226 protein-coding genes, 1 tRNA gene, 1 other RNA gene, 1 pseudogene and 2 riboswitches (2 of these 231 cut by a window edge) are annotated in these 230,686 nt (G+C 41.2%); of the genes and pseudogenes, 50 read left to right on the top strand and 179 right to left on the bottom strand.

What is annotated here, in order from left to right; all coding sequences use genetic code 11:
- Positions 1 to 561, bottom strand: partial view of an AI-2E family transporter gene (locus HNR41_RS01750; RefSeq protein WP_184281116.1) — the 5' portion only. 540 nt of this gene lie to the left of the window's left edge; 561 of the gene's 1,101 nt are visible here — the first part of the coding sequence; the start codon lies at positions 559 to 561; the stop codon falls past the left edge of the window.
- A 141-nt stretch (positions 562 to 702) separates the two neighbouring features.
- Here HNR41_RS01750 and HNR41_RS01745 point away from each other — a divergent pair, with 141 nt between their 5' ends.
- Both HNR41_RS01745 and HNR41_RS01740 read left to right on the top strand, forming a co-directional pair.
- Positions 703 to 1,428: an alpha/beta hydrolase gene (locus HNR41_RS01745; RefSeq protein WP_184281114.1), complete on the top strand. Its 726-nt coding sequence runs from the start codon at positions 703 to 705 to the stop codon at positions 1,426 to 1,428.
- Positions 1,429 to 1,494: 66 nt separating this feature from the next.
- The gene (locus tag HNR41_RS01740; RefSeq protein ID WP_184281112.1) at positions 1,495 to 2,007 is read left to right on the top strand and encodes a 2'-5' RNA ligase family protein; all 513 of its coding nucleotides are present in this window, start codon (positions 1,495 to 1,497) and stop codon (positions 2,005 to 2,007) included.
- A 38-nt stretch (positions 2,008 to 2,045) separates the two neighbouring features.
- On the opposite strand, the gene fabI is transcribed toward HNR41_RS01740, so the two are convergent.
- The 4 genes from fabI to yjbM all read right to left on the bottom strand — a co-directional run bounded on the left by fabI (position 2,046) and on the right by yjbM (position 5,730).
- A complete protein-coding gene (gene fabI / locus HNR41_RS01735; protein ID WP_184281110.1) occupies positions 2,046 to 2,813 on the bottom strand; it encodes an enoyl-ACP reductase FabI in 768 nt (255 codons plus the stop codon).
- 82 nt (positions 2,814 to 2,895) lie between these two features.
- Positions 2,896 to 4,275 (bottom strand): magnesium transporter, encoded by a 1,380-nt coding sequence (gene mgtE / locus HNR41_RS01730; protein WP_184281108.1) that lies wholly within the window; start codon positions 4,273 to 4,275, stop codon positions 2,896 to 2,898.
- 21 nt (positions 4,276 to 4,296) lie between these two features.
- Positions 4,297 to 5,091, bottom strand: a complete 795-nt coding sequence (locus tag HNR41_RS01725) for an NAD kinase (RefSeq protein WP_184282821.1) — start codon at positions 5,089 to 5,091, stop codon at positions 4,297 to 4,299.
- Between the two features lie 18 nt (positions 5,092 to 5,109).
- Positions 5,110 to 5,730 (bottom strand): GTP diphosphokinase, encoded by a 621-nt coding sequence (gene yjbM / locus HNR41_RS01720; RefSeq protein ID WP_308807842.1) that lies wholly within the window; start codon positions 5,728 to 5,730, stop codon positions 5,110 to 5,112.
- 150 nt (positions 5,731 to 5,880) lie between these two features.
- Here yjbM and HNR41_RS01715 point away from each other — a divergent pair, with 150 nt between their 5' ends.
- Genes HNR41_RS01715 through HNR41_RS01705 form a run of 3 tightly spaced genes read left to right on the top strand, consistent with a single transcriptional unit; the run spans position 5,881 to position 7,666 of the window.
- Positions 5,881 to 6,471 carry a CYTH domain-containing protein gene (locus HNR41_RS01715; protein WP_184281106.1) on the top strand — a complete coding sequence of 197 codons (591 nt, stop codon included), beginning with the start codon at positions 5,881 to 5,883 and terminating at the stop codon, positions 6,469 to 6,471.
- The gene (locus HNR41_RS01710; RefSeq protein ID WP_184281104.1) at positions 6,471 to 6,839 is read left to right on the top strand and encodes a globin domain-containing protein; all 369 of its coding nucleotides are present in this window, start codon (positions 6,471 to 6,473) and stop codon (positions 6,837 to 6,839) included. Before HNR41_RS01715 ends, HNR41_RS01710 begins: the two co-directional genes overlap by 1 nt.
- 56 nt (positions 6,840 to 6,895) lie before the next feature.
- The gene (locus HNR41_RS01705) at positions 6,896 to 7,666 is read left to right on the top strand and encodes a DsbA family protein (RefSeq protein ID WP_184282817.1); all 771 of its coding nucleotides are present in this window, start codon (positions 6,896 to 6,898) and stop codon (positions 7,664 to 7,666) included.
- 319 nt (positions 7,667 to 7,985) lie between these two features.
- Here HNR41_RS01705 and pepF read toward each other — a convergent pair whose 3' ends face one another.
- The 4 genes from pepF to spxA form a co-directional block, all read right to left on the bottom strand.
- The gene (pepF, locus tag HNR41_RS01700; protein ID WP_184281103.1) at positions 7,986 to 9,785 is read right to left on the bottom strand and encodes an oligoendopeptidase F; all 1,800 of its coding nucleotides are present in this window, start codon (positions 9,783 to 9,785) and stop codon (positions 7,986 to 7,988) included.
- Positions 9,786 to 9,840: 55 nt separating this feature from the next.
- A complete protein-coding gene (locus HNR41_RS01695) occupies positions 9,841 to 10,815 on the bottom strand; it encodes a competence protein CoiA (RefSeq protein ID WP_184281101.1) in 975 nt (324 codons plus the stop codon).
- Between the two features lie 65 nt (positions 10,816 to 10,880).
- Positions 10,881 to 11,552, bottom strand: coding sequence for an adaptor protein MecA (mecA, locus tag HNR41_RS01690; RefSeq protein WP_184281099.1), 672 nt, complete (start codon positions 11,550 to 11,552; stop codon positions 10,881 to 10,883).
- A 171-nt stretch (positions 11,553 to 11,723) separates the two neighbouring features.
- Positions 11,724 to 12,122, bottom strand: coding sequence for a transcriptional regulator SpxA (gene spxA / locus HNR41_RS01685; RefSeq protein WP_026860018.1), 399 nt, complete (start codon positions 12,120 to 12,122; stop codon positions 11,724 to 11,726).
- A 369-nt stretch (positions 12,123 to 12,491) separates the two neighbouring features.
- Between spxA and trpS the strand changes: the two genes are divergently transcribed.
- Positions 12,492 to 13,493: a tryptophan--tRNA ligase gene (gene trpS, locus HNR41_RS01680; protein ID WP_184281097.1), complete on the top strand. Its 1,002-nt coding sequence runs from the start codon at positions 12,492 to 12,494 to the stop codon at positions 13,491 to 13,493.
- Between the two features lie 159 nt (positions 13,494 to 13,652).
- Here trpS and fabF read toward each other — a convergent pair whose 3' ends face one another.
- The 7 genes from fabF to HNR41_RS01645 all read right to left on the bottom strand — a co-directional run bounded on the left by fabF (position 13,653) and on the right by HNR41_RS01645 (position 22,057).
- The gene (gene fabF, locus HNR41_RS01675; RefSeq protein ID WP_184281095.1) at positions 13,653 to 14,894 is read right to left on the bottom strand and encodes a beta-ketoacyl-ACP synthase II; all 1,242 of its coding nucleotides are present in this window, start codon (positions 14,892 to 14,894) and stop codon (positions 13,653 to 13,655) included.
- On the bottom strand, positions 14,894 to 15,850 hold the full coding sequence (locus HNR41_RS01670; RefSeq protein ID WP_184281093.1) for a beta-ketoacyl-ACP synthase III: 957 nt from the start codon (positions 15,848 to 15,850) through the stop codon (positions 14,894 to 14,896). The genes fabF and HNR41_RS01670 overlap by 1 nt, the downstream gene beginning before the upstream one ends.
- Positions 15,851 to 15,999: 149 nt before the next feature.
- Positions 16,000 to 17,832, bottom strand: a complete 1,833-nt coding sequence (locus tag HNR41_RS01665; protein ID WP_184281091.1) for an oligopeptide ABC transporter substrate-binding protein — start codon at positions 17,830 to 17,832, stop codon at positions 16,000 to 16,002.
- A 173-nt stretch (positions 17,833 to 18,005) separates the two neighbouring features.
- A complete protein-coding gene (locus HNR41_RS01660) occupies positions 18,006 to 18,881 on the bottom strand; it encodes an ABC transporter permease (RefSeq protein ID WP_184282815.1) in 876 nt (291 codons plus the stop codon).
- Between the two features lie 226 nt (positions 18,882 to 19,107).
- Positions 19,108 to 20,070: an ABC transporter permease gene (locus HNR41_RS01655; protein WP_184281089.1), complete on the bottom strand. Its 963-nt coding sequence runs from the start codon at positions 20,068 to 20,070 to the stop codon at positions 19,108 to 19,110.
- Positions 20,071 to 20,078: 8 nt separating this feature from the next.
- The gene (locus HNR41_RS01650; protein ID WP_184281087.1) at positions 20,079 to 21,011 is read right to left on the bottom strand and encodes an ATP-binding cassette domain-containing protein; all 933 of its coding nucleotides are present in this window, start codon (positions 21,009 to 21,011) and stop codon (positions 20,079 to 20,081) included.
- Positions 21,008 to 22,057 (bottom strand): ABC transporter ATP-binding protein, encoded by a 1,050-nt coding sequence (locus HNR41_RS01645; RefSeq protein WP_184281085.1) that lies wholly within the window; start codon positions 22,055 to 22,057, stop codon positions 21,008 to 21,010. The genes HNR41_RS01650 and HNR41_RS01645 overlap by 4 nt, the downstream gene beginning before the upstream one ends.
- Before the next feature lie 309 nt (positions 22,058 to 22,366).
- On the opposite strand from HNR41_RS01645, the gene HNR41_RS01640 reads away from it, so the two are divergent.
- The 3 genes from HNR41_RS01640 (at position 22,367) to HNR41_RS01630 (ending at position 25,853) form a co-directional block, all read left to right on the top strand.
- A complete protein-coding gene (locus HNR41_RS01640) occupies positions 22,367 to 22,567 on the top strand; it encodes a YjzD family protein (protein ID WP_184281083.1) in 201 nt (66 codons plus the stop codon).
- A 104-nt stretch (positions 22,568 to 22,671) separates the two neighbouring features.
- Positions 22,672 to 24,171, top strand: a complete 1,500-nt coding sequence (gene glpK / locus HNR41_RS01635) for a glycerol kinase GlpK (protein ID WP_184281081.1) — start codon at positions 22,672 to 22,674, stop codon at positions 24,169 to 24,171.
- A gap of 23 nt (positions 24,172 to 24,194) precedes the next feature.
- The gene (locus HNR41_RS01630; RefSeq protein ID WP_376698664.1) at positions 24,195 to 25,853 is read left to right on the top strand and encodes a glycerol-3-phosphate dehydrogenase/oxidase; all 1,659 of its coding nucleotides are present in this window, start codon (positions 24,195 to 24,197) and stop codon (positions 25,851 to 25,853) included.
- A 40-nt stretch (positions 25,854 to 25,893) separates the two neighbouring features.
- On the opposite strand, the gene clpB is transcribed toward HNR41_RS01630, so the two are convergent.
- A complete protein-coding gene (gene clpB, locus HNR41_RS01625) occupies positions 25,894 to 28,485 on the bottom strand; it encodes an ATP-dependent chaperone ClpB (protein WP_184281077.1) in 2,592 nt (863 codons plus the stop codon).
- A 163-nt stretch (positions 28,486 to 28,648) separates the two neighbouring features.
- Here clpB and HNR41_RS01620 point away from each other — a divergent pair, with 163 nt between their 5' ends.
- Positions 28,649 to 29,473 (top strand): undecaprenyl-diphosphate phosphatase, encoded by an 825-nt coding sequence (locus HNR41_RS01620; RefSeq protein ID WP_184281075.1) that lies wholly within the window; start codon positions 28,649 to 28,651, stop codon positions 29,471 to 29,473.
- A gap of 46 nt (positions 29,474 to 29,519) precedes the next feature.
- Here HNR41_RS01620 and HNR41_RS01615 read toward each other — a convergent pair whose 3' ends face one another.
- The gene (locus HNR41_RS01615) at positions 29,520 to 29,816 is read right to left on the bottom strand and encodes a metal-sulfur cluster assembly factor (protein WP_376698663.1); all 297 of its coding nucleotides are present in this window, start codon (positions 29,814 to 29,816) and stop codon (positions 29,520 to 29,522) included.
- Positions 29,817 to 29,951: 135 nt separating this feature from the next.
- Between HNR41_RS01615 and HNR41_RS01610 the strand changes: the two genes are divergently transcribed.
- The 3 genes from HNR41_RS01610 to HNR41_RS01600 are packed head-to-tail and all read left to right on the top strand — an operon-like array spanning position 29,952 to position 32,969.
- A complete protein-coding gene (locus HNR41_RS01610; RefSeq protein WP_184281073.1) occupies positions 29,952 to 30,773 on the top strand; it encodes a Cof-type HAD-IIB family hydrolase in 822 nt (273 codons plus the stop codon).
- A gap of 13 nt (positions 30,774 to 30,786) precedes the next feature.
- Positions 30,787 to 31,629 (top strand): DegV family protein, encoded by an 843-nt coding sequence (locus HNR41_RS01605; RefSeq protein ID WP_184281071.1) that lies wholly within the window; start codon positions 30,787 to 30,789, stop codon positions 31,627 to 31,629.
- Between the two features lie 2 nt (positions 31,630 to 31,631).
- Positions 31,632 to 32,969, top strand: coding sequence for a CoA-disulfide reductase (locus HNR41_RS01600; protein WP_184281070.1), 1,338 nt, complete (start codon positions 31,632 to 31,634; stop codon positions 32,967 to 32,969).
- Positions 32,970 to 33,091: 122 nt separating this feature from the next.
- On the opposite strand, the gene HNR41_RS01595 is transcribed toward HNR41_RS01600, so the two are convergent.
- The 18 genes from HNR41_RS01595 to HNR41_RS01510 form a co-directional block, all read right to left on the bottom strand.
- Positions 33,092 to 34,528 carry an alpha-amylase family glycosyl hydrolase gene (locus HNR41_RS01595; protein ID WP_184281068.1) on the bottom strand — a complete coding sequence of 479 codons (1,437 nt, stop codon included), beginning with the start codon at positions 34,526 to 34,528 and terminating at the stop codon, positions 33,092 to 33,094.
- A 159-nt stretch (positions 34,529 to 34,687) separates the two neighbouring features.
- Positions 34,688 to 35,074: a YisL family protein gene (locus HNR41_RS01590; RefSeq protein ID WP_184281066.1), complete on the bottom strand. Its 387-nt coding sequence runs from the start codon at positions 35,072 to 35,074 to the stop codon at positions 34,688 to 34,690.
- Positions 35,075 to 35,127: 53 nt separating this feature from the next.
- Complete coding sequence (locus tag HNR41_RS01585; RefSeq protein WP_184281064.1) at positions 35,128 to 36,018, bottom strand: fumarylacetoacetate hydrolase family protein; 891 nt, start codon at positions 36,016 to 36,018, stop codon at positions 35,128 to 35,130.
- 50 nt (positions 36,019 to 36,068) lie between these two features.
- Positions 36,069 to 37,175, bottom strand: a complete 1,107-nt coding sequence (locus tag HNR41_RS01580) for a DUF418 domain-containing protein (RefSeq protein WP_184281062.1) — start codon at positions 37,173 to 37,175, stop codon at positions 36,069 to 36,071.
- A complete protein-coding gene (gene addA / locus HNR41_RS01575; protein ID WP_184281060.1) occupies positions 37,168 to 40,623 on the bottom strand; it encodes a helicase-exonuclease AddAB subunit AddA in 3,456 nt (1,151 codons plus the stop codon). The genes HNR41_RS01580 and addA overlap by 8 nt, the downstream gene beginning before the upstream one ends.
- Positions 40,607 to 44,095: a PD-(D/E)XK nuclease family protein gene (locus tag HNR41_RS01570; protein ID WP_184281058.1), complete on the bottom strand. Its 3,489-nt coding sequence runs from the start codon at positions 44,093 to 44,095 to the stop codon at positions 40,607 to 40,609. The genes addA and HNR41_RS01570 overlap by 17 nt, the downstream gene beginning before the upstream one ends.
- A gap of 71 nt (positions 44,096 to 44,166) precedes the next feature.
- Positions 44,167 to 44,697 (bottom strand): signal peptidase I, encoded by a 531-nt coding sequence (gene lepB / locus HNR41_RS01565; protein WP_184281056.1) that lies wholly within the window; start codon positions 44,695 to 44,697, stop codon positions 44,167 to 44,169.
- A 12-nt stretch (positions 44,698 to 44,709) separates the two neighbouring features.
- The gene (locus HNR41_RS01560; protein WP_184281054.1) at positions 44,710 to 45,309 is read right to left on the bottom strand and encodes a TVP38/TMEM64 family protein; all 600 of its coding nucleotides are present in this window, start codon (positions 45,307 to 45,309) and stop codon (positions 44,710 to 44,712) included.
- A gap of 111 nt (positions 45,310 to 45,420) precedes the next feature.
- Positions 45,421 to 46,209: a tryptophan synthase subunit alpha gene (gene trpA, locus HNR41_RS01555; RefSeq protein ID WP_184281051.1), complete on the bottom strand. Its 789-nt coding sequence runs from the start codon at positions 46,207 to 46,209 to the stop codon at positions 45,421 to 45,423.
- A complete protein-coding gene (gene trpB, locus HNR41_RS01550) occupies positions 46,206 to 47,408 on the bottom strand; it encodes a tryptophan synthase subunit beta (RefSeq protein ID WP_184281049.1) in 1,203 nt (400 codons plus the stop codon). Before trpB ends, trpA begins: the two co-directional genes overlap by 4 nt.
- On the bottom strand, positions 47,401 to 48,018 hold the full coding sequence (locus HNR41_RS01545) for a phosphoribosylanthranilate isomerase (RefSeq protein WP_184281048.1): 618 nt from the start codon (positions 48,016 to 48,018) through the stop codon (positions 47,401 to 47,403). The genes trpB and HNR41_RS01545 overlap by 8 nt, the downstream gene beginning before the upstream one ends.
- On the bottom strand, positions 48,008 to 48,784 hold the full coding sequence (gene trpC / locus HNR41_RS01540) for an indole-3-glycerol phosphate synthase TrpC (RefSeq protein WP_184281046.1): 777 nt from the start codon (positions 48,782 to 48,784) through the stop codon (positions 48,008 to 48,010). Before trpC ends, HNR41_RS01545 begins: the two co-directional genes overlap by 11 nt.
- The gene (gene trpD / locus HNR41_RS01535; protein ID WP_184281045.1) at positions 48,781 to 49,824 is read right to left on the bottom strand and encodes an anthranilate phosphoribosyltransferase; all 1,044 of its coding nucleotides are present in this window, start codon (positions 49,822 to 49,824) and stop codon (positions 48,781 to 48,783) included. The genes trpC and trpD overlap by 4 nt, the downstream gene beginning before the upstream one ends.
- 1,069 nt (positions 49,825 to 50,893) lie before the next feature.
- Positions 50,894 to 52,138 carry a Glu/Leu/Phe/Val family dehydrogenase gene (locus tag HNR41_RS01530; RefSeq protein WP_184281043.1) on the bottom strand — a complete coding sequence of 415 codons (1,245 nt, stop codon included), beginning with the start codon at positions 52,136 to 52,138 and terminating at the stop codon, positions 50,894 to 50,896.
- 57 nt (positions 52,139 to 52,195) lie between these two features.
- Positions 52,196 to 53,395, bottom strand: a complete 1,200-nt coding sequence (locus tag HNR41_RS01525; protein ID WP_184281041.1) for an ornithine--oxo-acid transaminase — start codon at positions 53,393 to 53,395, stop codon at positions 52,196 to 52,198.
- 274 nt (positions 53,396 to 53,669) lie between these two features.
- The gene (gene ygs / locus HNR41_RS01520) at positions 53,670 to 54,047 is read right to left on the bottom strand and encodes a S1 domain-containing post-transcriptional regulator Ygs (RefSeq protein ID WP_184281039.1); all 378 of its coding nucleotides are present in this window, start codon (positions 54,045 to 54,047) and stop codon (positions 53,670 to 53,672) included.
- A gap of 199 nt (positions 54,048 to 54,246) precedes the next feature.
- Complete coding sequence (locus HNR41_RS01515) at positions 54,247 to 54,468, bottom strand: hypothetical protein (protein ID WP_308807843.1); 222 nt, start codon at positions 54,466 to 54,468, stop codon at positions 54,247 to 54,249.
- A gap of 176 nt (positions 54,469 to 54,644) precedes the next feature.
- Positions 54,645 to 55,238: a peptidylprolyl isomerase gene (locus HNR41_RS01510; RefSeq protein WP_184281037.1), complete on the bottom strand. Its 594-nt coding sequence runs from the start codon at positions 55,236 to 55,238 to the stop codon at positions 54,645 to 54,647.
- A 207-nt stretch (positions 55,239 to 55,445) separates the two neighbouring features.
- Between HNR41_RS01510 and HNR41_RS01505 the strand changes: the two genes are divergently transcribed.
- The 7 genes from HNR41_RS01505 to mnhG are packed head-to-tail and all read left to right on the top strand — an operon-like array spanning position 55,446 to position 61,290.
- Positions 55,446 to 57,845, top strand: a complete 2,400-nt coding sequence (locus HNR41_RS01505; RefSeq protein ID WP_184281035.1) for a Na+/H+ antiporter subunit A — start codon at positions 55,446 to 55,448, stop codon at positions 57,843 to 57,845.
- Positions 57,829 to 58,296, top strand: a complete 468-nt coding sequence (locus HNR41_RS01500) for a Na(+)/H(+) antiporter subunit B (protein ID WP_184281033.1) — start codon at positions 57,829 to 57,831, stop codon at positions 58,294 to 58,296. Before HNR41_RS01505 ends, HNR41_RS01500 begins: the two co-directional genes overlap by 17 nt.
- A complete protein-coding gene (locus HNR41_RS01495; protein WP_184281031.1) occupies positions 58,296 to 58,637 on the top strand; it encodes a Na(+)/H(+) antiporter subunit C in 342 nt (113 codons plus the stop codon). The genes HNR41_RS01500 and HNR41_RS01495 overlap by 1 nt, the downstream gene beginning before the upstream one ends.
- A complete protein-coding gene (locus tag HNR41_RS01490) occupies positions 58,627 to 60,120 on the top strand; it encodes a Na+/H+ antiporter subunit D (RefSeq protein WP_184281029.1) in 1,494 nt (497 codons plus the stop codon). The genes HNR41_RS01495 and HNR41_RS01490 overlap by 11 nt, the downstream gene beginning before the upstream one ends.
- Positions 60,121 to 60,600 (top strand): Na+/H+ antiporter subunit E, encoded by a 480-nt coding sequence (locus tag HNR41_RS01485; protein ID WP_184281027.1) that lies wholly within the window; start codon positions 60,121 to 60,123, stop codon positions 60,598 to 60,600.
- Complete coding sequence (locus HNR41_RS01480) at positions 60,597 to 60,896, top strand: Na(+)/H(+) antiporter subunit F1 (protein ID WP_184281025.1); 300 nt, start codon at positions 60,597 to 60,599, stop codon at positions 60,894 to 60,896. Before HNR41_RS01485 ends, HNR41_RS01480 begins: the two co-directional genes overlap by 4 nt.
- Complete coding sequence (mnhG, locus tag HNR41_RS01475) at positions 60,874 to 61,290, top strand: monovalent cation/H(+) antiporter subunit G (protein WP_184281023.1); 417 nt, start codon at positions 60,874 to 60,876, stop codon at positions 61,288 to 61,290. The genes HNR41_RS01480 and mnhG overlap by 23 nt, the downstream gene beginning before the upstream one ends.
- A 139-nt stretch (positions 61,291 to 61,429) precedes the next feature.
- Here the strand turns inward: mnhG and HNR41_RS01470 are convergent, their stop codons facing one another.
- From HNR41_RS01470 to HNR41_RS01400, 15 genes are all read right to left on the bottom strand, one after another.
- Positions 61,430 to 61,804, bottom strand: coding sequence for a PaaI family thioesterase (locus HNR41_RS01470; RefSeq protein WP_184281021.1), 375 nt, complete (start codon positions 61,802 to 61,804; stop codon positions 61,430 to 61,432).
- Positions 61,797 to 63,287 carry a leucyl aminopeptidase family protein gene (locus HNR41_RS01465; protein WP_184281020.1) on the bottom strand — a complete coding sequence of 497 codons (1,491 nt, stop codon included), beginning with the start codon at positions 63,285 to 63,287 and terminating at the stop codon, positions 61,797 to 61,799. Before HNR41_RS01465 ends, HNR41_RS01470 begins: the two co-directional genes overlap by 8 nt.
- Before the next feature lie 12 nt (positions 63,288 to 63,299).
- Positions 63,300 to 63,617 carry a YuiB family protein gene (locus HNR41_RS01460; RefSeq protein WP_184282811.1) on the bottom strand — a complete coding sequence of 106 codons (318 nt, stop codon included), beginning with the start codon at positions 63,615 to 63,617 and terminating at the stop codon, positions 63,300 to 63,302.
- A 76-nt stretch (positions 63,618 to 63,693) separates the two neighbouring features.
- On the bottom strand, positions 63,694 to 64,905 hold the full coding sequence (locus tag HNR41_RS01455) for an NAD(P)/FAD-dependent oxidoreductase (RefSeq protein ID WP_184281018.1): 1,212 nt from the start codon (positions 64,903 to 64,905) through the stop codon (positions 63,694 to 63,696).
- A gap of 115 nt (positions 64,906 to 65,020) precedes the next feature.
- Positions 65,021 to 65,380 carry a HesB/IscA family protein gene (locus HNR41_RS01450; protein WP_184281016.1) on the bottom strand — a complete coding sequence of 120 codons (360 nt, stop codon included), beginning with the start codon at positions 65,378 to 65,380 and terminating at the stop codon, positions 65,021 to 65,023.
- Positions 65,381 to 65,468: 88 nt separating this feature from the next.
- Positions 65,469 to 65,714, bottom strand: coding sequence for a DUF1450 domain-containing protein (locus tag HNR41_RS01445; RefSeq protein WP_184281015.1), 246 nt, complete (start codon positions 65,712 to 65,714; stop codon positions 65,469 to 65,471).
- A gap of 60 nt (positions 65,715 to 65,774) precedes the next feature.
- The gene (locus HNR41_RS01440) at positions 65,775 to 66,017 is read right to left on the bottom strand and encodes a NifU family protein (RefSeq protein WP_026859969.1); all 243 of its coding nucleotides are present in this window, start codon (positions 66,015 to 66,017) and stop codon (positions 65,775 to 65,777) included.
- A 95-nt stretch (positions 66,018 to 66,112) separates the two neighbouring features.
- Positions 66,113 to 66,643: a biotin transporter BioY gene (locus HNR41_RS01435; RefSeq protein ID WP_184281013.1), complete on the bottom strand. Its 531-nt coding sequence runs from the start codon at positions 66,641 to 66,643 to the stop codon at positions 66,113 to 66,115.
- Between the two features lie 94 nt (positions 66,644 to 66,737).
- Complete coding sequence (locus HNR41_RS01430) at positions 66,738 to 67,499, bottom strand: TIGR01457 family HAD-type hydrolase (RefSeq protein ID WP_184281011.1); 762 nt, start codon at positions 67,497 to 67,499, stop codon at positions 66,738 to 66,740.
- The gene (locus HNR41_RS01425; protein ID WP_184281009.1) at positions 67,492 to 67,920 is read right to left on the bottom strand and encodes a DUF86 domain-containing protein; all 429 of its coding nucleotides are present in this window, start codon (positions 67,918 to 67,920) and stop codon (positions 67,492 to 67,494) included. The genes HNR41_RS01430 and HNR41_RS01425 overlap by 8 nt, the downstream gene beginning before the upstream one ends.
- A 60-nt stretch (positions 67,921 to 67,980) precedes the next feature.
- Positions 67,981 to 68,328 carry a YutD family protein gene (locus HNR41_RS01420; RefSeq protein WP_184281007.1) on the bottom strand — a complete coding sequence of 116 codons (348 nt, stop codon included), beginning with the start codon at positions 68,326 to 68,328 and terminating at the stop codon, positions 67,981 to 67,983.
- 54 nt (positions 68,329 to 68,382) lie between these two features.
- Entirely contained in the window at positions 68,383 to 69,966 is a 1,584-nt protein-coding gene (locus HNR41_RS01415; protein WP_184281005.1) for a Na+/H+ antiporter NhaC family protein, read from the bottom strand.
- Between the two features lie 72 nt (positions 69,967 to 70,038).
- Positions 70,039 to 70,205: riboswitch (Lysine riboswitch) on the bottom strand.
- A gap of 44 nt (positions 70,206 to 70,249) precedes the next feature.
- Positions 70,250 to 71,569, bottom strand: a complete 1,320-nt coding sequence (locus HNR41_RS01410; RefSeq protein WP_184281003.1) for a bifunctional metallophosphatase/5'-nucleotidase — start codon at positions 71,567 to 71,569, stop codon at positions 70,250 to 70,252.
- Positions 71,570 to 71,580: 11 nt separating this feature from the next.
- Positions 71,581 to 72,402 (bottom strand): sulfite exporter TauE/SafE family protein, encoded by an 822-nt coding sequence (locus HNR41_RS01405; RefSeq protein WP_184281001.1) that lies wholly within the window; start codon positions 72,400 to 72,402, stop codon positions 71,581 to 71,583.
- Between the two features lie 13 nt (positions 72,403 to 72,415).
- Positions 72,416 to 73,264: a DUF72 domain-containing protein gene (locus HNR41_RS01400; RefSeq protein WP_184282809.1), complete on the bottom strand. Its 849-nt coding sequence runs from the start codon at positions 73,262 to 73,264 to the stop codon at positions 72,416 to 72,418.
- Between the two features lie 49 nt (positions 73,265 to 73,313).
- Between HNR41_RS01400 and HNR41_RS01395 the strand changes: the two genes are divergently transcribed.
- Genes HNR41_RS01395 through HNR41_RS01385 form a run of 3 tightly spaced genes read left to right on the top strand, consistent with a single transcriptional unit; the run spans position 73,314 to position 75,692 of the window.
- A complete protein-coding gene (locus tag HNR41_RS01395) occupies positions 73,314 to 74,015 on the top strand; it encodes an ABC transporter ATP-binding protein (RefSeq protein ID WP_184280999.1) in 702 nt (233 codons plus the stop codon).
- Positions 74,015 to 74,773, top strand: coding sequence for an ABC transporter permease (locus HNR41_RS01390; RefSeq protein WP_184280997.1), 759 nt, complete (start codon positions 74,015 to 74,017; stop codon positions 74,771 to 74,773). Before HNR41_RS01395 ends, HNR41_RS01390 begins: the two co-directional genes overlap by 1 nt.
- Positions 74,774 to 74,786: 13 nt before the next feature.
- Positions 74,787 to 75,692 (top strand): DMT family transporter, encoded by a 906-nt coding sequence (locus HNR41_RS01385; RefSeq protein WP_184280995.1) that lies wholly within the window; start codon positions 74,787 to 74,789, stop codon positions 75,690 to 75,692.
- 50 nt (positions 75,693 to 75,742) lie between these two features.
- Here the strand turns inward: HNR41_RS01385 and xylE are convergent, their stop codons facing one another.
- From xylE to xylA, 3 genes are read right to left on the bottom strand one after another with little or no spacing between them, the layout of a single operon-like run.
- Positions 75,743 to 77,185, bottom strand: coding sequence for a D-xylose transporter XylE (gene xylE / locus HNR41_RS01380; protein ID WP_184280993.1), 1,443 nt, complete (start codon positions 77,183 to 77,185; stop codon positions 75,743 to 75,745).
- Between the two features lie 20 nt (positions 77,186 to 77,205).
- Positions 77,206 to 78,687, bottom strand: coding sequence for a xylulokinase (gene xylB / locus HNR41_RS01375; protein WP_184280991.1), 1,482 nt, complete (start codon positions 78,685 to 78,687; stop codon positions 77,206 to 77,208).
- Positions 78,688 to 78,689: 2 nt separating this feature from the next.
- On the bottom strand, positions 78,690 to 80,012 hold the full coding sequence (xylA, locus tag HNR41_RS01370; protein ID WP_184280989.1) for a xylose isomerase: 1,323 nt from the start codon (positions 80,010 to 80,012) through the stop codon (positions 78,690 to 78,692).
- Between the two features lie 134 nt (positions 80,013 to 80,146).
- On the opposite strand from xylA, the gene HNR41_RS01365 reads away from it, so the two are divergent.
- A complete protein-coding gene (locus tag HNR41_RS01365; protein ID WP_184280987.1) occupies positions 80,147 to 81,295 on the top strand; it encodes an ROK family transcriptional regulator in 1,149 nt (382 codons plus the stop codon).
- A 46-nt stretch (positions 81,296 to 81,341) separates the two neighbouring features.
- Here HNR41_RS01365 and HNR41_RS01360 read toward each other — a convergent pair whose 3' ends face one another.
- The 11 genes from HNR41_RS01360 to HNR41_RS01310 all read right to left on the bottom strand — a co-directional run bounded on the left by HNR41_RS01360 (position 81,342) and on the right by HNR41_RS01310 (position 91,505).
- Positions 81,342 to 82,349: an aldose epimerase family protein gene (locus HNR41_RS01360; RefSeq protein WP_184280985.1), complete on the bottom strand. Its 1,008-nt coding sequence runs from the start codon at positions 82,347 to 82,349 to the stop codon at positions 81,342 to 81,344.
- Positions 82,350 to 82,484: 135 nt separating this feature from the next.
- Positions 82,485 to 83,036: a thioredoxin family protein gene (locus HNR41_RS01355; RefSeq protein WP_184280983.1), complete on the bottom strand. Its 552-nt coding sequence runs from the start codon at positions 83,034 to 83,036 to the stop codon at positions 82,485 to 82,487.
- 66 nt (positions 83,037 to 83,102) lie between these two features.
- Entirely contained in the window at positions 83,103 to 83,498 is a 396-nt protein-coding gene (locus HNR41_RS01350) for a hypothetical protein (protein ID WP_184280981.1), read from the bottom strand.
- Between the two features lie 130 nt (positions 83,499 to 83,628).
- Positions 83,629 to 85,050 (bottom strand): YfcC family protein, encoded by a 1,422-nt coding sequence (locus HNR41_RS01345; protein WP_221432834.1) that lies wholly within the window; start codon positions 85,048 to 85,050, stop codon positions 83,629 to 83,631.
- Positions 85,051 to 85,200: 150 nt separating this feature from the next.
- On the bottom strand, positions 85,201 to 86,598 hold the full coding sequence (sufB, locus tag HNR41_RS01340) for a Fe-S cluster assembly protein SufB (protein WP_184280979.1): 1,398 nt from the start codon (positions 86,596 to 86,598) through the stop codon (positions 85,201 to 85,203).
- A gap of 27 nt (positions 86,599 to 86,625) precedes the next feature.
- Entirely contained in the window at positions 86,626 to 87,057 is a 432-nt protein-coding gene (gene sufU / locus HNR41_RS01335) for a Fe-S cluster assembly sulfur transfer protein SufU (RefSeq protein WP_184280977.1), read from the bottom strand.
- Positions 87,047 to 88,273 carry a cysteine desulfurase gene (locus tag HNR41_RS01330; protein WP_184280976.1) on the bottom strand — a complete coding sequence of 409 codons (1,227 nt, stop codon included), beginning with the start codon at positions 88,271 to 88,273 and terminating at the stop codon, positions 87,047 to 87,049. Before HNR41_RS01330 ends, sufU begins: the two co-directional genes overlap by 11 nt.
- A gap of 20 nt (positions 88,274 to 88,293) precedes the next feature.
- Positions 88,294 to 89,607: a Fe-S cluster assembly protein SufD gene (gene sufD, locus HNR41_RS01325; RefSeq protein ID WP_184280974.1), complete on the bottom strand. Its 1,314-nt coding sequence runs from the start codon at positions 89,605 to 89,607 to the stop codon at positions 88,294 to 88,296.
- Positions 89,608 to 89,622: 15 nt separating this feature from the next.
- A complete protein-coding gene (gene sufC / locus HNR41_RS01320) occupies positions 89,623 to 90,408 on the bottom strand; it encodes a Fe-S cluster assembly ATPase SufC (protein WP_184280972.1) in 786 nt (261 codons plus the stop codon).
- Between the two features lie 225 nt (positions 90,409 to 90,633).
- Positions 90,634 to 90,981, bottom strand: coding sequence for a DUF4870 domain-containing protein (locus HNR41_RS01315; RefSeq protein ID WP_184280970.1), 348 nt, complete (start codon positions 90,979 to 90,981; stop codon positions 90,634 to 90,636).
- A gap of 167 nt (positions 90,982 to 91,148) precedes the next feature.
- Complete coding sequence (locus tag HNR41_RS01310; RefSeq protein WP_184280968.1) at positions 91,149 to 91,505, bottom strand: DUF4870 domain-containing protein; 357 nt, start codon at positions 91,503 to 91,505, stop codon at positions 91,149 to 91,151.
- 156 nt (positions 91,506 to 91,661) lie between these two features.
- On the opposite strand from HNR41_RS01310, the gene cyoE reads away from it, so the two are divergent.
- Positions 91,662 to 92,567 carry a heme o synthase gene (gene cyoE / locus HNR41_RS01305; RefSeq protein WP_184280966.1) on the top strand — a complete coding sequence of 302 codons (906 nt, stop codon included), beginning with the start codon at positions 91,662 to 91,664 and terminating at the stop codon, positions 92,565 to 92,567.
- 510 nt (positions 92,568 to 93,077) lie between these two features.
- Here the strand turns inward: cyoE and HNR41_RS01300 are convergent.
- The 8 genes from HNR41_RS01300 to aroD all read right to left on the bottom strand — a co-directional run bounded on the left by HNR41_RS01300 (position 93,078) and on the right by aroD (position 98,399).
- Positions 93,078 to 93,920 (bottom strand): MetQ/NlpA family ABC transporter substrate-binding protein, encoded by an 843-nt coding sequence (locus HNR41_RS01300; protein WP_184280964.1) that lies wholly within the window; start codon positions 93,918 to 93,920, stop codon positions 93,078 to 93,080.
- A gap of 39 nt (positions 93,921 to 93,959) precedes the next feature.
- On the bottom strand, positions 93,960 to 94,652 hold the full coding sequence (locus tag HNR41_RS01295; protein WP_184280962.1) for a methionine ABC transporter permease: 693 nt from the start codon (positions 94,650 to 94,652) through the stop codon (positions 93,960 to 93,962).
- Entirely contained in the window at positions 94,649 to 95,671 is a 1,023-nt protein-coding gene (locus HNR41_RS01290) for a methionine ABC transporter ATP-binding protein (RefSeq protein ID WP_184280959.1), read from the bottom strand. Before HNR41_RS01290 ends, HNR41_RS01295 begins: the two co-directional genes overlap by 4 nt.
- 81 nt (positions 95,672 to 95,752) lie before the next feature.
- Positions 95,753 to 95,851, bottom strand: a riboswitch (SAM riboswitch).
- Positions 95,852 to 95,885: 34 nt separating this feature from the next.
- Positions 95,886 to 96,125: a thioredoxin family protein gene (locus HNR41_RS01285; protein ID WP_260399563.1), complete on the bottom strand. Its 240-nt coding sequence runs from the start codon at positions 96,123 to 96,125 to the stop codon at positions 95,886 to 95,888.
- A 31-nt stretch (positions 96,126 to 96,156) separates the two neighbouring features.
- On the bottom strand, positions 96,157 to 96,564 hold the full coding sequence (locus HNR41_RS01280) for a toprim domain-containing protein (RefSeq protein ID WP_184280954.1): 408 nt from the start codon (positions 96,562 to 96,564) through the stop codon (positions 96,157 to 96,159).
- A 96-nt stretch (positions 96,565 to 96,660) separates the two neighbouring features.
- Positions 96,661 to 97,041: a glycine cleavage system protein GcvH gene (gene gcvH / locus HNR41_RS01275; RefSeq protein WP_184280952.1), complete on the bottom strand. Its 381-nt coding sequence runs from the start codon at positions 97,039 to 97,041 to the stop codon at positions 96,661 to 96,663.
- Between the two features lie 67 nt (positions 97,042 to 97,108).
- Complete coding sequence (locus HNR41_RS01270; protein WP_184280950.1) at positions 97,109 to 97,465, bottom strand: Spx/MgsR family RNA polymerase-binding regulatory protein; 357 nt, start codon at positions 97,463 to 97,465, stop codon at positions 97,109 to 97,111.
- A 217-nt stretch (positions 97,466 to 97,682) separates the two neighbouring features.
- Positions 97,683 to 98,399, bottom strand: a complete 717-nt coding sequence (aroD, locus tag HNR41_RS01265) for a type I 3-dehydroquinate dehydratase (protein ID WP_184280948.1) — start codon at positions 98,397 to 98,399, stop codon at positions 97,683 to 97,685.
- A 94-nt stretch (positions 98,400 to 98,493) separates the two neighbouring features.
- Here aroD and HNR41_RS01260 point away from each other — a divergent pair, with 94 nt between their 5' ends.
- The gene (locus tag HNR41_RS01260; RefSeq protein ID WP_184280946.1) at positions 98,494 to 99,066 is read left to right on the top strand and encodes a hypothetical protein; all 573 of its coding nucleotides are present in this window, start codon (positions 98,494 to 98,496) and stop codon (positions 99,064 to 99,066) included.
- Positions 99,067 to 99,159: 93 nt separating this feature from the next.
- On the opposite strand, the gene HNR41_RS01255 is transcribed toward HNR41_RS01260, so the two are convergent.
- The 9 genes from HNR41_RS01255 to secG form a co-directional block, all read right to left on the bottom strand.
- Entirely contained in the window at positions 99,160 to 99,570 is a 411-nt protein-coding gene (locus HNR41_RS01255) for an Ohr family peroxiredoxin (RefSeq protein ID WP_026859940.1), read from the bottom strand.
- A 124-nt stretch (positions 99,571 to 99,694) separates the two neighbouring features.
- On the bottom strand, positions 99,695 to 99,892 hold the full coding sequence (locus HNR41_RS01250) for a CsbD family protein (protein WP_184280944.1): 198 nt from the start codon (positions 99,890 to 99,892) through the stop codon (positions 99,695 to 99,697).
- Positions 99,893 to 99,980: 88 nt separating this feature from the next.
- Entirely contained in the window at positions 99,981 to 101,351 is a 1,371-nt protein-coding gene (locus tag HNR41_RS01245) for an SLC13 family permease (RefSeq protein WP_184280942.1), read from the bottom strand.
- Positions 101,348 to 102,535, bottom strand: a complete 1,188-nt coding sequence (locus tag HNR41_RS01240) for a glycerate kinase family protein (RefSeq protein ID WP_184280940.1) — start codon at positions 102,533 to 102,535, stop codon at positions 101,348 to 101,350. Before HNR41_RS01240 ends, HNR41_RS01245 begins: the two co-directional genes overlap by 4 nt.
- Before the next feature lie 156 nt (positions 102,536 to 102,691).
- Positions 102,692 to 103,052: a transfer-messenger RNA gene (gene ssrA / locus HNR41_RS01235) on the bottom strand.
- 70 nt (positions 103,053 to 103,122) lie between these two features.
- A complete protein-coding gene (smpB, locus tag HNR41_RS01230) occupies positions 103,123 to 103,593 on the bottom strand; it encodes an SsrA-binding protein SmpB (RefSeq protein WP_184280938.1) in 471 nt (156 codons plus the stop codon).
- 6 nt (positions 103,594 to 103,599) lie between these two features.
- Positions 103,600 to 105,903, bottom strand: coding sequence for a ribonuclease R (gene rnr, locus HNR41_RS01225; RefSeq protein WP_184280936.1), 2,304 nt, complete (start codon positions 105,901 to 105,903; stop codon positions 103,600 to 103,602).
- 21 nt (positions 105,904 to 105,924) lie between these two features.
- Complete coding sequence (locus HNR41_RS01220; protein WP_184280934.1) at positions 105,925 to 106,674, bottom strand: alpha/beta hydrolase; 750 nt, start codon at positions 106,672 to 106,674, stop codon at positions 105,925 to 105,927.
- Between the two features lie 130 nt (positions 106,675 to 106,804).
- Positions 106,805 to 107,035 (bottom strand): preprotein translocase subunit SecG, encoded by a 231-nt coding sequence (gene secG, locus HNR41_RS01215; protein ID WP_184280932.1) that lies wholly within the window; start codon positions 107,033 to 107,035, stop codon positions 106,805 to 106,807.
- A gap of 117 nt (positions 107,036 to 107,152) precedes the next feature.
- On the opposite strand from secG, the gene HNR41_RS01210 reads away from it, so the two are divergent.
- Complete coding sequence (locus HNR41_RS01210) at positions 107,153 to 108,175, top strand: nuclease-related domain-containing protein (protein ID WP_184280930.1); 1,023 nt, start codon at positions 107,153 to 107,155, stop codon at positions 108,173 to 108,175.
- A 28-nt stretch (positions 108,176 to 108,203) separates the two neighbouring features.
- Here the strand turns inward: HNR41_RS01210 and HNR41_RS01205 are convergent, their stop codons facing one another.
- The 9 genes from HNR41_RS01205 to HNR41_RS01165 form a co-directional block, all read right to left on the bottom strand.
- Complete coding sequence (locus HNR41_RS01205; protein WP_184280928.1) at positions 108,204 to 108,611, bottom strand: hypothetical protein; 408 nt, start codon at positions 108,609 to 108,611, stop codon at positions 108,204 to 108,206.
- A gap of 37 nt (positions 108,612 to 108,648) precedes the next feature.
- Positions 108,649 to 109,947: a phosphopyruvate hydratase gene (gene eno / locus HNR41_RS01200; RefSeq protein WP_184280926.1), complete on the bottom strand. Its 1,299-nt coding sequence runs from the start codon at positions 109,945 to 109,947 to the stop codon at positions 108,649 to 108,651.
- Between the two features lie 36 nt (positions 109,948 to 109,983).
- Positions 109,984 to 111,507: a 2,3-bisphosphoglycerate-independent phosphoglycerate mutase gene (gene gpmI, locus HNR41_RS01195; protein WP_184280924.1), complete on the bottom strand. Its 1,524-nt coding sequence runs from the start codon at positions 111,505 to 111,507 to the stop codon at positions 109,984 to 109,986.
- Positions 111,504 to 112,259 (bottom strand): triose-phosphate isomerase, encoded by a 756-nt coding sequence (tpiA, locus tag HNR41_RS01190; RefSeq protein ID WP_184280922.1) that lies wholly within the window; start codon positions 112,257 to 112,259, stop codon positions 111,504 to 111,506. Before tpiA ends, gpmI begins: the two co-directional genes overlap by 4 nt.
- A gap of 5 nt (positions 112,260 to 112,264) precedes the next feature.
- Entirely contained in the window at positions 112,265 to 113,461 is a 1,197-nt protein-coding gene (locus HNR41_RS01185; protein ID WP_184280920.1) for a phosphoglycerate kinase, read from the bottom strand.
- A gap of 126 nt (positions 113,462 to 113,587) precedes the next feature.
- Positions 113,588 to 113,845 (bottom strand): glutaredoxin family protein, encoded by a 258-nt coding sequence (locus HNR41_RS01180; RefSeq protein WP_184280918.1) that lies wholly within the window; start codon positions 113,843 to 113,845, stop codon positions 113,588 to 113,590.
- Between the two features lie 3 nt (positions 113,846 to 113,848).
- On the bottom strand, positions 113,849 to 114,310 hold the full coding sequence (locus HNR41_RS01175; RefSeq protein WP_184280916.1) for a threonine/serine exporter family protein: 462 nt from the start codon (positions 114,308 to 114,310) through the stop codon (positions 113,849 to 113,851).
- A 10-nt stretch (positions 114,311 to 114,320) separates the two neighbouring features.
- A complete protein-coding gene (locus tag HNR41_RS01170; RefSeq protein ID WP_184280914.1) occupies positions 114,321 to 115,118 on the bottom strand; it encodes a threonine/serine exporter family protein in 798 nt (265 codons plus the stop codon).
- A gap of 11 nt (positions 115,119 to 115,129) precedes the next feature.
- A tRNA-Arg gene (locus HNR41_RS01165) sits at positions 115,130 to 115,201 on the bottom strand.
- 197 nt (positions 115,202 to 115,398) lie between these two features.
- Here HNR41_RS01165 and clpP point away from each other — a divergent pair.
- Both clpP and HNR41_RS01155 read left to right on the top strand, forming a co-directional pair.
- Positions 115,399 to 115,983, top strand: a complete 585-nt coding sequence (clpP, locus tag HNR41_RS01160; protein WP_184280912.1) for an ATP-dependent Clp endopeptidase proteolytic subunit ClpP — start codon at positions 115,399 to 115,401, stop codon at positions 115,981 to 115,983.
- Between the two features lie 93 nt (positions 115,984 to 116,076).
- Entirely contained in the window at positions 116,077 to 116,991 is a 915-nt protein-coding gene (locus HNR41_RS01155) for a TIGR01777 family oxidoreductase (RefSeq protein ID WP_184280910.1), read from the top strand.
- Positions 116,992 to 117,057: 66 nt separating this feature from the next.
- Here the strand turns inward: HNR41_RS01155 and whiA are convergent, their stop codons facing one another.
- The 23 genes from whiA to HNR41_RS01040 all read right to left on the bottom strand — a co-directional run bounded on the left by whiA (position 117,058) and on the right by HNR41_RS01040 (position 142,515).
- Entirely contained in the window at positions 117,058 to 118,002 is a 945-nt protein-coding gene (gene whiA / locus HNR41_RS01150; protein ID WP_184280908.1) for a DNA-binding protein WhiA, read from the bottom strand.
- 27 nt (positions 118,003 to 118,029) lie between these two features.
- Positions 118,030 to 119,004, bottom strand: coding sequence for a gluconeogenesis factor YvcK family protein (locus HNR41_RS01145; RefSeq protein ID WP_184280906.1), 975 nt, complete (start codon positions 119,002 to 119,004; stop codon positions 118,030 to 118,032).
- Positions 118,991 to 119,875, bottom strand: coding sequence for an RNase adapter RapZ (gene rapZ / locus HNR41_RS01140; protein WP_184280904.1), 885 nt, complete (start codon positions 119,873 to 119,875; stop codon positions 118,991 to 118,993). The genes HNR41_RS01145 and rapZ overlap by 14 nt, the downstream gene beginning before the upstream one ends.
- 104 nt (positions 119,876 to 119,979) lie before the next feature.
- The gene (trxB, locus tag HNR41_RS01135; protein WP_184280902.1) at positions 119,980 to 120,915 is read right to left on the bottom strand and encodes a thioredoxin-disulfide reductase; all 936 of its coding nucleotides are present in this window, start codon (positions 120,913 to 120,915) and stop codon (positions 119,980 to 119,982) included.
- A 60-nt stretch (positions 120,916 to 120,975) separates the two neighbouring features.
- Positions 120,976 to 122,397, bottom strand: coding sequence for a tetratricopeptide repeat protein (locus HNR41_RS01130; RefSeq protein ID WP_184280900.1), 1,422 nt, complete (start codon positions 122,395 to 122,397; stop codon positions 120,976 to 120,978).
- The gene (locus HNR41_RS01125; RefSeq protein ID WP_184280898.1) at positions 122,397 to 122,879 is read right to left on the bottom strand and encodes an acyltransferase; all 483 of its coding nucleotides are present in this window, start codon (positions 122,877 to 122,879) and stop codon (positions 122,397 to 122,399) included. Before HNR41_RS01125 ends, HNR41_RS01130 begins: the two co-directional genes overlap by 1 nt.
- A 1-nt stretch (position 122,880) precedes the next feature.
- Complete coding sequence (gene lgt / locus HNR41_RS01120; protein ID WP_221432833.1) at positions 122,881 to 123,768, bottom strand: prolipoprotein diacylglyceryl transferase; 888 nt, start codon at positions 123,766 to 123,768, stop codon at positions 122,881 to 122,883.
- Positions 123,768 to 124,694, bottom strand: a complete 927-nt coding sequence (gene hprK, locus HNR41_RS01115; protein ID WP_184280896.1) for an HPr(Ser) kinase/phosphatase — start codon at positions 124,692 to 124,694, stop codon at positions 123,768 to 123,770. The genes lgt and hprK overlap by 1 nt, the downstream gene beginning before the upstream one ends.
- 101 nt (positions 124,695 to 124,795) lie before the next feature.
- Positions 124,796 to 125,947, bottom strand: coding sequence for a DUF4097 family beta strand repeat-containing protein (locus HNR41_RS01110; protein ID WP_184280894.1), 1,152 nt, complete (start codon positions 125,945 to 125,947; stop codon positions 124,796 to 124,798).
- A 12-nt stretch (positions 125,948 to 125,959) separates the two neighbouring features.
- Complete coding sequence (uvrA, locus tag HNR41_RS01105; protein ID WP_184280892.1) at positions 125,960 to 128,788, bottom strand: excinuclease ABC subunit UvrA; 2,829 nt, start codon at positions 128,786 to 128,788, stop codon at positions 125,960 to 125,962.
- Between the two features lie 5 nt (positions 128,789 to 128,793).
- Positions 128,794 to 130,767, bottom strand: coding sequence for an excinuclease ABC subunit UvrB (gene uvrB, locus HNR41_RS01100; protein ID WP_184280890.1), 1,974 nt, complete (start codon positions 130,765 to 130,767; stop codon positions 128,794 to 128,796).
- A gap of 77 nt (positions 130,768 to 130,844) precedes the next feature.
- A complete protein-coding gene (locus tag HNR41_RS01095; protein ID WP_184280889.1) occupies positions 130,845 to 131,090 on the bottom strand; it encodes a CsbA family protein in 246 nt (81 codons plus the stop codon).
- A gap of 4 nt (positions 131,091 to 131,094) precedes the next feature.
- Positions 131,095 to 131,730, bottom strand: a complete 636-nt coding sequence (locus HNR41_RS01090; RefSeq protein WP_184280887.1) for a YfbR-like 5'-deoxynucleotidase — start codon at positions 131,728 to 131,730, stop codon at positions 131,095 to 131,097.
- Complete coding sequence (locus HNR41_RS01085; RefSeq protein WP_184282803.1) at positions 131,731 to 132,318, bottom strand: TlpA family protein disulfide reductase; 588 nt, start codon at positions 132,316 to 132,318, stop codon at positions 131,731 to 131,733.
- Between the two features lie 109 nt (positions 132,319 to 132,427).
- The gene (locus tag HNR41_RS01080; protein ID WP_184280885.1) at positions 132,428 to 132,601 is read right to left on the bottom strand and encodes a hypothetical protein; all 174 of its coding nucleotides are present in this window, start codon (positions 132,599 to 132,601) and stop codon (positions 132,428 to 132,430) included.
- Positions 132,602 to 132,762: 161 nt separating this feature from the next.
- Positions 132,763 to 134,499, bottom strand: coding sequence for a CHAP domain-containing protein (locus tag HNR41_RS01075; protein WP_184280883.1), 1,737 nt, complete (start codon positions 134,497 to 134,499; stop codon positions 132,763 to 132,765).
- Between the two features lie 408 nt (positions 134,500 to 134,907).
- Positions 134,908 to 135,246, bottom strand: coding sequence for a c-type cytochrome (locus tag HNR41_RS01070; RefSeq protein ID WP_184280881.1), 339 nt, complete (start codon positions 135,244 to 135,246; stop codon positions 134,908 to 134,910).
- 22 nt (positions 135,247 to 135,268) lie between these two features.
- A protein-coding gene (gene prfB / locus HNR41_RS01065; protein WP_184280879.1) for a peptide chain release factor 2 occupies positions 135,269 to 136,370 on the bottom strand; the annotation gives its coding sequence in 2 pieces (ribosomal slippage) (positions 135,269 to 136,306 and positions 136,308 to 136,370; 1,101 coding nt in all).
- Positions 136,371 to 136,385: 15 nt separating this feature from the next.
- Positions 136,386 to 138,911 carry a preprotein translocase subunit SecA gene (secA, locus tag HNR41_RS01060; protein WP_184280877.1) on the bottom strand — a complete coding sequence of 842 codons (2,526 nt, stop codon included), beginning with the start codon at positions 138,909 to 138,911 and terminating at the stop codon, positions 136,386 to 136,388.
- Positions 138,912 to 139,052: 141 nt separating this feature from the next.
- Positions 139,053 to 139,613, bottom strand: coding sequence for a ribosome hibernation-promoting factor, HPF/YfiA family (hpf, locus tag HNR41_RS01055; protein WP_221432832.1), 561 nt, complete (start codon positions 139,611 to 139,613; stop codon positions 139,053 to 139,055).
- 44 nt (positions 139,614 to 139,657) lie between these two features.
- Positions 139,658 to 140,341, bottom strand: a complete 684-nt coding sequence (locus HNR41_RS01050; protein ID WP_184280875.1) for a ComF family protein — start codon at positions 140,339 to 140,341, stop codon at positions 139,658 to 139,660.
- The gene (locus tag HNR41_RS01045; protein WP_184280873.1) at positions 140,338 to 141,582 is read right to left on the bottom strand and encodes a DEAD/DEAH box helicase family protein; all 1,245 of its coding nucleotides are present in this window, start codon (positions 141,580 to 141,582) and stop codon (positions 140,338 to 140,340) included. Before HNR41_RS01045 ends, HNR41_RS01050 begins: the two co-directional genes overlap by 4 nt.
- Before the next feature lie 60 nt (positions 141,583 to 141,642).
- On the bottom strand, positions 141,643 to 142,515 hold the full coding sequence (locus tag HNR41_RS01040; RefSeq protein ID WP_184280871.1) for a fatty acid kinase binding subunit FakB: 873 nt from the start codon (positions 142,513 to 142,515) through the stop codon (positions 141,643 to 141,645).
- A 77-nt stretch (positions 142,516 to 142,592) separates the two neighbouring features.
- Between HNR41_RS01040 and HNR41_RS01035 the strand changes: the two genes are divergently transcribed.
- Positions 142,593 to 143,222, top strand: coding sequence for a YigZ family protein (locus HNR41_RS01035; RefSeq protein WP_184280869.1), 630 nt, complete (start codon positions 142,593 to 142,595; stop codon positions 143,220 to 143,222).
- Here the strand turns inward: HNR41_RS01035 and HNR41_RS01030 are convergent, their stop codons facing one another.
- Positions 143,223 to 144,272: a glycosyltransferase family 4 protein gene (locus tag HNR41_RS01030; protein WP_184280867.1), complete on the bottom strand. Its 1,050-nt coding sequence runs from the start codon at positions 144,270 to 144,272 to the stop codon at positions 143,223 to 143,225.
- A gap of 144 nt (positions 144,273 to 144,416) precedes the next feature.
- Here HNR41_RS01030 and HNR41_RS01025 point away from each other — a divergent pair, with 144 nt between their 5' ends.
- Positions 144,417 to 145,466 (top strand): GGDEF domain-containing protein, encoded by a 1,050-nt coding sequence (locus HNR41_RS01025; RefSeq protein WP_184280866.1) that lies wholly within the window; start codon positions 144,417 to 144,419, stop codon positions 145,464 to 145,466.
- Between the two features lie 27 nt (positions 145,467 to 145,493).
- Here HNR41_RS01025 and ytxJ read toward each other — a convergent pair whose 3' ends face one another.
- Complete coding sequence (gene ytxJ / locus HNR41_RS01020; RefSeq protein ID WP_035807495.1) at positions 145,494 to 145,814, bottom strand: bacillithiol system redox-active protein YtxJ; 321 nt, start codon at positions 145,812 to 145,814, stop codon at positions 145,494 to 145,496.
- Positions 145,815 to 145,920: 106 nt separating this feature from the next.
- Here ytxJ and HNR41_RS01015 point away from each other — a divergent pair, with 106 nt between their 5' ends.
- On the top strand, positions 145,921 to 146,172 hold the full coding sequence (locus HNR41_RS01015) for a hypothetical protein (protein WP_184280863.1): 252 nt from the start codon (positions 145,921 to 145,923) through the stop codon (positions 146,170 to 146,172).
- 5 nt (positions 146,173 to 146,177) lie between these two features.
- Here HNR41_RS01015 and HNR41_RS01010 read toward each other — a convergent pair whose 3' ends face one another.
- Entirely contained in the window at positions 146,178 to 147,074 is an 897-nt protein-coding gene (locus tag HNR41_RS01010; protein ID WP_184280861.1) for an EMYY motif lipoprotein, read from the bottom strand.
- Positions 147,075 to 147,204: 130 nt separating this feature from the next.
- Between HNR41_RS01010 and murB the strand changes: the two genes are divergently transcribed.
- Positions 147,205 to 148,128 (top strand): UDP-N-acetylmuramate dehydrogenase, encoded by a 924-nt coding sequence (gene murB / locus HNR41_RS01005; RefSeq protein WP_184280859.1) that lies wholly within the window; start codon positions 147,205 to 147,207, stop codon positions 148,126 to 148,128.
- Between the two features lie 181 nt (positions 148,129 to 148,309).
- Here the strand turns inward: murB and HNR41_RS01000 are convergent, their stop codons facing one another.
- The 9 genes from HNR41_RS01000 to nrdI all read right to left on the bottom strand — a co-directional run bounded on the left by HNR41_RS01000 (position 148,310) and on the right by nrdI (position 157,334).
- The gene (locus tag HNR41_RS01000) at positions 148,310 to 149,443 is read right to left on the bottom strand and encodes a siderophore ABC transporter substrate-binding protein (RefSeq protein ID WP_184280857.1); all 1,134 of its coding nucleotides are present in this window, start codon (positions 149,441 to 149,443) and stop codon (positions 148,310 to 148,312) included.
- A gap of 112 nt (positions 149,444 to 149,555) precedes the next feature.
- Positions 149,556 to 150,371, bottom strand: a complete 816-nt coding sequence (locus HNR41_RS00995) for an iron ABC transporter ATP-binding protein (RefSeq protein ID WP_184280855.1) — start codon at positions 150,369 to 150,371, stop codon at positions 149,556 to 149,558.
- Positions 150,368 to 151,321: an iron chelate uptake ABC transporter family permease subunit gene (locus HNR41_RS00990; protein ID WP_184280853.1), complete on the bottom strand. Its 954-nt coding sequence runs from the start codon at positions 151,319 to 151,321 to the stop codon at positions 150,368 to 150,370. Before HNR41_RS00990 ends, HNR41_RS00995 begins: the two co-directional genes overlap by 4 nt.
- A complete protein-coding gene (locus HNR41_RS00985; RefSeq protein WP_184280851.1) occupies positions 151,314 to 152,279 on the bottom strand; it encodes an ABC transporter permease in 966 nt (321 codons plus the stop codon). Before HNR41_RS00985 ends, HNR41_RS00990 begins: the two co-directional genes overlap by 8 nt.
- 146 nt (positions 152,280 to 152,425) lie before the next feature.
- On the bottom strand, positions 152,426 to 153,097 hold the full coding sequence (locus HNR41_RS00980) for an SDR family NAD(P)-dependent oxidoreductase (protein WP_184280849.1): 672 nt from the start codon (positions 153,095 to 153,097) through the stop codon (positions 152,426 to 152,428).
- 46 nt (positions 153,098 to 153,143) lie between these two features.
- A complete protein-coding gene (locus HNR41_RS00975) occupies positions 153,144 to 153,554 on the bottom strand; it encodes a FixH family protein (protein WP_184280847.1) in 411 nt (136 codons plus the stop codon).
- A gap of 313 nt (positions 153,555 to 153,867) precedes the next feature.
- Positions 153,868 to 154,836, bottom strand: a complete 969-nt coding sequence (gene nrdF, locus HNR41_RS00970; protein WP_184280845.1) for a class 1b ribonucleoside-diphosphate reductase subunit beta — start codon at positions 154,834 to 154,836, stop codon at positions 153,868 to 153,870.
- A gap of 13 nt (positions 154,837 to 154,849) precedes the next feature.
- Positions 154,850 to 156,955 (bottom strand): class 1b ribonucleoside-diphosphate reductase subunit alpha, encoded by a 2,106-nt coding sequence (nrdE, locus tag HNR41_RS00965; protein ID WP_184280843.1) that lies wholly within the window; start codon positions 156,953 to 156,955, stop codon positions 154,850 to 154,852.
- Positions 156,939 to 157,334, bottom strand: coding sequence for a class Ib ribonucleoside-diphosphate reductase assembly flavoprotein NrdI (gene nrdI, locus HNR41_RS00960; RefSeq protein ID WP_184280841.1), 396 nt, complete (start codon positions 157,332 to 157,334; stop codon positions 156,939 to 156,941). The genes nrdE and nrdI overlap by 17 nt, the downstream gene beginning before the upstream one ends.
- A gap of 371 nt (positions 157,335 to 157,705) precedes the next feature.
- Here nrdI and HNR41_RS00955 point away from each other — a divergent pair, with 371 nt between their 5' ends.
- Positions 157,706 to 158,584: a DMT family transporter gene (locus HNR41_RS00955; RefSeq protein WP_184280839.1), complete on the top strand. Its 879-nt coding sequence runs from the start codon at positions 157,706 to 157,708 to the stop codon at positions 158,582 to 158,584.
- A 590-nt stretch (positions 158,585 to 159,174) separates the two neighbouring features.
- Here the strand turns inward: HNR41_RS00955 and recQ are convergent.
- The 6 genes from recQ to HNR41_RS00925 form a co-directional block, all read right to left on the bottom strand.
- On the bottom strand, positions 159,175 to 160,962 hold the full coding sequence (recQ, locus tag HNR41_RS00950) for a DNA helicase RecQ (protein ID WP_184280837.1): 1,788 nt from the start codon (positions 160,960 to 160,962) through the stop codon (positions 159,175 to 159,177).
- A gap of 180 nt (positions 160,963 to 161,142) precedes the next feature.
- A complete protein-coding gene (locus tag HNR41_RS00945) occupies positions 161,143 to 162,090 on the bottom strand; it encodes a 5-oxoprolinase subunit C family protein (RefSeq protein WP_184280835.1) in 948 nt (315 codons plus the stop codon).
- Between the two features lies 1 nt (position 162,091).
- Positions 162,092 to 162,349 carry a hypothetical protein gene (locus HNR41_RS00940; protein ID WP_184280833.1) on the bottom strand — a complete coding sequence of 86 codons (258 nt, stop codon included), beginning with the start codon at positions 162,347 to 162,349 and terminating at the stop codon, positions 162,092 to 162,094.
- Positions 162,350 to 162,362: 13 nt separating this feature from the next.
- The gene (locus tag HNR41_RS00935) at positions 162,363 to 162,569 is read right to left on the bottom strand and encodes a hypothetical protein (RefSeq protein WP_184280831.1); all 207 of its coding nucleotides are present in this window, start codon (positions 162,567 to 162,569) and stop codon (positions 162,363 to 162,365) included.
- A gap of 8 nt (positions 162,570 to 162,577) precedes the next feature.
- Entirely contained in the window at positions 162,578 to 164,257 is a 1,680-nt protein-coding gene (gene pabB / locus HNR41_RS00930) for an aminodeoxychorismate synthase component I (protein ID WP_184280829.1), read from the bottom strand.
- On the bottom strand, positions 164,235 to 164,837 hold the full coding sequence (locus HNR41_RS00925) for an anthranilate synthase component II (protein ID WP_184280827.1): 603 nt from the start codon (positions 164,835 to 164,837) through the stop codon (positions 164,235 to 164,237). The genes pabB and HNR41_RS00925 overlap by 23 nt, the downstream gene beginning before the upstream one ends.
- Positions 164,838 to 164,990: 153 nt before the next feature.
- Here HNR41_RS00925 and HNR41_RS00920 point away from each other — a divergent pair, with 153 nt between their 5' ends.
- Positions 164,991 to 166,175, top strand: a complete 1,185-nt coding sequence (locus HNR41_RS00920; protein WP_184280825.1) for an MFS transporter — start codon at positions 164,991 to 164,993, stop codon at positions 166,173 to 166,175.
- Positions 166,176 to 166,263: 88 nt separating this feature from the next.
- Positions 166,264 to 166,524 carry a GlsB/YeaQ/YmgE family stress response membrane protein gene (locus HNR41_RS00915; protein WP_184280823.1) on the top strand — a complete coding sequence of 87 codons (261 nt, stop codon included), beginning with the start codon at positions 166,264 to 166,266 and terminating at the stop codon, positions 166,522 to 166,524.
- Between the two features lie 268 nt (positions 166,525 to 166,792).
- On the opposite strand, the gene HNR41_RS00910 is transcribed toward HNR41_RS00915, so the two are convergent.
- Entirely contained in the window at positions 166,793 to 167,095 is a 303-nt protein-coding gene (locus tag HNR41_RS00910; protein WP_184280821.1) for a hypothetical protein, read from the bottom strand.
- A 127-nt stretch (positions 167,096 to 167,222) separates the two neighbouring features.
- On the opposite strand from HNR41_RS00910, the gene HNR41_RS00905 reads away from it, so the two are divergent.
- Positions 167,223 to 168,470 (top strand): amidohydrolase family protein, encoded by a 1,248-nt coding sequence (locus tag HNR41_RS00905; RefSeq protein WP_184280819.1) that lies wholly within the window; start codon positions 167,223 to 167,225, stop codon positions 168,468 to 168,470.
- Between the two features lie 57 nt (positions 168,471 to 168,527).
- Here HNR41_RS00905 and HNR41_RS00900 read toward each other — a convergent pair whose 3' ends face one another.
- The 6 genes from HNR41_RS00900 to HNR41_RS00875 all read right to left on the bottom strand — a co-directional run bounded on the left by HNR41_RS00900 (position 168,528) and on the right by HNR41_RS00875 (position 175,426).
- The gene (locus tag HNR41_RS00900; RefSeq protein WP_184280817.1) at positions 168,528 to 169,652 is read right to left on the bottom strand and encodes a 5-methyltetrahydropteroyltriglutamate--homocysteine S-methyltransferase; all 1,125 of its coding nucleotides are present in this window, start codon (positions 169,650 to 169,652) and stop codon (positions 168,528 to 168,530) included.
- Between the two features lie 94 nt (positions 169,653 to 169,746).
- Positions 169,747 to 170,199: an ASCH domain-containing protein gene (locus tag HNR41_RS00895; protein ID WP_184280815.1), complete on the bottom strand. Its 453-nt coding sequence runs from the start codon at positions 170,197 to 170,199 to the stop codon at positions 169,747 to 169,749.
- 5 nt (positions 170,200 to 170,204) lie between these two features.
- Positions 170,205 to 171,935 carry an ABC transporter ATP-binding protein gene (locus HNR41_RS00890; RefSeq protein WP_184280813.1) on the bottom strand — a complete coding sequence of 577 codons (1,731 nt, stop codon included), beginning with the start codon at positions 171,933 to 171,935 and terminating at the stop codon, positions 170,205 to 170,207.
- Positions 171,935 to 173,668, bottom strand: a complete 1,734-nt coding sequence (locus HNR41_RS00885; protein ID WP_184280811.1) for an ABC transporter ATP-binding protein — start codon at positions 173,666 to 173,668, stop codon at positions 171,935 to 171,937. Before HNR41_RS00885 ends, HNR41_RS00890 begins: the two co-directional genes overlap by 1 nt.
- Positions 173,669 to 174,005: 337 nt before the next feature.
- Positions 174,006 to 174,995, bottom strand: coding sequence for a zinc-binding dehydrogenase (locus HNR41_RS00880; RefSeq protein ID WP_184280809.1), 990 nt, complete (start codon positions 174,993 to 174,995; stop codon positions 174,006 to 174,008).
- Positions 174,996 to 175,018: 23 nt separating this feature from the next.
- Positions 175,019 to 175,426, bottom strand: coding sequence for a hypothetical protein (locus HNR41_RS00875; RefSeq protein ID WP_184280807.1), 408 nt, complete (start codon positions 175,424 to 175,426; stop codon positions 175,019 to 175,021).
- 371 nt (positions 175,427 to 175,797) lie between these two features.
- On the opposite strand from HNR41_RS00875, the gene HNR41_RS00870 reads away from it, so the two are divergent.
- Together HNR41_RS00870 and HNR41_RS00865 are read left to right on the top strand one after the other, a co-directional pair.
- Complete coding sequence (locus tag HNR41_RS00870) at positions 175,798 to 176,658, top strand: alpha/beta fold hydrolase (protein WP_184280806.1); 861 nt, start codon at positions 175,798 to 175,800, stop codon at positions 176,656 to 176,658.
- Positions 176,659 to 176,969: 311 nt separating this feature from the next.
- Positions 176,970 to 177,458: a DUF805 domain-containing protein gene (locus tag HNR41_RS00865; protein ID WP_184280804.1), complete on the top strand. Its 489-nt coding sequence runs from the start codon at positions 176,970 to 176,972 to the stop codon at positions 177,456 to 177,458.
- A gap of 56 nt (positions 177,459 to 177,514) precedes the next feature.
- On the opposite strand, the gene HNR41_RS11520 is transcribed toward HNR41_RS00865, so the two are convergent.
- Positions 177,515 to 177,772, bottom strand: coding sequence for an L-asparaginase family protein (locus HNR41_RS11520; protein WP_376698662.1), 258 nt, complete (start codon positions 177,770 to 177,772; stop codon positions 177,515 to 177,517).
- 127 nt (positions 177,773 to 177,899) lie between these two features.
- Here HNR41_RS11520 and HNR41_RS00860 point away from each other — a divergent pair, with 127 nt between their 5' ends.
- Positions 177,900 to 179,228: a PQQ-dependent sugar dehydrogenase gene (locus tag HNR41_RS00860; protein WP_184280802.1), complete on the top strand. Its 1,329-nt coding sequence runs from the start codon at positions 177,900 to 177,902 to the stop codon at positions 179,226 to 179,228.
- Between the two features lie 131 nt (positions 179,229 to 179,359).
- Here the strand turns inward: HNR41_RS00860 and HNR41_RS00855 are convergent, their stop codons facing one another.
- The 7 genes from HNR41_RS00855 to HNR41_RS00825 form a co-directional block, all read right to left on the bottom strand.
- Positions 179,360 to 180,328: an asparaginase gene (locus HNR41_RS00855; RefSeq protein WP_184280800.1), complete on the bottom strand. Its 969-nt coding sequence runs from the start codon at positions 180,326 to 180,328 to the stop codon at positions 179,360 to 179,362.
- Positions 180,329 to 180,399: 71 nt separating this feature from the next.
- Positions 180,400 to 180,867: a GNAT family N-acetyltransferase gene (locus HNR41_RS00850; protein ID WP_184280798.1), complete on the bottom strand. Its 468-nt coding sequence runs from the start codon at positions 180,865 to 180,867 to the stop codon at positions 180,400 to 180,402.
- A 71-nt stretch (positions 180,868 to 180,938) separates the two neighbouring features.
- Positions 180,939 to 182,366, bottom strand: a complete 1,428-nt coding sequence (gene nhaC, locus HNR41_RS00845; protein WP_184280796.1) for a Na+/H+ antiporter NhaC — start codon at positions 182,364 to 182,366, stop codon at positions 180,939 to 180,941.
- 18 nt (positions 182,367 to 182,384) lie between these two features.
- Entirely contained in the window at positions 182,385 to 183,533 is a 1,149-nt protein-coding gene (gene iadA / locus HNR41_RS00840) for a beta-aspartyl-peptidase (protein WP_184280794.1), read from the bottom strand.
- Between the two features lie 138 nt (positions 183,534 to 183,671).
- Entirely contained in the window at positions 183,672 to 184,613 is a 942-nt protein-coding gene (locus HNR41_RS00835) for a bile acid:sodium symporter family protein (RefSeq protein ID WP_229714935.1), read from the bottom strand.
- Positions 184,614 to 184,637: 24 nt separating this feature from the next.
- On the bottom strand, positions 184,638 to 184,847 hold the full coding sequence (locus HNR41_RS00830; protein WP_184280793.1) for a hypothetical protein: 210 nt from the start codon (positions 184,845 to 184,847) through the stop codon (positions 184,638 to 184,640).
- A 17-nt stretch (positions 184,848 to 184,864) separates the two neighbouring features.
- Positions 184,865 to 185,770 (bottom strand): LysR family transcriptional regulator, encoded by a 906-nt coding sequence (locus HNR41_RS00825; RefSeq protein ID WP_184280791.1) that lies wholly within the window; start codon positions 185,768 to 185,770, stop codon positions 184,865 to 184,867.
- Positions 185,771 to 185,893: 123 nt separating this feature from the next.
- Here HNR41_RS00825 and HNR41_RS00820 point away from each other — a divergent pair, with 123 nt between their 5' ends.
- The 3 genes from HNR41_RS00820 (at position 185,894) to HNR41_RS00810 (ending at position 188,523) form a co-directional block, all read left to right on the top strand.
- Complete coding sequence (locus HNR41_RS00820; protein ID WP_184280790.1) at positions 185,894 to 187,117, top strand: MFS transporter; 1,224 nt, start codon at positions 185,894 to 185,896, stop codon at positions 187,115 to 187,117.
- Positions 187,118 to 187,211: 94 nt separating this feature from the next.
- Positions 187,212 to 188,051, top strand: coding sequence for an SDR family NAD(P)-dependent oxidoreductase (locus HNR41_RS00815; protein WP_184280788.1), 840 nt, complete (start codon positions 187,212 to 187,214; stop codon positions 188,049 to 188,051).
- A gap of 40 nt (positions 188,052 to 188,091) precedes the next feature.
- Complete coding sequence (locus HNR41_RS00810; RefSeq protein ID WP_184280786.1) at positions 188,092 to 188,523, top strand: hypothetical protein; 432 nt, start codon at positions 188,092 to 188,094, stop codon at positions 188,521 to 188,523.
- Between the two features lie 33 nt (positions 188,524 to 188,556).
- Here HNR41_RS00810 and HNR41_RS00805 read toward each other — a convergent pair whose 3' ends face one another.
- The 7 genes from HNR41_RS00805 to HNR41_RS00775 form a co-directional block, all read right to left on the bottom strand.
- Entirely contained in the window at positions 188,557 to 188,727 is a 171-nt protein-coding gene (locus HNR41_RS00805; protein ID WP_184280784.1) for a hypothetical protein, read from the bottom strand.
- A 29-nt stretch (positions 188,728 to 188,756) separates the two neighbouring features.
- Positions 188,757 to 188,966, bottom strand: coding sequence for a hypothetical protein (locus tag HNR41_RS00800; RefSeq protein ID WP_184280782.1), 210 nt, complete (start codon positions 188,964 to 188,966; stop codon positions 188,757 to 188,759).
- Positions 188,967 to 188,969: 3 nt separating this feature from the next.
- On the bottom strand, positions 188,970 to 189,281 hold the full coding sequence (locus tag HNR41_RS00795; protein WP_184280780.1) for a hypothetical protein: 312 nt from the start codon (positions 189,279 to 189,281) through the stop codon (positions 188,970 to 188,972).
- A 23-nt stretch (positions 189,282 to 189,304) separates the two neighbouring features.
- Positions 189,305 to 189,721: a hypothetical protein gene (locus tag HNR41_RS00790; RefSeq protein WP_184280778.1), complete on the bottom strand. Its 417-nt coding sequence runs from the start codon at positions 189,719 to 189,721 to the stop codon at positions 189,305 to 189,307.
- Between the two features lie 33 nt (positions 189,722 to 189,754).
- On the bottom strand, positions 189,755 to 190,207 hold the full coding sequence (locus tag HNR41_RS00785) for a GNAT family N-acetyltransferase (RefSeq protein WP_184280776.1): 453 nt from the start codon (positions 190,205 to 190,207) through the stop codon (positions 189,755 to 189,757).
- 20 nt (positions 190,208 to 190,227) lie between these two features.
- A complete protein-coding gene (locus tag HNR41_RS00780) occupies positions 190,228 to 190,425 on the bottom strand; it encodes a hypothetical protein (RefSeq protein ID WP_184280774.1) in 198 nt (65 codons plus the stop codon).
- Positions 190,426 to 190,877: 452 nt separating this feature from the next.
- Positions 190,878 to 192,680: a heavy metal translocating P-type ATPase gene (locus HNR41_RS00775; protein ID WP_221432831.1), complete on the bottom strand. Its 1,803-nt coding sequence runs from the start codon at positions 192,678 to 192,680 to the stop codon at positions 190,878 to 190,880.
- A 167-nt stretch (positions 192,681 to 192,847) separates the two neighbouring features.
- On the opposite strand from HNR41_RS00775, the gene HNR41_RS00770 reads away from it, so the two are divergent.
- The gene (locus tag HNR41_RS00770; protein WP_184280771.1) at positions 192,848 to 193,294 is read left to right on the top strand and encodes an 8-oxo-dGTP diphosphatase; all 447 of its coding nucleotides are present in this window, start codon (positions 192,848 to 192,850) and stop codon (positions 193,292 to 193,294) included.
- 38 nt (positions 193,295 to 193,332) lie between these two features.
- On the opposite strand, the gene HNR41_RS00765 is transcribed toward HNR41_RS00770, so the two are convergent.
- The 12 genes from HNR41_RS00765 to gabT all read right to left on the bottom strand — a co-directional run bounded on the left by HNR41_RS00765 (position 193,333) and on the right by gabT (position 207,306).
- Complete coding sequence (locus HNR41_RS00765) at positions 193,333 to 193,917, bottom strand: aldehyde dehydrogenase family protein (RefSeq protein ID WP_184280769.1); 585 nt, start codon at positions 193,915 to 193,917, stop codon at positions 193,333 to 193,335.
- A gap of 77 nt (positions 193,918 to 193,994) precedes the next feature.
- Complete coding sequence (locus HNR41_RS00760; RefSeq protein ID WP_184280767.1) at positions 193,995 to 195,236, bottom strand: amidohydrolase family protein; 1,242 nt, start codon at positions 195,234 to 195,236, stop codon at positions 193,995 to 193,997.
- Positions 195,237 to 195,435: 199 nt separating this feature from the next.
- Positions 195,436 to 195,924 (bottom strand): TspO/MBR family protein, encoded by a 489-nt coding sequence (locus tag HNR41_RS00755; protein ID WP_184280765.1) that lies wholly within the window; start codon positions 195,922 to 195,924, stop codon positions 195,436 to 195,438.
- Positions 195,925 to 196,060: 136 nt separating this feature from the next.
- Complete coding sequence (locus tag HNR41_RS00750; protein ID WP_221432830.1) at positions 196,061 to 196,525, bottom strand: GNAT family N-acetyltransferase; 465 nt, start codon at positions 196,523 to 196,525, stop codon at positions 196,061 to 196,063.
- A gap of 38 nt (positions 196,526 to 196,563) precedes the next feature.
- Positions 196,564 to 197,820, bottom strand: coding sequence for a M20/M25/M40 family metallo-hydrolase (locus HNR41_RS00745; protein ID WP_184280763.1), 1,257 nt, complete (start codon positions 197,818 to 197,820; stop codon positions 196,564 to 196,566).
- A 36-nt stretch (positions 197,821 to 197,856) separates the two neighbouring features.
- Positions 197,857 to 198,126, bottom strand: coding sequence for a hypothetical protein (locus HNR41_RS00740; protein ID WP_156897224.1), 270 nt, complete (start codon positions 198,124 to 198,126; stop codon positions 197,857 to 197,859).
- A gap of 866 nt (positions 198,127 to 198,992) precedes the next feature.
- Entirely contained in the window at positions 198,993 to 200,609 is a 1,617-nt protein-coding gene (locus HNR41_RS00735; RefSeq protein ID WP_184280761.1) for a gamma-glutamyltransferase family protein, read from the bottom strand.
- Between the two features lie 136 nt (positions 200,610 to 200,745).
- Positions 200,746 to 202,152 (bottom strand): APC family permease, encoded by a 1,407-nt coding sequence (locus tag HNR41_RS00730; protein ID WP_376698640.1) that lies wholly within the window; start codon positions 202,150 to 202,152, stop codon positions 200,746 to 200,748.
- A gap of 39 nt (positions 202,153 to 202,191) precedes the next feature.
- Entirely contained in the window at positions 202,192 to 203,604 is a 1,413-nt protein-coding gene (locus HNR41_RS00725) for a sodium:solute symporter family protein (protein ID WP_184280757.1), read from the bottom strand.
- A gap of 38 nt (positions 203,605 to 203,642) precedes the next feature.
- The gene (speB, locus tag HNR41_RS00720; protein WP_184280754.1) at positions 203,643 to 204,590 is read right to left on the bottom strand and encodes an agmatinase; all 948 of its coding nucleotides are present in this window, start codon (positions 204,588 to 204,590) and stop codon (positions 203,643 to 203,645) included.
- 17 nt (positions 204,591 to 204,607) lie between these two features.
- Entirely contained in the window at positions 204,608 to 206,002 is a 1,395-nt protein-coding gene (locus HNR41_RS00715; protein ID WP_184280752.1) for an NAD-dependent succinate-semialdehyde dehydrogenase, read from the bottom strand.
- Positions 206,003 to 206,004: 2 nt separating this feature from the next.
- The gene (gene gabT, locus HNR41_RS00710) at positions 206,005 to 207,306 is read right to left on the bottom strand and encodes a 4-aminobutyrate--2-oxoglutarate transaminase (RefSeq protein WP_184280750.1); all 1,302 of its coding nucleotides are present in this window, start codon (positions 207,304 to 207,306) and stop codon (positions 206,005 to 206,007) included.
- 117 nt (positions 207,307 to 207,423) lie between these two features.
- On the opposite strand from gabT, the gene gabR reads away from it, so the two are divergent.
- Entirely contained in the window at positions 207,424 to 208,836 is a 1,413-nt protein-coding gene (gene gabR / locus HNR41_RS00705; protein ID WP_184280748.1) for a MocR-like transcriptional regulator GabR, read from the top strand.
- 42 nt (positions 208,837 to 208,878) lie between these two features.
- Here the strand turns inward: gabR and HNR41_RS00700 are convergent, their stop codons facing one another.
- Positions 208,879 to 209,823 (bottom strand): nucleoside hydrolase, encoded by a 945-nt coding sequence (locus tag HNR41_RS00700; RefSeq protein ID WP_184280745.1) that lies wholly within the window; start codon positions 209,821 to 209,823, stop codon positions 208,879 to 208,881.
- Positions 209,824 to 209,947: 124 nt separating this feature from the next.
- Here HNR41_RS00700 and HNR41_RS00695 point away from each other — a divergent pair, with 124 nt between their 5' ends.
- The 3 genes from HNR41_RS00695 (at position 209,948) to HNR41_RS00685 (ending at position 214,301) form a co-directional block, all read left to right on the top strand.
- Positions 209,948 to 212,032 carry a DUF262 domain-containing protein gene (locus HNR41_RS00695; RefSeq protein WP_184280743.1) on the top strand — a complete coding sequence of 695 codons (2,085 nt, stop codon included), beginning with the start codon at positions 209,948 to 209,950 and terminating at the stop codon, positions 212,030 to 212,032.
- A 228-nt stretch (positions 212,033 to 212,260) separates the two neighbouring features.
- The gene (locus tag HNR41_RS11335) at positions 212,261 to 213,301 is read left to right on the top strand and encodes a restriction endonuclease subunit S (RefSeq protein ID WP_229714937.1); all 1,041 of its coding nucleotides are present in this window, start codon (positions 212,261 to 212,263) and stop codon (positions 213,299 to 213,301) included.
- A 70-nt stretch (positions 213,302 to 213,371) separates the two neighbouring features.
- Positions 213,372 to 214,301 carry a site-specific integrase gene (locus HNR41_RS00685; protein ID WP_184280741.1) on the top strand — a complete coding sequence of 310 codons (930 nt, stop codon included), beginning with the start codon at positions 213,372 to 213,374 and terminating at the stop codon, positions 214,299 to 214,301.
- A gap of 26 nt (positions 214,302 to 214,327) precedes the next feature.
- Here the strand turns inward: HNR41_RS00685 and HNR41_RS00680 are convergent, their stop codons facing one another.
- From HNR41_RS00680 to HNR41_RS00655, 6 genes are all read right to left on the bottom strand, one after another.
- Positions 214,328 to 215,473, bottom strand: coding sequence for a restriction endonuclease subunit S (locus HNR41_RS00680; protein WP_184280739.1), 1,146 nt, complete (start codon positions 215,471 to 215,473; stop codon positions 214,328 to 214,330).
- Complete coding sequence (locus HNR41_RS00675; RefSeq protein ID WP_184282795.1) at positions 215,470 to 217,062, bottom strand: type I restriction-modification system subunit M; 1,593 nt, start codon at positions 217,060 to 217,062, stop codon at positions 215,470 to 215,472. The genes HNR41_RS00680 and HNR41_RS00675 overlap by 4 nt, the downstream gene beginning before the upstream one ends.
- A 64-nt stretch (positions 217,063 to 217,126) precedes the next feature.
- Positions 217,127 to 219,916: a type I restriction endonuclease subunit R gene (locus tag HNR41_RS00670; protein ID WP_184280736.1), complete on the bottom strand. Its 2,790-nt coding sequence runs from the start codon at positions 219,914 to 219,916 to the stop codon at positions 217,127 to 217,129.
- A gap of 148 nt (positions 219,917 to 220,064) precedes the next feature.
- Complete coding sequence (locus HNR41_RS00665; RefSeq protein WP_184280734.1) at positions 220,065 to 220,484, bottom strand: hypothetical protein; 420 nt, start codon at positions 220,482 to 220,484, stop codon at positions 220,065 to 220,067.
- Entirely contained in the window at positions 220,481 to 220,690 is a 210-nt protein-coding gene (locus tag HNR41_RS00660; protein WP_026859830.1) for a helix-turn-helix transcriptional regulator, read from the bottom strand. Before HNR41_RS00660 ends, HNR41_RS00665 begins: the two co-directional genes overlap by 4 nt.
- A 335-nt stretch (positions 220,691 to 221,025) precedes the next feature.
- Positions 221,026 to 221,151: a helix-turn-helix domain-containing protein gene (locus HNR41_RS00655; RefSeq protein ID WP_229714938.1), complete on the bottom strand. Its 126-nt coding sequence runs from the start codon at positions 221,149 to 221,151 to the stop codon at positions 221,026 to 221,028.
- A 162-nt stretch (positions 221,152 to 221,313) separates the two neighbouring features.
- Between HNR41_RS00655 and HNR41_RS00650 the strand changes: the two genes are divergently transcribed.
- Positions 221,314 to 221,811: a DUF1648 domain-containing protein gene (locus HNR41_RS00650; protein ID WP_184280730.1), complete on the top strand. Its 498-nt coding sequence runs from the start codon at positions 221,314 to 221,316 to the stop codon at positions 221,809 to 221,811.
- A 415-nt stretch (positions 221,812 to 222,226) separates the two neighbouring features.
- Here the strand turns inward: HNR41_RS00650 and HNR41_RS00645 are convergent, their stop codons facing one another.
- Both HNR41_RS00645 and HNR41_RS11330 read right to left on the bottom strand, forming a co-directional pair.
- The gene (locus tag HNR41_RS00645; protein ID WP_184280728.1) at positions 222,227 to 223,507 is read right to left on the bottom strand and encodes a hypothetical protein; all 1,281 of its coding nucleotides are present in this window, start codon (positions 223,505 to 223,507) and stop codon (positions 222,227 to 222,229) included.
- Between the two features lie 61 nt (positions 223,508 to 223,568).
- Positions 223,569 to 223,738 (bottom strand): annotated as a pseudogene (locus HNR41_RS11330) (tyrosine-type recombinase/integrase); the annotation flags it as partial.
- 89 nt (positions 223,739 to 223,827) lie between these two features.
- Here HNR41_RS11330 and HNR41_RS00640 point away from each other — a divergent pair.
- Positions 223,828 to 225,123: a hypothetical protein gene (locus HNR41_RS00640; protein ID WP_184280726.1), complete on the top strand. Its 1,296-nt coding sequence runs from the start codon at positions 223,828 to 223,830 to the stop codon at positions 225,121 to 225,123.
- 663 nt (positions 225,124 to 225,786) lie between these two features.
- Here the strand turns inward: HNR41_RS00640 and HNR41_RS00635 are convergent.
- From HNR41_RS00635 to HNR41_RS00615, 4 genes are all read right to left on the bottom strand, one after another.
- Positions 225,787 to 226,407: a CadD family cadmium resistance transporter gene (locus tag HNR41_RS00635; protein WP_046791364.1), complete on the bottom strand. Its 621-nt coding sequence runs from the start codon at positions 226,405 to 226,407 to the stop codon at positions 225,787 to 225,789.
- Positions 226,404 to 229,106, bottom strand: a complete 2,703-nt coding sequence (locus tag HNR41_RS00630) for a heavy metal translocating P-type ATPase (protein WP_260399561.1) — start codon at positions 229,104 to 229,106, stop codon at positions 226,404 to 226,406. The genes HNR41_RS00635 and HNR41_RS00630 overlap by 4 nt, the downstream gene beginning before the upstream one ends.
- Positions 229,099 to 229,467 carry an ArsR/SmtB family transcription factor gene (locus HNR41_RS00620; RefSeq protein WP_052256044.1) on the bottom strand — a complete coding sequence of 123 codons (369 nt, stop codon included), beginning with the start codon at positions 229,465 to 229,467 and terminating at the stop codon, positions 229,099 to 229,101. Before HNR41_RS00620 ends, HNR41_RS00630 begins: the two co-directional genes overlap by 8 nt.
- A gap of 677 nt (positions 229,468 to 230,144) precedes the next feature.
- A protein-coding gene (locus HNR41_RS00615; RefSeq protein ID WP_026859515.1) for an SDR family NAD(P)-dependent oxidoreductase crosses the window boundary here: on the bottom strand, positions 230,145 to 230,686 show its 3' portion. 232 nt of this gene lie beyond the right edge of the window; 542 of the gene's 774 nt are visible here — the last part of the coding sequence; the start codon falls outside the window, past its right edge; the stop codon is at positions 230,145 to 230,147.

Here is a 230,686-nt window from a genome sequence, read left to right as displayed (position 1 = left end):
CGGAATAAACTTATTGTGGTCCTTCAGCATAAAGAAGAAGAAGAATGGCCCAAGTACTAATGTTAACAGCACACTCACTGTGCTTGTCACTATCGTAATTGCATTCGATACAAAGCCGCTCAGCATGTTTGTTCCCATATCAAGAGCATCCTGGGTTACCGATTGAAGATCAATATCAAATGGCAGACGTTCACGCTGGCTTAACAGGTAATTTGTTATATTCTGCACTTCGCTTTGGAGTATAGGCAGTCTAGAAACTAAATTCTGCACCTGTTCTGTAACCATTGGTGCTACTGTCAGTGCAATAATCGCAATGACTATTAAGATAATTATAAATATTGCCAGAATACTGACGAGTCTGTGCGCATTGCGTTTCTCGAGAAAACGCTGAATCGGTTCGGTTATGTAGTATAGCAGGCCGCCTATTATTACCGGAAAAAATATTGTCATTATTATCGTGATAAACGGTTCAAAAATAATTTGAACCTGCATCACCAGAAGAATTAAAACAAAGGTAATAATAAGTGCTATACCGCTTTGAAACCAAAGTTTATTAGTCATAAAGTGGCACCTCTGAAGTCTGTTAGTTTGTTCATATTGTATCATTACTGATGCTAATTTCATACTATATAGACGCTTAATCATAAATACATGTTATCTCTTACGCCAAATTGGTAATATACAATATAAGGAGGCGTTAATATGGATAAAACACCAGGAAAAGTACATAACACATCCCTCAGCTCGGAGGTTTGCGGGGAAACATTCGAATTACAGTATTACCTGCCAAAATCATATTCAGATCTTTATAAATATAATGTTATTATTACTTTTGATTCGCAGGATTTCTTTAAATACGGGCAAATTGAACGATTGATAGAAAAAATGGAAACGGACGGCGAACTGGAACGCACAATTATTGTCGGCATTCCATATCCGTCAGTAGAATGGCGCAATCACTACTTCAGTCCAAACGGTAAGCACCATGAAAAATTTGTTACCTTTGTCGGCCGCGAACTCAATACTTTTATCGACAGCAATTTTAAAACTTTAAAGATGGCCAACAGCCGTCTCTTAATGGGTGAAAGTCTCGCCGGCAGTTTTGCACTGTCTGTGGCGCTGACATATCCGAACACGTTCAGTCAGGCACTTGCGTTCAGTCCATTCGTTGATGATGCATTTATCCAGCGTTTTAAAAACAGCATGAGTCTGATTAATTTAAATCTTTACCACACAATTGGACTGGAAGAAGATGATTTTAAAACAATCATGGGCAAACAGGCGGATTTCCTGACACCGAACCGCAAACTGAATGAAGTACTTGAAGATGAACCGCTGGAATATACGTACCGTGAATTGGAAGGCGGACATATTTGGAAAACATGGAAGCCGGAACTGAAAAATGTTCTCACTCATTTTTTCGGATAGAAAACGTATACATTTTTTTTCGTAAAATGATATACTTGTAACAAATCGTTTAAGGAGGCATTTTAAATGAAATTTGGAATAGCATTATTTCCATCTAAAAAACTTCAGGATACTGTGAACCAATATCGTAAGCGTTATGATGCTAGATACTCATATATCGCACCGCATATTACAGTTAAAGAAGCTTTTGAAGCAGATGAGCACGAGAAACCACAGATTGAGGAATTTATTAGAAGCGTAGCAGCAAAACATCAGCCTACTGAAATTGAAATCAAAAAAGTCTCAAGCTTTGCTCCAAAAAAACAGGTTGTTTACTTTAAAGTTGAACCTAACGAAACACTGAGTTCCATCCATGATGCATTTAATGAAGGCGGATTCTACGGTGAAGCTTCACATCCGTTCGTACCTCATTTTACACTTGCACAGGAAGAGACAGCTCAAAAATTTGAAGATACGTTAAGTCACCTTCAAATGATTGGAATTGAACATTCTGAAACACTAAATAAAATCAGCCTGTGCGTGCAGCTGGAAAACGGCATCTGGCACGTTACAGAAACATTTAAATTAGGCCAGCAATAACCCAGGACAATAAAAAAAACTCCCTTTCGGGAGTTTTTTTATGCCATGATGTGGTAACCGCTGTCCACGTGAAGCACTTCGCCTGTAATACCGCTTGACAGGTCGCTTAACAGGAATGCAACAGTGTTTCCTACTTCAAGCTGATCAACGTTTCGTTTTAATGGTGCACGCTCTGCAATTTCTTTAAGAATTGACTTGAATTCACCAACAGCTGATGAACTTAACGTACGAATCGGACCAGCCGATACCGCATTTACACGGATGCCCTGTTCGCCAAGGTCGTAAGCAAGGTAGCGCACACTTGCGTCAAGTGCTGCTTTTGCTACACCCATAACGTTGTAGTTAGGCATTGCGCGTTCGCCGCCAAGGTACGTCATCGTTACGATGCTGCCGTTTTCGTTCATGATTTCTTTAGCGTATTTAGAAACAATCGTTAACGAGTAAGCACTGATATCAAGTGCCATCTTGAACCCGTCACGTGAAGTTTCGCTGTATCCGCCAGTCAGTTCATTTTTATCTGCGAATGCAATCGCGTGAAGAACACCGTCGATACCGTTAGTTTTTTCACCGATTTCTTTAAACGCTTTCGATACATCTTCGTCGCTTGTAACATCACATTCAACAATAATATCGTGGTTACCTTCAAGTTCTACAAGAAGCTTATCAAGCTCTTTGCGGAAACGTTCACTTAAAATAGTGAACACCAGTTTTGCACCCATCTTGTCCAGAGCGCGTGCTGCACCCCAGGCAATACTTCTTTTATTAGCTACACCCATAATTACGTATGTTTTACCTGATAAATCCATTCAGAAATCCTCCTAATTCATCCCTAGTATTAGTACCTACTACTAATCTACATTTTATCAGTCCGTATTGCAAGAAATATCATTATAATAAGCTCGACATAAATACATTTGCGAGTGCAAAATAAATCAGCAGGCTGATAATATCATTTGCCGTAGTTATAAACGGACCGCTTGCAACTGCCGGGTCAATGCCCATTTTATTCATTAACAGCGGCACAACAGTACCGATAATCGTAGCCACTGACATCGACGCAATCAGGCTTCCGCTGACAATAATTCCAAGGACAGGCTCGCGGTACATAACAATAATAATAATAAAAATAACAATACCGCAGACAATTCCTGTAATAAATCCGGAACCAAGCTCACGCCCGGCCAGTTTTACTTTGCTCGATTCTTTAATCTCACCGGTGGAAATACCGCGGATTGCTACAGCCAGCGACTGTGTACCCGTGTTACCGGCCATTCCGCTTATTACAGGGATAAAAGCACTGAGCAGTACGACGCGTGCCAGTGTATCTTCAAAAAACGACAGCATCCATGCTGTAATCATTCCCATAAATGTCAGCCCGATCAGCCACGGCAGACGTTTCTTCGCCGTTTCCATCGCAGTATCGGATGTACTTTCATTATCACTCATACCGGCAAGTCTTGAGTAGTCTTCCCCGGCCTCTTCATGAATAACGTCCATAATATCATCGGCTGTAATAATACCGACTAAGTGATCCTGAAAATCAACAACCGGCACTGCAAGGAAATCGTAGTCACGTACAATCTGTGCGACTTCTTCCTGGTCATCCGATACCCTCACCGATACGACGCGTTCAGTCATTACATCCCCGATATATTCATCGTCATCGGCAACAATCAGTTCTCTCAGGGAAATAATCCCTGCAAGGTGATTGGCCGAATCTGTAACGAACAGATAGTAAATCATTTCAGACTCAGGTGCGACTTCTTTTAAGTAACGCATTGCTTCGCGTACCGTCATCTCACTGTTAATACTCACAATTTCCGTCGTCATAATACCGCCGGCAGTGTCTTCCTCATAGTTCATCAGACTGCGTATTTCCGCTGCATCTTCTTTATTCATCAGCGGAAGATACGTCGTCATTTTTTCACGCGATATTTCATTTAAAATATCAACGGCGTTATCGTACTGCATCGCGCCGATAATATGCGCCGCGTAACGTGCATCAATTTTATCCAGCAGTTCTTCGTATTCATCTGCCTCAAGTTCAAGCAGGTCGAAGAAATCCGACACTTCCTGGGGACTTAAAAAGTGATATAAAGTATTTCGCTGTTCATCTGTTATCGTCTGATAAATTTCACCCTGCTCGTAATTGTGCAGATCCATAAAGACTTCTCTGAAACCGTCGAGATTTCCTTCTTCGAGATAATTTACCAGGGTCTGTCTGACTGCTTCGAAATCTATTTCTCTGTCATCTCTTGACATATTCATACCCACTCTCAACAAAAACTTTTATGAAATGAATGAATCGTGCACTCTTTGCCAGAACGGGAATGGTCTGAAGCGTGCAAAACGTATTTTCTCTTCAGCTACAGAGAACTGAATTGATTTAACTCCTTTATGCACCAGGTTTACATGATCAATAGTCATCTGGTACTCTTCACTGTTTACCGGTCTGACGTTAACAAAATGATGTTTCGGCAGAACCAGCGGTGATCCTACCGTTCGGAATACACGATTATTTATAGAGGCGATTTCAGTCATCTGAACCGCTTCGATAGACGGATGAATAATCGCTCCGCCAAGTGCTTTGTTATAAGCCGTTGAGCCTGACGGCGTTGAAATACACAAGCCGTCTCCTCTGAAACGTTCAAAGTGGCGGTTTCTAATATCGACATCCATTACCAGTGTCGAACCGTTAGTCATTCTTAGTGTCGCTTCATTTAGTGCGAGATATTTCGTTTCCATGCCGACTTTGTCGTAATGAATCATTACTTCGACAAGCGGATATTCCACGACTTCAAAATCGTCATTTTTCAGCGCCATTATAAGACGTTCAACCTCATCCTGGCCCCAGTCTGCATAGAACCCGAGGTGCCCTGTGTGCACACCGACAAATGATACTTCGCCGACGATATGCTGATAGCGGTGAAATGCCTGAAGCAGTGTACCGTCACCGCCGACAGAAACGACGATTTCCGGTGATTTTTCATCAAGTACCATATCCATGCCGAGCATATAGTTCATCATCTTATCAGTCAGTGCATTTGATTTTGTGTCCCCTTTTGAAACTATAGCAAATCTCATATCATCACCTGATTTCATTTAAATATTACGCTTCTTGGAAAAGTATTTCTGCGCTTCCTGAACTTCTTCCCTGATCTCCGACATTTCCTTATCCAGTAAATATGCCGCTTCGGCTGCATTTTGCAGGCGGTCTTTAATTTCCGGCGGGTATTCTCCTGAATATTTATAATTCAGAGTGTGCTCAATCGTCGCCCAGAAGTTCATTGCGAGTGTACGGATCTGGATTTCAGCCAGAATATTAATTTTCCCGTTCACACTTTCAACCGGATATTCGATAATAATATGATATGACCGGTAGCCGCTTTCTTTTGTATTTTCGATATAATCGCGTTCTTCAATCACTTTCATATCGTCACGTGACCTGATGTGGTCTGTGATTACATTAATATCATCAACAAACTGGCACATGATGCGGATTCCCGCTATATCGTACATCTGTGCACGCAGATTATCGTAAGGAATGTTCCTCGTACTCGCCTTCTCTATTATACTCTGCACGGGTTTGACTCTCGATGTGACAAACTCGACGGGCGAGGACTGGCTCGTGATCTGATAATCTTTACGGATCCCTTTAAGCTTAATTTTAAGTTCTTCCACCGCCTGTCTGTACGGTGCTAAAAACATACTCCATTCTTCCAATTAACTTCATCCCCCAGACTCCACTGTAAAGGCCGATATTTTTTACATCTGACGTAGTTTATTCTACCATATCCGGTGAATTCTTATATACAGAATCTGTTTGCTTTACAGGTTTAAAATATTTAAGGATAATAACTGTGAGGAGTGGGTATGATGTTCGAAAAAGAAATAGAGTTTAAAAACTTACTGACGGAAAGTGAATACGGTAAAATTCAGAACGATCATTTCCCCGGCAAAAAACCGATGCATTTAACTAACTACTACATAGATAATGATGAACTCCAGCTCATCGGCAATTTATTAATGCTGAGAATACGTGTACAGGACGGCAAACAGCTGATGACGGTAAAAATACCGGATGAGCGCCATGTCGTCTTCGAATATTCAGGTGTTACTGATATAGAACTCACTGAAGGTATACTGATTGATAAACACAGCATTCCGGGAAATATACGCGAACAATTAACAAAACGCGGAATTACCGTAAATAATCTGTCCATTCAGGGCTCACTTATTACCGAACGCCTGGAAAAATCTTCACACAGCGGACTGCTCGTGCTCGACAGAAGCACCTACCTCGGCACCACTGATTACGAGCTTGAATTTGAAGCTCCCGATATCGGTACCGGTAAGGCAGAATTCACGCAAATACTGAATAAATATGGTATCGTACGACGAGAAGAAATTGTTAAGAGCGCACGCTTTTACAATATGCTGAAACAGCAGAAGGGGGTAAACTGATGCCTTTAGCTTATAATGATATCGGTGAGGAAAAACTTTATAAGATGATAGATATCTTTTATGATTATGTAAAGGACGACGACAGAATCAATCATCTGTTCCCCGAAGATTTTACAGAAACTGCCTACAAACAGAAATTGTTTCAGACACAGTTTCTCGGCGGACCGAATTTATATAATGAAAAGTATGGCCATCCGATGCTCCGGGCAAGGCATATGCCTTTTACCATTACTCCGGAAGCAGGCGAAGCATGGCTTGAGAATATGAATCAGGCAATACTTGACGTCGGTATCGAAGACGAATTGCGTGAGTATTTGATGGCACGCTATACACTCACTGCTAATCACATGGTGAACAGTGATAACTGACAGACGTCGACAAAAATACAGAGGTGAAATACGTGAGCAAAAATAATAGTGAAGACATGCTGTTATTGGAGCAGTCGGATCGTACAGTCGAAATATTTTATTTCTTTGATCCATTTTCAAATGACTGTATTGCTATGGAGCCCATAATAAATAAATTGCTGATTGAATACCGCGGACATATTACTATTAAAAAAATACTGGCACCGTCGCTGTCAGTTCTGACCAAATGCCAGGCACAGTCCACTTCTAGCGATGATAATGTGGCACTTGCATACAAGGCGGCAGAAATTCAGGGCCAGTCAAAAGCCCGTTCCTTTATCAGATACATTTTTAACCGGATTAATCCGTCGAATACAATCTGCACGAAAGAAATGATAGATGAGAGTGCAAAACTTGCCGGTATAGACCTGCAGTCGTTTCACGAAGATCTGCAGTCTCCGACACTTGATGCAATGCTGAAATATGATCTGTCAGTGTTCAGGGAAATGGACATAGAAAGCCTGCCGGCAATGGTGTTCTTCTCGGGAGATGTAAAATCGGAAGGTGTTAAAGTTGAAGAATGCTATCCGTATCATATATACACTTACATTATTAACGAGCTGATCGGCATCGAAAAACGACAGCTGCCGAGCATATTAGACTATATCAGAGCGCACGAACTGGTCAGCTTTGATGAATTGAAAACTATCTTCGAGTGGCGCGCAGGATTACTGTTAAACGAGCTTAAGAAACTGCGCCTGCAGCGTTTAATCGATGAAGTTGATTTAAATAACCAGTCTTTCTATCAGCTGAAACAGTCAAATATTCCTATACAGACTAAAATATAAACTTGAAAACGTCCCGTACAGCTGAATCAGCGTATACGGGACGTTTTTTTATTATACTGAAAGTTCAGGACATACATCACAGACGGCACTTATTATTTAAATTAATCATTTAAAAATGGACATAAAAAAAGTAGCACATCTTCTATAATGTGCTACTCAAACAAAGGGGATGGGAGAAATTTCTCACTGTTAACAAAGGGGTATGTTTCAGTGATAAAATTTTCATGAGTTAAATATAGCACGGCATCAAGCATCTATCAACACTTTGAACAGTTTTTCACATTATTGTCATAATGTAAACGAATTCACAAACTTTATTTTATAAATCTGCGAGTAATTCTTCGAATTTCGTTAATTGAGCTTCAAAAACTTCCAGTGCATTTTCGACAGGTTCGCTCGTTGTCATGTCAACTCCTGCATTTTTCAGTATTTCAATCGGATAGTCTGATGATCCTTTTTTCAGGAATTCATCGATATAACGCTGTGCTGTCTGTTCGCCTTCTTCAAGTACCTGTTTCGACAGACTCGCCGCAGCTGCATAACCTGTTGCATACTGATAAACGTAATAGTTCATGTAGAAGTGAGGGATTCTTGCCCACTCCACATTAATAGCATCGTCATAATTTACCGCCTCACCGAAATATTTCTTATTCAGTTCGCCGTATACCTCGCTCAGTCTTCCGGCAGTCAGCGGCTCACCTGATTCTTTCATCACGTGAATTGCATGTTCAAATTCTGCAAACATCGTCTGACGGAACACAGTGCCTCTGAATCCTTCAAGCTGTTCGTTCAGCAGGTAGAGCTGCTGCTTTTTATCTTCAAGTTTATTGAACATATAATCAGCAAGCAGCGCCTCGTTAAACGTACTTGCAACTTCTGCGACGAAAATAGAATAGCCGCTCGTATTTGCTGGCTGATTTTTGCGTGAATAATAGCTGTGAACTGAATGGCCGAATTCGTGTGCAAGCGTAAACAGATTGTTCACATTATCCTGCCAGTTCATAAGAATAAAAGGATTTGTACCGTAAGTACCGGATGAATATGCACCTGTACGTTTGCCTTTGTTCTCATAAACGTCCACCCAGCGGTTCTCCAGTCCTTCTTTTACGATGTTTATATACTCTTCACCAAGCGGCTGAAGAGCATTTACAAGCCATTCTTTAGCGTTATCGTATGTCATATCAAAGTCGGTATCTTCGATTAGCGGCACGTACATATCATACATTTTCAGTTCATCGACACCAAGGAACTTCTTGCGCAGTTCCGTATAGCGGTGCAGAAGGTGCAGGTTATCGTTTACTGTATTTACAAGATTGTCGTATACAGATTCCGGGATATGGTTATTTGATAAAGCCTGATGACGGCTTGAATCGTAACCTCTCACATCTGCACTGAATGCATGTGTACTTACTACACCTGCCAGCGTCTGGCTGAGTGTATTTTTAAATTTATTGTATTCTCCGTATAAATTATTATAAGCAGACTCGCGTAAAGTTCTGTCTGATGATTTAAGCATCTCAACATAGTTCCCCTGAGTCAGTTCATGCTCTTTGCCGTCTTTGTCCACTGCTGGCTTAAAGTCGACATCCGCATTGTTGAACATACCGTACACTTGTGTCGGTGTGTGCATTACTTCCCCTGCCTGTGCAAGAATCTGTTCCTCTTTGTCGCTTAAAATGTGCGGACGCTGTTTGTTCAGTTTCTCAAGATCAAATTTGAATTCACTGAGCCGCTCATGTTCAGCGTATGCTTTTAATGTCTCTTCAGGAACTGCCATAATTGCCGGTACAAGGAAGCTCCATGCTGTTGAATATTTAACTGCAAGTGATCTTGCACGGCTTTCAAGTGCACTGTATGTGTCATTTGAAGTATCCTGGTCGTGTTTTAAATGAGCGTAAACAAAAAGCTGTCCAAGCTCTGTATCGAGTGACCTTTCAAGTTCAAGTGCATCAGCAAGTTTTTCTGCAGAATCAAAACCGTTTTTGAACTGATCATTGTCATCAATCTTACTTTCCAGCGATTTATATGCCGCTTCGAAATCATCGTCTGATTTAAAGATTGTCGTTAAGTCCCATGTATTTTCCAGCTGCTGTTCTTCTCTAGTAATCAATTTCCCCATGTATAAAAACCTCCGTTTATTGGTATCACAATTTTCTCAATAAATTAATCTTTATTCAAGTAATATCTTTCGAAATCCGAAAAACTTTTAAGTAGAACATCAGCAGGGATTGAACGACTGATTTTTTGTCCGGAATATTTGAGATATTTCTCAGTTTGATAAAGTCCGAAAACTTTTCAAGTTCAAAAATATCATTCGATAAATGGTAATAAATATATAACTTCCACTCGACTGGAGAGTTAAGAATATACCTTTCATCAAAACTGGTAATATAAAGAAATTCAGGAAATGTATCCACTGTCATTTCGAGCTGATACATATAAGTCAGAGTAGGATTCAGCACTGATTTTTTTGCTTTTTCACGCTGGATCAGATGCTTCATAACGGACTTGGCCAGCGTGTATGTTTCCTCCCACTCCACTGTACTTTTATACGTTAATATCTCATTCAGATCGACCTGCTCTTTTTTATACGTAAAACGGTTGAGACCGGCTGTATGTCCGATATGCCATGCAGTGACTGCAAGTGTCTCTGTATTTACTGTATAGATATTATCGTTCGTCATCGTTGACAGCTGAAAGTGGTTTAAATATATATACTGTCCTTCCGTCTTAATTTCTTTCTGATCAAGCAGCCACATTACCCGCATACCAAGCTTATAATAGCCTTCTGTACGCGAGAGAATTAATTCGGGACTTATTCTTGATAACTGTATTTCAAGAGCGAGATCACGCTCTATAAGCAAATCTGGTATCTGCTCGATACTTTCAAGATAATATTCCATTGCTGTCGCGTAATACCGGTTCAGCTCCAGGTATAAATCGTGCTTCAGTTTTAAATGCAGCAGCGATTCTCTTTTGTACAAATACCTGCTGCACTGCAAAATATGATGATGTGAAAAGTGCGGAACCTTTATACTTCCTGCTTTTAAGACGACCGGAGTCTCACAGACAGGACAAAAATACCTGCCGCTTTTTACTGCATTATGCGCTAATATCTGAACACCGTGCTCATCATTTGCTATATACATAAAAAAACCTCCTTTACCTATATATAGGCAAAAAGGAGGTTTTATTTTTTTTTCGTACAAGTTATTTAATTTTCCTGAAAGTATCGTCTGACCTGTGATCGAACGTTGTTACTCATAATAATTTTTCCATATTCATCCAGCAGAGCGCTGGCAATTGATGTCGGCTCACTGTATTCCAGCAGCTTTGATTCAATACCTTCCATTCTGTCGAAATGAGTTCTGTAGTCGAAGAACACCTGATAGTAGTATTTACCGTCAATAACGTACAGTAAATCTTCATACAGTGTTTCATCAACCTCAACTTCATGAGAATATTTTATAAGATTTTCAAAATCACTAAAGTGAACCATCAGAGGCTCACTAATGACTGGAACATCAAATTTATTATTGTTATCGGCTTTACGTTCATCGATGGCTTTATCGATAAATGATTCGATATCACGGTTTTCAATATTCATGGCATACGGCTCCATGCCATACGGATCATGTTCATTCTGGGACTTAGACACAACGACTTCTATACCTTTGTCAAACGCATGCACCTGAATCCATAATGGACCATCCATAGCAAAATCTTCTGTTTGCTCGTTGTTTACTTCGTCCATGATTGTCCAGAAAAATTCTTCGCCGCGCTGACGGTTCATCCATAAATCTTCTTTGTTAAAACCGCGGCTTTCAATATCGCTGTAGGTTAAGAAAAATTTAATGGTTGAGTCGTTCACTCTCTCAATTCTCATCCTGCTCACTCCCTTACCATCATTTCTGCCTATTATACTAAGGATTACAATATAATACCAAATTTTAGATTTGTCTTTTTATTATATGTTAAAACGCCCGCAGATAGCAAATCATCTGCAGGCGTCCTGAACTTTATACATATATCAATTAATCATCGTACAAATATTTAATTATAGTTCTGCCAGGCGTTTAGCTTCGATTAGATGTAATGTTCTAATGCTGCGTGGTAAAAAGCGTCTAATTTCATCTTCGTTGTAGCCCACTTGTAAACGTTTCTCATCCATAATAATAGGACGTCTCAGTAACCCGGGGTTCTCCATAATTAAAGTATACAGCTCATTCATAGGAAGGCTTTCAATATCAACATTTAATTTTTGGAAAGTTTTAGAGCGAGTCGAGATAATTTCTTCAGTCCCGTACTCTGTCATTCTTAAAATAGATTTAACTTCGTCTAAAGTTAACGGTTCAGAAAAAACATTGCGTTCCGTGTATGGAATATCGTTTTCCTGCAACCATGCTTTTGCCTTACGACATGACGTACAACTTGGAGAAGTAAATAGTACTACCATGTAACTCACACTCCAATTTTTTATTTCTAACAAGAGTCTATACCCGTTTAGAGCAATCTCTAAACATCTCACCAGTATGTAGTTCTGCCTCTTGTTGACAATTCTTATTATAGGTAACAAACATTAAAATAAAATGAGAATATTGTAATAATCTTAAAAATTATTAATTAATCTGAAATTAAATATAATATCTGCTTCGTATCTCTATTATAACATCAAATATGGTCAAAGTATATAAGACCTGAGGATGAATACGGTCTTACAGCATTTTATTTCCTATATATTGCTGTTAATTCCCCCACTTGATTGCACAACGGCAAAAAGAGTATTAATATTAAGGGACTAACTAAAACTATGTAGGTGACATTAATGAAAACATTATTCTCAGGCGTTCAGCCAAGCGGTATTCCGACTATCGGAAACTACATTGGCGCTTATAAACAATTCGTTGAATTACAGGACGAATACGATTCATACTTCTGTATTGTGGATCAGCATGCAATCACTGTTCCCCAGGACCGTCTTAAGCTCCGTGAAAACTCACGTGCGCTTGCAGCAATCTATCTTGCGAGCGGTTTAAATCCGGAAAAGATTTCACTGTTTATTCAAAGTGAAGTTTCAGCACACTCAAAAGCAGCATGGATGCTTCAGTGTACATCTTACATCGGTGAACTCGAGCGCATGACTCAATTTAAAGATAAAGCACGAAAACAAAATCAGCGCGATGGCATCTCAGTCGGCCTGCTGACATACCCTGCTTTAATGGCGGGCGACATTCTTCTTTACAACGCTGACGTTGTACCGGTCGGTGACGACCAGACTCAGCACATTGAATTTACACGTAATATCGCGGAACGTTTCAACGCTAAATACAACGACATCTTCACACTGCCTGAAATTAAAACTCCTGCAGTCGGCGGACGTATTATGAGCCTGAACGAACCTGTCAAAAAAATGAGTAAGAGTGACGATAACCAGAAATCATTTATTACCCTGCTCGATGATCCAAACCAGGCAGCGAAAAAAATCCGCTCAGCCATTACGGACTCTGATACAGAAATTAAATTCGATAAAGAGAACAAACCGGGTATTTCAAACCTCCTTACTATCTACAGTTCATTAACTGATAAAACAATCGATCAGCTGACTGAAGAATATAAAGACTCCAGCTACGGGGACTTCAAGAAAGACCTTGGCGAAGTAGTTAAAGAATTCCTGATCGGTTTCCAGGAAAAGTACAACTATTACCTGAACAGCGAAGAACTGGATGACATTCTTGATGCGGGCCGTGACAAAGCAGCACGAAAAGCAGACAGAATGATTGAAAAAATGGAACGCGCAATGGGTTTAGGCCGCAAACGCAAAAAATAATATACAAAAGCTGAATCCTGCAATCCGGACTGATAATCCGGACTGCAGGTTTTTTTGTTATCCCCGGATTAATAACGCAGTTTCACTGCCCGGTAAACGCTCAATGAGAAGACAAAAAAGCGCATTCCGTCAAAGACGAAATGCGCTGCTGTATATAAATTAATCTTCGTATTTTTTAAATACAAGTGATGCGTTGTGCCCGCCGAATCCCAGGCTGTTTGATACAGCATATTTAAGGTCTGCTTCTTCTGCACCGTTCGGCACGTAGTTAAGATCACATTCCGGTGCCTGATTCGTTAAGTTGATAGTCGGGTGAACTTTACCTTCACGCAGACTGTAAGCAGTAATGATTGCCTCCATACCGCCTGCGCCGCCAAGCATGTGCCCCGTCATCGATTTAGTCGAGTTAATCAGCAGGTTATCCGCATGTTCTTTAAATACTGAACGGATTGCGAGTGTTTCGAATTCATCGTTGTACGGTGTACTTGTACCGTGCGCGTTAATGTACTGAACGTCTTCAGGTTTAATGCCTGCATCTTTCAGTGCTTCAGCCATTGCGCGCGCGCCGCCTTCTCCGTTTGGAGCCGGTGCTGTAATATGATGTGCGTCTCCTGTTGAGCCGTATCCTACAATCTCAGCGTAAATTTGTGCACCGCGTGCTTTAGCGTGCTCAAGTTCTTCAATAACAATAACTCCTGCACCTTCAGCCATAACGAATCCGTCCCGGTCCGCAGAGAATGGACGTGATGCATATTCAGGATCGTTTGAACTTGATAAAGCTCTGTTCGCCTGGAATCCTGCAACACCCATATTTGTAATCGGTGCTTCAGTTCCGCCTGTAATCATTGCATCAGCCTGGCCGCGTTCGATAATCTTAAATGCGTCACCGATTGAGTTTGTACCGGTAGCACATGCAGTTACCGTCGCTCCGTTAGGTCCTTTAGCACCTTCACGGATTGATACCTGACCGCTTGCCATGTCCGGAATCATCATCGGAACGAAGAAAGGACTTACACGTCTCGGTCCTTTAGTTGTTAACGCGATAAAACCTTCTTCAAGTGACTGGATTCCGCCGATACCGGAACCGATCCATACACCTACACGCTCAGCATTGCTGTCGTTAATTTCAAGACCTGAATCCTTTACCGCTTCATCAGCTGCAATAACGGCAAACTGTGTGAATTTATCCATTCTGCGCGCTTCTTTTCTGTCGATAAAATCTTCTATATTTAAGTTTTTAACTTCTCCGCCGATATGAACGTTAAACTGTTCCGTATCGATGTTAGTAATTTCTGCAATTCCATTTTTACCCGCTAATGCATTCTGCCATGTTTCCTTTGCTGTATTACCAATCGGTGTTACTGCCCCTGCACCGGTAATTACAACTCGCCTTCTAGTCATTAAGAGTCCTCCTTCTTAGTACCCCAGGTTAAACAAACTGCGCCCCATGTTAGTCCGCCGCCAAATCCGACGAGAACAATATTGTCTCCCGGCTTAATGCGGTTTCTTTCCACTTCATAAGCCATACTCAGTGGAATCGATGCTGCTGAAGTGTTTCCGTATTTATTTACTGTTACACTCATTTTATCATATGGAAGCCCCATGCGTTCTCTTGCTGCATTCATAATTCTAATATTTGCCTGATGGGGAATCAGCATATCTATGTCTTCTTTTGTAAGTCCTGCTTTTTCCGTAACTGCAACGCTGGATTCACCCATTTGTCTGACTGCAAATTTAAATACTTCGCGTCCGTTCATACGGATGTAGCCTTTTTCTTTGTCGCCGTATAAATATTTACCGCCGGAACCTTTGCTTCCGAGTTCGAAAGATTTAATACCGAATCCTTCTTCAACTTCACCTACAACAACAGCACCGGCACCGTCGCCGAATAATACTGCAGTTGAACGGTCTTCAAAGTCTGTTATCTTTGTCAGTTTATCGACGCCGACCACTAAGATATTTTTGTATTTCCCGGATTGAACAAACATTTCCGCCGTCGACAGTCCATATATAAATCCTGAACATGCTGCCAGCTGATCCATGGACGGAATATTTTCCAGTCCGAGACGATCCTGAATCATAGTCGCAACGGTTGGAAATTTATAATCCCCGGTAGAAGTGGCAACGATTACAAAATCGATATCTTCTTTCGCTACACCTGAATTTTCTATAGCTTCTTCAGCTGCGTAAAAAGCCATGTCGCTGGTTTCCATATCTTCAGCAAAACGGCGTTCCTCTATACCTGTCATTTCTCTAATCCATTCATCAGAAGTATCCAGAATTTTTTCAAAGTCAAAATTCGAGAACACTTTTTCTGGTGCATATGAACCAATGCCGAGAATCCCTACATTTGTCATGCTTATCACACCTTATAGTCTCATTATATTACTAGGTACTAATTTATCATAATTTGCAGGCTTTTTCAATTAAAAACAAACCTGTATATGCTGACAAACAAAAAAAGAACCGGAGACAAATTGTCTCCGGTTCTTTCCGGTAAAGACTATTATTCTGCGTCTTCAACACCAACGCGGTACCATAACAGATCTTCATTCCACTCGTAATCTTCAGAGTAGTTGATTACTCTTTCGTTTACAGGTGTAACGAATGCACGGTATAGAGTTGGGATTACAGGGATTTCTTCAACCATAAGTTCAGACCACTGGTTGTAAATATCTTTTCTGTATTCAACATCCAGTGCCTCTTGTGAGTTACCTTTAGTTAATAAGTCAGTGCTTTCTTCCGACTCGTAACGAGTGTAGTTAAATGGAGCATCCGGACCGTAAAGACCTGAAGGGTCTACGTCAGAACCTACGCCCCACGCACCCTGGTAAATATCGATTTCCGGATCGTCGTTTTCAACCATATCGTAGAAAGAGTTAAACTCGATCAGACGACCATTAGTTAATTCAACGTTTAAGCCGATATCTCTCCAAGACTGGATGTAGTAGTTTGCCAATGGTTCAGCGATGTCGCCACCTGACATAGATGCGAAGTTAATTGATAACGGTTCGCCTTCTTTGTCTTCTCTCATGCCGTCGCCGTCAACGTCTTCGTATCCTGCAGCGTCAAGAATTGCGTTTGCTTCTTCAGGATCATAAGCTGGAACTTCTACTTCTTCATGCCAGTTAGCATGGTAAGGAGTAATTAATGAAGTTGCTTTCCAGCGAAGTCCGTTGTAGAAACGCTCTCCGATTGCATCGTTGTCAATTGCGTGCCACATAGCACGGCGTAATTCAACGTCACCCATCTTCATTTCTTCCGGCTTGTAGTCTACTTTTCCTTCTTCAGCGTTCCACGAACCAAGTTTGAATCCGATGTAAGTATATGCACCGTCAATGTTAGCTAACCATTCAACACCTTCCATATCCGCAACATCCGGATACTGGTCAGTCGGGAAGCTCTTGGCAATATCGATATCTCCTGATTCAACTGCACTTGCAATTGAAGATGGAGCGATTACACGTACTGTAACTTCAGAAAGTCCAGGTTCACCGCGCCAGTAGTCTTCGAATTTAGAAAGTGAAATTGATTCACCTGCTACGATTGAATCGACTTTGTATGGCCCGATACCGATTGGGTTTTCGCGAGTTTCAGGAGCCGCAGCCATTTCTGAAATTTCCATTCCGTCATAGTGGTGAGTCGGGAATGCGTATGCCCAGAACCCGCCCGCTGTTAATGATGGAGCAAGTTCAGAGTAAGTAAATACAGCTGTTTGTTCGTCGACGATTTTGATACCTGAAATAGAGTCAGCATCGCCGCTTCTATATTCTTCGTAACCTTCGATTAATGTAAAGCCGTCTGTTGAACCACGTACACCGTCATAGTCCGGGTGTCCGATGATTTCATATGAAGAAACGTAATCCTGGATAGTTAATGGTTCACCATCATGCCATTTAACTCCGTCGCGTACAGTGAACGTTACAGTGTTGTCGTCTTCGTTCATTTCATACTGTACAGCACCTTCATTTGTGTACTGGAAATCTGCATCCATTGCAAGTACTGCCTCATCGAAATGAGCCATCATATCTGCATCTGGAGCCCCTTGATAGAATGCCCAGTTAAGTGTGCCTTCAAATGGAGTATCTGATGAATAACCAATGTTTAAAGTTCCTTCACCTGATGGATCTCCTGTTTTAGATACTGTTTTTTCGAAGTCTTCATAGTTGTAAACATCGCCTTCTGCAGCATCTCCTTCTTCACCTGACTCTTCTGATGAAGCTTCATCCGAAGATGTATCTTCTTCTTCTGAAGAATCTCCTCCCCCACATGCAGCCAGCGCTAATACCAGTGCCAGCGTCATAAGGAACAAAAACCTCGACCAAGAAATTTTAGTCATTTTATTTCCTCCTTTGTTTTTTACTGCTTGATATATATACAAAGTTCAGCGGACCGAACCTTAGTACCAAAATTCAATTTCTTCCAAAATATGTTTGTAAAGTTTTCTTAATATTCATATTAGCATAGTCATGCATTATTACAATAAATTTTTAGAAAATTGTGTTATCTGATTTATGCGTTGCGCTGACGAGCATCCCCGGCACGTCTGAACGCTTCACCGATGTTTCTTACACACAGCATTAAGATCAGAATAAGGATTGCAGCAGGTGCCCAGATCCACCATCTGTTTTGCAGTGTCTGAGTCTGAATTGCATATGCCATCAGCGTACCGAGTGACGGTGTACTTTCAGGGAAACCGAAGCCGATAAAAGACAGACCCGATTCAATTCCGATGTTTGCTGCTAATGACAGTGTTGCGTTAACGATAATCAGACCAACCAGGTTAGGCATAAGCTGGGTAAAGATGATTTTAATATTTGAACTTCCAAGTGTTCTGGATGCATTAATATAATCGAGTTCCTTCTCCTGCATTGCCACTGAACGTATCAGCCGTGCAGTTCCTGTCCACAGGAACGCTGCCATTATTAATGAGAACGTCCAGATATTGTACGATGGAACGATTGTTACAAATACAACAACGATCATAAGGAATGGCAGAACCATGAAGAAGTCAACGACACGCATCATTGCGTTATCAATATGTCCTCCAAAATAACCTGACACTACTCCGTATACGATACCGAAGCCGACACTTATAGCTGTTACAAGGAACCCGATAGCAAGTGAGTTTCTCGTTCCAATAATAAGCTGACCGAAGATATCCCTTCCGCCGTAGTCAGTACCAAGTCTGAACTCATCGTTTGGCGGCTGGTTTATTGAAAATAAATCTACTTTAACGATTGATGCCTGATTCAGGAACATTGTGAGCCCGAATACATAAGATGTAATAATTATTAAAATAATAAGTGAGAACAGTGCGAGCTTATCGCTGATCAGTTCTTCAAAAATAATTTTCCAGCCGGGCTTCGAGCGCGGCAGATTTTTCATGTCCAGTGCACCGTGGCCCACTGCACCGTGCGGTAAATCCGCTTTGACACTCATGTCAAGCTCTCTGCTCTCACTGCTGTCTTTATCATTCAGTGAAAATGCATCCCCCTTTTCAGGCGGGGTGTGTTCTTTGTTTTCTGAAGCTTCATTGAATTTGTACGTATCTCTTTCACTATCTGACAATCTGTTCTTATCTTCTCTTTCGTTAGCCAATTAACACCCCTCCTTACTTAATGCGGATACGCGGATCCACTATACTTAAAATAATATCTGACAGTAATGTACCGATAATCGCAAGCATTCCGTACATTAGAATAAGCACGTTCGCTACAGAGAAATCACGGATTGAAATTGATTCAAGGAACAGACGTCCCATCCCCGGATAACCGTAAATCGTTTCGATAAACAGTGAACCGCCTAATAATGCAGTGATTTCATAACCGAAGAATGCAGCAATCGGTAAAATTGAGTTTCTGAAAATGTGTTTCGTATAAACTTTGCCTTCTGATACACCTTTGGCACGTGCTAAAGTGATGAAGTCTTTTTGTTTTGTTTCGATAATTCCGCTCCGTAGATACTGTACCGTACCAACCAGCCCGATTAAGGCGATTGCGAAACTCGGCAGCACAAGGTGCTGTATTTTACTTATTACATATTCGAATGTGCCCGGAGTAATACCTGCCCCTACGGAACCGCCTGTCGGGAACCATCCAAGTGTGTATCCGAAAAGTAAAAGTACTACTAAACCGAAAATGAATGTCGGTGTTGCGAAACCTAAGTATGTGTAACCTGTGATCAGACTGTCTAATGGCGAGTCATTCCAGCGTCCTGAGATCAGACCAAGCGGAATACCGATTAAGTAAATTAATACCGCCGAGAATAATGAGAGCCATACTGTGTTAAGCATTCTGTCACCAATAACGTCAAGCACCGGCTGCTGTTTAAAGAATGAGTGGCCGAAGTCGCCCTGCAGCATTGCCACAATCCAGTCTCTGTACTGTATGTACCATGGATTGTTTAAGCCCATCTGTTCGCGTAAACGTTCAATCTGTTCAATTGGAACTGTCGGGTCAATCAGTCCGCTGAGTGCATCCCCCGGCATTAAAGAACCCAGGAAGAATACTAAAATACTCAGTAAAATAATTTGCGGGAATGATATGATTAACCGTCTAATAGTAAATTTTAACATTCAGCCTTTCACCCCTTTGCCGGCAGTGCCGCTTTATGCGTCGCTGATATATCAATCAGCGGCAGCGCTCTGCCGTCTTCATCTAAATATTCGTGAAAATGCTGATCGTATTCTTCTTTAACCGATTGGCGAATATGCAGATTTTCATCAATTTTATCAACATTAGTATCCGGAATAGCTGCGATGAGACGTTTCGTGTACAGATGCTGCGGGTTATTGAAAATCTCTTCCGCTGTACCCTCTTCAACCAGTCGTCCCTGATACATAATTCCGATATGCTGACACATATGGCGTACAACTCCTAAGTCATGCGCGATAAACAGCATCGTTAAATCAAGTTCTTCCTGAATATCCTGCATAAAGTTCAGTACCTGTGCCTGAACCGATACGTCCAGTGCCGATACCGGCTCATCTGCGATAATCAGTTTCGGGTTTAATGCAATTGCACGTGCTACACCGATTCTTTGTCTCTGTCCACCCGAGAATTCATGCGGATACTTATAAATAGCATCGGGCGGGAGACCAACTTTTTGAAGCAGCTCAAGTACTTCGGCAATCAGTTCATCTTTTGTACGTTTGTGATAGTTTCTGATCGGTTCGCTGACGATATCGAATACACGTTTACGCACGTTTAACGATGAGTACGGATCCTGAAATATCATCTGAATTTCTTTACTGTTTTCTACAGATTTCCCGCTGCCGCTGATCGGCTTGCCGTCAAACAGAATTTCTCCTTCAGTTATATGGTTTAAACCGATAACTGCTTTCCCCGTCGTCGTTTTTCCTGAACCGGACTCTCCAACAAGTCCGTATGTAGTTCCCTGGGGTATGTGAAGCGAGACACCGTCAACTGCTCTGACATGGTCTTTTACTGTGTTGAAGAAACCGCCTTTAATCGGGTAATATACTTTCAAATCTTTTATTTCTAATAAGTTGCTCATTCTTTCGTCACCTCTTCTGCATCAGCCGCCATCTGCTGCTGTTCTACCTGCAGCCCGATACTTGGGTCTGATTTTAAATAGAAGTCTTTGTAGCACGTACAGCGAACGTGATGACCCGGGCTTATTTCGCGCAGCTCCGGATTATGTTCGTGTGCTTCTGCCGGTATCCATGGAATACGCTGTGCGAATCTGCAAGAATCTCTTTCCATTTTATTCAATGCCGGCACTACCCCTTCAATTACATGAAGCTTGCTGCCCATCTGATCTTCGTGCGGCAGTGAATTTAACAGCGAACGTGTATAAGGGTGTTTCGGGTCTTTAAATAATTCTCTGACCGGTGCAATTTCCACAATCTGTCCTGCGTACATTACTGCGACACGGTCTGCCATTTCAGCAACCACCCCAAGGTCATGCGTAATCAGCAGCACTCCTGAGCCGAGGTCTCCCTGAAGCTCTCTGATTAAATCGAGAATCTGCGCCTGGATTGTTACATCCAGTGCTGTTGTCGGCTCATCTGCAATTAAAAGACGCGGTCTGTTCGCAATCGCTATTGCGATAACAACACGCTGACGCATACCCCCCGACAGTTCGTGCGGGAATGCTTCGCCGACACGCTCAGGATTTGGAATCCCTACTCTCGACAGCAGTTCGATTGCATAGCTTTCTCTTTCACTTTTAGTTTTCGTCTTATGTATTTTCAGCGTTTCCATAATCTGAAGTTTTATTTTCATAAGCGGGTTCAGCGCAGTCATCGGATCCTGGAAAATCATGGCCATTTCTCCGCCGCGAATATTATTCATCTTTTTCTCACTAAACTTCAGGAGGTCTTTCCCTTCAAATTCCACCTGTCCTTCAATACGTGCATTACGATGCAGTTTCATCAGCGAAAATGCTGTTGCACTCTTTCCTGAACCTGACTCCCCTACGAGTGCCACCACTTCGTTCGGCATAATATCGAGCGATACACCGTCAACCGCGGGATAATACGTCCCGTCTATTTTAAAGGATGTCGTCAAATTCTTAACGCTCAGTAGCTCTTCTCCCACTTAGATCACCTTAACTTTCCCTTTGTAAAAACTTTTTCTTTTTTTAAAATTATGTGAATTCTTATGTTTGTTTTTTCTATTGTATAGAGATGCTGCAAAAAAGGCAATATGAATTGTCTAAAAATTGCAAACTTTTTAGTATACAATTTATTAATATGCAGTAATGCATAATCACTTGCACCCTTATTTTATGAGACCGCTTTCAATAATGCAAGCGTTTTCATAAAATATTTTTTTCGTACTATACTTTGTACTGTTTTTAATGTAAAATGAAGATATAAAAATACGTAAATCGGAGGCTTCTCACTCATGAGATATCTCGTTACATTTCTTTGGGCATTCATGCTCACTCAAATGGTAAACTTCATATTAAACAGTCTTGCAGGCGGCGGTCTTTTAAACTTCTGGATCGGTGTTGTTTTAGCGGCAGCTATTACACTGGCAGTATTCATCCTTGATGGATTGACAAAGATGTCAGCTGATAACACACATGCAGACGGCGGACAATAAACTGGATTTCATTATGAAATCCGGTTTTTTTTATTTATTTTAACTTATCGTAAAACGGGTATAGTCATTTAATATTCTATTCATCTTTGGGGAGGTTATACAATATGAAGAAATATGTCATGTCCATCGACCAGGGCACGACGAGTACACGTGCTGTACTCGTCGATCAGGAAGGCCGTATTGCTGCTTCCAACCAGCGGGAATTTACACAGTACTTCCCCCGCTCCGGCTGGGTGGAACATAATGCAAATGAAATTTGGAGTTCAGTTCTCTCTGTTGTTGCCGGTGTAATGATAGAAAATAATATTACGCCTGCAGAAATAGATTCTATCGGTATAACAAATCAGCGTGAAACAACCGTTGTCTGGGATAAAAATACCGGACTGCCGATTTATAATGCGATTGTCTGGCAGTCTAGACAGACTGCGGATATTTGTTCATCTTTAAAGGAACAGGGTCATGAATCATTATTCAGAGAAAAAACCGGACTGCTTATCGACCCTTATTTTTCAGGTACAAAAATTAATTGGATTTTGGATCATGTCGACGGTGCCAGGGTAAAGGCGGAGAACGGAGATTTATTATTCGGCACGATTGACAGCTGGATTATATGGAAGTTCACTGAAGGGGAAGTACATGTAACCGATTATACTAACGCGAGCCGGACACTTTTATACAATATACACGAGCTTAAATGGGATGACGAACTTTTATCTATTCTGAATGTCCCTCACCAAATGCTTCCGGAAGTTAAATCTTCGAGCGAAGTTTACGCTCACACGACAAAGCCGCATTTTTTCGGCTACAACGTACCGATTGCCGGTATTGCTGGTGATCAGCAGGCTGCTCTCTTCGGCCAGACCTGTTTTAAAGAAGGCGATGCTAAAAATACTTACGGCACCGGCTGTTTCCTGCTGCTTAATACAGGTGAAGAACCGACTTCCAGCAGCAACGGTCTGTTAACAACGATTGCCATCGGTATTGACGGCAAGGTCAATTATGCACTGGAAGGTTCTATATTTGTTGCAGGCAGTGCTATTCAGTGGCTCCGCGACAGTCTCGAATTTTTCAGTGACTCGAAAGTCAGCGAACAGTATGCACTGGAAGTTAATTCTACTGAAGGTGTTTATGTCGTTCCGGCATTTACCGGTCTCGGTGCACCCTACTGGGATTCAGAAGCCCGCGGAGCAATGTTCGGACTGAGCCGCGGCGCTACAAAAGCGCACATCAGCCGTGCCACTCTTGAAGCTGTTGCATACCAGACGAAAGATGTACTCGATGCAATGCAGCTGGATGCCGATATTAAAATCGACAGGCTTCGTGTTGACGGCGGTGCATCAGCGAACAATTTCCTGATGCAGTTCCAGTCGGATATTCTGCAGACGAAAGTTGAACGTCCCGAGATACTGGAATCAACCGCTCTCGGTGCGGCTTACCTTGCCGGACTTGCTACTGGATTCTTTGAATCCCAGGAAGCTCTTTTGAAACTCAGTAAAACAGATTCAACGTTCACTCCGCTGATGGATGAGGAAAAACGGCAGTCACTATACAGCGGGTGGCAGAGTGCAGTCCGTGCAACCCAGATGTTTAAAACAGATAATTAATCATGCTTATATACAGGAGGAGAATTATGTTAAACGCTCTTACAAGAAAACACCAGCTCGATCATATGTCTAAATTTGAATACGACCTGCTTATAATCGGCGGCGGTATTACAGGCGCAGGCATTGCATTGGACGCGTCGATGCGCGGGCTCAATGTTGCGCTCGTTGAAATGCAGGACTTTTCACAGGGTACGAGCAGCCGCAGTACGAAATTAATTCACGGCGGACTCCGCTACTTAAAACAGATGCAGGTAAACGTCGTCCGTGAAACAGGACGTGAACGTGCCATTGTCTATGAAAACGGACCGCATGTCACGACACCTGAATGGATGCTGCTGCCGTTTCATAAAGGCGGGACATTCGGTGAATTCACGACGAGTCTCGGCTTAAAAGTTTACGATTCTCTTGCACAGGTTGATAAAAATGAGCGCCGCAACATGCTTTCTAAAAAAGAAGTTATCGAGCGTGTGCCGAATATTAAAACTGACGGTCTCCGCGGCGGCGGTCATTATGTGGAATACAAAACTGATGATGCGAGACTGACTGTCGAGGTTATGAAGAAAGCTGCTTCATACGGCGCAGATGCAGTCAATTACGTTAAAGCAGAAGGTTTCTTATACGATAACGGCACTGTGACCGGCATTAAGGCGAAAGACGTCCTCAGAGATGAAACATATGAAATTAAAAGTAAAGCGGTCGTCAACGCAACCGGCCCCTGGGTCGATGAAGTGCGTGCCAGCGATCAGCCCGGGAAACAGACGAAGAAACATCTCGTCCATACTAAAGGTGTCCACATCGTCTTTAAACAGGAAGATTTCCCATTAACGCAGGCCGTTTACTTCGACACTGAAGAAGACGGCCGCATGATATTCGCTATTCCCCGTACTGGTAAAACATACGTTGGCACAACGGATACATTTTACGGTGAAAATAAAGCGAATCCGACAGCAGATGCAAATGATAAAGAGTATCTGATCAATGCAATAAACTTTATGTTCCCGGCACTGAATGCAGATATTTCAATGATAGAATCATCATGGGCAGGCATTCGCCCGCTCATACAGTCAGGCAGTAAAGATGCATCCGACATATCCCGCAAGGATGAAATCTGGCACAGCACCAGCGGACTGATTACCATCGCAGGCGGCAAACTGACCGGCTACCGTCATATGGCTGAGGAAATTACGGATGAAGTTGCAGAATATCTTAAAAAGCATCATAAGATGCATGTTAAAAAAGTATCAACTAAGAATGAACCGGTTTCAGGCGGTAATGTCGGCGGCAGTGTCGGCTATCAGAACTACGTTGAAAATATCAGCCGTAAAGCACCGAGCTACGGTCTGACACTCGATGAAGGTCATATGCTCGCTATGAAATACGGCAGCAACGTTGAAGATGTTTATCAGTATGCAGGCATTACGGATCATAACTACGAAAAATACGGTCTGCCAAAACCGCTTTATGCAGAAGTAATATATGGTATTCTGCATGAAATGGTAATTAAACCGACAGACTTCTTCGTCCGCCGCTCGGGCAAGCTGTACTTCGAAATCGATGATGTGCTGATGTACCGCGAGGGTGTTGAAAAACTGCTGCAGGACATACTTGGATACGACAATGATATTAAAAAGGAATTCTCGAAAGAACTCGATGGAGCAATAGAAGATACAAGAAGACAGTAAAAAAATGACATCTGAAATTAAAATTTCAGATGTCATTTTTTTATTTAATAACAAACACCAGTTCATCATTTACATAATCCGCTTTAATATGCAGACCTTCTGTCATATCGGCTGCAATAAGTTTTCTCGCAAGTGGTGTTTCTATATGTTTCTGGATAAAACGTTTCAGCGGACGTGCACCGAATTGCGGCTCATAAGCACTTTCCGCCACCCAGTTTTTAACGCTGTCTGTCACTTCAAGCGTCATATGCTGCGCTTCGAGACGTCTGTTTAAATCGACCAGCAGTCGGTCGACAATTGCTCCCATATTTTTCTGAGTTAACGGGCTGAACATAACAATGTCATCCATACGATTAATAATTTCCGGCTTGAAGTACTGGTGTACTTCGCCCATCACGATATCTTTCGTTTCATCGCTCAGCTCACCGTCCACGACTACTGTGTCGAGCAGGTGCTGTGATCCGATGTTTGATGTCATAATAATTATTGTGTTTTTAAAGTTGACACTGCGGCCTTTCGAATCTGTCAGGCGTCCTTCATCCAGCAGTTGAAGCAGAATATTGAACACATCGGGATGGGCCTTCTCCACTTCGTCCATCAGAATTACGGAATACGGCTGACGGCGTATTGCTTCTGTCAGCTGTCCGCCCTCTTCATGGCCGACGTATCCCGGCGGTGCACCTATCAGTCTTGAGACAGAATGTTTCTCCATATACTCACTCATATCGATGCGGATCATATGTTTCTCCGAATCGAACATCGTTGCGGCAAGTGCTTTGGCAAGTTCTGTTTTACCGACACCGGTCGGTCCTAAGAACAGGAAGCTTCCGATTGGTCTGTCCGGATCTTTAATACCTGCCCGCGCTCTGATTACTGCATCGGCAACGAGGTCTACTGCTTCATCCTGTCCGACAACACGTTCGTGAAGTATATCGGAAAGTTTAAGCAGTTTATCTTTTTCAGTTTCTACGAGTTTCGTTACAGGAATACCCGTCCACTGGCTGACGATAAAGCCGATTTCCTCTTCGGTAACAACTTCTCTTATAATACGTCCTTCATCAGCTGCAGCTGTTTCCATTTCGGCTTCGAACGCTGCAAGCTCTTTTTCAAGCTGAGGCAGTTTGCCGTGACGGAGTTCAGCTGCGCGTTCAAGTTCGTAATTATTTTCAGCGTCTTCAAGTTCCTGGCGTACCTTATCAACTTCGGCACGCTTGTCGTTAACCTGCTTAATCTGCTCTTTTTCTTTCTCCACTTTATTCTGCAGTGTTTTCTGCTCTTCTTTAATGTCGCTGAGCTCTGTCTGCAGTTCAGTCAGACGGTTCGCCGACACTGAATCTTTTTCGCCTTTTAATGCCTGTTCTTCAATCTCAAGCTGCATGACACGGCGGTTAATCTGATCAAGTTCAGTAGGATTCGAGCCCATTTCAGTTCGGATTGTCGCACTTGCCTGGTCCATTAAGTCGATTGCTTTATCCGGCAGGAAACGGTCTGTAATATAACGGTCGGATAACTCTGCCGCTGCTACAAGTGCACGGTCGGTAATTCTTACGCCGTGGTGCACTTCATAACGTTCTTTAAGCCCTCGTAAAATTGAAATTGTATCTTCCACGTCAGGTTCCGGCACCTGAACCTTCTGGAAACGTCTTTCGAGTGCCGAGTCTTTTTCAATATACTCGCGGTACTCATTCGTCGTTGTTGCACCGATACAGTGTAACTCGCCTCTGGCAAGCATCGGTTTCAGCATATTGCCGGCATCCATAGCCCCATCTGTCTTACCTGCACCGACAAGCATATGAATTTCATCGATAAAGAGAATAATTCTGCCGTCTGATTCTTTGACTTCTTTTAATACTGCTTTTAATCTTTCTTCGAATTCTCCGCGGTATTTTGCACCTGCTACAAGTGATGTTAAGTCGAGTTCAAACACTGTTTTGTCAAGCAGGCTGTCAGGTACGTCTTTACGTACAATACGCTGTGCAAGACCTTCAACTATTGCTGTTTTACCGACACCCGGCTCCCCGATTAAGACCGGGTTGTTTTTACGTTTACGGCTCAGTATACGGATAGTATCGCGTATTTCCTCATCGCGTCCGATAACCGGATCCACATTGCCGTTTCTTACTTCTTCGACCAGATCACGGCCGTATTTTTCCAGGACTTCATACTGGTTTTCAGGATTTTGTGTTGTCACATGGTTTCCCCCTCTTATTTTTTTTATAATTTCTTTAATAATATCCGCTTTATTGCCGACTGCTTCTTTTAATATATTGTCTTCTTCAATCGCTGCAAGAAGCAAGTGCTCCTGTGAGATAAATGTATCTTCCATCTCAGTCATTTTCTTTTCAGCATTGTTATACAACTTCGAAAAACCGCTTGACATATACACGCCGTATTCAACGCTGTCTCCGGTTACCGAATTGTATTTCTTTAATTTTTCATCGTAAGCTTCAATAATATTTTCGGTTTTAATATTTGCACGGTCCAGTATGTCAGTACTCATGCTTTCATCTGCGGTCAGCATTGCCTTCAGCACTGCTTCAGGCTCAATGGACTGCAGTTTAAGCTCCTGTGAATACTGCTGTGCCCGTTCAATAATATTCTGTACTTTTAATGTCATCTTGTTAATATCCAATTTACTTCACCTCAGTTAAGTAAAATTAAAGCCAAAATATGTTTGACCTTTTTTGACCTTAACTTAATTATACGCTTTCCCATGTTAAAATCAAGTAATTAATAGCAATATCCCGCAATTTATCATATATTTATTGATGGACATTTAAGGAGGAATTTAAAAGTTGGATATCATTACTATTATTAAATATGTATTTTTGGGATTACTTCAAGGTGTTACTGAGCCAATTCCAGTTTCATCCAGCGGTCACTTGGTCATTGCGCGTGAACTTTTCGGCATTGAAGCTTCGGGACTGTCGTTTGAAATATTTTTGAATACAGCTTCACTGATTGCAATTTTGTTTGTTTACAGAAAAGATATAATCAGTATCATTCAGAACTTATGGAGATTTGTGTTTCACGGTGCCAGAGATAACGATGCAGTAACCGATTTTAAGTATACAATCTGTCTTATTATCGCTACTATTCCAGCCGGTGTTGCAGGTTTGTTATTAAAAGATGTTATCGGAGAAAACATTTCAGTTGGATTCGTTGGTTTAATGCTGCTTGTAACAGGGCTTGCTCTTTTATTCATTAAAAATAAACGCGGCGCTAAACGTGACGGTGACCTTACAATCAAAGATTCAATCATCGTCGGCATTTCACAGTGTATGGCATTGACGCCAGGTATCAGTCGAAGCGGCGCTTCAATTGTAGGTGCGATTGCCGTTGGTCTGAGTCAGAAAAATGCACTGCGTTTTGCATTTCTGTTATACATTCCGGTATCTGTCGGTACTGCAATGATTTCAGTTGGAGACATTGTCAATGATCCGAACATGAACACATTATGGCTTGCATATCTGCTTGCATTTATCGTGACAATAATCGCAACTTATTTTGCAGTTAAATGGCTGCAGAATGTAATGGAACGCGGAAATTTAATTATATTTGTTTATTACTGTTTTGCACTTGGTGCATTTTCAATACTTTACCAGTTTATATGGGCATAGAAAAAAGCCGCGAAGAATATTCTTCGCGGCTTTTCTCTGCGTTAAACTAACTGACGCCGAGTGCGATTTTCGCATAACGTGTCATCTTGTCTTTATCCCATGGCGGGTTCCAGACAATTGCGATTTGTACATCTTTAACTTCAGGCAGTTCTAACAGGCAGTGTTCCACCTGTCCCATAATCTGAGGTCCCATAGGACAACCCATCGAAGTTAATGTCATTTCTACACCTGCGTTACCTTCGTCGTCAAGGTTCACTCCGTAAACTAAACCAAGGTTAACTATATCTATGCCAAGTTCGGGGTCAATAACGTTCTCTAACGCACCGTACATGCTTTCTTCCATTGCTTTATCCAAACTAATCACTCCTAACTGTAGTGTATATATCATAACTATACCAAAAATTATACATTCAATAAATATAAATGCTATTATTAAGTAGAAACATTTTAATTAACCACAGATAAAAGGGAGATTTATATGGACAAGCATTTAATTTGTTTAGATTTAGACGGCACTCTGCTGACGGATGAAAAGACTATTACTCCGTATACTAAAAAAGTGCTCACAACACTTAAACAACAAGGGCACGAACTGATGATCTCTACCGGGCGTCCCTACCGGGCAAGTGTTCCATACTATAAAGAATTAAAAATGACGACACCTGTCGTAAACTTTAACGGTGCATTTGTCCATCATCCGACAGATTTCAATTTTAAGATGAAACACGAAACACTGGATCTTGAAGTGACTAAGGAAATTGCTAAAAAAGTACCTGAACTTAATATTAAAAATATTGTTGCCGAGATTAAAGATAATATATATATACACTATCATGACAGCATACTCTTCGATGCATTTAAAATGGGCGACCCTAAAATAAGCGTCGGTAATTTATATGACACCGTGACTGAAGATGTGACGAGTATTCTCGTACAGGCTGAAGAATCTGAAATGCCGCATATCCGTCAGACACTGGACGATTTGTTTGCCGAAGTTATCGAACAGCGCCGCTGGGGAGCACCGTATCCGGTTCTTGAAATCATTAAAAAAGGCATCAACAAAGCAGTCGGTGTTGACTATGCGAGAGAGTATTTAAATATACCGCAAAGCCGCACTATCGCATTTGGTGATGAAGATAATGATACTGAAATGCTTCAGTACGTTGAACACGGGGTAGCAATGAAAAATGGGATTGACGATATTAAAAGTATTTCAAATTACGTGACAGAAACAAATAATAATAATGACGGCATTGGTCATTTCTTAAATGACTTTTTTGACCTTCGTCTGAAACCATAAGGAGGACATTATAATGAAACTTATAATCGACAGCTGTGCTGATATTTCACAGGAGAGAGCGCGTGAACTGAATGCTGATATGCAGCCTTTAACTATTCAGATTGACGATAAAAGCTACATTGACCAATTTGAAATTACGAGCGAAGAAGTTATTCAGTCTATTAAAGATGGCAGACGTCCTATGACAAGCCAGCCAAACCCTGAGAGCTTTGCAGGTATTTTTAAAAAGTATGCCGAACAAAATGAAAGTATTATTTATCTGGGGTTATCAAGTGCATTATCAGGAACGTATCAGAGTGCAGTAATAGCACGCGATACCCTGCTGGAAGAATATCCGGATGCGGATATTACATTGATTGACACCTCTGCCGTCAGCTACGGTCTCGGTCTGATCGTTGAACGTGCTGCTGGATACATAGCACAGGGTGACAGCAAGGAGACTGTTATTTCAAAAGTGGAACAGGATATATCAAAAATCAGACATCTGTTTACAGTGAACGATTTAAATTATTTAGCCGAAGGCGGGCGTTTATCGAAAGGCTCTGCGTTTCTCGGCGGACTTTTAAATATTAAACCGCTGCTGCATGTTGAAGACGGAAAATTAGTCCCGCTCGAAAAACACCGCGGCCTGAAAAAAGTATTTAAGCGTATGAATGAACTGGCTATAGCTGAAGGTGCATCAGGTACAGGACATATCGTTCATGCAGATGCTGAGAAACTGGCTGCTGATCTTAAAGACCAGCTTCTTAAAAACACTGATCTTGAGACAATTAATATTACCGGCATCGGACCGACAATCAGTTCGCATACAGGCGATGGTACTATCGCACTGTTCTATTTTAAAGACGGCGAATAATAATGAAAAAAGTTATATTAGTTGGAGGCGTTGCAGGCGGTGCCACTGCTGCGTCCCAGCTGCGACGTTTAAACCCGGATATCGAAATTGTTATTTACGAGCGCTATGAAGATATCAGCTACGGTTCCTGCGGAATGCCGTATTACATCGGCGGTGAAGTTGAAGAACGCGACAGCCTGGTGAACATGACGCCCGGGAAATTCAGAGACAAAAATATCTTTGTCAAAACCGGACATGAAGTGACTTCAGTTAATACAGACGAAAATACTGTCACTGTACTCGATAAGGCAAACAACAGAGAAATTACCGATTCATATGACTATCTGGTTTTATCGCCCGGGGGTTCACCGAAAAAACTGCCGTCTGTGAAAGATGGTGAACAGGTATTTTCACTTCATAGACTCGCAGATCTTGACTATATAATGTCATACATTGAAGACAACAATGTTAAAGAAGCGGTACTGATCGGTTCCGGCTACATCGGACTTGAAGTAACGGAAAACTTAACTGCAAAAGGCATTCATGTTACGATACTTCAGCACGATGAACGTATTTATAAAAACATCGAAGCGGATATGAACGGTGTACTTTATGAAGCCATGACCGAACACGGTATCACACTGAAACTGAACACGGAAATTGATTATGTTGACGGCAGTCAGGCTGTATTATCAAACGGTGAAAAGATTGATGCCGAACTGATTATTACCGGTGTCGGAATTTCACCGAATACCGGATTTTTAAATAATTCCGGTGTATCGTTAAAAAATGGCCTGATTCCTATAAATAAGAACGGCCAGACGAATGTTAAAAATATATATGCACTTGGCGATGCGGCAGTGACGCACTATCAGCATATCCCGGAGATAACGATGCAGGCAGCACTCGCATGGCCCGCTCACAGGCTCGCACATATTATTGCTAATCAGATTTCCGGCGACAGTTCCGTTACACACGAAGGATTTCTCGGTACGAATATCGTTAAGTTTTTTGACTATCATATTGCGACATTCGGTTTATCTGAAAAAGAAGTCGCAGATGTCCCTCATTTCGTTATCGATCAGAAACAGAAAAATAAATCCGGCTATATGAAAGGTGCCGCACCGATACACGTGCGGGTATACGTCTCAACAGAAACCGGCATTATATTAAGAGCAGCTGTCGTCGGCACAGAAGGTGTTGATAAACGCATCGATATTTTATCAGCACACACACGGCTCGGCGGCACTGTATACGATTTGATAAACATTGAAATCGGCTACTCACCGCCCTTCTCCAGTCCGAAAGACATCATCAATATGGTTGGATATAAAGCGAGAGAAAAAGCAGAAAATTTATAAATCGGGAGCCGGATTCATTTTTGATGAATCCGGCTTTTTTGGTGTATTCCGGACGGTTCACGAGTCGTTCTTCAACAAAAAAACCGCACACCCTTTAAGGGAGCACGGTCCATTGTTAAATCTTATTTACTATTTCTCTCTTGTTCTCTCTGCTTCTTAAATTTTCTGCTGCGGCTCGCTGCCACCCAGATAAATATCGCAAACAAACCAAAGATTAATGCCGCTGCGTATAGATAACCATTGTTAAAGCCGGCTTCTTCAATAATTGAATACAGCTCTGTTTCTTCTCTGTCGAGGACTGCAATATATTCTCTGTCATGCGGTCTGATCATATCCCCGATAAGCATTCCGCTTAATACTTTACCTTCTTCTTCAGCTGTCTGATCAAGTGTGACAGATTCTGTTTCCGTCGTATTGTTAATATTAAGCAGATAATCAACATCGTCCGTATAGTATTTAACTAAATACTGCCCGTCTTCGTTTAATATCGTTTCAATTTCTGATTCGGGCGCCTGCATGATTGCATGATTGCGGTAGATAATAGAAATATTCTCAAGATACTCGATTACTTCTTTATCACTTCTGAAGTCCATCTGCGGATGTATTTCCGGATAATCCAGTCCGTTAAACGCAACTTCTGTTCCGTAAGTCATTGCACTTGGTCCGCGGTATGCGTATAAGTAGTTCGCAAGCTGCTGTATTCTGGTACCCGGGAACATATTCTGCTCTGCAGCGTGGTGTGTGAATCTCTCTGAGAACCAGTGGTCCGCCATAATCAGCTGCTCATCTTCAGGGAATTCAGGAATCTGCTGATCAATGCCGCCGTACTTCTGTACGAGTTCTGCTCTGAATTCTTCTGTTGCCGTTGTATCGAATCCTTCAGCGTTCAGTTCTTCAGTCGATAAAATCCCGTAAGTTTCAATATCTTCAGGTAAAAACTCTTCAGCATTCAGTCCGTCCTGGTTTACGAACATGCTGATACCGTCAACATTATAAGTATCGATAAAGTTCTGAACCATTGCACGGTATGTGTCCTGGTTGTCTCTATCGTTCAGGTCGATAATCTCTCTGTCGATGTCTTCGTAGTAATCTGACTGAACGTCGTTAAATACCGGTGTATCAAGTGCTGTGTAATCGTCTGTAGCCACTGCAGGCATATCCACGATAACTTTCAGCTCAAGTTCATGTGCCTCGTCTATCAGGTTCTGGAAATCTTCCGGGCTTCCGTAGGCTTTTGAGATTGCGTCGTAATCTGTTACGTCATAGCCGAGATAGTCATCTTCAGCACGTTCTGTTACCGGTGACAGCATAACAGTGTTAAAGCCCATATCCTTAATGTATTCAAAATATGGTGTAATACCATCAAAGTCCCCGCCGAACGAATGGAATGGATCCCCGTCCTTTGTCACACCGATGTCATTGGAAGTATTATTATTTAAAAATCGGTCGACAGTAATCATATAAATTCTGTCATATGTATTTTCTTCAGCTGATACAGGACTGCTGCTCATAAACAGCACTGCAAGAATCATGCTGACAAATGCTAACATTCTCTTCATAATTTTATCCTACCTTTTATTTCGTATAATAATAGTATACTAAACTTCGCTTCATTAGTTCTTCGTTTCACTAATTGTTCATAAATTTTATTTTAACACGAAATATAAAAAACCGGTCTGTTAAAATGTAACAGACCGGTTTTCCACTCAGTATACAGTTTAGAAGCTGAGCATGCCAAGCGGCAGCATAGCACCCATAATAACTGTAGCAATGATTGCAATAACACAAACAACCATAAGGACATTTGCTGTTGCAGAGTTTTTCTTAAGTCTTACAATCGCCATTTCCATAAATCCAATTGAAAGAATACCAAGCAGTGCTTTAATACCATACTGCATGTGTGATCCGGCGTTGCTGATTCCTTCCATATTGCCGACGTAAACCATAATTCCGCTGAACAGTACAAGCAGATAAAACACTCTTAACACCATATGCATAATAAATGCCGGTTTGTTTTCAGCAGTGTTGTTCTTTTTGTACATGCCGTATACAGCGATAAACAAAATGACTGCAACAATAATAGCCGTTAAGTGTAAATGTAACATAATATGATTCCCCCTCTACATAATGATTCCTGTAGTATTATATCATGTTATCTTTACTCAATGTGTGTCGTTAATGTTCCAATTCCGTCAATTGAAATACGGACTGTGTCGCCCGATTTCAGGAATCCTGTCGGATCCATTCCGGCACCCACACCTGCAGGTGTACCTGTTGCGATAACGTCACCCGGCTCTAAAGTAATGTACTTAGACAGTTCTGCCACCATTTCATCAATTTTTCTGACCATTAATGATGTGCTTCCGTCCTGGCGGATTTCATCGTTAACTTTAGTCACAATTGTTGTATTCTGAGGGTTTGGAATCTCATCTTTAGTAACGATGTAAGGTCCCATAGGTGTTGCAAGACTCTTTGATAAGAATGCCTGTTTGTGTGATTTCTGCAATTCTCTCGCTGATATATCGTTCACGATTGTGTAACCGTAAATGTAGTCAAATGCCATTGAGCTGTCTATGTTTTTTGCTTCTTTCCCGATAACAATACCGAGTTCCCCTTCATAGTCCAGCTGCTCAGTCAGTTCGCTGAAATCAGAAATTGTATCTTCATCACCGACAAGACTCGAGTTCGCCTTAGTGAATACATACATTTCAACTTCGCTGTTCATCTCTTCAGTATGAGCTTTAAAGTTACGGCCGAAACCGATAGTATTATTTGGCGGTTTAACCGGTGCTAATATATTAATTTCTTCAAATGGTGCTTTGTACTTATCAGCATCGTCAGATGCTTCAGCACTTTCAACAAGTTTTCTGACCAGCTCCTGAAAATCCAATGTGTGGTATTCAGTAATACCTTCAAGTAATGTTCTCGGATAATCCTTAACATCACTGAAATCCTGGAATAAAAGCGGAATAATCCAGGCACTGTCTTCACGTTTTACTTTGACACCATAGTGTTTCTTATCTTGATACTCAAAAGTTAAAAATTTCATTGGACAATCTCCTTTGTTTTCTTTCATTCAGTATAACAAACATTATTTAATTATTCCCGTTTCATTTTCTTATTTGTCTGAAAAATCTGTTCCAATGACGAAACATTATATCGTGCCAGCAGATTTGCGAGAATAATAAGCAATATATAAAGAGCCCCAACAATCAGAATAAGCATCTGTATGGATATTTGTCCGTACAATGCCAGACCGAAACCATAGAAGATAAACATCATAAAAATATTGAATATAATATATGAAGTTAATCCGTATCTCCCCAAATTGTAAAATACATTAAACACCGGTTTTGGAATACTGTCTGCAATGTATGCCAGCAGCATAAAGTAGCCGATTGCCGTTACGGGACCGCCGAATCCTTCTCCAAGCGTTTCTCCGGCAGTTGTACCGAGCGACAGCACCTGCAGCAGTTTCACCGCAATCCCGCCACCAAGCAGCATCATAATAATTCCTGCACTGATAAAAGGACTGTCTTTAATAAATCCTGTAAAATTCAACTCTTTTAGTGCGATACCGAGCAGTATTGACGGCAGAATAATAAATACCACATTGTACAGTGAATCCACTCCTGAACCTGTCAGTATATCAACGTTCATATTCACCATAGACAGATAATCAGTACTTCTGAACGTACTGGTAAATTCATTCACACGCTGAATTCCCGAGTACATATGCTGAATGTTCGAATTCAGCCCTGTAATAATTTCGAGCACTACATTAAACATTAAATGCAGAGCGAACAATGTCAGCGATGCCGCCAGTGTAATAATCCAGTGGCGCCCGACAAAGAACAAGCCGGCAAATGCAGTCAGAATAACGTAAGGCATCATATCAAAGCCGTAAATAAGCACTGTGTTTAAAGTCAGTATCACAAGTACGGTGACAAGCACTTTAGCTAAATGCTTTCTGCCTTTAAAGCCGTACTGGCTGAGCAGCCAGCCCGTAATAATACTGATGAGCGGCAGCACGGATCCGCCCGTTATAATATCAACGATATTATATACATTCAGGTCGCGTCCGAAGAAATATTCGAACGGATTAATTTCGTTCAGCGGCATCATAAAATACAGCCCGCTGTATATAAATAGTAAACTCAGCGCTATTCCGCCGATAAAATAAATTTGTCTGTTTGAATCATTCAACTGGAATCGCCCCATAATCAAAAAAGTAAAGCACGGCCGTTACTGGTTTTCCAAGTGAAACCTCCGCAGATTTCGTATAGATATCCATCTGCGTGCTGTAGCGTTCAGCCAGGTTTTCAATTGTTAAATTCGTACCTTTTACACGGTCCGTCTTGTAGTCAATAATAATATAACGGTCTTCATATTCTAAGAGACAGTCGATAATTCCCTGCACAATCTGTTCAGGATGCTCTGCATAGCCGATTGCTTCCTGGCTCATTATAAACGGCAGCTCTGTATGAATACCCTGCTGAGTATTCAACAATTCATTCATCGTCTGATCATTGAAGAAGCGTACTGCATTCTCTTTCATTTTCTTAATGTGAGTGCTGCTCAGCAGCTCATGGTTCTCACTGTAGTTATCAATTAACGTGTCGATATAAGCTGCTCTCGCGGTATCATCCATCACGCTGAGCGTCTGCCACTGGTGCATAATATGCATCATCATTTCGTGCATAATTGTCCCGAATAACGGTGCTTCAAGCGAGTCTCCGAGAAAGTTCGGTTCACGCAGGTTCACTTCGCTCGTATGACTGACATACAAGGCGCCGTCCGGAATCGTTTCATTGCGCCGTTTTATGGATGTCACAGATTCTTTCGTTGTGACTTCAGAATCATCCATGTTCGGATAAGTGTAAAATAATCGTTCACGGACTTCGGGAATAATATCAGCATTCAGTGCATCGATATCCGTAAGAGACGCGTACCCGGTCCGTTCAGTTTCTTCCCCGTCAGATACTTTTGTTTCTTTAACTTCAATATACGGCACATTTGACTGCATCAGTACAGGTGCCAGGAAGTCCATTGCAGATCTCAGCTCGGCACGCGTTTCAAATGACGGTTTTTCCATACGGCTGAAATCATATTTATATTCTTCTTCGCCTTTAAACATAAGCGGCAGGTACAATTTCTCTTCTGCACGTGTCAGTGCAACGTATATCAGGCGCAGTTCCTCGCTCAGCTGCTCGATATTCAGAAAATTATTGGCAGTAATGCCGTGAATACTGTCGTAATGATAATTCAATTCATCATTAAAGGTATTGAACACAATACCGAGTTTCGGATGGACGTATACACGCGAAACTTTCGTCAGCGTGAAGTTCTGTTTCAGATCAGCATAAATCACATGTTTAAACTCCAGTCCTTTGGAGCTGTGAATCGTCATAACCCGTACTGCATCGTCAGTGTTTTCAAGCGAACCTTCCTCACCGAAATCCTTTCCTTCTGCAATCAGGAAATCAATATAGCTGATGAACTGATACAGACTTGTATTATTCATCGACTGGAATTCAAGCGCTCTGTCGATAAGCCCGTTCAGGTTTGCACGTCTTGCTGAACCGCCCGGCAGTCCGCTGAAGAACTCCAGTATGTTCAGTTCGAAAAATATTTCTGCTATTAATTCAGGCACACTTAAATATTTAGCATGCAGCTTCAGTTCTTTAAATGTTCCGGTGAACTCTTCTATTTTTCTTAATATCTGTTCGTCACCGCTGTATTCAATCAGTGCTTCATATAAATATTTCTCTTCCGATGAAATTCTGATCTGCGCGATTTCCTCTTCACTGAAACCGAACATCGGCAGTCTCATAACACCTGCCAGATGATCATCCTGCAGCGGATTGTCTATCAGCGATAAAATACTGCGCATCGTTAAAATTTCAAACGTTTCAAAATAACCTTTGTTCACATCGATACTGATTGGAATGTCTGCTTTCTGGAATTCATGACGCATGACGTCCGGTGCAAATCTGTTGCGGTTTAAAATCACAATATCCTGATACGCTGCACCTTTTTTATACAGTTCCTGCACCAGTTTAACAATCTGTTTAATTTCAAGTTCATCTGCTTCAAGAGATTTCAGGCTTTTATCGTAAATTACCGGCAGTACTTCTACCGGTGATTCAGGTTCTGCCGCTTCAACGCCTTTAATTAATTTTTCTTTATCGGTGTATTCAATTTCACCGAGATTTTTATCCATTATATTTTCAAAGATTAAGTTCGTTGCATCGAGAATTTCAGCACGTGAACGGAAGTTCCTGTTCAGCTGAATCAACTTGCCGCTGTCCGGGCTGTTGAAGCGTTCGCTTTTATCGATAAATAAATCGGGAGCCGCCTGTCTGAACCGGTAAATGGACTGTTTTACATCCCCTACCATAAACAGATTGCCGTCGTCTTCTTCACCTGATTTCAACAGCTGGATAATCGCTTCCTGCACGCGGTTAATATCCTGGTACTCATCAATCATAATTTCTTTGAACTGTTCTTTATAACGCTCTGCGATTTCTGAATCGTTGGCTGTCAGAATATCAAGTGCATAATGCTCGTAGTCGTTGAAGTCCATCTCGTTTGCAGACTGCTTATCTTTTCTGTACTCTGCGATCACTTCTTTTGCGATGCTGATCAGCTGATTGTTCATGCCGTTCAGCGGTGCAAGTTCATTTTTTACATCTTCAAGCGTGTACTGCCTTACTTTGCTGAGCTCCTGGAACAGTGCGTTTGCCGGCTTATTGTAGCGGTCGTTTAAATCATTGCCGTACGCTGCTGCCCCTTTTATAAATGCATTGGCACCTGTAACCAGTTTTGCCGCCGGCAGTTTAAAGCTGCCTTCGGTACTGAATGATTCGAGCGCCTGCACTACATATTTGTGCATGACCGACAGTTTTTCATATGCATCATCGATTGCTTTCTCTTTTAATTCCTCATCGCGTTCAGCATTGTCGTATTCCGTTTTAAGAATATACAGATCCCGGTCGAGCTTTTTCAGCTTTCGTCCGATCACTGCCCGGTAACTTTCCAGTATCTCTTCGAGCTTTTCTTCGGTAACATACTGATCCACCATGCTGTTTAAAAACTCCAGCGGTTCCTTTGTCGCAATTGCCACATGATACAGCTGCGTCACCAGTTTATGAAGCTCACTGTTATCTTTGTTGCTCGTGACAAACTGATCGAGCTTTAAGAAGTCCTCATCCGCTTCGATGTAAAAGTCTTCAAGTATGTTCGTAATATTTTTCTGCAGACGGATTTCTGTTTCCACCTGACCAAGCGTCCGCATGTCAGGCGGCAGACCGATTGCATTGTAATGCGTCTGGATTAAATATAAACAGAAACTGTGCAGCGTTGATATATGTGCGTCGTTCAGTTTAATAATTTCCTCATTCAGACGCGGATTGGGTGTCTCATTGTAAGTCTGACGTAGTGCACGTTCGATTTTATCCTTCATATCTTTGGCACTTTTGTTCGTAAACGTCGAAACAAATACCTCATCGATAGAGTAATTCCCGTCAATTATATTCTGTTTAATACGCTCAACGAGTACCGCTGTTTTACCCGATCCGGCTGCTGCGGACACTAAAATATCCGAGCCTTTCGTATTGATTGCCATACTCTGTGCTTCAGTAAATTTCACCATCGTGCACCTCGCTTTCAAAAGCCTCTATATCTTCATCGGAAATTCTGTTCGTCCGGTAGTCTTCTGCATTTATTAATTTATCGATATGACAGGCTGCTTTAAAATCACAAAACCGGCACGGCAGTCCGCCGTTAGTATCGATTGGATTGGCAAGTGTGTTGCCGTCATATATTTCATCTGTTGCAGTTTTAAATTTCTCCATTACATATGCTGAATAATGAGCAAACATTTCTTCCGACAGTACACGTTTCTTCGAATGATTATCAAACGTGCCGTCTTTTTTCTCTTTCAGCGGGAAATATTCATTGATATTTTCTGTTTCCTTAATTAAATTCTCGAGTCCTCTGTTACCGTCAATATTAGACGTCGTCCCGTCCGCTACAAACAGTCCTTTCGGCTTCAATGCATTCTGACGTTCTTTATACGCTGTCTCTGCATCCTCCGCTTTAACTTTCGGTTCGTTAACGTGATAGAACAGCATCGAGTTCGGAATGATTTCACCGTCCAGCAACGTTTCTGCTTTGTTCATCAGCACGTACATATACGTAATAATCTGCAGCTCCACACCGTTCAGCACATCCGACTTTCTTAAATCCCTCGCACTCGATTTGTAGTCGATAATATTAACGTAAACTTTATCGTCTTTTTTATAGGTATCTACCCTGTCTATTTTACCGCGCAGAATAATTTTCTTGCCGTTCGGGCTTTCAAGTGTCAGTTCTCCGAGTTCATCAGATTTCCTGCCGAAGACCGCTTCAATCAGCGTCATCTTATAGTTGCCGAGCATTTCAATATCTTTCATAAAGAGCAGTGTCGTCGTAATTGCCTGTACTGCTTTTTCTTTCAGTGACAGATAATACTCCGAGCGCTCAAAGATACCGTAGCTGATCGTTCTCAGTACGGTTTCGACTGCATTCTTCACAGCATTTTTAATAATTTCTGCATCGTGATTCAATGTCATGCTGAGATCCGCTGCCACTTTCTCCAGTGCATTATGGTACAGATTACCGATTTCAAGCGATCTTACCGTGTAGTTCTGTCTGACATTCAGTTTTAAGCCGTAATTTGAAAAGTGCTGGAAATTACAGTTAAAGTACGACTGAAACCTCGACACACTGGCTTTCATTTCCGGACCGTACAGTTTTTCTGCTGTCGCATTGCTGACTTTACGCGCTTTGTTGTCGTATGTCAGATTTCGTGTCAGGCGTTTCATAACCGCCTGCCTGTCACCTGTTTTTAACAGCTGATAGACCGCTATAAAGTGCCTGTACTGCGGCACAGTGCTTAAGTCTTCAAGATACGCCCTGTCAGTCGACATCAGCTGACGCAGTTTAAAATGTTCGAGAGCTTCCATACTGCGGATGCTTGAAATCAGGCGTATCGAATTATTCACTTCATAATGTGCTGTTTTACGGTACGTATAATTCAGCACGTTTTCACCTTCATCCGGCAGGAATTCCGCAACAAAAGGACTGATTTTAGTCGCTTCTTTGTTTTGTAATGTCGATGACCAGCTGATAAACAACTCATCCGTCGGACGTGTTACACCGAGATAAAATACAAATCGCTCATCCTGTGCAAGCGTCCGTGCACTTGGCGACAGTGTAATGCCTCTTGTACCGAGAACGAGTTTTTCTTCGTCTGTCACTATCGTTGTGCTGCGTGATTCCTGCGGCATCACGTTATAGTTCATTCCTACAATGAATATATACTTTTTATTTTCCACTTTAGCCAGGTCCAGCAGACCGATAATCACCTGGTCAATCGTTGCCGGTCTCGTATTGAATGTTGCTGATTTCAACCCGTCTGTAAATGTCTCATAAAAGAGTGAGAAATCCGTCTCTTTATCTTTAAATACTGTATAGCTGTCGTCTAAAAGACGTATAAATAAATTGTATGACTGCTCTGTCTCATTGCAGAGACGGACGTCTGTTTCTTCCAATTCGTGAATTTCATCTTCAAGTTTAATTAAGATTCCGTTATCCACGATAAAATTATAAATTGCTGTAACGTAATCTTTCACTGTTTTGCCTGCATTCAGCGCGTTAAAGAATGATTTCAACTGTCCGAGCTTATCGTTTTTATAATCGATCATTTTACGCAGTGATTCTGTATTATCAATACGGTCGATCATACCTTCAGCGTCCAGACGATATTCAATCGCAAAACGCTCATCATCGAACAGTTCATTACCCGTCAGGCCGCGTTCAATAATAATATTCTCAAGATGAGCGAGCAGCTGATCGTCATTTCCGCTGTTTAAATATCCTGTTTTCAGCACGTTCAAAAATGACGAACTCTGAAATCTGCTCTTATAGCATTCAAGCAGCGCGATAATCAGCTGCGTAAACGGGTTGCAGTGCATAAAATGTTCTGCATCCATATGGTAGGAAATATTAAATCGTTTAAACGTCGTTTTTATATGTTCCTCGTAACTCGAATCACGGTATAAAATACCGATATCAGAATACCTGGCCCCTTTTTCACGGACGAGTGTCTCAATATTCCGTGCTGCTTCAATGACTTCTTCCTGTACCGAAGGTGCCTCCGTAATAGTAATTCCGTCGTAGTTCGTCATTTTTTTACCTGTCGTGATATATTTCTCAAGCTGCGTCAGTCCGGTGCGTTTTGCACGCAGAAACTCATCATCGAAATGACGGAATTCCACATAATGTTCGCCGAACAATTCCTGCAGGCGCGTCACTACCGCTTCAGTTTTTCTGAACAGCATAATGTCCCGCCCTGCCTGCCCACTGTCATCCGACTTACTGTGAGTCAACAGCAGATTAATCTGCGCCACTTTGCTCTCAAGTGCATGGATTAAATCAAATTCACTTTCGGTAAAGTTATGGAATCCGTCGATATATATTGTTGCATTCTGCAGCGTTCGGATATTTTCCGCACGGTTAATATCATCGATAAAGTTATGAATCATATTTAAATCTTCTATATTATATTCGGCAATCTGTTCGCTCCACATGGAGTAAATTTTATTTAAATCTTCGTATTTCTCAGTCGTTCTGCCGCGTTCAAACTGGAGATTATTTAAATGTTCGGGCTTAACGCTGTATGCTCTGAACTCGGTAATCTGTTCCAGAACTTTCTCGGAAAATTTTATGTATCCACCGCTCGTATGATAATAGTTCAGCACTTCCTTCATATCGTTCATCAGATTATGCATAAACATGACATGTCCCGCTTCAGACAGCGATTCTTTTTCAGGCTGTCCAAGCTCGTTGTAGACATGCCACATCAGACGTGTGAAACTGAATACACTCGTACGCATACTGCCGCCTGCTTCGCCGTTTTCAGGCTGGGTGATAAGCTGCTCATAACTCAGCGTATTCTGCATCGGTGTAACGATATATATATTCGAACCGAGCGGTGAATCCTTTGTCAGTTCTTCTATTTCGTTAAACATTCTGCTCGTCTTTCCGGTACCGCTCGTACCGGTCCATATAGTAATTCCCATAACTTTTGCCTCCCCACTTGAATAAAGGAGATATTAGATTTCCTAATATCTCCTTTTAGTAATATTTATAATTAAAAATCAATTGCGATTTCATTCAGCGGCCAGAATCTGAGCTGTACTTCGCCGATAATTGAATCCTCGGTAATTAAACCGAAATCCCTTGAGTCACGGCTGATTGGGCGATTGTCTCCAAGAACAAGATATTGTCCTTGTGGAATTACATCGCCTTCAACACCGAGATCGCTTAATGTGAAGTTATCCATATACGATTCCTCCTGATGAACAACGTAGTCTTCCTGCAGCGGTTCGCCGTTCAGGTAAACAGTTTTATCGACCATTTCCACTGTATCCCCCGGTACGCCGATAACACGTTTAACGTACGCTGAATCCTGGTTCGATTCAAAGACAATGACATCATCCTGTTCCACTTCCCCAAGATCATATATAAATTTGTTTACGACTACTCTGTCGCCGTCTTCCAGTGTCGGATCCATACTGAGCCCGTCGACTGAAAATGAAACGAAGAGAAACATTCTGATTACGGCAATTACAACGATTGCAATCAATATCGCAACTGCCCATTCTCGGATTTCTTTTGCCAATTATGACACCTCTTATTTATTCATTTTTCTTTCCAGATACTTTTGATACCATTTGGAAAGCAAGTATAATACTGCTAAAAACACCAATGAGATGATAAGTTTTACCGGTGAGTCAAAAAATGAAGTTATGTCATAACCGACGAGTGTCATCGATAATATCATAATAAATTTTGACGCTAATAATATATATAAGTATACATCTCTTCTTATATTAGATAAAGCTGTGATGACGTTGACGACCGATGATGGTGTAAACGGCAGCGACAACAGTATAAACAAAAATGTAAAGCCGCGTTTATCGATAAACTGCAGCATGCTCCGAAGCTTTTCATGTTTGTCTATGTACTTCTGGGCCGGGACCCTGAATATATTCCTGACTGTCAGAAACACAAGATAGCTCCCTGCAACGCCGGCAACATAACTTACCAGAAATCCAACAATAATTCCGTATGAGTTAATATTTAAAATAACAATGACTACAAGCGGTAAAAAAGGCAGAAATGCCTCGAGCAGCACGAGCAGAAATCCTACGATAAAACCTAAATCCTCAAATTTTTGAAAGAGCGCTTCTATTCCCTGTTCGGTCGTCAGTAATTCGATAAATTCGTTCACGTGTTTCCCCTCATTATAAAATACTAAAAGACTATATTTTTAATATAGTCTTTTAGTATAGAATATCAAATTATTTTTATTTATTATAACATGAGTAGGGACGATTTATCGTTATTTAACACGTTCGCCATGCTTTTTAGGAATCAGATTTTTAATATCTTTTTCCTCTTTCTGATGAAACATTTCAACAATCTGCGAACCGACGATTACACCGTCGCAATGTTCTCCGAGCGTTTCCGCCGCTTCAGCTGAAGTTATACCGAATCCTGCACATACCGGTACATTACTCTGCTCTTTAATACGTGCGAGATTTTCGTAAACTTCTTCACTGTATCCTGTCCGCTTCCCTGTAACGCCGTTGACCGTCACTGCGTAGATAAACCCTTCTGCTCCGTCGACAAGATTCGCGAGACGCTCGTCTGTCGTCGTCAATGTTGCCAGACGGATAATCGCAAGACCGGTACCGGCAAGTGCATTTTTTAGTTCCGGTTCCTCTTCAAGCGGAACATCAGGCACAATTAATCCGCTGACATTGGCAGCCGCTGCATCTTCGGCGAATGTTTCAAGTCCGTAATGAAATACAGGATTATAATATGTCATCAGTACATACGGTACATTGATATCACTTTTAATTTCAGTCAGCTTTTTAAGAATTGCACGCAGACTCACATGCTCATTCAGTGCGCGTATACCCGCGCGCTGAATGACAGGCCCGTCTGCAGCAGGATCACTGAACGGAATCCCAATTTCAATCAGATCCACTCCAGCTTCTTCGAGCGTTTTGATCTGATACGGCAGTTTATCCAGTCCGCCGTCGCCGGCCATCATATACGCGATAAATGCTTTGTCGTCCGTCTCTTTCAGTTTATTAAACATTTCACTTATACGGGTCTTAGTCATTTTCTCGCCTCCAGTTCTGCTTTCACCATTTCAACATCCTTGTCGCCTCTTCCTGACAGTGACACAATAATGATTTCATCTTTTGGAAGTTCCGGTGCAATTTTCATAACGTGTGCAATCGCATGAGAGCTTTCGAGTGCGGGTATAATTCCTTCTGTTCTCGACAGTTCCTGGAATGCATTCAGTGCTTCTTCGTCTGTTGCATATTCGTAACTTGCACGTTTCGTCTTGAACAGGAAGCTGTGTTCCGGTCCGATTCCCGGGTAATCCAGCCCCGCAGAGATAGAGTGCGTGCCCTGCAGCTGGCCGCTTTCGTCCTGCAGCATATGCATTTTAGCGCCGTGTGCAATACCAACAGAACCCCGGTTGATCGCAGCTGCTACTTTGCCGCTGTCGATACCGCTTCCTGCTGCTTCAACACCGATCAGCTCAACATCTTTATCTTCAATAAAGTTATAGAACATACCCATAGCATTACTTCCTCCGCCGATGCATGCAACCACTTTATCCGGCAGACGCCCTTCTTTTTTTAGAATCTGTGCTTTTGCCTCTTTAGAAATAATGCTCTGGAAGTCCCGCACGATTTGCGGGAACGGATGCGGTCCTAAAACTGAACCGAGCACGTAATGCGTATCTTCCATATGCTGGACCCAGTACCTCATCGTTTCATTTACTGCATCTTTCAGCGTTGCAGTTCCCTGCTCGACTTTAACAACTTCTGCACCGAGCAGCTCCATACGAAAAACATTCAATTCCTGACGGGCAGCATCTTTTGCACCCATAAAAATTTTACATTCAAGCCCGAGAAGTGCTGCGATTGTTGCTGTTGCTACTCCGTGCTGGCCGGCACCTGTTTCAGCAATTATCTTCGTTTTCCCCATGTATTTAGTTAACAGACCCTGACCGACAGCATTGTTAATTTTATGAGCACCGGTATGGTTTAAATCTTCACGTTTTAAATATATTTTTGCACCGCCAAGTTTTTCAGTTAAACGCTGTGCATAAAATAACGGATTTTCCCGTCCGACATACTCTCTCATTAAATAATCAAATTCTTTTTGGAACCCGGGATCCTGCTGTGCCTCTTTGTATGACACTTTTAATTCTTCAAGCGTATTAATTAATGATTCAGCAACGTAAGTGCCGCCGAATTCACCGAACTTGCCTTCTGCACTCGGATATTTATATGTTTCAGTCATTGTGTCCACCTCTGATATTTTTTATAAATGCTGCGATCTTTTCCGGATCTTTTTCTCCGTCAGTTTCAACACCGCTGGATACATCGATTAATGCCGGCGCTACTGTTTCTGCCGCTCTGCCTACATTGTCAGGATTCAATCCCCCGGCGAGCGCAAGTCTTGATTTATCAATTGTCTCCAGGGGGAGTTCCGACCAGTTGAACGTTACGCCGCTGCCGCCGTAATATTTTTCTCTCGGGCTGTCGATCAGTATATAATCGGCACCGAAATCAAAACGTTCCTCATATGACAGTTCCGAATTCGACGGGAATGCTTTAATAGCGCGCTCCCGGTATTGTTCAACAAAATCTTTATCTTCATCCCCGTGAAACTGTATATAATCGAGCCCCGCTTCATTTAGTCCGGCATCCACCTCTGCTTTCGTCGGATTAACGTATACACCGACTACTTTAATGCCTGTCCCTTTAAGGCTGCCGGTAATCTCTTTAACCGTTTCAAGACTGATCTGACGTTTGCTTGGTGCAAGTACTACACCGATAAAATCCGGCTGCGCTTTTGCTGCGAGCTGCGCTTCTTCACATGTTTTAATACCGCAGATTTTAACTTTCATACACTTTACCTGCTTTCAGCTCCTGAATCTTTTCTTCGATGCTGTCAGCTCTCATTAATGATTCTCCCACAAGCATGCCCGACGCGCCCGCGAGCTTCATGCGCTGTGCGTCTTCTCCGTTATGAATGCCGCTTTCGGCGATGAATTGAATATCATCCGTGCCGTATTTTTCAAGCAGGCGTTCTGTGTTGCCGATATCGACAGTGAACGTTTTTAAGTTCCTGTTGTTAATGCCGATAATTTCGGGTGAAATTTTTAAAGCACGTTTTAATTCAACTTCGTCGTGAACTTCAACGATAATATTTAAATCAAGTGACGAGGCGTAATCATATAAGTCCCCGAGTGATTCATCATCGAGTATCGTAACGATTAGTAAAACAATATCTGCGCCGTGGTTATATGCTCTGTTAATCTGGCGTCTATCTATTATAAAATCTTTGTTCAGCACCGGGACATCGACTGCCGCGGACACACGTTCCAAATCATCAAAGCTGCCTTTAAAGAACTGTTTATCCGTCAATACACTGATGGCATCTGCTCCGCCTCTTACGTATGACTTTGCCTGTTCGAGGGGGTCCATGACTGCATTGATGTCGCCCTGAGACGGTGAGGCGCGTTTTACTTCACTAATCAGAGCGATGCCGTTTTCACGTTTAAGGCTGCCCGTAAAGTCCAGCGGTTTTTCTCTTGTAATTAATTCGATTTTTTCCGGGTATTCCAGCAGTTCCTGTTTTTTAACTTCAACGATATCATCCAGTATTGTCATTTTTCTGCCTCCTCATTATTGCGGATTACTTCCTGCAGCTTGGCATAAGCTTTACCTGATTCGACTGCTTCTCTTGCTGCCTGAATGCCTGCGCTGATTGATTTTGCTTTGTCTGCCACAAACAGCCCGATGCCTGCGTTCAGCAGTACTGTTTCAAGCTGCGCTCTTGTTGCCGTGCCTTTCAGCACCGCTTCAAGTATTGCTTTGTTTTCCTCGCCGTCGCCGCCTGCGATATCGCTTTTGTCACACAGCGTTAAGCCGTAGTCTGTCGGGTCGATAACCACTTCTTCAATTTCTCCGCCGCGTAAAAATACCAGATGATTGTCTCCAAGGAGTGTTGCTTCATCCATATGTCCTGCACCGTTCATTACTACCGCGTTCTCACGTCCCAGACGTTTCAGCACCTGTGTGATTGTCAGGAGTTTTCTGCGATCATATATACCAAGGAACTGATAATCAAGGTTCAGCGGGCTGATGCACGGTCCGATATAATTGAATACCGTCGGATGTTTCAGTGTCTGTCTCACTCTCATGATCTGTCCCATTTTAGGGTGTACATGCGGTGCGCTTAAAAATGTAATGTTTGATTCGTTCAGTTCGTGTGCCACTCTGTCAGCCTCAAAATTTAAGTTCACTCCAAGCGCCTGCAGTACATCCGAGCTGCCCGTCCTGCTCGTCACACTCTTGTTGCCGTGCTTTGCAACTGTTACACCGCAGCTTGCAAGTACGAATGCTGATGTTGTTGAGATATTAAAGCTCTGTGAACGATCTCCGCCTGTTCCGCAGTTGTCCATTACTTTATCGTTTACGTTCGGAATATCTTTTGCATATGACTTCAGCACTTCGGCAATTGCTGTAATTTCATCGACTGTTTCACCTTTATCACTTAAAGCAACTATGAAATCCCGCAGTTCGTCATCCGTCACTTTACCGTTTAATACTTCCTTAAAGAATTCGTACATTTCTTTATAAGATAAATCAGTGCCTTCTTTTACTTTTATCATTACCGTTTCAGTTACTGTTGTGATATTTAATGTCATAATATATTCCTCCTTAAAATTAAAAATCCTCCATGACAAAATTGTCATGGAGGACGATGTTTACCGCGGTACCACCTCTGTCGAATACTAAGCTTCACTCAAATGCGTAACGGCATTACCCGAGCAATAATAAAAACCGGAACCCAATTCACTGCAGAACACGCTGCCGGCTCCCACCAAATCCGGCTCTCTGTGAAACGTAAAACTGCTGCTACTCAATCCAATTGCTGTTATTAAATTAATGAAATAAAAAACTCCCCATGCTTAATATAAAAATATATTAAGGACGGAGAGCCGCGGTGCCACCTATATTGACCGGGTAAAGCCGGTCCACTCATTAAAAGTTATATTAATTAAATTGTTTAATAAAGAAGTCCATTCGCATATATGAAGTACCGGTTCACACCCCCACCGGCTCGCTTTGAAATCGATATATGTTACTACTCTTCTTTCGAATTGATTTTAATACTAACAACTTAAAAATATAAATGCAAGGACTAAATTTTATTTGTCTGAAAATTAAGTCTAAATTTGAGTCCGGATATACTGATATGACAAGGTTTAATCTGTGTGATAAACTTTTGTGTTTTTTTATTTTAGGAGTGATTATGACTGATATTATGACTTTTTGTGGAGGATTTATATCTAAGTAACAATGAGGCTTGCTCATTGTTACGCTGGATGTTCATCGTTACTATGAACTGCTCTCATTGTTACGCAAGATGTCCTTCGTTACTATGAACCGTTCTCATTGTGACGCTGGATGTTCATCGTTACTATGAACCGTTCTCATTGTTACGCTGGATGTTCATCGTTACTATGAACCGTTCTCATTGTTACGCTGGATGTTCATCGTTACTATGAACCGCTCTCATTGTGACGCTGGATGTTCATCGTTACTATGAAACGCTCTCATTGTGACGCTGGATGTTCATCGTTACTATGAAACGCTCTCATTGTTACGCAAGATTTCCATCATAACTATGAACCGCTCTCATTGTGACTGAATCAATACACCAAAACAAAAAAAGACAAAACCCCGTAAGGTTTTGTCTTTAAAATTATAAATTTATGCCCAACCGCGGTAGCGTGAACCTTCTGCAGTTCGTTTAAGACCTACGATAAATGCTGCAAGTCTCATATCGATTTGACGGTTCTGATGAAGGTCATAAATTTCTTTAAATGCCGCAACGAGTTTTTCTTCCATCTTCTCGTTAACTTCTTCTTCACTCCAGTAATAACCCTGGTTGTTTTGTACCCATTCGAAGTAAGATACTGTTACTCCGCCTGCTGATGCAAGTACGTCCGGAACGATCAGAACGCCTCTTTCAGTCAGGATGCGTGTAGCTTCAGTTGTAGTCGGGCCGTTTGCTGCTTCACATAAAATTTGTGCTTTAATGTTAGGCGCATTGGCTTCTGTAATTTGGTTTTCGATTGCTGCCGGAATAATAACGTCACAATCTAATGAGAATAACTCATCGTTTGAAAGAACATCGTCAAACAGGTTCGTTACCATACCAAAGCTGTCGCGTCGTTCAAGCAGATAATCAATGTCAAGTCCTTCCGGATCATGAAGTGCACCATTGGCGTCCGAGATACCGACGATTTTTGCACCTTTGTCATAGAGGAATTTAGACAGGAAGCTTCCTGCGTTACCGAATCCCTGTATAACGATACGGATGTCTTCCATCTTCATATCGCGTTTCTTAAGTGCTTCTTCAAGACAGATTACAACACCAAGTGCTGTCGCTCTGTCACGGCCTTCAGAACCACCGAGTACTAATGGCTTACCTGTAATGAATCCAGGTGAGTTGTACTGGTCAATCGCGCTGTACTCATCCATCATCCAAGCCATAATCTGAGAGTTCGTGAATACGTCCGGTGCAGGAATATCTTTAGTCGGTCCAACGATTTGAGATATTGCACGTACGTAACCGCGTGAAAGTCTTTCAACTTCATCCATGCTCATTTCGCGGGGATCACAAATGATTCCGCCTTTACCTCCACCGTAAGGCAGGTTAACAATACCTGCTTTAAGTGTCATCCACATAGATAATGCAACAACTTCATCTTCCGAAACGCTCGGGTGGAAACGTACTCCGCCCTTAGTAGGACCCACTGCATCGTTGTGCTGTGCACGGAATCCCGTAAATACTTTGACAGAACCATCATCCATCTTCACCGGTATACGCACTTTTAGTGAGCGTAAAGGTTCTTTGATTAATTGGTACATATCGTCGTTATAACCAAGCTTATCGAGCGCTTCTTTAATGATGCGCTGTGTAGATTCAACTAAACTAATTTCTTCTGACATTTTATCCGCCTCTTTTTGTAACTGTTTTCATCTAATATTGTATCATAAAGATTTTTTTTAGAAAGTACCTTTGTTAAAAACTTTTTTAACTTTTTCGAGGGCCCAGTCAAGCTCTTCTTTAGTTACTACAAGCGGTGGTGCAAATCTCACGACAGTACCGTGTGTTTCTTTGCAGAGCACCCCTTCATCTTTAAGCTGTTCACAGAATACGCGTGCACTCTTGTTAAGTTCCAGTCCGATAAAGAGTCCTTTACCGCGAATATCTACAATTGATTCATGTGTAATTTTCTTCAGTTCGCCAAGCAGGTATTCTCCGAGTTCCAGTGAACGGTCTGCCAGCTTTTCGTCGATCAGCACATTAAGTGCCGCTTCGGACACTCTCGCTGCCAGCGGGTTTCCGCCGAATGTCGAACCGTGAGATCCTTCATTAAGTACACCAAGTACTTCGTCGTCACCAAGAACAACTGATACCGGGAATACTCCGCCGCCAAGTGCTTTTCCTAAAATGTACATATCAGGTACTACTTCGTCCCAGTCCGTTGCAAACATTTTTCCTGCACGGCCAAGTCCCGCCTGAATTTCATCTGAAATAAACAGTACATTATTGCGGTCGCAAATTTCTCTTACCTGTTTCAGGTAGCCTGCCGGCGGAATGTTTACGCCCGCTTCACCCTGAATCGGTTCTAAGATTACTGCTGCTGTGTTGTCGTTAATTGCATCTTCAAGTGCTTCCGGATCACCGTAGTTCACAATTTGGAATCCGTCCCCAAGCGGTCCAAATCCTCTGCGGTATTCAGGTTCGGATGACATTGACATCGGTATCATTGTTCTCCCGTGGAAGTTGTTCTTCATTGCAATTACTTCCGCCTGATTATCAGGTACGCCTTTAACTTCATAAGCCCAGCGTCTCGCTGCTTTAATTGCAGATTCAACCGCTTCAGCGCCTGTGTTCATCGGCAGTACTCTGTTCTTGCCTGATATTTCACTGAGCTTTTCAAACCAGTCACCGAGACAGTCTACATGGAACGATCGTGACGTCAGCGTTACTTTATCCGCCTGATCTTTTAACGCCTGGATAATTTTCGGATGACGATGCCCCTGATTCACCGCAGAATATGCACTCAGCATATCCATATATTTATTGCCTTCCGGATCTTTTACCCAGACACCTTCCGCTTCTGAAATTACAATCGGCAGCGGCTTATAAATGTCCGTATCGTGCCGCTCTGTCTGTTTAATAATTTCTTCAGTTCTCATAAATTTCTCCCCCTTATTTATGTTTAAAAACTCATTTAAATATACATTTTTAATTATGTATTCATATCCATCATGACTGTATTTACCTTTATTTTCAAGAGTTTTGTCAACACGCATGATAAAGCGGTTTGCGAACTTTGAAAACGTATACACTAAATCGGTGTTTTATACTTTTTAAGTCTATAAAATCAACGTATTTATGTATTTACGATGAATATATATTCATCGAGAAAAAATTAAAAAACCTGTGAATTCACAGGTTTTGCTACTGGCATTATTCTTTCATACGTTCTTTTGCCTCTTCTATCCAGAGCGGCATTCTTTCTGCCAGAGTCTGGAAGCCGTGTTTCTCGGTATCTTTGATCTTTTCCAATACTGAACGCTTGTCCCGCTTTTTCTCTTCGTTCTTAAAGTATTCGTTTTCCTTCAGAGATAAACTGATTTTGCCGTTTTCATCAATGCTGACAATTTTAGCCTTTACTATTTGGCCTTTTGATAAATATTGATTCACATCGTGTACGTAATCGTTCATCACTTCAGATATATGGATCAGACCATCACGATTATCAGGAGTTTTGACAAAAGCACCGTACGACTGAATACCAGTAATTTTCACTTTAACGAACTGGCCGATCCGGTATTTTTTTGCCATGTTATCCCTACTTATTTTGCTTCTTTATTAAATCCATCACCATTTTAACACAGTTGGCTGAAGTAACCAAAATAATCACACAGCAAAACACATATACCGGTCCGGCATATGTGCGCGTAAATTTCATATAAGTTATGTAAGTCTGCAGTACTCTAAGGTCGCACACAGAAATAACAAATCAGTTTTATTTATTAAATCATTATTTCCGTGTTGGATCGTCCTTATGTTCATGTTCGAGTCTCTCGAGAACTTTTTCTTCGAAATCTCTCATCTTCTCTTCTTCATTGCGCGAATATTTTTTAATAAGTTTATACACGATAAACGCAAGTAAAATAAAAAGAAGTAACATGATAATAGCTGGAATGTATTCCGTTTTATCTTCCGGGAAATAAAGGAATGGCATCATTTTTAAATCACTCACCTTTACACAACCAAGTATATCAGAGTGTTTTGCGCTATAAATATTATAATAATGACTAATTTGTGATACTTTCCGTTAATTTTTAGAAATAATTCCCATTAATATGTATATCTGGGAGCTCTTATAAAATAATACACAGCCTGTTTTTAAGCAGACTGTGTATTATATATTGGTTCTTATTTTTCAGTTACTTCAATTGTTTCGATGATCACATCTTCAACAGGCTTATCCTGTCTGCCTGTTTTAACATCAGCAATCTTTTCAATAATATCCATACCTTCGATCACCTGGCCGAATACAGTATGTCTCTGGTCCAACCATGGCGTACCGCCGTTTTGCTTGTAGCTTTCGATAATTTCAGCCGGGTAGCCCGCGCCTTCAAGCTGTGACACCATATCTGCCGGCACATCTTTAAGCTGCACGATAAAGAACTGTGAACCGTTAGTGTTTGGCCCTGCGTTTGCCATTGACAGTGCACCGTAAAGGTTGAATGCATCTGTTGAGAACTCATCTTCAAAAGCCTCTCCCCAGATACTTTCTCCGCCCATACCAGTTCCCGTCGGATCTCCACCCTGAATCATGAAGTCTTTAATAACTCTGTGGAAAATTAAACCGTCGTAGTATTTATTTTTTGCGTGTGTAACGAAGTTTTCTACAGTTTTAGGAGCAACATTGTTTAACAGTTTAAATGTTACGTCTCCCATGTTTGTTTTGATTACTGCTTTTGTTTCGCCTTCCAAAAGCTCTGTTGTTAATTGTGAATATGCCATGAATTTGGCCTCCTGAAAAATTTTATTAATTTCATTTTAGCAAAAGTAATAATGAAATTTAAAATTATAAAATCCTAAATTTAATACCACTTACTACCATATATACATTATACGAGAATAGTCTAAAATTTCAAACCGTAAGCGTTTATTTACATTTAATATTAATGTATAATGGATAAATATAATAACGTTAGAGGAGGATACACTTTGACATTGATACATTTCGCAATATTTTTACCTGTTATTGCTGCGATCGCAATCGCAATAATATACCGGTATGTTAAAGATGTACATCTCGGTTGGTTTGTTTTACCTATTCCGGCTGTGATAGCTGCATACTTATTTAGCTTAATACCTTCTATTGCAGATAATCAAGTTTTCCATCATACATTAAATTTAATGCCCCGCATCGGGCTGAATTTTGACGTCTACATAGATGGTCTCGGATTACTATTCGCAATACTGATTTCAGGTATCGGCGCACTGGTAGTATTATATTCTATCGGTTACTTATCAAAAGATGAGAGACTCGGTAACTTTTACGTTTACCTCCTTATCTTCATGACAGCAATGCTCGGAGTGGTACTGAGCGATAACGTGCTCATGCTTTACTTCTTCTGGGAACTGACTTCAATTTCAAGTTTCCTGCTGATTGCATTCTGGTTCACTAAAGATAAATCAGTTTACGGTGCACAGAAATCCATGCTGATTACTTTTTTCGGCGGATTCATGATGCTCGGAGGATTTATTATCCTGTCTATTATTACAGGAACATTCAGCATCAGAGAAATGATTGCTGATGTTGATTTAATTACAGCAAGTCCACTTGCTCCGCTGGCAGTAGTGTTAGTACTGCTTGGTGCATTTACTAAATCAGCACAGTTCCCGTTCTACATCTGGCTGCCGGATGCTATGGAAGCACCGACACCTGTCAGTGCATACCTGCACTCAGCTACGATGGTTAAAGCAGGTCTTTATTTAGTCGCAAGATTCACACCGGTATTCGCATTCAGCGAACTGTGGGTCTGGCTGATTTTAGTTACAGGACTCGTTACTCTGTTCTGGGGCTCGTTCAACGCTGTTAAGAAAGACGATTTAAAAGCAGTACTTGCATTCTCGACTGTTTCCCAGCTGGGGATGATTATGAGTCTTCTTGGTGTTGGTGCACTTGCTGTTGCAAGCGGTGCCAATGAGCAGATATTTACAGTAGCCGTTGTCGCTGCAGTATTCCACATCATTAACCATGCAACTTTTAAAGGTGCACTGTTCATGGTGGCGGGTATTCTCGACCACGAAACAGGCACACGCAGCATTAGAAAGCTCGGCGGTCTGATGACGCTGATGCCGATCACATTTACAATGACAATGATTACATCATTATCAATGGCAGGTATTCCTCCATTTAACGGATTCCTGTCTAAAGAATTATTCCTTGAGGCAATGTTTGAAATCAGCAATGCAAACTTCAGCGCACTGTCTGACTGGAGCGTACTGTTCCCGATTCTTGCAATCGCCGGCAGTATTTTTACATTCGTTTACTCAATTAAATTAATTCACGGCGTTTTCTTCGGAGAACGCACACACGATACACCGAAAGAACCACATGAAGCACCAAAATTATTACTTGCTTCACCGATTATTTTATCTTCTTTAATAATTATTTTCGGGCTGTTCCCCAACCTGCTGTCAGGCAGCATTATCGATCCTGCCGCGATGGGTATCCTTGGGACAGATACAGCATTAAACACTGAAATCTCACACTGGCACGGTTTTAACAACCCCGCACTGTGGGCAACAGTTGCTGTAGTCGTTATCGGTTCTGCACTGTACATATTCAGAAACAGCTGGATGTTCATATACGATTATCATAAAGAACAATTCACGCTGAACCACCTGTATGATCAGGGTCTGATTTACAGTGAACTTGGTTCTGCCAAAACTACCGACGGTATTATGAGCGGTTTCCTGAGAGATTACATGGTTTACATTTTCGGATTCTTCGTAGTTTTCGGGATTATTACTACGTTCTATACAGGACTGCCTATTACATTCGATAATTTTGCAGATGTCGGTCTTCAGGACATGGCACTTGTACTGATTATTTTAGTATCACTGGCTATTATCATGATGACACGCTCACGCATGGTATCGATTATAATGCTTGGTGCAATCGGATTTTCAATGGCACTGTTCTTCGCGTTCTTCAGAGCGCCGGACCTTGCACTGACTCAACTGGCAATTGAAACAGTTACTACGACACTATTCCTCGTATGTTTCTATCACCTGCCTAAACGCTCGAAGCACGAAGAAAGTATTCAATTCAAATTCACGAACTTTATCGTTTCAGTCGGTGTCGGAGCAATCGTTATTCTTTTCGGACTGGCAGCATACTCAAACCGTCTGTTTGACTCAATCAGTCAGTACCATATTGAAAACGTATACGACCTCGCAGCCGGCGGAAACATGGTTAACGTAATACTCGTTGACTTCCGTGGTTACGATACATTATTCGAAACACTGGTATTCGGTATTGCCGGAATTGGAATTTACGCATTAATGAAAGCAAAAGTATCAAGAAAGGATGATGACAATGAAGAGCACGCTTAAGAGAGCCGGCTACAGTAAAGTACAGCGTCAGATGAATGATGTGTTTATTCAGTTCACTTCAAAAGTGATATTTCTCATCATCCTGCTGTTCTCGATAAACTTATTTATGGCAGGACACTACACACCGGGCGGCGGTTTCGTCGGCGGTCTGCTTGCTGCATCTGCCATCATACTTTTACTTATGGCTTACGATTATGAAACTGTGAAGAAAATGATTCCGGTCAACTTTCATTTAATGATAAGCTCCGGACTGGCACTGGCAATAGTAGTGCCGACGGTATTATTTTTCTTCGGTGTTCCGTTCTTCACCCATCAGCACACATATGTTAACGTTCCTGTGTTCGGAGAAATCGCTCTCCACACAGCAGTAGTTTTTGATATCGGTGTTTTCCTTACAGTCGCCGGTACTTCACTGCTGATTGTTACATTGGTTGGGGGGACAGAAGACTAATGGAACTGGTCACGATAATTTTAGCAGGCATATTGATTGCCTCTGCAACATATTTAATTCTGTCAAAAAGTGTTTTACGTATCATCATCGGCGTTTCAGTACTGTCGCACGGCGTGCATTTAATGATCCTTACCATGGGTGAATTAAAACGCGGTAACGTGCCGGTACTCGATGATGCGGTCAGCACATACACCGATCCGCTGCCTCAGGCACTGATTCTGACTGCAATTGTTATTTCATTTGCATTGACTGCATTCAGTCTTGTACTGCTGCTCAGAAACTACAAAGAGCTTGGCACGGATAACACTGAAGATATGAAAGGAGTTCCACATGACGACTAACATATTACCTATGCTCCCAATCATTCTTCCGTTTTTAGCCGGTGTTATCATGCTGTTTATCGGCAAGCGTCCGATGCCGCATCGTATGGTCTCGGCTGTTACCGGACTCCTTATGGTTGGTGCTGCTGCATTCAGCGTCTATTACGTCTATGTCAACGGCACGATGGTAACATTTATCAGTAACTGGTCTGCACCGTTTGGTATCAGCGTAGTTTACGATATGGTTGCCGCACTGCTCGTCTTAACAACGTCAATCGTAATGTTTTTCATCGTTATATACTCATTCCAGTCAATCGGCTATGAGAGAGAGAAATATTATTACTATCCAATGGTAATGTTTATGATTACCGGAATTAACGGAGCATTTACCACAGGGGATATATTCAATATGTTCGTATTCTTTGAAGTATTCCTGCTCGCATCATATGTATTAATTACATTAGGCAGCCGTAAAATACAGCTGCAGGAAGGGTTCAAGTACCTCGTAGTTAACGTTGTATCTTCGAACTTCTTCCTGATCGGCCTCGCGTATCTGTACTCTGTTACAGGTTCGCTGAACATGGCGGATATTCATATTAAATTATCGAACTATGACGGAAACCTGGCAATCATGACAATTATCGCAGTAGTATTTATATTCGTCTTTGCGACGAAAGCCGGATTATTCCCGCTGTACTTCTGGATGCCGGGTTCATACGCCGCACCGCCTATGCCGATTATCGCTCTGTTTGGTGCACTGCTGACTAAAGTCGGTGTGTACGCAATCGCAAGAACATTCTCTCTGTTCTTTACGAACGATGCCGGTTATACGCATCAGGTTCTTCTGCTGCTGGCACTGTTAACTATCGTTGCCGGCTGTATTGGAGCACTTGCATACACTGATATGAAAAAGATTATTATTTATAACATTATGATTGCAATCGGGGTCATCATCGTTGGATTTTCAATGATGGACTATGCCGGAACTATCGGTGCAATGTACTATCTGATTCACGATATGATTATTAAAACAGCACTGTTCCTGCTGATTGGCTTCATTATTTACCGCACAGGTAAAAACGATGCTGCTGATCTCGGCGGACTCATTAAACAGCACCCTGTTGTCGGCTGGACATTCTTTGTTGCAGCTATGTCACTTGCAGGTGTGCCTCCGTTCCCGGGCTTCTTCGGTAAATTATTTATCGTAGAATCTGCTTTCGATAACGGTCATTCAATCGCTGCGATTATCGTACTGCTGTCGAGCTTAATCGTGTTATACAGCATTATGAAAATATTCATTAAAGTATTCTGGGGTGAACCGGCACAGCCGATTGAACTTAAAAACATTAAATCGGATAAACTGCTTTTCGCAGCTGTCGGTATGGTCATTGTTTCGACTGTATTCGGGCTTTCAGCCGACTTCTTATTCCCGGTGTTTGAAATGGCGGCAGAATCATTCTACGACCCGTCATCATATTCTAACTATTTGATGGGGGTGGAATAATTGTCATTTCAACTCTTAATTAATATCATATTAGCTTTCCTGTGGGTATTTATGAACGGTGACTTTACAGTCGGTACATTCATTACCGGATATATCATCGGACTGGTTGCAGTGTACATTCTCCGCAACTTCCTGCCGGGACGCTTTTACATTAAACGTCTGTACTGGATGATTAAGCTGTTCTTTATTTTTATAATCGAACTGATTAAAGCCAATATCGATGTAGTGCGTATCGTAATGGCACCAAAAATCGATATTCATCCGGGTTTCTATGCATATCCGAATGACCTTGAAGAAGAATGGGAAGTCGCACTGCTGTCTACTCTGATTACTTTAACACCAGGTACAGTAGTGGTTGCCATTTCAGAAGACTATTCGATTATTTATATCCACGGACTGGATATGGATGATGCGGATGCTGAAATTGCCTCTATCAAGACTGCCTTTGAAGATGTCATAAAAGAGGTGGCTAAACCATGACAAACTTTATTAATATACTCGTAATTATTTGTATCATCGCTTTCGCATTTTCTATGCTCGGCATGATTTACAGAGTGCTGAAAGGACCGACACTGCACGACAGAGTCATAACACTCGATGCATTCGGCGTAACACTGATGGGGATGATCGGTCTCGTATCGATGGTACTTGATACATCATACCTGCTCGTTGTTATTATGCTCATCGGTATGATCGGCTTTATCGCAACTATCGGTTTTGCGAAATTCCTCGAGAAAGGTGTGATTATTGAAAATGATAGAGATAATAATAGTTAGTCTGATCACATTTTTCTTAATCGGCGGTGCCTTTTTTACAATAGTCGCAGCAATCGGTGTTATCCGTCTCCCGGATACTTACACGAGGCTGCACGCAGCATCCAAAAGTTCAACACTTGGTGTGGCAATGACCCTGCTCGGAGTATTTGTTTACTTTGGATACTATCACGCAGAGATTGATACGCAGTTACTGTTAGCTGTGGCATTCATTTTCATCTCTGCACCGGTTGCAGCACACCTTATCGCAAGAAGTGCCTTCCACTCGGATGTAGAACCTTACAGACTGACAATTCTTAACGAATTGAAACGTGATGAAACAGGATCTGAAGTGGAAACTGAAGAAACTGCGAGACTGAAAATTGAACGCAGCAAGAATAAAGAACTTGATGATTAATTAATCCTGAATGTCCCTCCGGAAATACGGAGGGACATTTTTTTGTTTGAATATGTGTAACACGGCATTATTCCCGTGTATGCTTCTCTGCTCAACAAAAAAACAGGAACCCGTTTTCGGATTCCTGTTAAATAAAAATTTATCTTTTCTTTCTGATTGCCACTGTACATCTGCTTAATGCCACCAGCTTATCTTCTTCGTCTGTCACTTCGATTTCCCATACCTGTGATGTTGAACCGCTGTGCTTTAATAGTGCTGTAGCTGTCAGTACGCCTTCCGTTTTTGCTCTCAAATGATTGGCGTTGATTTCCATGCCGAAGGCAATTTCATCATCCGAAATCATTTTGTATGCACCCATGCTTGCTGCTGTTTCTGCGAGCAGAACATTGACGCCGCCATGAACGTAACCGAATGGCTGAAGTACTTTTTCGGTAATCGGCATTTCCACTGCACATTTACCAATCTCGTCGACTGTGATTGTAATACCCAGTGTCTTCAGTACGCCCTTATTCATACAGAGTACCTGATTCGATTAAATCAAGAATCGTACGGATCATAACACCTGTCGATCCTTTTTTCGAAAATGGAGTTGAAGATGATGTATTGCTCGTTCCCGCGATATCAAAGTGTACCCACGGTGTTTCTTCAGTAAACTGATTAATAAATGCTGCGGCAAATGATGCACCGCCCGGTTTAAAGTCAGCGTTCAGAAGGTCTGCAATATCAGATTGCTTCACTCTTTCGTCTTCCAGTTCAGACATCGGCAGATGCCAGATATCTTCCCCTGTGACTTTGCTGCTGATTAACAGATTGTTAATGAACTTTCTGCCCTGGTTCGTAAATACGCCGGTACGGTCTTCTCCGATCGCCTGTATTACTGCACCAGTGAGCGTTGCGAAGTCCATCATTACTTTCGGGCTGTACTTAGTCGATGCATAGTAAACCGCATCTGCAAGTACAAGACGTCCCTCAGCATCTGTGTTTGATACTTCAACAGTTTTACCTGACAGTGACTTGTACACATCATCAGGACGCATACCGTTGCCGTCCACCATGTTCTCCGCCAGTGCAAGCACTGCAACAACATGAACAGGCAGTTCGAGTTTCGTAATCGCATCCATCATACCCACAACGTTTGCCGCACCGCTCATGTCATATTTCATCGAGCGCATGCCCGTGCGTGTTTTAAGCGAGTAACCGCCCGAGTCATAAGTAATACCTTTACCGACTAATGCAATCGGCGCATCGTCCGCTGCATCAGGGTGTTTGTACTCAATCGTTACCAGTCTCGGCTTTCTGACAGAAGCTTTACCAACTGCTGCAAGTAAACCGAAGCCTTCCTGAATCAGCGTATCGAAGTCTTTTACTTCGCCTTTAACGTATGGACGGTCTTTAAAGTGGACTGCCAGATGATCTGCAAAACTTTCCGGATACAGCATGTTCGGCGGCATTGTTGCAAAGTCTCTTGCAAGAGTAATACTTCCGCCGAGTGCTGCACCGTGTTCATAGCCTGCTTTTACGTCAGCTTTAGTTACGAGTGTAATGTCCAGTTCATCGTGGAACTGTTTTTTATCAGATGAATTGTAACCTGTCAGTCCGTGGCTGCTCACCGCAGACATCATACCGACAGCATCAGCCACCTCTTCAGGCTCAAATGCAAATGTATCTGCAATCAGCTGTGCTTTTGTATCTTTTTCAGAAGCCATAAACTGGAACAGTTTACCGACTGCTTTTTGTACTTTAAGTGCAGTCAGTTCGCTGCTGTCCCCAAGACCGACAGCAATTACTTTAATGTACCGGCGCTGAATTGTCACACCTGTTGTCGTCACTTTTCCGTACTCATCAGACAGTACGTTTGCCGAAATAATTTCTTCAGTTAAACCGTTTAATAATGTATCAAGTTCGTCAAAATTTTTCAGTTCTTTAATATTTTCAGGTAAGCCGATCACAATTGCCGAATCGTCAGCAATGTATTTCTCTTCAAATTTAATATTCAAAATGCGTTCCCCCTAAAACATTTGGTAGCCTGCTTTTCTTAAGTAGCGTATTGTCATCCCCGCTAAAATAATTCCGATAAATCCGCCGCCTAATATAATGACATCAAACATTGATATTCCGATGATATTCTCCCATAAAATTCCGAAAGATTCACCTGGACTTGCTATGTAGTCAAATAACGATACTCTGCCGATTATCCATAATACTATTACCGGATAAACGAACGCCATAATCCATGTCATTTTTAAAATCATGTTCAGAATAAAACTGATTCCATAAAACAAGACAAAATACAGCAGTAAAGAAATAAACAGCTGGACGATATTCATTGCCATAATTGTTTCCTCCAAAAAATAAAAGCATGGGCATTATATATATACCCATGCATAATGCTGAATTTTTAAATTACAGGAATTTACCTTTTGTTGCGCCTAATACAACGCCGCCGATTTTCAGAACTGCACGTGTATCGATGACTTTCTTCATGAATGCTGCTGATTTACCTTTGATTTCACGGCCTAAAACTACACCGATTCCGTCATTGGCACCAAGTGAACATACTGTCCCTTTGTCATCGTAAGCAAACGCTTCAGTTTTCTCACCGTTTAACTGAAGTTTAATATTTTTAGCTGTATGCTCGCCTAACTGCATTGCGATTTGAGCTGTTGTCGGGTATGGACGGGCGTTTTCGCCAGTACCGTTCATTACAGCTGCAACGTCTCCAATAGCGAAGATGTCAGGGTAACCTTCGACAGTTAAATCTTCTTTAACTACGATACGTCCGCGTTTAACGCCTTCGAAAGATTCTTCCATCAGACGTGAACCGCGTACACCGGCTGTCCAGACTACGCTTGAAGCTTCAAGCCGCTGCTCTTCGTCGTTAACTTTAACAACGAAACCATTTTCGTTCGCTGCAGTAATTGCAGTACCAAGCATGAATTCAACACCGCGTGATTCTAAGAAATCAACCGCATATTTAGTTAATTCATCAGAGAACATCGGAAGCATTGAAGGCATTGCTTCTACACATGTAATTTTAACGTCGTTGTAATCAATACCATGTGCTTTGCAAAGTACAGGTAATGTTTCAACAAGCTCACCAAGGAATTCAACACCTGTGAAACCTGCTCCGCCGACAAGGATAGAAAGATCTTTAGGATCTTTTGAAGTTTTGTAATTGATAAAGTTCTTTTCAATTGCTTCACGAGTTGCAACAGCAGTTTGAGGGCTGACGATTGTCGTAGCAAATTCGTCCATGCCTTTAATGCCGAATGACTCACTTTCAAATCCAAGCGCTACGATAAGCGTATCGAATTCGAACACACCCTGAGTTGTTTCAACAGTCTGCTCGTCACGGTTAATCTTAGTAACTTCAGCAGGGATAAAACGTGTTTTCATGTTATCGACTACTTTAGCAATCGGATAAACGCCGTCTTCCCAGTTCATTGAACCCGCTGCAGTTTCATGCAGCCATGTCGCTTCGTAGTGGTACTCATTCTTGTTGATTAAAGTAATGTCCGCTTCCTGTACTCCGATAGTTTTCTGCAGTTTCGCAACTGTAGACAGACCTGCATAACCGGCACCTAGTACCAGGATTTTTTTTCTTTCATAGCTCATAATTTATTTCCCTTCCTGCGAATAAGTTTTATATGTTGATAAACTGTTATTTCAGTTTCTATACCAAGTATTATATTAGCACTAAATGGTATTATTTCAAGCGTTTTCACTAATTTTAACAGTCTCCCGGAGCACCTGCATTTGCTTTGGTTCTAAATGACGAACCGCAGCCGCATGAAAGGCTTGCATTCGGGTTTTCTATCGTGAAACCGCCGCCGATCAGCGACTGTTTAAAATCAATTACAGTACCGTCTACAACAGGCAGATCCATCTTATCCACAAGCATTTTAACACCGTGATATTCAAAGACTTCATCACGTTCAGCCGCTTCACTTTCTGCAGCCATACCGTAAGTTAATCCCGTACAGCCTCCGCCCTGAACTTTAAAACGCAGGAAACCATCCGCCATGTCATTTGATTCCAGCATATCTTTAACTTCGTACGCTGCACTTTCTGTCAGTGTTACTGATGACATAAAAATCACTCCTGTTCTTAATACTTTGTTACATAATTCTCAATATCCTAATTATACTACACGTAAAACGTTAGCACCAACGATGAGTTCACTCATCTAATGCCTGATTATTTTTGTTTATCCGCTTATAAGTTTTCTCAAGCAGCTGCTCACTGTTTTTCGCCGCTACGATTTCCCCGTCTACGAGAACAAAATAACTTTTACTGCACAAACCGCAATTATTTGTGCATTCATAATCGACGACATCGATTCCCGGATTTTCATCCAGCTGAGCATACACATCGTGAGTTCCTTTTTGCATATTCGCGTTACAAAACTCTACAATTGTATACATTGGTCATTCTCCTCACTATATAAATAAAAAAACTAGAGACGGCTCGTCTCTAGTTGCGATTTAAAACACTTGTTCGATCTCTACAAAACCTGGTACTTCTTCAAGAAGTGCACGTTCGATACCGGCTTTAAGTGTAATTGTTGAACTCGGGCATGTTCCGCATGCTCCGAGAAGTCTGAGCTTCACAATACCGTCTTCAACATCAACGAGTTCAACGTCTCCGCCGTCACGCAGAAGGAATGGACGTAATTTATCTAATACTTCCTCAACTTGTTCGTACATTGTATCCTGACTTACTGCCATGTTAGTTCACTCCAATCAATTTATGAGCATTACTTTGTATACAGTACATTATAATTGAAATACACTAAAAAATCCATCATTTGAAAGTCCTATTTTTATGCCAGCATAAGCCCTCTCGCTGTTAATGTTCTTGCAAACATTACCGTCAGCACCGCAAGTATAATATCTTTAATCAAAAACGGTACGACAGCAGCCATTAATATTTCAACGAATGACATCGGTGTGCCGATAACTGTATTCATTATAAAGGAGAAGTACGTTACACCGCATATAAATATGACACACATGCCGAGCAGCGTAAAAGTAATCATACGCATCGGCTGCGCGTTTCCCCCTATCGCTGTCACGACCACTCCGGGTATGAATCCGAGCACAAAACCGAATGATGGAGAGATCAGGGAACCAAGTCCTCCCGAACCTGCAAATACAGGAACGCCGATCAGGCCGATACATATGTAAGCTGTCACAGAAATCAGACCGAGCTTTCTGCCGAGAAGGAGTCCTGCAAGCAGTACCATCGGCACCTGCAGTGTAAAAGGTATCGGCCCGAGCGGGACTCTGATTTGTGCACCGACTGCAATCAGCGCTGTGAATAATGCTGCAAAAACAAGGTGTTTAGTTTTCATATTGTTACTCCAGTCTTTTTGATTAGCTATATCATAACAGAAAAAACCTCTCATGTTAACCATTTAAAAAAATGGTTAACATGAGAGGTTCTAATTATAACTGCCAGTCAAAAAGAGTGGTTACTGCATGGACAGGAGGCTCTTCCCTGTTCATGACCTCGTCCTTTGAATGTACACCTGTACCGACGTGAATCGTATCAAGACCGCCGCTGATACCCGTCATAATGTCCGTGTCGTAATTATCACCGACCATTGCAACATCAGCCGGAAGCATATTTAAACGTTCCAGTGCGCCTTTTAATATATACTTGTTTGGTTTACCTGTAATCAGCGGTTCAACACCTGTTACTTCACTGACCAGTTTAACAAATGAGCCATTGCCGGGAGAAAAACCAAAGTCTGTTTTAATCTTTATATCCGGATTGGTCGCAAGGAAACGTGCACCTTCCTGAATCAGTCTGCATGCGGTCACAATCCTATCGAATGTAATCGACGTATCAAGTCCCATAACGACAGCATCAGGTGATGTATCGCTCAGCTTGACCGAGCCGTCTTCTGTCAGTGTCTCCCGGAAACTGTCCGTACCGATTAAATAAACTGAAGGCACGTTAAACTCACTTGTGAGATAGACTTTCATCGCTGCCGCTGACGTGTATATATGGTCTTCAGTTGTTGTGAATCCCATACCTTCAAATTTCTTCAGTATTTCCGACGGCCGCCGCGTTGCGTTGTTCGTTAAAAATAAATAAGGAATCCCTCTCGTGTTCAGACGGTCAATAAAATCGACGGCACCGTCGATAACAGCGTCGCCGTTAAACATCGTGCCGTCTAGATCTATTAAATATCCTTTATACATCGGAGTCTCCGCTGAATGCCGTGACGGCCTGCGGGTCATTTTTATAAAAATGTTCGATGCTTGCTTTAAAGTTTTTGTACGCATCAATGTTCTTTTTAAAATCTGCACGCATTGCATCGTGATCAATCGACTGATAATTTCTTGTCAGTTCTTTTCTCCAGACAAGCGTGTTTTTAAATTTTTCCGCATCTTCCGGTCCGATTACTTTTTCCTGTGCCAGTATATCCAGGACATCCTGATAATTCCCCGGGTCTCTTAAAATAAATGCATCGATAATCATATTGCCGACATCAACAGTTGCTTCAATAAGCATATGGCATGCCCGCTCAAGTGCCAGGCCATTGTCGGTATCAATCGTTTCCGCCAGTCCCTCAATGTAGCTGAGACGCGTGTTTAAAAGGTTTTTATCTACAAAATACATTTTTACACCCCATCATTATTATTCTCTCTTATCATATCATAAACGAAAAAAGGCCGTGTCCTAAGACCCGGCCTCTTCCTTAACTTCTTCAGTTTTTTCTTCATCAGACGCTTCAGCCTGTTCTTTTAATTCATGTTTTGAAATTTTTCTTAAGATAAAGTAAGCACAGCCGAAGTTGCAGTATTCGTTTAAATACTCTTCGATGGCATTGACCCGTTTGTCCGGTTCAACTTTACGTTTTGAGTTTCTATAAAATCCGGCGAGTCTCAGTTTTTCGTAACCGACATCACCGACAATATAATCGTACTTATTCAGCAGTTCGCTGTATTTTTCAATAAAAACTTCCTCATCAAAAGCATCGCGGTAGTTCTCCACGAGTTCAAAGTTCATATGATCAATTGTAATCACAGACGCACACCCTTTAATCAAACTGATACATTCATGATATCACATTTTTTACCATTATGCGTTCTGTTTAGCCACCGGGCGATACATAAATTTAACGACCGCAAACACTGCGAGAAGTCCCGCGAGAACTCCGAGAAGGCCCCAGACAACACTTGTTGTCAGACCGAGAATAACAAAACCGACAAGTCCGATTAACGCTGAAATAATCGCGTAAGGCAGCTGTGTCATTACGTGAACGATATGATCACTGCCAGACCCCGTAGATGACAGAATCGTCGAGTCGGAAATCGGTGAACAGTGGTCTCCGAATACCGCTCCTGCAAGTACTGCTGCAACACTCGGCAGTAACAGATCCGTTTCACCAAGTGAAATAATAATTTCACCTGCAACCGGAATCAGAATACCGAATGAACCCCAGCTTGTACCTGTCGCAAGGGCCATAATACAAGCAACAATAAAGATTACTGCCGGAAGCAGTGCAACCGGAAGGTTTGAACTTTCAACCATTGCACCAAGCAGTTCCCCGGTACCCAGTTCACTGATTAATGCACCGATCATCCATGCGAAAGTTAATACCAGCATTGCCGGGAACATCGCAAGGAATCCAGTTTTGATCCCAAGAAGAATATGTCTGCCGCTGAAATCATCGTCATTTTTCGTCTGTTTGAAATAGTAGAACAATGTCAGCGCCAGACCGACAATACCGCCGATTAGAAGTGCATGTGTAATCAGCGTGTTTTCCATTACAGTGAAGATGCTCCAGTCTCCGCCTTCCATTGCACCTGTAATATACATTGCAACAATAACTGTCAGAGCAAGACCGGCAATCGGCACGATTAAAGCACTCGCACTTGATCCTTCATGTACAGGCAGGTCTTCATCCTGCTCTGCAAATTCAGGCACTTTGTCGCGCAGAATCCCTTCATTAATCGCTAAGTCTTCCTGTTTTCTCATCGGTCCGATATCGAATTTAAAGATAATAACAATAAACATCATAATCAGTGCCGCAATGACATAGAAATTCATCGGCACCATATACATGAAACTCTGGAAAGGTGAAATATGCGTCATGCCTGCACCGATTAACAACGGTGCTGTCAGACCCATAATTCCGGCACCCCAGCTTGAAACAGGCGCCATTACCGCAACCGGTGATGCTGTCGTATCGACAAAATAAGCAAGTTTTGCTCTTGAAATATTATACTTATCAGTAATCGGTTTCGCGACCTGACCGACGATTAATGCACTGAAGTAATCATCGATAAAGACGATAATCCCAAGGACACCTGTCATTAATCCTGCACCGCGGCGGGATTTAACTTTAGTCAATGCCCAGTTTGTAAATGCACGCGCACCGCCTGACATATTCATAAATGCCGTCATAATTCCGAGCAGTGTTAAGAAAATCAATATGTATGCATTCCACGTGTTTAATCCGCCGTCCTCAATAAAAATTGCGAGGAATGAGTCAAGAAGCAGCGTGAAAAATTCACCCATCTGACCGTTTGCAATAACGAATGCCGATGTAATAATCCCTGCACCTAAGCTAATTCCGACTTTTCTCGTTACGACAACGAGTAAAAGTGTAAGCAACGGCGGAATTAAAGGCATGTATTCCCAATTTAAAAATGATTCCATCTTTCTTCCTCCTAATTTTTTCAATAAAAAAATCACAAATACGTTAACAGTGCACGCATTTATGATTTATTTATTAAATGTAGCGCATCATGTAACTGACAGTGCCCAGCCTGTTAAACTGAACCCCAGAATTAATACCTGCCGGCATCATTCTTCGGCACTATTCCCTTTTAAGTATCTTTTAAACGCATGCCTGCTAAAATACTTTACTGTTGAAAAGTGCAACCTCTACTTTTTATTTATTCAATTAATTTTCATTATAGCATATCCATAAGAGAAAAGACTACAGCTCATTGAGATAATTTTTAACGATATCGCGGAGCAGGTCCGGCATAATGTATTCTTTCTTCGAATATCTGAACTGCGGGAAAATTCTGCCGAACGTATACATATCAAGTGTTCCAAGCTTATATTTCCGCTGGTCTCCAATCAGTTCACCGTCGATATAATACTCTCGTTCCGACTGGATATACTGTATGTTATGAGTCACAAAACAGCCGAAAATATCCCCCCGGAAGCCCAGTCCCCGCACAATTTCATCTTTGTATTCATGACGGGCTGCCTGAGTGAATATCTCTTTCATCTCGCGTCCGGTCAATTCTATCTGCACCGCATTTATGGCATGGGGAAGCACTTTATGGAGTGAATACTCCGTCAGTTCACCGCCGTCAAACGGACTTGCTATAAGACCTGTATGAATGAGTCCCGCATCACTGTCAGTAAAATCTTTCAGAATGTATGCAAGAAACGAACTGAAACGCCCCGCCGAATATAATCTGCGGTCGATCGGCAACGCATCTTCTTTAATGATTGTATTTTTTAATATCGCCTTGCCTTTATTATAATAATCGTTTTCAACTTGTGATAATATGTCCGACTCTATAAGCGCCGCTTTTTTACGGATGAGTTTCCGGCCTTCAAATTCGAGCGTTACTTCACCGATATATTCACCGTACCGGCCGGCCGCTGCAAGCAGTACGCCATTAACACGCTCACCATAATCAAAATGGTGATGCGTATGCGAGGATAATATTAAATCGATTTCAGGAAATTTATTGGCAAGCGTCTCGTCATCATACATCCCGAGGTGACTCATCATAACAATCACATCGGCCTTTGATTTAAGTTCATGCAAATATTTCTCTATCCAGTCAAAGGCATCTGCAACTTCCCAATCCAGTGCAAGATAGAATGGTGTAAATTCAACTGTCGCTGCGATAAAACCGATTTTTATACCGTTTATTTCTTTAATAGTGTAAGGTTCAAAATACGGTTTTTTGCTCCCTACTTCACGCAGGTTTGCACAGATAACATCGAAATCCGCTCCATCATATAAATGTTTCAGCTGCTCTTTGGTCAGCGTAATGCCTTCATTATTACCAAGCGTTGCCACATCGCATGTTGCATCATTCAACAATTCAATATTGCCTTTTCCGAGTGTCGCTTCAGTGTATGGATGCGAACGGTCAACATGATCGCCGATATCTACATAGAACATATTGTCTCTGTACTGGCGTCTTTTATTTTTAATGAAGCTCGTAAACTTCATATAGTTATGTAATGCACTGTGTATATCATTCGTGTGATAAATTTTCACTTCCATACGAGCACTCCTTAAAGAATTGTTTGTAAAATCAAGTACACACCCAGTATAAACAAAACGGTACGGAGCAGTACAACTAATCCATCCGAGCTGAAACGCTGATTAATCTTTACGCCGATTGTTGCACCAACTACAGCTGCCGGAACCAGCATCAGTATATAGAGATAGACAACGTTATTCTGGAGTACGTGACCGAAGGCCGACGATACCCCTGAGAAAAATACCATCATCATACTCGTACCGATCGCAATGGTCGGCGGCATGCGGAACACCATCAGCATTAACGGCGTCATCAATACACCCCCGCCGATGCCGAACAGTCCTGTAATAAATCCGACAACGAACGTTATCGTTATGGCAACGTAAGGCGGAAATCCGTAATGGTAAACATTACCGAGATTATCGCGGTGGGGTTTTAAATATTTAGGGTTTTGAAATACTTTCATCGGCTTAATTTTATTTCTTACTACCAGCAGAATACTGATAAAGATTAAAAACATACCGAAATACAGATTAAAACTGTCTACTGTAAAGAGGCTGCTGGCATATGAACCGGCGAATGCGCCCGGCATCAGACCGATTAGGAATAATATGCCGTTTTCCTTGTCCACCTGTTTATTCCGGGCATAGGAAATCATCGCGCTCATGCCGGTGAAAATAAGCAGCATACTCGACGTCCCGACTGCTGTCTGCGGCGTAATCGCCGGCAGAAGACCCAGTGTCAGCCCGAAAAACATCAATGCGGGAACGACAATAACACCCCCGCCGATACCGACGAGCGAGCCCAGTACAGAAGATAGTAAACCAATCAGTATAAGCACGATAAATTCCATGAACCCCAGCCCCTTAGAAAAGTTTCAGCTGCTTCGGTGCAAGTCCGCTGTATTCTATATCAAGCATGCTGATTAACTGTTTTGCATTGCCAGCCGCGTGTCCCCCTGAGTTATTGTTAAATACAATATAAATATCTTTCGTTTTATGCTGCAAAATGCTGATTTGTTTTTCTAACCACTCTAATTCCTGTCTGTTATAATCATATAAATAACGTACGTCACGCCATTCTTCAGACGTTCTGTTCTGCTGAGTCCAGCCGTGAACATTGCGGCCGTGCAGACGGATAAATGCAGTGTCATCAGTGACACGGTTTACAAACGGTACAGAACCGATTCCTGCCTGCGGCTCATCACAAATACTGTGAATGACTTCGCTGTCATGCAGAAACCCGAGCGTATCTTCTTTGTATTCGTCACTGAACCATGTCTGATTGCGGAATTCCACTGCGACTTTAAACGGCTTTAACAGCTCAGTTGCAAATTTCACATAGCGTATGTTTTTACTGTTGCAGTCAAACCACGGTGGAAACTGCAGAAGCACAAATGCAAGTTTATTTCTTTGATACATAGGTACAAGCATTTCTTTATATGCTTCGAAGACATCCCTGATGGAATCATAGTGTTCTCTGTAGTCGCTGTGCCCGGTCATAAACTGATGGGCCTTTACTGCGAACTTGAACGTATCGGGTGTCTGGTCGCACCATTTTTCCACTGTTGACCGGCGCTGTACTGCATAGTATGTTGAATCGAGCTCAACGATTGGAAAATGTGAAGCATATGTAATTAATTTATCTTTTTTATTTGATAGTTCGGTGTAGAGCGAATCATGGTCGCCCCACCCTGTCAGTCCTATATAAATCATTAAATCACCTGACTTCATTTTAGCACATTTACATTGGAGGATATTAATCATGGAGATTATTGAATTTGAAAATGTCAGCCACCGGGAAATTCTCCATAATATTTCAGGATATTTCCGTGAAAATAAAATTACGACTTTTATCGGACCGAGCGGTGCAGGAAAAACAACGTGCCTGAAGCACATCAACGGTCTTCTGTCTCCCGATTCCGGCAATGTTTTTTACCGCGGTGAAAATATCGAATCCACAAATATTACCGCTCTCAGAAAGAAAGCCGGAATGGCGTTTCAGAGCGCACCGATGTTTGCCGGCACCGTATATGATAATTTAAATCTGCCCCTTAAAATATTTAATGAAAATCTCAGCCGTGAACGTGCGCTTGAACTTCTTAATATGGTGGAGCTTGATGAAAGTTTTCTCGGGCGTAAAATTAATACATTATCGGGCGGTGAGAAAAGCCGCATTTCCCTTGCCCGTACGTTTGTCTCAAAGCCTGAAGTGCTGCTGCTCGATGAAATTACTTCGAGTCTCGACTATACGCTGGTAAGAGAAATCGAGCGCCTCGTCAAAAAACTGCAGCAGGATTATCATCTGACTGTCATCTGGATTACACATGACCTGGCACAGGCTGAACGCGTCAGCGATGATATCTGGTTCCTGAATCAGGGTGAGCTGCTCCTTCAGGGCCCGGTCGATACACTCTACAGTTCGGATAATAATATTATACAGCACTTTTTAAGGGGTGAACGCTGATGGGTTTTCAGGAACTGCTGCTCTCCGGTATCTTTGTTATTATTCCTCTTGTTATTGCAGTTCTACTGAAACTCGGACTGACGAGAGATATCGTAATTGCTTCAGTCCGCTCAATAGTACAGCTGCTCATCGTCGGTATGATACTGACGTTTGTCTTCGACAGTGACAGCAGTATTTATATGATATTAATGATTATCGTCATGATCGGTGCTGCCAGTCAGAATGTCATTAAAAAGGGCACGCGTATTCCGGGTATCAAATGGATTATTATTTTAACGCTGACAGCAGTTGAAGTGATCTCCATGGCAATTATGCTGCTGTTTGGCATTCTCGACTTTGAGCCTGAACAGATTATCCCGATCAGCGGCATGATTATCGGGAACTGTATGGTGCTGTCACTCCTGTTCGTCAGCAAATTTACCGATGAACTGGAAAACAGTGAAGAAATGATTGAACTGATTTTATCATTCGGCGGCGAACCGAAAGATGCCGTATCCCGCAGTTTAAAATCAGCAATTCAGACGAGCATGATTCCGACGATTGAATCGCAGAAGACGATCGGTCTCGTACAGCTACCCGGCATGATGAGCGGACTCATTATCGGCGGTGCCGCTCCGATGGAAGCTGTCATGTATCAGCTGCTCATCTTATTTCTGATACTCACCAACGCAACAGTCGCTTCAGTAATGGTCGGGTATTTATCGTATCCTAAACTGTTTAACAGCCGTCTGCAGTATACGGGATTAAAAAATGAATAAAGGCGGGAATGCTGTGAAAAATTCAACTCATATTAAAGGTTTAATCTTTGTTATTATCGGCGCTTCGCTGTGGGGTATCGGCGGTACCGCGTCCGACTATATATTTACAGCGACACCTGTCGATGTAAACTGGTACGTCACAGCAAGGCTGACAATCAGCGGTATTATCTTATTATCTATATACACTTTATTTTTCCGCCGGAAACATCGGACTGTGTGGAACAAACATACCATTTTAATGTTTGCCGTCTATTCCATCTTCGGCATGACGATGGTCCAGTATACGTTTATGGCTGCAATCGGCTTCGGAAACGCTGCAGTTGCTACTGTGCTGCAGTGTACCGGTCCGATTTATATTATTCTGTACGCAGTATTAAAAAAGTACAGACCGTGGACGAAAGCAGAAGCATTTATTATTGCGGCAATGATTACCGGTGTTATTCTGATTGCAACAAATGGAAATCTGACAAATCTCGCTGTTTCCCCTGCTGCACTGATGTTCGGACTTGCGTCCGGTGTAGCGCTTGCTTATTACACGCTGCATGCTCCGGTGCTGCTGCAGGTCATTCATCCGCTGCAGCTCGTCGGCGGTTCAATGCTGACAGGCGGTATTCTGATGAACTTCATTCATCCGATCTGGGTATTTGATTTTTCATTTGACTGGACCGCAATGCAGATTATCATTCTTGCCCTGTCCATACTGCTCGGTACAACACTCGCATTCTACCTGTATATCACAAGCATGAAATATATCAGCTCAACAGAGGCCGGTATACTCGGTCTTTTAGAGCCGGTATCCGCAGTACTGACTTCAATCGTACTGCTGAATGTCGGTCTTGGTCTGTATCAGGCTGCAGGTATTATTCTGATTCTCGCAGTCGGGGTATTCATCAGTACAAGAAAAGCTGAAGCAGCATAGTCACATTTAAAAAAGCCGCTCCCAAAAGGGAACGGCTTTTCTTAATGTGATTATTTAGTTTCAAGTGCAGCTTCTTCAGCAAGTTCATCAGATGAAACTTCTTTTTTTGTCCAAAGTTTTTCAAGTTCTTCAAGTGTTTTACCTTTAGTTTCAGGAAGGAACTTCCATACAAACAGTCCTGAAAGAACACACATAAGACCGTAGAAACCGTATGTCATCGCTCCGCTGACTTCCATCATGTACGGATAGAATGACGTGATGGTAAAGTTTGCAAGCCACTGTACCGCAACTGCAATCGCCATAGCCCCGCCTCTGATTCTGTTAGGGAATATTTCTGATAATACAACCCACGTAATTGGTCCCCAGCTCATCATAAATGAAGCTGTGAAAATTACGATAAAGATCAGCGTTGAAATACCGATTACGTTGAAGCCTGCAAGCATGCTCACACCGCCCATACCGATTGCCATACCAATGGAACCGACAATCAGAAGCGGTTTCCTTCCAATTTTATCAACATATTTAATAGCAATAAGTGTAAATACTACGTTTACAAGACCCATCACTACAGTCTGTACCATCGATGCATCTGCACCTGCTCCAAGATCTTCAAAGATTCTCGGTGCATAGTAAAGTGCGACGTTGATACCGATAAACTGCTGGAAGAATGACACCATAATACCGACAATAATTACTGTTTTACCAAATGCAAACAGTGGAGTTTTCTTAATGTTCTGCTCAAGGTTGCGTGTTTTAACAATGTCTGCCAGCACTTTTCTCGAATGATCTGCAGAATGATAAATTCTATTAAGAACAGCCATTGCTTTGTCATCCTGTTTGTTAAGTGCAAGATATCTCGGTGTTTCCGGTACTGCGAACAGCAGCACGAAAAACAGAATTGCAGGTATTGCCTCTGTTAAGAACATGTATCTCCAGCCAATAGTTTCAATCCATGTTACACTTTCCCCAAAAGCAATACCGTAGTTAACGAAGTAAACTACAAGCATACCGAAGATGATTGCAAACTGATTCCATGATACAAGTCTTCCTCTGATTCCGGATGGCGCCATTTCACCGATAAACATCGGTGTGACAGCTGATGCCAGACCAACACCGATACCGCCAAGAATACGATAAATGTTAAACATGATCAGGAGTCCGAGACTCGCTTCTCCGACTTCAAAGAACAGAAGTTCAGGATACGCTGAAAGTACTGCTGAAACAGCAAGTAAAACAGCAGCAAGCTGAAGTGATTTCTTTCTGCCGAGTTTTCCTGCGATTTTACCTGACAGAATTCCCCCGATAACACACCCGATTAATGCACTCGATACTGTTACCCCGTGTATGAATGAATTATAATCTGCAGTTATGTACTTTTGGAGGGATTGTTCTGCTCCGGATATAACAGCTGTGTCATAACCGAACAACAATCCTCCAAGTGTTGCTATTAACGTCATAGTGATTAAAAATTTCACATTATAATGTTGTCCCATCACATGACACCCCCAAAGTTTTATTTAAATTCCAATAGTTTTTCTGTAAGCCCCTGCGTCTTCTCATAAACTTCTCTGTATAATTCAAATAATTTCCTGTATTGCTCTTTGTTTTCAGTTACGGGACTGAATGTTTCTTTGTAATCAATCCATTTATCGGTAATGACTGAAAAATCTTCAAACCATTGCTCGCCGACCGCTGCAATCATTGCTGCACCGTATGCAGGTCCCTGTTCTTCAGTGCGCGTCATAATTTCTGCATCGAAAATATCAGCCTGCATCTGAAGCCACTGACGGTTCCCTGCACCGCCTCCGATAGATACAATTTTGCTGATTTCCTTACCGTTTTTACGCATAATTTCAATACTCTCATTAAGTGAGAATGTAATACCTTCGATTACTGCTCTCTTAATATCTGCAGCATTCGTATTGGCATCAAGGCCGATAAGACTGCCTCTGATTTCTGCATCGTTGTAAGGCGTTCTTTCACCAAGAAGGAATGGAGTGTATAACAATCCTTTCGCTCCAAGCGGTGATGTTTCCGCTTCTTCCATAAATTCGCCGAATGTCTGATCATCACCAAGTATTCTCTTCAGCCATGCAAGGCTGTATCCTGCTGATAATGTCACACCCATTACATAGTTCTGACCGCTGACACAGTGGTTGAAGTAATGTACTGAACCGTCATTTATGTACTCGTCATCTTCCTCTGAAGAAAGTACAACACCTGACGTACCGATACTTACCAGCTGTCTCGATGAGTCGGTAATACCCGCACCAAGTGCACCGCAGGCATTGTCCGCTCCACCCTGGTAAAGAGTAATTTCCTGTTCTGAATCAAACAGTTCTTTGTTAAGTACACCCGATTTACCATGTGAAGGAATCACTTCAGGACAGATACTTCTATCTATCCCAAGCTGTTCCAGAAGCGTTGTTGACCATTCACCTTTTTTAACATCGAACATTACTGTTCCTGCTGCGTCAGAAGGCTCTGCGTAAACATTGCCTGTCAGACGGTAGATGACATAGTCTTTCGGCATCATAAACTTATCAATCTTCGCATAGTTTTCCGGTTCGTTCTTTTTAACCCACATTAATTTAGACAAAGTAAATCCTTCCAGAACTGTGTTCTGCACCTGGCCAAGCAGGTTATCGAGACCGATGTCAGCGATAATTTCCTTACACTCTTCTGATGTTCTCGTATCATTCCACAGAATTGCAGGTCTGATTACTTCGCCGTCTTTATCGACGATAACCAGGCCGTGCATCTGTCCGGAAAAACTGATTCCTGTAACTTTGCTGCCGTATTCAGTCTTAAGCAGACGCCCGAGACTTCCTGCTGCCGCTTCGTACCAGTCTTCGGGATTCATTTCACTGTATCCCGTTTTTTCGTGAACGGTATCATATTTTACTTTGTCACTTTTGACGACTTCTCCGTCACTGCCGACTATAATACTTTTCAGTCCGCTCGTTCCGATATCAATGCCAATTACGTATTCCAATGTTAGACACCTCTGTTGATATTAAGAATGTACTGGTTGATTTGTGATTTAACAAGTTCAAGATGATCTGACTTGTTAGTGATCTCGCTGTTATCCAGTGCGTAAGCTTCAAGTTCTTCAAGGCTTGTTTCGCCTTCTATAATCTTACGGCCGATGCCTTCAGTGTAAGATTTATATTTTTCGTCAACGATGTTTTCAAAGAAGTTATCTTCGATCATTTTGTGTGCTACGCGCAGTCCAAGTGCAAATGCATCCATACCTGCTACGTGAGTGTGAATAAGATCTTCCTGTTCGAATGAAGTACGTCTCGGCTTGGCATCGAAGTTCAGACCGCCTTTTTCAAGTCCGCCGTTTTTAAGAATTTCATACATTGCCATAGTTGTTTCGTACACATCTGTAGGGAACTCATCTGTATCCCATCCCAGCAACGGATGACCCTGGTTAGCATCGACTGAACCAAGCATGTCGTTGTCTCTTGCATATCTGAGTTCGTGCTGGAACGAGTGTCCTGCAAGTGTTGCATGATTAGCTTCGATATTGAATTTGAACACATCTTCCAGACCGTGTTTCTGAAGAAATGCATGACCGCTTGCCACATCAAAGTCGTACTGGTGAGATGTCGGCTCTTTTGGTTTAGGTTCAATCAGGAACTGGCCATCGTAGCCAATCTTATCTGCATAAGCTTTAGCAAGTTTGAAGAAACGGGCAAGGTTATCTGTTTCAAGTTTCATATCTGTATTAAGCAGGCTTTCGTACCCTTCACGTCCGCCCCAGAATACGTAGCTGCTTGCACCGAGTTCTTTAGCGATATCCAGCTGTTTTTTTACTTTAGCTGCTGCATATGCAAATACATCTGCATTTGAAGATGAAGCGGCACCCAGTACGAAACGCTCGTGTGAGAAGTTGTTCGCTGTATTCCAAAGAAGTTTCTTGCCGGTTTCAGCCATTTTCTGTTTGATAAGCGCAACGATTTCATCAAGGTTTTCGTTTGTTTCTTTAAGATCTTTTCCTTCAGGTGCAATATCTGCATCGTGGAAACAGAAATAGTCAACGTTAAGAATTTCTAGAAGTTCGAACATCGCCTCTACTCTTGCTTTAGCTTTTTCCATGCCTTCAAGATGATCCCAGTTACGTTTGGCAGTACCGCCGCCGAACGGGTCAGACAGGTCTTCTGTAAATGTATGCCAGTAAGCGACACTGAATTTCATGTGCTCAGCCATAGTCTTGCCGCCGATTACTTCTTCCGGGTTATAATATTTAAAACTTAAAGGATTATTTGAGTATGGTCCCTCATAGTTAATTTGTTCCTGATTAAAATAAGTCATTATTGTTCCTCCTGAAAATACTTTGTTTATTGGTTAAACAAAGAATACATGTATTTGAAATCGGTGTCAAACTAAATTTGAAAATTGTGCTATACTTTGAAGAAATCCCGTACAAACAAACATAGGAGAGCGCTATGAACCAAAGTATAGTTAATCAGCAATCAATCAAACAATTTAATACGAATAAAATTCTGAAACTGCTCACTTCAACTGAGATGATTTCACGGGCACAGCTGGCCAAAGAGACCGGACTGAACAAAGCGACAGTATCTAAAATTACAGACGAACTGCTCAATGAAAATCTGATTGTAGATCTCGGGTACGGAATGTCGAGCGGCGGCAGAAAACCAAAGCTTCTTAAATTCAATCCTGATGCAAAATATATTGCCGGAATAAAAATCGGCGGCAGTGATATTTACTTTACAGTAATGAATTTAATGCTCGAAGACGTATTCACTCAAAGAATTGAGATCGATAATAATGACACGGTAATAATAGCAGAACTGCTAAAAGAGTCATTTGACCGCGCCATCGGAACACTTAATATTGATATTAAAGATATTATCGAAGTTGCCGTAGCTGTACCGGCGACAGTCGATATTAAAGGCATGATTATTCATGCCCCTAACATCGGCTGGAAAAATATTGATCTGTCTGAAGAATTCAAAGATGTCTTTAAGGGCATTCCTATCAAAACATTTAACGAAGCAAATGCCGGTGCTCTCGGTGCTCTGCATCATGTAGAAAGTCCGGAGCATACAAACCTTGTCTACGTCAGTGCCGGCATCGGTATCGGTACAGGTATTATTATTTCCGGTAATCTCTACAGAGGAAAGATGGGTCTCGCCGGAGAGTTCGGACACAACGTCATTGTAGAAAACGGCAGACAGTGCCACTGCGGAAGAAAAGGATGCTGGGAAACATATGCTTCCGAACAGGCTTTTTACGATTCTCTCGAGAGAAAAGGTCTGAAGATGGAAAAAGGTATAGACAACGTTCTTAAAGAACTGGAGAATAACAACCCCGTAGCACTTGAAGCGATGAAGGAATTATCGTCACATATGAATACCGGACTGGAAAACGTTGCACGTGCGATGAGTCCGGATTACATAATCATCGGGAACAAGATGAGACATTTTAAAGGCTATCTGGATATTGACGATGAAATACAAGGCTCCAAAGTTTTATTCGTGGATAAGGAAAGCCATACTACTATCGAAGGCATGGGCTTTGTTATCGCGAGAAAATATCTTTACCGCGACCGGTATGATATTAATATTTAACTAAAAAAAGTGTCTGCTCAAAATTGAGCAGACACTTTTTTTAGTTTTATGATTCAGTACTGAAACTGAATACTGTTTCTTTCTTATAAGGTACGCCTGCTTCAATTCTGACTTTCTGGTTTAAAGGAAGCTTTAATGCTGCAGGCGTACATTGTGTTTCCACGCAGAATCCCGCATATTTCTGTGCTTTTCTGTCCTGCAGTCTGATTGTCTCATCCAGGTTGTTCCCTGTATAAAGAATCATTCCGGGAAAAGTCGTCGATACTTTCATTGTGCGGCCGCTGTTGTCATCAGTAATTACAGCTGATTTATCATACTCATCAAAAATGAAGTAGTGATCGAAGCCGCCGTTGGCGATTTTAATCTGCTCATTATCACTCGAAAATATATCGCTGAACACCCGTCCCTCTTTCAAATCAAACAGCCCTTCAGCATGCTCAATGCTTTCCGGAATCAATTCCTCATTCATCTTCAGCCAGCTTTCGGTATTACTTTTAATCTCATGGTTTGCTGTATTTTCATCCGCTTCACTGCCGAGGTTAAAATATGTATGGCTCGTCGGGACTGCGACACTTTCCGACTCAGCGGTCACTTCATATTCGAGCTTCAGTTCGTTTGCCTCAGTCAGACTGTAAACCACTTTAAACAACGGGCTACCGGGGAATCCATTTTCCATCTGAAACTTGAAAGTGATTTTATTATCCTCTGCAGAACTGTCCCAGATTTTGTTGTACGGATTTAATCCGCCGCTGTGAAGCAGGTTCTTTCCTTCATTGGCTGTAAATGAATATGCTTCATCATTAATCGTAAATGATGCATTCTCCACTCTTCCGGCAACCGGTGCAATAACAGCGCCGAGGAAATGATCATTGCTGAAATACTCTTCAAGCGAGTCATATCTCAGGACGACATTGCTGTATCTGCCTTTGTTATCCGGTATAAGTATTTCAGTAATACTGCAGCCGATATTTATGACTTTTACAGTCATACCGTTATTATTCGTCAGTATATATTCTATGATTCCTTTATCATGCTCTTTATATGTCACACTCACAAAAACATCCCCTGTCGTAAATCTATTCATAATGATTTACAGTTTAGCACAGAATTTTTTAAACGGAAAAAGGTTTTTCACAGCTCAAAATGAAATATCCTCCAAAGCATGAGGCTTCAGAGGAGATTCTATAAATTATTTTACTGATAAAGTTTGCTTTAAATCTGTCTCAACAGCATCCCAAAGTTCAGGTGAAGTCATGAATTTTTCTTTCATTTCTTTCTTAACTGCTGTAAATGCCGCATCGTATTCTGCTGTACCTTTTTCCGGCATATCTTTCATAATATCCTTTTGAATAATTGCTGTCATCGGTGCACGGGGTCCCCAGACAGCTGCTTCTTTTTCTTCTTTATCGATTGCGATAACTTTTGGAATTACTTTATTGCCGTTTGTTAAATAAGCGTTCATTAACGCTTCGTTATCATCTCTCAGTGAAACTTTAACGTTGATATCTGCTGCTTCAGCAAGTTTGAAAAGAATTGCCAGGTTCAGCATACAGTGTGAACACCATGGCTCTGCGATTACGAGCAGATTCATGTTACTGTTCTTAAAATTTTCAAAATCACTATCTTTCGTTATTGTGTGTTCATTATAAATTTTATCGAACCCGTCTTTTAATTCTGTAAGTTTTTCACGATACTCATCCGGCGTTAAAGCGATGTCATAAAATACCTGTATGTTATCCATTTATCTCCCTGCCTTTTTTAAGTGGTTATCCCTATTATAAGTCCTCGGAGTTACATGATACAAATATTATATACCGCGCTTATACTTTACAACATCGTCATCTTTTAAATTCATGAAGAGATTCACACCGAAAAGAATAATAGCAAGAAGGAACATCGGACCGCCGATAAATGTGAAAATATGTGCAACACCGGGATTAACCTGAACGAAAAAAGTACTGAAGAGGAATAAAGGAACACCGATATGGTACAGCCAGAACGTTGCTGTACCAAGTGCGTTTTCAGCAAGATGAGGGTAAATTGATAAAACTGCGCCAATACCTAACGTTGAAAGCCAGCCTACCACGTTGACGTGAGCATGTCCGGCAGCCCAGTTAAGCTGTAGCGTTATTGACATAAACAACCCGACTGAAATACCGATAACGAGATAAAGTACCGACAATTTTAACCATGTATGACCCATTTAATACGCCTCCATTCTCTGTATATACTTACATATTATCACCGAATAACTTTTAGTCAATTTATTATCAGAATAATCAGTCATTAGTTGCATTAAAAAATGAGCAGCGGGAGCTGCCCATCAAAATTGTTTACTGTAAGTTAATCAGTGTTGCGACTACTAATGCAACCGCTGCAATGATTAACCAGATAATAATTAATTTCCAAACGAATTTCACCCATTTAATATACGGGATACCTGCTACAGCGAGTACACCCATTAATGATGCAGATGTCGGAATAATACTGTTTGTAATCGCATCACCATACTGGAATGCAAGTACCGCCACCTGTCTCGGAATGTCCTGCAGATCCGAGATTGGAATCATAACAGGCATCGTCGTCATCGCCTGGCCGGAACCTGATGGAATGAAGAAGTTAATTATAACCTGCACAACAAGCATTCCAAGCGCTGTCAGTGCATTAGGAATATAATCCAGTGCCGCACTCATGCTGTAAATAATCGTATCGATAATAAAGCCCGATTCAAGTACTACAAGTATAGCTCTTGCGAAACCGACAATAATTGCACCGTAGACGACAATTTTCATACCGTCGATAAATGCGTCAAATATTGCATTCAGCTTCAGTCCGCCGACGAATCCGATAATAATCCCGATAGCGAAGAAGTTTGCAGCAAGTTCTGTCAGGAACCAGCCATGTGCGAAAATACCATAGACGTTAAACGCAATTGTCGCTGCAAATAAAACAACAATAACAATATGACGTTTTGTTAATTTTGTAACTTCCATTTCGCCTTCAGTAAAATTAAGCTGTCCAGCCTGGTTTTCTTCATAAACAAGACTGCGTTCCGGATCTTTCTTAACTTTCTTGGCATAATTCATTACAAACAGAATACCTGAGATTAACACTGCAAGATACACTACTATTCTGAAACCCCATCCTGAGAAAATCGGCAGTTCCGCAATACCGTGTGCGATACCAACTGTGAACGGATTAAACATACCGCCGGTGAATCCGGCAGCTGCACCAAGCGTTACCATTGCTGTACCGACCATTGCATCATACCCTAATGCAACTGCCAGCATAATACCGATTGGCACAAAAATAATTGTTTCCTCAGCCATTCCGGTTGTAAATCCAAGTATTGAAAATACTGTCATAATAACCGGAATTAACAGCATTTCATTCTTTTTAACATTATCCATTACTTTTTGAATGATTGCTTCAATTGCACCGGTCGCACGGATGACTCCGAACGCTCCGCCAATTAAGAATATGTAGAAAATAATATCCGCAGCTTCATTCAATCCCGTTGGAATTGCCATAATTAAATCCATAAATGATACCGGATTTTGTTCAACACCATGGAAGCTGCCGCTGACTACTTCCACTCTGTCATCAACTTCCTGACGGTCATATTCCCCGGCAGGTATTATGTAGCTTAGTGCTGCTCCCAGGATAACAATAATCAGCAGTATCGCATATGTATGCGGAAACTTCTGACTGATGTCTTTTGAACTTTTACCTTTTACGTTAGTACTTTCTCCCAATATAATCACCCCTGAAATTATACTTATTCAATTACCCTATAAAAACATTACTACACCTTTTATTTGAATTTTTTTAATAATACATCAATACCCGGAAAAACACAAAAAACCGCCACATATAAATGTGGCGGTTCTACATATATAATTCTATTAACCGATTGATCCTTCCATTTCGAAGCTGATTAAACGGTTCATTTCTACTGCATATTCCATCGGCAGTTCTTTTGTGAATGGTTCGATGAAGCCCATAACGATCATTTCTGTCGCTTCTTCTTCACCAAGTCCACGGCTCATTAAATAGAATAACTGTTCTTCTGATACTTTCGAAACTTTCGCTTCGTGCTCAAGAGAGATGTTATCATTTAATATTTCGTTGTATGGAATCGTATCCGAAGTAGATTCGTTATCCATAATCAGAGTATCACATTCGATATTGGAACGTGCACCGTGTGCTTTTCTTCCGAAGTGAACCTGTCCGCGGTAAGATACTTTACCGCCGCCTTTAGCGATTGATTTAGAAACAATTGTAGAAGATGTGTTTGGCGCTAAGTGAATCATTTTCGCACCAGCATCCTGCAACTGTCCTTTACCAGCTAAAGCGATTGATAATGTCATACCGCGTGAACCTTCACCTTTAAGGAAGATAGACGGATATTTCATTGTAATCTTGGAGCCGATGTTCCCGTCAACCCATTCCATAGTTCCGTTTTCATCAACGAAAGTACGTTTAGTTACCAGGTTGTATACGTTGTTTGCCCAGTTCTGGATTGTTGTGTAACGGCAGTATGCATCGCGCTTAACGATAATTTCAACTACTGCAGAGTGCAGTGAGTTCGTCGTGTAAGTCGGTGCTGTACAACCCTCAACATAGTGTACGCTTGAGCCTTCATCACAGATAATTAAAGTACGCTCAAACTGACCCATGTTTTCAGAGTTGATACGGAAGTATGCTTGTAATGGTGTATCAAGCTTAACTCCCGGCGGGCAGTAAATGAATGATCCGCCCGACCATACAGCCGAGTTTAATGCAGAGAACTTGTTATCAGTATAAGGTACTACTTTACCGAAGTATTCTTTGAACAGTTCTTCGTTTTCTCTAAGTGCAGAGTCAGTATCTTTAAAGATAACACCTCTATCTTCAAGATCTTTCTCCATGTTGTGATAAACAACTTCAGACTCATACTGAGCAGAAACTCCTGCTAAGTACTTCTGTTCAGCTTCAGGAATACCTAATTTGTCAAACGTACGTTTGATTTCTTCAGGTACTTCATCCCATGAACGTTCAGTCTGTTCAGACGGTTTTACGTAGTACGTAATCTCATCGAAATCAAGTTCCGATAAGTCTCCGCCCCATAAAGGCATTGGTCTGTCATAGAAGTGCTGCAGAGATTTAAGACGGTAGTCCAGCATCCACTGCGGCTCTTCTTTCATATTAGAAATTTCACGGACGATTTCTTCAGTTAATCCTCTGTCAGAACGGAAAATCGAAACGTCCTTATCGTGGAAACCATATTTGTAATCGCCAATTTCCGGTGCTTGCTTAACCATATATGATCGCTCCTCAATACTATATTTTTAAGAATTTTTAAATCCCTTTTCCAGTGCTTTCCAAGTGAGTGTTGCACATTTAATACGTGCCGGGAATTGACTGACTCCCTGCAGCGCTTCAATGTCGCCCATTTCTTCAGTAATATGGTATTCCTCACCAAGCATCATATTCGAAAACTCAGCAGCCATTTCTAACGCTCTGTCTGCAGGCTGATTCATGATAGCTTCTGTCATCATAGATGCGCTGGACATGGAAATTGAGCAGCCTTCTCCTTGAAACTTAACATCTTTAATGATGCCCGCTTCAACGTTCAATGTGAGTTGAATCTCATCACCGCAAGTCGGGTTATTCATTTCAACTGTCATCGAACCATCTTCAATAACACCTTTGTTACGGGGATTTTTGTAGTGGTCCATTATCACTGAGCGATACAGCTGATTCAGGTTGTTAAAATTCATACGAGAAAAACTCCTTCGTTTTTTCCAGACTTTCAATAAATTGGTCGATCTCTTCGATCGTGTTGTATATATAGAAACTTGCTCTTGCTGTTGACGATGCCTCGCACCATTTCATCAGCGGCTGTGCACAGTGATGTCCGGCACGGACGGCAATACCTTCTGAGTCCAGCGCAGTGGCCAGATCGTGAGGGTGAACGCCTTTAAGGTTGAAAGTAATCAGGCCGGCACGTTGATCTTTGCCGGGACCGTAAATTTCAATTCCCTCAATTGCAGACATTTTATCGTAAGCATATGCAACAAGTTCTTTCTCATGCTGATAAATATTGTCGATACCGAGTTCATTAATATAATCGATTGCTGCATTCAAACCGACTGCTTCGGCAATCATCGGAGTACCTGCTTCAAATTTCACAGGTAAATCCGTCCACGTCGATTCGGTTTTATAAACATAATCAATCATATCTCCACCGTATTCAATCGGCTCCATTTTATCAAGCAACTCAGCTTTACCGTATAAAATACCGATGCCTGTCGGTCCGAGCATTTTATGTCCGCTGAATGCGTAGAAGTCGACATCAAGATCCTGAACATCAACTGCCATATGAGGTACAGCCTGTGCCCCATCGACAGAAATATACGCATCATGTGCGTGCGCAATTTCGGCAATTGACTTGATATCGTTAATAGTCCCAAGCACGTTGGATACGTGAGTAATCGCAACGATTTTAGTCTTGTCGCTCATCGCATTCTTCACGCTGTCGAGTGCAATTGTCCCGTCTTCTTCTAATGGAATGAAAACAAGTGTTGCCCCTTTGCGTTTGGCAAGCTGCTGCCAGGGTACGATGTTTGCATGGTGTTCCATCTCATTCACGACGATTTCGTCGCCACTTTCAATAACCAGGTCACCGAAACTGCGGGCAACCAGATTGATTGCCGCTGTCGTTCCGCGTGTATAAACGATTTCTTCAAAGCGTTTCGCATTGATAAAACTGCGTACTTTCATACGTGCTTTTTCATACGCATCTGTCGCTTTCGTTCCGAGTGTATGCACACCGCGGTGAACGTTCGAGTTATACTCTCTGTAATAATCGTTCATTGCCTCGATTACTTTTAATGGTGTCTGACTCGTTGCTGATGTATCTAAATATATGAGGTCTTTTCCGTTTACCTGTTCACCAAGTATCGGGAAATCCTGACGGACTTTATTTATATCCATGCGTCAGAGCCCTCCCTTCCTTAAGATAATACCTTAAGCTCGATAATCTCTTTGAGTTGATTTCTTACAGATTCAATCGGTAATGCTTTAACTACCGGATCCAGGAAACCGTGAATAACTAAACGTTCCGCTTCTCTTTTCGAGATTCCGCGGCTCATCAGATAGAAGAGCTGCAGGTCATCGACACGGCCGACTGAAGCTGCGTGTCCTGCTGTAACATCATCTTCATCAATAAGAAGAATCGGGTTAGCATCACCGCGCGCTTTTTCACTCAGCATAAGAATACGTGATTCCTGCTGTGCGTCAGCTCTTGTAGCACCGTGCTTAATGTAGCCGATACCGTTAAAGATGCTTGTAGCGCTGTCTTTCATAACACCGTGTTTTAAAATGTGAGCGTTTGAATCTTTACCGTAGTGAATAATCTGCGTAGTGAAGTTAGCTTTCGTTTCACCGCGTCCTACAGTTACGATTTTAAGATCTGATTCAGAACGGTCACCGTTCAGATAAGTTGTGTTGTCATAAATGATGTTTGAATCGTTCATCAGGCCAAGTGCCCAGTCGATGTTGGCATCATCTGAAGCGACACCGCGTCGGTTAACATATCCAGTCATTTCTTTCGGCAGGAAATCTACAGAACCGTAAGTAATCTTAGAGTTGTTTAACGCAATAACTTCTGAAACAATGTTAATTTTTTCAGTTGATGATTCAAGGTTAGTGAAGTAGTTCTCTACGTAAGTCACTTCAGATCCTTCGTCTGCTACTAACAGTACGTGGTTGAATAATGAAGCATCTTTATCGTCGTGAAGTACAACCATCTGAATCGGGTCTTCGATGTGCACGTCTTTAGGCACATAGATGAAGATTCCGCCGTTTAATAACGCAGCGTGGTACGCCGTCAGCTTGTTCTCATCAATTTTAACGCCTTCAGTCATAAAGTACTTCTCAAGAAGTTCAGGATGATTGTCTGCTGCGTCAATGATATTTTCAGCAATTACACCTTTTGCTTTAAGATCTTCGTCAAGACGAAGGTATGCAGGTGTGTTGTTATGCTGTACATATATATTTTTACTGTTATCCAGGTCAATTAATTCTTTAACAGCTTCAGGCAGTTCTTCAAGAGAGTTATAAGTGCTGCTCTCAACAACCGGTGAAGTTACGTTAAAGAAATCCCATTTGTCTACCTTAGTCTTGTCAGGTTTAATCATGTCAAGACTATCAAATTTATCTACTGCTTCTTTTCTTTTACCGATAAGAAATTCTGACTCGCCTCTTGTATTTGCATTGGCAATAATCTCTTCCTTATTCAGTTCGAATGCATTTAATTCAGTAGCCATAGTGATCCTCCCGTCTTATTTGTCTTCTGAGCTGACAGTTTCGTCGTCGATGCCAAGTTCTTCTTTAATCCAGTCGTAACCTTCAGACTCAAGGCGTTCAGCAAGTTCTTTACCGCCTGATTTAACTACTTTACCTTTCATCATTACGTGAACAACGTCAGGTGTGATGTAGTTAAGTAAACGCTGGTAGTGAGTGATAATTAAAGAACCGAATTCCTGGCCGCGCAGTTTGTTGATACCTTCAGATACAACTCTTAAAGCATCAATATCAAGACCGGAGTCAATCTCGTCTAAAATACCGAATTTAGGCTCGAGCATCATTAACTGAAGAATTTCGTTACGTTTTTTCTCTCCGCCTGAGAATCCTTCGTTTAAATAGCGTGTAGCCATGTCCGGATCCATTTCAAGGTATTCCATGTTTTTATCTAATTTCTTAATGAACTGCATTAAGTTAATTTCGTCGCCTTCTTCACGCTGTGCATTAATAGCAGAACGCAGGAAGTCAGAGTTAGTTACACCAGAAATTTCTGATGGATATTGCATACCAAGGAATAAACCAGCCTGAGCGCGCTCGTCTACTTCCATTTCAAGAATGTTTTCGCCGTCAAGAAGTACTTCACCTTCTGTAACTTCATAACTCGGGTGGCCCATAATAGCCTGTGCAAGTGTAGATTTACCAGTACCGTTTGGTCCCATTACAGCGTGGATTTCACCCTGTTTAATTGTTAAATCAACACCCTTTAATATTTCTTTACCGTCTATTTCAACGTGTAGATTCTTAATTTCTAAAACAGATGCCATGTCTAATCCTCCAATTGAAATTTAAGATTTTCTAATACTTCTATAGTTTATAATAATTCTAATCTATAGTCAAAGTACCAGACTCTTTACAACACCTATACATTATACCCCAAAAGGCATGCAGTTTAAAGGCTTCAGCCTGTTAAAACGGTTAAAAAGAGTAAAAATACAAAAACACCTCTAAATGATTTCCCTATCATTTAGAGGTGTAATTTTACTTTTAAATTATTTGAAAATATCGATTGTAAACGGCGGTTTGTAAACCTCTCCGTTAACAGCTTTGACGATACCGATAATAGCAAATACGTAGAATGCAATCGTTACAATCGGTCCAATTACGAGGCCGATTAAAATAACCGATGTCAGCCATGCTGCAAATATATAAATCGTGTACGATAAACCGAAGTTTGCAACGTGACGAAGCGCATCCGCAGTCAGCGGATCATCATCTTTTTTAATTGCCCAGATTAGCAGTGGACCTACTACTGCAGTAAAAAGTGAGACAATGTAGGAAACTAAGACCAGTGTACTGTCAAAACCTGTTTTTGGTTCATTATTATTGAATTCATTCATGTTAGTTCCTCCCGTCCATATCAGAGTAAATTTCTACTTTAATTATACCATTGCTTATATTTCAGAACAAATCATTAAATAATTTTAAGAGCAGTTTCAAAATGTCTATGGGCCTGTAGTTAACCATTAAAAAAACCAGACAGCTTTTGCTGCCTGGCAAAGGGGTTTTACTTTATAAAATCAATCGTAAACGGTGCTTTGTAAATCTCACCGTCCGATGATTTAACAATACCTATGATGATAAATATATAGAATGCGATACCGATCAGCGGCGACAGTATATAACCGATCAGAATTATCGTCGTTAAACCTGCAATGATTAAATAAATCGTGTACGAAATACCGAAGTTTACTAAATTGCGTAAAGCAGCTTCCGTTGCCGGATCATCATCTTTTTTAATTACCCAGACAATTAACGGTCCGACTACAGCTGTGAAAAACATTAATACGTACGTAATAATGACGAGTGTTTTATCAAAACCCTTATAAACTATATTGTTGTAGGAATGTTCATTGTTCTCCATTAAAGCTCTCCTCCTCCGGTTAATTGTATTTATACCCTGTATTTTATTGACAGAAACATTTTAGTTCACATAATTTATCTATTCCTGCATTTCACGAATAAGTCAGTACTGGTATAATGTACTATAAACGATTACAACATTTGCGAGGGAATTTTTTTGAATACAAATAATGTTTCAACTGACAATTCGTCAAAATTAATAAAACTATTAACCGATATAAAGTACCTATTAAAAGGTAAAGTGCTCGTTGCGAATGTGCTTCCTGTATTTACAGCATACTGGCTGGCACTTTACTTTAACGGCGAGAACTTTAACGACCACTGGCTGCTGTTCATTTTAACGATGACGGGCAGCACGCTGGTTATATCCGGTGCACTGATGTTCAACAACTGGTTTGAATACGATCTCGATAAAAAGATGGATCGCACACAGCGCCGACCGACCGTAACCGGGTCTTTCTCATTAAAAGGTGTACTCATTGCCGCAATTGTTACGACAACTATCGGTATGGCAATCATGATGACAACAACAATTGAAGCAGCAATTTATTCATTCCTGGGCTGGTTCTTCTACGTTGTTTTATATACCTTTTGGTCTAAAAGAAGATATACAGTCAACACAATTGTCGGCAGCATATCCGGTGCATTTACACCGTTGATCGGCTGGGCGGTAATTGCCCCGGCCACTCATGTCGTGCCTATTGCATTATTCTACATATTAATTATATGGCAGATACCGCATACGCTGGCTATCGCAATTAAACGTCTTGCAGATTACACGAGAGCCGGCGTGCCGATGCTCCCTGTAGTTATCGGAGTCGATGCCACAATCAGGCAGAACCTGTATTATGTTATCGCACTGCTTCCAGTACCGTTTTTATTACTCGGAACATTCGGCTGGATATTCTTTACCGTATCGATGGTATTAACACTGGGCTGGATTGTTCTTTCAGTTAAAGGCTACAAAGCAGATGATAAACAACTCTGGGCAAATGTGAATTTAAAATACTCATTAGTATATCTGATTACACTGTTTGTACTGATGATTGTGCTTACTATATAGATTGGATTGAGGAACGGCCTGGTAAAGGTCGTTCTTTTTTTATGATTACAAAGTGTATTAGAGTCTCTGATTTTAAGATTCAGTTATTGAAGTATGACACCTCTTTGCCGTCGTACTTTAACTGCCTCTCGAATACGACACCTCTTTGCCGTCGTACTTTAACTGCCCTTCGAATACGACACCGGTTCGCTGTCGTACTTTAACTGCCTCTCGAATACGACACCGGTTCGCTGTCGTACTTTAACTGCCCTTCGAATACGACACCGGTTCGACGTCGTACTTTAACTGCCTCTCGAATATGACACCTCTTTGCCGTTGTACTTTAACTGACCTTCGAATACGACACCTCTTTGCCGTCGTACTTTAACTGCCTCTCGAATACGACACCGGTTCGACGTCGTACTTTAAATGCCCTTCGAATACGACACCGGTTCGACGTCGTACTTTAAGTATCCTTTTATCATCGCTAAATAAAAAAAGGCACCCCATGCAGGATGCCTTCAAATAATATTATTGTGCCGGTATAATCGTACCGCCGAATTCTTCTTCAATGAATGTTGTCATTTCTTCCGACTGTAATACTTCAATCAGTCTTTGCAGTTCCGGACGTTCCTCGTCGCCAGTTCTTACAGCAATTAAGTTAGCGTATGGCGAGTCGCCTTCTTCCACAACGATTGAGTCGTCAACCGGGTTTAATCCTGCATCAATTGCGAAGTTGGCATTAATAATTACTGCCGGTGCTTCGTTGTTTTCATACATGTTTACAAGAAGCTCTGGTGCAGTGTTGTTATCGAATTCAAAGTTGTGCGGGTTTTCTGTAATGTCATCGAATGTTGCATCCTGAATTTCGATACCTTCTTCGATTTCAACTAATCCTGCATTAACGAAGAATGACAGGAAACGTCCTTCTTCAGCCGGGTTGTTCGATACTAAAATCGTTGATCCGTCAGGAATATCTTCCAATGAATCATAGTCGTTTGAGTAAACTGCCATTGGCTCTATATGTACATTTCCGATGCTTGCCAGGTCATAGCCGTGTGATTCAACTTCCCCGTCTAAGTAAGGTGTGTGCTGGAAAAAGTTAGCGTCCACTTCTTCGTCAGCCAGCAGTCTGTTCGGTGTTGTGTAGTCGTTAACGATTTCCACGTTCACTGTAATATCTTCTTCCGCTAAAATTTCTGCTGCTTTTTCAAGAATTTCCGCGTGCGGTGCAGGTGACGCCGCAACTGAAATTTCAGCCGGCTCGCCTTCAGCGCTTTCGTCCGTTCCTTCTTCCGATTCTGAACCGTTACCGCATGCTGCTAAAACTAATACGAGTGCAAACAGAGTGACAATACTAAAAATCTTCTTCATGTGTAATAGCCTCTTTTCATTATAGTTTTTATTTGTAGATCAGCGTTTATCGACTGCTTTTGAAACAGTATCCCCAATTATCTGGATGATAAAAACGATGACCAGAATTACTACTGTTGCTACGAGTGTGACATCCGGCTGATTTCTTGTGAAGCCGACCATGTATGCGAGGTTACCAAGTCCGCCTGCACCGATAACACCGGCTATTGCAGTTGAACCTACGAGCATAATCGATGTCACTGTAATTCCTGAAATTAATGCCGGCAGTGATTCTGGAATCAGCACTTTCCAAATGAGCGTCCATGTATTCGCACCCATCGATTCAGCCGCTTCAATGACACCTTTATCGATTTCCTTCAGACCAATTTCAACGAGACGTGCAAAGAAGGGTGCTGCACCGATAATCAGTGCAGGCAGCGCACCGTTTGACCCCATTACCGTTCCCATAATTGCTTTCGTGAACGGCATAATTAAAATGATTAAAATGATAAACGGAATCGCTCTGAACAGGTTAACGATAAATGACGTTGCCCCGTACACTGGTTTTGATATTCCCTTGTCATTCTTTTTCGATAAGAAGAGAATGATTCCGAGTATTAAACCGATAATAAACGCAAGTGCTGTTGCAATCACCGTCATATATATTGTTTCGTAAGTTGCTTCAAGGACTGCATCCCACTTCACGTTTTCGAAGGCGAACATTTCTTTAAATGCTGTCAGAAATTCATTCATTTGCTCTCAACCTCCAGCGTGACATCGTGCTTTTTAAACTCTGCAGTAATTTTGTCCAATGTTTCCTGGTTAATATCCAGTGCTATGTACAGATGACCGTATGACTCCTGATTCGTCTGCTTAATGTTCCCGGAAAGTATATTCACATCGAGACCGTAATCTTTTATGACCTGTGACACGATTGGCGACTTCGTCCGCGTACCGACAAATGTCAGTTTCACGATAGTCGACGTCGGGAATGCTGCTTTAATTTCTTCCATTGCCACTGCGTGGTCGTCATCCGAAATGTCGTCTCTGACGAAACGTTTCGTTACGCTCGACTGCGGATTTTGGAATAACTCAATAACCGGACCGACTTCAACAACTTTACCGTTTTCCATTACAGCTGCACGGTCGCATATTTTTCTGATGACATGCATTTCATGTGTAATTAAAACAATCGTTAAGTTCATCTTTTTCGTAATATCAACGAGCAGGTCGAGCACCTCATCCGTCGTTTCCGGATCCAGTGCACTCGTTGCTTCATCACATAACAGCACCTGCGGTTCGTTCGATAATGCTCTCGCAATGCCCACACGCTGTTTCTGACCGCCGGACAGTTCGCTCGGATAGTTATTCTCTCGGCCTTCAAGACCAACGAGTCTGATTAATTCCGCAACACGTGACTGACGTTCTTTTTTCGGTACACCTGCGATTTCCAGCGGGAAGCTGATATTTTCAGCAACTGTCCGTGACCAGAGCAGATTAAAGTGCTGGAATATCATCGATACCTTCTGACGCTTTTTGCGAAGTTCCTTTACGGACATGCCGCTGATTTCATCACCGGTTACAGTAACAGTCCCTTCAGTCGGCTGCTCCAGTCCATTTAAAAGACGGATCAGCGTAGATTTACCTGCACCCGAATAACCGATTACACCGAAGATTTCACCTTTCTTCACGTGCAGACCGACGTTGTCCACTGCGGTTATATTTTGATTTTTAGTTTTAAATATTTTAGTAACATTACTGATATCTATCATGACAATTTCCTTTCTCCTTCACCGGTCTATTTAAAAAAGCCTACTCAGAAAGTGAGTAGGCTTTTTAACGTTCATTTATGCCTCTCATCTATGGACGTTAATCCGGTGATTTGGCACCTTGTCGCAATGACGGTTGCCGTGGCTTCAAAGGGCACATCCCTCCACCACTCTTGATAAGAGTAAATATTTAATTAAATCTATATTATCAGACAATTTAGTGTTCGTCAATCTGAAAATCAGCCAGTACTTCGTTTAAATACGTCACCGACTGAAATGCGTAGACTTCTTTCACCAGTTCGCCTTTTTTAAACAGCAGCAGTGCCGGAGCTGAGCGAATCTCATAATCTTCGATTAATGTCTTATAAAAATTTAAGTTGATACGTTCATAGCTCATCTGTCTGGTACTGGCAGCAACACTCAGCATTGTTTCCGCGATATCACACGTTTTGCACATCGTTGCATAGCCGAATATAATGTACCGCTCCTTATCCCGTATGTTCTTTAATATATCTTCCGTCGAAATTATTTCCATCACGATATAACTTACCTTTCATTATTAAGCTTGTATCTACATAAAAACCATGTCTGAGCAGGAGGTTTGCGAGATAGTCATGCGGACAGCGTCCAACTTCACCGAATTTGGGATCTATATAGATATGTGTACTTTCACTTATATATTTTTTAAACCATTTACGAATTTTTCTTCCTTCTTTATCTGCATCAGATAATATGAAAATTTGAGAATCACCAAGCTGCTCGATAATTTCGTCCAATTTTGAAATACCCATCGTACCGAATGTGCAAATAATCTGTACCGGTTCCACCAGCACTTCTTCCAATCTGCGCTTGTCCGTTTTACCTTCAACAATGAGTACTTTATCAGAAAGATTCATTCGTATCACCCTTAGTTAAATTTTTAATATAAATTCACTTTAAGCAATAAATACAGGTTTTAAAAAAACTCCGGACAAACGCCCGGAGTTTAAGTATTATTTCTCGATTACTGCCTGGTAACCAGCAGCGTCAAGAAGGTTATCTAATTCGCTTTCATCTGAAAGTTCAACTTTCAGCATCCAGGCACCTTCATATGGACTTTCGTTTACAAGTTCAGGACTGTCTTCAAGTTCTTCGTTCACAGCAACTACTGAACCAGAAACTGGTGCATATAGTTCAGAAACAGTTTTCACTGATTCTACGCTCCCGAATGAATCACCTGTAGAGATGTCGTCGCCTTCTTCTGGAAGTTCAACAAAAACGATATCTCCAAGTTCAGACTGTGCAAAATCAGTAATACCGATTATTGCAGTATTTCCTTCAACTTTAATCCACTCATGATCTTCACTGTACTTTAATTCTTGTGGTAATGACACGCTAAAACCTCCCTTTTAACTTATCATACTCATTGTTACATATTTAACACACTTTAAGCAAGCGGAATTATTTCAATAATGCATTTTTATAAGTTTCCTCTTTGAAACCTAATAATACATCATCATCAAGTACCACCATTGGGCGCTTAATCAGCATTCCGTCACTTGCAAGAAGCTCCAGTTTTTCTTCTTCACTGAGGTCAGTCATACGTTCTTTCAGGCCCAGCTCTTTAAATTTAGTACCGCGCTTGTTAAAGAAATCATCAATTGAATGGGATGATTTGTCCAGGATACCTTTTAATGTATCTTTCGCAGGTACATGCTTAACCATATCGATCACAGTGAACTCCAGATTATTATCAGTTAAAAACTTTTTACCTTTACGGCAAGTTGTGCACTTAGGGTATTCATAAAATGTAATCATAATTTTCCTCCCGAATAAGAAATTATTCTTACCCTTATAATACCCCAGATAAATTAATTTAGACACACGTAAAAAATAAAAAAAGTCCGAAACCTCAGGGGAAGGTTTCGGACACAGGGGCCGGGGAGAAGAGTTCTCTTTTTGATATCTTCTGGTTCCTACACTACCACCTGTTTATTGTCTTAGCGTTAATCCAATGTAAAGATTGCTTAATGTTTTATTTTGTAAAAATTTTGCGCAGTTCTGTGACGTGAATCTGACCGGGCGCTGCATCTCTTGCTACAAAGCCGTATGTAAGTACAGATGACGCTTCTCCCACTGCAGTACGCGTACGTTTACCGAGCGCTCCCATGGAGATTCCGACAACCTTATCACCGTACTCGGCCTTCGCTGTTTTAACCGCTTCAGTCACGTAGATCACATCTTTTTCATCTTTCGGGAAATAGGCTACTTTATAAATGTCTCCGCCAAGTTTGTCCATCTTATTAATAACCGATAAGATCCCTTCAGTGTCCGGCGTGCGTTTAAAATCGTGATTGCTCATCAGACACTTCACATTATTTTCGCGTGCTGTCTCAACTACAGAGGCAGTTATTTTATCGCCTGACTGTACTTCAATGTCTATGTAGTCGATGTCCATTGATTTGCAGACAGCCTTTAACAGCGCCTCATACTCAACAGTTGTTTTAGAACCGCTGCCGCCCTCACGCGCTGTACGGTATGTATAAATAATTTCTTTATTTAACGGTTTAAATGAATCGATTATAAATCGGACCTTTTTGCCGTGATCTTCGCGATTTAATGCATCAAACACATCCCCGCGTATTTCCACGATGTCAAAATCATCTATGCTGTCTTTTGCTTTATTAATCTCTGCTTTAATTTCATCGTCATTATGACCTGAAAGTGTGACGACAATCTTCGTTGTATTCATAAGTTTTCCCCTTTATGCGTACTGAATGCGATTGATAGATATTTCAATCTAATGGTATCATAAAACCATTATAGTATCCCGGGGGTTAAAGTAAATGAAAAAATTAATTTTGCTGGCAGTGCTGGCTTTCGCTGCACTGATGCTTGCCGCATGCAGTGATAATGCTGAACAAGATAATACCGGTATTGAAGAACCCGCAGAAAGTACTTCTGCCGGAGAAGAAGATGACGATAATGGACTTGAAATCGATGAAACTGATGAGGAAGCGGTTGAATCAGCTGAAACAGACAGCGGTAACTATCAGCTCGGTGACTCTGGAGAAATCGACGGCATTACTGTAACAATCAGCGATGCCTTTATGACAGACGAACGCAATGACACAAGCATTATCGATGTCAGCGGTGTACTCGTCCTCGAAGTTACATATGAAAACCGCACTGAAGAAATCTTCCCTGCCGGACGCGATATTACTATGGAAGCAAGCGGTGAACATGCACGGACTTATGATCTGGAAAGCGCCCTGCCTGCCGATGTCGGTCCAGGTGAATCAATTACCGGACAAATGGCATACGGATTAGTCAGCAAACCTGAGAACATGATTGCCGTGTTCGAACCCCTAATGAATACGGATGGTGCAAAGGCGATATTTGATATCGAGGTGGAATAGGACGCAGGAATTTTATATCTCTTTGACTGAACGGACAGCCTTCCTCAACAAAAAAAGAGCCCTCGCGGGCTCTGATTTTTTATCTTCTGTAAATTATTCTACTACTTCTACTGATAAGTCCACGTCGATGTTGCCGCGTGTTGCTTTAGAGTACGGGCAGAAGTCGTGTGCCTGTTCTAAATATTTTTCAGCATCTTCCTGAGACATATTTTTAACTTTGGCTTTAATGTCCACGCCTAGTTTAACGCCTTCGCCGTCTTCTTCAAGACGTACTGTTAAATCAACTTCCGGCTCTGCGTTACGCACGCCGCCTTTTTTAATCATTAAGTCGAATGCGCCATTGAAACATGATGCATAGCCTGCAGCAAATAACTGTTCCGGGTTAACGCCTTCGCCGCTTTGATCCGGCGGAATTACCGGTGAATCGATTGCTTTGTCTCCTGTTGTAACATGACCTTTACGGCCGCCTGTGTTTACTGCATTGATTTCATATTTAACTGCCATTATAACTGCCTCCTAATATTTTAGTAACAATTCCATCTTACTCTGAAATATAATTTATATCCAAATATAACTTGTAACCACAAAAATGAAGCCGTATTAAATACAGCCCCATTTTTGATAAATATTATTTTTTAAACTTGTCAGTAAGATTATCGATAGATTCGTTAGCTTTGTCGCTGCCTTTTTCTACATATTCTTTCGCTTTACCGGCAGCTTTTTCATGCTTACCTTCTTTTTCAGTCTTTTTGTCTCCAGTAGCATTGCCGATTGTTTCTTTAGCATTACCTTTTAACTGTTCAAGTTTGCTGTCTTTTTCTGCCATTTAAAAACACTCCTTAATTAATTAAATCGTATTTTTTGTACAGTTAGTATATTCCCATTCATAAAGTCCTTAAACATAAATATAAAAATTATACTAATGACAGTCCGATATGCTGCCAGTAAATATAGTACGTTATTATCATCAGCACCACATATACCGGCATGAGAAGTATTCCAATCTTCATCAGATCACGTGTTTCAAACGGACGGTTTTCACTCTCATAAAATATCAGCAGTGCTTTCGAGCTGACCGGCAGCATAACACAGAAATTAATTCCAAGAAGCGCGATAAACACCGCCGCTTCCGTGTTTAAATTAAATGATTCTGCCAGGATGATAAACACCGGTATCAGTACAACTGCTCTCGTCGTATGGCTCGTAATTAAAAGATGCGACAGTACACTGATTAATATAATGATAATTAAAATCGGCAGCTCGGAATTAAAATTCATTCCGCTGAATACAGACATTAAGATATGCTGGAAGTAATCAGTTACACCGTAATCCACGAGCAGCTTTCCAAGTGCCGCTGCGCCTGCTACGAAAAAGATTAAACTCCATGACACGCCCGCCAGTCCTTCTTTCCAGCTGATTAGCTTCAGTCCCGGCAGCATCATAATTAAACTCATCATTATTGTGACGAATGCGATATCCAGACCGTGCAGCGGTTCTGTCAGCCACAGCAGTATTGTAATGCCGGCCAGCACCAGTGCGTATTTTTCTCTCGTGGAAAAAGGTATTTTATCGTGTTCCGCCGCAGCTTCAAAGTCATAATTGAAATCTTTAAAGTACATTACTCTTAGTATAAGAAGTGTCAGCAGTCCGATAATGAGTCCGAACGGCAGCGCATAAATCAGAAATTCCACATACGAAATCGATTCACCTGTCTGGGCGCTCAGTATACCGATACCGATAATATGACTCCCTGCACCCAGCAGCGTCGTATTTGCACCCATCAGAATAAGAACCGGAATTCCCATACCGAAAAACTTCTTATGATTATGAAATCTCTCACTTAGAATATTGTAGACAGGCAGCATTGCCGATGCTCTTCCCGACGTCGACGGTACAGCAACTGACAGCACCTGAATCAGCAGAAATGTAAAAAATGTTACCCGTCCTTTCGTATAACAGTTCATTTCAATCCACCGTGTCAGCCTGTCGAGCAGCCCGCTTTTAACCAGTACTTCAGCAATAATAAACGCACCGATCATCAGCCAGACAATATCGATATTAAATGATTCAAATATAATCTTTTCAGGCAGTCCGAGCAGCACCCCGGCACACAGCGTGAGCCAGGCAATCAGTCCTGCCGGAAGCGTTGAAAATATAAACATGCCGAGTGCAAAGATAAAAATAATAAAACTTAAGGAACCCAGGTAATCCAACTCCGGGGACAGACTGATCAGCACAGTAATAATTAAAAATACAATGCACAGTATTTTATGCGTCCGTGTCATTTAACAGACTGCTCCAATGATTTTTTAAGATTCTGTGCAACCTGTGTTCCGATCATAATTTTTCTGATTGTATTTTCTGTGCATTTTTCAAGCCATTTCGCCGCATCTGTCATGGATTTTTCAAGCGTTGCCGGTTTCGGAATAATACTTGCATATGCATCGATGCCGCTGTCGTAGTTCAGACTCGCTTTTTTACCGATTGTTCCGGCAAAAGCGACAACAGGTTTATTATACTGTTTAGCGATACGTGCCACTTCCGACGGTATTTTATCGTTTGGTGTCTGATAATCAATACAGCCTTCGGCAGTAATCACAATATCCGCATGCTCAATCGCATCGGAAATCTCGATATACCTGCGGATAATATCAAATCTCGGGTGAAGCTCTGCTCCCGTGAATCCAACAAGCCCGGCACCGAGCCCGCCTGATGCACCGCCGCCGTTAACATATGACAGGTCATCACCCGTCAGCTCCTGAATCAGCTTCGCCAGATGGTCGAAGTTATCCGACAGCAGCTGTACATCTTCTTTTGAAGCACCTTTTTGCGGCCCGAATACTTTCGCCACACCGCGCTCACCGCAGAGGACGTTTTTCCAGTTCACTGCAACATCTATATTTACATTCAGCACACGCGGATCAATGTCCGACAGATCCACACGGTGGATTTTACCGATATCCACACCGCCTGTAATATTTAACAGCTCATTATTATTATCGTAAAACTTAACACCGACAGCCTGCGCCATACCCGTCCCGCCGTCTGAAGTCCCCGAATCCCCGCAGCCGATTAAAATTCTTTCCGCGTTATTATTTACCGCTTCAATAATTGTTTCCCCGACACCGTACGTCGTCGTATATAAAGGATTCCTCTGATTATGAGGCACATGTCGAAGCCCCGCAATCGCAGCCATTTCAATAACAGCTGTTCTGACCCCGTTCTCATGGAACATACCGAAAAACGAATCTATCTTCTCACCAACCGGTCCCGTTACATGCGTATTAATAATTTTACCCTCTTTTAATTTAACAATCGTTTCAACAAAGCCCTCGCCGCCGTCAGCCATCGGAATCACCGTTACTTCGTGCTCCGCACCCACGCGGTTAATCCCCTTCTCAATCGAACGACCGACCTCTTCTGAACTTAAACATTCCTTAAACCCTGACGGGATAACTACCATTTTCATAATGAATCTCCCTTTCTCTGATGTGTTAATATACAAATTACACTTGAAAAGTTATGAATCAGTAGACGAATGATTAAAGGTTAATTAAATTACCCGGATAAAATTCTAATTTAACGTAAAAAAAAGACTCAATCCCGATAAAGGATTGAGTCTTTAATATGGAGACGGCGGGAGTTGAACCCGCGTCCAGAGACCTCGCAACATTTCTTTCTACGTGTGTAGTCCATTATTGAGTTTCACATGGATGATGGTAATGAACAAACCTCATTCCATGCTAGTCCGGTTAATCTCTTCCTTTTAGTCTTCCGACCGCAGACCAAAGGGCGTATCCTATTATAGTTGAATCATCGTCACGGGCCATAGGCAAGCTCATGGGATGATGCAGAGCGCTCTTAGGCAGCTACTGCGAAATTGTTTTGTTTGCCAGTTATTAAACTGAGTATCGTTGATAACGAAGCCGAAACCTCCGACACGCTTAAAATGCCCGAATAGCCCCTGTCGAATCCGGAACGTCCCCGGATTATTTAAATACCGACGTATTTCGTCGAGCACTTCATATTATAACACGATAAAAACCCATTGCCAAATTAACGGTACTGCTCCTTCAATGCACGGTCAATCTCACGTTTCATTTGTTTTTTCTTCAGATCTTCGCGTTTATCGTATTTTTTCTTACCTGTCGCAATGCCTAACAGCATTTTACAGACGCCGTTTTTAATATACAGTTTCAGCGGAATAATCGCGTTCCCGGGCTCCTGCATATGACCGCGAAGCTTATCAATCTCCTTGCGGTGAAGCAGCAGCTTGCGCGTACGGAGCGGTTCGTGGTTAAAACGGTTCCCCTCTTCGTACGGCGCAATGTGCATGTTGTAGACATACATTTCATTCTGGTAAACACGCGCATACGAGTCTTTTAAATTCGCAGACCCGCGGCGTATGGATTTGATTTCTGTACCGCGGAGCACAAGACCCGCTTCAATCGTGCCATCAATTGAATAATCGTGACCCGCTTTACGGTTTTGTGCAAGCGGCTTAGTTTTCTCGTTGCCTTTACTCATAAGCCTCTACTTCTTTCCTTTGCCTTTTTTCGCCACTGATTTATAGAAAGGTTTTTTCTTGCCGCCTTTATTGTAGCTGCCTTTCTTTTCACGTGACCGTGTCTTTTCCTTTTTGTTATCTCTCGCATCGCCTTTAATTGTTACAGGCGCCTGCTTTCTCTCCGGACGTTTTCTGTCAGGCATGCCGACAACTTTGAAGTCGATTAAACGCTCTTCAAGGTTAACACCCATCACTTCGATTTCCACTTTGTCTCCAATGCGGAATACCGTGCCTGTGCGTTCGCCAATCATTGCCATTGCACGTTCATTAAAGTTGTAATGGTCATCCGTCATATTGGTAACGTGAACCAGACCTTCAATCGTATTCGGCAATTCAACAAACATACCGAAGTTCATTACGCCTGCCACTACACCTTCGAAAGTTTCGCCCACATGTTTCATCATGAACTCCGCTTTTTTCAGATCATCAGTGTCGCGCTCTGCATCCTGGGCGCGTCGTTCTCTTTCCGACGTATGTTTCGCAATTTCAGGCAGTTCGCTCTTATTGCGGCGGATTGTCTTCGCATCAGTTTTCCCGTTAAACAGGTACTCGCGGATCAGACGGTGAACGATTAAGTCAGGATAACGGCGGATCGGTGACGTAAAGTGAGTATAGAACTCCGTCGACAGTCCGAAGTGACCCAGTGATTCCGGAGAATATTTTGCCTGCTGCATCGAGCGCAGCATCAGCGTTGAAATAACCATCTCTTCCGGACGGCCTTTCACTTCTTCAATGATTTCCTGCAGTGCATGCGGGTGAATTTGATTACCTTTACCTTTAACAACCACACCGAAACCTGTAAGGAAATCGAAAAACTTGCTCAGTTTTTCTTCCTTCGGTTCTTCGTGAATACGGTACATAAACGGCACTTCCATCCAGTGGAAGTGTTCCGCGACCGCTTCGTTTGCTGCAAGCATAAATTCTTCAATCATTTTCTCGCCGGTTCCGCGGTTGCGGAGAACGATATCTTCAGGCGTACCGTCGTCGCCGACAACTACTGCCGCTTCGTCGAAATCAAAGTCAATTGCACCGCGTTTTTCGCGTTTGGCACGCAGAATCGCAGCCAGTTCTTCAGCTGCAAGCAGCGGCTCGTACACTTCTTTGAACTCATCAATAACACTCTGGTCTTTATCAGTAAGCATTAAGTTAACATTGCCGTAAGTCATGCGGTAATCCGATTTGATAACACTTTCGAAAATTTCGTGGTCGACTGCCTTGCCGCCCGGAGTGAACTCCATGCGGCAGCTCAGTGTCAGACGATCGACATGCGGGTTTAACGAACAGATTCCATTCGATAAACGGTGCGGAATCATCGGAATTACACGGTCTACTAAATAGACACTCGTTCCGCGGTGATACGCTTCTTCGTCCATCGGCGAGTTCTTCGTAATATAATGGCTGACGTCTGCAATGCTGACTGTCAGTTCGTAGTTGCCGTTGCCGAGCTTCTTAACGCTGACAGCATCATCCAGGTCTTTCGCGTCTGCACCGTCAATCGTAATTGTAAAATCGTCGCGGAGATCGACTCTGCCTTTTGTGTCATCCTGATTAATTTCGTCAGGGATGCCTTCAGCCTGTTCGAGCACTTCATCCGGAAAATCAATATCAATACCGTGCTGGTAAATAATCGAAAGAATATCGACACCCGGGTCATTTTTATGGCCTAAAATCTGAATGACATGTCCTTCAGGGTTGCCCTGATCCTGGCTGTCCGGGAATTTCGTAATTTCCACAAGCACTTTGTGCCCGTCAATTGCACCGAGGTTATTATTTCTCGGTATGAATACATCTGTTTTAAAAGTTTTCGAATCAGGCACTACGAAACCGTAGTTGACGTTGGCACTGTACTCGCCGACAAATTTCGTGACGCCGCGTTCTAAAATACTGACGACGTGTCCTTCAGTCTTGTCGCCGCGCGTGCTTGTTTCCACTTCAACAAGGACAGTGTCCCCGTCAAATGCACCATTTACCGCGTTCGGCGGAATGAATACATCTTCGATTTCCTCTTCTTCGGGACGCAGGAAACCAAAACCGCGCTTATGCATTGATAAAGTCCCTTTTACTTTGTTGGAGTCCGGTGACTTCATATATTTGTCTTTCTTCGTGCGGACTAATTTACCGGATTCTTCAAGAGAGACTAAAGTTTTCACCATATCTTTGAATTCTTCCGAATCATCCGCTCCAAAAGATTCTTTAAACTCATCTGTTGTCATCGGTTTGTAGTCATCGCTATTTACAATGGCTAATATTTCTTCTTTAAAGTCTCTCATTGTAATCCTCCATATCTGTTATTAATACTGTAAGTCGTGCTGTTCAATAAAATTGTATATATCTTCAAATAATTCTTCCTTGCTCTCATCTATAGTCAGTACGTGACCGCCTTTATCGTACCATTTAATTTCTTTTTCTTCAGACCCGGCACCATTATAAATAACGTTGGCGCTGTCCGGATCGATCACTTTGTCATGAACCGCCTGGGCGGTAAACAGCGGAACGTTAACATCTTCCAAATTCCCTCTTACGGAATTTATAAACGTGCTGATGTCATCAAAAACTGCTGTCATTTCAAGTTTTCCGGTCTCTTTTTTAATTTCGTCAGGCGTTTTCTGTTCAAACATCTTTAAATACTTTTCCGCGTACACGATAAACTGCTCATACAGCTGTCCGGATTCCTTCATGTACATCGGGCTGCAGATTGTACTGATACCTGTTACATCGCGTTCAGCCGCAAGCTTCAGCGCAATAACACCGCCGAGCGACACGCCCGCAACAAAAATATTGCTGTAGCCTTCATCTCTCAGAAAGTCGTACGCTTCTACCGCCTGTTTATACCAGACGAACGGCGAAGACTCCGTGATCTTTTCAGGATGCTCGGCATGACCTTCGTAGTTTATCGAATAAGACGTCATGCGTTTCTTTTGCAGATAGCGGCCAAGCTGTCTCACATCGGACGTATTCCCCGTAAATCCGTGGAGCAGCAGGACGGCATTATCACCGCTGTTTTCTTTAAAGTAAAATTTTTCGGGCAGTTTTATATTCATGGGGTCACCTCAAAATAGTGTTACTTTTATTGTACGCTAAATTTCGAAGATACTAAAGAATCATCGTTCCAAACATAAAAAAAGAGCCTGAATCCGGGATTAATCGGATTCGGGCCCACCTTTTAACGTATTAACCTAAGTATGTCAGTAACAGCATTATCATAAAGAACAGAACTGATAAAATTACAGTTGCTCTATGTAAAACCAAGTCCATACCGCGCGCTTTTTGCTTACCGAACATCTGCTCAGCACCGCCGCCGATTGCTCCTGACAGGCCGGCACTTTTCCCGGATTGTAGTAACACTACAGCGATAAGCGATATACACACGATGATTAACAGAACGATGAGTAGTGTCTGCATGAAGATACCCCTCCGATTTATATTAACAGTATAAATAGTACCAAAAATTTACTGTATGTGCAATGTAAACGGGTAATTTGTAATGCAGTTGTCATATTGGAGTTTGAGCGGAGGTGGATGTATGAAGTTTTTTTAACTTACACGGTGCTGCAGATTTCTGAAGACTGTCTGTTTTCATCCGCAGTTTTTAAATTGCTGTCATTTGGAGATAATTTACTTGTCACTTATGTTATTGCTATGCGCAAACTTCCATTAAAACTCAAACAACTGCAAATCCTGTCGCGACGCACATTGCCAGGCGAGACCGAAGAAAAAGAAAGAGAGAAATTAACCCGTGGATATCAGGGCGAGCTTGAATTCGATAAACTGCTCGACGAAGCTGTGCGGGACATGGACGTATATCACTTGAAAGACTTCCGCTTTAAAATCGATGCAGGTGCCGAAACAATGAAAGTAGCCAGCGGATTCAGCGAAGTTCAGATCGATAACCTTCTTGTCGCCGGTGACCGCATCTACACTTTCGAAGTGAAGAACTTCGGCTTCGACTTAGTTTACGGAAAAAAATCCTGGTTTTTCATCAGCGGACAGGAATACAAGGACTTAAGTGTGCAGGTCAACCGCCAGCGCACTACACTCGACTTCCTGATTCGTGACGGCGGATTTAAAAGTGATATCACGCCCCATCTCGTATTCGTGAATCCAAAGCAGACAATCTACAACATGCCCGCCATAGAAAATTTGATGGTTCCCAGTAACACACACCGGCGGCTTTCAAGCATATGCATTTCCAATCGTTATGATCACAGTTCACTCGTTGATTATCTCAACAGCCGCCGGCTCGTAAAATCGATGTATGACCTGCCGGCGAACGTAAACTTCGAAGAGCTTCGCTCCGGCGTGTTTTGTTACCTGTGCGATTCGGTTGCGGAGCTTGAGAAAGTAAGTCCTTATATGTATAGATGTTCATCATGCAAGTCTACATACAAAACTTTAAAAATTGTAGAAATATTGATTGATGAGATTAGGACATTAAATCCTGCCTGGGAGATCTCTCCTGTAAGAATTTCTATATTGAGCGGAGGAGCAATCAGTAGTTCTTGTGTACGTAAATACAAAAGAAATGGATTAATTATCTTTTAAACGAACATTGTAAGGTTTAAATCACCTTCTAATTAATATCCTTAGTGATTATGAGACAGTTTCGCTTTTCAAACATCATCTGTCTCATTTTACCCCCGCTTATGAGACAGTTTCGCTTTTCAAACACCTTCCATCTCATTTTCACCATGATTATGAGACAGTTTGGCTTTTCAAACATCATCTGTCTCATTTCACTCCCAATTATGAGACAGTTTGGCTTTTCAAACATCATCTGTCGCATTTCACCCCCGCTTATGAGACAGTTTGGCTTTTCAAACATCATCTGTCGCATTTCACCCCCGCTTATGAGACAGTTTGGCTTTTCAAACACCTTCCGTCTCATTTCACCCCCCATTATGAGATAGTTTGGCTTTTCAAACACCATCTGTCTCATCCTTATCCAAACTTCGAAATCCCCGCATAATTCTCCCCACAAACAACAAAAAACCCCTCTCACGAGGGGTTTCCAATAATTATTTATTCAAGTTATAGAATGAAGCTAAGCCTTTGTATGTGCCTGTTTCATATAATTCGTCTTCGATACGTAATAATTGGTTGTACTTGGCTACGCGGTCTGTGCGTGATGGTGCACCTGTCTTGATTTGACCTGCGTTTGTTGCTACTGCGATGTCAGCGATTGTTGTATCTTCTGTTTCACCTGAGCGGTGTGAGATTACTGCTGTGTATCCAGCGCGCTGAGCAACTTCGATTGCTTCGAATGTTTCAGTTAATGTACCAATCTGGTTAACTTTAACTAAAATCGAGTTACCTACGCCCTGCTCGATACCCTGAACTAATTTTTCAGTGTTTGTTACGAACAGATCGTCTCCGACAAGCTGGACTTTATCGCCAATTTTGTCAGTAAGAAGTTTCGTGCCTGCCCAGTCGTTTTCGTCCAGGCCGTCTTCGATAGAAATAATCGGGTATTTCGTAACCATTTCGCCGTACCAGTCAACAAGCTCTTCCGACGAGTAAGTTTTACCTTCACCTTTAAGCTCGTAGTTGCCTGTTGTTTTGTTGAAGAATTCGCTTGATGCAGCGTCCATCGCAAGAACGATGTCAGTGCCAAGATCGTAACCGGCTGCTGCTACTGCTTCGCCAATTACTTCAAGTGCTTCTTCGTTTGATTTCAGGTTAGGTGCGAATCCGCCTTCGTCGCCGACAGCAGTGCTGTAGCCTTTAGCTGATAAAACTTTCGCAAGATGGTGGAAAATTTCCGTACCCATGCGAAGCGCTTCTTTAAATGAAGGTGCGCCGACAGGCATGATCATAAATTCCTGAATGTCGATGCTGTTGTCAGCGTGCTCGCCGCCGTTAATAATGTTCATCATCGGCACAGGCAGCTGCACTGCATTGAATCCGCCTAAATATTTATAAAGCGGCTGTCCGAGAATATCGGCTGCTGCTTTCGCTACGGCGATTGATACACCAAGAATAGCGTTAGCGCCTAATTTTTCTTTGTTTTTTGTTCCGTCTAACTGAATAAGCATTTTATCGATTGAAACCTGCTCTAATACAGAGAATTCTCCATCGATTAATTCCGGTGCAATAATGGAGTTCACATTTTCTACTGCCTGTTCCACACCTTTGCCTAAGAAGCGTGATGAATCACCATCACGGAGTTCTACCGCTTCATGTTCTCCTGTAGAAGCGCCTGAAGGAACCAGTGCCCGGCCGAAAGCGCCGCTTTCTGTTAACACTTCAACCTCAACCGTCGGGTTTCCTCTAGAGTCTAAAACTTCACGTGCATATACATCTGTAATTAATGGCATGTCATCCTACTCCTTTATTAGTTAAGTTCGAATTTATTATAACGTATTTTTAATTAAAAGGCTCTTACCTGTCATGTCTTCAGGCTGATTAATGTTCATTATATCCAGCATTGTCGGTGCAAGGTCCGCAAGGCGGCCGCCTTCACGAAGCATTACCTCTTTATCCGTAACGATAACGGGGACCGGGTTAACGGTGTGCGCCGTCATCGGTTCACCTGCAATTGTGACAACTTCGTCGGCGTTGCCGTGGTCTGCTGTAATAATTGCCGTTCCGTTAAGACCGAGAATTTTATCGACTACTCTACCGAGACTTTCGTCCACTGCTTCAAGTGCTTTGACCGTCGGTTCAAGCATTCCGCTGTGGCCGACCATATCGGGGTTCGCAAAGTTTAAAATAACCATGTCGAGTTCCCCGCCGTCAAGTGCACCTAAAAGCTGATCCGTCACTTCATGAATACTCATCTCCGGCTGCAGATCGTACGTTGCAACTTTCGGCGAGTTCACCAGGATACGGGATTCACCGTCAAACTCATGGTGACGGCCGCCGTTCATAAAGTAAGTGACGTGCGGATACTTTTCAGTTTCCGCTATACGGAGCTGAGTCCTGCCGGTGTTCGATACGACTTCACCAAGTGTATTAACGAGGTCTACTTTATCAAACACAACATCCGCAACAACTGCATCGCTGTATTTTGTAAATGTAACGTAGTTCAGATTCCCAATCTTACCGCCGCGGTCAAAGCTGTCAAATCCGGGCGCAGTAAACGCTTCTGACAGCTGGGCGGCACGGTCCGGTCTGAAGTTAATAAAAATAACTGCGTCGTTATCATCGATTGTCTTCGCTTCATTAACGATAAACGGCTCAACGAATTCATCGAACACTTCATTAACGTAACTCGCTTCGACGCCTTCAGAAGCACTTGGGAACACAGTACCTTCACCGTGAACCATTGCGTCGTATGCAAGCTGCACGCGCTCCCAGCGTTTGTCGCGGTCCATCGCATAGTAGCGCCCGCTGATTGTTGAAAACTGTCCGACACCGATATCCGAAAACTGTCGTTCCGCTTCCTCTATGTATGTCAGTGCCGACGATTTAGATACGTCGCGTCCGTCTAAGAAACCGTGAACGAGAACATCTTCCAAACCGTTAATTTTTGCCATCTTAAGCACTTCAAACAGGTGGCTGTAGTGCGAGTGTACGCCGCCGTCGCTTAACAGTCCCATAATGTGCAGTTTACTGTTATGAGTTTTCGCATGTTGCAGCGCCGTCAAAAGCACTTTATTTTCGTGAAACTCACCGTCTTCAATCGATTTGTTTATACGCGTTAAGCTCTGATACACAACACGGCCGGCACCAATATTTAAATGCCCGACTTCGGAGTTGCCCATCTGCCCTTCAGGCAGACCAACATCAAGTCCCGACGCACTTAAACTTGCGTGCGGAAACTCATCCTTATATTTTTTAAAGTTCGGCATATCTGCATGTGCAATCGCGTTGCCGAACGTTTCCTCACGCTCGGCAAAACCGTCCAGAATAATTAAAGCAGCAGGCTTTTTCATCGTGCTGCTCCGGAAACTAATGCTGTGTAGTCATCAGTCTTCAGTGATGCACCGCCGACTAATGCGCCGTCTACATCGCTTTTAGACATAAGATCTTCAATCGTTGCAGGTTTCACCGAACCGCCGTATAAAATACGCACGCTGTCAGCGATACCTTTGTCGTAGAGTTTTTCGACTTCAGTTCTGATTGAAGTGCACATTGCATTCGCATCGTCGCTCGTTGCGCTCTTGCCTGTACCAATCGCCCAGATCGGTTCGTAAGCAATTACAAGTTCACCGGCTGCTTCGGCTGCAATACCTTCAAGCGCTGCTTTAACCTGGCCGGCAACTTTTGCTGTATGCCGGCCACTGTCACGTTCTTCTTCAGTTTCACCGACACAGATAATCGGTACCATGCCCGCTTCAATGACAGCATGCGCTTTTTTGTTAACGTCGCTGTCTGACTCGCCGAATAATTCGCGTCGTTCAGAATGTCCTGCAATCACGTAATGTGCCCCAAGATCTTTCAGCATCGGCGCTGAGATTTCTCCCGTAAATGCACCGCTCTGTTCGTAATACACATTTTGTGCACCGATTTTAATATTCGTCTCTTTCAGCTTCTCAATAAGAACAGGCAGGTCGATAAACGGCGCGCAAATCGCCGCTTCGACACTTTCATTTAATGTATTCTTTAACAGTTCATCAGCAAATGCTCCCGCTTCTGAAACTGTCATATTCATTTTCCAGTTACCCGCAATTAATGGTGTGCGCATATGACTTACTCCTCCTCAGCGTTATCGATTGCCTTCAGACCCGGCAATTCCTTACCTTCTAAATACTCTAACGACGCGCCGCCGCCAGTTGAGATATGGCTGAATTTATCGGCAAAACCCAGCACCTGTGCTGCACTTGCAGAGTCGCCGCCGCCGATAATCGTCACCGCATCTTCAAGATTCGCGATTGCCTGGCAGACACCTGATGTCCCCTGTGCGTAATTCGACATTTCGAACACACCCATCGGTCCGTTCCAGACTACCGTCTTCGCCCCTTTAAGTGTTTCCTCATATAACTTCACTGTTTCAGTTCCGATATCAAGTGCCATCATGTCATCCGGAATTTCGTCGACTGCAACGATACGGTGATCCGCATCATTTGAAAATTCAGCTGCAGCAACTACGTCCACAGGAAGCACTAATTTACCGTCCGCTTTTTCCAGCAGGTCTTCGGCAATTTTAATGTTGTCTTCTTCGATTAATGATGTACCGATCGAATGTCCCTGTGCTTTTAAGAATGTGTTTGCCATTCCGCCGCCGATAAGAATTTTATCAGCTTTATTTAACAGGTTATCGATTACGTTAATTTTGTCGGATACTTTCGCTCCGCCAAGAATCGCAACGAATGGTGATTTCGGATTGTCGACAGCTCCGCCGATAAACTCGATTTCTTTCTTCATTAAGAAACCTGATACTGCCGGCAGGTGTTCGCTGATGCCGACGTTCGATGCATGTTCACGGTGTGCTGTACCGAACGCGTCGTTAACAAAAATATCACCGAGCGATGCCCAGTATTTTCCGAGAACAGGATCGTTTTTACTTTCCTTGGAATTGTGCAGATCTTCATAGCGTGTATTTTGAACAAGAAGAACTTCTCCGTTCTTCATTTCCGCGATACCTTCTTCAAGATCCTTGCCGCGTGTTTTATCGCTGAAAAGCACTTCTTTCCCCATAATGTCGCTTAAACGGTCGGCGACCGGAGCGAGAGAGTATTCACGCTTGTCCTCTTTAGTTTTAATACGCCCGAGGTGTGAAAACAGAATAACTTTTCCACCTTTGGCTAAAACATAAGAAATTGTTTTTACAGCAGCTTTAATACGTGTATCATCCGTAATCTGTCCGTTTTTCATCGGCACGTTAAAATCTGCCCGTATTAATACCTTTTTGCCTTTTAACTCAACATCTTCAAGAGTCTTCTTCATGAATGCGCCTCCAAATTTATATTCATTCTAATTATACATATGTCAGCCGGTTATTAAAACTATAAAAGTAATTTTGCCGGCTGCAAAAAAATCGGCAGACATAATATGTCTGCCGTTACACCGTTTTTATTTCCTGTAATTATCTTTTACGTAATCATATATAGTTACAAAGTCGAGAATGCCTTCCTGAATCACGTTGCCGCCGTCACTGAGAACGGGTATCCGCACCATGTATTCTTCCTGCAGTTCATCGTCGTTATCAATATTCACTTCTGTCAGTTTCACTACGTTATCTCTCAGTTCAGACAGTGCCAGTCTGATTTGGAGTTTTCCTTCATTACACAGCTGACAGTTGTCGCGTGTGTAATAAGTAAGATTAAGCATTGGTTAAGCCTCTTTCTTCCGCATATTTTTAAGTTCGCGTTTCAGCGTCTGCAACAGTGAATCTATCATTTCAGTTGAGATAATTCCCATGGCAATGGCCATCGACACAAGCGCCACCTGAAAGCCATAGGCAAGTGCCATATCGTAATTCTGCAGCACTACGCTGCGCATTGCGTTATATGCCATACCGCCGGGTACAAGGGGAATAATTCCACATGTAATAAATATAATAACCGGTGCTCTTAAGTGACGTGCGCTCATAATCGACAGCATCGTCAGCATAATTGCTCCAAAAAAAGTGGCAATAACTGCCTGAATATCAAACTGGGTCGCGATAAAGTACACGAGCCAGCCGAATGCACCGCTGAGTCCGCCTGCTAATATCGTTCTCCTCGGTGCATTAAACAGTATTCCGAATCCCGCGGAGGCAAAGAAACTAAGTATAAACTGAACTGCATATAACATTGTTTCCCTCCTATATCGCCATGAATACAAGTCCGACTCCGGCTCCGATTGCAATCGCGGTCAGAGACGCTTCCGCGCCTTTCATCGTGCCTGCCATCAGATGTCCGCGAATCATTTCACGTATCGCATTTGTAATCAGCACACCGGGAACGAGCGGCATCACCGCTGCAATAATAATCGTTTCGAGTTCCAGTCCCGGTCCGAATTCCACATATAATACTGAGATTACAGCGATAAAGAATGCTGCAAAGAATTCGTTGAAAAATTTAATTTTAGTATAGCGCTGAATACTTTCCGTAATCAGTACCCCCACCATACCGCCTGCTGCTGCGACCGGAATATCTCCCGGCACACCGTTAAACAGAAGGAGAAACATAATAGAAACCATTCCGCCGGTAAAAACAATCAGCCAGAATGGATACATTTTTGTTTCATGAATATCTTCTATCGTATTAATTGCCTCACGAATCGGCAGTCCTTTCGTGATGCTTCTTGATAAGTCGTTTATGTTAACGACCTTTTGCAAATTATTTGCACGTTCATCGATTCGAACCGTTTGAGAGAGCGCGTAGTCATTCATCGACAGAATGATTACTGTTGTTGTGACGAAGACCTGCACATTATCGATACCGTAATTATTCGCCATACGGATCATCGTATCTTCGATACGATACGTTTCCGCACCGCTTTCCAGTAATATTTTCCCGCTGTTTAAACAGACATAGAAAACATTCCGGACAAAGGCATCGTCTAAACTGTCATCGGGTTTATCGACTGTTTCTAGTTCTTCGACTGACAACTGCCCCACCTCTTTGTTAGCACCCCCGAGAAGAATTGAACTCCCATCTTAAGAACCGGAATCTTACGTGTTATCCATTACACCACGGGGGTAGATTTAAATATTTAAAGCACATTTCATTATAGCAAGGAAGCTGAAACTTATAAAGACTAATTATTGACGAAATGCGTAATATAATATTATGATAAACTGATTAATAGATGAAGTTCTTTCTTTTGACCTTATTTGACTAATGTGTTATAAATGTATTATCAAATAAATTTAGTTAACCAAAACAGGAGGCAATATTATGAATTTAATACCTACGGTTATTGAACAGACAAATCGTGGCGAACGTGCTTACGATATTTATTCAAGACTCTTAAAAGATAGAATCATTATGATCGGGAGTGCAATCGACGATAACGTTGCGAACTCGGTAGTCAGCCAGCTGTTATTCCTGCAGGCTCAGGACTCTGAAAAAGATATTTATCTTTATATTAACTCACCGGGCGGAAGTGTTACTGCCGGCATGGCAATCTACGACACAATCCAGCACATTAAACCGGATGTACAGACAATCAGCCTTGGACTTGCAGCATCAATGGGATCATTCCTGTTAACTGCAGGTGCTAAAGGGAAACGCTACGCGCTTCCAAACGCTGAAATTATGATTCACCAGCCGCTTGGCGGCGCTCAGGGTCAGGCAACTGAAATTGAGATCGCAGCGAAGCACATTTTAAAAACACGCGAGAAGCTGAACCAGATTTTAGCAGAACGCACTGGTCAGCCACTTGAGAAAATCGAGAAAGATACTGACCGCGATAATTTCATGACAGCAGAACAAGCTAAAGAATACGGCTTAATCGACCACGTCATGGAACCGGAAAAATAAAGCATAAGTTAAGAGAGCTCAGGTCACATACGTGACTTGAGCTCTTTTTTCAATTAAAATAAAGATAATCATATGTATTGGGAGGTCACAGATTTGAATATTCTCATCACCGGCGGCACGGGTTTTATCGGCACGAAACTGACAAATGCACTCCGAAAAGACCGTCATCATGTTTACATTTTAACGCGGCAGGAACAGACGAGCGAACATCCTTATATACATTATATTAAGTACGATGACAGCAACTTTAATAATATCGACTGGGCTGAAAATCTGCCTGAGGACTTCGATTTGATTTACAACTTCGCAGGCGCTTCGCTGAATGAAAAATGGACTGAAGAATACAAAGAACTGATACTTTCAAGCAGACTCGGCATGACTAACATGCTCCATCGCTGGCTGGAAATATCCGGTATTAAGCCGCTTGCATTTGTTAACGCCAGTGCGGTCGGTTACTATCCGACCAGTGAAATTGTCGAGTTCGATGAACACGATCAATTATCATCGACGAACTTTTTATCAGACGTCGTGAACCGCTGGGAAGCTGCGGCAGCTAAAATTGGGGATTTAGGTATCCGCGTTGTATTCTCACGCTTCGGACTGGTGCTTGATAAAAACAATGGTGCTCTGCCTGTAATGGAAAAACTGTACAAGGCAAACGTCGGCGGTGAAATTGCAAACGGCAGGCAATGGTACTCATGGGTGCATATCGATGACGTCGTCAACGCACTGCTTTTTGTAGGTGTCAATCAGGAAATCAGCGGACCGGTAAACATTACCGCACCCGTGCAGGTCAGACAGCATGAATTCTCTAAAGTGCTGAGCGCTGTACTCGGTAAACCGAACTTTTTTAAAACACCGGGCTTTTTAATCGATAAAGCACTTGGCGAACGCGCTTTACTCGTTACGGAAGGACAGAAAGTTCATCCGTCAGTGTTATTGAACAATGATTTTAAATATTTATATCCGACGCTCGAGCAGGCGATGGAGAATATATACAGCGAGTAGATGTTTGTGAGGTTGGATTTACAGCACAAAGCGCATCCGAATTTGATTCGGATGCGCTTCTCTATATTAAAATACGATTTCTTCTCCGCCGCGCAGTTTATCAGCGATTTCGTCGAGTTTTCTCAAACGGTGATTGATTCCTGATTTGGAAATCGTACCGGTCGAGACGGCTTCCCCGATTTCTTTTAATGTCATGTCCTGATGTTCAACGCGGATACGCGCAACTTCTCTTAAGCGCTCAGGCAGTTCATCGATACCAATCTCCGCATCGATAAATTTAATGTTTTCCACCTGACGCATCGCTGCGTTGATTGTTTTGTTTAAATTGGCTGTTTCACAGTTTACTAACCGGTTGACCGAGTTGCGCATATCTCTGACGATACGGATATCTTCAAATTTTAACAGCGCCTGGTAACCGCCGATCAGGCTCAGGAACTCGGCAATTTTCTCTGCTTCTTTTAAGTAAATAATATAACCGCGTTTACGGTCAATATATTTAGCATTCAGCTCATAGCTGTTCATCAGATTCGTAATTGCCTGTGCGTGTTCTTCGTACAGCGAACCGATTTCCAGATGATATGCCGATGTTTCGGGGTTGTTCACTGAACCGCCCGCAAGGAATGCACCTCTTAAATAACTTCTTCTGCAGCATTCTTTATCGTTTATTTCATCGGTAATCGTGTTCGTCAGTACACCGCCTGAAAAGATTTTTAAATCTTCCAGTACATCTTTTGATTCTTTTTTAATGCGGCAAATATAAACGTTGTTCTTTTTCAGTTTCATCTTTTTTCTCACGAGAAGATCGATTTCTATTCTATATACATTTTTTATTAACGAAAAAATACGGCGTGCAATCGCAGCGTTTTCTGTCTGGACGTTAATGACCCACTGTCCGTCAAAGAAGCTGACCGCACCGTTCATTTTAATCAATGCAGACAGTTCGCTCTTCATGCAGCACTCATCCACTTCAATTCTCGTTAATTCATTTTTCATTTCAGAAGCAAATGACATGCTACCACGTTCCTTTCAAAATCCTGCCTAATACTTCAATGTCTCAGATTCACTGATTACAATGTCGTATATAATTTCAGCGAGCTTCTCATTATTATGGCGCACAACCCGTTCTTCATCGACGATAATCAGTTCGTCGTCGGTAATTACCTTAACACCGTGCGCTTCTATTTTATCCCGCTCGCTTTTAATAATCTGGACACCTCTGTTTTTATAAGTATCCGCCATTTCTTCATAGACGTCGCGTTCGTTTAATATGACGTAATCAATGACACGTGCTTTTAAATGCTTCTCTATCGCATAGAGGTGATCAAAAGCGGACATACCCATCGTTTCTCCCGGCTGTTCCAGCAAGTTCGACACATAGACTTTGATGCCCTGTGACTCTGTCACAGCTTCTGCGATGCCTTTAGGCAGCAGATTTGGAATAATACTCGTATACAGTGAACCCGGTCCGAGGACGATAATATCCGCTTCAAGTATCGCCTCTACTGCGGCCGGTGTCGCATCGATGTTTGTCGGGATTAAATACATTTCCTTTATTTCTTTTTTCACTTTCGGAATATAGCTTTCACCAATAATAATCGAGTCATCCGCCATTCTCGCTGCGAGTTTCGGACTGACATTTGTCGAAGGTATTACTGTCCCCTTAACGTTCAGTATTTTTGACAGTTCACTGACTGCGGTCGCAAAGTCGCCGCTGATATCATACATCGCAGCCAGCATTAAATTGCCGAGCGAGTGTCCTGATATTTCGTCTTTTTTAAAGCGGTAGGTAAACAGATGTTCGAGCTTGCTTTCCACTTCGCTTAATGCCGACATTACATTACGGATATCCCCGGGTGCAGGCATATCAATCTGGTCGCGGATAATTCCTGTTGACCCACCATCATCCGCAACTGATACAATTGCAGAAATATCGACAGGATAATTTTTTAATCCGCGAGATAAAACAGCAAGGCCGGTACCGCCGCCGATAATCGCAATTTTAATCTTTTTCATTTACAGTGCCTTCAATTCTCGCATCACGGTGGGTCGTGTTAACCGAGAATGTGAATTTCTCACCCAGATCTTTCGCAAGCCGGCGGGACAGTGCCACAGAACGATGCTGACCGCCTGTACAGCCTATCGCAATCGTCAGCTGGGATTTGCCTTCTTTAATATATTGAGGAATTAAATATTTAATCATATCGTACAGTTTGTCGTAAAATGTATCAGTATCCTGCCATTTCATTACGTAGTCGTACACTTCCTGATTCAACCCGGTTAACGGACGGTACTCCGGAATATAAAACGGATTCGGCAGAAAGCGGACATCGAACATCAAATCTGCATCGATTGGAACACCGTGTTTAAAACCGAAGCTCAGTACGTTGACAGCAAAGAACTGTTCACGTCCGCCGCTGTATAAAGTGAATATGCGGTCTCTCAGTTCTTTCGGTGACAGTTCTGTTGTATCGATAATAACAGATGCCCGTCCTTTTAGGTCATCGAGTATTTCACGTTCTTTTTTAATTGCTTCAAGTACAGAAACTCCTTCATTTAACGGATGGGAACGGCGCGTTTCTTTGTAACGGGCGACCAGTCTTTCATCATCCGTATCGAGGAAAACAATGCGGAGTATTATATCTTCGTTAATCAGCACAGTTTCCAGTTTCTGAATTAATACATCAAAAAATTCTTTGCCGCGAAGGTCAATGCCCAGTGCAACTTTGTTCATTTTACCGTCAGTTGATTCCATTAATTCTACGACTTTCGGAATAAGAATCGGGGGCAGATTGTCGATGCAGAAATAACCTGTATCTTCAATTGCTTCCAGTGCAACAGATTTACCTGAACCGCTCATACCTGTAATTATGATTAAATTTTTCATAAAGCACACCCTCAAATTTACTTATTTTCTAACAATTCCATTCACCCATATTATAACTGATAGCGTTACGAAAAAACCCCCTTGCGGGGGATTAATTCGATTAATTATTCGTTGTCTTCCAGCTGCTCTAAATAATGCTGCGCATTTTGCGCTGCAAGACTGCCGTCACCTGTCGCTGTAACAATCTGACGAAGTGATTTCTCTCTGACATCACCAGCGGCAAAGATGCCCGGTATTTCAGTTTCCATTTCTTCGTTCGTGACGATATAGCCGTTTTCATTTAAAATCCCTAAATCCTGAAACGGTGCTGTCAGCGGGAGCATACCGATGTAGATGAATACACCATCTGCATTGTAGTCATAAGTTTCACCTGTATTTTTGTTTTTCAGCGTGACTGACTCTACACGGTTTTCACCGTTGATTGTCTGCAGTTCCGTATCCCAGATAAAGTCAATTTTATCATTTTTAAATGCACGGTCCTGTAAAATTTTCTGAGCACGGAGCTCATCGCGGCGGTGAACAATTGTCACTTTACTCGCGTATTTCGTCAGGAATACACCCTCTTCAACGGCTGAATCCCCACCGCCGATAACGACAAGTTCACGTTCTTTAAAGAATGCGCCGTCACATACCGCACAGTAGCTTACACCACGTCCGCGAAGCAGATCTTCACCTGGTACGCCGATTGTTTTATACTCTGCACCTGTCGCAACGATTACACTCTTCGTATAAATGTCTTCAGACGATGTTTTCAGTATTTTGATGTCGCCATCCAGTTCAATACTTTTAATGTCGCCGTATTTGTACTCTGCACCGAATTTCTGAGAGTGCTCAAACATCTTGGAAGATAATTCCGGTCCTGTAATCATGCTGAAACCCGGGAAGTTTTCAACTTCTTCAGTGTTTGCCATCTGTCCGCCGGGCACACCGCGTTCAAGCATTACAGTTTTCAGTTCTGCACGGGATGCATAGACGGCAGCTGTCATGCCTGCAGGTCCCGCACCGATTATTACTACGTCATATATTGTTTTCTCTTTCATAATCGTTCTCCTTTTAAAAATTACTACATACAATTATATAGGCTTTCGATTTGTAATTCATTATATCTGCTTTATTCTGTCAATCGCTTTGTTCAATCTGTAAACCGTCGTATTAAACATCTCTGCAACACTTTTTTTCGTCAGCCTGCGGCCGCCGGGATACAAATATAATGCAGCTGCTGTATGACTCTCCACATCTTCAAACTCTTTATGCTTTTCATACAGTTCGTGAAACACGTTAATCCACATCAGCAGTGTTTCCTCATCCCTGATCGACTGATCGTACAGCAGTTCAAGTCCGATGTGCATACGTCCGAGACGCACGAGTTTCAAACCCTGGAATAGAAATGTCACGTACAGCTTTTCATAATCATCGAGCGTTTCAATATGATCCCATATCGATAAACCGATAATCGCTTCACGCGGTTCTATTTTACTGATTAAGTACAGTGCCAGGAGACGTTTGTGCTGGTCGTCATCGTGGAGGTACATGCTTTCCAGTTTAAGTATCTCTTCAGCCGCTTCCTCTTTCTTCCAGGGACTGAATTGCTCATCGATCGGATGAAAGTTCTGCATGCGCGTCCAGTAAATTTCAGACTCTTCATGTTTCCCTAAATGATAACTTGAAAAACTGAGTGCATGAAGCAGCTGGAAGTTTACTATCTTCTGCTTTTTATAAAGCGGGAACAGGAGCTTATATGAATGCTCATATTTCTGCAGGAAGTTCAGTACCAGTCCGACTTTAAATCGTGCATCATCATCCAGCGGTTCAACAACTTCAAGCTTTTTTAAATATGCTTCGTACTCGTCAAACCGTTCCGTATGGTAATGCAGCAGTGTCATATGGCTGAGTGCATGCATATCTGTCTGGTCATCTTCAAGCAGCTGTTCCAGCAGTATTTCTGCATCTTCAAACTTATTTAAAAATAAATATGCCATCGCTTTTAAGTTTCTGAACTCCGGTTCCTCCTGAATTTCCATCGGAAGTGAATCCAGATATTCAAGTGATTCCGAGACTTTCGCATTCATAAATAAATGCTGAAAAATCTGCTGGCCGATAAAACGCTCGGCTTCTTTTTCAAGTTCGTTCTCATCTTCGATTTCAACATCGAACATTTCTTCAAGCGTGTCGCCGTAATTTGATTCGGGATTATAATTCGAATATTGAACACCGTATAAAAATGCTTTGTTCGCATCGTGTTTTATAATATTAATCTGACTCAGCATATAAAAGTACTCCGGGTCGTAATTATCTCCGACAAAAGCTTCGATAATTAAATGTTCCGCTTCATTGCTGAAGCCGTTCTCGGCCATAACGTAAACATACTCGGACAGGTAATCCATATTGTCCGGGTTTTTATCGTGTGCTTTTTTAAGGAGACGGAGTGCTTCTTTTTTAAGATTCTGCTGTCGTTTTTTAATACCCTGCCTGTAGTAATGCTCTCCGTTTTGATCGAGAGAGATTACTTTGTTGTTATTCATTACGCTCTCTCCCTTATTATCATCGGATTGCCGTAGACGAGTGCATTATCGGGAACATCTTTTGAGATGACTGTGCCTGCGCCGACTTTAACATTGCTGCCTATTGTCACTCCCGGCAGTATTGTTGCATTCGCGCCGATCATCGTATTCTTTCCGATTTCAACTTTGCCGATTCTGTATTCATCTGTCAAATATTCATGTGTCAGTATCGTCGCATTATAGCCGATAATCGAGTTTTCACCGATTGTAATTAATTCGGGAAACATTAAATCCGGCATTGCTTTATAAGCAAATGACACGTGCGGTCCGATATTCATCTTAAGACCTGCACCGTATAATTTATGTTTTATTTTAGTCGATGGCATAAAACGCCCCGCTTCGATGACGATAAAGTTTTTAACCACTTTAACGAGAGAAACGGTGCGGTACAGATGCCACAGCGGATTAATTTTAAAGCCCGTATGCCGGGTTAATTTCCTCATACTACTTCTTCCTTTTTTTCTTCTTATTGACCACCGATGACTTTTTAATATATTTTGGCTCGTCTTTAGCTGCATAGTTGCCGTATACATCACCGTATTTCGGCAGGTCGTATTTCTGCTGGCGGTAAATCATAATAACCAGTGCGCCGATAATCGTAATTACCGAAATAACCTGTGCTGTTCTCAGCATATCGCCGATCATTAAGCTGTCAGTACGCATGCCTTCGATAAAGAACCTGCCGGCTGAATAGTATATCAGATAAACGAGTACTGTGTGGCCGAGCGGTAATTTTGATCGTATTAATAATAGTATAATAACGCCGATAATACTCCATATTGATTCATATAAAAATGTCGGATGGTAGTATGTACCGTCGATGTTCATATGATTAATAATAAATTCCGGAATCATTAAGTTCTCAAGGAATTCTCTTGCAACAGGCCCGCCGTGGGCTTCCTGGTTAATAAAATTGCCCCAGCGTCCGATGGCCTGGCCAAGCAGAATGCTCGGTGCGGCGATATCAGCAACCTGGAAAAAGCTGTAGCCTTTAGTTCTCGTATAGATAAGACCGGCAAGGAATCCGCCGATAAGTCCGCCGTGAATCGCCATGCCGCCTTCCCACACTTTAATAATATCAAGCGGGTTAAAGAAATAATAATCAAGATTAAAGAAGACATAATACAGACGTGCACCGATAAGCGAGAAGATAATAATATACATCATTAAATCCATAAATAAATCTTCAGGCAGTCCTTTTTTTATCGTTTCTTTATTGGCTAAATAATAGCCGAGTATCATTCCGGTTAAAATGATAATGCCGTACCAGTGAATGGACAGCGGTCCAAGTGATATTGCCACCGGATCGATGGCGGCGTTTAAAATCATCATTAGCTGCCTCCGTTGCTTTTAATCTTTGCATTTAAGCGGTCGTTAAATTCATGGGCTGCATTATGCCCCATCTGATTAAGACGGTGGTTCATCGCAGCGACTTCGATAATGCCTGCAAGACTTCGTCCCGGACGAATCGGAATTACTTTTTTTGTCACTTCCGAGTTCAGAATTTTAATCTTTTCATCTTCAAGACCAAGACGGTCGTATGTATTATTGTCCGTCCAGTTCTCAAGATGGACGTTCAGCATAATACGTTTCTCGGACAGAATACACCCTGCGCCGAACAGTGTCATTACATTAATAATGCCGAGTCCGCGTATTTCAAGAAGATGCTGAATCAGTTCGGGTGCCGAGCCCATCAGCACATTCTTGTTTACTTCTTTAATTTCAACGTTATCATCCGCAACAAGGCGGTGACCATTTTTAACAAGTTCAAGTGCGGTCTCACTTTTACCGATGCCGCTTTCCCCCGTAATCATTACACCGATACCGTACACGTCAACAAGCACACCGTGCATGTTTGTTTCCGGCGCCAGTTCCTTCTCCAGATACGTCGTAATACGGCTCGTAAAGTTCGTCGTATTATCTTCTGTAATCAGCAGTACCGTATTTGTCTGGTTGCATGCTTCGATTAATTCAAGCGGCGGCTGCTGGCTTCTTGTAACGATAATACACGGCGTTTCTTTTCTGCATAAACGCTTCGCACGGTCTTCACGTTCACGGTCCGACAGAACACGTTCGAAGAACGAAATTTCCTTCATCCCGAGAACCTGCACCCGGTCGGAGGAATAGTGGGAGAAATATCCTGCTATTTCAAGTCCCGGCCTCGACAGATCAAAGCTTGGAATTTCGTTCTCAAGCCCAGGATTTCCACCCCATATTTTCAAGTTAAATTCCTCGACTAAATCTTTTACCAATAACATCGCTGCACCTCCGTCCGTTCTTCAACGAATAAGTTTACTGTTTAGTTATATTATAGCAAAAAATGGGCTGGCAATCGCCAGCCCGTACTTATTAATATTTTTTAACTGCGGTGCAATGTCACACTGCCGACTTTAGTGCCGACTTCGAGGAACATTCCCGGCTCGTCTGTGTTGTTTACTAGCATCAGCTCTTTAAAGCCGATATCCTGCTGTTTCATATAGCGTGCATCGAGTTCAGGCGGATAGTTAATCTGTCCAAGTACTGTGGACAGACGGCCTTCAAGCTCTCTGCCATTAGGTACACTGATATTAATGCTGCCCATGTTCGAGTTGATTGTCGCTTCTTCAGTTTCTTTCTTAAGCGCAATATTCACTGAACCGTTCGATGAAATATCAATGGTTTTTGCATCCAGGTTATCCGTTAAAATCGTACCGAGCATAGAGACAATCTCGATACCTTTATACTGTCCTTCAGACACTTTAATGCTGCCCCGGGACGTACGGAGAAATGCATTCTTCGCTTCGACCTGATTCAGTTCGATATCACCGTTTAACAGATCCACCGTCAGGTCGGTAAATGACTTATCAGCGATTTTCACATTGCCGTTTGATGTTGATAAAATGATGCGTCTGAGTGTTTCTGCAGTCACTTCAATTACTACGTTCACACGTGCAGACTTAATGTCCGACACGATAACAAGTTCATCGTTTTTAACATCGCAGATAATGTCCTGGAAGTAGTTTTTCTTCGCATCGAGTTTACGGTAAAACGGCGTCACTTCAAATTTAACAACGTCGCCGCGCTCGGCAGGTTTTAATTCAACGCTGCCGTTTGCGATATCGACAGAAATACTGCTGAACGGCTGATCAATCGTTTCGATTAAACGGTTTTTCGGTCCCTGTGAAAATACAGAGTCGAATGAAGAACCGACTGAGTCAAATGCTTTCTCCAGTCCGTCAAACATCTGCTTCGCCTGACGGCCGCCTGTAAATTTACCTTTAACGTTCGTATACGTATCGTTCACTTTATCTTTATTTACATACTTATTAAACTCATCGACAAACTGTCCGACATAATCACCGAACAGACCGCCTGGTTCTCCGCTGTCTGACTCCTCGCGCCCGGTTTTTCTGCCGTGTTCTTTCTGTTCCGGCTCTGATTTCGTATTAAGTGCCGACATCAGTTCAATTGCTTCTTCGGAAGTTATTTTGCCTTCTTCGAGCATTTTTAAAATGCGTTCTTTACTATCCACTGATATTACCTCCTAATGGTTTCTGTTTAACCACTTCTTAAGATGATGTCCCGTATAGCTGTTTTCATTCGCAATTACATCTTCTACTGTACCACTTACGACGATGTTTCCGCCACCTTCCCCGCCTTCAGGGCCGAGGTCAATAATGTGATCCGCCACTTTAATGACATCGAGGTTATGCTCGATAATAACAACTGTATCTCCCTGGTCAACGAGACGCTGAATGACGCCGATTAAGTTTTTAATATCTTCGGAATGCAGGCCGGTTGTCGGTTCATCCAGAATGTATAGCGTCTTGCCGTTTGAACGTTTGTGCAGTTCACTTGCGAGTTTTACACGCTGTGCCTCTCCGCCCGACAATGTTGTTGCGGGCTGACCTAGACGCACATAGCCGAGTCCGACATCGACAAGCGTCTTAATCTTACGTTTAATTTTAGGCAGGTTTTCAAAGAAATAATACGCTTCTTCTACTGTCATTTTTAACACATCTGCTATGCTTTTGTCTTTATATTTCACTTCAAGTGTTTCCCTGTTGTAGCGTTTGCCGTGACACACTTCACACGGCACGAAAACATCCGGTAAAAAGTGCATTTCTATACGGAGTATTCCGTCGCCCCGGCATGCTTCACAGCGTCCGCCTTTAACGTTAAAGCTGAAGCGTCCTTTTTTATAACCGCGGACTTTCGCTTCGTTCGTCTGAGCGAAAACATCTCTGATATCATCGAAGACCCCTGTATATGTTGCCGGGTTACTACGCGGTGTACGGCCAATCGGCGACTGGTCGATATCGATAATTTTATCTATATAATCTATGCCTTCGACTTTATCGTGGTCACCGGGCACTTCTTTTGTTTTATACAGCTGCGTGTGCAGGCTCTTATATAAAATTTCATTGATCAAGGTACTCTTGCCGGAACCCGATACCCCTGTAACGAGATTCAGCACACCGAGCGGAATAAAAACATCGATATTTTTAAGATTGTTTTCACGTGCACCTTTAATTTTAAATACTTTTTTCTTATCCGGTTTGCGGTAGTTTTCCGGCAGCGCGATTTCACGCTTTCCGCTTAAGTACTGGCCGGTTAATGAATTCTCATCTGCCATAACTTCTTTCGGCGTACCGTAAGATACCACTTCCCCGCCGTGTTCACCGGCACCCGGACCGATATCTATTAAATAATCACTTGCGAGCATCGTGTCTTCATCATGTTCAACGACGATTAATGTATTGCCAAGTTCTCTCATATCTTTCAGCGTGTTGATTAAACGTTCGTTATCACGCTGATGCAGTCCGATTGACGGTTCATCCAGAATATAGAGCACGCCGCTGAGACGTGAACCGATCTGTGTTGCCAGACGGATACGCTGCGCTTCACCGCCCGATAATGTCCCGCTCTTACGGTTCAGCGTTAAATAGTCGAGTCCAACGTTGCGGAGAAATGACAGTCTGCTGTCTATTTCTTTTAATATCGGCTCGGCAATTTCTTCGTTTTGAGCCGATAAGGAAATATTGTCGAAGAAGTCGATACCGTCTCTTACAGAACGCTCAACCACCTGACCGATATGTGTACCGTTTACTTTAACTGCCAGTGCTTCTTCGTTTAAACGGTAGCCGTCACAGCGGTTGCACTCACTTTCACGCATATACTGTGCCATAACATTTCTCGTATATTCTGAAGGACTTTCGTTATAACGTCTTTCAATGTTATTGAGCACGCCTTCAAACACCATTTTGCGTTCACGCACTACACCGTTGTCCTGGGCGAATTTAAATTTTATTTCATCATCGCCGCCTTTAAATATAATGTCCTGTTCTTTTTTACTCAAATCTTTAAACGGAACAGTCATATCGATACCGTAATAGTCAGCCGCCTGCGTTAACAGCTGCGTATAGTACGTCGAGCTGATCGGCTGCCATGTAATAATTGCACCGTCTTCCAGAGATACTTCCTGATCGGGTACGACGAGCGCTTTATCGACTGACATCTTCATGCCGAGACCGTCACATTCAATACATGCTCCATACGGTGCGTTGAATGAAAACAGGCGCGGTTCAAGTTCAGAAATCGTGAATCCGCACTCCGGACATGAAAAGTTTTCTGAGAAATGCAGGTCTTCTCCGTCTATAACATTTATCGTCACGTTGCCTTCTGTTTTCTCAAGTGCAACCTGCAAAGAGTCCGCGAGACGGGATTCGATGCCTTCCCTTACAGCAAGTCTGTCGATAACAACATCAATGTCGTGTTTTTTATTTTTGCTGAGTTCCGGCACTTCTTCAATGTCGAACATTTCACCGTTGACAACGACACGTGCGTAACCCTCTTTGCTCAGGTCGGTAATCAGTTTTTTATGCTGTCCTTTTTTACCGCGGATTAACGGCGCAAATACTTGAATACGTGTACGTTCAGGCAGCTGCATTATAATATCCGTCATTTCTTCAACGGTCTGAGATGAAATCTCAATGTCGTGAATCGGACAGAACGGCGTACCTGCACGTGCATATAACAGGCGGAGATAGTCGTATATTTCCGTAATTGTCGATACTGTTGAGCGCGGATTGTTACTTGTCGTTTTCTGGTCAATCGAAATTGCCGGCGATAGTCCTTCAATCGTATCCACATCGGGTTTCGACATCTGCCCTAAAAACTGGCGTGCGTATGAACTGAGCGACTCGACGTAACGGCGCTGCCCTTCGGCATAAATAGTATCGAACGCAAGCGACGATTTACCCGAACCGGATAAGCCTGTCATAACGACAAGCTGATCTCTCGGGATGTCCAGATTGACACCTTTTAAATTATTTTCTCTCGCACCTCTGATACTGATGAATGGATTCTTCATGTAACTCACCCTTCTGCCTGAATCTCAAATATTGCATCTCTTAATTCTGAAGCTGTTTCGAAGTCGAGTTCTTTCGCAGCTTCTTTCATTTCCTGCTCAAGCTTCTCAAGCAGTTTTTCTCGTTCTGACTTCGTCAGTTTCTTCGTTGCGGATTTTTTCTTGACCTTGTTATCTTCTTTAATATCTATATGCGCACTGATGACATCGCGTATGGCTTTATCAATCGTCGTCGGAGTAATATTATGTTTTTCGTTAAATGCAATTTGTGTTTCACGGCGTCTTGCCGTCTCATCGAGTGCATACTGCATCGAATCGGTAATTTTATCGGCGTACATAATTACGTGGCCGTTGCTGTTTCTTGCCGCTCTTCCGATAGTCTGAACGAGTGCACGGTTCGAACGGAGGAATCCTTCTTTATCCGCGTCGAGTATTGTTACGAGCGATACTTCAGGAATATCGAGACCTTCACGCAGAAGGTTAATTCCGACGAGAACATCGTACGTGCCGACACGAAGTTCGCGCAGTATTTCTATACGCTCAAGTGTCTTAATTTCAGAATGCAGATATTGTACTTTGATTCCTGCTTCTTTTAAATACGTCGTTAAGTCTTCCGACATTTTCTTCGTCAGTGTTGTAACCAATACCCGTTCGTTCTTCTCGATTCTCGCATGAATTTCTTCCATTAAATCATCAATCTGATGTTCCGACGGTCTGACGTCAATCGTCGGATCAAGCAGTCCTGTCGGACGGATAATCTGTTCGACCATCTTCTCTGTATGTTCAATTTCATACGGCCCCGGCGTTGCCGAAACATAAAGCAGCTGTTCCGCTTTTTCTTCGAACTCCGAAAACATCAGCGGTCTGTTATCGAGTGCACTCGGCAGCCTGAAACCGTGATCGACAAGCACCTGTTTACGCGCTTTGTCTCCGTTATACATTCCCCTGATTTGCGGAACAGTAACATGGGATTCATCAATCATTATAAGAAAATCTTTAAAGTAATCGATCAGCGTGTACGGTGTGGAACCGGGGTCGCGTAATGTTAAATGCACAGAATAGTTCTCGATACCCGAACAGAATCCCATTTCGCGCATCATTTCCAGATCGTAGTTCGTCCGCTGCTCCAGACGCTGTGCTTCCAGCAGTTTGTCTTCGGCACGGAATTTCTTCAGCTGTTCTTCCAGCTCTTTTTCAATACGTTCAATCGCGACTTTCAATTTTTCTTCGCGCGTTACGAAGTGGGATGCCGGGAAAATAGCAAAATGTTCTCGTTCTGCATACACTTCACCTGTTAAATAATCGATTTCACGGATCCGGTCAATCTCATCGCCGAAAAATTCCACGCGGATACACTGCTCGTCACGTGATGCCGGGAATACTTCCACAATATCGCCGCGTACTCTGAATGTCCCGCGTTTAAAATCGATATCGTTACGGGAATACTGAATGTCTACAAGCTTGCGCAGGAACTGATTGCGGTCGAGTTCCATTCCTGTACGGATGCTGACAACGAGATCACGGTATTCTTCCGGGTTACCCAGACCGTAAATACAGCTGACCGATGCAATAACGATAACGTCATCGCCTTCGAACAGCGAACTCGTTGCGGAGTGGCGCAGTTTATCGATTTCATCGTTGATGGATGCATCTTTTTCGATAAACGTATCCGTGCTCGGAACATATGCTTCCGGCTGGAAATAGTCATAATAGCTGACGAAGTATTCCACGCGGTTATTCGGGAAAAACTCTTTAAATTCGCTGTATAATTGTCCTGCCAGTGTTTTGTTATGGGCAATAATCAGAGTCGGTTTGCCGATTCTCTGAATTACCTGGCTCATCGTGTATGTTTTACCGGTACCTGTTGCACCCAGAAGTGTCTGGTGCCTCTGTCCGGAACTGATTTGTTCTACTAATTCTTCAATTGCTTGAGGCTGGTCACCAGCCGGCTCAAATTTAGAAACTAACTCGAAATCTGCCATTGTTTCGCCTCCACTTATTAATCTATACTATTTTAACAAAAATAGAGCAGAAATAACAAACATTTGTTCGGTCATCTCTACTCTTCATCTTCACTATTAAAATTATCAAGCTCAAAAATCTCTACTATAATATAGCCGACAAAAATTGATGCCGAATCTATGTATATTACCCACTCGCTGGGGTAAAATCCTCTGTAAATCGATGCTCCGAATAAGATAAACGTCAACATTACTGCAACGTACTTATGACGCGTCAGCCGCGTAAATACTACAACAGTCGTTGCAGGAACGACCATCGCCATCATGTACCAGTACAAATCCATAGCGCTACTCCCGGTTCAGAATGGAGTTTGTTATTTCAAACAGTTCATCTTTCGGAATGAAATGTTCCGACAGCATTTCTGTCAAAATGTTCTCAAGGAAGTCCTGTACACACACTAAATGTTCGAAGCGTTTAATCGTTGCGAGCGATTCTTCGTAGATTTCAAAAAACAGAGGTTCGGGGTTTCGCTTCTGTATTTCGCCGAACGATTCGTACAGCAGATCAATTTTATCGGCAACAGACAGAATCTGTCCTTCAAGTGTGCTGTCCTTGCCCTCTTTCAGACGTTCCTTATAGATCTGCTGATATTCGGGCGGAAATTCCGTTTCGATAAACTTTGTCGTCATTGTTTCTTCAACTTCCATAAACAGTGTGTTGAGTTCCAATGATGCATACTTAACCGGTGTTTTAATATCACCTGTAAATATTTCCGGATAGTCGTGGTTTAATGCTTTCTCATATAAAGACCGCCAGTTGATTTCATTCCCATTGTGCTCCTCAACCGTACCCAGATACTGGGCAATCTTTGTCACTTTAAATGAATGCGCTGCAACGTTGTGCTCCTGATACTTAAATTTTCCGGGACATCTGATAAGTTTTTCCAGATCATTTAAACTTTTAAAATACTGATGTACTCCCATTTATTGACGCTCCTTTACATAGTTAATGTAATTCGTAATCAATTCCGGTCCTATTTCTCCAATATACGCACGGACAACTTTACCGTTGGAATCAACGAAAAATGTAGTCGGCATCAAGCTGATTTTAAACTCATCCGTCATGCCTTTCTCATCTGTTAATTCAAACACCGGGTACTGTACGCCGTATGTGTCGAGAAACTCATCGCGGTTTTTAGCACTGTCATCGATATTAATGCCGACAACCTGAACTTCGCTCCCCGCCGTTTCCAATGCATACTCATTTAACTCCGGCGTTTCACGTTTACACGGTTCACACCATGATGCAAAAAAGTTAACGACAGTCACTTCATTATTCTGTATTATTTCATTCAGCTGTTCATCGCTGTTAATTACAGTCTCCGATTCTGTATCCAGTAAATTCAGACCGACAGCATAATGATTGTCACGCCCTTCAGAATCCTGCAGTGTCTTCAGGCTCCGTTCTTTCATCTCATCATCGGACATATTAATCACCGCACCGATGCTGACACCTATGAGCAGGAAGAATGCGATAAAAATAACCGCAATAATAAGCTTTTTACCCGTCATCCAATCCACTTTCCCTCTAATATCATTTTAATCATTTTAACATACCGGACTGATAAAGTACCGTTCCCGGACGTTAAGAAAATGTGAAAAATAACAGGTAAATCTGCACCTATAATTTATGATTATCACTCTGCCGGTCCTTCTTCCACTGCTCATGCATTTCTGTCACTTTATCGTCGAGTTTTTTAATCTGCCTGAACGTAATCAGATTAAGGAAAGCTAAAATAATTAAAGAAGTCAGTGCAACCGCCGTGTTGTGATCCTGTGAAATAATTTTCATCATATGATACTCCTTTCTTACATCTTCAAATACTGATTTAAATTTTTTTCTTCTATATAATACTCATAACCTATTATCAAATTTATATTCAGGTATATAAAAACAGCGGGAAACAAATCTATATAAAATAGACATGATTCCCGCTGGTTATATTAATGTATATATTAGTGAATGAAGTTATGGCTCGCAACTTGTGAAGCACTGATTGTTCTAGTGTTCTTGTCGCCTAATCCGCCGCCGAACTGCATTTCTGATACTAAGATTGATCCGTCTCCGTTAACACGTTCAACTACTGCAACGTGACCCTGACCATAAGCACCGTTAGTGTGAGCCGGAGCCTGCATCACTGCACCTACTGAAGGTGAGTTGGTTACTGAGTAACCTGCTGACTGTGCATTAGATGCCCAGCTCTTAGCGTCGCCCCAGTTATTTCCAACACTCATGCCCATTGATGAACGTTTTTCAAATACGTACCATGCACATGTACCCCATGAGTAGTGGTTTTTGCCGTTACTTGCACTTGAAACTGGAGTTGCTGCGTCAGGCTGTGACTCTTCTTCAGCCTTTTCAGCTGCTGCTTGTTCTGCTGCTCTTTCAGCTGCTGCCGCTTCAGCTTCTTCTGCTGCAATTCTGTCTGCCTCAGCTTGTTCAGCTGCTGCCTGTTCTTCAGCCTTTTCAGCTGCTGCTTGTTCAGCTGCTGCCGCTTCAGCTTCTTCTGCTGCAATTCTGTCTGCTTCTGCTTGTTCAGCTGCTGCCTGTTCTTCAGCTTCTTTTTGTGCTGCTGCTTCTTCAGCCGCCGCTTTCTCTGCTGCTTTCTTTTCTGCTGCAATTTTATCTGCTTCAGCCTGTTCTGCTGCTGCCTGTTTTTCAGCTTCTTTTTGTGCCGCTTCTTCTTCAGCTGCTGCTAATTCTGCTGCCGCTTCTTCTGCTGCAATTTTATCTGCTTCAGCCTGTTCCGCTGCTGCTTTCTCTTCAGCTTCCTGAGCTGCTTCTTCAGCCGCCGCTAATTCTGCTGCCGCTTCTTCTGCTGCAATTTTGTCCGCTTCTGCCTGTTCAGCTGCTGCTTTCTCTTCAGCTTCCTGAGCTGCTTCTTCAGCCGCTGCTAATTCTGCTGCCGCTTCTTCTGCAGCAATTTTGTCCGCTTCTGCCTGTTCAGCTGCTGCTTGTTCTTCAGCTGTTGGCTCAGTTACTTCAACTTCTTCCACTGCAGGCTCTTCTTCAACAACCTCTGCAACTGGTTCAGTTTCCTGAACTTCTTCTACTGCAGGTTCTTCTTCAACAACCTCTGCAGCTGGTTCAGTTTCCTGAACTTCTTCTACTGCAGGTTCTTCTTCAACAACTTCTACCACTGGTGCAGCTTCCTGAACTTCTTCTACTGCTGGTTCTTCTTCTGCTTCAACTGCTGGTGCAGCTTCCTGAACTTCTTCAACTGCCGGTTCAACTTCCTGAACTTCTTCTACAGCAGGTGCTTCTTCAACTTCTGCTGCTGGTTCAGCAGCTGCTGATCCGTCAATTGAAAGTTCCTGACCAACAAAAATAAGATCTGAAGATAAGCTGTTCCATTTCATGATTTCATTGTAATCTAATGAGAATTCCGCTCCAATTTGCCAAAGCGTATCTCCTGGTTTAACTATGTATGTTGATTCATTACTAGCAGGAGCAGGTGCTTTTTCAGCTTCCTCAGCTTCCTCTGGATTAACTGTCAGTACATCTCCCGGGAAAATAATATCACTTGAAAGTTCGTTATCAGCTTTTAACTCTGCAACTGATGTACCGACTTCATTAGCTATTCCCCATAAAGTGTCTCCACTTGATATCGTGTACTCGTCTGCTGAAACTGCTGTCGCCGCTACACCTGTAATTGCTGTCAATGTTGCTACTGAAACTACTGTCTTTTTCATAAAGTGAATTTCCTCCTGCTAGATAATTTAGTTTTATGTTATATGTTTTGAATAAGTATGTTTGCTTTGTCTGTTTTTTACCGTTCGTATATCTATTACGACACGAATCAAACTATAGCATAAGAAAACAGGAAATAGTGCATTGTAATATACTTGTAATATAAAAGAAATTTATTAGAAATGTAGGGAAAATATCTTTACAATTATAATATTTTTTAATCCTCTCCTCTCTTATATAAGCCGTCACTATCAATAGTAATTTTATTTACTCATATTTTGTATATTGTTATGTATAAATATTATTTCAGTTTTACTTCGAAATATAAATGATTATTTCACAAGCTTTATTATTCTTTACACAAAAAAACACGGACCCAATATACGCCCGTGTTTCACCTAATATTTAAATCATTTCTGGTCTGACAGCCACTCAACCAGTGCATCCAGATCTTCCGGATCTTCAACCATGCCGCCCGGCATAACATCTGTTCCTTCAACGATTACTGTACGAATCTGGTCCGCATCGAGTCTCGAGCCGACTTCCTGGAGATTTGGTCCTGATGCACCTTCCAGGTCAGCACCGTGACAGCTGAAGCATGATGTTGCACGGTATACTCTTTCCCCGTCTTCCACCGTTGCCTGGCCGTCACCTGTTACAGCAGCTTCTTCAGTATCTTCTTCATTTCCGCCGCATGCTCCGAGTAAAAGTACAAAACTAAAGCCTGCAGTCAGCAGCATTTTTTTCATTTAATACAGACCTCCAAATTTGTTACATGCTCCAGCGCAGATACGCATGTATAAACGGTGATAAATGGCCATCCATCACTTTATCAGTATTTCCTGATTCGTAATTTGTTCTATGATCTTTAACCATAGAGTACGGATGGAAGACATAACTTCTGATCTGGCTTCCCCATCCTATTTCTTTCTGTTCGCCTTTAATATTGTCAATTTCAGCGCGCTGTTCTTCGAGCTTGCGCTGATACAGTTTTGCTTTCAGCATCTGCATCGCCTGTTCGCGGTTTTTAATTTGTGAACGTTCATTCTGACACGTTACAACAACACCTGTCGGCAGGTGTGTAATACGTACGGCCGAGTCTGTCGTATTGACGTGCTGTCCACCCGCTCCGCTTGAGCGGTACGTATCGATTTTAATGTCATCATTGTTGATTTCAATTTCAATATCCGTATTTTTAAACTGAGGTGTTACTTCGCATGATGCGAATGACGTATGACGGCGCCCCGATGAGTCAAACGGTGATATTCTCACCAGTCTGTGCACACCTTTTTCAGCTTTTAACAAACCGTATGCATTCGGCCCTTTAATCGATAAAGACACGCTCTTCACACCGGCTTCATCACCGCCCTGATAGTCCATCGTTTCCACTTTGAATCCTTCAGATTCGCTGTAGCGCTGGTACATACGGAGCAGCATTTCCGCCCAGTCCTGTGATTCAGTTCCGCCGGCACCTGAATGCAGTTCAAGAATTGCATCCAGTGAATCGTGTTCGCCGCTTAACAGCAGGTTGAGTTCATACTCTTCGATTGCTGCCGAAGTTTCTTTAACCGACTCTTCCAGTAGTTCCGCCAGTTCCTCATCGTATTCTTCACGCAGCAGTTCATGTGATGTTTCAATATCATCTAGTGAATCACGCAGCGTATTAAAGCCGTCGACGATTTTTTTCAGATGGTTATTTGCTGCAATCACGTCTGATGCTTTGTCGCTGTCGTTCCAGAAATCCGGATCCAGCATCAGTTCTTCATTTTCCTGTATTTGAGTCTCTTTTTCTTCTAAGTCAAAGAGACCCCCTAAAGTCATTTAATTTATCTCTGCCGATTTGTAAAAAGTTTTTTACTTCGCTTAATTCCATATAATTTCCCCTAACTTATTGTCCGTGACAGTTTTTATATTTTTCGCCAGAGCCGCAAGGACACGGATCATTTCTGCCGACTTTCACCTGACGTTTAACCGGCTGCTTTTTAGCTTTTTGTTTGCCGTCGCCTGCATGCATCTGTTTCTTATCGACAACCTGCTCACGTTTCATTTCTTCATCTGTGCGCACTGTTGTTTTCAGCACGAACTTCGCAGTGTCGTCCTCAATGCTGACAAGCATGTTTTCAAACATTGTGATACCTTCGTTCTGGTATTCACGGAGCGGGTTGATCTGACCGTAGGAACGGAGGTGAATCCCCGTTCTCAGCTGGTCCATGCTGTCGATATGTTCAATCCACTTCTGGTCCATCGTTCGGAGCATCATCATACGTTCAAATAAACGCATCTTTTCTGTGCCGAGCGTTTCTTCTTTTTCTGCAAGATGCGCCTTGATTTTATCCATCAGAATCGTATAGATTTCTTCCGGACCGCGCCCGCGGATCTCATCGACGCTTATTTCATCTTCAGACAGATACATATCAATCAGTGTTTTAACATACTGATCGTAATCGATATTTTCCTCGTTATCCAGATCATAAAAATCGACTGTACGCTGCACAGAACGTTCAATCATATCGTTTAACAGTTCAGAGACATCGTCGTGATCGATAATTTCATCGCGCTCACCGTAAATAATCTCACGCTGTTTGCGGAGTACTTCATCATATTCAAGCAGTCGTTTACGCGCATCGAAGTTATTACCCTCAACGCGTTTCTGAGATGATTCCACACCGCGTGAAATCATTTTACTCGTCAGTTCTTCCTCACTCATACCCATGCGTTCCATCATGCTCTGAATTCTTTCAGAACCGAATCGTCGCATTAAGTCATCTTCAAGAGACAGGTAGAAAGTGCTTTCCCCAACGTCACCCTGACGTCCTGAACGTCCGCGGAGCTGATCATCAATACGGCGTGATTCATGACGTTCCGTACCGATTACAGCAAGTCCGCCTAAATCTTTAACACCTTCGCCGAGTTTAATATCCGTACCGCGTCCGGCCATGTTCGTCGCGATTGTTACCGCACCTTTTTTACCGGCTTCTTTAATGATTTCCGCTTCACGGCCGTGGTTTTTCGCATTTAATACGTTATGGCGTATGCCGTGTTTTCTAAGCAGATTCGAAATCAGCTCACTCGTTTCAACCGCAACAGTACCGATTAAAATCGGCTGTCCTGCACGGTGGCGTTCGATAACATCTTCAACAACCGCACGCAGCTTAATTTCTTCCGCCGCGTAAATTTTATCCGTGTTGTCGATTCTCTGAACCGGTTTGTTTGTCGGAATCTGAGTTACACGCATATTATATATATTCATGAACTCTTCTTCTTCGGTTTTCGCCGTCCCTGTCATACCCGACAGTTTATGGAACAGACGGAAAAAGTTCTGGAACGTAATCGATGCCATCGTGCGTGATTCGTTTTGAATATCCACGCCTTCTTTTGCTTCGATCGCCTGGTGAAGACCGTCTGAGAATCTGCGCCCTTTCATCGTACGTCCGGTAAACTGGTCGACGATTAAAATGCCTTCATCTTCAACAACGTAGTCCACGTCACGTTCCATTGAGAAGTTTGCTTTTAATGCCTGGTTAATATGGTGCAGCAGGCTGACATGCTTAACATCATAAAGATTGTCGATTTTAAACCATTTCTCCGCTTTTTCCATACCCGACTCATTCAGCTGAATGTTTCTCGTTTTAATGTCGTACGTATAGTCCTCTTCTTCTTTGAGCATTTTAGAGAACTGGTGCGCCTGCATATAGTACGTTTCGCGATCTTTTGCTTTGCCTGAAATAATTAACGGTGTACGCGCCTCATCAATTAAAATCGAGTCGACCTCATCAATTACGGTAAAGTTTAAACCGCGGAGCACACGGTCCTGTTTATACGTCACCATATTATCTCTTAAATAATCGAAGCCAAGTTCGTTATTTGTCGTGTACGTAATATCAGCTGCGAACGCTTCGCGTTTCTCTGTGCTGTTTTTCGCATTCAGGTTTAAACCGACAGTCAGTCCAAGGAAGTTATATAACACTTCAAGTTCAGCCATCTGAATTTCAGATAAGTATTCGTTGACTGTAATCACGTGAACGCCGCGTCCTGTCAGTGCATTTAAATACACAGGCATAGTCGCTGTCAGCGTTTTACCTTCCCCGGTTTTCATCTCTGCGATGTCACCTTTATGAAGTGCGATACCGCCCATGACTTGTACTTCGAACGGCTCCATGCCGAGCGTACGTTTAGATGCTTCACGGACTACAGCAAAGGCCTCCGCAAGCATATCGTCAAGCATCTTCTCTTCTTTCTTTCTGTCTCCTTCGGCAGTCTTCAACTGCTCCTGGAATGATACAGTTTTATTTTTAATTTCGTCATCACTTAATTTTTCTATTTCCGGTGCCAGTTCAAGCACTTTTTGCGCCTGTTTTCGCAATGCTTTTAATTCTCTTTTGTTGCCGTCGAACAATTTATCCAAAACACCCATGGATTTTCTCTCCCTCGTGAAAAATTACCTGTTTATACATCATTACATTTTACCATCATTATATAGGAAAATAAAATATGTGACATTAAAAAACCCCGAAGGCGGATAAACCGCCGTCAGGGCTTCATGAATTTTCATTAATTAGTTTGTTTCAATTAGACCGTATTTACCGTCTTTACGTCGGTAAACAATACTTGTACCGTCAGTTTCTCTATCATTAAATACAAAGAAGTCGTGGCCGAGCATGTTCATTTGCAATACCGCTTCTTCTGAATCCATCGGTTTTAACGTGAATTCCTTAGAACGGAAAATTGCAATATCGTCATTGCTATCATTTTCTTCCTGTGCACCATTTTCAAAAGCTGATGCATTGAAGAATTCGGCCTCAGGGTCTTTCTCTCTGAATTTGCGGTTGATCTTAGTTTTATGCTTGCGGATTTGTCTTTCCAGCTTGTCGATTACTAAGTCGACTGCAGCATAAAGATCATCGTGTCCTTCCTCAGCACGGAGCGTTAAATCTTTCATAGGAATCGTAATTTCAACTTTACCCCGTTTATTATTACGTACCTTGATGTTTACGTGTGCATGAGTGTTTGGTACATCGTTGAAGTAACGTTCAAGCTTTGCAATCTTATCCTCGATATGTTCGCGGATAGCATCTGTTACCTCAATGTTTTCGCCTCTGATTTCAACTCTAATCATGATGAGCCCTCCTTATAAGTACCTCTGTTTCTAACTTCATTATATCAAATGTGATGCGCTTTTGAAAACGTTAACACATCAATATTCTGAAAATTTAATACTTTTGTCACATTAGCCGCCTGGTGCATCGTAATGCCCGTCGTATAAATGTCATCGGCTATGAGTAATCTCTTACCCGATAAATTCAGATCTCTAACATTTTCAAGCAGATAAAATGGATTTATACTGTTCAGCCGCTCCCGCCGTGTCAGTTCCGACTGCCGCTTCTTCTTTTTTGTCCCGAGCATATCCGTGTATTTAACACCAAGTGCATCCAGTATTGCAGAAGTCTGATTGTAAGTCCGTTCCTTTAAACGTGCTTGTGAAACCGGAATCGGCATCACATAATCGTACTGCTTAAAATTAAAATCGGTTAACAGTGCAATGACTTCTGACAGTGCATAGTCACCGACAAACTTATACCGGTGCAAAAGCAGCTTCATTTCATCATTGTAATCCGTCACTGTATACATTTTATTAATTTCAGGATAAAGGTCATCGAGCGCCCGGCAGTCCCGGCAGACATCTACGGCTTTAGTCACAAGCTGATGACACCTGCCGCACCGGTCTCCCGGATATTTAAACATGAGTGCGCTGCGGCAGGCCGAACACAGCGGCTCGTCTTTTTTAAACAGTGACATCAGCGTCTGCTCTTCATTAATTACATGATGGCAGTATAAACATATCATAACGCCGTCCTTCCCTCGTTAAACGCCCTGATTACCTTTAATGTCTTTTTAATGCCCGATGTATTAAACGTTGTCATCAGCCAGATGTTGCCCGTCGGATCCTTAGGCTTCCGGCCGACGCGCCCGCATATCTGTATCAGGCTCGCACTGTCGAAACGGTGCGCGTCGACGACAATAACGTCCAGATATAAAAATGTAACACCCCGCTCCAGAATTGTTGTCGTCAGAAGAATATCGAGCTCACCGTCACGCATCAGCTGCACCTTCTCATAACGTTTTGTATCCCCGCTGTAAACTGACTCCAGCCTTCTATATTTCTCCTGCAGCAGAACAGCCGTCTTTTGCATCATCTTAATATCCGGAAAGAATACGAGCACTTTTCTGTCTGCTTCAGCAATGTCATCCAGCAATGCTTTCAGTTTAAGCGGTATCTTATTTTTCTTTATATATTTTTCTGTGTTGTCCCAGACAATTTTCGGTATCGCGAGATCATGACCGTGATACCTGCGGGCAATCGTCACAATATTATCTTTGCCGGCAAGTATCTTCATTTCAGGTGTCGGTGTTGCCGTCATCAGAATAATCGACGCATCATCTGCTGCCGCACGTTTTACAGTTTCCATTAACAATGGTTCTTCCGGCAGCGGGAACGCATCGACTTCATCGATAATGATCACATCGTAATGATTAATATAATTAAACAGCTGGTGCACTGTACAGACTGTGAACATGTTAGAGAATACCGATTTTACCCCGCTGTACATTAAATCGATGCGTACGCCTTTAAATGCATCTGCCAGTCTTAAGTACACTTCTTTTACCACATCGATGCGCGGTGAAACGAATGCCACGTTCAAGCCGTTATTCCGCGCATACTTAATACCCTGAAAAGTAATCTCGGTCTTGCCGGCACCCGTTACCGCATACAGCAGAAGATTGTGTTTATTTTTAATTGCATCAGCCAGTCTGTCACTCGCTTCTTTCTGAATATCATTCAGCTCAAAGTCCAGCCGGTAATTAATATGCTCCTGCTGACGTATTGTCTGATAACCGTACAGCGGATTAAGTGAATCCGAACGTCCCAGGTTAATGCAGAACAGACAGTACGTAACATCTTTTTGATAGTACGAAGCATAATACTTATAAAACAGCTCTTTATTTTTGTTTCCGCAGCGGAAACAGTAATTATCCTTTACGCCTGCTTCAAACATAATATCCGGCGCACCTTGTTTTAAGATCATAATATTCCCCCCCAATAAAAAAACCGCAGCTTAAATAAGCTGCGGTTTAAAAATATTAAATTATAAGCCTGTAGTATCGACCTTGTAAGTTGTAAAACCGATGCCGAGCGCGCCTTCACCTAAATGTGTAGCAACTACCGGACCGAATTCCTGCAGAATAAATGTAACCTGCGGGAACTTCTCTTCCAGTTCCTGTTTATAGCGTGCCCCCAGTTCAGGCGCATTGCCGTGAATCAGACATGCTGTCAGCTCTTTGCCTTCATGCTTGTCGAATTCAGCCTGCAGCATCTCTTCAATTTTCAGCATCGCTTTTTTCTGCGTTCTGATTTTTTCAATTGCGATAATTTTTCCGTCCTGGAATTCCAGTATCGGTTTAATCTTCAGCAGTCCGCCGATGAATGCCTGGGCATTCGATAAACGGCCGCCTTTTTGCAGATTCGTCAGCGTATCCACTAAGAAGAATGCATTCATGCTGTGCTTCTGTTTCATATCTTCAAGCTCGGCAAGCAGTTCTTCAAGTGATTTCTTCTCCAGATTCTGCGCGGCATATAATGCCATTACACCGAGCGGTGCCGCTGCGATTTCGGAATCGACAACGTGTACGTTGATACCGTCAACACTTACTGCAGCTGCTCTTGCATTCTGGCATGTACCACTGATTTCAGAAGACAGGTGCAGACTGATAACATCTGTGTAGCCGTCACGGTACAGTGACTCCAACAGTAGAATATAGTCTCCGATAGACGGCTGACTTGTTGTCGGCAGCTCATCCATTGCAGCCATTTCTGCATAATACCATTTATTATCAATTTCATTTTCTCTATAAATTTCATCGCCCACTACTACATTCAGCGGGATTGTATATATATTATGTTCAGCTAAAACATTTTCGGGTATATAACTCGTTGAATCTACCACGACCGCAACTTTCATATGCGTCTCCTCCAATTCATCTCGTAACTATTCTACTACATTACGGACATATGATAAACTATTATAGAGGTGTTTTTATGGAACAAAAATACATGAATCACAAAAGTGCGGAAACTGAAATCGTTATTAAAAAGTCCCGGTTTTTATCATTTATAAAGCGGACCGAATCTGAAGAAGAAGCGAAGGCATTTATCGCGGAAATAAAGAAGGAACATAAAGCGGCAACGCATAACTGCAGCGCCTACATCGTCGGCAGAAGTGCGCTCATTCAAAAAGCAGATGATGACGGTGAACCGCAGGGTACAGCAGGCGTTCCGATTCTTGAAGTTTTGAAAAAAGAAGAACTCTATAACGTCGCAGTCGTTGTGACGCGTTACTTCGGCGGTATTAAACTTGGTGCCGGCGGATTAATCCGTGCATATTCCCAGGGTGCTTCAAGCGCTGTGCAGGAAGCAGGGAAAGCTGTTGAAGTCCCGGTAGTACCGCTGACAGTGACACTCGACTATACCTTCACAAGCAAGTTCGAGCATTTCCTAGGTACGACGGATGTATCGATTGTGTCGCAGGATTACACTGATAAAGTCAGCTATCTCCTTCATATAAAAGAAGAAGGTGTCGACGATATCGTCAACACCCTGAAAGAAATTACCAGCAACAGTTTCGAATATGAAGCAGGCGATATTATTATCGCGGAAGAAACAGTCTGATTATGGAATTTTATTAAATATTTTCTGGAACAGATTCAAAACAGGCCTGCGGTTTGAACCGATCAGGTTCGTCGCTTCGACGACCATGTTCATCGTAAACAGTAAGAGCAGGCCGATAATAACGGCACCCGGTACTGTTGCAAGATACATAATCACGCCGCCGATTGCAAACAGCAGTGCAATGAAGTAAATCAGCACGACAGTCTCCCTGTGGGAAAATCCGAGCTGCTGCACTCTGTGATGCAGGTGGTTTTTATCTGCCCGCATAACTGAGACGCCTTCCCTGTACCGCCGTATTGCGGCAAAGAAAATATCCATGAATGGCACACCGAGTATAATAATCGGGAAGAACAGCGAAATAAACGTAATGTTCTTAAAGCCGATAATCGACAGTACACCGATAATATAACCGAGCATCATCGCACCGTTATCACCGAGAAATGTTTTTGCAGGATGAAAGTTGTACGGCAGAAATCCGAGACATGCGCCGAGCAGGATGACGCAGAGCATCATTACGAATATGTTCTGCTGGAATATCGTTATCACTGCGATACTCGCCAGTGCAATAATGACTACTCCGGTCGCAAGACCGTCGAGTCCGTCAATCAGGTTGATTGCGTTAATAATCGCGGCAAGCCAAATAACAGTGACCAGTATTGAAAAAACGCCAAAGTTAATTTCAACACCGAACGGCGTAATCGTATCGATTACGATACCGTATGAAATCGGTACGGCAATAGCGACAAGCTGTCCGAGAAACTTAATAAACGGCTTCAGGTCATACTTGTCATCGATAACACCAATCAGGCAGATCACAAATGCACCGATAATAATCGGTTTATATTCAGTTTCGACCGGCTGGGCAAACAGCGTTACGATTGTAAAGCTGATCAGTATTGCCACGCCGCCGAGGTATGGCATCGGCACTTTATGCACTTTGCGGTAGTTCGGATAGTCTACAAACCCGAAACGTTTCGCAATATATATAAAAAGCGGCACGATTAGTAAAGATATCGCGAACGATATACATAAAATTAATAAAGTATACATATTCTCACCCGTATTTTTAATCCAATTAAATATACCATATCCGGTATAAAATGTTTCCTTTTTAAATAATCCAATGATAATTTTCCTAAATGTTTAAATCATTGTATAATGAAGACAATAATTCATCCGGTCAGGAGGCGCGTTATGTTTATTGATTTTCTGTTAAATATCGCATTAATTATTAGCGGTATATACCTCTTTTACCGTATTCAGTTTTTCGAAGAAAAAAAGATTGTGGAAACCGGTTTATTTCAGTCGCTTTTAATGACAACATTATCAATTTTATCGCTGCTTGTGCCTATCGGCACATCACAGGGCGAATTCGCATTGTTCTTTATTCCGCTGTTAATACTTGCGGCATATAATACATTTTACTACGGGCTGATGTCAGCTGCCGTCGTATATTTTTTCTATCATTTTATTTTTGACCACAGTATCGCACCGTATCTGGTGTTTATCGTACTCTATATGCTGTTTCTGATGATTGTACCGTTCATGCGCAAAATTACGCATGCAAATTTAGTTGTGACGAACATCATCTTCACTTCTTTATATATGATCATTCTGAACCAATTCTTCTACAATATATCATTAATGACGGGTATAATACTACTCGTTACAACATCGCTGATTATATTTGTTGCACATATGATGTACGAAGATATCAACGCGATATACAGATTGAACAAACGCATCGATGATGATGAGTTTATCGATCACCTGACGCAGCTCGGCAACGTGAAGCTGCTCGACAAAATGGTTGACGACCATTTTGAAAATGATGATTCACTGAGTCTCCTGTTAATTGATATCGACAGTTTTAAATCGTATAACGATAAGCACAGCTATGACTCAGGCGATAAAATCATCAGCCAGATGGCATCATTATTAAAAAATTATGTCCCGACCGGCGGTCACCTGTTCCGCAACAGCGGTGAGGAATTTGCCATGGTCATTCCAAATCTGTCATTCGATAAAACTGTCCGTCTCGGCGAAGCAATCCGAAACAGCGTGGAGTATTCCAAGTTCCACGTCAACGAGATTGATACGGTTAACGCAACAGTGTCCATCGGTGTCGGTTATAAAAATACAGCCGGTGCAACGAAACGCGACTTGTTAAAAGAAGCTGAAAGCGCACTGTTTGAAGCGAAAAAACTGGGACAAAACAGAGTAATGTTTGCCCCAATCGGATAATAAAAAAACGAGCGCCTGCTCGTTTTTTTAGTCTTCCACACTCGCCAGAGTGCTTAATGTAATTTTGCTGTGTGAATCATGCCATTTCACTTTTTTTCCTGAGAAATAAAATGCCTGCGGTGATTCATGTTTTATTTCGTAAGTTTCAGAGATATAGTTTGATAGTTCACGGTGGTCCTGGACGATTAAATAATACCCGTCCATGTCTCTTTCATAGTGGAATTTTTGAAATTCTTCAAAAGCCGATGCAGAAATCGGACAAGTGTTACTGTGTTTTAAAAAATAAAATTCATTTTTATCTTTAATTAGATTTTGAAATGCATCTATATTGGTTATTTTAGTTAACATTTCATCACACCTTTCATTAACTTTATATAATTTATCACTTATTTAAAAATATAGCAAATCGCATTAATGACATATGATATAATGCAACTGAACTGGAGGTTTACTTATGACTAAAAAATTAAAGCGCTGGACGTTCCTGGATTCGATTAACGCGATTCTGTTTGTCGTTGTCGTACTGTTCTTTCTAGACTTTCAGGAGAACAGCTTAATGTCCTGGATCCTGCTTGCAGTATTTGCATTCTGGCTCATTACTGTAATTCTCAGAAATGTAATGATTTCGAAGGTCGAAAAAGATCCGCAGCATCCTTTACATAACATGCAGACCGGCAGACAGACTGACGATAATGTAAAAAAATGAGACTCCTAACGAGTCTCATTTTTTTTGCTCTCAAGTTCTTCTTTAAACTGGCTGTCGAGCGTTGATGCTGTTTCGATCAGCGGCAGTACATTCTGAAGCGATACTTCCTGGAGGTTTTCTACAGATACCATAACGTTTTTACGTTCTTCAAAATAAGTCCGGTAATTATAATACATCTCCAGTGAAATCGTGCGTGCACGTGTCGCTTTGCCCGTCGAAATATTTAATGCGTTCAGTGCACTGATATGTTCATCGAGCAGCGGTAAGAGAATATCATTGGCATACTTTTCTTTATCTGCAACACTTTTCTCGTTATGAAACGCTGTCGAATGCTTGTCGAGCTCTTCACTGTTATTATTCAGCACGTCAATCAGCTGGTTAATCTCGTCGATTTCTTCGGCGCTTTCCGCCGATTCGATAATGTTATCGCGCTCTTCCTGATGCGTAATGAACGACTGGCTCAGGGAAACAAGCTGGCCGTTTGAATCAATCGATAATACATATGAGTTTAAAAATGCTGACATCTGCCGGGTAAAGTCCTGCTTAACGCTGACACTTTCGCTTAATGTGCCGTGCATTTCTTTAAGTTCGTCGTTAGTCACTTCGATTTCATCGAGTTCCCCGGTCATACTGTCCGTAATCGGCACGAGGGTTTCATCGACTTCATTTTTTAAATTCTGCAGATATTCAATATCCGCCTCTTCATCTCCGTAATACATCGCCTGGAGTTTACTGAAATCCATATTATTAACATTTTCATTAAATTCATTGTTAAGTCCGGTCAGCTGTCCTGTACTTTCTTCATAAGTATGTAAATCAGCTTCCAGATTATTGTCGCATGCCGCAAGTACAACTACCAGTAACAGGGCAAGCAGACGTAAAATCAGCGATTTGCCATTCATATAAGAACCTCGCTTTATGAATAATTTACTTTCTTTTAATACGGTACATTATATCATAAATTATGTGAGTTTAAATTTTTCCTTATTTAAACTATAATATAAGTAAGTATGATTTGAGAGGACAATTGATTTGAATAACTTACCGCTTGACCAGGAGCTTAAAAAGATACTAACTTCATCAATCGTTAAAGTTGATGAACCATTATATAAATATACTTATACAGAAACAGGCGGCGCGGCGGATATTTACGTTGAAGCCGGCTCTGTTGATGACACGGCAGCTGTGATTAGATTCGCGAAGGAGAATAATCTTCCCGTCACTTATCTCGGCAACGGCTCGAATATTATTATCCGCGACGGTGGGATCCGCGGAATCGTTGTCAGCCTGCTGAACCTTAATAAAATTTCAGTAGACGGTGTGACGCTCGTTGCTGAAAGCGGTGCGGCGATTATCGATGCATCACAGACAGCACTGCAGCATGAGCTGTCAGGGCTTGAATTTGCATGCGGTATTCCAGGCTCGGTCGGCGGTGCTGTATATATGAACGCAGGCGCATACGGCGGAGAAGTTAAAGACTGCCTGAAGCACGTCACTGCAATTAATGAAATGGGCGACTTCGTTACACTGACACTCGATGAACTCGAGCTCGGCTACCGTACGAGCCGCGTTCAGACAGAACATCTCGTTGTTGTGTCAGCAGAATTCGAACTCTCGGACAATAAAAACCATAATGAGATTAAAGCAGTCATGGACGACCTTACTGAAAAGCGTGAGTCAAAACAGCCGCTCGAGTATCCATCATGCGGCAGTGTATTCCAGCGCCCGCCGGGCAACTTCGCAGGCAAGCTGATTCAGGATGCAGGACTGCAGGGTCACCGCATCGGCGGCGTGGAAGTTTCTAAAAAACATGCAGGCTTTATGGTAAATGTCGATGGCGGATCCGCAAGCGACTACGAAGATTTAATCCATCACGTACAGGACACAATCCAGGATGAATTCGGCGTTGTGCTCCACAGGGAAGTCCGCATAATTGGAGACAAACTGGAGAAATAAAATAATTAGATAATCGGGAGCCGGCGAATGGTGCATTCGCCGGTTTTTTGTTCATTCATTTTTGGGGTGTGACAATGACATAATAGAAGTGGTGCCGGGTTTTCAGTTCAATGAATACAGCTAATCCGCAAAAAAAACCGAAAACCCGCAAAGGTTTTCGGTTTTTAATCATATTAAATTATTACTCTGCTGTTGCTGCGTCTACTGCTTCATTAATCTCTTCAACTTGAGCTAATGCAGTTAAGTAACCGCCTGCGTTTAAGTACCAGTTCTGAGGGTTTAATTCATAAACGTTGTCTTCTTCAATTGCGTCAACGCCTGAAGTAACCTCATTTTCCAATACGTCAGATGATGTTGCTTCACCTTCAGATACTGCTGCACCGCGGTCCATTAACAGAATAAGTCCCGGGTTAGTTTCTGCGATGAATTCGAAGCTGATTTCGTTACCGTGTCCGTCTGTTGCTTCTTCTGATTCTTCCTGTTCACCAGCTGATGTGAATCCGAAATCATTGTACAAGAAGTCATAACGTCCGCCGACACCGTGGAATGATAAGTTTCCGCCGTTAGTCTGAACGAACAGCATTGGTAATTCTGATGCTGCAACTTTCTCGTTAACTTCTGCAAGTTTAGAATCTAAGTCGTCAACCAGTTCCTGTGCTTTATCCTGCACGTCGTACATTTCACCGATAAACATCGTCATTTCTTTAACATCTTCGAAATAGCTTGAGTTGTCTGCAGCAACGTGAATGATTTCAGCGTTTGGAGCAGCTTTTTCAAGTTCACCTACTACGTTTGAGTTAGACTGACGTCCGTGAATCATAATGATTTCAGGGTCAAGTGCTGCCAGTGCTTCATAGTCCGGCTCTTTAAGTCCGCCAAGGTTTACGTAATCTTCTTCTGATTCGTATACGTCTGAGATTGTGCTTCCAAGTGAAGCGTTGTTTTCGCCTTTTGGAAGTCCCATAATATTTTCTTCAAGGCCAAGTGCTGCGAATGTTGATGCGACACCAAGGTCAAATATTACGACTTTGTCGGAGTTCTTAGGAAGCTCTACAGTTTCGTCGATTTGTGTGCCTTGTCCTTCTTCGCCGCGTTCGCCAGTTCCGATTTCGAATTGGTTGTCATAAGCAATTGTGTCAGCAGATTCTTCTTCTGAAGATTCGTCGTCAGCAGTCTCTTCTCCCGCTGATTCCTCTGTTGATGTTTCTTCTGATCCTTCTTCTGTTGATGTATCTTCTTCTGAACCGCCACTGCACGCAGCAAGTACCAGGATTACTGCCATAGTCAGTATTAAGTATAATCTTTTAAATTCCATATCTCTCTGTTCTCCTCTTAATATGTTTTTTTAGCCCCCACTAAAAAAATACTGCGCTACTTACTGAACACATTCGAATACCGAAACCTCACCTCCTTTAATGAACAATGCTTTATGCGTTGCCGATTAAATAGTTTGCTGCAAGTTCTGTCGAATCCCCTTCGATAAGCCCATCGAAGTAGAAACAAATTCTGTGTCCGCAAATTGACTCTATATTAATTTCCATTTCATAGATGCCTTCCAGTACTTCTTTAGTAATTACTTCATTTGCTGTACCGCTGATTGCGATTTTGCCGTCCTTCAGCGCAACGATGTTATCCGAATAACATGATGCAAAGTTAATATCGTGAATTACGATAATAATCGTCTTGTTCTTATCCCGGCACAGTCTGCGTAAGATCTGCATAATCTGCACCGAGTGCTTCATATCCAGGTTGTTCAGCGGTTCATCCAGGAAGATGTATTCCGTATCCTGCGCAATTGTCATTGCAATGTAAGCACGCTGACGCTGACCGCCCGACAGTTCGTCGATGTATCGTTCTTCAAATTCCTTCAGTCCCATATAGCTGATTGCTTCGTCGATGATCGCTTCATCTTCGTCGTTCAATCTGCCTTTTGAATACGGGAAACGTCCGAATGAAATTAACTCTCTCACCGTAATCTTCAGTTCGAGATGATTCGTCTGTTTTAAAATCGTAATCTTCTTCGCGAGTTCACCATGCGGCTGGGTGAAAATGTTGTCGCCTTCTAATAAAACTTCTCCGCTATTTTTATCGAGTAAACGTGTGATCATTGAAATGACTGTACTTTTACCGGCACCGTTCGGTCCGATAAGTGAAGTGATTTTGCCCTTCTCTATGTCAATTGAGACGTCATCTACGACTGTTTTACTGCCGTATTTCTTAGTGATTCCCTTAACACTAATCATGTACGATTCCTCCTAAGCATTAAGTAAATGAAGTATATTCCACCTACTAAATTAATAATAACACTTAATTCAATGTTATTCCCGAATACGAACTGCACGACCATCTGTCCGATGACCAGCGTAATAATACTGATCAATGCTGTACCGAGTAACAGATATGAATGCCTGAATGTTTTAAGGAGTTCGTGTGCCAGGTTGACAACAAGCAGTCCTAAAAACATAATCGGTCCGACGAGCGCTGTTGATACCGAGACAAGCACCGCCACAATAATTAAAAGTGAAGATACTTTGCGGTCATAATTAATGCCTAAGTTTAATGCATGATCACGGCCAAGGGACAGAACGTCCAATGCGTGGAAGTCTTTAAAGACGAATATCAGCATAATAATAACGATAATCCCCGTAATGCCGAGCAGCGATTCATCGATTGCGTTAAACGAACCGAACAGTGTACCCTGCAGAATTGAGAAATCTTCCGGACTGATTAAAATCTGCATGAATGTCGATAAATTCCCGAAGAATGTACCGAGTATAATACCGATTAAAAGCAGCAGGAATATGTTGTTTTTCGTTACTTTAAATAGAAACTTAAAGACAAATAATGTAAACAGCACGAGTACACCCATACTTAAAAAGTAGTTGTACTGCGAATTTAGTAACAGCGGCGAGCTTACGCCCGCTAAAAATACAATTGCTGTCTGAATGAATGTGTATACCGAATCCAGTCCCATAATTGACGGTGTTAAAATTCTGTTCTTAACAATCGTCTGAAAAATGACGGTGGATACGGCAATTGCGACTGCGACAATGACTATTGCGATAACACGCTTAAGTCTCGACGGCAGCTGGTAAAAGTAAATATCCGGATTTAATCCGTAAAGTGTATAAAATGCGAGGAAAGCAATCGAGAGCAATGCCAGCATTATTATCATTTTAGTATTCTTATGCATTTTTAACCCTCCTGAAGATGAGGATTAAGAATATTGCACTGCCGATTGTTGCAATCATCAGTCCGACTGAAATTTCATACGGTGCGATAATAACACGCCCCAGAATATCACAGATCATAACAAAAATTGCACCGGTAACGGCGGTAATGGTTAACGTCCCCTTCAGATGATCCCCCCGGAATATCGAAACGATATTCGGTACAATCAGTCCGAGGAAAGGCAGCATTCCGACTGATACAACAACGATTGCCGTCATTGCAGCAGTTAAAAACAGCCCGATGTTAACAATCAGCTTATAGTTCATGCCAAGGTTCGTCGAGAAATCTTCTCCCATACCTGCAACAGTAAACTGTGAAGCATACAGGAAAACAACGATAAACAGCGGAATACTTATATAAAGAATCTCATATTTACCTGATATCAGTGTTGAAAAGCTCCCGTGCATCCAGCCTGAAATCGCCTGGAGCATGTCTGCACGAAGTGCCAGAAATGTCGAGACACTCGCGACAACTCCGCCGAGCATCATCCCGATAAGCGGTACAAATATTACATCTTTAAATTTAATACGCGTAATTATGCTCATGAACAGCATTGTTCCGAACAGTGCCAGTGCGACGGCAAAAAATAGTCTGCCCATCATGCTGATCGCCGGGAAAAAGATTAATCCCAGTAAAATACCAAGCTGTGCCCATTCTGTCGTTCCTGCTGTTGTTGGAGATACGAACTTGTTGCGTGTCAGCTGCTGCATTACGAGCCCGCATACTGCGAGCGATGCACCTGCGATGATGATTGACACTGTCCGCGGCATACGGCTATGTATAAGTATAGACATCTGATTTTCAGTTAAGCTAAAGATATCTGTTATATGTATTTGGCTTACTCCGACAAACATTGAAAGTATTGATAACACTATCAGCAGGAAAAATAATATATCTATCCTAAACAACTTCTGAATCATGTCTTCCCACCTTAATTGAAAATGATTATCATTGATAACCATACATGCATTATACACTCTCAGAATTTGCAATTCAAACTCTTTATGTATATTTATTGCTTATTATAAAAATAAGCTGCCCTTAGGGCAGCTCACCCGGTCCGGTATTAACTGATAATAATTGTTTCTCCGGTCGGTATATCTTTATCGTGACTTAAAATTGCTTTAATTTTCTTAATTGCTTTATGGTTCGCGCGTTCTTCTTCAGTCGTTTTATACGTCGGACGGTAGCTTAGTGCGTACACGTCGACATCCTCGCGGCGGAGTTCCACCGATGTTGAATGTGTCAGCGCTTCAATTGCCCCTGTTACTGTGTAGTACAGGTTACGTTCGAACACTTCTTCAAATGCCGGTTCAATTACGTTTATAATTTTAGCATCGTTCTCAACTTTTAATAGCGGACGCAGCGTGCGGATTCCAAGATACGTTCCCCACACATGCTCGTACATTACGTCGCTGAACTCATTAAAACTGACGTTGTACACTGTTTTATCATCCGTAAAGATTGAATGCACTAAAATAATACCGTTCAGCGAGTCGTAGTTTTCTTCAATCTCATCGACGATATCGAGCCAGTCAATTTCTTTCGACTGCTCAAGCAGAACAATTTTATGTTTGCCCGGTGTACCTTCGAGTGATTCGTATACTTCTTCCAGTTCGCTGTAGTCGAGCCCCGCTAAAATCAGGTTCGCATTATTCCGAGCTAATTCCAGCGCAGTCTCCCTGCCGAGCAAAGTCGCTGCACCCGACACGATATAAGTTTTACTTGTTAGATCCATAATATCCTCCTAGAATTGCCCGTAGTATTACTATAATAATACACTATTATTCAACAGTCACGGATTCTTCAGGCATTGTGTGAAGCTGGAAAGCATCAACGTGAGCAATCACGCTGTATTCGCCCGGCTCTTCGAATGTGTACTCAAATACATATTCGCCGTTTTCAGAGTGTTCCACTTCAACCATTTCCATTGATTCGTCATCTTTCAGTACTTCGAACATTACCTGGTCTGCATCTGTTACATCTTCTTCATTTGAAGTAACGTGTGCAGTAAACTCGGCAGCTTCGCCAGACTGAACGCTTTCAGGCGTTTGTAAATCCACTTCAAGTGATCTGATTTCATCACTTGACGGGCTGTCATGGTTCATATCGTCATGATTCTCTTCTTCTGAACATGCCGCAAGAGTTAACCCTGCAAGCAGCATTACTGATAAAAGACCTGCTTTAATTTTCATTTATGTATCCCCATTTCAAAATTTTTCTCTTCTACTAATCATACATTATTTGAAGGTAACTTTAAATTCATGGTCATGACATTTTTATGACCGGAGTGCAGAGAATGGGAGGCGCTCGGCTGATGACATGCCCGCTTTAAGACCGATAAAGTTCTCACATGCGGTTGAAAGTTATTTGCTGACCGCATGTGAGTCTTTCATCCGGCCGGAACCGGTTTTGTGACCGCATGAGCCTCATTCATTAAGACAAACCGCAATCTGCTGCCTTCTTAAAAAAAACACTCCCCTGATCTGAGGGGAGTGTCCGCATATATTAATCGTTAAATACGAAATCTTCGTCGCGTAATGGTTCCACGTTTAATGCCAGGACATAGCCGTCACCTTTAACACTGAAGAAATCATGGTTTTTAGTCGTCGTATCAAGAGCGTTCTCGATAATCGGGTTAAAGCCTTTTTCTTCAAAGTAAGGTTCGAAGCCTAAGTTAGCAAGCGCCTTGTTTGCATTGTACTGAAGATAGTTCAGCACATCATCTGTCAGACCCAGTTTGTCATACAGACTCTTCGTGTATACAACTTCGTTCTCATACAGATCGTCGAGCAGTTCGTACATCGCTTTGTCTGCACGTGCCTGCTCTTCAGCAGTCAGCTCGCCTTTCATTTCCTGAGCGTCGAGTCCTGTGAATACACCGTGTATTGATTCGTCTAAAAGAATCTTACGGATAATTTCACCGCTCGTCGTCATGCGTCCGTTACCAGCCAGGTACAGCGGGTAGTAGAATCCTGAGTAGAATAAGAACGACTCGAGGAATACCGATGAAACGCGTGCCATATATCTGTCGTAGGCTGACGGGTTTTTATCGAGTAATTTATAATAGTTTGTAACGATTTTGTCTGCTTTATATTTTAACTGTTCATTTTTCATTACCCAGTTATCCAGTAAATCATCTGTTTCTTTAGTCGGCAGCAGCGTCGTAAAGATATGAGAGTATGATTTTGCGTGAACCTGCTCCATCATGCCCATAAATGAATAGACTGCTTTTTTACGCAGATCAGGAGTATGCAGCATAATCAGTGGCATCCCGTCATCTGCCTGGTGTGTATCCAGTCCTGTTAAACCTGCCAGCACCTTCTTAAAAGTATCTTTCTCATCTTCGGACATTCCTGCCCATGAAGATAAATCCTTCGACACTTTAAACTCTGTCTCGACCCACATCTGTGAGATGTTTTGGCGCCAGAAGACATTCGTCATGTCATCTTCTTTATTCCAGTTAACTGCAATCATTGTTTAATCTCCTTTATACTGCACAGCTTGTACATTCTTCAACACTGAGTAATTTGTTTCTCGTGTAGTAGAGTGATTTCAATCCTTTATGGTGTGCGTAGATGTAATATTTCGCAAGCTCTCTCGTAGAGATATCCGAGTTTACGTAAAGAATCGTACTGATTCCCTGGTCGATATGCTGCTGAATTGTTGCAATCATATCGATTAATTTCATCTGGTCTGTGTTGAACGCACTCTTGTAGTACCACATTGATTCTTTCGATAAGAAAGGCATCGGGTAGAATGTTTCAGAGTTGCCGTAAGTTCTGCGTTCGATCATATCAACAATCGGCATTACCGAGCTCGTTGCGTTCTGCACGTAAGAAATACTCTGTGTCGGTGCAATCGCTAAACGGTAAGCATGATAAAGACCGTTTTCTTCAACTTTCTGCTGCAGCTGTGCCCAGTCTTCTTTCGTCGGAATGTGAATGTGTTCGAACAGTTCCGCCACTTTATCCGATTCAGGTTTAATATCTTCTGACACGTAGCGCTCGAAGTATTTGCCTGTCGCATAGTCTGAACGTTCGAAGTCTTTAAATGTTGCGCCGCGTTCTTTTGCGATTTCCATCGATTTTTCAATCGAGTGGAAGTTCAGCATCATGAAGAATATATTTGCAAAATCTCTTGCTTCTGATGATTCATAAGAAATCTTATTTTTAGCGAGGTAACCGTGAAGGTTCATCGCGCCAAGTCCTACTGAATGCAGCTCATCGTTTGCCTTCTTAACACCCGGTGCGTTTGCAATCGAAGTATCGTCACTTACCAATGTCAGTGCTTCGATACCTTCGTGTACAGTTTCTTTCACTTTGCCCGAATCCATTACGTTTGCAATGTTCATCGAACCAAGGTTACAGGAAATGTCACGCTTGATTTCGTCGTCTGTGCCGTAGTCGTTAATTTCAGATGTTTCCTGCAGCTGGAAGATTTCAGTACATAAGTTACTGATTTTAATCTGTCCGATATCGCCGAGCGGATGTACTTTGTTCGCATTGTCTTTGAACATTAAGTACGGATAACCCGACTGAAGCTGCGTCTGAGCGATCGTATTTAACATATCGCGCGCATCGTATTCACGTTTTCTAACGTTGTCGTTGGCAACAAGCTGATCGTACATTTCATCCATGTCCATATCATCAAGTGCCACACCGTATTCACGTTCTACCGTGTGCGGTGCAAATAAGTTAAACGGTTTGTTGTCGCGTGCCAGTTCAAAGAACTTGGACGGTACAACAAGTCCTGTCGAAATTGTCGACAGACGGATATCTTCATCCGCGTTTACTTTTTTAGTATCGAGGAATTCAGGCAGGTCGTAGTGGAAGATGTTTAAGTAAACAGCTCCTGCACCCGGACGCTGGCCAAGCTGGTCTGCGTAGCTGAATCCGCCTTCGAGTGATTTCGCTACAGGAAGAACTCCTTTGGCTACACCTTCAATACCTTTAATCGCCTCACCGCGTGCACGGAGTTTCGATAAGTTAATCGCAACTCCGCCGCCAATTTTACTTAACTGTTTTGCAGTTGAGTCGATGTAGTTGATCGAGTTCAATGAGTCGTCAACTTCAAGCAGGAAACATGAAACCATTTCACCGCGGCGTGCACGGCCTGCGTTTAAGAACGTCGGCGTTGCCGGCTGGTAGCGCTGTTCCATCATCGATGTGATGAAACGCTTCGCAGTCTCAATGTTGCCTTTTGCAAGATACAGGCTGACGATTATTACGTGCTGTCTGTAATCTTCAAGGTACTGTTTTTTATCGTTTGTTTTTAATGTGTAGTCTTTAAAGAACTTGCTCGCTGCCATGTAGCTCTTGAAGTTAAACTCAATAGCTTCTGCATGATCGATAATATCCTGAAGTGCAGCTTCGCTGTACTCCTGGAATAAATCGTAATAGAAATCATTGTCCACGAGGTAGTGCAGTCTTTCCAGTTCCGAATCAAAATGAATTGTCTTCGCTTCGACTTCTTCCATAAATACCTCAAGTGCTTCAAGGTCTTTTTCAAGTCTGTAGAAACCTGTCTCGTCGCGCTGTGTGACTTCGTTATTCAATTCAACGTGGTTGTAAGTTTTCTCATCTAATACTTTCATGCAATTCCCCTGCCCTTTCTAATTCGACTATAAATTGTGCGCGCTCCTCCGGAGTCCCGTGAAGTTCAAACTTCATTAACAGCGGCACACTGTAATCGTTGCTTATATACTCGCCTGCTCTGGCAAAGTTCTGGCCCCAGTTACGGTTGCCGCTCGATGCGACTGCGAACAGATTATATGAGTTTACCTTTAAAAATTCTTTAACAGTATCAGGTACAGCTCCAAAGCCGTATGTCGGTGTCACCAGAATAAAAGTCTCATCGATTTTATCTCTGACATTGGCGGCTGTTATTTGATATAATTCATAGGTGTCTGGAATGTCCATACTATTTAAGAAGCGACGGATATTACCTGTCATTGAATAATAAGCAATAATCACTTTGTCATCTCCTTTCAAGCATAACACAAATAGAACATATGTTCTATATCGGTGTTTATCTATTTAAATACTTGCGTATTTCTTGCTTTTTATATGAATACCACTACATGTTGTGTCTAAAACATTTAACCAGTACTATATATGCTGTTTCACTTGTTCTATATTCTCATATAAAACTGCCTTTAGCAATGTAAAAAATTCCCTGACATCAAAATTTCACGCTGAATTTCCGGCGATAAAACGCCGTAATCCGCGGTGGATATGTGATGGGGTGACAGAAAAATATTACAGTAAATAAATAACGAAACTTTCACCTTTTTATTTAATGAAATTAGTGAAATTATCGTACAAATCAATTTGGAGTGTTGTTAATGAATAATGTTGTAAAAGGTATCATCGCTCTGGTCATTTCCTCTTTAGGATTCAGTCTGATGTCCCTTTTCGTAAAATACTCAGGTGACCTGCCTACCGTTCAGAAAACTTTCTTCAGAAACTTTATCTCGATGCTGATTGCACTGGCACTCGTTCTCTACTACAGAGAGAGCCTGTTCGGCAAACGTGAAAACCAGGGCTGGCTGCTGCTCCGTTCAGCACTCGGACTCATCGGCGTTCTGTTAAACTTCTTTACGATTGACCGGATGGTGCTGAGCGATGCTGATATTCTGAATAAACTCAGTCCGTTCTTTACTATAATACTCTGCGCCATATTTTTAAAAGAATACATACTGAGATTCCAGATTATTTCAATAATCGTTGCGCTGGCCGGTGCGATTTTTATCATCAAACCGTCATTCTCGAGTGATACGATGTTCGCACTCATCGGGGTGCTCGGTGCAATATTCGCAGCCGGTGCATATACCGTGCTCCGGATATTAGGAAGCCGCGAGAAATTCTACACAGTAGTCTTCTACTTCTCGTTCTTCTCGACCGTCGCACTGCTGCCGTTCTTTATCTACCAGTTCGAACCGATGACAATGAACCAGTTCTGGATGCTGATTCTGTCAGGCGTATTTGCCGCTGTCGGCCAATTCGGACTGACAATCGCCTACAGCTTTGCACCGGCTAAGGAGATTTCAATCTTCTTCTATTCGACAATACTGTTTACTGCACTGTTCAGTATTATCGTCTTTAATGAAGTACCGGACATGCTGTCGATACTCGGATATATCATAATCTTCGCAGCAAGCTACTATATGTACATGAAGAACCGTCCGAAAAAATTAAAAGTTGTTGGTAAAAAAGCCAGATAGCTTAGGTGTGATCCCCTGCTCGTTGCGAGCGGGGGATTTTTGTTGTGTGTTATGCAGACGAAGTCGTGTGATTGATTTGTCACTGACATGAAGGTTTTTATGTTCAGGATAAACACCTTGGTGACAATGAGCGTGGTTCATTGTTACGATGGACTCCCAATGTTACTATGAGCAGCCCTCATTGTTACGATGGACTCCCACTGTTACTATGAGACGCCCTCATTGTTACGATAGATCGCCACTGTTACTATGAGCGGTCCTCATTGTTACGCTGGACTCCCACTGTTACTATGAGCGGCTCTCATTGTTACGATGGATTGCCACTGTTACTATGAGCGGCTCTCATTGTTACGATGGATTGCCACTGTTACTATGAACGGCTCTCATTGTTACGATAGATCGCCACTGTTACTATGAACGGCCCTCATTGTTACGATGGACTCCCACTGTTACTATGAGACGCCCTCATTGTTACGATGGACTCCCACACTCACTATGAACGGCTCTCATTGTTACGATAAACACCGCCCCAACCCCAAATAAAAACGCCGGGACTCCCACAGAGTCCCGGCCTCCTAAGCCTTTTCAATCTATATGCTTTTCATGCCGTCGCCATGCTGCTGGATTTCTTCCAGGAAGTACGGACAGTAGTGTTTCAGTTTGTAGTTTCCAACACCTTGGATGTGCATCATATCCTGTTTTGACTGCGGCATCTTCTTCGCGAATTCCTTCAGAATCTGATCTGTAAATATCGCATCTTCATCTAATTTATGTTTATCCGCCAGATTCCTGCGGGTGTTCAGCAGTTTATCGTATAACACTTCGTTCGGTGATGAGTCTGTCGAAACGTTAACGCGTTCGTTGTAATGTTTGCGGTAAGGTACCGTGTACAGCTTAACTTTACGGTTCAGAATATCGAGACTCTTCTCAACGAGGTGCATTCTGTTGCCGGAACAGTGTACGTAACCGCGCATAATCAGTTCCTCGATGAGATGATTTACATCGCTCGTGCGGTATGAGTCGAGCACACCGAAGCGTTCCTGCGAGTCCAGTCCGCGTGCCATAATGTTATCGGCATTTTCTCCGCGCAGCACCTGGATCACAAGTTCCTTCGACAGCTGACCGTCTGTCTCCTGCACAAGTTCAAGAATCAGACGTGCTTCCGACGTCATCGGTTCCGTACGCCCGTCCGACAGACAGCTCGAACACTGCCCGCATGCTTCAACGTATTCATCATGGTCAAAGTATTTAATAATAAAACTGCTCAGACATTTACTCGTCTTGTTGTACTGCAGCATTAAATCGAGTTTCTCCCGCATATGGTCTTTATACTGATCCGATGCGCTTGCCCGGTCGATAAAGAACTGCTGAAGGTTAACGTCGCGCTGTGTTGATAACAGAATACAGTCACTCGGGTTGCCGTCACGTCCTGCACGCCCGATTTCCTGGTAGTAGCTTTCCAGATCGCCCGGCAGGTTAAAGTGAATGATATAGCGGATATCCGGTTTATCAATCCCCATACCGAATGCGTTCGTTGCGATGACAATTTTCACTTCATCAGTTACGAACTTCTGCTGGTTTTCGTTTCTTTCGTTCTTACCGAGACCACCGTGGTAAATCACGTTCTCCACTTCGTTATCCGTTAAATATGTCGACAACTTTTCAACTTCCGCACGCGTAGAGACATAAATAATTCCCGACTGTCCCAGACGTTCTTTTATATAAGATAAAATAAACTGCTCGCGCTGATAAGTACCGTTGACCGACAGTTTTAAGTTCCCGCGCTTAACGCTCGTCTTAAAAACTGCGTTATTTTTAATATTAAGCAGTTCCTGAATATTCTCTTCCACTTCTTCAGTCGCTGTCGCTGTTACTGCGATAATCTGCACGTCGGGCAGCAGCGATTTCAACTCGGGAATAATACTCTGGTAACTCGGTCTGAAGTCATGTCCCCATTTCGAAATACAGTGCGCCTCATCAAATGCGACAAACGGTATTTCAGCATGACGGACAGCTGTTTTAAATCCTTCGTTATTAAAGCGTTCTGGTGCCACGTATAAAAACTGCAGTTCCCCGCGTACGAGGCGCCCCATAACATCGTTCAGGTCGCGTTTAGACATTGTCGAGTTAATGCACTCGGCTTTAATGCCGCGTCGTTTCAATGAATCCACCTGATCCTGCATTAAAGAAATCAACGGTGAAATAACAAGGGTCGTGCCGTCGAACATTAAGCCCGGAATTTGATAGCACAATGATTTACCCGAGCCAGTCGGTAAAATCCCAAGTGCGTTGTCTCCGGCTAAAATGTTTTCGATGATTTCCTGCTGGCCGTATCTGAATTTATCATACCCAAAATATTCTTTTAAGATGGCTTCCATAAAATATCATTCCTATATTTATGTATGTCGTTCTTATATAATTTATCTGCTATATTATACATTATTTTTATTAAGGTTTGTTGTATTTTGTGTTAATAGTCCCACTAAAAAATCTCCTGTTCACAGAATGCACCATTTCGTGCCTGCTGTAACAGGAGATTTATAATATATGTGTAATATTTACATTTTCTCTTTAACGAGTTCTTTTGAAATTTTATAGTCGATTGCTTTAAACAGACTGTTCACCCATAAATAGTGACCGTATGTTTCCGCATGCGCATCTTCGCTGTCGACAACTTTAAATTTAATTTTCGAACCGCGGCGCTTCTGGCCGAGTTTGTGCATATGATAGCTTGGAATTGTTCCGATATGCGCCAGTTCAGTTTCCTGAGCGAAATCGTTAAGCGCGATTGTCGGCAGATTATTATCAAGATAAACCCCGCCAAGAACTCCCGGGCTTACGCAGTCGGTACCTGCGTATTCAATTTCCTGTCCTTCAACTGATAACTGAATGCGATTCTCTTCCTGAGTGACCGTGTATTCACGCTCTTCAAGTTTTTCATACACTTCTAAAGGCACATCAGGACGCTTCACAATGTGATACGTATCCGATAAGTACACTTCAACAAGCGAGTAGATGCCGATTCCCCAGCTGACTTTGCGCTTGTTGCTCATCATATGGAAAATTTCATCGTGCAGCGCTGTATAGTTGCGGCGCATAATGACTTCGTCGCCCGACTTCAGTACGTTCGATTTCTCAACAGCAATGCCGCCTGCAATTGCCAAGTACAGTCTGCTGCCGCGTGTTGACCCCTGGAATGATAAAACATCTCCGCGGTCCACGTGGTAAATACGGTTCGGCTGAATGTCATCATCGCTTACCTTCCCGTTAAAATCCCCGCCTGAATAAGCGATGATTGTCGGTTCCGTAAACTGGATTACAGCAGGCTGACCTGACATTTCAATCGTCGGTTCATTCACGTCGTTGCCGACAAGTTTGTTGGCAAGCATCGGCGACAGGCTGTCCACCGCACCGTTATACTCATTATTTTTCTGTTCAGATTTCGTCTGTTTTTCGACAGTCTGCAGAATTGTTAACAGACCGCCTTCCTGAATAATTAAGCTCATCTTATTTACCCCCGCTTACACTGTCGAGCACAGGTTCTACTATAGAAATAATATAAGCCGCCGGCTCGATTGTATTTTCGTTTTCCATTACATCAACCGGGTCATAGTAAAAGCTGACTGTATTTTTCGTAAATACCGTTTCACTGATATAAGGGTTATTAATATTCAATCCGTCTTTATCGTACTGTGCTTTAATATTTTTAATTACTGATGCATCTTCCTGATACGTAATTACTTTATCTCCATTTGCAAAAATCATGAGTCCACTCCTCTTATCGGTAAAAGAATTCCAATTCGCCGGCAACGTATTCTGTAAAGCTGCCCATGGCGATGCCAAAAACAATTATTGCAATAATGACGCCGGCGAAACCGATTGCGATTCCGACAATTTTAACATCATTTCTTAGTAAGTACGTGACGACAAAATGTGTCAGTACGACTATTGCAACAATGAGTAATATTAAAATTAATGTAAACATAAGCCACCTCATTCCGCGAGTGTGATTGTCACCCATTCCCGCGCACTGTTTATCATGAATAAGTCAATTTGACCATTTTCGTATTTATGACGCAGATCCTTCATCGTTATGTTCTGTTCAGTTATTTTATGCTCATCAATTAAAGACTGCCGCATGACACCATTTAAGATGCCGGCGGACAGCGGAGGCGTGTAAAACGCACCCCGTTCCTTTATGACGATGCTGCCGATATTAAACTCAGTAATATCTAAGTTATCATTATAATATAAAACAACGTCAGAATCATTTGTTTTCCCGTTGTACTGATGTCTTACCGTCGTTTTATGCGCGATAAAATCCGGTGCACCATAGAGCGGCGCTGACGCAAGCTCTGCTGTCATCGGCTGATTGTCTTTATCGAGTGCCGCGTGCGAAATGTTTAACACACCTTCACGCGACAGTGTCGCACGAAGTTTAAACACGCCTGACTCAAGTTTGTTTGCTTCTGTATAAGCCTGGATGGCCGATTTGAAGTCCGCCTGTTCAAATTTAAAATGTGATGCACTGCTGTTCAGCCGTTCTGCGTGATAGTCCAGACGTTTCACTGCACCGTCTTCCAGGCGCATCGTTTCGATGAGTTCGTACTGCCCCTGCTTCAGAAATGAAGTTTTATGCAGAATTTCCCCGAACTCGGACGAAGGATCCGAATCGTATGTAATTCCCCCGCCCGCACTGTAAATGTAACGGTCACCCGTAATTGTCAGCGTGCGGATCGGCACGTTAAACACGGCAGACATGCCGGGATACAAAATCCCAAGCGCGCCGCAGTAAAACCCGCGCGGTGTCTTTTCGAGCCTTTCAATCAGACGCATCGTCATTTCTTTCGGCGCACCGGTAATCGACCCGCACGGAAACAGCGCATCAAAGATCCCGCTTAAGCTGACGTCATCTCTAACGTCCGCTTCAACCGTTGAAATCATCTGATAGACTGTCTGATACTTTTCAATCGTAAACAGCTTCACTGCTTCAACCGAATCCGGCCTGGCAATTTTAGAAATATCGTTTCTTAACAAATCCACGATCATTACGTTTTCCGCCTGATCTTTTTTAGAATTTCTTAAGAATTCATAGCTCTTTTTATCTTCTTCCGGATCTTCGAATCTCGGTGCTGTGCCTTTCATGGGTTTCGTCTTGATTCTGCGGTTTTCATCCATTTCAAAGAAAAGTTCCGGCGACAGGCTGACGATCTGCTTGCCGTCATAATCGATGTACATCGCGTAGTCGCCGTTGTTCCCTGCGCTTAATTTTAAAAACAGCTGGTGGCTGTCGCCGCTGAAGTTTCCGTAAAGACGCGTCGTATAGTTCACCTGGTACGTATGCCCGTCCAGTATGTAATTTCTGACCTGTTCTATATTATTTTCAATTTCCTCACGTGTTTCACTGAGTTCCGGCTGGCTCATCTGATACATCTCAGGCTGTTTTCCGCCTAAAAATTCGGCGTACGATACTGCTTTACCGTATATACCGATGATGTAATCGTCTTTTTCATAAGTCACACCGATGACAGCGTAGTAACCGTCTTTCTGGTACTGCTCCGCTTTATCCAGAGCTGCGTCAAACGGCGTGCTGCTCGTGATGACTTCGACCGGGTTTGTAAAGTACAGGTTTTCGACTGTACCGTTTTTCTTAAATTTTGTATGTGCTCTCATGACTTTCCTCCACTGCAATTCGTATAAAGTTATTGAGCTGCGCTCTGCCGTGTTCCGATAAAATAGCTTCCGGATGATACTGGACGCCGAAAACGGGAAGATTCTTATGCTGGATTGCCATGTTGATACCCATTTCTGTGCGGCCGGTAATATTAAACTCTTCAAGCTCGCCATAGCACGTTAATGAATGATAGCGGCAGCCTTTGACTGGTGACGGCAGATTTTTATACAGTCCTTCGCCGTTATGGTGCACATCGTATGCGTGCCCGTGAACCGGACGTTCGCCGCGCGATACTTCCCCGCCGAACATATGCCACAGCATCTGATGGCCTAAGCATATGCCGAGTATCGGAAGTGCCTTATAATGGTTTTTAACAAACTCTAGCACTTCCGGCCGGTCTTTCGGATGCGACGGCCCCGGAGATATAATCAGTCCGATAATATTAAATTCTTCTATTAATTTATCGTTTAACTGATCCGGTGTGACAACTTTAATGCCGGCATTATATGGATTGCTTTCGATGTAATGAACGAGATTATATGTAAATGAATCGTAATTATCTATCATTAATAAATTCACTGGTTTTCTCCCTGCATGTAATTTCCTTAATAATATCATATACAAATCAATTTAAATAACACAACAGGCCTCAAGTATGATGAAAAACCCGGCGCTCTCATGTAGACTTAAGAGTACTGAGATAAATATCTTACTTATTAAGAAGGGTGATCTATGTCTAAGGGGAAGTCCAGAATATGGACGAGAGATTTTATCATTATCGTTATCGCGAACTTTTTTATATTTACATCGTTTCAAATGACGCTGCCGACACTGCCTTTATATGTGCAGGAAATCGGTTCGAATGAAACGTGGGTCGGCATTATCGTCGGGATATTTACTTTCTCGGCACTGTTAATCCGGCCGTTCGGCGGAAAGCTTCTCGATACGACAGGACGCGCACCGGTATTTTTAGGCGGTCTCGTCATTCTCGTTCTGTCGCTCTATTCGCTCGCAATCAGTACGACAATACTGATTCTCGTTGTTGTCCGTATTGTGCAGGGAGTCGGCTGGGGACTGTCGAATACAGCTTCCGGCACCATCGCTTCAGATTTAGTTCCGAAAGACCGCCGGGGAGAAGGCCTCGGATTTTTCGGATTGAGCGGTAACCTCGCACTTGCTATCGGTCCGGCACTCGGGCTTTTTTTAGTGAATCATATCGAGTTCTCCACGCTGTTTATCATCTGCGGATCACTCACATTGATTGCACTGATTCTTGCTTTAAACGTGCGCTACGTTAAACCGGAACCGCTGACGGACCTTGAAATTCAGGAAGATGCGGATACTGGGGAGCGCTTTGACTTCATTGAAAAAAGAGCGCTGCCTGCTTCAGCACTGTTATTCTTCATTACATTTACATTCGGGGGCATCGCAACATTTCTGCCTGCGTACACATTTCAGCAGGGCTTCGCGCCCCATTATATTCAGCTTTACTTTGTGCTGTACGCACTCGCACTCGTCACGACGCGCTTCTTCGCAGGGCGCATCTACGACCGCCGCGGACTGACAATCGTCTTTATACCGGGAATTCTGTTAATTATTGCAGGATTGGCATTGATTGCGATGCTTAACAGCCCGGGTTATTTATTCGCCGGTGCAATTTTATACGGACTCGGATTTGGGTCAGTCCAGCCCGCACTGCAGGCTTCAGCGATAAATACCACGCCGCCGAGAAAACGCGGTATGGCTAACGCGACATACTTTTCAGCATTTGATTTAGGTGTCGGACTGGGTGCCATAACATTTGGGCTCGTCGCACAATATGCCGACTACAGCTCAATCTACTGGATCAGCGCAGCGAGCGGTGTGCTCTCTCTGCTTCTGTTCTTTATTTTAAAAACTGCAAGAAAAATCGTATAAAATTTCGTCACATATGTTTACCACCTCTTAAAACAGGCAATATATCCAAGTAGAACATCGCATTTATATTTTTTAGGAGGTAATAAGAATGGGTTGGTTATGGACAATTATTGTAGGCGGTATTTTAGGCTGGCTAGCAGGTCTTATAGTGAGTAAAGACATCCCATTTGGGATTATTGGTAATATCTTAGCAGGTATCATTGGTGCATCTATCGGTAACGCACTTGGGTTAGATATTGGACCTACACTTGGCGGAATGAGCGTCATTGGTACACTCGTCGGTGCGATTATTTTAATCCTTGTAGTATCATTCATCTTTGGAATGCTTAAAGGAAACAAACGAGCTTAAATACTAAATTAAAAACTAATAACGTAAGCGGAATCCCTGTTGAAGAGGGTTCCGCTTTTTTATGCTGTGGGATGGGGGACGCAGATGCGGCGCGGGTTCATTAGTTGGGGGAAAGGGAGTGTACTAATGCGAATTTAGACGATAAACACATTAATCCGTGAAAAATACTTTCGACTAATGCGAAATGTGTCGCAAAACATATTAATTAGTACATATTTCGCCCCACTAACACGAAAACAATGCGATAACGAGCTATCTCACAAAAGAATTACTTCATAGCTCGTAAAATGAGACAGTTCGCATCTCCAGCACCCATCCGTCTCATTTGGAGACCAATTATGAGACAGTTCGCATCTCCAGCACCCATCCGTCCCATTTTAAGACCAATTATGAGACAGTTCGCATCTCCAGCACCAATCCGTCTCATTTCAAGACCAATTATGAGACAGTTCGCATCTCCAGCACCAATCCGTCCCATTTTAAGACTAATTATGAGACAGTTCGCATCTCCAGCTCCCATCCGTCCCATTTTAAGACCAATTATGAGACAGTTCGCATCTCCAGCTCCCATCCGTCTCATCCCAACCCGCAAACTCCTGCAAATTCCACTCTTCCGCACCGTCAAACCATCTAATTCCCGCCATTTTTGCTATAATCAGAGTTGTATCACATCATTATTTTAGCAAGGAGTTTTACACATGAAGAAGTTTATCAACGCAACGATTTATGGTGATTCGGATTCAACTGAAATTTTAGTTGAGGATTATAAATTTAAAGCTGTCGGCACCAATCTCGGCGATGCTGATGAAGTCATCGACCTGGAAGGCAAGCTGGTTCTGCCGCCTTACGTCGATCCGCATCTGCACCTCGATTATATTTTCTCAGGTCTCGGCGAAGGCAACGCAAACGTGTCGGGTACTTTATTCGAAGGGATTCAGCGCTGGAGCGATAACAAGAAAGATTTAACAGAAGATAAAGTTCGCAAATCCGCTATAAAAGGCATTCAAAAAGAAGTGAGTCACGGCGTGCAGTATATTCGTACGCATGTAGACGTAACTGATCCGAACTTAACGGGAATGAAAGCGCTCCTGAAATTACGTGAAGAGTTAAAAGATATCGTCACATTACAATTAGTGGCTTTCCCGCAGGAAGGGTTCTTCCGTTATAAAGGAGGTCCTGAACTCGTAAGAAAAGCGCTCGAAATGGGTGCTGATGTTGTCGGAGGAATTCCTCATTTCGAAATTTCATACGAACACGGTGTGGAGTCATTAAAACAGATTGTTGATCTTGCGCTGGAGTTCGATGTGATGATTGATATTCACTGTGACGAAAACGATGACCCGAACAGCCGCTTCCTGGAAGTGCTGAACGCGCTCGTTATGGAAAAAAATTACGGCACGAAAACAACTGCAAGTCACACGACAAGCTTCGGTGCGGTTGAAGCAAGCTATGCCAACAAGATGATGGGCTTATTCAAAGAGTCGAAAATCAACTTTATTTCATGTCCGACAGAAAATGCACACTTACAAGGACGGGGAGATGCTTATCCGAAACGACGCGGTCTGACTCGCGTAAAAGAACTGCTTGAGAATGGCAGCAATGTTGCATTCGCGCAGGATTCAATTGCAGATTACTGGTACCCGCTCGGCAACGGCAACATGATGAACATTCTCGATAACGGTATTCATCTTGCGCACTACACGCATATCGATGAAATTAACAAAGCACTCGATCTGATTACGACGAACGGTGCGAACGTATTAAATATTGAAGACTACGGCATTAAAGAAGGCAACTCTGCCAACTTTATCGTGCTGGATGCACACGACGCGTACGAAGCAGTGCGAGAACGTGCTGAAGTGCTCGCTTCAGTTAGAAACGGCGAGTACTTATTCAAACGTGAAGTCCGTAAAAATGAAATCGAAGTCGATTTTCTGAAAAAATAAATTAAACACAAAAAAGACGCTGTACGGAATCCAATTCCCATACAGCGTCTTTTCTATTTAAACTCCCCAAACTTCTTCGGAAATATCTTTCACCAGCTGAAGTTTCGCCCACTGCTCCGCCTCAGTCAGATTATTCCCTTCTTCGGTTGAAGCAAATCCGCACTGCGGACTTAAACACAATCTGTCTTTATCAATGTATTTTGCCGCTTCTTCAATGCGAGAAATAATCTCTTCTTTATCTTCAAGCTCAGGTACTTTCGATGAAACCAACCCAAGAACGACTTTCTTGTCACCGCTCACCTTCGCCAGTGATTCAAAACCGCCGGCACGTTCTGTATCGAATTCCAGATAATAGCCTGCAACGTTTTCCTTGCCGAATAACTCATCGGATACTTTATCGTATGCACCTGATGATGCCCACGTTGAACGGTAGTTTCCGCGGCAGACATGCGTCGTTATCGTCAGTCCTTCAGGTTTCCCTTCAATCGCGCTGTTATTCAGCTCGACGTACTGTTCGCTCAGCGACTCAATCGTCAGGTCATCGGTTCTGTTCTTCCAGAAATTCTCGTCGACGATCATGCCCCAAGTACAGTCATCCAGCTGCAGATTTGTACAGCCTGCTTCATGCAGTTCCTGAATGAATGTGCGGTACGCCGCTGCAATATCCGCAAGCAGTTCTGTTTCATCCGGATAAATTGCTTCCGTCGATTTTTTATTTTCCGGGCGCGTCAATTCTCTTAAAAACTGTGCCGGTGCCGGAATTGTCTGGCGTGCAATAATATCGTCGTCGGCAAATTGATTTACATATTTAAAATGGTCGATAAACGGATGATTCTCTCCGCTTATTTTGCCTGTCAGACGTGCAGTCTCAGCTCTCGTTTCAATCGCAACGAAGTTGTAGCCATTCTCAACATCAGATTTTTCAACCCCGTTAAGACCCCAGAAGAAATCGAGATGCCACCATGAACGGCGGAACTCCCCATCGGTAATTGCTTTTAATCCGATATCCTTCTGTTTTTGGACCAATTCTTTTATCGTTTCGTTTTCAACTGAAGTAAGCTCATCCTGTGAAATGCTGCCATTTTTAAAATCCTCGCGTGCTGCTTTTAATTTAGCCGGTCGTAAAAAACTCCCGACGTTATCAAATTTAAACGGTGCTGTTTTAACTGCTGTGACTGACATAACTGACCACTCCTTCATTTGTTTATATGAATTTATAATAGCACGGGTACGCCGTAATAGCATTACCGTTTAAATTCATGGTCCGTTATAACTTTTAGCTATACCTCTGCACGTAGATTAATTTAAACTCTTCAACGACGATTTTTTCATCCTCCTTAAATTCGAGTCCCATTTCCGGATACAGCCACTCAAAGAAATCGATGTGCGCCTGTCTCCAATACGATAAAGACCGGTTGCCCTCGCCTTCTTTATAAGCGATTTCTTCGTCGGCATCCCTGAAGACTATCGTATACACTTTTGTGTTCTCAATAATGCATTTCGGCGTATCGTCTGCACCAAGCACAATACTGATATCACCAGCTTCAGGCAGGCTTTCGTTCTCCATTTCATATTCTTTTAAGCTGCTGCACGTTAAAGTTTTTTTACCGCTGACAACAAGCTCTGCAAGCACATCCGGATCTGCACCGAACGGCCAGGCTGTATAGCTTTTCCCTTCGTATTCCGGATGTTCATTTATAAATTTTTCCCAGTATTGTTCTGCTGTCATTATTCTCATCCCATCTGCATTTCATACATTCTGCTGTAATCCCGGCCTAATGCTAATAATTCAGCGTGATTGCCCTGCTCTTTAATTTCACCGTTTTCAAGCAGAATAATCTGGTCTGCGTGCTGAATCGTCGACAGCCGGTGTGCAATTATAAACGTCGTACGGTCTTTCGACACGACATTCATCGCGTACTGGATCAGCTGTTCTGTCTCGGAATCGATATTGCTCGTCGCTTCGTCGAGTACCAGCACTTTCGGATTAAATGCAAGGGCACGGGCGAAAGATATGAGCTGCCTTTCACCCAGGGACAGCGTCGCGCCCCGCTCCGCAAGTTCGGAATGAATGCCGTCAGACAGACGCGCCATAAGCGGTCCTGCCCCGACGTCTTCCAATGCTTTTAATACTTCCTCTTCTGTAATATCCTCATTGTTCAGCCGCACGTTGTAAAGCAGTGTGCCGCTGTATATGAATGGATCCTGAAGCACAATCGACATAAACTGCCTTAAACTCTGTTTATCAATTTGTTTCGTATCTGATTCATCGAAGTAAATCGCTCCGTGATCCGGATCGTAAAACCGCATTAACAGATTAATAATCGAGCTTTTACCTGAACCGGTATGGCCGACCAGGGCAATCGTTTCGCCCTGTGCCGCTTCGATATTAATATTCTTCAACACATCTCTTTTACCGTCATATGAAAAGTTCACGTTGCGGAATGAAATGTTGCCGTTAAAAGTATCGAGTGCATGTCCTTCTTCTTTTTCAGGTTCCGCATCGAGCATTTCGAATACTTTATTTGCTGCAACCCTCGCCTGCTCAAATATGCTGAGCTGGCTGATAATGTTAAACAGCGGGTTAAAGAATCTCGTAATGTAATCAACAAGCAGATACATCAGTCCGACAGTCAGTGCACCGGTATCGCCTAAAAATGCACTCGCAAATATATACACCAGAATCGCAAACACAAGTGAGCGGATTGAGTCTGCCAGATTCTCTCCAGTCAGACTTTCCAGTTTCACAAGACCGCTTGCACTGTCGTAATATTCATCGTTAATTTTTTCGAACTCGTTCTTAATTTGCGCTTCACGGTTGAACACCTGAATAATCGGCATGCCGTTAATCGACTCGTTAATCATTGCGTTCATATCGCTGTTTCTTTCTCGTTTAATATGGTTATTTTCATTGGAGTATTTTTTGTACAGTACACCCCAGATAATAATTACCGGAATGAACAGGAGCATCACTATGCCTGTCCAGACGTGAATGTAAAAAACGATTGCCGTAATACTGAATATCGTTAATATACTCACCATAAACATCGGAATGACCGATGCAAACAGCTGCAGTATTGATTCGGTATCATTGGTAATTCTCGCAACTACTTTACCTGCCGGCAGATTATCAAAGTATCTGATCGGCAGTTGCTGAACGTGTTTGAATACATCGAGCCGCATCTGCTGGATGGCTCTCGTTCCAGCTGAAACCAGTACAATCTGGGCATAATAGCTCGTAACCGCATGCATTAATTTTATCGTTAAAAATAGTCCAACCAGATATAAAATCGGACGTATTAAAATCTTTCCTTCGCCGAGCTTAATATGATTATCGATGATTGTCGCGGCAATCAGCGGACCGGCGAGTTCAAAGCCCACCATGCAAATCATTAAAAATATGCCGCCTGTGAACATTCCTTTGTACTGTTTAATATAAGACAGCAGTTTCACCATTTCCCTCATTACGACTCACCCCCTGTAATGAAATAATCGTTTTGTTCTGAATACCATCCTTCGCCGTCAGACAGCTGTTTGTGTGTGCCTGATTCAACAATACTGCCGTTTTCCAGCACGATAATTTTATCGGCATGATGGACTGCTGATAAACGGTGTGTAATAATAATCGTCGTTTTGCCCTGACGGTTATTTTTAATGTGGTTAATGATGCGCTGTTCGGTCCGTGCATCGACGGCGCTTAATGCATCGTCCAGAATTAAAATGTCGGGCTGTCTGATCAGACTGCGCGCAATTGAAATCCGCTGTTTCTGGCCGCCGCTTAACGACATCCCTTTTTCTCCGACGAGCGTATCGAGACCTTCCGGCATGCGTTTCAGATCTTCATCAAAAGCACTTAAGCGGACAGCTTCCATCATCTCCTCTTCAGTCGCATCCGGTTTGCCGAACATAATATTTTCTCTGACAGTTCTTGAAAACAGAATGTTTTCCTGGGAAACGTAGCCGAGTTTCTCACGCAGTTTCTTACGGTCAAGACTTGAAATATTCACACCGTCGATAATTAATTCTCCGGTACCTTCCGGATATATTTTTAACAGCTGCTTGATAAAAGTCGACTTGCCGCTGCCGGTTTTGCCGACAATACCGAGCGTTTCACCTTTGTTAAGCTCAAGCGTTATATTCCGAAGACTGTTACGGTTTCCTGTCGGATATTTAAATGTCACTTCATTAAAATTGAAGTTCGTTTCTTTCACACTCATTTCACCGCTCGTGTTTAATACGTCAGCTTCATCCAGGACATTCTGAATACGGTCATAAGAAGCGTTGCCGCGTTCCATAATATTGAACAGCATACCGAGTGCAAACATCGGCCAGATCAGCATGTTCAAGTACACGTTAAATGTAATAAGTTCTCCGACGGTAATCAGGCCGTTATTCACAAGCACTGAACCGTAACCGAATGATATCGCAATACTTGATGACACGACGATAATTGTCAGCGGCTGGAAGAATGCATCGAGCTTTTCAACTTTCATAAATTTATTTAAATAGTTTTCAGTTAAGCTGTGGAATCGTCTATTTTCTGCATCTTCCTGTACATAGCTACGTGTTAAACGGACACCTTCCACTACTTCGAGCACCGCATCGTTCATTACACCGAATGCTTCCTGGGAAGATTTATGACGCTTGTTAATCATCTTGCCGAGACGCTGTTCAATAATTGCAAGCAAAGGCAGCGGCAAGAGGGCAAAGAAAGTCAGCTGCCAACTGATTGTAAAGCCCATAACGAGTATGATTGTCAGTAAAAACGTTGTCGAATCAAGGAGCGTAATAATTCCAAAACCCGTAGCCATATTGACCGTCTTTAAATCATTCGTTGCTTTTGCCATTAAATCACCGGTCTTGCTCTTTTCGTAAAAGCTCGGTGACAACAGCAGAAACTTCCGCATTAAACGGCTTCTGATAATAGATTCGATTTTAATTGCACCTTCAAAGAGCAGATAAGCCCACCAGTAAGTGACGATGTATGCTAAGACGATAACCGCTGCAAAGATTATTAAAATATTACGCGTTATTTCTTTTGTCAGTTCACCGTTATTAATTAAATCGATAGTCCGGCCGATCAGCTGCGGCGGAATAATATCGAGTACGTTCGCAATCAGTAAAAATAAAACAATTAATGCATAACGCTTTTTGTTCGAGAGAATATACCAGCTGATTTTCCTGATGTAATCTAACATAATTCACCTTTTTCCCAAAGTTCCCCTTTGAATTATTTCGCTGTGATGTCCCTTTTCCTCTCCAAAAGCACAAAAAAGCGCGCACTATTAATGTGCACGCTTAAAAATGGCATAAAAATAGAGAGGACATGCCTCTCTATTTTCAAATATATCTTATTCCGAATAATTTATAGGTAAGAAATTAGAGAGGTACGGATATTTGGTTGTGAAATTGAAATGTTTTGAGTTTGCTGTAATAATTTCATAACGCCTTACCCCCTGTTCATATTTTTGTCACAAATCAAGCATAAATTATCTTTTTACAATTTGCAAGCAGAATTTTCAAATAATTCAACCATTATATAGTAAATGCAATTTTACCCATCATACCGGCATTATCCAGACGCTCGAAAGCTTCTTCAAAATCTTCGAGTTTATACGACTTGTCCATCACCGGTTTAATGCTGTGTTTTTCAATGAAATCAAGCATCTCGTGAAGCTCTTCCGCACTCGCCATCGTCGAACCGAGTAAATTAAATTGGCCGTAGAAAAACTTGCGCAGATCAAAGTCCACAGTATCCCCTGCTGATGCACCGAAAGCGACTAAAGTTCCGCCGCGTTTCAGCTGATCAACAGATTTTTTGAATGTGGCCGCGCCGACACTTTCAATCACTAAATCGACTTTTTCACCGTCAAGCTGCTCGTTCCAGTCAAGTTCAGAATCAATCGCCTTATCGGCACCGAGCTTCAATGCCTGCTGACGTTTCTCTTTAGAACGTGAAGTGACATAAACAGTCGCTCCTGCAGCCTTGGCAAACTGCATCAGATATGTACCGGCACCGCCTGTTGCACCTGGAATCAGCACTGTCTGTCCGGCTTTAAGCTGTCCTCTCGTAAACAATGCACGGTAAGCAGTCATGGCGGATAATGCGAGTACGCCCGCTTCTTCCCAGTTTAAATGTTTAGGCTTCGGTACAGCATTTTCTGCAGGTATCGTAATGTACTCAGCAAACGTTCCGTTAAACGGGAACCCTGTAATTTCAAAACCTTCAGGCGGCACCGCACTGTTTTTCTCCCAGCCGAGTGACGGATTAATAATGACTTCGTCGCCGACTTTAACGTTTGTGACGTCAGCGCCAATCTGGTCAACAACCCCTGCACCGTCGGAACCGAGTACAATCGGCGGATCGTTTTCATTATGTCTGTTCGGGATAAATAAATCCCTGTGATTTAACCCTGCAGTTTTTAATTTAACGATAACCTCGTCATCGCTTATTTTATCCTGTTCAACTTCACCAAACTGAATACCTTCAAGACTCTGTACACCTTTATGATATATAGCTTTCATTAAAAATAACCTCCTCGTAAGACTTACTTTGTCGGTTTGACAGTTACACCGCCAGCTTCACCAGACAGTGTCCAGTTCGCTGAAAGCATGTTCTCTAAATCCTGCTGCTGGTTTTTATCGAGCTCAAGACCTGAAATGACGAAATCGTCCACCTGGTAATCTTCATCGGCAAACTTGCCGAATTTCATTTTAATTAAGTTTTTCAGACCGTTGAAAGTCAGAAACTTCACTTTGTAGCCGTCGTTCACAATTGCCTCAAAATCAGCATTTTTGCTTAGTTCCACTAAGGCATCAAAGTCCATATTTTCTTTAACAGCCTTGAATTCCTCAAGATCGTTGGCTTTAATATTTTCAATAATTTTATCGTTGTTGATGCCATTTCCTCTTAAAGTTTCAATCGCATAAGCTTCCATTAACGTAATCGATTCCATGTGTGTGCCTCCTAAAATAATGTTAACGCTATTGTATCATTTAGAGATTTTTATGGAATGATAAATGGCTTGATGCGAGGAGATTCGCGCATGATTTTTGTGCTTGTCGGCGCTCATGCGGCTGAATGCTGCGTTGCGGCTGTATGAAGATTCCGCTCATTGAGACAATGAACGGCTTTCTTCCCGATGAACGGATCACGATGGGACGATTATCAATATTTGACTCAATGAACAAGTCACAATGAGAAGATACACAATTATCTTCCCAATGAGCAAGTCACAATGAGACAAAAAACAGTCTACGTCTCATTGTCGTTTATCAAAACTGTGTATTTATGGGTATAGACACATAAAGAAGGAGATTGATAATCATGAAAAGTCATTACATAACTATAGATAATACAAAACTGCATTACGTTACAGGCGGAATCGATGACGGTCCGGTCTGCCTGCTGCTTCACGGTTTTCCGCAAAGCTGGATTACTTGGCGTAATGTAATTCCTCTTCTCAAACAGCATCATAAAATTATCGCAGTCGATCTAAGGGGTTACGGAGATTCTGACAAACCAGATGGTATTGAAAACTATACAAATAAAATTATGGCTCAGGACATCGCTGAAATTCTCGCTGCACAAAATGTCACGGATGCTTATGTTGTCGGCCATGACCGCGGCGCACGTGTTGCACGCAGACTGGCCTATGATAACCCGGAATTGATTAACCGCCTCGCTTTAATTGAAATTATGCCGATGGAATATGTGTATTCTTTATCTGCACAAGAAGCTGCGAAAAAATATTGGCACTGGGTATTTCAGGTGGTGCCTGATTTACCGGAAACGTTAATCTCCGGCAAGGAAGAAGAATATTTAAAATTCCTGCTCAGCCGCGGTGATGGTTTATTCGAACTATTAAGTTCAGATGATTCGTGGGATGAGTATCTCTCACGCTGGAAAAAGCCGGGAGCAGTAAAAGCAGCATTGAGTGATTACAGAGCGTCGTATAAATTTGATTTGCCTGAATATCAGGAGAAAATTGAATCAGCAGATAAATTAAATATAGATACACTGCTGCTCTGGGCTGAAAATGGAAATCTTTCAGGACTGCCGGTTGAAGAAATATGGAAGCAGTCGATTAATAATGTGACAGGCTATGAACTTAAAAACTGCGGTCACTATCTGATCGAAGAAATTGGTGAAGAAGTCGCACAATATATTCTGGATTTTGATAAATAGCACATTCGATTTATATAATTAACTCGCGGCCGCATGAAGTATCCGTTCATTGAGACAATTAACATTTTCCACCCCAATGAACGAGCGACGACGGGACAATTATCAACATTTGTCCCAATGAACAAACCACAATGAGATGATTCACAGTTTCCTTCCCAACAAACAACTCTCGTTGAGACAATTAACTTTATTCGTCTCAACGAGAAATAACACGTCCTCATGTTTCGTTACCCATCCGCCTCATATATTGTATAATTTAGTAAAAGTACACATGAATATTTACACCAGTCTAATTCCAGGGGGAATTTCACATGATATTTAGAAGTTATATAGATTTCTGGAAACGTACTTTCGATTTCAGCGGAAGGTCGACCCGTTCTGATTTCTGGGTACCTTTTCTGACTCATATTTTTATCTTTCTTTTTGTTTTTTACTTTAGCGCAGTCATTCAAGTACCGCTTGCGAGATATGTAGGACTGCTGACGATGGTGCCTTCTTTTACAGTTACAGCAAGAAGGCTGCATGATACAAACCGGACGATGCTGTTCGCCGTCCTGTTTCCAATCAGCGCCGTCGCCGCACCATACGGGTTAATTGCCGGTTTTATCGGAATCTTTGCCTGGCATGGGACTGACGGTGATACTACGGTCGGCATCGTCTTAGTCATTAGTATATTATTTCTCATTTTTGGAACAATCATTTCCATTTACAGTTTAATTCTGTTCGTTCTGCCCGGTAATAAAGAACCGAATAAATACGGATCGGGTGGCAGCTGTGTAACGTCCAGTACAGATATATAAACACAAAAATACCGCGGCAAATCCTCATTTGCTGCGGTTTCTTTATCTATCAGTATTTAAAATTTTTTGCTGTCGTACGAGCCGCCGTTTACTGCCCCGTCTTTTTCAAATTGCGAAATTCCGCCCGAAAAGTCGTAGGCGACTTTCACATCACCGTCGTCGGATGCGCTCGTAATAACCACTTTAATGCCTGCATTGACAGCTCTTTTTACACCAGAAGCAACGAGATTATTCGCATGTCCGCGCCTTATCGTTTCAATAACAAGCCCTGCTACTTTATGCTCAACTGCACAGTCGATAAATTTCGCATCTATACCTATTTACTGAGTTTATCAAACTCAGTGCAAATCCAAGTCCAGAGCAGAATTATTTAATTTTCAGAAAATTGTGATAAAATTAGTTTAAGAGGAGTTTAATATTTTAGGAAGGAGAAGAAAAACGATGCCGAAAGTTTCGTGGTCAAGATTAATGTTCTTTACAATGTTGATTTTCGTATTGGCTTTGGCAGCATGCGGCAAAGGTGATACTTCAGGCGAAGAATCTACTGATGAATCGGAGGCTGCAACAGAAGAATCAACTGATGACTCGGAAGCTGCATCTGAAGAAAGTGCTGAAACTGAGCCAAAAGTGACTGAGTTTGAGCCGGCATTCCCAGAGCAAACAAGAGCACCTGCAGTAGAGACTGAAGCGGAATTGGATGTGAAAGTTGTTGCTGAGGGTCTTGGAGTGTCTTGGGGTATGGAAGTGTTTGATACAAACCGCATACTTGTGACTCAAAGAGATGAAGCAGAACTTCTTATTGTAAATCTTGAAGATGGTTCTGTTTCAGATCCAATCGAAGGGACTCCGGAAGTAAATAACGAAGATCAGGGTGGTTTACTCGATGTAGCTATTGCACCTGATTTTGACGAATCAAGATTAGTATTTATGACATTTGCTCAAGATGTTGATGAGGGTACCTTAACTGCTGTCGGTAAAGGTGTGCTGTCAGAAGATGAGACTTCGCTTGAAGATTTTGAAGTCATCTTCCAGGCAGAACCGGCGTATGATGGTACCTTACACTACGGCGGACGTATTATGTTTGATGATGATGGCAACCTGTTCTTAACAACTGGGGAGCGTTCAGATGATCCAATTCGCGAACGTGCGCAAGACTTAGATGCTTACCTGGGTAAAGTAATTCACATTACGCAAGACGGGGAAGCAGTAGATACGAATCCATTTATCGAAGATGAAGACGCACTGGATGGTATTTACAGCTACGGTCACCGTAATATTCAAGGTGTGGACTTCCATCCTGAAACCGGAGACTTATGGATTGTTGAATTCGGTCCGCAAGCCGGGGATGAACTGAATATTATTGAACCAGGTTCTAACTATGGATGGCCAATTGTGTCTTATGGCATCGAATATACCGGGGAATTAATCAATGATGGTATTTCAGAACACGATGCACAGGGCTTTGTTGAACCAAGATATTATTGGGATCCAACAAGTGCACCAAGCGGCATGTCATTCTATGATAACGATGCAATTCCTGAATGGGAAAACAACCTGTTCATCGGAGGCTTAGCGCCAAACTATATTGTACGTGTCGTTATTGAAGATGACATCATCGTCGGAGAAGAACGTCTATTAACTGAAGAAGGCGAACGTTTCCGTGATATTCTTGTCACTGAAGATGGCGCGCTTATTGCGGCCACTGATGGCGGTATGATTTATAAGATTACTGCAGCAGGTGAAGGTACAGAAGACGATGATGCTGAATAATTTTTTTCTCTAAAAGCACCCAACTTTATGTCAATGTCATTAATTTAAGGCGCCTGACAATATTAAATCCAGATATATAATCTCACAAAACCACCGCAGCAAATCCCCATTTGCTGCGGTGGTTTTATTTATTAGTATTTAAAATCTTCTGCAGTGACTTCTTCTCCTGCAGCCATCATTACTGCGAGTTTCAATCTCGCTTTTTTGCTGTCGTACGAGCCGCCGTTTACAGCACCGTCTTTTTCGAATTTTGAAATGCCGCCAGAAAAGTCATACGCAACCTTAACGTCACCTTCATCGGATGCGCTCGTAATTACAACTTTAATACCTGCATCAACTGCTCTTTTCACGCCGGCAGCCACGAGATCATTCGCATGCCCCCGCCCCATCGTTTCAATGACAAGTCCTGCAACTTTATGATCGATGGCACAGTCGATAAATTTCGCATCCGTACCTAATGCACATTTAATAATATCGACTTCCGGCAATTGCCCTTCTACATTATATGTATTGCTGTGAGCCGGATGCTGATAGATTTTCACGTCGTGTCCGTCCACCAGGCCTAAATAACCGGTGCCTCCGCCGCCAAAACCGTCGACGTTCATCGCACTTATTTTTTTCACGAATCTCGGCATGAATATTTTTGAGTTAAATAATACGCTGACTCCGATTTTAGCAGCATCGGCATCTGCAGCCAATGTAATCGAATCCTGGAGGTTTGCATATGCATCTGTACCGATTAACTCTGGTCCACGCTGTGAACCTGTAACGACAACAGCCTTCCCTGCTGGAATAACCTGGCTTAAGAAGTAAGATGTCTCTTCCAGCGTATCTGTGCCGTGTGTAATAACAATACCGTCCACATCATCATCCTCAAATGCATTCAGCACTGCGTCTTTTATCGTTATCAGATTCTCGAAAGTAATTGCACTGCTTGAGACTTTAATAATCTCTTCCACACTGATATTAATATTCTCGTGCAAATTAAGTTTTTCTGCGAGTTCTTCGCCGCTGATTAGACCCGTTTGCTGCAGCCCTGTCTCGGGATCGCGCTTGCTGGCAATCGTTCCGCCTGTTGTCAGCAGTTTAATATGTGACATACTCCATTCCCCTTTATGTAAAACTTTTTAATCTTCCTCAGTATAACAATAATTACAAGTATGTAACCGTTTTACAGATAATATTTCATCACAATCATCTCGCCCTTGCTGCCCATAACACGGTTTCCTTCGTCGACATAACCGCACTTTTTATATAAGCCCTGGGCTGCAGTGTTTTTGACGTTAACTCCAAGAACAATACCGTCGATATGCGGGATATGCTCTTGCATAAATTGAGGCAGCAGTTCGAGCGTTTTTCTCGCGTAGCCTTTTCCCTGATGTTTATGGTTTGCAGAAAATGAACGCAGTAAAATATCATTCGGCTTATTGGAATAAGGCTGCACCGCATCATTTTCATGGAGGATAAAAAACGTGGTCAGTTCGTTGTCATCCAGGCCGAGAATGGTGTACCTGTCGCTATTGTTTTTGGAAATCTCCACCGCTTCGCTAGGCATGGCACTGTAGTAAAGCTGATCTTCCGGTAAATAATAATCGTTGATGAGATTGTCGTACTGCGGGTTATATTTTACGAGTTCCATAATATTCCCTCCTGTAAAATTACTAAGGCATCCCCAATATAAAATTGAAGATGCCATTTTTATTTCTAAGTTTAAATTTTTTCAGTATTTTCTTCCTTTAGATCTTTTGCGATACCAATCCCCGTATACCCAAGTATAATCGCAAAGATAAATCCAACATAACAAAGTACTGCCCATGGTGCGTAGCTCAAGGTTGGGATTCCGAGCGTCCCTGCCATAAATACTCCTGCAGATGACCAAGGGATTAAAGGAACAACGACTGTTCCCGAATCTTCCAGCGTTCTTGATAAATTTTTCGCAGCAAGATTTTTCATTTTATAAGTATCTTTGAACATTTCTCCAGGTACGATGATAGAAAGATACGAGTTGCCTGTTACTAACGCCATCGTTAAACACGATAATACTGTTGTTAAAATTAAATCTCCTGTCCGTTTAACGAATTTAAGCAAGTATTCTATAATGACTTCCAATGCCCCTGATTTTGTCATTATTCCTGCAAAAGCAAATGCAGAGAAAGCAATCAGTATAACACTTGTCATTGACTGCATCCCGCCCTGATGCACTAAGTCCAATACTTCAGGTATGACAGAAGCAGCTTCAAATCCAGCTTTATTAACCATACTGACATCAAAACCTGTAACTGCAGAGGCAAACGCATCTTTTAAAGTGAAGCCTTGTATAAATATGCCTAGAATTGCCGCTATTATTGATGAGAAAATTATAACTGGTAAGGTGGGATACTTTTTAATAGCTCCAAACAATATAATCACTGGAGGCAACAGTAATAATAAATTCCAGTTAAACATTGTGCTTAAAGTTGTCAGCATCGTATTCATCGTCTCCGGTGCCGTTACTTCATTATTCGATACACTGATTCCTGCAATTAAATATATTATCATCGATACAATAGCAGCCGGAACGGTTGTCCACATCATATGCTTAATATGCTCATACAACTCACTGCCAGCAGCTATAGGTGCTAGGTTTGTAGTATCTGACAGCGGCGATAGTTTATCTCCAAAATATGCACCTGCTACTATTGCACCAGCTGTCGCAGGAAGGTTAGCTTCGAGTCCTGTAGCAATTCCCATTAATGCTACACCAACAGTACCAACTGACCCCCATGATGTACCTGTCACTATTGATATAATTGCAGATACTACGAAAGCTATCAAAACAATGAATGTAGGATTAATCAGTTCTAGACCATAATAGATTAACATTGGAATAGTACCGGCTATCATCCAGGTTCCAATTAAAATTCCTATAGATATTAAAATTAGTATTGCCGGCATTGCCAGACTTACTTTCTCCTGAATCCCTTCCATCATATCCGACCACGAAAATCCGAGACGAAGAGCAATAAACCCTGCATAAACTGAGGATAATATCAGTAATGGCTCAGGATTTAATCCAAATACTCCAAAACCAATTGCTAATAACAACAGCATTACAATAATTGGTGAGAATGCTTCAAATAAATTTGGTCTTCTTTTCATAATATGTAATCTCCTTTGTTATTCGAATGTACCTTTAACTAATAGTTCGCCCTCCTCAATCATATGTTTACCTTTAGAAAATACATGCTGTATTTCATAGTTTTCTTTAGATATCACTAATAAATCAGCATCTTTTCCTACTTCAATCGTTCCTTTGTTTTCTAATTTTAGAGCAGTTGCAGTATTTGATGTAGCTAGACACAACACTTCCTCTATAGTTAAATCTCCCTTCTTAATAGTCTCAATCACCTGGTCATACAAAGTTTTAGTACTTGCAACACCAAGACCAAGCAGCTCACCTTTTTCATCGAAACGGGGCAAACTGCCATTCCCATCAGATGACAATGTCAGCTTAGATAGGTCCCCGCTATTTTCTTTGTAATAGGATATCCATTTATAAGTTTTATTATCTGCCGTAATATCTACAAATGAACCTCGTGAGGCCAGTTTAATTGCATCGTCAAAAAGTTCTTTGCTTCTTGTAATATGAGTCACATGAAGATTTGTTGCAGGCAGTTCATATTCATCCAGCAATTGATGTAAAATAGACAAATAAGCTTTCCCTGGTCCTGTATGGAAGTGAGTAATCCCAGCTTTACCACTCAGCATTCCGCCAACTCTTGTTTGTCCAACTATTTTTGCAAGTTCATGAACGTTGGGCTGTCCAGATCTCGAATCAGAGATCGCAATTTCAGCTGTACCAATAACTTTATCAATCAGGATCGCATCATCTTTTACGTTATTAGTAAAAGTTGGTGTCGGCACATCATAATTACCTGTGTAAATATATGTAGATACACCTTCAATTTCTAATCCTCTTGCTTTAGCGAGTAAGGAGGTTAAATGTCTAGTCGTTCCATCTGTACCAATTAATCCTGCTACTGAAGTGATTCCAGATGTAAGTAAATCACTCAACTGTATTTCAGGTGTGCGGGTTGCAAAGCCACCTTCACCCCCACCCCCAAGCAGGTGAACATGCGGATCTATAAATCCTGGGGTAACTGCAGCTCCTTTTGCATCAACTACTTTATATTCCACACCAAGCTGTTCCAGTACAACTTCATTTAAATCTCCAATTTTTGAAATCTTATCATTCAATAATAAAATCGATTGCTTACCTAAACTTTTTGGTGCGTAGACATCCGCATTTTTAATTAAAGTAATCATTTAATCATCTCCTTTTAATTATTTGAAAATTGTGAAATGTGATTCAATCTTATATAAAAATATTTACATAGTCAAACTAAAATAAAAAAAAGACCAGCTCAATAGCTGGTCCAAAATACTCTGATTATATTTTTTTAATTACACTTCATACTTCGCCTGATATTTATTAACTACTTTAGCATAGAGCGATGCGAGCACTTGCTGGAACAGCATTCCAAATACGACAGGCATGGCAACTTTTGGCGGGAAGTAAGTTACAGCAATAACTGTACCGATGGCAATATTTCTCATACCGCCTAAAAAGACGAGTGAAGTGACAGTCTGTGTATTTCTAAAAAGTAAATGTCCGAGTATTAAAGCGAGACCGTAACCGGATCCGGCAAGTATAAAGACGAACAGAATGACCCCGATCAGTTCAAAAGTAATATCTGTTAAAAACGGCGCAACAGCACTGCTGTTAATGGCAACAATACCGAACAGACTCAGTTTTGAGAACGGTGCGAGCATCTGGCTCATCTCTTTCACCCGGCCTTTTCTTAATTCACTGATTACCAGGCCTAAAATCGACGGCAGGACGATCATCCAGATTAGATCCAGGATAATTGATGCGGTATCAAGCTTTATCGCTTCGCCGGCAAGTGCATCCAGAATGACCGGTAGTATAAACGGCGCAAGCAGCGTATCGATTAAGATAATTGACAGCCCGAGCGGAAAGTTCCCCCTGCATATGCTAATCCAGATAATGCTCGTGACCCCCGTCGGCACTGCAACTGAAATCACAAATCCGATGACGAGCAGGTGATCGTCAAAAATAAAGGATGATAAAAAATACGCCCATACCGGCATTAAAATATGTAAAAATAAAATAACAAATAAAATAGCGCCGGGATGTTTTTTAAATACTTTTACATCGGTGAATCTCATTCCTAAACTGCCTGTAAATGTCATAAACGCAAATAGAATCGGCACTAAAAATAACAGATGTCCGCCGATATTATGAAATATTACGCCAAGCACCACACACAGCGGTGTGAGTATCGGCATCAGCTCCTGTATCTTGCTGTTAAAGGCATTCAGCACGTCTATATCCTTCTCTCTGTTTGATTAATCTTTTTTATATTTTTTCAGACCATCCAGCGCTTTTTGATATTCCTGGCGCTGGCACATCGTGAGACCGGGGTCTGCCAGTCTCTCTTCTGCTGCTTCAATATTTCTCTTCACTTTTTCCTGGTCTACATTATTATTATATGCTTTATCTTTCTCGACATCTTTTCTCTTAAACAGTTTTACTGCTTCTGTAATTACTTTCTTCATGCGTCCTCTCCTCTTTTTTAAAATTCTTCATTTCCGGGTTTCTCTCTTACAGCTGCTGTCAGCATGTCAGCAAAGTTCTGTGCCGCTTTTGACAGCCTGTGGTCTTTCAGCCAGATTAAACCCACGTCCCCTGTCAGACTTTCTGATTCTGCGATTTTATGAACATTTACCGGATACTCGCTGTACAGATGAAGCAGTGATTCCGGCACAATGGATATACCAAAATCAGTCGATACGAGTTCCATCATCAGCTTCAAATCGGAGAACTCAGCAATGACATCCGGCTGTATTTTCGCTTTTGAAAATGCTTCGTGTATAGAATAATATACCCCAAGTCCTTCAATACTAGGCAGTACAAGCGGATATTCCCCAATTTCTTTCAGTGTTGCATCACCATCAAACAATTTTTTCTCTTTTGTAGTCACGACGTAAAACGGTTCGCTGTATAAATGCTGCAGTGTAAAGTCATTAATCTCGAGCGGCAGTCTGACGATTGCCAATTCTATTTCGCGTTCTTTTAATAAGTAGCACAGCAGCGATGATTCGTTCTGCTGAATTTTATATTTAATTTTCGGAAATCTTCTTCTGAAGTCATGAAACACTTCATTCAGATTGGATAACGAAAAAGTATTAATGCCGACTGATAATCTGCCGTCCATACCGGCACCGACGTCTGCGACTTCACTTTTTGCTTCTTCCATCATCTGTGTAATTTGAATAGCGTATTTATATAATGTTTTACCCGCTTCTGTCAGTTCCAAAAACTTCCCGCTTCTCTCAAACAATTTTTCCCCAAGCGACTCTTCCATGTTTTTCAGCTGCTGGCTTAACGGCGGCTGTGACATAAACAGCTTCTTTGCTGCAGCGGATACCTGTTTCTCTTCAGCAATGGCTATAAAGTAGCGTAATTGACGAATGTCCATGATTCACCTCGTGTATATGATAAAAGTAATTAAAACCAATTATATTAATATTTTATGTATATCAATTTCAATGCTATCATAAGTATAAAGATATGAATAACACAAAACACTGGGGGACACGATTTGAACAAAATTTACAATAAGAATACTTTTCTGCTGCTTTTCGTCATTGCTGCCATTTCGCTTAATCTCCGTTTAGGCATTACATCCGTCGGCCCGCTTATGGATACGATCCGCACGTCACTGTCCCTCTCCAATGCACAGGCCAGTCTTCTGACTACTGTTCCCGTTCTATGTATGGGAATCTTTGCATCACTTGCTACTGTTCTTAATAAAAAATACGGTTCTAAATTCACATTAATACTTATGCTCTCGGTTTTAGGTGTTGCAACTGCACTTCGCGGTTTTGTACCAGGATTCTCAACATTACTGATTACTGCATTTCTAATCGGTCTCGCTATCGCAGTACTTGGCCCGACGATGTCTTCTGTCATTAAGAAGTATTTCCCGGGACATGCGGCCATCGCTATCGGAATTTCAACGTTCTTTATGAGCATGGGCTCTGCAGCAAGTGCTGCCTTCACAGGAATATTTTTTGAAGTGTCCGACTCGTTTATGTTTGCACTGGCTATCTGGTCAGCATTCGCATTGTTCGGCGTACTGGTCGTCGCTTTCGTCTTAAAAACCGGCGACAACAGCAAACTGCCTAAACAGGAAGTTTCAGAAGTTAAGTATAAGTTTCCATCTCCGTGGAAACAGCTTAAACCGTATTTATTCATGCTGTTTTATGCACTGCAGGCTGCCATATATTTCTCGACAATTACATGGCTTGTGCCGATGTCAGTCGAAAACGGCATGACGATGATTCAGGGCGGTATGCTGTTAAGTGCTGTGATGTCCGTTCAGGTTATCTTTAACCTTCTATTACCAATAATGATGGAGAAATATCCGGCACGAAGAAACTGGATTTATTTTATCCTTGCTGCAGGAACTGCGGCGACATTATTGTTCTGGACAGGAGATCACACGTTAATGTGGATCGCTGCATTTATGATGGGTATCCCGCTTGGCGGATTATACTCTGCAGCGTTAATGCTGCCGCTTGATGAAACACTGACTGCAAACGGTGCGAACTCGTGGACTGCAATGATGCAGACAGGCGGCTGTATTATCGGCGGACTATTCCCGTTTGTAATCGGCTTTATTTATGACTCAACACAGAATCACAATTACACGATGACGATACTGCTTGTTATATATGTATTAGCATTTATACTGATTACGATTATCGGCAATAAAAAAGAGAATAACTTTGATAAGTTTATAGTAGAACCTTCTGACAGCTAAGTCAGAAGGTTTTTTGTTCTTTAAAGATAATTGAGTTTATATTGCTTGTAAGGGTAATAAGTAAATAACAAAACTAACAGCAGAGGGTGATCAGATGAAGGAAAATATACTGGCAATTACAGGCCCGACTTCAGGTATCGGTAGAGCAACGGCTTTAGCATTATCTAAGAAGGTTGACCGGATTGTACTCTTAGTCCGGAATTTAAATAAAGGTGAAGTCTTAAAAAATGAAATAATAACTCATTCCGCTGTACATGTGGATTTAATTCATTGTGATTTAAGCGAACTTGCTTCAATTGAAAAAGCGGCAGCTGAAATGAAAGAGAAGTATGATTCTATTAATCATCTTGTGTTAAATGCAGGCGTGGTGTCTTTATCGAGACAGGAAACTAAAGACGGTTTTGAAATGATGATGGGCACGAATTATATCGGCCATTTCTATCTGACTCATCTGCTTCTCCCATTGGTACTTAACAGTGAAGTAAAGCAAATTGTCGTCGTATCATCGAATGGTTATAAGTTCTCACCATTAACTGCACCCTATTTTAAACGAAAGAAATTTAATCCGATTACGAGCTACGGTCAGTCAAAACTTGGCACACTTTACTTGATGCAGGCATTATATGATGCATACCATGAAGAGGGCTTGAAAACGACCGCTGTGCATCCAGGTGCTGTATCGACTAATTTAGGTAAAACACCAAAAAATGAACGCTTTGGCAATCTGGTTTATAAAACACTGGATCCATTTTTTCTTTCACCTGATGAGGGGAGTGTATCGACAGTCAAAGCTGTGGAATCACCCGAAAGATATAACGGCAAGTATATGCATAACGGTGAAATCCTGCCGCTTAAAAAGCATGGTAATGATATAGATGCGCGCAACTACCTCATATCAGCTACACTGGATGTACTGAATTTAACTCACCTATAAAATATAAATAGTAAGGCGTGATGCTATGACCACCTTTTTAATGTTACTTTTAATTCTATCCATGTACCCGATAGTGAAGATTATATTCTATATGCCGATTTCTGCACTGCTGAAAAATCATCAGAACAGAAAATCTCTTTCACTTATTTTAACTGCGGTAATGACAGGTCTTCTGTTTATAATCCTGCTTGTTCTTGCTTATACGACGATGGGATATACACTGACAAACGATAAAAGTATTTTTAATTCAGGACCCGAGTTTTATTCTTTTATTGGATTCACCTACGTTCTTGGACTATTTGCAGCAGTGGTTTTATTAGTTCTGAAATTTATCAACAGAAAACCGGCAGAGCCCAATGTAGTATCTAATACTGATAACCAACCTAATAAATCGGGCTTCGAAAATATTATTCTGATTCTTGTTATTGCAGGTTTTGCCGGATTTATTCTTTTTATCTTTTATATTTCATAAAACAGGTGGCAGACCTTTCGTCTGTCACCTGTTTTAGTTAAAGATTGCTCTTATTACCTGCATAATTAAACGCGGTATAAAGAATACTATCTCAAATATGCCAAATGCTGTATCAGTCTTACTCACTGGACCTGCTAGCTGTCTTTTATTCTTAGATCGTAATTTCGCAGGGTCGATGTATTCAGGATCCTTTGATTGATTCATAAACAGCCCTCCGTTTTTAAATATTTCTTTTACTCTACGTTCTTCTTATCTTTCGGTCTTTGGAATAATGCAGCAAGTAGCCCTGCACCAAGACCTGCACAAATCACTCCTGCAATGCTTGCAGGAACACTTTCCCCCATCGGCAATATGTCGCTTAGGAAATAAAAGAATAGAAAAAATACGATGAATAATTTGATTAATTCCGGTGTCTTGTAAAGTGTTTCATGAAATTTCTTCATAATTTACCCCTCACTTTGTAATAGAATCATCTCATTCTCTTTAATTTTAAGCTGTGTATACTTCTCTTCCTCTGAATCATTAGACATTGATATTCTAATACAATCTTCGTTAATAGCTCTCGCATCTTCTTTATATTCTTTTGTTGCTCCACTGCCGATAATGTCATAACCTGTAAGTGTTATTCTATCTATTAAGTCATTAATTCTGACCTGTAAACTTAATTCATTTTCTTTAACTTTTGCTTCGATAATAGCATGTCTGACTGCATGCTTAATTACGAAGTAAAATATAAAGGCTGCAATTAAAATCCCCATTATGTAATGAACTCCCTTGGTGTTTAATCTTCTTTAACAAACTTATAAGAATTGAAGAAGAATGAAAATACTATAAATGTCACAAATATGATTAAGTAAAACATCCCTATCGTGCCTAGCATCTCTGATTGATAAAAATAGCCAGTCCTCAGCGTATTTACGTTGTAGGAAATAGTGAAGATTGTAGCGATTAAAACGAATATATTCACGATTTTACTTAACATTGTTTCTTTAATAAGAACAACATCACCGTCTTTGACCCCTATCCGATCGGTCTTATCCAGTGGCTGATTATATGTTAGGGTTCCTGATTCTTCAGGTATCTCCATAGTTTTTGTATGAAAACCGCCGACAGAACCGATTGTTTTACGGTTAAATTTTATACTGATTGGCATCAGCCAGCCGAGAAACCACGTTCTTCTTTTCACAGTAATTTCCATGCTTAATCCCCTTCCAGCAAAAAAACTGCGTCTTCATAATTCCTGAGCAAGCTTAATCATATCCATACACTGAATTCCGTTCTCAAAAATCTCTTCCTCATAGTTTTTTATAAAGAAATCCTTGTCGACAGCTGTAATTCTAAAACCGCATTTCTGATAAAGCGCCAGCTGACTGATGCTTGAATTGCCGGTACCGACTTCAATAGTTTTATAACCCATATCTTTTGCTTTTTGAATCGCATCTTTAACCAGAGCTTTCCCTATGCCTTTGCCCTGATGTTTTTCATTAGCTGCGATATTAATCAGTTCAGCGGTGTCAGAATTATTTTCCACCAATACATAGACACCTGCTGTCTGATTATCGATTTCCGCTATATAACAGTGACCTCTGTCCAAATAACCTTTAATAAGTGTTGCGGATGGGTCAGCTGTCAGCAGTAATTCCAGCGGCGCTTGTTCATTCTTTTTCAGTAGTCTTGTTTCCATGCTTTATCCCCTTTAAAGCATTATTCTGTAATATCCGCTTCTGATGATTTCTTCGCTTTAACCGCTCTGTAAGTAATCGTAAAGATTATTACCAGTAAGTTCAGACTGAGCATTGTAATGTAATATGAGCTTGAGTGACCTTCCAGGATGTAAGTTCCGTAACGTAAGGCGTTGAGTGTGAGCAGAACATATAAAATAATAACCGACCCATTATTCATAGTCTTTATCCCCTTCGTTATTACACTCTTCTCTATTTATGTATTTATACTTATCTTATCATATTTTATATATGGTAATTTTAATAATACAAGTGTCATAAGGATATTCTTATCAATCGCGATAATAAAAGACCGCCGTGGAAGAATGTATTTATTTTTGTAATAGGTTTTACTATAATGTTCTGTGCTCGTGCGTTCCTATTAGAGATCATTTAGTCCAGCATCGCTTTTAACGATGCTTCGTTTCCATTTATATAAAACCTCAGTATCTCTATCTTAGACATCGGTTTAAATTCAATCATCTGCACAGTAATATCTTTACTTTCATCTGGTTCAACGAAGTGTATGTTTAAATTGTTCCATGTTCATGCATAGTGACCCTCAATGTCTTTTTTCACCTGGGCTTTCACTAACTGTAATAGTTTCATTAGAGTTAAAAGCATTCACCTCTATTACATTAGCCCTTCCCGTCCCTGTCTCAATAACCGCAGACCGTTCAGTATAACCAGTATCGTGGAGCCTTCATGGAAGAGGACTGCCATCGGCAGATTTAAAAGGCCGAATATATTTAAAGTAACCAGGGTCAGAATAACACTGATTGAGAAAATTACATTCCCGATAATAATGCGATTCAGCTTCTGACTCAGCTTAAAACTGTAGAACAGTTTCTGCAGATTATTTTTCACAATCACTACATCTGATGATTCCATGGCGACTGATGAACCGCTGCCCATGGCAATACCGATATCTGCATTGGCGAGGGCCGGTGCATCGTTAATGCCGTCACCAATCATGCCGACGACTTTGCCTTTGTCCTGTTGTCCATTCACATATCTTATTTTATCTTCCGGCATACATGATGCAGCGTATTCAGAAATTCCGACTTCATCTGAAACTTTTTTGGCAACTTTCTCGTTATCTCCGGTCAGAAGTGATACAACAATACCTTCCTTTTTAAATCCTGAGACCGCATGCACCGCCTCTTCCCGTACGCGGTCAGCGAGAGAAAAGTATCCCGCAACCTGACCGTCTTTACCGACAAATATATTCGTATTACCGTCAATGGCGCTTTCCATATAGCCCATGGGGTCTTCAAAATCAGCAAAGGCAGCAGGTTTTCCAACTTCAACATTTCCTTTCCTCATCCCGGAACCGACGACCTCTTCAATGTCTTCTGTCTGATCAACACTTTCTAGACTCACTGCTTTAAAACGCTTAACAACAGCTTCTGCAATTGGATGACTCGACTGCTGTTCCATATACACAACTTCTTTAATAATCTCTTCATCCGCAGCATAGTCCACGACTTGGAAGTCACCGTGTGTCAGAGTGCCTGTTTTATCGCTGTAGAGAATATCCATGGTACTCAGCGCCTCCATAGCTGCTCCGCCCTTAAACAGCACACCGTTTCTTGCACCGTTGCTGATGGCACTTAAAGTGGCCGGTGTCGCTGAAGCGACCAGGGCGCACGGACTCGCTACAGTCAGCATAACCATGCCTCTGTAGAAAGCTTCCTCAAATGAAAAACCATTAATCACATAGAGGATAAAGATAAAAATCGGGACACCAATGAGTACGCCCATAACGTATTTAGATTCAATGCGGTCAATAAATTTTGATACTTTGGAAGGCCGGCTCTGTGCCTCTTCCACCATTCTGATAATATTTGAAAAGACGGTATCTCCGCTCGCTTTGCTAACCTCCAGGTGAAATGAATTACCTTCGTTAATGGTCCCCGCAAATACCTCTTTACCAGCTGCTCTAGTCACGGGGACAGACTCTCCTGTTAAAGCGGATTCATTCACGAATATTTCCCTGTCGGCATAACCGTCGATGGGAATCTGCTCACCTTTCGCTACAACAGCAATGTTCCCTTCAACGAGTGATTCTGTCGGTACTTCAATGACTTCACCGTTATCCTGCAGTACATTCGCAGAAGACGGTACCTGTGACATTAATTCAGAAATTGCTTTTGTGGATTTACTGGTTGCATAATCCTCCAGCACTTCAGCACTGGCAAAAATAAACAGAAGCAAAGCCCCCTCGGACTCGAAACCGATAAGAACTGCACCGATAGCTGCCAGAATCATGAGTAAATCGACATTCGGTGACCTTAATCGCATCGTTTCTGTCACTGCAGTTTTCGCTGCAAAGAAACCGAGGAAAAAAATCGCAAAGTAGAATGCAATACTGCTGCCAAACTCATTTAACGGCAGCAGAACAAAACCGGCAATGATAAAAATAACTCCTATCATCAGAAACTGTCCTGCACGATTTTTAATCAGATAATTTACCACGTGATATGTCACTTCCCAAATACTATTTTAATTAAGAGTACTACATCCAGTAAGCGTTTACAAAGCGGTTTAGAGAGATATAATTAAATATGTAAGCAAACGTATTTAAAATATTGGAGGTCATCATGTCCAAAGCAGAAAAAACGATAATTACCAACATGTGTATGATAGAAAACGATAAGGGTCAAATATTAATACAGGACCGTGTCAGCAGTAGTTGGCCAGGTGTGACTTTCCCAGGCGGAAAAGTTGAAAAGAATGAGTCTTTCGTGGATTCAGTTATCCGCGAAGTGTTTGAAGAAACTGGACTGATAGTTAAAAGTCCGCAAATATGCGGAACAAAACAGTTCCAGACTGAAGATGATGAAAGATATATTGTACTGATGTATAAAACGAATCAGTATTCAGGCACACTCCTTTCATCAGATGAAGGTGAGGTGTTCTGGATTGATAAAGATGAACTTGGAACATATACTCTGGCCAATGATTTTGATGAAATGTTTAGAGTGATGGATTCAGATATTCTTTCAGAATTCTATTATGATGAGTCCTGGAATGTGCATCTTAAATAAAAAAACAGCCAGAGATTAATCTCTGGCTGTTTCTATACCTAGTCATCCAAATCTATGACAACGCTCTTCGATTTCGTATAAATATCAATGCCCGGGAAGCCCATTTCGGCACCGACACCGCTTTGCTTAAAGCCACCGAGCGGCACATTTGAATCGCTGTTCATATAACCGTTGACCCAGACTGTGCCTGCATCGATTGCATTGATTATTTTATGTGCCTTATTAATATCTTTAGTATGAACACCCGAAGACAGACCGTACTCTGTTAAGTTTCCGCGCTCTATGACTTCATCAACATCGTCAAAAGGCAGCACACATAGTACCGGTCCAAAAATTTCTTCATTATAAAAGCTGCCATGAACTGTTTCAATATTATCCGGATTAAGAGATTTTGCTTTTTCGACCATTTCTTTTATTAACTCTACGGTAGTAATTTGACCTACTTGATTTGAAAGTGCACGTGCTAAACTTCCATCCCACGCGCCAAGTTCAAGCATTGCGCCTACCGGTTTACCAGCCTGTTCCAATATTTCATTTGCTGCTTTTGTATGATATCCCTCAGGATAATTACCTATAAACTTATACTGCATTTTATAAAAATCGTTTGCCCAATTACTTTCCATTTTCTTATCTCCTAGAATTTAATATGCGGCTAAACGATTCTACTTTAAGTTTCTAATCCCCATCATAATCCCCGCTTTCAGTATTTATCTTCTATTTGTTCAAATTCTTTCATCATCTCATCTGCATCAACAATATATTTTTCAATATCAGTATGTCTAAATGATTTGCCGTTAACAAATACAGTATCTATTTCTAAGATATTACTAAAATCTTCGACTGGATTATTGTTAATCAGTAAATACCCAGAGTCTTCGCCAACAACTTCTTTAGCTTCTATTGTTGCCTTTTTCAAAATTTCATATGCATCCAGATTAAAATTTTTAAACTCATTTAATTCTTCTACCATACTTAATCCAGGATAGACCCACGTGCCGGCAGGTGCATCTGTCCCAATATAAACTTCACCGTCTAATTCAAGATATTTTTCAGTAATAGCTTTTACCTGCTCATACTCCCATTTCTGACATCTTCTAAAATCATCATTCAATTGAGCGTCGATTGCATTGAATTGATCATTTACAGTAAATACTTTATCCTCATCCAGCAGCTTCATTTGATGCGACTGATCCAACTCTGGAGGGTTAAAAATCCGGCCGTCTCCCAGATGTCTGTACAATGATAGTGTCGGAACAATCTTAACTTCTTTTTCAATTAAGTGAGTCAGCACCTCTGTTAATCTCTGTTCACTCACTTCTATTTGGCTGATACGCTCAAATTCATCTACAGAAATTTGAGTATTATAATCCGGATAAAGACTGTGAACGATACTGGATGCATGCTCCAGCCATTTCACACCGTAATCTGCAGCTGTTATAGAATCAATAGTTTTTGTATGAAGCAAATCAGCAGCTACCTCCAGATTGAGTTCACTGCTTTTTTTAACGACAGCCTTCAGGACGTCTCCCTGAATATTACCGTAAACTTTAACGAACTTTGCACGTTGTTTATGTAACTCATCGACAGCTGCCAATGCAGTATTAATATCATTTGTAGAAATATTACCGTAGGACGTCGGCCCCCATAGACCAGGCTCTCCGTCTATAAAACGGTAAGTTGCATATATTTTTGGCGAAACATCATCAATCAGATTGAGCATCTCAAAATTGCCGCCTGTATTTCTGACAGTAGTTACTCCGCTGTATAAATAATGCTTTGCACTCGCAGCAGAAATATGAGTATGCATATCCACAAGGCCAGGCATCAGAAATTTACCAGTACCATCTATTTCCAACTTATTTTCGGATGGAACACTTACATCTTTCACTTCAATTTTCTTATCTGCAAGATTAACCCAATTAACATTTTTAATTTCTATCAAGCAGTCCCACTCCCCAGTGTCATAAATGCGAATTTACCCTTTTGTTATTTCTCTAATAAATTCTTTAAACTTTTCTTCTTCAACAGCAAGCATGTGGTTGCTGTACTCAAATGTTTTCAAAGTATCATTTCAAAAACTGTATGTAAGTAATATTTTATAAAGTCCAGTACCCTGCTCTATCAGGTACCGGACTTTATTATTAAATATCTTCTGCGTATTCTTCTTTATTATTATTTAATGCAACAAAGCCTGCATTCAAGTATGTTGCATAGGCTGTCCATACTACATAAGGTATCAGCAGTAATCCTGCGAATTTATTTGTCTTGTAGAATGCGACTGTTGTCAGTAAGACACTCGCGAATAATGCATAACTTTCAATCAGTGCTGTCCCTCTCAATTTAAATTTGAAGTACAGAACGCTCCATAAGTAATTTAAACCGAGCTGTGAGTAATACACATAAGCATTAGCTTCGGTATCTTTTCGTGATGACTTCGTAATCGTACGGGCGATTCCCATCGTCGTATACAGAATCGGCCAGACAATACCAAACGCCTCTTTCGGCGGTGAAAACGGCGGCTGCTTATATTTCTCAAAATCTGCTTTCGCATGTTTCGTTGTCAGTAAACCAACCACACTGCCTCCAATAACCGGCAGAGCAATATCTGTAATACGTTCCAGTTTGTTCATTGAAAATCCTCCTTTAAACATTAATCTTCTATACCCTGAATTTAAAATATGACACACTGTATATTGTTCTCCCTGATAATCGATATTTCAATGAAATAATAATAAACCCGGATGATTTCATACGGGTCTGTATCTCTTATAAAATTAATTCCATTCTTACTGTTTTCAGAATATGACTGCCAAAATTCTCATCATATTCATCAACTGTTTTAAACCCTTTTGCTTTGTAGAATGCCGTTCCAATTATGTTTTCCTTTTCTACATCGAGTTGAATCTCTTTTAAGTTCTCTAACTTTTTAACCCCGGTATTTAACAAAGCTGATCCAATTCCTTCGCCCTGATATTGCGGAAGAAGATATATCGCACTCAATTCTGTTTGTCCCTGCTTATTCACCGGAGTGAAGTTGGCAAAACCTGCGATTGTGTTCTCCGCTTCAGCCACAAGCATTAACGAGTTCTCCATACGTCTTTCCATCATTTCATCACTGTAAGCACCATTTAAAAAATTCTGCTGAATTTCTCTCGGGATAATTCCCTCATACGTCGCATGCCAGCTTTCCTTCGCCACAGCCTGAACCTGTTCTATATCTCCTGTTATCATTTCACGAATTATATAATCTATGCTGAATCCCCACTTTCTTATTCACTTAGATAATCAAACGCAGTTAAAGTATGAATTTTCGCCAGGTTCGTCAGCTCTTCTATTTCTATATATTCATCCGGTCCCCCGAGATTATAAGGATTCAGACCGCAGTTAACAGAAGGAATATTTTTAGATATCCTGTAATGTCTGGCGTCTGATGCTCCGACCCGCATTGTGTTTACAGGTTTTTCTCCGGTAATGTATTCTACATTATCAGCAGTAAAGACAAAAATCTCATGGTTAATATCCGACCGGTTCGGTTCATACTGCCGGAAGATGTGATATGACAGTCCTTCTACAGATTCTGTAATCTCTTTGAGTTTCTGTTCCACTTCAGACATTGATACACCTACCGGAACACGGATGTCACCCTGTGCAGAAGCTTTTGCAGGTATCAGGTTTGGAGACACCCCGCCTTCAATCGTTCCAAAATTAACTGTGACCTGCTGCAGGACTTCTGTCTCCCCTTCTCCGGAATACCTTTCAGATATCTCACTCGATTCTTTTATCGCCTGTGTAACTTCTTTCGGGGCATTCACTTTTAAAGAGACAAGTTCTTTATTCAGCCGGTCAATACCTTCCGCCAGCCGGTCAATAGCATTTCTCCCTTTATGTACATGTGCACCATGAGATGCTTTCCCAATGGCATTCAGCTCAATCCACATTAAACCTTTTTCACCGAAACGCAGTACTTTAGCAGCGCCAGCATCTCCGCTGATCATGGCATCGCCTGAAGCATGCGGGACTGTATCTAAAAGATACTTTGTTCCTTTGACACCCATCGTTTCTTCATCACCGGCAAGTGTAATTACGAGTTCTCCTGACCAGCTGTCTCTCATTTCAGCCATTATCATAAAGGTAACCAGATAACTCGCTATGCCACCTTTCATATCAGAGACACCTCTTCCATACATACGCCCATTTTCTTCATGACCAGAGAACGGATGATGTGTCCAAAGCGACTCATTACCAGCAGGGTAGGTATCAAGATGACCGTTTAAAATCAGGCGTTTCCCTGGATTCTTCCCCTTAATTCTTGCAACAATATTCGTAATCGGCTCTTCCAATGTATGGAAAGAAATTTCAACATCATCAATTTGTTCAAGAAAATCTGCAATCTCTTTTACCATTTGACGTGTATCAGACTCTGGGGATTCACTCGGAATCTGTACTAAACGTGAACATAAGTCCACTAACTGCTCTTTATTTTTACTTACTTTCTCAACTAAATTATTTTTGACATCCTCATTCATATTTTTATTTACCAATTTAAATGCCTCATCTCTATTTTATGTCGTTTTGTCTAATCCATTCGATTCATTACTCGATATATATATCGATCCAACCGGTGGAATAACCATTAGAATCAACAAAGAAAGGGCCGGTGCCAATCCAAGGAAAGACGGTCCAATCGTCAGGATAATAATCGGTACCAATATCAATATAACAGCCAGCATTGCATACACACTGCGTTTGTTTTTAAAACTATATGCAAATAAAATAATCCCGACAACTACAAGCAGCAGATATAAAATGTTAATGAAAATCAGAACTATCACCCTTTATTTATGTTTATCGTGACTTAAGTTTTATTAATTAAACATATTAAATATATCTCTAGTAATAGCAAATATTAGAGATATACCTCCGCCTAAAACAACTGACAACATTGTCAGTTTGAGGAATGACATAGATTTAAGTTTACTCTCGATTTGATTCACTATATTTCTCTCCATCAAAATCACCTGTGTTTTCTTAAAATTAATAACTTTAGATATTTCTGTTTTTAACTTATAGAAATAGTCTATATACCTATATAAAGCTTACTATACTGGGGTTGTTATTATCAGTCCGAAAGTTATCCGACCAAAAAATATTGCTAAAGTAACATTCGTCTTGGTTTTTATAATTTTGTTAGAGACGTTTAGAACTTCTCATACCTTATCTTTTCTAACTATAATAGCTGCCCTAATCCTCGCTCTCTTTATTGCATGGATACATTTTATAAGTCTCTCCGAGCCGAAGAGCTATGATAAAGATGAATGAATTTTTTTACACTGTGATTTATATTGTTATTTGACCTTCCTCCATGGTTATGGAATCATAGAGTTATACTACTGAATGAGATTTATTGAACCACACCACAAGCAGTATCCGCTGCTTTATTCAAGAGGCAGGTGACAACATGGAAAACTCAATATTATGGAGTGCTAAATTCATACCAGTATATTTTATAGTCGCTCTTTTAAGTTTCATTCTTTTTTCCGTAATAATCGATACAAATAGTTTTAGTGCGATACTTATACCATTACTTCCTCTAGGTGTAGGAATTGCTTCAATAATTTCTAACCAGAAAACTGTCGAGTGACCAATACATAGTATTGCTCATTCGACTTTTTAATTGTGAAGGAATTCTTTCTCCCTTTTAATACGCCGCCACATGCCCGTCCGCGCGGTTTTCCGTGCCGCCGTACAGTATGCCTGTTTCCGGGTCTCTCCATATTATCTGTCCCCGGCCAAACGAGCCTGAGTCCAATTTCATTTCAATGTTATGCCCCCGTTTTATCAGGTCTTCTGCGATCTGATGAGGGAAGTTTTTCTCCACCCACACTGTCTTATCTTTAACCCACTGCCAGCGCGGTGCATCCAGTGCAGTCTGCGGGTTATGGTTAAAGTCGATTGTATTCATCGCCACCTGCACATGTCCCTGCGGCTGCATGAATCCGCCCATGACGCCGAACGGTCCAAGGGCGTCTTTGCCTTTAGTGATAAAGCCCGGGATAATCGTATGATACGAACGTTTATCAGGTCCCAATACATTAGGTGATTCCGGATCCAGGTTAAAGTCGCAGCCTCTGTTCTGCAGCCCGATTCCGGTACCAGGTACAACGAGTCCTGAACCGAATCCCATATAGTTGCTTTGTATAAACGACACCATATTCCCTTCTTCATCTGCCGTAGACAGATATACCGTGCCGCTCGCTTTCGGTTCACCCGCTTCAGGCTGTCCTGCTTTGTCCGTAATTAATTTCAGACGTTCTTTCGCATACGCTTCGTCCAGCATATCTTCAGCTGTAACATCCTTCATATACGCCTGATCTGCAATGTATTTCTCCCCGTCTGCGAATGCCAGTTTAATTGCTTCAATCTGTTTATGATATGTATCAGTAGATTCCTTATCTGCAATATCCATATGTTTCAGTATATTTAAGGCGGATAAAGCGATAATGCCCTGAGTGTTCGGCGGTATTTCCCAGACATCGTATCCCCTGTAATTTACCGATATCGGGTCCACCCATTCAGGTTTGTATTTTGCTAAATCCTCTTTTCTTATGTAGCCGTCGTATGCCCTCGAATATTCATCTATTTTCCGGGCAATATTTCCGGTATAAAAAGACTCGCATTCAGTTTGAGCAAGTTCCCTTAACGTATCAGCCATGTCCTGTGACTTCCAGATTTCACCGACTCTTGGTGCACGCCCGTTAGGTGTGAAAGTTTCAAACCAATGGTCGAACTCATCACCTTCAAACGCTTCTTTAAATCTGACAGCCGCTCTGTCCCATAACTTTGCGAGCACGGGTGATATTGGATATCCCTCTTCTGCGTACTGAATGGCCGGCTGCATTAAATCTTTAAAAGGCAATTTGCCGAACCGTCTGGAAAGTTCGGCCCATGCACCAGGCTGTCCCGGAACAGTGACCGGAGTAAATCCGTATTTAGGAATCTCATCATAGCCGGCAGAACGGACTTTATCGATGGAAATAGAAGCGGGCGATTTGCCGCTGCCGTTTAAACCGTAGAGCGTATCCTTGACCCAGACGAGCGCAAACGCATCGCCGCCGATACCGTTAGTCGTCGGTTCAACGACAGTGAGCGCTGCAGCAGTGGCGATCGCAGCATCAATCGCGTTGCCGCCGTTCTGCATAATGGTGATCCCGGCCTGAGCCGCTAAAGGCTGCGACGTGGCAACCATCCCCTTTTTAGCGACGACAGGATTGCGCTGTGAATGATAAGGATTGTAGAGCGTGTCGAAATTTTTCATTAAAATATCCCCTTTGTTATGTAGCGGTTGTTTATATAAAGATTATCATAATGAGAAATTGCTGAACAATTTTAAATCTGAATTTTGAGATAACAAATATAAAAAGAGACAAAACAAAAGTTTTGTCCCTGAAATCTTACTCATTAATTCCTTTTGAACTGTCAATACCGTCGTTATAGTCCCGGTTCATATGTTTTTCTTTACCCAGCATAAAGAAAGTAAATCCGATCAGGTACCACCCGATTACGATATACCATTCCATCGGCCATCCTAATGCTGATGGTGAGAACGGCATATAGAGAAGTATAAATAATATACTTAGAATAACTGCAATCAGACCGATTACTTTCCATCTTTTAATACTAAATGGTCGTTCCAGATTCGGTTCTGTTTTTCTCAATTTTAAAAACGAAATTGAAACGACTAAGTATCCAAGTACAATACCAATTCCTCCGGCATTTACGAACCAGTTTAAAGATGCATGTCCAAGTAAAGGTGCAACAGCACCAAGAATACCTAAGAACAATATCGAATTAACCGGTGTATTATATTTAGGATGAATATGACCGAACCATAGCGGAATCATTTTACGAATCGACATCGCATATAAAATACGGCTCCCGCCAATGATAAATGCATTCCAGCTCGTAATAATACCTGCGACACCTGCAATAACGATAATGTTCGCCATTATTCTACTGTCAAACATCACTCTCATTGCATCTGCTGTTGCCAGGCTGGAACCGTCCAGTTGTGACTCAGTCAGTCCCATAGATACACCAAATGCAATTAGTATATAAAATATAACTGTTACAATAATCGATCCTATAAGTATTCTCCCGATTAAGTGCGGAGGCGATTTTACTTCTTCAGAAATTTGAGGAATAACATCAAATCCTACAAACAGAAAAGGTATCATTACCAGAACTGTCATCATACCGCCAATACCACCGCCAAACATTGGCTGTAAGTTTTCTGTATCACCCAACGTAAGTCCGCTGACCATTAATAAAATCCCTGCTGCAACGACACCAAGTGTTAATACATTTTGAACAATTTTAGCTGGTGTCACACCAAAATAATTTAACGAAGTCAATATAATCGAACCCAATGATCCGATTATCACCCAGGTAAAGAATACATCGTCTCCGCCAACTGACCATAGATGTCCAACATGTTCAGAAGGGATAATGTAGTCAATTACCGTAGGCAAAGCTACCGCTTCAAAAGTGATTACCGACACGTAACCAAACAAAACACTCCATGCTGCAAAATATCCTATCACTTTCGGTTTGTATGCTCTAAGGACAAAAACCATTCCTCCGCCCGTCTTCGGTATTGAAGAGGCGAGTTCAGCATATGTTAAACTTATAAATATAATTAAAATTCCGCCGAGTGTAAATGCAATAGCTGTTCCCGCAAAACCAGCTTGCGATACCCAGTCACCGGATAGAACTACCCATCCCCAGCCAAGCATTGCTCCTGTAGCCATAAACAGTAAATCTATTAAAGAAAATGATTTAGAAAATTTATGTTGTTCCACTCGATTCCCACTTGAAGTCATGTTGTCTATATTAGTTCTCTATGGTCTATCAAGTTCTGCTTCAAAATCTCTTCTTTTTCTTCTATTTCCTTTATCAAAATAAGATACAGTGATGATAGTGATAATATTAACGACAATACCATAGATTATAGGGTTACTAGCACCAAGCCCTTCAATCCACAAGCCAATTATTACAGTGAATGCAGACAGTAATATTGCGGAAAAGGCTGCATTTGGTGTAATTTTCCTTGAGAATAAACCGAATAGAATTGGTACAAATATTGATCCTGCAAGTATTGCATACGCAACATCAATTGCTACTAACAATTCTTGTATCCATAATGCAATTACTATAGCCAGGACAGCTAACACAAACGTCGTTATTCTGGAGATTAGTAAAAATTTTGTATCATTGACTTTAGTGAAGAAATGATCCTTTAATATATCTTTAGATATTAATGTCGAAGATGCGAGCAGTGTTCCTGACGCTGTCGACATAATAGCTGCTGTAACAGCTGCAAATACTATACCTAGAAACCCTGTTGATATTGTTTCAAATGCCATAGTTGTAAAAACGTCCTGTGTATTTTGAATACCAGGGAGCACAACTAGGGCACACATACCAATAATTACCATGGCTAGTGAATATAATAAACTGTACACACCCACTAAAATACCTGCTGATTTAGCCACTTTTGTGTTTTTAGCAGTGAAGTATCTTTGCCAAATATCCTGTCCAACCATCATACCTAGCGTATAAGTTAACAGATAAGATAATATTTCTCTAAATCCCATCTCCGTTAAGTTAAAGTAGCTGCTTGGCAAAGTAGATTTCAACCCTTCAAAACCGCCTGCTGCCCCTAAACTCTGCGGCAACATAATAGCGAATATCCCGATAGTCATAATAGAAAATTGGATTATATCAGTAATTGTCAGTGTCCACATTCCACCAAGTATTGTATAGAAGAAAACTATAAAACCGCCGATGATTATTGCAGTTGTCAGTTTCCAGTCGAATACTCCTGACAGCAGTGCGCCAATCGCTATTATTTGAGTCACACTTATAAGCAGTGTGTAGGTTGCTGCAACTACAGCACCAATTAATTTCGATTTTGTTCCGAATAATCTGCCCAACAATTCACTTATTGTTAATAGTTTGAATCCCATAACCCGGTCCAGGAATACAAGTGCAAATAAAGTAATACCAAGACCCATTGAAAATACAAACCAGATACCTGACAGTCCCATTTCATAACCCAACTGAGATGATCCTATAGTTGATGAACCGCCTAAAAATACGGCAGTTAAACAACCAAATAACATCCAAACGCCTAAGTTTCTATCTGCAACCATATACTGTTCACTGGTTTTGGCTCTCATCATCCCCATGACGCCAATACTTATCAGCACTATAAAATAGATTGCAAATATTAAGTAATCCAATAATTCCATGGTGTTTTATCCCCCTGTTTGATGCATTACATCTTCTTCTAAGATGATAAATCACGTTTATTTAAAGCAATTAAGGTTATCATTTCAAAGATTATTGATGATGCAGCTACAGCTGTTATTTCTCCGCTGTCATAAGTTGGTAATACCTCAACCAGATCAAAACCTTTTACGTCCAGCCCTTTCAGATTTCTTACGAACTCGAGCCCTTCAAAAGAAGTAGGCCCGCCGACTTCTGGTGTTCCAGTACCCGGTGCATAAGCAGGATCAAGGAAATCTATATCATATGAGACAAAAGCTTTTGAGTTTCCGACACGTTCTTTAATTCTTTCGGAAACTCTGTCAAAGCCCATTTTTCTTGCTTCTCTCATTGTAATAACTTCGAAACCTAAATCTCTCGCATCCTCAATGCATCCGGGACCGTATAATGGCCCCCTCATTCCTACTTGGATAGAGTGTTCAGTATCTATTAAACCTTCTTCGACGGCTCTTCTAAAAGGTGTGCCATGCATATATTTCTCTCCAAAATAGTTATCCCATGTATCTCCATGAGAATCGAAATGAATCAATGCTATAGGTCCGAATTTTTTGTGGAATGCTCGTAAATGTCCCAAAGATATTGAATGATCTCCACCCATCATTATCGGTGTAATATCATTTTCTAAAACCGGTGTTAAACTCTCAACAATATTTTCATATGTCTGGTGAATATTCCCTGGAATAACATTAATATCTCCATAATCTACCCCTGAACAATAATCAAAGATATTTATATCCTGATCCGGATTATACGGTCGCAGAAGTACTGAAAAATCTCTGATATGTTGAGGCCCGTATCTTTGTCCAGTACGGTTAGATGCTGCCGTATCAAACGGAACACCGATAACAGCAAAGTCCACATCTTCTGTAGTTCTGATATTTTCCAATCTCATAAATGTTCTTGGCCCCACAAAACGTGGAGATTTAGATGAATCCTTTGGTGTATACATAATATCTCTGCTCCTTATTAAATTAAATTACCAATCGATAAATACTTCGTATCCAGATATGCTTCAATACCTTCTATTCCGCCTTCTTTTCCAAGTCCGCTTTCTTTTAATCCCCCAAATGGTGCGTGTGCTGCAGATGGTGCTCCGTCATTCCAGCCGATTACCCCAAAATCCAGCTGGTCTGATAGATATAATCCTGTTTTATAATCATTAGTGAAATAGTATGCAGCAAGGCCGTACGGTAAACCGTTCGCAAGTTCAATTGCATCATCAATTTCTGAGAATGATTGAATAGGAATAAGCGGTCCGAATGTTTCTTCATTCATGATCTTCATTTCCTGATTTGCATTTTTAATTACTGTCGGATTATAGAAGTAAGTTTCCTTATCCGCATCTACAATCCCATCACCGCCGCATACAATATCGGCACCCAGTTCTTTTGCATTGTTTGCCTGTTCACTGACTTTGTCATATGCTTTTTTATTAATTAAAGGACCAACTTGAACATTTTCATCCAATCCGTTTCCCACTTTGAGTTGAGCAACTTTCGCACTCAGCTTCTCTGCATATTCATCGGCAATGGATTCATGTACAAACAGTCTGTTTGCACATATACAAGTTTGACCTGCATTTCTAAATTTCGATGCAATTGTCTGGTCAACAGCGATATCAATATCGGCATCACCGCAAATAATAATTGGAGCATGTCCGCCCAGTTCCATGGATACATGTTTTACTGTATTTGCACTGTTTTCAATCAGTGATTTCCCGACCGGAGTTGAACCTGTGAATGTTATCTTTCTAACTAACGGACTGTCAGTGAAAATTTTACCAATATCACTTCCAGAACCGTTAACTGCTTTAAATACATTCTCAGGAACGCCCGCCTGATATGCGAGTTCCACAAGTCTCATTGTAGTCAGTGGCGTTTCTGCTGCCGGCTTAATGATGAAGGAACATCCTGCTGCAAGTGCCGGTGCAACTTTTCGTGTCAGCATCGCTGCCGGAAAGTTCCACGGTGTAATACCGGCAACAAGACCTACAGGCTGCTTTTTAATAATGATATTTTTATTCGGTGAGTTGGCAGGAATCGTTCTGCCGTAGATGCGTTTTGCTTCTTCTGCATACCATTCTATGTAGGCATTGGCGTATGCGACTTCTCCCAATGCCTCCGCCAGCGGTTTCCCGCTTTCTTTTGTAATGATTTCTGCAAGTTCATCTTTATGCTCATTAATTAAACGGAACCATTCTTTTATAACTCCTGAACGGTAATGAGCATCCGTTTCACGCCATGCTTTAAAACCTTCCTGGCAGTCTTCAATCGCCGCCAGTACTTCATCTTTCGTATTGATTTCTAAAGTATCAATAACGTCACCTGTTGCCGGATTTTTAATATCAAAAGTTTCTGCCATAGTTACTTACCTGCCTTTTCTAATGATTCGGCAAGAATGCTCAGTCCTTTGTCCAGTTCATCATCACTGATAACAAGAGGTGCCAGGAATCTGAGAACGTTTCCATAAATACCTGCAGATAATAAGATCAATCCGTTATCATTAGCATACTTCGCAATCTGACCAGTCAGTTCTTTGTTCGGAGAATTTTCTTTGTCATCATTTACAATCTCAACTGCAACCATTGCACCAAGACGTCTGATTTCACCAATAAATGAATGTTTCTCAGCATGAGCTTTTAAAGCCTCTTCCAGTCTTTGTCCAAGTTGCTCAGCCTTCTCACAAAGATTCTCTTCCTTAACAATATCAATCACTGTTAATGCTGCAGCACACGCTACAGGGTTACCGCCAAATGTACCGCCCAGTTCTCCCGGCTCTGCTGCATCAAGAATCTCTGACTTACCGACGACACCGCTTAATGGTAATCCGGCTGCCAGCGATTTAGATACCGTCATCAGGTCCGGCTCAATATCGAAGTGCTCTGATGCAAACATTTTACCAGTACGGCCGAATCCTGTTTGAATTTCATCAGCAACAAACACGATTCCATTCTTTTTACAGAATTTAACCACTGCTTCAACAAAACGTTTTGATGGAACGATAAATCCGCCTTCACCCTGAACAGGCTCCATAACAACACAAGCAACATTTTCAGGTGCAACAGTTTCGATAAAGAAGTCGTGGAATTCCTTAATAGACTGCTCGATGTATTCTTCTTCTGTTAATGCTGCATGCTTACGATATACATAAGGGAATGGTGCAGCGTATATATCGGAAGCAAATGGTCCGAATCCATTTTTATAAGGTTTTACTTTACTTGTCATGCTCATTGTTAAGTTAGTACGACCATGGTATCCGCGTTTGAATGAAACCACCGCATTTCTTCCTGTATACTTACGTGACATTTTAACCGCATTTTCTACAGCCTCTGCACCCGAGTTGAAAAGAATTGCTTTCTTATCGAAATCACCTGGTGTGATACCGCATAGTTTTTCTGCAAGCTCAATATAGCCGTCATACATAATACAGTTGAAGCCCGGGTGTAAAAACTTATCCACCTGATTTTTAACTGCCTCTGTTACTCGGGGGTGTGTATGCCCAACATTTTGTACTCCAATAGCCCCTGCAAAGTCTATAAATTCATTGCCTTCCGGATCAGTAATAGTAGCACTATGTGCTTTACCGGCAATACTTAAATTACCGTTGCTGACACCTCTCGCTACATATTTATTTCTTTTTTCCTGCAAATCTTTTGTTCTTGTCATTTTATGAATCCCCTTTCATAATTGTAATATTAACCATTATGTCAGGGTCTGGTATAATTGAAAGTACCAATTTTCTGATAATATAGGCACCAGATTACAATTATGGAGGACTCATTTATGTTAGAAATCATCTTATCTGATTCAAAGAAATCAACATATAAATACCGCCAGATTTATGAGATATTAAAAGAAAAAATAATTTCAGGACAATTGCCGAAAGACTATAAACTCCCTTCGAAACGTGAACTGGCAAAAGATTTGGCAATCAGTATAAACTCTGTTGCCACTGCTTACGAACAGCTCATTGCAGAAGGTTATGTCTACGCTCTGGAGAAAAAAGGTTACTACATAGTGGAACTCAATGCCTTTAAACAAGAACACTCAAACCGTGAAAAATTAAAAGAATCATTGATAGAAAGTAAAAAACATAAAGAATACAAGTACTCATTATCTCATATGACAACAAACAGTCTACACTTCCCTCATAAAAAGTGGATTAGCTTTCAAAGACAGGTTATTAAATATCACCAATATGAAATTTCTCAGCTGAGCCATCCTCAGGGACCGATTGAAGTACGTGAAGCAATCAGAGACTTAGTGAAAATCACCCGAGGCATAAACTGCTATGCAGAACAGATTATAATCGGGACCGGTACACAGCCGCTTATTGATCAGCTAGTTGGTTTATTTAAATCAGATATTAAAGCAGGAATAGAGAATCCCGGGTATGCGAGAGTTAGGGATATGCTTATAGATAAAGGTATTAATGTAGCAGAGATACCTTTAGATAATCATGGGGTAGACATAAAAACTATTAAAAAAGAGAATCCAACTCTACAATTCCTGACACCATCTCATCAGTTCCCTACTGGGACTATTATGCCTATATCGAGAAGAATAGATTTGCTGAACTGGGCATCTGAGAAAGAAAACCGCTATATTGTTGAAGATGATTACGACAGTGAATTTAAATATGGTACTGATAACATTCCATCACTCCACAGTCTTGATAAAAATGACAAAGTGATTTATATCGGTACGTTTTCTAAAACACTTTTACCAAGTCTCAGGATGACTTATATGATTTTGCCACTACACTTACTGGAACTTTATAAAGCAAAACATAAAAATTGGCTGCAAGGTAATAACAGTATTCAACTCTACACTTTAAAATATTTTATTGAATCTGGAGAGTACAGCAGACACGTTAAAAAGATGAATCTGTACTATGAAAATAACAGAACTGCACTCATTTCCTCTTTAAAAAAATACTTTAAAGACAAAGTGGCAATTGCAGACATCCCTGCTGGACTGCATTTCACAGCTAAATTTAAAACACAGAAATCATATGATGAAATAAAAACTAGCGCCGAGCAATATTCTTTAGAATTGTACGATATGAGAAGATTCTCGACAGACTATGTCAGTAATGATGATGAATGGAAAAAATATGTTTTGGGATTCGCTAGTCTGGATATTGATGAGATTGATAATATAGTTAAAATACTTTATAAAGCAATATTTGAGTAAAATAAAACGTTCTTACGAATATAACCTCGTAAGAACGTTTGACTATTTGATATCTTTCAAAACATCATACAAATGCTCTTTAAATAAATCCCTATCTACTTTTTCACATACTCTGACATTTGGGTCCTTACCTAATCGTCCGTTGATATCAACAAGACTGTAGCCTCTAGTCAGTTCACCTTTAGTCTCTACATCAACGTAATACTTATTGGACTTCTCCATAATCCTTTCATCAGCTGCGATTGCAACCAGCAGTGTATCAGGGTGAGTCGTCCCATTCAGTTTATGTACTTCTTTATTAAACTTCTTCACTACTTTGTTCACGTCTTTAAAGAACTGTGCACCTGCTGTACCAAAGCTTTCAATTTCATCATGTTCTTCATCGAACATCAGAGAGTAATCTGTACACATATCCCAGCCGACCATAGTCATTTCAATACCTGACTGCAGCACCAACTTAGCTGCCTCGGGATCAACGTAAAAGTTATACTCAGCAGCCGGCACTATATTGCCTAAAGCGTTGTTTGTGCCTCCCATAATATACAAATGCTCAATTTTCTCTGTGATACCAGGATCCTTTTTAATCGCCATAGCAATGTTAGTTAAAGGCGCAATCGCAAGAAGCGAAACTTCACCGGGATTCTCGTTAATTGTATCGATGATAAAATCTATCGCATGCGCCGCTTCAGCAGAACGTTCAGGTTTAGGGAAGAAAGAATCACCCATACCATCACTTCCATGCACATCTTCAACAGTCGTATGCTCCTGTTCAGTATTGCCGAAGATCGGACCACTGTATCCCGGATAAACAGGGATGTCAGTCTTACCAACAACTTGAGTTGTATATAACGCATTATCAATCTGCTGATTAAAATCAACGTTACCGCCAGTGATTGTAATACCGAGAACGTCGAAATTATGCAGGGCAGTTAGAATTGCGATTGTGTCATCGCCTGCAGTATCAGTGTCTATGATTACTTTTATCAATATATTTACCTCATTTATAATTTTTATGGACAGCTTATCTATCTATTGTATAACAAAGAATTCTAAATTTTTCTATTTTAATGTACAGTAAGGTTATATTATTTTATTTAGAGGAAGTGTTTCTATGGAAGGCAACGTTAGATATATAAGTGAATATCTGCGAGGTGCAACGAAATTAATAATTCCAGTCTATCAAAGAAACTATGACTGGAAAAAAGAGAACTGTAAAAGACTCATAGATGATTTAATTAGCTTGCACGAGGAAGATAAACAATCTCATTTCTTTGGCAGTATTGTAGTGAAACCCGGTGACTACTCACAAGAAATTATTATTATTGATGGGCAGCAACGTATCACTACTATCTCTCTACTCATTCTCGCAATGAAAAATTATATGAGCAATAATAATATTATTCAACAAACAATAAATCCTAATAATTTAAATGATGGCTTTTTAATTAACAGCTTCAGCAATGATCCTGACAAACAAAAATTAAAATCTAACCCTCGTGATTTTGAAGCTTATAAAAAGCTATATAGCGATTCCAGAACTCATATTCAAACATCCAATATTACCATGAACTATAACTATTTCTATAATAGACTTTCAGAACTTAATATAAGTCTGGATGAATTATTCGAGTCTATTAATAAGTTACAGGTAATGGTGGTTAACCTGAATTCACCGGACGATGATCCTCAGCTGATTTTCGAAAGTTTAAACTCTACTGGTGTGGATTTAACAAACGCAGATAAAATACGAAATTACCTCTTAATGAACGAGGCACAAACTGTACAATCGGAACTGTTTAATAATTATTGGCAGCCTATTGAAGAAAGAACTCATCTAAGAATGTCTGACTTTTTCAAAGATTTCCTAACTCTTAAAGAAGGTAAAACTCCCGTAATCGCAAAGGTATATGAAGCTTTTGTTGAATACTATAATGCCGTCGATTCCAAGAGAGATTCAAATGAAAATATTAAGAAGGACTTCTTCAAAGAGCTAGCAGAATACTCGATTGCTTACCAACATATATTAAAGTTTAATACTGATAATAAAAGGATAAATGAATTTTTGAAACGTTTAGAAGAAATTAAAGTGACTGTTGCTATACCTTTTGTATTGGCTATTCTAAAAGATTACTCTGATAACAAGATTGATGTGAATCAAGTCATTTCAATTTTTAATACTGTCGAATCATATATCGCCAGACGTTTAATTACTGCAATACCATCCAACGCTCTCAACAAAATTTTTGCCACATTATATAAAGATATGAAGAAACATATGAGTAAATCAGAGAATAATGTATCCGAGTCAGAAATCATTTCATATCTATTACTGACAAAACCAAGTACCGGAAGATTCCCTACTGACCAAGAAGTCGAAGAGAGCCTTAAATCAAGAAATATGTACAATATCAGTCCAAAAATAAGAACCTATATTTTTGAACGTTTGGAAAATCACGGCCATGTTGAAAATTTAAATATATATGATGGAGTTCAAAATCAGGATTACAGTATTGAACATATTATGCCTCAAACTCTCAGTCCTAAATGGATAAGCGAGCTTGGTGATAATTATAAAGAAGTACACGATATGTATTTAAATTCAATCGGTAACCTGACTCTTACAGGTTATAATTCAAAATACAGTAACAGACCATTTACTGATAAGCAAAATATTGAGAAAGGATTTAAAGACAGTCATTTTTCATTTCTGAATCGACTTCCATCTCATAAAGATTCATGGGGGGAACAAGAGATTATTGAAAGACGAGATGCTATCATTGAAAGAGCTTTAAACATCTGGGAATACCCAACAACCGATTATCAACCTGTCACGTTTAATCAAGAAATGGTGATTTTCGATGGTACGCAAACTTTTACAAATTATTATATAAAAGGCTATACATTTTTAGATGAGAACTATGTAGCTATTAATACATGGAAAGATTTTATGATTGATATTGTTAAAGTGCTGGTTGAAAAAGATATCAATTTAATTTTAGATTTAGTAAATTCAAGTAATACCGGCTTGGGTTCAATTTTTAGTACAACTGATCAAGAAGATAAGGTCATGATATCTCCAGGTTTGTTTATGAATGTTGGATATTCCAATAGTACTAAGATGAAATTTGTAATGGAGTTATTCGATATTTATGATATCAACTATGATGAATTGACTGTGGCTGTTTTTCTGAATTAACTAAAAAAGGCTTTGCTGATAAAATTCAGCAGAGCCTTTTTAAATTAACACATCGTAATATTTTTACATTCTTATCAAAAATTATATAAACTAATTTGGGAACAGCGTAAGTTAAATACAATTGTAGAACGGGTAACTCGAAAGAATAAAAACAATGAATCTACACTTCCACTTACAATATCTGCTCAAGATGGTTTAGTAGATCAAAACACGTATTTTAATAAACAAGTGGCTAGCAAAGATATGAGTAACTACTACTTATTAAAGAAAGGTGATTTTGCATATAATAAAAGTTATTCAAATGGTTTTCCTCTCGGTACAGTGAAACGTTTGGATAAGTATGACCAAGGCGCCCTTTCATCATTGTATATAGTTTTTAGACCTAAAAAGGTTAACACAGACTTTTTAAGTATTTACTATGACACAAATAAATGGCATCGTGAAGTTATGAAATTATCAGCAGAAGGTGCTAGGAACCATGGGTTACTTAATATACCTGTTAATAGTTTCTTCGAGAAGAACATTATTATTCCAATTCATGAAAAAGAACAATTGGAGATTGCTAAATTCCTTAAACGATTAGAAAAAATAATAGCTCTTCATCAAAGAAGTTTTAACATGTTAAATCAGAAAAAACAAGTTCTCTTAAGAAAAATGTTCCCTAGTCTGAGAGAAGATATCCCTTCTATTCGATTCAATTCATTCGAACAAGACTGGAAACTATCAAATTTGGGAGATTTAGGTGAAGTATTAACTGGAAATACACCATCTACAAAGATGGAAAGCTACTGGGAGAAAGGTAAGAATGGATATATTTGGATTACACCATCGGATGTATTTAAATATAAAACATCAGAATCCATGAGATATTTAAGCGAAGAAGGATGGAAAAAAGCAAGAAAGGTACCTAAAAACTCTGTATTAATAACTTCTATTGCTTCTATAGGCAAGAATACGATAAATCAGATGCCAGCGGCATTTAATCAACAGATTAATGCCATTATACCTAAGGAGAACTCAGCTTATTTTATATTAACTTGTATGGAGAAAAATAAAGTTCAATTTAGTTCTATAGCTGGAAAAACTGCTACTCCTATAATTAACAAAACCGATTTTAAAAAGTTTAAAGTCAAAGTCCCTCAACATCCTGAACAGCTTGTTATAGGAGATTTATTTGAGAAAATAGATGATATTTTATCATATTATCAGAAAAAATTAGACGTATTACAAAAGATTAAAAGTATATACCTTAGCAAAATGTTTTTATAATCTTCTCAAATCTTCTAAAATCGGTAACGTTGATTTATTAATCGACGTTACATTTTAGGAGGTTTTTTTTATGGCAGTGAAAAAGAGAGAGAATCAATTATTCTTTAGATACTTTGAAGATTGGATTGAACTGTATAAAGTAGGAGCTGTACGTGATGTCACTTTAAATAAGTACTATATGACGCTTCAAAAGTTAAAGTTATTAGCGCCTAATTTACGTATGTATGATTTAGATCGTCAAAGTTACCAGCAGATTCTAAATGATTATGCTTTTACTCATGAGAAACAAACAACAATGGACTTTCATCATCAGTTAAAAGGGGCAATACTTGATGCTGTGGATGAAAGGATTATTGATAAGAATCCTACGCGAAAAGTTATTATTAAAGGGAGAAAACCACGACCAAAGAAGATAAAATTTCTTAATCAGTTTGAGCTGCAAGCCTTACTCAAAAACTTAGATCTTAATGATGAAATTAATTGGGACTGGTTTATCTTACTTGTTGCTAAAACGGGATTACGCTTTTCAGAAGCTCTTGCCTTAACACCAAATGATTTTGACTTCTCTAAGCAAAGTATCACTATAGAGAAAACTTGGGATTACAAGTCTTCAAAAGGTGGAACGCAGGAAACTAAAAACAAATCATCCAATCGTAAAGTGATAATGGACTGGCAAGTTGCAATGCAGTTTTCACAAATGATTAGAGAATTAGATCCTGAGAAACCTATATTTGTTAAAGGCAGAATCTATAATTCCATGGTAAATAACAGACTAAGAGCACTATGTATTAAAGCTGATATACCAATAATTTCAGTCCACGGACTCAGACATACCCATGCCTCATTATTACTTTTTGCAGGTGTATCTATTGCCAGTGTCGCAAAAAGACTTGGACATTCCAGCATGATAACAACTCAGGAAACTTATTTGCATATAATTAAAGAATTAGACAATCAAGATAACGATAAGATAATAAGACATTTATCTACCTTGTCATAAAAAATATCTAGAGAGAATAATTCTCTCTAGATAAACATTTTATTTAAATACACTTGTTTTATTCTATTAAGTCTGTGCAACTTTCTGTGATGAAGGGTGATGATATTATCGATTTCTTTAAAGAATTGACCTACTTGAACTTGTTCATTTAAACTTGTGTCTGGAAAATTCATCTTGGTAATCATTTCACGCCGGACGGAGTCTACTGATGTTTTTGCATTATATTTTCTTGCCTCATACTTAAAGTTATTGGAAAAATAATAGTAAAAAAATAAGCCATTATAATTTTTGAAATCTGATATTTTATAAACCCTTTGATGATAGTCAAATTTACCATTCACATAATGAAATACTTTACCCACACCTACACCGTCACCTACAGTTAGTACAGCTTCACCATTATAAGAATAAGAATTTATTTTTTCTATTTTAGGTGATCGAACGTAAAAATCGTAAGCACCATCAGTAACAGCATCTTGAGTATCTTTTTTACCTGTATTTACAATTGCAATATCTTCTACTTTACGCTGTTCCCATGCTTCATTAAAAAATTTAAAGTGCAAACGTGGTATATCTTCACTTCTATTAGGAAACATTACATTAAGATAGACTTTCTTTAGAGTTTCTAAAATATTAATTTTACGCTGATGAAGTGTAATTAAATTATCAATAGAAGATAGCGTAGCACTAATCTTTTGCCCCTCTAATAAATTTAAAGGTACTGTAAATTTACTGTTAGAAACGATGTTCCAATCTGAACGTGGCATCTTACTTCCTGAAGAAATATTAGAAATCAATTTGAATTTATTTGTTTGAATCATATAGTAAATGAATTTACTTTCAATCTCTCTTGAACGTAGGACCCAAAAATCGCCAACAGCTATCCCATGAAAGTTTGGGTATAACCATTTATTTAAATAAGGGCGAAGTTTACCAAAAAGAATATCATTTGGAAGAAATTCAGTTCCTTTTTTCTCACTTTCCTTTAAAGATAGATTCTTATTTAACTCACCGCGACCAGAAATAATATCTTCATATTCGACCCTGGGTAAATGTTCGTTTTCACTGCTATGTGAAACTCTGTTAACTAACTCTTGAAACATACGCTGTTCCCAATCGTCATGAAAGCCTTTAAAACGCAACTCAGGGACTCTTCTTTCTTCTTTACTCATCGACGAAACACCTCTTTCGTTGCCTCTATAAGTGCCATTCCGTCTTCATCGCCTTCTAATTCATCTAGCATTTCTAAAAGACTCGCTTCCGCTTCAGCAATCTCTTTATTAATTTCTTTAATTTCTTCATGAAGTGCTTTAATATCTACAGGTTCTTCTTCTTCGAATGTATCAACATATCTCGGAATGTTAAGGTTATATTCATTCTCCTCAATCTCTTCACGCGTTGCTACATAACTGTATTTATCTATAACTTCACGGTTTCTGTAAGTTTCCAGTATTTTGTCCACATCTTCATCAGACATATGGTTCTGGTTCTTACCTTTTTCGAATGACTGAGATGCATCAATAAATAGCACATTTTCTGTCTGACGTGATTTCTTAAATACTAGAATTGTCGTTGGAATACTTGTGCCAAAGAAAATATTAGCCGGTAGTCCAATAATTGCATCCAGATAATTCTTCTCTTCTATAAGATACTTACGGATAACTCCTTCAGCAGCTCCTCTGAAAAGTACACCATGCGGTAAAACAACAGCCATAGTCCCTTCATCATCCAAGTGATGAATCATATGTTGAACAAATGCAAAGTCTGCTTTAGATTTTGGTGCCAATTTACCATAGTTACTGAAACGCTCATCTTCTAAGAATGATGGATCGGCACTCCACTTCGCACTGTATGGTGGATTCGCTACAATCGCATCAAACTTCTCGTCTGGGAATGCAGGTTCTTCTAAAGTGTCTCCATTTTCTATAGAGAAAGCTTTAAAGTTCACATCATGCAGCAGCATGTTCATTCGCGCCAGGTTATATGTCGTACTATTGTATTCCTGCCCATAATAGTGTCTTACATGAGCTAAACGACCTACACGTAATAGTAATGAACCGGATCCACATGTCGGGTCATAGACACTGCGTAAATCCTCTTTATCTGTCGTAACAATTTCTGCTAATAATTTAGAAACCTGCTGCGGAGTATAAAATTCTCCAGCTTTTTTACCAGCTGTTGCTGCGAACTGACCAATCATATACTCATAAGCATCACCGAGCATATCAATTTCCATATCACTATGTACAAACGGTAAATCTGCTAGATTCAACATGACTTTAGAAATTAACTTCGTACGGTTAGAAACGTTATTACCTAATCGGTTAGATGTTAAATCCATATCGGAGAACAAGTGAACAAAGTCATCTTCACTAGTTGTTCCGAGCGTAGATTCTTCTACTTTATTAATCGCTTTAGATAACTGTTCTATATCAAATTTACCCGCTTCAATATCACTTACCAAGCTGCTGTATAAAAATTCTGGCTCTATGAAATATCCAATACGCGTAATTAGTTCTTCAGATAATGCTTCTCTCAATTCCTGATCCATCCAAGCTTGATCAAAAGTAAGTTTATCTTCTTTTAATAACCCTTCAACTTCCTCTTCCATCTTTTCAGATAGGAATCTATAGAAAATTAATCCTAATATGTAGTTACGGAATTCGCTAGCATCCATGTTACCTCTTAAATCATTTGCGATGCTCCATAATTTTTTCTGTAATTCAGCCTGTTGCTGTCTTTGCTTTTCTGTTACTGTCATCATTGAAAAGTTTCCTCCTGTAAAACAAATATGAGAAACTCTCAAGTTTTACTTGAGAGTTAATTTAAACTCCGTATTTCTCTGTTACTTCGCGGATGTAGCTTTGAATCTTATCCACTTTTTTACGTCTCACTAAGAAAGAACCCGAGATACCTTCTTCTATATCCTTCCGGTAAACCTGCCCGCTGAACTGGAATTCTGATAACAGAGTATTTAATTGTTCCTGCGAATAGTCATTCTCTTTTGCAAATTCCTGTATTTCTCTGATTCGCTGCTCCTCTTCAAAATCGAGATACTCTGCAGCAACGTTAGCATCTTTATCAAGTGTAGGAACCACTGTATCCAAGAACTCTTTAATCAGTTCTGATTTCAGGCGCAGCTGTTCATCATCAGCACCATCCAGAATATTTCTGATGCTTGCAATTTCTCTTCTCTGATTGCTCTTATTCTCCAGATCAATATCATTAATCAGATTAATGATATAACTCACGTTAATCATTTCATTACGAATGATCTCAATCTCGAAATCAATATCATCAAGAATTGATGCTTTTTCTGGATCTGGTTTCTTAATATGTTCATTATATAAATCTACATAGTGACTGCGGTAATCCTGATGCTCCTGCGGATCAATCCCTGTTACTTCTTCTTTAAATTCAAAATCCATAAAAGTTTTTAAACTTACTAAAGCCCTGCTCAGTCTTCTGAATGCTTCAACAAAATCTTTAATTTCTTCTTCTTTTTCTAAAACATTCCGACTTGCGTCTGAAGGCGTCGGTGCGATTGCCTTTAGTGCATATAATGCTTTTTTAAACTCTTTTAAATATTCTTCATATGGTTTCTGCAGAACAGTATCCGTATCATCTGTCTGTGAGAATAGCTTAATAGCTTCATCAGTTTCTTTTTTAAGATTTCTGAAGTTTACAATGTTTCCGTACGGTTTAGTTTTCTTCTCTACACGGTTAGTTCTTGAATATGCTTGTATTAAATCATGATGTCTTAAATTTTTGTCTACATACAGCGTGTTTAGTTTTTTGCTGTCGAATCCTGTAAGGAACATGCCGACTACAATCAGCACATCAATTTTCTCGCCTTTGATTCCTTTCTTAACTCTCTTAGAAATATCATTGAAGTATCCATCATAAGTTTCCAGTGAAAAGTTTGTTTCGTACATCTTATTATAGTCAGCAATGACGCGTGCAAGCTGATCTTTTCCAGCCTCTTTAACTTCACCTTCACGTATATCCTGATTGGCTTCATATGAGAATATCGTGACTACTTTCAATTTCTTTCCATTCTGGTCCGCTTCACGTGCTTTAAATGTATCGTAATACTTCATAGCCATTTCGATACTCTGTGTCGCTAAAATTGCCGAGTATTCTTTTCTGACTGTCTTTTTAGAATGAATATTGTATATGTGGTCTGTGACCAGATTAATCCTGTCATCCGCCATCCATATTTTATTTGCTTCAATTCCTGAAACATACTCATCATTAAGAAACGGATTCTCACCTTTAAAAGTGTTGATGTATTCTACTGAGAAGCCCAGCACGTTGCCGTCACGAATCGCATCTTTAATTAGATAATAATGAAGACACTTATCAAAGATATCTGCTGTTGCTCTGCCGTCAGCACTTCTGTTTTCATCAAATCTCGGAGTACCTGTAAATCCGAAGAATTGAGCGTTTGTAAAGTGTTTGGCAATCTGTGTATGCATCTCACCAAACTGTGATCGGTGACATTCATCAATAATGAAAATAACTTTATCTGTTTTATACTGGTCCATTACACTGTTGTTTCTTTTAACAGCATTATTCAGCTTTTGAATCGTTGTTACAATCATCGGCTGAGATTTGTCTGCCAGCTGGCGTTCCAGTTTTGCAGTATTAGTCGTAAAGTCTACTGAGTCTTTCTGGAACTTATTAAACTCTGACATTGTTTGTGCATCAAGGTCTTTACGGTCTACAAGGAAGATGACTTTTTGAATTTCAGGTCTTTCAGACAACAGCTGACTTGCTTTAAATGATGTCAGTGTTTTCCCGCTTCCCGTTGTATGCCATATGTAGCCGTTATTATTTGTTTCAGTAGCGCGTTCTATCAATGCTTCTGTCGCGTAGACCTGATAAGGTCTCATTACCATTAGATTATGATCAGTCTCATTAATAATCATATAACGGCTAATCATTTTAGACAGACGGCATGGTGTACAAAAGTCCTCTATAAAATCTGACAGTCTGTTAATAGTATTGTTCTTATCATCAGACCAGTAGAACATGCTGCTCTTATAAATCTCTTTGTCACTGTTGGCAAAGTATCTTGTATTTTGGCTATTACTCACAATAAATAATTGAACATACTTAAACAAACCTTTGTAGTTATCTCTTCGGTATCGTTCAATCTGATTGAATGCTTCTTCGATGGCTACACCGCTGCGTTTAAGTTCAATTTGAGTAACAGGTAATCCGTTTACTAAAATTGTGACATCGTAACGCCCTTTATACTTATCACTTACAGCAACCTGATTTGTTACCTGATAGATGTTTTTACGCCATGAATCTTTGCTGAAAAATTCCAGATAAATGTCTGTCTCATCATCTCTTCTGAGTACAAACTTATCCCTTAATATCTGTGCACTGGTAAAAACATTCTTACCATTTATCTGAGTCATTAAACGGTCAAACTCACTGTCAGTCAGCGGTTTACCATTTAACTTATCCTGATGCCGTTCATTCAATATTTTTCTGAAATTATCAATAATTGCTTCAATAGAATACAGCTTTACATTTTCAAAACCCTGTCGTCCAAGCTGTTCCATTACCTGATTCTCAAGTGCTGCCTCGTTCTGATATCCCATAAAACAACCCTCGCTTAATAAATATTGGAAGTTATTACTATTGTACTATATTTCCCAAGATATTCATTTCTGTTTAGAAATATTTTCTAATCTAAATAAAGACGTGAAAACTCAAATATTTCCACGTCTTGACCAGTGCCTTTAATCGTTATCTTCTTTTAACAACAAGAGCACCTATTCCTACAACCCATATATATACAAACGCGAATATCCAAAGATAGACTAATGGCATTGATTCATTACCCATCATTGTAAATACTGCTATACCGATAATCAAAATAGCCATAAAGATATGCGAGCCATATGCAAAGAAATTAAAAATATTATGAGTTACCCGTTCATCAACTTCCGGCACATTATCTTTCTTGCTCTTCTTTTTTATTACCTCAATAATTATTAGAATAATAATCGCTGCTAATCCACCTGCGAGCACTTCATATGGAAATTCTCCTTGTATAAAATACACCAGAAGCGATCCCAGAATAGCTCCGAAAAACGTGCAAGTAATCATGAACAATGAACTATATTTCTCTGGAATCAATACTTTCTTTTCATTCTTGGCACTCATTCGTCATCCCCCTTTAAAATAAATAACTCGTCTATCGGTACATCGAAATAATCTATCAACTTTAGTGCTAACTCCAGACTCGGATTATATTTATTCTTTTCAATTGCATTGATAGTCTGTCTCGTGACCTGTAAATCCTCAGCCATTTTAACCTGGGTTATCCCCCTGGACAGACGTATTTCTTTTATATAGTTAACCACTTTCATTAAATACGCCCTCTTTTGATGTAAAGTTATCTTTACATAGACAATAACAAAATATCCGCAGCGTGTAAAGAAATCTTTACCTCCAACGGATATCTTTTAAAATTATATACTTACTGATAATCAGTAATTTTCAGTATGCCATCTGTATCCAATACTGTATAGGTCACCTGAGACGTTTCCTGTCCATTTCCTAGTCTAACTTCAATGTTCGACTGCTTGTATCAATTGTACTTCTTGTGACACCGGTTTTTCTATGTATATTTATTATATTTTAAACGCATCTCAATGCGACGGTTTGAACCGATTCTAGCGTATCGAATAAGCATCATATCCTGCTATGTATTCAATTTCTCCTGATTGATTACATTATATATCGTTCCTTTTGACACACCGGTTATTTTCATTATCTCATTGATGGTATATGTTTTACTATGATAGAGTGATACAATTTTTTCTTCCACAAGATGGTCCAATAAACGGTCGTTAAATAAACATTAATTTTCATTATGATTTTTGGAATGTCGCAAATGAAATATATAGCTTCTAGTAATAATAGAAGAATTGTAAATTAAGATTGGTCTTCCTGATACAATAGAACTAAATATATCATTGAGGTGATTGATATGAAAGAAAGAGCGAAACTGGATATTCCGAAGACCATGTCGGAAAGGGTCGCGAACATCATCGGCTATAGCATTTTCATCGGGGCTTTAATCTATGTGATCATCACATTTCCTTCACTACCTGCAGAAGTACCCGCCCACTTCGGAGCGGATGGCGAAGTTAACAGATACGGGTCGAAGTATGAAATGATTGTTCTCGTCGTCATACCACTGTTCCTGATTCCCGGTCTCGAGGCGCTGGAGCGGTTTCCGGAAATGCACAACTATCCGCGACGCATGGATGAATCTAATATCGAAAAATTCTATTTGAATAGCAGAATACTACTCAATTTAACAAAAAATGGCACGCTGATCGTATTTGCAGTCATCTTCATCGAAATCATCAACCACGGGCTGACCGGCACATCCACATTCGGAGCCTCTCTGACTCCGTTGATTCTTTTGCTTGTACTGGGGCCGATAGCATGGAAAATGATCGAGCGCAGAAAAATAAAATGATCCACTTCGGTGTCATTTATGACGATAAAATACATATATTTTAAGTGTTATTTTGTATAACAACGTTAAAACCCAGCTATCTTCTTGAAAAGATAAACTGGGTTTTTAACTATAGTACAAGTTACCGCCTAAATCAGTGCAAAATAAAATTGAAAGTGACACCGTTACAACAGAAGTTGTTGAAGATGCACGGGACAGTTTAGTAATTGGGATAAAGTAAACTTATAGAGGTTGGAACATAAAGGACTTTGTTCCACCTCTTTTCACATGTATTATGGTGCAAAATAGCACTTAAAAACAGGTGCAAAATATAATCAAAAGTGACACTTTAGCTAAGTGTGGCATACATTTTTCATCCAATAAACGGTCGTTTATTGGAATACTAGAATGTAAATTTCTTAAGACGATATTGGAGTTATTTAAAGTCCTTAAATTCATAATAATTCAAAGGGAAGTTAGACTCGATGCCTTGCTTCCTTAATAATAGTATGACCACTATTTCTTGAAGAGTAAAAATATCTTTTAATGAATTTTGTAATCTTTCAGTCTTAATCTCATTGCCATGAGATAGATGATTTCTTAATGATGTCATTTTTCCCACAAAAGTATCGAGATCGTCAAAGCAATCATGTTCATAAAATTTATCCACTTCAAACTCACCATTTATTAACTCTACAATTTTATCTTTAGTTGATTTAGTACTACCTTTTGGAATTTGCTCTTTGACATATTCAACTTCAGCTTCTGAGAACTCTGCTTTAATCATTGATTCTACTACTCTGTCTCTTACTTTATTTACACAGTGGTCTGGGTAGAGCTTAGCATCTATTTTGCTACCAGCAATTCTCTCAATACATCTAAAATATGTGAGAAATTTTTCTTCTATCAGTTGAGGTTTAAAACGTAATGTGGACGAATAATTTAACCAAAGAGGAAATTTCTTATCTAATATAGGGTTGATGAGGTGCTCTTTAAATTGTTCATTTGTAAGTAGTGAAAATCTATAGTTATAGTTACTTAAGTTTGGTGGACCACTTTCATCACTAATTTTTTTCATGTGATTGTCTATGTAATAAGAGTGTTTTTGATTGGGAACAAAATATTTTTCATATGTAATGTAATGATTCGATAAGAAGGATGTTATTGTAGAAAAACGGAAAAAGAATTTGTCTACAATATTGAGGGGTAAGTGTTTATCACTTCTAAGAGAAACTGTCATAGTCTTAGTTGTATTTGACTTAAATAGGTCATGCTCTGACTTTGAAGATTCCTCTGTCTCTAATGTTATGCTATAACCTTCAAAGTTAAATTCAACACAAAATTCTAATTCCTCTTTAGAACCGATAAATAACGTATGGAGATAAGGAAAAATAGCACCTATTTTCTTAATTTTAAGTCCTTCGAGAGACTCCACATAATGGTTTACATAAAGACTAACTTTAAAGGTCAACTCATGAGTAGAACCAGCAGTTGTATCCAGTATTAAAACACATTTAAATAAACTAATCATTTCTCCAGTTATTAATTGACAATGGAAATTATTGTACCTAGATGATTTGAAATCATTATAACATTTGTGTGAAGAGTCAATAAAAATCTTAAATTCTTTTATATTTTCGTTTAATTGCAGATGGCCAATAAAAGTTTCTTCATCGTATATAATTTTAACTAAGTTATCTATATCGTTATTTCTCATAATGAAACCTCTTTCTTATACTAATTGTTAATAAAGACACTAACCTACTTACTGCCTAAATCTAAATATTTTCCAGTTTACTCATCATATCCTTAGTCCTTTGCTCGGTGACGTGTAATATATTTGTAACGAAGTTTTATGATAAGTATGCCCTAATCAATCGATATTTGCTCCTAATGATACACCAAGTTGTGATAGTAGAGGTATATGTGAGTGTCTTAGAGTATGGGCGTTACATTTATCCACCATAATTAAATTAGTTGAGTTATAATATAATTACAATATTTAGAAATAATAACTATTATTGAAAGGAGTTAACAATGCAACAATTAAAATTTTCACTTTTTTTAATCGGCGTTATTCTATTGGCTGGATGTGGACAAACTTCTATGAACAGTGAGGAAGTCCTTGATAATGTTGAAGAAATACATAATAACAATCTCGAGATAGTCAGTCTGCTACATAGCAATGATATATCTTTAGCAAGAGAATTAGTTACAGAAAGCAACAACTTGTTAGCTCAATTAGATGAAGATAATAATGTCAATGATGATAGTGAACAGAGTATTTTTGTAGACTACTCAAATTACATATCAGCTGTAAAGTCATATTATCAATTCTTGGATAATCAATTGGGGACTGATGAAGTACAGGCAGAATTAATATTTTTCTCTGAAGAATGGTTGAAGGCACAGCAAGAAATCACTCAAACATTAAGTGATTTCTTGGTTAATAACTTTGAATCACCTGACATAAGTAGTGTTTACGTCGAAAATGTAGATAAAGAGAGTTACTTTAATAGTTTGAATGTAATATTAACACATTTTTTTGCAATAACTGAACACCACGATTCAGGTGCAGAACACAGAAAGTATAACGAAAATAATTTAATGTGGAATGAAGTACGCTCAGTTAGAGAAAAATTACTAAAAGAAACTCAAGATTTAGATTTTATACGTGATTTACAATCAAACATATCTGAATTTGGCGCAATTGCATCCGCTGTGGATATTGATGATTGGGACACCATTATAAATGAATTATCCGGTGATGCTGGGTTTAATACAGGTCAAATTATAGAAAACTATTATGGTGGAGAATATCCAGAAGGTTTATCTATCTACTTTGATGAGCAAGCAGAAAATACAGCAGAGATAACTGAAACTGACGTGGTGGATGGTGTTGAAGATAGTAATGAAGAATCAGCAGATCAAATGACTACATATTCGCAAGGCGAATGGTGGGAAATTTCTGATGAATGGCGATTAAAGATTAATCAAGTTTACAGTACTGATGAGAGAAATCAGTTTTCAGATAAAAATCCAGAACAAGTCGTAATCATAAATTACACTTATGAAAACTTAGGATTTGAAGGTAGTGTACAAGACTTATATCTCACTCCATATAACGTTATTGATAGTGAAGGTGTAATAGCTGAGACTTACCCTACATCTGGTATAAAAGGTGCAAGGCCTGCTCCTATCGGGAGTACTATGGAAGAAGCAGAGGTTTCTTATGGCTTATCGAATTCTGGCGGTGAAATTCAAATTGTATTTGAGAAATTTGATACTTCAAGGAACAAACATACAGGGGTTTTCAGTATAGAAATAAAATAATTACTCGAAAAAATATATATTAAAGAGGGCTAATTAAATGAAGTGAATTACGTACAAACTCACTTTAATTATTTATCTCCTAATTACCCAAACAATGAACGAAATGTTATCCATGTAATTAATGAGAGGTACTTAGAAGGGTTTTTGAATGAAAGAAAATAAGCACTATACATGCTATTTAATGATTTAAAAGATCGAGAGAGCATGTAAAAAGGGGTCGATAAATATCGAGTGAAATGTTCTTATTATATAGGAAATGAACTTGAAGATTCCCGATTTACGAATAAATTTTAAATCCATTATTTGTATGAATTGAGTAGATCCTAAATAGACAACACTAGAGTGTCTCTTTCACCGATGAATTGCATATATTTTAAATACTATTTTGCACATACTACTTTAGAACCCAGCTTGTCTTCTTACGAAGACAAGCTGGGTTCTTTAATTATAATGCAAATTATCGTCTGAATTAGTGCAGAATAATTACGAAAGTGACAGAAGGGGTAACCGGATGTGAATCGGTGATTAAAGTTTAGCAGACCTTTGTCTTAAATCTGGGTGTGACTTTTGACTTTATTTTGCACTTATTTAAGTGATATTTTGCACTAAAATTAAGCCGATATCTCACATTAAAAGAGAGATATCGGCTTATAAAATTTTCTATTAAAATAGGAATGAGAACAGAGCGTTGAATGTGCCATTTTCAAATAGGATATAAATTCCTAATCCTATAAAGACGATTGGAACGATCCAACGTTCATATTTTTCGATTTTATCTGAAACAAAATTCAAGGAAGCCAATCGATAGCTGATTAGACATAGAACACCAACCATGATCATGAAAACAATGACGGCAATAATGATTTCCATCATATTTAAAGTCGTAAAGTACGGTATATAGATAGCGAAATCATCCGCACTGGAAGCCAGTACAATGAAAGTGACCGTTATGAATAATTGATTGAATCTGCCTGAAGAGAAAAGGGAGAGAATGTTGCCTTCATCTTCGTCTTCTTCACCTTGAATCCATATTTTTATACCCAGGTAAAGCGGCAGCAGTCCAAGCAGTCCGATTATCCATTGTTGGGGAACTAGATTAGCAACGCCCAATGACACCAGAAGACTCGCGAGTATAATAATGACTGTCCCAATATATTGTCCAATCCAGATATATTTGATCTGGTTCCTTTTCTTTATTTGCGAAAACAGAAGAATCAATATGACGAGATAGTCGATTCCTGTCGCTACATAGACGGCAGCAGCTGTAAATACCGTTACAATCATTTTTCCAACTCCAATATTTGGACATCAGTACTTTTATTTATCTGGGAAGAACCCAAGCTTAATTCATCTTCCTTCACACGCATAAGCCTCAAGCCATTCAAGGCCACCACTAAAGTGGCACCCATGTCCGAGAGAATCGCAATCCATAGTGTCAGCCATCCTGGGATGACTAACAATAGAGCAATCAGTTTGATTCCAATGGCAAAAGCGATATTCGCTTTGATGATGTTCAATGTTTTACGGCTAAGTTTGATGGTAAAGGGCAGTTTCCTCAGGTCATCGCCCATTAAAGCGACATCTGCTGTTTCAAGAGCGGTATCTGTACCGGCGCCACCCATAGCGATACCAACGGTGGAAGCTGCCAGCGCTGGGGCGTCATTGACCCCATCGCCGACCATGCCTACATGACGATAATCAGTTTTTAGTTGCTTGATTACGTCTAGTTTATCCTGCGGGAGCAATTCAGATTGAATATCTGTGACACCGACATGTGAACCAATCGCACGGGCAGTACTATGATTATCTCCCGTAAGCATGACTGTTTTTTCGATGCCTGCCTGATGCAGATTCTGGATTACCACTTTACTTGATTCGCGGACTTCATCCGCGACTGCAATAATTGCCTGAACTGTATTTTTCGTTCCTGCAACCATAACGGTCTTACCTTGTTCTTGAAGTGTTTTGACATCACTTTTAATTGCATCATTGAAATTAGCTGCCTCCATCTCTTCAAATAATGCCGGACTGCCAACGTAATACATTTCATTATTGATTTTGCCCCGTATCCCCTTGCCTGTAATAGAAGAAAAGTCTTCGACAAAGATATCAGAATAAGGAAGGTTATAACCGTCTGCCTTCTTTATAATCGCGGATGCCAATGGATGCTGAGAACGATCTTCCAATGCTGTGATGACTGCCAGCATTTCCTTTTCATCAATTGCATTGTCGATTAAACGATAATCAGTTACAACCGGGACGCCTTTTGTGAGTGTGCCGGTCTTATCAAATGCAATGGCCTTTAATCCACCCATTTCTTCGAGGTAGACCCCGCCTTTTATAAGGACTCCCTTCTTGGCAGCATTTCCGATTGCCGAAACAATCGCTATCGGCGTGGAAATTACCAATGCACATGGACAACCTACAACGAGAACCGCTAACCCTTGATACACCCAAGTGGACCAGCTCGCACCGAAAAATAACGGGGGTACAATCGCAACCAGCACTGCGACACCCATAATGGCAGGCGTATAATATTTTGCAAATTTATCAACGAATGCCTGGGCAGGAGCACGCTCACCTTGTGCTTCTTCCACCAGATGAATGATTTTGGCAATGGTCGTATCTTCAACCAATTTAGTGATTTTAACTTCCAGTAAGCCTTCTTCGTTCAGTGTCCCTGCAAATACTTCATCATCGATCGATTTTTCAACCGGCACTGATTCACCTGTGATTGCTGCCTGGTTGATTGCAGAGTAGCCATTGACAATTACGCCGTCCATAGCAATTTTCTGTCCAGGCTTAACAATCATGATATCGCCCACAGCAATATCATTGACGTGCACTGTCATTTCCTGTCCGTTGCGTCTGACAAGTGCCTCTTTAGGAGCAATATCCATCAATGAACTGATGGATTGCCTTGCTCGATCCATCGAGAAACGCTCCAACGCTTCGCTGATGGCAAACAAGATGACAACAATGGCGACCTCGGCCCATTCTCCGATGATGACACCGCCAATCACTGCGACTGTCATCAGGGTTCGCATATCAAATTCAAACCGGACTAAATTCTGGAGACCCGTTTTCAGCATTGAAGCCCCTCCGACAATCATGGAAGTGATGAACAGCAGTGGTGTAAGAATATTGTCATCACCATTCACCAACATTGAAATGAAGCCAAAAGCGATAAACAGTAGCGAATAGAGCAGAGTGCTGTGCTTTTTATAAAATGGAATGGTTACTTCCTTTTCTTTTTTGTCTTGTCCACTTTCTTCCCGGGATTTCTCAGGCACCACTTTGAGGTTTTCAAACGCCCCTGCTTCTTCCAGTTCCTCAACCGTTGCAGAACCATATACAGAAATTTTTGATGCGCCAAAATTCACCTTCGCATCTTGAACTTCAGGTAGTTTCTTCACATTATTCTCAAATTTCCCTGCACAGTTCGCACAGGAAAACCCCTGAACACGGTAAACTTTTTTTTCTTTATTTACTTCTGGTTGCGTTTGACGCATAGACTTTTCAGGCACCACTTTGAGGTTTTCAAATGCCCCTGCTTCTTCCAGTTCCTCAACCGTTGCAGAACCATATACAGAAATTTTTGATGCGCCAAAATTCACCTTCGCATCTTGAACTTCAGGTAGTTTCTTCACATTGCGCTCAAATTTCCCTGCACAGTTCGCACAGGAAAACCCCTGAACACGGTAAACTTTTTTTTCTTTATTTACTTCTGGTTGCGTTTGACGCATAGACTTTTCAGGCACCACTTTGAGGTTTTCAAATGCCCCTGCTTCTTCCAGTTCCTCAACCGTTGCAGAACCATATACAGAAATTTTTGATGCGCCAAAATTCACCTTCGCATCTTGAACTTCAGGTAGTTTCTTCACATTGCGCTCAAATTTCCCTGCACAGTTCGCACAGGAAAACCCCTGAACACGGTAAACTTTTTTTTCTTCTTCAGTCAGCTCTGCAATCCCTTCAGACATTGGTTATCACTTCTTTCCTATGTATTAATGCAATCGTCATGATTTCTTTAATATGCTGATCTTCCAGTGAATAGAACGCGAGTTTCCCTTCTTTCCTGAATGTAACGATGCCTTCTTTGTAGAGCGTGCGTAAATGATGAGATGCATTTGCTACAGTCACACCGAGTATATTTGCGATATCACAGACGCATAATTCCTCTTCCTTGCATAAGGAATAGGTGATTTTTGCCCTATTCACATCGGCAATAGCCTTAAGCATCTGTGATATACCGGCAATATCTACAGTTTGTAAATTCTCTTGCATCCGGTTAACCTTTTCTTCGTCATAACAAAAAACTTCACATGTTTCTTTCTTATTCATACATACACCTCATCATTCAAATATTTGTTTGAGTATAGCATAACATCTTTTTTTCTTTATTCAAGCAGACGTTTGAATAATAATAAATTTGTATAAGTTTTTCTCGACATAGAAAGAATTTTCTGAAATAAAGCTGAAAGAAATTACGATATCGTAAGTGAACTTTATTGTGATAAATAATTTATTCGTTCTTAAAAGTACACTTTTGCGGACACTTCGAAAACATTTGAAATAAATAAAAACAAGAGTTTGTAAACATACTAAATTATTTTAAGATTGTTTTTCATTTATAACTAGAAAAATAATCTTCTGGTAAAACAATATATAGATGTATTTTTCTCTCTTAAATTTTTGATTTATTAGGGCAGACCCTAACAATACTTATTAAATATGTCTATACTTGAATTTAATCTATGAAAAGTAAGTACCATTATTTTGGGAAATCCACATCACAAGTAAATTGCGCATTTTATTTTCTATGTTTCTTTTAAAAAAAGAATTGTTCAACAACCTAAAAAATAATATTGCAAAAAACCTTCCAAAGAAAATACCTATGGAAGGTTTTTAGCATCTTGTACATATTCAAAAATTAATGAGTCTCATTTTAAAGTCATAGATATAGAAAAAAACTGGGCGGTATTGTAAAGTTTATGACCAGAATACTGATCTTAACTCTGTTACTGCTGAAGCTTTCCAGCCGTATACCCTCCGTCAATCGGCACTGTAACTCCGTTGATTTGTCTGGCTAAGTCTGAACAGAGAAACATAACGACATTACCCTGGTCCTCAGGTGTTGACATTTCACCGGCTGGAAGAGATTCCAGCACACCGTTATATTGTTCGGGATTATCTTCTGCCCATCTTTCGATAGCCGGTGTAATTGTTGCTCCCGGTGCAATAGCATTTATACGAATATTCTGTTTCCCGTATTCCAGCGCAACAGATTTAGTTAATCCTACAACTCCGTGTTTTGAGGCGGTATATGGCGACATATTTGGAGATCCTTCTAATCCCGCTCCTGAAGCTGTGTTAACAATAGCTCCTCCACCCGTTTTAAGCATGGCGTTAATTTGATGTTTCACACAATAGAAAATACCATATAAGTTTATTTTAATTGTTTTATCCCAATCATTAGAATCCAGCTCGCCTATTTTAACCTGGCCTGCGTTAATACCGGCATTATTATGAGCAAAATCTAATTTGCCAAAAGCAGAAACGG

Origin of the sequence: Jeotgalicoccus coquinae (genome assembly GCF_014207425.1) — a bacterium.
GTDB lineage: Bacteria > Bacillota > Bacilli > Staphylococcales > Salinicoccaceae > Jeotgalicoccus > Jeotgalicoccus coquinae.
This window is presented reverse-complemented; position numbering and strand designations above follow the sequence as displayed.

Excerpts from the sequence above, each read along its gene's own strand:
- HNR41_RS01745 (WP_184281114.1), top strand. The coding sequence starts at position 703 with ATGGATAAAACACCAGGAAAAGTACATAACACATCCCTCAGCTCGGAG.
- HNR41_RS01740 (WP_184281112.1), top strand. The coding sequence starts at position 1,495 with ATGAAATTTGGAATAGCATTATTTCCATCTAAAAAACTTCAGGATACT.
- fabI (WP_184281110.1), bottom strand. The coding sequence starts at position 2,813 with ATGGATTTATCAGGTAAAACATACGTAATTATGGGTGTAGCTAATAAA.
- mgtE (WP_184281108.1), bottom strand. The coding sequence starts at position 4,275 with ATGAATATGTCAAGAGATGACAGAGAAATAGATTTCGAAGCAGTCAGA.
- HNR41_RS01725 (WP_184282821.1), bottom strand. The coding sequence starts at position 5,091 with ATGAGATTTGCTATAGTTTCAAAAGGGGACACAAAATCAAATGCACTG.
- HNR41_RS01715 (WP_184281106.1), top strand. The coding sequence starts at position 5,881 with ATGATGTTCGAAAAAGAAATAGAGTTTAAAAACTTACTGACGGAAAGT.
- HNR41_RS01710 (WP_184281104.1), top strand. The coding sequence starts at position 6,471 with ATGCCTTTAGCTTATAATGATATCGGTGAGGAAAAACTTTATAAGATG.
- HNR41_RS01705 (WP_184282817.1), top strand. The coding sequence starts at position 6,896 with ATGCTGTTATTGGAGCAGTCGGATCGTACAGTCGAAATATTTTATTTC.
- pepF (WP_184281103.1), bottom strand. The coding sequence starts at position 9,785 with ATGGGGAAATTGATTACTAGAGAAGAACAGCAGCTGGAAAATACATGG.
- HNR41_RS01695 (WP_184281101.1), bottom strand. The coding sequence starts at position 10,815 with ATGTATATAGCAAATGATGAGCACGGTGTTCAGATATTAGCGCATAAT.
- mecA (WP_184281099.1), bottom strand. The coding sequence starts at position 11,552 with ATGAGAATTGAGAGAGTGAACGACTCAACCATTAAATTTTTCTTAACC.
- spxA (WP_026860018.1), bottom strand. The coding sequence starts at position 12,122 with ATGGTAGTACTATTTACTTCTCCAAGTTGTACGTCATGTCGTAAGGCA.
- trpS (WP_184281097.1), top strand. The coding sequence starts at position 12,492 with ATGAAAACATTATTCTCAGGCGTTCAGCCAAGCGGTATTCCGACTATC.
- fabF (WP_184281095.1), bottom strand. The coding sequence starts at position 14,894 with ATGACTAGAAGGCGAGTTGTAATTACCGGTGCAGGGGCAGTAACACCG.
- HNR41_RS01670 (WP_184281093.1), bottom strand. The coding sequence starts at position 15,850 with ATGACAAATGTAGGGATTCTCGGCATTGGTTCATATGCACCAGAAAAA.
- HNR41_RS01665 (WP_184281091.1), bottom strand. The coding sequence starts at position 17,832 with ATGACTAAAATTTCTTGGTCGAGGTTTTTGTTCCTTATGACGCTGGCA.
- HNR41_RS01660 (WP_184282815.1), bottom strand. The coding sequence starts at position 18,881 with ATGAAAAATCTGCCGCGCTCGAAGCCCGGCTGGAAAATTATTTTTGAA.
- HNR41_RS01655 (WP_184281089.1), bottom strand. The coding sequence starts at position 20,070 with ATGTTAAAATTTACTATTAGACGGTTAATCATATCATTCCCGCAAATT.
- HNR41_RS01650 (WP_184281087.1), bottom strand. The coding sequence starts at position 21,011 with ATGAGCAACTTATTAGAAATAAAAGATTTGAAAGTATATTACCCGATT.
- HNR41_RS01640 (WP_184281083.1), top strand. The coding sequence starts at position 22,367 with ATGAGATATCTCGTTACATTTCTTTGGGCATTCATGCTCACTCAAATG.
- glpK (WP_184281081.1), top strand. The coding sequence starts at position 22,672 with ATGAAGAAATATGTCATGTCCATCGACCAGGGCACGACGAGTACACGT.
- HNR41_RS01615 (WP_376698663.1), bottom strand. The coding sequence starts at position 29,816 with ATGGAAGAAAGCATGTACGGTGCGTTAGAGAACGTTATTGACCCCGAA.
- HNR41_RS01610 (WP_184281073.1), top strand. The coding sequence starts at position 29,952 with ATGGACAAGCATTTAATTTGTTTAGATTTAGACGGCACTCTGCTGACG.
- HNR41_RS01605 (WP_184281071.1), top strand. The coding sequence starts at position 30,787 with ATGAAACTTATAATCGACAGCTGTGCTGATATTTCACAGGAGAGAGCG.
- HNR41_RS01600 (WP_184281070.1), top strand. The coding sequence starts at position 31,632 with ATGAAAAAAGTTATATTAGTTGGAGGCGTTGCAGGCGGTGCCACTGCT.
- HNR41_RS01595 (WP_184281068.1), bottom strand. The coding sequence starts at position 34,528 with ATGAAGAGAATGTTAGCATTTGTCAGCATGATTCTTGCAGTGCTGTTT.
- HNR41_RS01590 (WP_184281066.1), bottom strand. The coding sequence starts at position 35,074 with ATGTTACATTTACACTTAACGGCTATTATTGTTGCAGTCATTTTGTTT.
- HNR41_RS01585 (WP_184281064.1), bottom strand. The coding sequence starts at position 36,018 with ATGAAATTTTTAACTTTTGAGTATCAAGATAAGAAACACTATGGTGTC.
- addA (WP_184281060.1), bottom strand. The coding sequence starts at position 40,623 with ATGGTGAAATTTACTGAAGCACAGAGTATGGCAATCAATACGAAAGGC.
- HNR41_RS01570 (WP_184281058.1), bottom strand. The coding sequence starts at position 44,095 with ATGGGAATTACTATATGGACCGGTACGAGCGGTACCGGAAAGACGAGC.
- trpA (WP_184281051.1), bottom strand. The coding sequence starts at position 46,209 with ATGACTAAGACCCGTATAAGTGAAATGTTTAATAAACTGAAAGAGACG.
- trpB (WP_184281049.1), bottom strand. The coding sequence starts at position 47,408 with ATGACTGAAACATATAAATATCCGAGTGCAGAAGGCAAGTTCGGTGAA.
- HNR41_RS01545 (WP_184281048.1), bottom strand. The coding sequence starts at position 48,018 with ATGAAAGTTAAAATCTGCGGTATTAAAACATGTGAAGAAGCGCAGCTC.
- trpC (WP_184281046.1), bottom strand. The coding sequence starts at position 48,784 with ATGACAATACTGGATGATATCGTTGAAGTTAAAAAACAGGAACTGCTG.
- trpD (WP_184281045.1), bottom strand. The coding sequence starts at position 49,824 with ATGACATTAAATATCACAACAGTAACTGAAACGGTAATGATAAAAGTA.
- HNR41_RS01530 (WP_184281043.1), bottom strand. The coding sequence starts at position 52,138 with ATGTCAGAAGAAATTAGTTTAGTTGAATCTACACAGCGCATCATTAAA.
- HNR41_RS01525 (WP_184281041.1), bottom strand. The coding sequence starts at position 53,395 with ATGAGAACTGAAGAAATTATTAAACAGACAGAGCGGCACGATACGGAC.
- ygs (WP_184281039.1), bottom strand. The coding sequence starts at position 54,047 with ATGGCAAAAAAATACCGGATCGGCCAGTTCGTTAAAGTGAAAATTACT.
- HNR41_RS01510 (WP_184281037.1), bottom strand. The coding sequence starts at position 55,238 with ATGGCATATTCACAATTAACAACAGAGCTTTTGGAAGGCGAAACAAAA.
- HNR41_RS01500 (WP_184281033.1), top strand. The coding sequence starts at position 57,829 with ATGAAGAGCACGCTTAAGAGAGCCGGCTACAGTAAAGTACAGCGTCAG.
- HNR41_RS01495 (WP_184281031.1), top strand. The coding sequence starts at position 58,296 with ATGGAACTGGTCACGATAATTTTAGCAGGCATATTGATTGCCTCTGCA.
- HNR41_RS01490 (WP_184281029.1), top strand. The coding sequence starts at position 58,627 with ATGACGACTAACATATTACCTATGCTCCCAATCATTCTTCCGTTTTTA.
- HNR41_RS01480 (WP_184281025.1), top strand. The coding sequence starts at position 60,597 with ATGACAAACTTTATTAATATACTCGTAATTATTTGTATCATCGCTTTC.
- mnhG (WP_184281023.1), top strand. The coding sequence starts at position 60,874 with ATGATAGAGATAATAATAGTTAGTCTGATCACATTTTTCTTAATCGGC.
- HNR41_RS01470 (WP_184281021.1), bottom strand. The coding sequence starts at position 61,804 with ATGAATAAGGGCGTACTGAAGACACTGGGTATTACAATCACAGTCGAC.
- HNR41_RS01460 (WP_184282811.1), bottom strand. The coding sequence starts at position 63,617 with ATGAATATCGTCCAGCTGTTTATTTCTTTACTGCTGTATTTTGTCTTG.
- HNR41_RS01455 (WP_184281018.1), bottom strand. The coding sequence starts at position 64,905 with ATGAGCTATGAAAGAAAAAAAATCCTGGTACTAGGTGCCGGTTATGCA.
- HNR41_RS01450 (WP_184281016.1), bottom strand. The coding sequence starts at position 65,380 with ATGTCATCAGTAACACTGACAGAAAGTGCAGCGTACGAAGTTAAAGAT.
- HNR41_RS01445 (WP_184281015.1), bottom strand. The coding sequence starts at position 65,714 with ATGTATACAATTGTAGAGTTTTGTAACGCGAATATGCAAAAAGGAACT.
- HNR41_RS01440 (WP_026859969.1), bottom strand. The coding sequence starts at position 66,017 with ATGGCAGTAAGTCAGGATACAATGTACGAACAAGTTGAGGAAGTATTA.
- HNR41_RS01435 (WP_184281013.1), bottom strand. The coding sequence starts at position 66,643 with ATGAAAACTAAACACCTTGTTTTTGCAGCATTATTCACAGCGCTGATT.
- HNR41_RS01430 (WP_184281011.1), bottom strand. The coding sequence starts at position 67,499 with ATGTATAAAGGATATTTAATAGATCTAGACGGCACGATGTTTAACGGC.
- HNR41_RS01425 (WP_184281009.1), bottom strand. The coding sequence starts at position 67,920 with ATGTATTTTGTAGATAAAAACCTTTTAAACACGCGTCTCAGCTACATT.
- HNR41_RS01415 (WP_184281005.1), bottom strand. The coding sequence starts at position 69,966 with ATGGAATCATTTTTAAATTGGGAATACATGCCTTTAATTCCGCCGTTG.
- HNR41_RS01410 (WP_184281003.1), bottom strand. The coding sequence starts at position 71,569 with ATGGAAGTGAAAATTTATCACACGAATGATATACACAGTGCATTACAT.
- HNR41_RS01405 (WP_184281001.1), bottom strand. The coding sequence starts at position 72,402 with ATGGAATTTATCGTGCTTATACTGATTGGTTTACTATCTTCTGTACTG.
- HNR41_RS01400 (WP_184282809.1), bottom strand. The coding sequence starts at position 73,264 with ATGATTTATATAGGACTGACAGGGTGGGGCGACCATGATTCGCTCTAC.
- HNR41_RS01395 (WP_184280999.1), top strand. The coding sequence starts at position 73,314 with ATGGAGATTATTGAATTTGAAAATGTCAGCCACCGGGAAATTCTCCAT.
- HNR41_RS01390 (WP_184280997.1), top strand. The coding sequence starts at position 74,015 with ATGGGTTTTCAGGAACTGCTGCTCTCCGGTATCTTTGTTATTATTCCT.
- xylE (WP_184280993.1), bottom strand. The coding sequence starts at position 77,185 with ATGGGACAACATTATAATGTGAAATTTTTAATCACTATGACGTTAATA.
- xylA (WP_184280989.1), bottom strand. The coding sequence starts at position 80,012 with ATGACTTATTTTAATCAGGAACAAATTAACTATGAGGGACCATACTCA.
- HNR41_RS01365 (WP_184280987.1), top strand. The coding sequence starts at position 80,147 with ATGAACCAAAGTATAGTTAATCAGCAATCAATCAAACAATTTAATACG.
- HNR41_RS01355 (WP_184280983.1), bottom strand. The coding sequence starts at position 83,036 with ATGGATAACATACAGGTATTTTATGACATCGCTTTAACGCCGGATGAG.
- HNR41_RS01350 (WP_184280981.1), bottom strand. The coding sequence starts at position 83,498 with ATGGGTCATACATGGTTAAAATTGTCGGTACTTTATCTCGTTATCGGT.
- sufB (WP_184280979.1), bottom strand. The coding sequence starts at position 86,598 with ATGGTTAAGCAAGCACCGGAAATTGGCGATTACAAATATGGTTTCCAC.
- sufU (WP_184280977.1), bottom strand. The coding sequence starts at position 87,057 with ATGAATTTTAACAACCTGAATCAGCTGTATCGCTCAGTGATAATGGAC.
- HNR41_RS01330 (WP_184280976.1), bottom strand. The coding sequence starts at position 88,273 with ATGGATATAAATAAAGTCCGTCAGGATTTCCCGATACTTGGTGAACAG.
- sufD (WP_184280974.1), bottom strand. The coding sequence starts at position 89,607 with ATGGCTACTGAATTAAATGCATTCGAACTGAATAAGGAAGAGATTATT.
- sufC (WP_184280972.1), bottom strand. The coding sequence starts at position 90,408 with ATGGCATCTGTTTTAGAAATTAAGAATCTACACGTTGAAATAGACGGT.
- HNR41_RS01315 (WP_184280970.1), bottom strand. The coding sequence starts at position 90,981 with ATGAATGAATTCAATAATAATGAACCAAAAACAGGTTTTGACAGTACA.
- HNR41_RS01310 (WP_184280968.1), bottom strand. The coding sequence starts at position 91,505 with ATGGAGAACAATGAACATTCCTACAACAATATAGTTTATAAGGGTTTT.
- HNR41_RS01300 (WP_184280964.1), bottom strand. The coding sequence starts at position 93,920 with ATGAAGAAGATTTTTAGTATTGTCACTCTGTTTGCACTCGTATTAGTT.
- HNR41_RS01295 (WP_184280962.1), bottom strand. The coding sequence starts at position 94,652 with ATGAATGAATTTCTGACAGCATTTAAAGAAATGTTCGCCTTCGAAAAC.
- HNR41_RS01290 (WP_184280959.1), bottom strand. The coding sequence starts at position 95,671 with ATGATAGATATCAGTAATGTTACTAAAATATTTAAAACTAAAAATCAA.
- HNR41_RS01285 (WP_260399563.1), bottom strand. The coding sequence starts at position 96,125 with ATGTGCAAAACGTGTGATATCGCGGAAACAATGCTGAGTGTTGCTGCC.
- HNR41_RS01280 (WP_184280954.1), bottom strand. The coding sequence starts at position 96,564 with ATGAATCTTTCTGATAAAGTACTCATTGTTGAAGGTAAAACGGACAAG.
- HNR41_RS01270 (WP_184280950.1), bottom strand. The coding sequence starts at position 97,465 with ATGATTACATTTTATGAATACCCTAAGTGCACAACTTGCCGTAAAGGT.
- aroD (WP_184280948.1), bottom strand. The coding sequence starts at position 98,399 with ATGAATACAACGAAGATTGTCGTCACACTTTCAGGTCATAATGACGAT.
- HNR41_RS01260 (WP_184280946.1), top strand. The coding sequence starts at position 98,494 with ATGAAAAAATTAATTTTGCTGGCAGTGCTGGCTTTCGCTGCACTGATG.
- HNR41_RS01255 (WP_026859940.1), bottom strand. The coding sequence starts at position 99,570 with ATGGCAGTTAAATATGAAATCAATGCAGTAAACACAGGCGGCCGTAAA.
- HNR41_RS01250 (WP_184280944.1), bottom strand. The coding sequence starts at position 99,892 with ATGGCAGAAAAAGACAGCAAACTTGAACAGTTAAAAGGTAATGCTAAA.
- HNR41_RS01245 (WP_184280942.1), bottom strand. The coding sequence starts at position 101,351 with ATGACACGGACGCATAAAATACTGTGCATTGTATTTTTAATTATTACT.
- HNR41_RS01240 (WP_184280940.1), bottom strand. The coding sequence starts at position 102,535 with ATGAAAATGGTAGTTATCCCGTCAGGGTTTAAGGAATGTTTAAGTTCA.
- smpB (WP_184280938.1), bottom strand. The coding sequence starts at position 103,593 with ATGAGTAAAGGCAACGAGAAAACTAAGCCGCTTGCACAAAACCGTAAA.
- rnr (WP_184280936.1), bottom strand. The coding sequence starts at position 105,903 with ATGAGAGACTTTAAAGAAGAAATATTAGCCATTGTAAATAGCGATGAC.
- HNR41_RS01220 (WP_184280934.1), bottom strand. The coding sequence starts at position 106,674 with ATGAATATAAAACTGCCCGAAAAATTTTACTTTAAAGAAAACAGCGGT.
- secG (WP_184280932.1), bottom strand. The coding sequence starts at position 107,035 with ATGCAGACACTACTCATCGTTCTGTTAATCATCGTGTGTATATCGCTT.
- HNR41_RS01210 (WP_184280930.1), top strand. The coding sequence starts at position 107,153 with ATGTATGAAGTTTTTTTAACTTACACGGTGCTGCAGATTTCTGAAGAC.
- eno (WP_184280926.1), bottom strand. The coding sequence starts at position 109,947 with ATGCCATTAATTACAGATGTATATGCACGTGAAGTTTTAGACTCTAGA.
- gpmI (WP_184280924.1), bottom strand. The coding sequence starts at position 111,507 with ATGAAAAAGCCTGCTGCTTTAATTATTCTGGACGGTTTTGCCGAGCGT.
- tpiA (WP_184280922.1), bottom strand. The coding sequence starts at position 112,259 with ATGCGCACACCATTAATTGCGGGTAACTGGAAAATGAATATGACAGTT.
- HNR41_RS01185 (WP_184280920.1), bottom strand. The coding sequence starts at position 113,461 with ATGAAGAAGACTCTTGAAGATGTTGAGTTAAAAGGCAAAAAGGTATTA.
- HNR41_RS01180 (WP_184280918.1), bottom strand. The coding sequence starts at position 113,845 with ATGCTTAATCTTACTTATTACACACGCGACAACTGTCAGCTGTGTAAT.
- HNR41_RS01175 (WP_184280916.1), bottom strand. The coding sequence starts at position 114,310 with ATGTTATATGCAGTTCAGTTTATACTTAGTTTCTTTGCCTCCGCGGGA.
- clpP (WP_184280912.1), top strand. The coding sequence starts at position 115,399 with ATGAATTTAATACCTACGGTTATTGAACAGACAAATCGTGGCGAACGT.
- whiA (WP_184280908.1), bottom strand. The coding sequence starts at position 118,002 with ATGTCATTTGCTTCTGAAATGAAAAATGAATTAACGAGAATTGAAGTG.
- HNR41_RS01145 (WP_184280906.1), bottom strand. The coding sequence starts at position 119,004 with ATGAAAAAGATTAAAATTGCGATTATCGGCGGCGGTACCGGCCTTGCT.
- rapZ (WP_184280904.1), bottom strand. The coding sequence starts at position 119,875 with ATGAAAAATTTAATCATAATTACAGGTATGAGCGGTTCAGGTAAATCT.
- trxB (WP_184280902.1), bottom strand. The coding sequence starts at position 120,915 with ATGAAAGAGAAAACAATATATGACGTAGTAATAATCGGTGCGGGACCT.
- HNR41_RS01130 (WP_184280900.1), bottom strand. The coding sequence starts at position 122,397 with ATGAATAACAACAAAGTAATCTCTCTCGATCAAAACGGAGAGCATTAC.
- HNR41_RS01125 (WP_184280898.1), bottom strand. The coding sequence starts at position 122,879 with ATGAGGAAATTAACCCGGCATACGGGCTTTAAAATTAATCCGCTGTGG.
- lgt (WP_221432833.1), bottom strand. The coding sequence starts at position 123,768 with ATGATGATTTTAAACGCCGCCATCGATCCGGTGGCAATATCACTTGGA.
- hprK (WP_184280896.1), bottom strand. The coding sequence starts at position 124,694 with ATGTTATTGGTAAAAGATTTAGTCGAGGAATTTAACTTGAAAATATGG.
- uvrA (WP_184280892.1), bottom strand. The coding sequence starts at position 128,788 with ATGAAGAATCCATTCATCAGTATCAGAGGTGCGAGAGAAAATAATTTA.
- uvrB (WP_184280890.1), bottom strand. The coding sequence starts at position 130,767 with ATGGCAGATTTCGAGTTAGTTTCTAAATTTGAGCCGGCTGGTGACCAG.
- HNR41_RS01095 (WP_184280889.1), bottom strand. The coding sequence starts at position 131,090 with ATGGATTTGTACTGGTACATGATGGCGATGGTCGTTCCTGCAACGACT.
- HNR41_RS01090 (WP_184280887.1), bottom strand. The coding sequence starts at position 131,730 with ATGGGAGTACATCAGTATTTTAAAAGTTTAAATGATCTGGAAAAACTT.
- HNR41_RS01085 (WP_184282803.1), bottom strand. The coding sequence starts at position 132,318 with ATGACGGGTAAAAAGCTTATTATTGCGGTTATTTTTATCGCATTCTTC.
- HNR41_RS01080 (WP_184280885.1), bottom strand. The coding sequence starts at position 132,601 with ATGATGAAAATTATTTCACAGGATCACAACACGGCGGTTGCACTGACT.
- HNR41_RS01075 (WP_184280883.1), bottom strand. The coding sequence starts at position 134,499 with ATGAAAAAGACAGTAGTTTCAGTAGCAACATTGACAGCAATTACAGGT.
- HNR41_RS01070 (WP_184280881.1), bottom strand. The coding sequence starts at position 135,246 with ATGAAAAAAATGCTGCTGACTGCAGGCTTTAGTTTTGTACTTTTACTC.
- secA (WP_184280877.1), bottom strand. The coding sequence starts at position 138,911 with ATGGGTGTTTTGGATAAATTGTTCGACGGCAACAAAAGAGAATTAAAA.
- hpf (WP_221432832.1), bottom strand. The coding sequence starts at position 139,613 with ATGATTAGAGTTGAAATCAGAGGCGAAAACATTGAGGTAACAGATGCT.
- HNR41_RS01050 (WP_184280875.1), bottom strand. The coding sequence starts at position 140,341 with ATGATATGTTTATACTGCCATCATGTAATTAATGAAGAGCAGACGCTG.
- HNR41_RS01045 (WP_184280873.1), bottom strand. The coding sequence starts at position 141,582 with ATGATCTTAAAACAAGGTGCGCCGGATATTATGTTTGAAGCAGGCGTA.
- HNR41_RS01040 (WP_184280871.1), bottom strand. The coding sequence starts at position 142,515 with ATGAAAGTTGCGGTCGTGGTAGATTCAACGAGTTATATACCCGAAAAT.
- HNR41_RS01035 (WP_184280869.1), top strand. The coding sequence starts at position 142,593 with ATGGAACAAAAATACATGAATCACAAAAGTGCGGAAACTGAAATCGTT.
- HNR41_RS01030 (WP_184280867.1), bottom strand. The coding sequence starts at position 144,272 with ATGTATACTTTATTAATTTTATGTATATCGTTCGCGATATCTTTACTA.
- HNR41_RS01025 (WP_184280866.1), top strand. The coding sequence starts at position 144,417 with ATGTTTATTGATTTTCTGTTAAATATCGCATTAATTATTAGCGGTATA.
- ytxJ (WP_035807495.1), bottom strand. The coding sequence starts at position 145,814 with ATGTTAACTAAAATAACCAATATAGATGCATTTCAAAATCTAATTAAA.
- HNR41_RS01015 (WP_184280863.1), top strand. The coding sequence starts at position 145,921 with ATGACTAAAAAATTAAAGCGCTGGACGTTCCTGGATTCGATTAACGCG.
- HNR41_RS01010 (WP_184280861.1), bottom strand. The coding sequence starts at position 147,074 with ATGAATGGCAAATCGCTGATTTTACGTCTGCTTGCCCTGTTACTGGTA.
- HNR41_RS01000 (WP_184280857.1), bottom strand. The coding sequence starts at position 149,443 with ATGGAATTTAAAAGATTATACTTAATACTGACTATGGCAGTAATCCTG.
- HNR41_RS00995 (WP_184280855.1), bottom strand. The coding sequence starts at position 150,371 with ATGATTAGTGTTAAGGGAATCACTAAGAAATACGGCAGTAAAACAGTC.
- HNR41_RS00990 (WP_184280853.1), bottom strand. The coding sequence starts at position 151,321 with ATGCATAAGAATACTAAAATGATAATAATGCTGGCATTGCTCTCGATT.
- HNR41_RS00985 (WP_184280851.1), bottom strand. The coding sequence starts at position 152,279 with ATGATTCAGAAGTTGTTTAGGATAGATATATTATTTTTCCTGCTGATA.
- HNR41_RS00980 (WP_184280849.1), bottom strand. The coding sequence starts at position 153,097 with ATGGATCTAACAAGTAAAACTTATATCGTGTCGGGTGCAGCGACTTTG.
- HNR41_RS00975 (WP_184280847.1), bottom strand. The coding sequence starts at position 153,554 with ATGAAAATTAAAGCAGGTCTTTTATCAGTAATGCTGCTTGCAGGGTTA.
- nrdF (WP_184280845.1), bottom strand. The coding sequence starts at position 154,836 with ATGATTGCAGTTAACTGGAATAAAGAAGATGACATGACGAATGTCTTC.
- nrdE (WP_184280843.1), bottom strand. The coding sequence starts at position 156,955 with ATGAAAGTATTAGATGAGAAAACTTACAACCACGTTGAATTGAATAAC.
- HNR41_RS00955 (WP_184280839.1), top strand. The coding sequence starts at position 157,706 with ATGAATAATGTTGTAAAAGGTATCATCGCTCTGGTCATTTCCTCTTTA.
- recQ (WP_184280837.1), bottom strand. The coding sequence starts at position 160,962 with ATGGAAGCCATCTTAAAAGAATATTTTGGGTATGATAAATTCAGATAC.
- HNR41_RS00945 (WP_184280835.1), bottom strand. The coding sequence starts at position 162,090 with ATGAGCTTAATTATTCAGGAAGGCGGTCTGTTAACAATTCTGCAGACT.
- HNR41_RS00940 (WP_184280833.1), bottom strand. The coding sequence starts at position 162,349 with ATGATTTTTGCAAATGGAGATAAAGTAATTACGTATCAGGAAGATGCA.
- HNR41_RS00935 (WP_184280831.1), bottom strand. The coding sequence starts at position 162,569 with ATGTTTACATTAATTTTAATATTACTCATTGTTGCAATAGTCGTACTG.
- pabB (WP_184280829.1), bottom strand. The coding sequence starts at position 164,257 with ATGAGAGCACATACAAAATTTAAGAAAAACGGTACAGTCGAAAACCTG.
- HNR41_RS00920 (WP_184280825.1), top strand. The coding sequence starts at position 164,991 with ATGTCTAAGGGGAAGTCCAGAATATGGACGAGAGATTTTATCATTATC.
- HNR41_RS00915 (WP_184280823.1), top strand. The coding sequence starts at position 166,264 with ATGGGTTGGTTATGGACAATTATTGTAGGCGGTATTTTAGGCTGGCTA.
- HNR41_RS00910 (WP_184280821.1), bottom strand. The coding sequence starts at position 167,095 with ATGGGAGCTGGAGATGCGAACTGTCTCATAATTGGTCTTAAAATGGGA.
- HNR41_RS00905 (WP_184280819.1), top strand. The coding sequence starts at position 167,223 with ATGAAGAAGTTTATCAACGCAACGATTTATGGTGATTCGGATTCAACT.
- HNR41_RS00900 (WP_184280817.1), bottom strand. The coding sequence starts at position 169,652 with ATGTCAGTCACAGCAGTTAAAACAGCACCGTTTAAATTTGATAACGTC.
- HNR41_RS00895 (WP_184280815.1), bottom strand. The coding sequence starts at position 170,199 with ATGACAGCAGAACAATACTGGGAAAAATTTATAAATGAACATCCGGAA.
- HNR41_RS00890 (WP_184280813.1), bottom strand. The coding sequence starts at position 171,935 with ATGAGGGAAATGGTGAAACTGCTGTCTTATATTAAACAGTACAAAGGA.
- HNR41_RS00885 (WP_184280811.1), bottom strand. The coding sequence starts at position 173,668 with ATGTTAGATTACATCAGGAAAATCAGCTGGTATATTCTCTCGAACAAA.
- HNR41_RS00880 (WP_184280809.1), bottom strand. The coding sequence starts at position 174,995 with ATGAAAGCTATATATCATAAAGGTGTACAGAGTCTTGAAGGTATTCAG.
- HNR41_RS00875 (WP_184280807.1), bottom strand. The coding sequence starts at position 175,426 with ATGGAATCGATTACGTTAATGGAAGCTTATGCGATTGAAACTTTAAGA.
- HNR41_RS00870 (WP_184280806.1), top strand. The coding sequence starts at position 175,798 with ATGAAAAGTCATTACATAACTATAGATAATACAAAACTGCATTACGTT.
- HNR41_RS00865 (WP_184280804.1), top strand. The coding sequence starts at position 176,970 with ATGATATTTAGAAGTTATATAGATTTCTGGAAACGTACTTTCGATTTC.
- HNR41_RS00860 (WP_184280802.1), top strand. The coding sequence starts at position 177,900 with ATGCCGAAAGTTTCGTGGTCAAGATTAATGTTCTTTACAATGTTGATT.
- HNR41_RS00855 (WP_184280800.1), bottom strand. The coding sequence starts at position 180,328 with ATGTCACATATTAAACTGCTGACAACAGGCGGAACGATTGCCAGCAAG.
- HNR41_RS00850 (WP_184280798.1), bottom strand. The coding sequence starts at position 180,867 with ATGGAACTCGTAAAATATAACCCGCAGTACGACAATCTCATCAACGAT.
- nhaC (WP_184280796.1), bottom strand. The coding sequence starts at position 182,366 with ATGAAAAGAAGACCAAATTTATTTGAAGCATTCTCACCAATTATTGTA.
- iadA (WP_184280794.1), bottom strand. The coding sequence starts at position 183,533 with ATGATTACTTTAATTAAAAATGCGGATGTCTACGCACCAAAAAGTTTA.
- HNR41_RS00830 (WP_184280793.1), bottom strand. The coding sequence starts at position 184,847 with ATGAAGAAAGTAATTACAGAAGCAGTAAAACTGTTTAAGAGAAAAGAT.
- HNR41_RS00825 (WP_184280791.1), bottom strand. The coding sequence starts at position 185,770 with ATGGACATTCGTCAATTACGCTACTTTATAGCCATTGCTGAAGAGAAA.
- HNR41_RS00815 (WP_184280788.1), top strand. The coding sequence starts at position 187,212 with ATGAAGGAAAATATACTGGCAATTACAGGCCCGACTTCAGGTATCGGT.
- HNR41_RS00810 (WP_184280786.1), top strand. The coding sequence starts at position 188,092 with ATGTTACTTTTAATTCTATCCATGTACCCGATAGTGAAGATTATATTC.
- HNR41_RS00805 (WP_184280784.1), bottom strand. The coding sequence starts at position 188,727 with ATGAATCAATCAAAGGATCCTGAATACATCGACCCTGCGAAATTACGA.
- HNR41_RS00800 (WP_184280782.1), bottom strand. The coding sequence starts at position 188,966 with ATGAAGAAATTTCATGAAACACTTTACAAGACACCGGAATTAATCAAA.
- HNR41_RS00795 (WP_184280780.1), bottom strand. The coding sequence starts at position 189,281 with ATGGGGATTTTAATTGCAGCCTTTATATTTTACTTCGTAATTAAGCAT.
- HNR41_RS00790 (WP_184280778.1), bottom strand. The coding sequence starts at position 189,721 with ATGGAAATTACTGTGAAAAGAAGAACGTGGTTTCTCGGCTGGCTGATG.
- HNR41_RS00785 (WP_184280776.1), bottom strand. The coding sequence starts at position 190,207 with ATGGAAACAAGACTACTGAAAAAGAATGAACAAGCGCCGCTGGAATTA.
- HNR41_RS00780 (WP_184280774.1), bottom strand. The coding sequence starts at position 190,425 with ATGAATAATGGGTCGGTTATTATTTTATATGTTCTGCTCACACTCAAC.
- HNR41_RS00775 (WP_221432831.1), bottom strand. The coding sequence starts at position 192,680 with ATGATAGGAGTTATTTTTATCATTGCCGGTTTTGTTCTGCTGCCGTTA.
- HNR41_RS00770 (WP_184280771.1), top strand. The coding sequence starts at position 192,848 with ATGTCCAAAGCAGAAAAAACGATAATTACCAACATGTGTATGATAGAA.
- HNR41_RS00765 (WP_184280769.1), bottom strand. The coding sequence starts at position 193,917 with ATGGAAAGTAATTGGGCAAACGATTTTTATAAAATGCAGTATAAGTTT.
- HNR41_RS00755 (WP_184280765.1), bottom strand. The coding sequence starts at position 195,924 with ATGAACAAACTGGAACGTATTACAGATATTGCTCTGCCGGTTATTGGA.
- HNR41_RS00750 (WP_221432830.1), bottom strand. The coding sequence starts at position 196,525 with ATGATAACAGGAGATATAGAACAGGTTCAGGCTGTGGCGAAGGAAAGC.
- HNR41_RS00745 (WP_184280763.1), bottom strand. The coding sequence starts at position 197,820 with ATGAATGAGGATGTCAAAAATAATTTAGTTGAGAAAGTAAGTAAAAAT.
- HNR41_RS00735 (WP_184280761.1), bottom strand. The coding sequence starts at position 200,609 with ATGAAAAATTTCGACACGCTCTACAATCCTTATCATTCACAGCGCAAT.
- HNR41_RS00725 (WP_184280757.1), bottom strand. The coding sequence starts at position 203,604 with ATGGAATTATTGGATTACTTAATATTTGCAATCTATTTTATAGTGCTG.
- speB (WP_184280754.1), bottom strand. The coding sequence starts at position 204,590 with ATGTATACACCAAAGGATTCATCTAAATCTCCACGTTTTGTGGGGCCA.
- HNR41_RS00715 (WP_184280752.1), bottom strand. The coding sequence starts at position 206,002 with ATGGCAGAAACTTTTGATATTAAAAATCCGGCAACAGGTGACGTTATT.
- gabT (WP_184280750.1), bottom strand. The coding sequence starts at position 207,306 with ATGACAAGAACAAAAGATTTGCAGGAAAAAAGAAATAAATATGTAGCG.
- gabR (WP_184280748.1), top strand. The coding sequence starts at position 207,424 with ATGTTAGAAATCATCTTATCTGATTCAAAGAAATCAACATATAAATAC.
- HNR41_RS00695 (WP_184280743.1), top strand. The coding sequence starts at position 209,948 with ATGGAAGGCAACGTTAGATATATAAGTGAATATCTGCGAGGTGCAACG.
- HNR41_RS00685 (WP_184280741.1), top strand. The coding sequence starts at position 213,372 with ATGGCAGTGAAAAAGAGAGAGAATCAATTATTCTTTAGATACTTTGAA.
- HNR41_RS00680 (WP_184280739.1), bottom strand. The coding sequence starts at position 215,473 with ATGAGTAAAGAAGAAAGAAGAGTCCCTGAGTTGCGTTTTAAAGGCTTT.
- HNR41_RS00675 (WP_184282795.1), bottom strand. The coding sequence starts at position 217,062 with ATGACAGTAACAGAAAAGCAAAGACAGCAACAGGCTGAATTACAGAAA.
- HNR41_RS00670 (WP_184280736.1), bottom strand. The coding sequence starts at position 219,916 with ATGGGATATCAGAACGAGGCAGCACTTGAGAATCAGGTAATGGAACAG.
- HNR41_RS00665 (WP_184280734.1), bottom strand. The coding sequence starts at position 220,484 with ATGAGTGCCAAGAATGAAAAGAAAGTATTGATTCCAGAGAAATATAGT.
- HNR41_RS00660 (WP_026859830.1), bottom strand. The coding sequence starts at position 220,690 with ATGAAAGTGGTTAACTATATAAAAGAAATACGTCTGTCCAGGGGGATA.
- HNR41_RS00650 (WP_184280730.1), top strand. The coding sequence starts at position 221,314 with ATGAAAGAAAGAGCGAAACTGGATATTCCGAAGACCATGTCGGAAAGG.
- HNR41_RS00645 (WP_184280728.1), bottom strand. The coding sequence starts at position 223,507 with ATGAGAAATAACGATATAGATAACTTAGTTAAAATTATATACGATGAA.
- HNR41_RS00640 (WP_184280726.1), top strand. The coding sequence starts at position 223,828 with ATGCAACAATTAAAATTTTCACTTTTTTTAATCGGCGTTATTCTATTG.
- HNR41_RS00635 (WP_046791364.1), bottom strand. The coding sequence starts at position 226,407 with ATGATTGTAACGGTATTTACAGCTGCTGCCGTCTATGTAGCGACAGGA.
- HNR41_RS00630 (WP_260399561.1), bottom strand. The coding sequence starts at position 229,106 with ATGTCTGAAGGGATTGCAGAGCTGACTGAAGAAGAAAAAAAAGTTTAC.
- HNR41_RS00620 (WP_052256044.1), bottom strand. The coding sequence starts at position 229,467 with ATGAATAAGAAAGAAACATGTGAAGTTTTTTGTTATGACGAAGAAAAG.